The 227,046-nt window shown below is 72.9% G+C and carries 206 protein-coding genes and 3 tRNA genes (1 of these 209 only partly in view); 110 read left to right on the top strand and 99 right to left on the bottom strand.

What is annotated here, in order from left to right:
- Together ACI3EY_RS01260 and ACI3EY_RS01255 are read left to right on the top strand one after the other, a co-directional pair.
- Window positions 1–227: the 3' portion of a metal-dependent hydrolase family protein gene (locus ACI3EY_RS01260; RefSeq protein WP_405039141.1), read on the top strand. 940 nt of this gene lie to the left of the window's left edge; 227 of the gene's 1,167 nt are visible here — the last part of the coding sequence; its start codon lies off the left edge, out of view; it ends in the stop codon at window positions 225–227.
- A 68-nt stretch (window positions 228–295) separates the two neighbouring features.
- Window positions 296–769 carry a GyrI-like domain-containing protein gene (locus tag ACI3EY_RS01255; protein WP_405039140.1) on the top strand — a complete coding sequence of 158 codons (474 nt, stop codon included), beginning with the start codon at window positions 296–298 and terminating at the stop codon, window positions 767–769.
- Window positions 770–784: 15 nt separating this feature from the next.
- Here ACI3EY_RS01255 and ACI3EY_RS01250 read toward each other — a convergent pair whose 3' ends face one another.
- Window positions 785–1,342 carry a hypothetical protein gene (locus ACI3EY_RS01250; protein ID WP_405038469.1) on the bottom strand — a complete coding sequence of 186 codons (558 nt, stop codon included), beginning with the start codon at window positions 1,340–1,342 and terminating at the stop codon, window positions 785–787.
- Between the two features lie 138 nt (window positions 1,343–1,480).
- Window positions 1,481–1,563 (bottom strand) — tRNA-Leu (locus ACI3EY_RS01245).
- An 83-nt stretch (window positions 1,564–1,646) separates the two neighbouring features.
- Here ACI3EY_RS01245 and ACI3EY_RS01240 point away from each other — a divergent pair.
- The 7 genes from ACI3EY_RS01240 (at window position 1,647) to pknB (ending at window position 10,561) form a co-directional block, all read left to right on the top strand.
- Window positions 1,647–2,702: a hypothetical protein gene (locus ACI3EY_RS01240; protein ID WP_405039139.1), complete on the top strand. Its 1,056-nt coding sequence runs from the start codon at window positions 1,647–1,649 to the stop codon at window positions 2,700–2,702.
- A 105-nt stretch (window positions 2,703–2,807) separates the two neighbouring features.
- Window positions 2,808–3,635: an FhaA domain-containing protein gene (locus ACI3EY_RS01235; RefSeq protein WP_405039138.1), complete on the top strand. Its 828-nt coding sequence runs from the start codon at window positions 2,808–2,810 to the stop codon at window positions 3,633–3,635.
- Window positions 3,635–4,102 carry an FHA domain-containing protein FhaB/FipA gene (locus tag ACI3EY_RS01230; RefSeq protein ID WP_405038466.1) on the top strand — a complete coding sequence of 156 codons (468 nt, stop codon included), beginning with the start codon at window positions 3,635–3,637 and terminating at the stop codon, window positions 4,100–4,102. Before ACI3EY_RS01235 ends, ACI3EY_RS01230 begins: the two co-directional genes overlap by 1 nt.
- 3 nt (window positions 4,103–4,105) lie before the next feature.
- Window positions 4,106–5,548, top strand: a complete 1,443-nt coding sequence (locus ACI3EY_RS01225; protein WP_405039137.1) for a PP2C family protein-serine/threonine phosphatase — start codon at window positions 4,106–4,108, stop codon at window positions 5,546–5,548.
- Complete coding sequence (locus ACI3EY_RS01220) at window positions 5,539–6,942, top strand: FtsW/RodA/SpoVE family cell cycle protein (protein ID WP_405039136.1); 1,404 nt, start codon at window positions 5,539–5,541, stop codon at window positions 6,940–6,942. The genes ACI3EY_RS01225 and ACI3EY_RS01220 overlap by 10 nt, the downstream gene beginning before the upstream one ends.
- The gene (locus ACI3EY_RS01215) at window positions 6,939–8,396 is read left to right on the top strand and encodes a peptidoglycan D,D-transpeptidase FtsI family protein (protein WP_405039135.1); all 1,458 of its coding nucleotides are present in this window, start codon (window positions 6,939–6,941) and stop codon (window positions 8,394–8,396) included. Before ACI3EY_RS01220 ends, ACI3EY_RS01215 begins: the two co-directional genes overlap by 4 nt.
- On the top strand, window positions 8,393–10,561 hold the full coding sequence (gene pknB, locus ACI3EY_RS01210) for a Stk1 family PASTA domain-containing Ser/Thr kinase (RefSeq protein ID WP_405039134.1): 2,169 nt from the start codon (window positions 8,393–8,395) through the stop codon (window positions 10,559–10,561). The genes ACI3EY_RS01215 and pknB overlap by 4 nt, the downstream gene beginning before the upstream one ends.
- Before the next feature lie 19 nt (window positions 10,562–10,580).
- On the opposite strand, the gene ACI3EY_RS01205 is transcribed toward pknB, so the two are convergent.
- A complete protein-coding gene (locus ACI3EY_RS01205; protein ID WP_405038461.1) occupies window positions 10,581–11,330 on the bottom strand; it encodes a DUF881 domain-containing protein in 750 nt (249 codons plus the stop codon).
- Window positions 11,331–11,384: 54 nt separating this feature from the next.
- Here ACI3EY_RS01205 and ACI3EY_RS01200 point away from each other — a divergent pair, with 54 nt between their 5' ends.
- Complete coding sequence (locus ACI3EY_RS01200; protein WP_405039133.1) at window positions 11,385–11,648, top strand: cell division protein CrgA; 264 nt, start codon at window positions 11,385–11,387, stop codon at window positions 11,646–11,648.
- A 67-nt stretch (window positions 11,649–11,715) separates the two neighbouring features.
- Here ACI3EY_RS01200 and ACI3EY_RS01195 read toward each other — a convergent pair whose 3' ends face one another.
- Both ACI3EY_RS01195 and ACI3EY_RS01190 read right to left on the bottom strand, forming a co-directional pair.
- A complete protein-coding gene (locus ACI3EY_RS01195; RefSeq protein WP_405039132.1) occupies window positions 11,716–12,456 on the bottom strand; it encodes a rhomboid family intramembrane serine protease in 741 nt (246 codons plus the stop codon).
- Between the two features lie 176 nt (window positions 12,457–12,632).
- The gene (locus ACI3EY_RS01190; protein WP_405038458.1) at window positions 12,633–13,151 is read right to left on the bottom strand and encodes a peptidylprolyl isomerase; all 519 of its coding nucleotides are present in this window, start codon (window positions 13,149–13,151) and stop codon (window positions 12,633–12,635) included.
- Between the two features lie 133 nt (window positions 13,152–13,284).
- Here ACI3EY_RS01190 and ACI3EY_RS01185 point away from each other — a divergent pair, with 133 nt between their 5' ends.
- From ACI3EY_RS01185 to ACI3EY_RS01155, 7 genes are all read left to right on the top strand, one after another.
- The gene (locus ACI3EY_RS01185) at window positions 13,285–14,652 is read left to right on the top strand and encodes a hypothetical protein (protein WP_405038457.1); all 1,368 of its coding nucleotides are present in this window, start codon (window positions 13,285–13,287) and stop codon (window positions 14,650–14,652) included.
- A 178-nt stretch (window positions 14,653–14,830) separates the two neighbouring features.
- A complete protein-coding gene (locus ACI3EY_RS01180; protein WP_405039131.1) occupies window positions 14,831–17,041 on the top strand; it encodes an acyltransferase family protein in 2,211 nt (736 codons plus the stop codon).
- Window positions 17,042–17,110: 69 nt separating this feature from the next.
- A complete protein-coding gene (locus tag ACI3EY_RS01175; protein ID WP_405038455.1) occupies window positions 17,111–18,328 on the top strand; it encodes an ATP-grasp domain-containing protein in 1,218 nt (405 codons plus the stop codon).
- On the top strand, window positions 18,318–19,367 hold the full coding sequence (locus ACI3EY_RS01170; RefSeq protein WP_405039130.1) for a type 1 glutamine amidotransferase family protein: 1,050 nt from the start codon (window positions 18,318–18,320) through the stop codon (window positions 19,365–19,367). The genes ACI3EY_RS01175 and ACI3EY_RS01170 overlap by 11 nt, the downstream gene beginning before the upstream one ends.
- Complete coding sequence (locus ACI3EY_RS01165) at window positions 19,364–20,554, top strand: alpha/beta hydrolase-fold protein (RefSeq protein WP_405039129.1); 1,191 nt, start codon at window positions 19,364–19,366, stop codon at window positions 20,552–20,554. Before ACI3EY_RS01170 ends, ACI3EY_RS01165 begins: the two co-directional genes overlap by 4 nt.
- A 33-nt stretch (window positions 20,555–20,587) precedes the next feature.
- Entirely contained in the window at window positions 20,588–21,142 is a 555-nt protein-coding gene (locus ACI3EY_RS01160; protein WP_405038451.1) for an NYN domain-containing protein, read from the top strand.
- 131 nt (window positions 21,143–21,273) lie between these two features.
- Complete coding sequence (locus tag ACI3EY_RS01155; RefSeq protein WP_405039128.1) at window positions 21,274–23,355, top strand: cell wall-binding repeat-containing protein; 2,082 nt, start codon at window positions 21,274–21,276, stop codon at window positions 23,353–23,355.
- A 3-nt stretch (window positions 23,356–23,358) separates the two neighbouring features.
- On the opposite strand, the gene ACI3EY_RS01150 is transcribed toward ACI3EY_RS01155, so the two are convergent.
- Window positions 23,359–25,404, bottom strand: a complete 2,046-nt coding sequence (locus ACI3EY_RS01150) for an ElyC/SanA/YdcF family protein (RefSeq protein ID WP_405039127.1) — start codon at window positions 25,402–25,404, stop codon at window positions 23,359–23,361.
- 91 nt (window positions 25,405–25,495) lie between these two features.
- Between ACI3EY_RS01150 and ACI3EY_RS01145 the strand changes: the two genes are divergently transcribed.
- Complete coding sequence (locus ACI3EY_RS01145; protein ID WP_405039126.1) at window positions 25,496–25,975, top strand: hypothetical protein; 480 nt, start codon at window positions 25,496–25,498, stop codon at window positions 25,973–25,975.
- Between the two features lie 2 nt (window positions 25,976–25,977).
- Window positions 25,978–26,280, top strand: coding sequence for a transcriptional regulator (locus ACI3EY_RS01140; RefSeq protein ID WP_405039125.1), 303 nt, complete (start codon window positions 25,978–25,980; stop codon window positions 26,278–26,280).
- Between the two features lie 42 nt (window positions 26,281–26,322).
- Here the strand turns inward: ACI3EY_RS01140 and ACI3EY_RS01135 are convergent, their stop codons facing one another.
- The 4 genes from ACI3EY_RS01135 to ACI3EY_RS01120 form a co-directional block, all read right to left on the bottom strand.
- Window positions 26,323–26,772, bottom strand: a complete 450-nt coding sequence (locus ACI3EY_RS01135) for a hypothetical protein (protein ID WP_405039124.1) — start codon at window positions 26,770–26,772, stop codon at window positions 26,323–26,325.
- A gap of 57 nt (window positions 26,773–26,829) precedes the next feature.
- Window positions 26,830–29,112, bottom strand: a complete 2,283-nt coding sequence (locus ACI3EY_RS01130) for a cell wall-binding repeat-containing protein (protein WP_405039123.1) — start codon at window positions 29,110–29,112, stop codon at window positions 26,830–26,832.
- Window positions 29,113–29,224: 112 nt separating this feature from the next.
- Window positions 29,225–29,452: a helix-turn-helix domain-containing protein gene (locus tag ACI3EY_RS01125; RefSeq protein WP_405038444.1), complete on the bottom strand. Its 228-nt coding sequence runs from the start codon at window positions 29,450–29,452 to the stop codon at window positions 29,225–29,227.
- The gene (locus ACI3EY_RS01120; protein ID WP_405039122.1) at window positions 29,452–30,048 is read right to left on the bottom strand and encodes a DUF2975 domain-containing protein; all 597 of its coding nucleotides are present in this window, start codon (window positions 30,046–30,048) and stop codon (window positions 29,452–29,454) included. Before ACI3EY_RS01120 ends, ACI3EY_RS01125 begins: the two co-directional genes overlap by 1 nt.
- A gap of 101 nt (window positions 30,049–30,149) precedes the next feature.
- Between ACI3EY_RS01120 and ACI3EY_RS01115 the strand changes: the two genes are divergently transcribed.
- The 4 genes from ACI3EY_RS01115 to ACI3EY_RS01100 all read left to right on the top strand — a co-directional run bounded on the left by ACI3EY_RS01115 (window position 30,150) and on the right by ACI3EY_RS01100 (window position 33,896).
- The gene (locus ACI3EY_RS01115; RefSeq protein ID WP_405039121.1) at window positions 30,150–31,319 is read left to right on the top strand and encodes an SGNH/GDSL hydrolase family protein; all 1,170 of its coding nucleotides are present in this window, start codon (window positions 30,150–30,152) and stop codon (window positions 31,317–31,319) included.
- Between the two features lie 179 nt (window positions 31,320–31,498).
- Complete coding sequence (locus ACI3EY_RS01110) at window positions 31,499–31,780, top strand: BatC protein (protein WP_405039120.1); 282 nt, start codon at window positions 31,499–31,501, stop codon at window positions 31,778–31,780.
- On the top strand, window positions 31,781–32,986 hold the full coding sequence (locus tag ACI3EY_RS01105) for a cupin domain-containing protein (protein WP_405039119.1): 1,206 nt from the start codon (window positions 31,781–31,783) through the stop codon (window positions 32,984–32,986). It begins immediately after the preceding gene.
- Window positions 32,987–32,996: 10 nt separating this feature from the next.
- A complete protein-coding gene (locus tag ACI3EY_RS01100; RefSeq protein WP_405039118.1) occupies window positions 32,997–33,896 on the top strand; it encodes a sucrase ferredoxin in 900 nt (299 codons plus the stop codon).
- A 77-nt stretch (window positions 33,897–33,973) separates the two neighbouring features.
- Here ACI3EY_RS01100 and ACI3EY_RS01095 read toward each other — a convergent pair whose 3' ends face one another.
- From ACI3EY_RS01095 to ACI3EY_RS01075, 5 genes are all read right to left on the bottom strand, one after another.
- Complete coding sequence (locus tag ACI3EY_RS01095; RefSeq protein WP_405039117.1) at window positions 33,974–34,597, bottom strand: hypothetical protein; 624 nt, start codon at window positions 34,595–34,597, stop codon at window positions 33,974–33,976.
- 438 nt (window positions 34,598–35,035) lie between these two features.
- Window positions 35,036–35,842 (bottom strand): SDR family NAD(P)-dependent oxidoreductase, encoded by an 807-nt coding sequence (locus tag ACI3EY_RS01090; RefSeq protein ID WP_405039116.1) that lies wholly within the window; start codon window positions 35,840–35,842, stop codon window positions 35,036–35,038.
- A 106-nt stretch (window positions 35,843–35,948) separates the two neighbouring features.
- Window positions 35,949–36,021, bottom strand: a tRNA-Ala gene (locus tag ACI3EY_RS01085).
- 35 nt (window positions 36,022–36,056) lie between these two features.
- Window positions 36,057–36,188, bottom strand: a complete 132-nt coding sequence (locus tag ACI3EY_RS01080; protein WP_405037023.1) for a DLW-39 family protein — start codon at window positions 36,186–36,188, stop codon at window positions 36,057–36,059.
- A gap of 44 nt (window positions 36,189–36,232) precedes the next feature.
- Window positions 36,233–36,306, bottom strand: a tRNA-Ile gene (locus ACI3EY_RS01075).
- 130 nt (window positions 36,307–36,436) lie between these two features.
- On the opposite strand from ACI3EY_RS01075, the gene ACI3EY_RS01070 reads away from it, so the two are divergent.
- From ACI3EY_RS01070 to ACI3EY_RS01060, 3 genes are read left to right on the top strand one after another with little or no spacing between them, the layout of a single operon-like run.
- Window positions 36,437–37,387: an ABC transporter ATP-binding protein gene (locus ACI3EY_RS01070; RefSeq protein WP_405039115.1), complete on the top strand. Its 951-nt coding sequence runs from the start codon at window positions 36,437–36,439 to the stop codon at window positions 37,385–37,387.
- The gene (locus tag ACI3EY_RS01065) at window positions 37,384–38,241 is read left to right on the top strand and encodes an ABC transporter permease (protein ID WP_405039114.1); all 858 of its coding nucleotides are present in this window, start codon (window positions 37,384–37,386) and stop codon (window positions 38,239–38,241) included. Before ACI3EY_RS01070 ends, ACI3EY_RS01065 begins: the two co-directional genes overlap by 4 nt.
- Window positions 38,242–38,243: 2 nt before the next feature.
- Window positions 38,244–38,480, top strand: coding sequence for a helix-turn-helix transcriptional regulator (locus tag ACI3EY_RS01060; protein ID WP_405039113.1), 237 nt, complete (start codon window positions 38,244–38,246; stop codon window positions 38,478–38,480).
- A gap of 77 nt (window positions 38,481–38,557) precedes the next feature.
- Here the strand turns inward: ACI3EY_RS01060 and ACI3EY_RS01055 are convergent, their stop codons facing one another.
- The 8 genes from ACI3EY_RS01055 to dnaA all read right to left on the bottom strand — a co-directional run bounded on the left by ACI3EY_RS01055 (window position 38,558) and on the right by dnaA (window position 50,366).
- The gene (locus tag ACI3EY_RS01055; protein WP_405039112.1) at window positions 38,558–39,277 is read right to left on the bottom strand and encodes a DUF3566 domain-containing protein; all 720 of its coding nucleotides are present in this window, start codon (window positions 39,275–39,277) and stop codon (window positions 38,558–38,560) included.
- The gene (gene gyrA / locus ACI3EY_RS01050) at window positions 39,274–41,955 is read right to left on the bottom strand and encodes a DNA gyrase subunit A (RefSeq protein WP_405039111.1); all 2,682 of its coding nucleotides are present in this window, start codon (window positions 41,953–41,955) and stop codon (window positions 39,274–39,276) included. Before gyrA ends, ACI3EY_RS01055 begins: the two co-directional genes overlap by 4 nt.
- Window positions 41,956–41,984: 29 nt before the next feature.
- The gene (gene gyrB, locus ACI3EY_RS01045; RefSeq protein ID WP_405039540.1) at window positions 41,985–44,102 is read right to left on the bottom strand and encodes a DNA topoisomerase (ATP-hydrolyzing) subunit B; all 2,118 of its coding nucleotides are present in this window, start codon (window positions 44,100–44,102) and stop codon (window positions 41,985–41,987) included.
- Between the two features lie 269 nt (window positions 44,103–44,371).
- Window positions 44,372–44,932 carry a DciA family protein gene (locus ACI3EY_RS01040; RefSeq protein ID WP_405039110.1) on the bottom strand — a complete coding sequence of 187 codons (561 nt, stop codon included), beginning with the start codon at window positions 44,930–44,932 and terminating at the stop codon, window positions 44,372–44,374.
- A complete protein-coding gene (locus ACI3EY_RS01035; RefSeq protein ID WP_405039109.1) occupies window positions 44,925–46,166 on the bottom strand; it encodes a DNA replication/repair protein RecF in 1,242 nt (413 codons plus the stop codon). The genes ACI3EY_RS01040 and ACI3EY_RS01035 overlap by 8 nt, the downstream gene beginning before the upstream one ends.
- A 24-nt stretch (window positions 46,167–46,190) precedes the next feature.
- On the bottom strand, window positions 46,191–47,171 hold the full coding sequence (gene gnd / locus ACI3EY_RS01030; RefSeq protein WP_405039108.1) for a phosphogluconate dehydrogenase (NAD(+)-dependent, decarboxylating): 981 nt from the start codon (window positions 47,169–47,171) through the stop codon (window positions 46,191–46,193).
- Between the two features lie 48 nt (window positions 47,172–47,219).
- Complete coding sequence (gene dnaN / locus ACI3EY_RS01025) at window positions 47,220–48,353, bottom strand: DNA polymerase III subunit beta (RefSeq protein ID WP_405039107.1); 1,134 nt, start codon at window positions 48,351–48,353, stop codon at window positions 47,220–47,222.
- A gap of 501 nt (window positions 48,354–48,854) precedes the next feature.
- On the bottom strand, window positions 48,855–50,366 hold the full coding sequence (gene dnaA, locus ACI3EY_RS01020; protein WP_405039106.1) for a chromosomal replication initiator protein DnaA: 1,512 nt from the start codon (window positions 50,364–50,366) through the stop codon (window positions 48,855–48,857).
- 387 nt (window positions 50,367–50,753) lie between these two features.
- On the opposite strand from dnaA, the gene rpmH reads away from it, so the two are divergent.
- From rpmH to rsmG, 6 genes are all read left to right on the top strand, one after another.
- Window positions 50,754–50,891, top strand: coding sequence for a 50S ribosomal protein L34 (rpmH, locus tag ACI3EY_RS01015; RefSeq protein WP_405037012.1), 138 nt, complete (start codon window positions 50,754–50,756; stop codon window positions 50,889–50,891).
- A 30-nt stretch (window positions 50,892–50,921) separates the two neighbouring features.
- Complete coding sequence (locus ACI3EY_RS01010; protein WP_405039105.1) at window positions 50,922–51,320, top strand: ribonuclease P protein component; 399 nt, start codon at window positions 50,922–50,924, stop codon at window positions 51,318–51,320.
- A complete protein-coding gene (gene yidD, locus ACI3EY_RS01005) occupies window positions 51,317–51,697 on the top strand; it encodes a membrane protein insertion efficiency factor YidD (RefSeq protein ID WP_405037010.1) in 381 nt (126 codons plus the stop codon). Before ACI3EY_RS01010 ends, yidD begins: the two co-directional genes overlap by 4 nt.
- A gap of 7 nt (window positions 51,698–51,704) precedes the next feature.
- A complete protein-coding gene (gene yidC / locus ACI3EY_RS01000; protein ID WP_405037009.1) occupies window positions 51,705–52,685 on the top strand; it encodes a membrane protein insertase YidC in 981 nt (326 codons plus the stop codon).
- A gap of 81 nt (window positions 52,686–52,766) precedes the next feature.
- Window positions 52,767–53,429, top strand: coding sequence for a Jag family protein (locus tag ACI3EY_RS00995; protein WP_405039104.1), 663 nt, complete (start codon window positions 52,767–52,769; stop codon window positions 53,427–53,429).
- A 5-nt stretch (window positions 53,430–53,434) separates the two neighbouring features.
- Window positions 53,435–54,136, top strand: a complete 702-nt coding sequence (gene rsmG / locus ACI3EY_RS00990; protein ID WP_405039103.1) for a 16S rRNA (guanine(527)-N(7))-methyltransferase RsmG — start codon at window positions 53,435–53,437, stop codon at window positions 54,134–54,136.
- Here rsmG and ACI3EY_RS00985 read toward each other — a convergent pair.
- From ACI3EY_RS00985 to ACI3EY_RS00945, 9 genes are all read right to left on the bottom strand, one after another.
- Complete coding sequence (locus ACI3EY_RS00985) at window positions 54,075–55,208, bottom strand: ParB/RepB/Spo0J family partition protein (protein WP_405039102.1); 1,134 nt, start codon at window positions 55,206–55,208, stop codon at window positions 54,075–54,077. The genes rsmG and ACI3EY_RS00985 overlap by 62 nt on opposite strands.
- Window positions 55,205–56,026 carry a ParA family protein gene (locus ACI3EY_RS00980; RefSeq protein WP_405039101.1) on the bottom strand — a complete coding sequence of 274 codons (822 nt, stop codon included), beginning with the start codon at window positions 56,024–56,026 and terminating at the stop codon, window positions 55,205–55,207. The genes ACI3EY_RS00985 and ACI3EY_RS00980 overlap by 4 nt, the downstream gene beginning before the upstream one ends.
- A gap of 341 nt (window positions 56,027–56,367) precedes the next feature.
- On the bottom strand, window positions 56,368–56,691 hold the full coding sequence (trxA, locus tag ACI3EY_RS00975; RefSeq protein WP_405037004.1) for a thioredoxin: 324 nt from the start codon (window positions 56,689–56,691) through the stop codon (window positions 56,368–56,370).
- 45 nt (window positions 56,692–56,736) lie between these two features.
- Window positions 56,737–57,720 (bottom strand): thioredoxin-disulfide reductase, encoded by a 984-nt coding sequence (gene trxB / locus ACI3EY_RS00970; protein ID WP_405037003.1) that lies wholly within the window; start codon window positions 57,718–57,720, stop codon window positions 56,737–56,739.
- A 108-nt stretch (window positions 57,721–57,828) separates the two neighbouring features.
- On the bottom strand, window positions 57,829–58,737 hold the full coding sequence (locus ACI3EY_RS00965; protein ID WP_405039100.1) for a hypothetical protein: 909 nt from the start codon (window positions 58,735–58,737) through the stop codon (window positions 57,829–57,831).
- Window positions 58,738–58,905: 168 nt separating this feature from the next.
- Window positions 58,906–59,472: an RNA polymerase sigma factor SigM gene (gene sigM, locus ACI3EY_RS00960; RefSeq protein WP_405039099.1), complete on the bottom strand. Its 567-nt coding sequence runs from the start codon at window positions 59,470–59,472 to the stop codon at window positions 58,906–58,908.
- A gap of 14 nt (window positions 59,473–59,486) precedes the next feature.
- On the bottom strand, window positions 59,487–63,245 hold the full coding sequence (murJ, locus tag ACI3EY_RS00955) for a murein biosynthesis integral membrane protein MurJ (RefSeq protein WP_405039098.1): 3,759 nt from the start codon (window positions 63,243–63,245) through the stop codon (window positions 59,487–59,489).
- The gene (locus ACI3EY_RS00950; protein ID WP_405039097.1) at window positions 63,242–65,725 is read right to left on the bottom strand and encodes a DUF6049 family protein; all 2,484 of its coding nucleotides are present in this window, start codon (window positions 65,723–65,725) and stop codon (window positions 63,242–63,244) included. Before ACI3EY_RS00950 ends, murJ begins: the two co-directional genes overlap by 4 nt.
- A gap of 73 nt (window positions 65,726–65,798) precedes the next feature.
- Window positions 65,799–66,284, bottom strand: a complete 486-nt coding sequence (locus ACI3EY_RS00945) for an NUDIX hydrolase (RefSeq protein WP_405039096.1) — start codon at window positions 66,282–66,284, stop codon at window positions 65,799–65,801.
- A gap of 82 nt (window positions 66,285–66,366) precedes the next feature.
- Between ACI3EY_RS00945 and ACI3EY_RS00940 the strand changes: the two genes are divergently transcribed.
- Genes ACI3EY_RS00940 through ACI3EY_RS00930 form a run of 3 tightly spaced genes read left to right on the top strand, consistent with a single transcriptional unit; the run spans window position 66,367 to window position 70,752 of the window.
- Window positions 66,367–67,839 (top strand): CCA tRNA nucleotidyltransferase, encoded by a 1,473-nt coding sequence (locus ACI3EY_RS00940; protein ID WP_405039095.1) that lies wholly within the window; start codon window positions 66,367–66,369, stop codon window positions 67,837–67,839.
- Window positions 67,832–68,416 carry a hypothetical protein gene (locus ACI3EY_RS00935; protein ID WP_405036997.1) on the top strand — a complete coding sequence of 195 codons (585 nt, stop codon included), beginning with the start codon at window positions 67,832–67,834 and terminating at the stop codon, window positions 68,414–68,416. Before ACI3EY_RS00940 ends, ACI3EY_RS00935 begins: the two co-directional genes overlap by 8 nt.
- Entirely contained in the window at window positions 68,416–70,752 is a 2,337-nt protein-coding gene (locus ACI3EY_RS00930) for an acyltransferase family protein (RefSeq protein WP_405039094.1), read from the top strand. The genes ACI3EY_RS00935 and ACI3EY_RS00930 overlap by 1 nt, the downstream gene beginning before the upstream one ends.
- Here the strand turns inward: ACI3EY_RS00930 and ACI3EY_RS00925 are convergent.
- A complete protein-coding gene (locus ACI3EY_RS00925) occupies window positions 70,701–72,089 on the bottom strand; it encodes a hypothetical protein (protein ID WP_405039093.1) in 1,389 nt (462 codons plus the stop codon). The genes ACI3EY_RS00930 and ACI3EY_RS00925 overlap by 52 nt on opposite strands.
- Window positions 72,086–74,326: a transglycosylase domain-containing protein gene (locus tag ACI3EY_RS00920; protein ID WP_405039092.1), complete on the bottom strand. Its 2,241-nt coding sequence runs from the start codon at window positions 74,324–74,326 to the stop codon at window positions 72,086–72,088. Before ACI3EY_RS00920 ends, ACI3EY_RS00925 begins: the two co-directional genes overlap by 4 nt.
- Before the next feature lie 121 nt (window positions 74,327–74,447).
- On the opposite strand from ACI3EY_RS00920, the gene ACI3EY_RS00915 reads away from it, so the two are divergent.
- A complete protein-coding gene (locus tag ACI3EY_RS00915; protein ID WP_405036993.1) occupies window positions 74,448–75,515 on the top strand; it encodes an inositol-3-phosphate synthase in 1,068 nt (355 codons plus the stop codon).
- A 21-nt stretch (window positions 75,516–75,536) separates the two neighbouring features.
- Window positions 75,537–77,687: a glycosyltransferase family 4 protein gene (locus ACI3EY_RS00910; protein WP_405039091.1), complete on the top strand. Its 2,151-nt coding sequence runs from the start codon at window positions 75,537–75,539 to the stop codon at window positions 77,685–77,687.
- Here ACI3EY_RS00910 and ACI3EY_RS00905 read toward each other — a convergent pair.
- From ACI3EY_RS00905 to ACI3EY_RS00885, 5 genes are read right to left on the bottom strand one after another with little or no spacing between them, the layout of a single operon-like run.
- Window positions 77,656–78,879: a glycosyltransferase family protein gene (locus ACI3EY_RS00905; RefSeq protein ID WP_405039090.1), complete on the bottom strand. Its 1,224-nt coding sequence runs from the start codon at window positions 78,877–78,879 to the stop codon at window positions 77,656–77,658. The two genes, ACI3EY_RS00910 and ACI3EY_RS00905, sit on opposite strands and share 32 nt — an antisense overlap.
- A 10-nt stretch (window positions 78,880–78,889) precedes the next feature.
- Window positions 78,890–81,649 carry a hypothetical protein gene (locus tag ACI3EY_RS00900; RefSeq protein WP_405039089.1) on the bottom strand — a complete coding sequence of 920 codons (2,760 nt, stop codon included), beginning with the start codon at window positions 81,647–81,649 and terminating at the stop codon, window positions 78,890–78,892.
- A 41-nt stretch (window positions 81,650–81,690) separates the two neighbouring features.
- Window positions 81,691–82,809 carry a non-hydrolyzing UDP-N-acetylglucosamine 2-epimerase gene (gene wecB / locus ACI3EY_RS00895; protein ID WP_405039088.1) on the bottom strand — a complete coding sequence of 373 codons (1,119 nt, stop codon included), beginning with the start codon at window positions 82,807–82,809 and terminating at the stop codon, window positions 81,691–81,693.
- The gene (locus tag ACI3EY_RS00890) at window positions 82,806–83,501 is read right to left on the bottom strand and encodes a hypothetical protein (protein WP_405039087.1); all 696 of its coding nucleotides are present in this window, start codon (window positions 83,499–83,501) and stop codon (window positions 82,806–82,808) included. The genes wecB and ACI3EY_RS00890 overlap by 4 nt, the downstream gene beginning before the upstream one ends.
- Window positions 83,498–84,565, bottom strand: a complete 1,068-nt coding sequence (locus tag ACI3EY_RS00885) for a UDP-N-acetylglucosamine--LPS N-acetylglucosamine transferase (protein WP_405039086.1) — start codon at window positions 84,563–84,565, stop codon at window positions 83,498–83,500. Before ACI3EY_RS00885 ends, ACI3EY_RS00890 begins: the two co-directional genes overlap by 4 nt.
- A gap of 91 nt (window positions 84,566–84,656) precedes the next feature.
- Between ACI3EY_RS00885 and ACI3EY_RS00880 the strand changes: the two genes are divergently transcribed.
- From ACI3EY_RS00880 to ACI3EY_RS00865, 4 genes are read left to right on the top strand one after another with little or no spacing between them, the layout of a single operon-like run.
- Entirely contained in the window at window positions 84,657–85,916 is a 1,260-nt protein-coding gene (locus ACI3EY_RS00880; protein WP_405039085.1) for a nucleotide sugar dehydrogenase, read from the top strand.
- A complete protein-coding gene (locus ACI3EY_RS00875) occupies window positions 85,913–86,824 on the top strand; it encodes an ABC transporter permease (RefSeq protein ID WP_405039084.1) in 912 nt (303 codons plus the stop codon). The genes ACI3EY_RS00880 and ACI3EY_RS00875 overlap by 4 nt, the downstream gene beginning before the upstream one ends.
- Complete coding sequence (locus ACI3EY_RS00870; protein WP_405036984.1) at window positions 86,811–87,725, top strand: ABC transporter ATP-binding protein; 915 nt, start codon at window positions 86,811–86,813, stop codon at window positions 87,723–87,725. The genes ACI3EY_RS00875 and ACI3EY_RS00870 overlap by 14 nt, the downstream gene beginning before the upstream one ends.
- Complete coding sequence (locus ACI3EY_RS00865; RefSeq protein WP_405039083.1) at window positions 87,701–88,852, top strand: glycosyltransferase; 1,152 nt, start codon at window positions 87,701–87,703, stop codon at window positions 88,850–88,852. The genes ACI3EY_RS00870 and ACI3EY_RS00865 overlap by 25 nt, the downstream gene beginning before the upstream one ends.
- Here ACI3EY_RS00865 and ACI3EY_RS00860 read toward each other — a convergent pair whose 3' ends face one another.
- A complete protein-coding gene (locus tag ACI3EY_RS00860; protein WP_405039082.1) occupies window positions 88,853–91,876 on the bottom strand; it encodes a glycosyltransferase family 4 protein in 3,024 nt (1,007 codons plus the stop codon).
- Window positions 91,873–93,894: a glycosyltransferase family 2 protein gene (locus ACI3EY_RS00855; protein ID WP_405039081.1), complete on the bottom strand. Its 2,022-nt coding sequence runs from the start codon at window positions 93,892–93,894 to the stop codon at window positions 91,873–91,875. Before ACI3EY_RS00855 ends, ACI3EY_RS00860 begins: the two co-directional genes overlap by 4 nt.
- A 74-nt stretch (window positions 93,895–93,968) precedes the next feature.
- Here ACI3EY_RS00855 and ACI3EY_RS00850 point away from each other — a divergent pair, with 74 nt between their 5' ends.
- From ACI3EY_RS00850 to ACI3EY_RS00840, 3 genes are read left to right on the top strand one after another with little or no spacing between them, the layout of a single operon-like run.
- The gene (locus tag ACI3EY_RS00850) at window positions 93,969–94,391 is read left to right on the top strand and encodes a hypothetical protein (RefSeq protein ID WP_405036980.1); all 423 of its coding nucleotides are present in this window, start codon (window positions 93,969–93,971) and stop codon (window positions 94,389–94,391) included.
- Window positions 94,388–97,228 carry a glycosyltransferase gene (locus ACI3EY_RS00845; RefSeq protein ID WP_405039080.1) on the top strand — a complete coding sequence of 947 codons (2,841 nt, stop codon included), beginning with the start codon at window positions 94,388–94,390 and terminating at the stop codon, window positions 97,226–97,228. Before ACI3EY_RS00850 ends, ACI3EY_RS00845 begins: the two co-directional genes overlap by 4 nt.
- A 10-nt stretch (window positions 97,229–97,238) precedes the next feature.
- A complete protein-coding gene (locus ACI3EY_RS00840) occupies window positions 97,239–99,320 on the top strand; it encodes a glycosyltransferase family 4 protein (RefSeq protein WP_405039079.1) in 2,082 nt (693 codons plus the stop codon).
- A 1-nt stretch (window position 99,321) separates the two neighbouring features.
- Here the strand turns inward: ACI3EY_RS00840 and ACI3EY_RS00835 are convergent, their stop codons facing one another.
- From ACI3EY_RS00835 to ACI3EY_RS00815, 5 genes are all read right to left on the bottom strand, one after another.
- Entirely contained in the window at window positions 99,322–100,509 is a 1,188-nt protein-coding gene (locus tag ACI3EY_RS00835) for a glycosyltransferase family protein (protein WP_405039078.1), read from the bottom strand.
- Window positions 100,506–102,743 carry a glycosyltransferase gene (locus tag ACI3EY_RS00830; RefSeq protein WP_405039077.1) on the bottom strand — a complete coding sequence of 746 codons (2,238 nt, stop codon included), beginning with the start codon at window positions 102,741–102,743 and terminating at the stop codon, window positions 100,506–100,508. The genes ACI3EY_RS00835 and ACI3EY_RS00830 overlap by 4 nt, the downstream gene beginning before the upstream one ends.
- Window positions 102,740–104,449: a glycosyltransferase gene (locus ACI3EY_RS00825; protein WP_405036975.1), complete on the bottom strand. Its 1,710-nt coding sequence runs from the start codon at window positions 104,447–104,449 to the stop codon at window positions 102,740–102,742. Before ACI3EY_RS00825 ends, ACI3EY_RS00830 begins: the two co-directional genes overlap by 4 nt.
- A gap of 182 nt (window positions 104,450–104,631) precedes the next feature.
- Window positions 104,632–106,755, bottom strand: coding sequence for an acyltransferase family protein (locus ACI3EY_RS00820; protein WP_405039076.1), 2,124 nt, complete (start codon window positions 106,753–106,755; stop codon window positions 104,632–104,634).
- A complete protein-coding gene (locus ACI3EY_RS00815) occupies window positions 106,748–107,914 on the bottom strand; it encodes a nucleotide sugar dehydrogenase (protein WP_405036973.1) in 1,167 nt (388 codons plus the stop codon). Before ACI3EY_RS00815 ends, ACI3EY_RS00820 begins: the two co-directional genes overlap by 8 nt.
- Before the next feature lie 288 nt (window positions 107,915–108,202).
- Between ACI3EY_RS00815 and rpsF the strand changes: the two genes are divergently transcribed.
- The 10 genes from rpsF (at window position 108,203) to mnhG (ending at window position 116,516) form a co-directional block, all read left to right on the top strand.
- Window positions 108,203–108,490: a 30S ribosomal protein S6 gene (gene rpsF / locus ACI3EY_RS00810; RefSeq protein WP_405036972.1), complete on the top strand. Its 288-nt coding sequence runs from the start codon at window positions 108,203–108,205 to the stop codon at window positions 108,488–108,490.
- A 62-nt stretch (window positions 108,491–108,552) separates the two neighbouring features.
- Window positions 108,553–109,173 carry a single-stranded DNA-binding protein gene (locus tag ACI3EY_RS00805; RefSeq protein ID WP_405039075.1) on the top strand — a complete coding sequence of 207 codons (621 nt, stop codon included), beginning with the start codon at window positions 108,553–108,555 and terminating at the stop codon, window positions 109,171–109,173.
- Window positions 109,174–109,260: 87 nt separating this feature from the next.
- Window positions 109,261–109,500: a 30S ribosomal protein S18 gene (rpsR, locus tag ACI3EY_RS00800; protein ID WP_405036970.1), complete on the top strand. Its 240-nt coding sequence runs from the start codon at window positions 109,261–109,263 to the stop codon at window positions 109,498–109,500.
- Between the two features lie 25 nt (window positions 109,501–109,525).
- Window positions 109,526–109,972, top strand: a complete 447-nt coding sequence (rplI, locus tag ACI3EY_RS00795) for a 50S ribosomal protein L9 (RefSeq protein ID WP_405036969.1) — start codon at window positions 109,526–109,528, stop codon at window positions 109,970–109,972.
- 165 nt (window positions 109,973–110,137) lie between these two features.
- On the top strand, window positions 110,138–113,098 hold the full coding sequence (locus ACI3EY_RS00790) for a Na+/H+ antiporter subunit A (RefSeq protein ID WP_405039074.1): 2,961 nt from the start codon (window positions 110,138–110,140) through the stop codon (window positions 113,096–113,098).
- Window positions 113,095–113,586, top strand: coding sequence for a Na(+)/H(+) antiporter subunit C (locus ACI3EY_RS00785; protein WP_405039073.1), 492 nt, complete (start codon window positions 113,095–113,097; stop codon window positions 113,584–113,586). Before ACI3EY_RS00790 ends, ACI3EY_RS00785 begins: the two co-directional genes overlap by 4 nt.
- The gene (locus tag ACI3EY_RS00780; RefSeq protein WP_405039072.1) at window positions 113,583–115,142 is read left to right on the top strand and encodes a Na+/H+ antiporter subunit D; all 1,560 of its coding nucleotides are present in this window, start codon (window positions 113,583–113,585) and stop codon (window positions 115,140–115,142) included. Before ACI3EY_RS00785 ends, ACI3EY_RS00780 begins: the two co-directional genes overlap by 4 nt.
- Window positions 115,139–115,762, top strand: a complete 624-nt coding sequence (locus tag ACI3EY_RS00775; protein ID WP_405039071.1) for a Na+/H+ antiporter subunit E — start codon at window positions 115,139–115,141, stop codon at window positions 115,760–115,762. Before ACI3EY_RS00780 ends, ACI3EY_RS00775 begins: the two co-directional genes overlap by 4 nt.
- Window positions 115,759–116,157, top strand: coding sequence for an MrpF/PhaF family protein (locus ACI3EY_RS00770; RefSeq protein WP_405039070.1), 399 nt, complete (start codon window positions 115,759–115,761; stop codon window positions 116,155–116,157). The genes ACI3EY_RS00775 and ACI3EY_RS00770 overlap by 4 nt, the downstream gene beginning before the upstream one ends.
- Window positions 116,154–116,516 (top strand): monovalent cation/H(+) antiporter subunit G, encoded by a 363-nt coding sequence (gene mnhG / locus ACI3EY_RS00765; RefSeq protein WP_405036963.1) that lies wholly within the window; start codon window positions 116,154–116,156, stop codon window positions 116,514–116,516. The genes ACI3EY_RS00770 and mnhG overlap by 4 nt, the downstream gene beginning before the upstream one ends.
- A 64-nt stretch (window positions 116,517–116,580) precedes the next feature.
- On the opposite strand, the gene ACI3EY_RS00760 is transcribed toward mnhG, so the two are convergent.
- The gene (locus ACI3EY_RS00760; protein WP_405039069.1) at window positions 116,581–117,915 is read right to left on the bottom strand and encodes an MATE family efflux transporter; all 1,335 of its coding nucleotides are present in this window, start codon (window positions 117,913–117,915) and stop codon (window positions 116,581–116,583) included.
- A gap of 122 nt (window positions 117,916–118,037) precedes the next feature.
- On the bottom strand, window positions 118,038–118,481 hold the full coding sequence (locus tag ACI3EY_RS00755) for an Hsp20/alpha crystallin family protein (protein WP_405036961.1): 444 nt from the start codon (window positions 118,479–118,481) through the stop codon (window positions 118,038–118,040).
- 396 nt (window positions 118,482–118,877) lie between these two features.
- Here ACI3EY_RS00755 and dnaB point away from each other — a divergent pair, with 396 nt between their 5' ends.
- Window positions 118,878–120,239, top strand: coding sequence for a replicative DNA helicase (gene dnaB / locus ACI3EY_RS00750; protein WP_405037029.1), 1,362 nt, complete (start codon window positions 118,878–118,880; stop codon window positions 120,237–120,239).
- A 20-nt stretch (window positions 120,240–120,259) separates the two neighbouring features.
- Here the strand turns inward: dnaB and ACI3EY_RS00745 are convergent, their stop codons facing one another.
- Entirely contained in the window at window positions 120,260–120,817 is a 558-nt protein-coding gene (locus ACI3EY_RS00745; RefSeq protein WP_405039068.1) for a helix-turn-helix domain-containing protein, read from the bottom strand.
- 75 nt (window positions 120,818–120,892) lie between these two features.
- On the opposite strand from ACI3EY_RS00745, the gene ACI3EY_RS00740 reads away from it, so the two are divergent.
- Both ACI3EY_RS00740 and ACI3EY_RS00735 read left to right on the top strand, forming a co-directional pair.
- A complete protein-coding gene (locus ACI3EY_RS00740) occupies window positions 120,893–122,512 on the top strand; it encodes an FAD-dependent oxidoreductase (RefSeq protein ID WP_405039067.1) in 1,620 nt (539 codons plus the stop codon).
- Window positions 122,513–122,676: 164 nt separating this feature from the next.
- Window positions 122,677–123,864 carry an MFS transporter gene (locus tag ACI3EY_RS00735; protein ID WP_405039066.1) on the top strand — a complete coding sequence of 396 codons (1,188 nt, stop codon included), beginning with the start codon at window positions 122,677–122,679 and terminating at the stop codon, window positions 123,862–123,864.
- Window positions 123,865–123,869: 5 nt separating this feature from the next.
- Here ACI3EY_RS00735 and ACI3EY_RS00730 read toward each other — a convergent pair whose 3' ends face one another.
- Window positions 123,870–124,451, bottom strand: coding sequence for a GNAT family N-acetyltransferase (locus tag ACI3EY_RS00730; protein ID WP_405039065.1), 582 nt, complete (start codon window positions 124,449–124,451; stop codon window positions 123,870–123,872).
- Window positions 124,452–124,626: 175 nt separating this feature from the next.
- Between ACI3EY_RS00730 and ACI3EY_RS00725 the strand changes: the two genes are divergently transcribed.
- The gene (locus tag ACI3EY_RS00725; RefSeq protein ID WP_405039064.1) at window positions 124,627–124,794 is read left to right on the top strand and encodes a hypothetical protein; all 168 of its coding nucleotides are present in this window, start codon (window positions 124,627–124,629) and stop codon (window positions 124,792–124,794) included.
- 33 nt (window positions 124,795–124,827) lie between these two features.
- On the opposite strand, the gene ACI3EY_RS00720 is transcribed toward ACI3EY_RS00725, so the two are convergent.
- Window positions 124,828–125,049 (bottom strand): hypothetical protein, encoded by a 222-nt coding sequence (locus ACI3EY_RS00720; protein ID WP_405036955.1) that lies wholly within the window; start codon window positions 125,047–125,049, stop codon window positions 124,828–124,830.
- A 40-nt stretch (window positions 125,050–125,089) separates the two neighbouring features.
- On the opposite strand from ACI3EY_RS00720, the gene ACI3EY_RS00715 reads away from it, so the two are divergent.
- A complete protein-coding gene (locus tag ACI3EY_RS00715) occupies window positions 125,090–126,085 on the top strand; it encodes a GTP pyrophosphokinase (RefSeq protein WP_405039063.1) in 996 nt (331 codons plus the stop codon).
- Window positions 126,086–126,246: 161 nt separating this feature from the next.
- A complete protein-coding gene (locus tag ACI3EY_RS00710) occupies window positions 126,247–130,488 on the top strand; it encodes a PQQ-dependent sugar dehydrogenase (RefSeq protein WP_405039062.1) in 4,242 nt (1,413 codons plus the stop codon).
- 86 nt (window positions 130,489–130,574) lie between these two features.
- On the opposite strand, the gene ACI3EY_RS00705 is transcribed toward ACI3EY_RS00710, so the two are convergent.
- Window positions 130,575–131,489: an SDR family oxidoreductase gene (locus ACI3EY_RS00705; protein WP_405039061.1), complete on the bottom strand. Its 915-nt coding sequence runs from the start codon at window positions 131,487–131,489 to the stop codon at window positions 130,575–130,577.
- A 129-nt stretch (window positions 131,490–131,618) separates the two neighbouring features.
- Here ACI3EY_RS00705 and ACI3EY_RS00700 point away from each other — a divergent pair, with 129 nt between their 5' ends.
- Complete coding sequence (locus ACI3EY_RS00700) at window positions 131,619–132,503, top strand: formate/nitrite transporter family protein (RefSeq protein WP_405039060.1); 885 nt, start codon at window positions 131,619–131,621, stop codon at window positions 132,501–132,503.
- 157 nt (window positions 132,504–132,660) lie between these two features.
- On the opposite strand, the gene ACI3EY_RS00695 is transcribed toward ACI3EY_RS00700, so the two are convergent.
- From ACI3EY_RS00695 to ACI3EY_RS00685, 3 genes are all read right to left on the bottom strand, one after another.
- Window positions 132,661–133,419 (bottom strand): GNAT family N-acetyltransferase, encoded by a 759-nt coding sequence (locus ACI3EY_RS00695; RefSeq protein WP_405039059.1) that lies wholly within the window; start codon window positions 133,417–133,419, stop codon window positions 132,661–132,663.
- 71 nt (window positions 133,420–133,490) lie between these two features.
- Entirely contained in the window at window positions 133,491–133,724 is a 234-nt protein-coding gene (locus ACI3EY_RS00690) for an antitoxin (protein ID WP_405039058.1), read from the bottom strand.
- Between the two features lie 211 nt (window positions 133,725–133,935).
- The gene (locus ACI3EY_RS00685; RefSeq protein WP_405039057.1) at window positions 133,936–134,823 is read right to left on the bottom strand and encodes a LysR family transcriptional regulator; all 888 of its coding nucleotides are present in this window, start codon (window positions 134,821–134,823) and stop codon (window positions 133,936–133,938) included.
- Between the two features lie 128 nt (window positions 134,824–134,951).
- On the opposite strand from ACI3EY_RS00685, the gene ACI3EY_RS00680 reads away from it, so the two are divergent.
- A complete protein-coding gene (locus ACI3EY_RS00680; protein ID WP_405039056.1) occupies window positions 134,952–135,878 on the top strand; it encodes an EamA family transporter in 927 nt (308 codons plus the stop codon).
- On the opposite strand, the gene ACI3EY_RS00675 is transcribed toward ACI3EY_RS00680, so the two are convergent.
- The 3 genes from ACI3EY_RS00675 to ACI3EY_RS00665 are packed head-to-tail and all read right to left on the bottom strand — an operon-like array spanning window position 135,826 to window position 139,568.
- Window positions 135,826–136,242, bottom strand: coding sequence for a MerR family transcriptional regulator (locus tag ACI3EY_RS00675; protein ID WP_405036946.1), 417 nt, complete (start codon window positions 136,240–136,242; stop codon window positions 135,826–135,828). The genes ACI3EY_RS00680 and ACI3EY_RS00675 overlap by 53 nt on opposite strands.
- On the bottom strand, window positions 136,239–137,837 hold the full coding sequence (locus ACI3EY_RS00670; RefSeq protein ID WP_405039055.1) for a peptide chain release factor 3: 1,599 nt from the start codon (window positions 137,835–137,837) through the stop codon (window positions 136,239–136,241). The genes ACI3EY_RS00675 and ACI3EY_RS00670 overlap by 4 nt, the downstream gene beginning before the upstream one ends.
- Before the next feature lie 45 nt (window positions 137,838–137,882).
- The gene (locus ACI3EY_RS00665) at window positions 137,883–139,568 is read right to left on the bottom strand and encodes a ribonuclease J (protein WP_405039054.1); all 1,686 of its coding nucleotides are present in this window, start codon (window positions 139,566–139,568) and stop codon (window positions 137,883–137,885) included.
- 261 nt (window positions 139,569–139,829) lie between these two features.
- Here ACI3EY_RS00665 and ACI3EY_RS00660 point away from each other — a divergent pair, with 261 nt between their 5' ends.
- Window positions 139,830–141,419 (top strand): SulP family inorganic anion transporter, encoded by a 1,590-nt coding sequence (locus ACI3EY_RS00660; RefSeq protein ID WP_405039053.1) that lies wholly within the window; start codon window positions 139,830–139,832, stop codon window positions 141,417–141,419.
- A gap of 21 nt (window positions 141,420–141,440) precedes the next feature.
- Here ACI3EY_RS00660 and ACI3EY_RS00655 read toward each other — a convergent pair whose 3' ends face one another.
- A complete protein-coding gene (locus ACI3EY_RS00655; protein ID WP_405036942.1) occupies window positions 141,441–142,043 on the bottom strand; it encodes a response regulator transcription factor in 603 nt (200 codons plus the stop codon).
- On the bottom strand, window positions 142,040–143,272 hold the full coding sequence (locus ACI3EY_RS00650; RefSeq protein WP_405039052.1) for a sensor histidine kinase: 1,233 nt from the start codon (window positions 143,270–143,272) through the stop codon (window positions 142,040–142,042). Before ACI3EY_RS00650 ends, ACI3EY_RS00655 begins: the two co-directional genes overlap by 4 nt.
- A gap of 134 nt (window positions 143,273–143,406) precedes the next feature.
- On the opposite strand from ACI3EY_RS00650, the gene ACI3EY_RS00645 reads away from it, so the two are divergent.
- Together ACI3EY_RS00645 and ACI3EY_RS00640 are read left to right on the top strand one after the other, a co-directional pair.
- Window positions 143,407–144,303 (top strand): ABC transporter ATP-binding protein, encoded by an 897-nt coding sequence (locus tag ACI3EY_RS00645; RefSeq protein WP_405039051.1) that lies wholly within the window; start codon window positions 143,407–143,409, stop codon window positions 144,301–144,303.
- 46 nt (window positions 144,304–144,349) lie between these two features.
- Entirely contained in the window at window positions 144,350–145,075 is a 726-nt protein-coding gene (locus ACI3EY_RS00640) for an ABC transporter permease (protein WP_405039050.1), read from the top strand.
- Between the two features lie 118 nt (window positions 145,076–145,193).
- Here ACI3EY_RS00640 and ACI3EY_RS00635 read toward each other — a convergent pair whose 3' ends face one another.
- The 6 genes from ACI3EY_RS00635 to ACI3EY_RS00610 all read right to left on the bottom strand — a co-directional run bounded on the left by ACI3EY_RS00635 (window position 145,194) and on the right by ACI3EY_RS00610 (window position 151,988).
- A complete protein-coding gene (locus tag ACI3EY_RS00635) occupies window positions 145,194–146,060 on the bottom strand; it encodes a transglycosylase family protein (protein WP_405039049.1) in 867 nt (288 codons plus the stop codon).
- Between the two features lie 224 nt (window positions 146,061–146,284).
- Window positions 146,285–147,148, bottom strand: a complete 864-nt coding sequence (locus ACI3EY_RS00630; protein ID WP_405039048.1) for a hypothetical protein — start codon at window positions 147,146–147,148, stop codon at window positions 146,285–146,287.
- Window positions 147,149–147,178: 30 nt separating this feature from the next.
- The gene (locus tag ACI3EY_RS00625; protein ID WP_405036936.1) at window positions 147,179–148,264 is read right to left on the bottom strand and encodes a glycosyltransferase; all 1,086 of its coding nucleotides are present in this window, start codon (window positions 148,262–148,264) and stop codon (window positions 147,179–147,181) included.
- Window positions 148,261–148,932: a TVP38/TMEM64 family protein gene (locus ACI3EY_RS00620; protein ID WP_405039047.1), complete on the bottom strand. Its 672-nt coding sequence runs from the start codon at window positions 148,930–148,932 to the stop codon at window positions 148,261–148,263. The genes ACI3EY_RS00625 and ACI3EY_RS00620 overlap by 4 nt, the downstream gene beginning before the upstream one ends.
- Window positions 148,929–150,140 carry a glycosyltransferase gene (locus ACI3EY_RS00615; RefSeq protein WP_405039046.1) on the bottom strand — a complete coding sequence of 404 codons (1,212 nt, stop codon included), beginning with the start codon at window positions 150,138–150,140 and terminating at the stop codon, window positions 148,929–148,931. Before ACI3EY_RS00615 ends, ACI3EY_RS00620 begins: the two co-directional genes overlap by 4 nt.
- Window positions 150,141–150,470: 330 nt before the next feature.
- A complete protein-coding gene (locus tag ACI3EY_RS00610; RefSeq protein WP_405036933.1) occupies window positions 150,471–151,988 on the bottom strand; it encodes a flotillin family protein in 1,518 nt (505 codons plus the stop codon).
- 168 nt (window positions 151,989–152,156) lie between these two features.
- On the opposite strand from ACI3EY_RS00610, the gene ACI3EY_RS00605 reads away from it, so the two are divergent.
- A complete protein-coding gene (locus ACI3EY_RS00605) occupies window positions 152,157–153,638 on the top strand; it encodes a DUF5129 domain-containing protein (RefSeq protein ID WP_405039045.1) in 1,482 nt (493 codons plus the stop codon).
- An 18-nt stretch (window positions 153,639–153,656) separates the two neighbouring features.
- Complete coding sequence (gene glsA / locus ACI3EY_RS00600) at window positions 153,657–155,459, top strand: glutaminase A (protein ID WP_405039044.1); 1,803 nt, start codon at window positions 153,657–153,659, stop codon at window positions 155,457–155,459.
- A gap of 15 nt (window positions 155,460–155,474) precedes the next feature.
- On the opposite strand, the gene ACI3EY_RS00595 is transcribed toward glsA, so the two are convergent.
- Window positions 155,475–155,801 (bottom strand): hypothetical protein, encoded by a 327-nt coding sequence (locus ACI3EY_RS00595; protein WP_405036930.1) that lies wholly within the window; start codon window positions 155,799–155,801, stop codon window positions 155,475–155,477.
- A complete protein-coding gene (locus tag ACI3EY_RS00590) occupies window positions 155,794–156,249 on the bottom strand; it encodes an SRPBCC family protein (protein ID WP_405039043.1) in 456 nt (151 codons plus the stop codon). Before ACI3EY_RS00590 ends, ACI3EY_RS00595 begins: the two co-directional genes overlap by 8 nt.
- Before the next feature lie 52 nt (window positions 156,250–156,301).
- Here ACI3EY_RS00590 and ACI3EY_RS00585 point away from each other — a divergent pair, with 52 nt between their 5' ends.
- Window positions 156,302–157,429, top strand: a complete 1,128-nt coding sequence (locus tag ACI3EY_RS00585) for a serine hydrolase domain-containing protein (protein WP_405039042.1) — start codon at window positions 156,302–156,304, stop codon at window positions 157,427–157,429.
- Window positions 157,430–157,451: 22 nt separating this feature from the next.
- On the opposite strand, the gene ACI3EY_RS00580 is transcribed toward ACI3EY_RS00585, so the two are convergent.
- Window positions 157,452–158,141: a DUF899 family protein gene (locus ACI3EY_RS00580; RefSeq protein WP_405039041.1), complete on the bottom strand. Its 690-nt coding sequence runs from the start codon at window positions 158,139–158,141 to the stop codon at window positions 157,452–157,454.
- Window positions 158,142–158,231: 90 nt separating this feature from the next.
- Here ACI3EY_RS00580 and ACI3EY_RS00575 point away from each other — a divergent pair, with 90 nt between their 5' ends.
- From ACI3EY_RS00575 to ACI3EY_RS00500, 16 genes are all read left to right on the top strand, one after another.
- Window positions 158,232–158,942, top strand: coding sequence for a hypothetical protein (locus ACI3EY_RS00575; RefSeq protein WP_405039040.1), 711 nt, complete (start codon window positions 158,232–158,234; stop codon window positions 158,940–158,942).
- Window positions 158,943–158,957: 15 nt separating this feature from the next.
- The gene (gene trhA / locus ACI3EY_RS00570) at window positions 158,958–159,629 is read left to right on the top strand and encodes a PAQR family membrane homeostasis protein TrhA (protein WP_405036925.1); all 672 of its coding nucleotides are present in this window, start codon (window positions 158,958–158,960) and stop codon (window positions 159,627–159,629) included.
- Window positions 159,626–160,282, top strand: coding sequence for a dienelactone hydrolase family protein (locus ACI3EY_RS00565; RefSeq protein WP_405039039.1), 657 nt, complete (start codon window positions 159,626–159,628; stop codon window positions 160,280–160,282). The genes trhA and ACI3EY_RS00565 overlap by 4 nt, the downstream gene beginning before the upstream one ends.
- A gap of 67 nt (window positions 160,283–160,349) precedes the next feature.
- A complete protein-coding gene (locus ACI3EY_RS00560) occupies window positions 160,350–160,904 on the top strand; it encodes a 2Fe-2S iron-sulfur cluster-binding protein (protein WP_405039038.1) in 555 nt (184 codons plus the stop codon).
- On the top strand, window positions 160,904–161,908 hold the full coding sequence (locus ACI3EY_RS00555; protein WP_405039037.1) for an FAD binding domain-containing protein: 1,005 nt from the start codon (window positions 160,904–160,906) through the stop codon (window positions 161,906–161,908). The genes ACI3EY_RS00560 and ACI3EY_RS00555 overlap by 1 nt, the downstream gene beginning before the upstream one ends.
- Window positions 161,905–163,989 (top strand): xanthine dehydrogenase family protein molybdopterin-binding subunit, encoded by a 2,085-nt coding sequence (locus tag ACI3EY_RS00550; protein WP_405039036.1) that lies wholly within the window; start codon window positions 161,905–161,907, stop codon window positions 163,987–163,989. Before ACI3EY_RS00555 ends, ACI3EY_RS00550 begins: the two co-directional genes overlap by 4 nt.
- On the top strand, window positions 163,986–164,369 hold the full coding sequence (locus ACI3EY_RS00545) for an SRPBCC family protein (RefSeq protein WP_405039035.1): 384 nt from the start codon (window positions 163,986–163,988) through the stop codon (window positions 164,367–164,369). Before ACI3EY_RS00550 ends, ACI3EY_RS00545 begins: the two co-directional genes overlap by 4 nt.
- A 62-nt stretch (window positions 164,370–164,431) precedes the next feature.
- A complete protein-coding gene (locus ACI3EY_RS00540; RefSeq protein ID WP_405036919.1) occupies window positions 164,432–166,327 on the top strand; it encodes a penicillin-binding transpeptidase domain-containing protein in 1,896 nt (631 codons plus the stop codon).
- A 159-nt stretch (window positions 166,328–166,486) separates the two neighbouring features.
- On the top strand, window positions 166,487–166,876 hold the full coding sequence (locus tag ACI3EY_RS00535; RefSeq protein WP_405036918.1) for a hypothetical protein: 390 nt from the start codon (window positions 166,487–166,489) through the stop codon (window positions 166,874–166,876).
- Window positions 166,873–167,985 carry an acyl-CoA dehydrogenase family protein gene (locus ACI3EY_RS00530; RefSeq protein WP_405039034.1) on the top strand — a complete coding sequence of 371 codons (1,113 nt, stop codon included), beginning with the start codon at window positions 166,873–166,875 and terminating at the stop codon, window positions 167,983–167,985. The genes ACI3EY_RS00535 and ACI3EY_RS00530 overlap by 4 nt, the downstream gene beginning before the upstream one ends.
- A gap of 89 nt (window positions 167,986–168,074) precedes the next feature.
- Window positions 168,075–169,124 carry a class I SAM-dependent DNA methyltransferase gene (locus tag ACI3EY_RS00525; protein ID WP_405039033.1) on the top strand — a complete coding sequence of 350 codons (1,050 nt, stop codon included), beginning with the start codon at window positions 168,075–168,077 and terminating at the stop codon, window positions 169,122–169,124.
- A complete protein-coding gene (locus ACI3EY_RS00520; RefSeq protein WP_405039032.1) occupies window positions 169,121–169,831 on the top strand; it encodes a glycosyltransferase family 2 protein in 711 nt (236 codons plus the stop codon). Before ACI3EY_RS00525 ends, ACI3EY_RS00520 begins: the two co-directional genes overlap by 4 nt.
- A gap of 1 nt (window position 169,832) precedes the next feature.
- On the top strand, window positions 169,833–170,951 hold the full coding sequence (locus ACI3EY_RS00515; RefSeq protein WP_405039031.1) for a glycosyltransferase: 1,119 nt from the start codon (window positions 169,833–169,835) through the stop codon (window positions 170,949–170,951).
- Complete coding sequence (locus ACI3EY_RS00510; RefSeq protein WP_405039030.1) at window positions 170,948–171,979, top strand: glycosyltransferase; 1,032 nt, start codon at window positions 170,948–170,950, stop codon at window positions 171,977–171,979. The genes ACI3EY_RS00515 and ACI3EY_RS00510 overlap by 4 nt, the downstream gene beginning before the upstream one ends.
- A complete protein-coding gene (locus ACI3EY_RS00505) occupies window positions 171,972–172,799 on the top strand; it encodes a glycosyltransferase family 2 protein (RefSeq protein WP_405039029.1) in 828 nt (275 codons plus the stop codon). The genes ACI3EY_RS00510 and ACI3EY_RS00505 overlap by 8 nt, the downstream gene beginning before the upstream one ends.
- 19 nt (window positions 172,800–172,818) lie before the next feature.
- Window positions 172,819–173,553 carry a class I SAM-dependent DNA methyltransferase gene (locus ACI3EY_RS00500; protein WP_405039028.1) on the top strand — a complete coding sequence of 245 codons (735 nt, stop codon included), beginning with the start codon at window positions 172,819–172,821 and terminating at the stop codon, window positions 173,551–173,553.
- A 10-nt stretch (window positions 173,554–173,563) separates the two neighbouring features.
- Here the strand turns inward: ACI3EY_RS00500 and ACI3EY_RS00495 are convergent, their stop codons facing one another.
- Both ACI3EY_RS00495 and pdxR read right to left on the bottom strand, forming a co-directional pair.
- Window positions 173,564–173,833, bottom strand: coding sequence for a DUF7218 family protein (locus ACI3EY_RS00495; RefSeq protein ID WP_405036910.1), 270 nt, complete (start codon window positions 173,831–173,833; stop codon window positions 173,564–173,566).
- Between the two features lie 47 nt (window positions 173,834–173,880).
- The gene (gene pdxR / locus ACI3EY_RS00490) at window positions 173,881–175,374 is read right to left on the bottom strand and encodes a MocR-like pyridoxine biosynthesis transcription factor PdxR (protein ID WP_405039027.1); all 1,494 of its coding nucleotides are present in this window, start codon (window positions 175,372–175,374) and stop codon (window positions 173,881–173,883) included.
- Window positions 175,375–175,454: 80 nt separating this feature from the next.
- Between pdxR and ACI3EY_RS00485 the strand changes: the two genes are divergently transcribed.
- From ACI3EY_RS00485 to ACI3EY_RS00470, 4 genes are all read left to right on the top strand, one after another.
- The gene (locus tag ACI3EY_RS00485) at window positions 175,455–176,108 is read left to right on the top strand and encodes a pyridoxamine 5'-phosphate oxidase family protein (RefSeq protein WP_405039026.1); all 654 of its coding nucleotides are present in this window, start codon (window positions 175,455–175,457) and stop codon (window positions 176,106–176,108) included.
- Window positions 176,109–176,195: 87 nt separating this feature from the next.
- Window positions 176,196–176,759, top strand: a complete 564-nt coding sequence (locus tag ACI3EY_RS00480) for an AMIN-like domain-containing (lipo)protein (RefSeq protein WP_405036907.1) — start codon at window positions 176,196–176,198, stop codon at window positions 176,757–176,759.
- A gap of 50 nt (window positions 176,760–176,809) precedes the next feature.
- Complete coding sequence (locus tag ACI3EY_RS00475; RefSeq protein WP_405039025.1) at window positions 176,810–178,084, top strand: alpha-amylase family protein; 1,275 nt, start codon at window positions 176,810–176,812, stop codon at window positions 178,082–178,084.
- Between the two features lie 19 nt (window positions 178,085–178,103).
- Window positions 178,104–179,156, top strand: coding sequence for a lactonase family protein (locus ACI3EY_RS00470; protein ID WP_405039024.1), 1,053 nt, complete (start codon window positions 178,104–178,106; stop codon window positions 179,154–179,156).
- Window positions 179,157–179,228: 72 nt separating this feature from the next.
- Here the strand turns inward: ACI3EY_RS00470 and ACI3EY_RS00465 are convergent, their stop codons facing one another.
- Both ACI3EY_RS00465 and ACI3EY_RS00460 read right to left on the bottom strand, forming a co-directional pair.
- Complete coding sequence (locus tag ACI3EY_RS00465) at window positions 179,229–180,212, bottom strand: NAD-dependent epimerase/dehydratase family protein (RefSeq protein WP_405039023.1); 984 nt, start codon at window positions 180,210–180,212, stop codon at window positions 179,229–179,231.
- Window positions 180,213–180,241: 29 nt separating this feature from the next.
- A complete protein-coding gene (locus ACI3EY_RS00460; protein ID WP_405039022.1) occupies window positions 180,242–181,321 on the bottom strand; it encodes an alcohol dehydrogenase catalytic domain-containing protein in 1,080 nt (359 codons plus the stop codon).
- Window positions 181,322–181,377: 56 nt separating this feature from the next.
- Here ACI3EY_RS00460 and ACI3EY_RS00455 point away from each other — a divergent pair, with 56 nt between their 5' ends.
- Both ACI3EY_RS00455 and ACI3EY_RS00450 read left to right on the top strand, forming a co-directional pair.
- Window positions 181,378–181,866, top strand: coding sequence for a MarR family winged helix-turn-helix transcriptional regulator (locus ACI3EY_RS00455; RefSeq protein ID WP_405039021.1), 489 nt, complete (start codon window positions 181,378–181,380; stop codon window positions 181,864–181,866).
- Window positions 181,867–181,870: 4 nt separating this feature from the next.
- Window positions 181,871–183,163 (top strand): MFS transporter, encoded by a 1,293-nt coding sequence (locus tag ACI3EY_RS00450; RefSeq protein ID WP_405039020.1) that lies wholly within the window; start codon window positions 181,871–181,873, stop codon window positions 183,161–183,163.
- Here ACI3EY_RS00450 and ACI3EY_RS00445 read toward each other — a convergent pair.
- From ACI3EY_RS00445 to ACI3EY_RS00430, 4 genes are all read right to left on the bottom strand, one after another.
- On the bottom strand, window positions 183,160–184,176 hold the full coding sequence (locus ACI3EY_RS00445) for an LLM class flavin-dependent oxidoreductase (RefSeq protein ID WP_405039019.1): 1,017 nt from the start codon (window positions 184,174–184,176) through the stop codon (window positions 183,160–183,162). The genes ACI3EY_RS00450 and ACI3EY_RS00445 overlap by 4 nt on opposite strands.
- Window positions 184,173–184,787: a rhomboid family intramembrane serine protease gene (locus tag ACI3EY_RS00440; protein WP_405039018.1), complete on the bottom strand. Its 615-nt coding sequence runs from the start codon at window positions 184,785–184,787 to the stop codon at window positions 184,173–184,175. Before ACI3EY_RS00440 ends, ACI3EY_RS00445 begins: the two co-directional genes overlap by 4 nt.
- Before the next feature lie 104 nt (window positions 184,788–184,891).
- Entirely contained in the window at window positions 184,892–185,929 is a 1,038-nt protein-coding gene (locus ACI3EY_RS00435; RefSeq protein WP_405039017.1) for an aldose epimerase family protein, read from the bottom strand.
- Between the two features lie 14 nt (window positions 185,930–185,943).
- Window positions 185,944–187,080, bottom strand: a complete 1,137-nt coding sequence (locus tag ACI3EY_RS00430; protein ID WP_405039015.1) for a citrate/2-methylcitrate synthase — start codon at window positions 187,078–187,080, stop codon at window positions 185,944–185,946.
- 64 nt (window positions 187,081–187,144) lie between these two features.
- On the opposite strand from ACI3EY_RS00430, the gene ACI3EY_RS00425 reads away from it, so the two are divergent.
- Window positions 187,145–188,314 (top strand): citrate synthase, encoded by a 1,170-nt coding sequence (locus ACI3EY_RS00425; protein WP_405039014.1) that lies wholly within the window; start codon window positions 187,145–187,147, stop codon window positions 188,312–188,314.
- Window positions 188,315–188,348: 34 nt separating this feature from the next.
- A complete protein-coding gene (locus ACI3EY_RS00420; protein WP_405039013.1) occupies window positions 188,349–188,756 on the top strand; it encodes a VOC family protein in 408 nt (135 codons plus the stop codon).
- On the opposite strand, the gene ACI3EY_RS00415 is transcribed toward ACI3EY_RS00420, so the two are convergent.
- From ACI3EY_RS00415 to ACI3EY_RS00405, 3 genes are all read right to left on the bottom strand, one after another.
- Complete coding sequence (locus ACI3EY_RS00415; RefSeq protein ID WP_405039012.1) at window positions 188,737–190,374, bottom strand: hypothetical protein; 1,638 nt, start codon at window positions 190,372–190,374, stop codon at window positions 188,737–188,739. The genes ACI3EY_RS00420 and ACI3EY_RS00415 overlap by 20 nt on opposite strands.
- Window positions 190,371–190,712: a hypothetical protein gene (locus ACI3EY_RS00410; protein WP_405036893.1), complete on the bottom strand. Its 342-nt coding sequence runs from the start codon at window positions 190,710–190,712 to the stop codon at window positions 190,371–190,373. The genes ACI3EY_RS00415 and ACI3EY_RS00410 overlap by 4 nt, the downstream gene beginning before the upstream one ends.
- Before the next feature lie 89 nt (window positions 190,713–190,801).
- A complete protein-coding gene (locus ACI3EY_RS00405) occupies window positions 190,802–191,506 on the bottom strand; it encodes a M50 family metallopeptidase (RefSeq protein ID WP_405039011.1) in 705 nt (234 codons plus the stop codon).
- Between the two features lie 142 nt (window positions 191,507–191,648).
- On the opposite strand from ACI3EY_RS00405, the gene ACI3EY_RS00400 reads away from it, so the two are divergent.
- Window positions 191,649–193,235: an MFS transporter gene (locus tag ACI3EY_RS00400; RefSeq protein ID WP_405039010.1), complete on the top strand. Its 1,587-nt coding sequence runs from the start codon at window positions 191,649–191,651 to the stop codon at window positions 193,233–193,235.
- Window positions 193,232–193,846, top strand: a complete 615-nt coding sequence (locus tag ACI3EY_RS00395) for a TetR/AcrR family transcriptional regulator (protein WP_405036890.1) — start codon at window positions 193,232–193,234, stop codon at window positions 193,844–193,846. Before ACI3EY_RS00400 ends, ACI3EY_RS00395 begins: the two co-directional genes overlap by 4 nt.
- Here ACI3EY_RS00395 and ACI3EY_RS00390 read toward each other — a convergent pair.
- Window positions 193,818–194,606 (bottom strand): cation diffusion facilitator family transporter, encoded by a 789-nt coding sequence (locus ACI3EY_RS00390; protein WP_405039009.1) that lies wholly within the window; start codon window positions 194,604–194,606, stop codon window positions 193,818–193,820. The two genes, ACI3EY_RS00395 and ACI3EY_RS00390, sit on opposite strands and share 29 nt — an antisense overlap.
- A 116-nt stretch (window positions 194,607–194,722) precedes the next feature.
- On the opposite strand from ACI3EY_RS00390, the gene ACI3EY_RS00385 reads away from it, so the two are divergent.
- Window positions 194,723–195,316, top strand: a complete 594-nt coding sequence (locus tag ACI3EY_RS00385; protein ID WP_405039008.1) for a mycothiol transferase — start codon at window positions 194,723–194,725, stop codon at window positions 195,314–195,316.
- A gap of 857 nt (window positions 195,317–196,173) precedes the next feature.
- A complete protein-coding gene (locus ACI3EY_RS00380) occupies window positions 196,174–196,452 on the top strand; it encodes a DNA glycosylase AlkZ-like family protein (protein WP_405039007.1) in 279 nt (92 codons plus the stop codon).
- Between the two features lie 24 nt (window positions 196,453–196,476).
- Here the strand turns inward: ACI3EY_RS00380 and ACI3EY_RS00375 are convergent, their stop codons facing one another.
- From ACI3EY_RS00375 to ACI3EY_RS00340, 8 genes are all read right to left on the bottom strand, one after another.
- A complete protein-coding gene (locus ACI3EY_RS00375) occupies window positions 196,477–197,031 on the bottom strand; it encodes an LURP-one-related/scramblase family protein (protein ID WP_405039006.1) in 555 nt (184 codons plus the stop codon).
- A gap of 73 nt (window positions 197,032–197,104) precedes the next feature.
- Window positions 197,105–197,869, bottom strand: a complete 765-nt coding sequence (locus tag ACI3EY_RS00370) for an SDR family NAD(P)-dependent oxidoreductase (RefSeq protein WP_405039005.1) — start codon at window positions 197,867–197,869, stop codon at window positions 197,105–197,107.
- A gap of 104 nt (window positions 197,870–197,973) precedes the next feature.
- A complete protein-coding gene (locus ACI3EY_RS00365; RefSeq protein WP_405036885.1) occupies window positions 197,974–198,966 on the bottom strand; it encodes a sugar ABC transporter substrate-binding protein in 993 nt (330 codons plus the stop codon).
- 88 nt (window positions 198,967–199,054) lie between these two features.
- A complete protein-coding gene (locus ACI3EY_RS00360; protein WP_405039004.1) occupies window positions 199,055–200,110 on the bottom strand; it encodes an ABC transporter permease in 1,056 nt (351 codons plus the stop codon).
- Between the two features lie 2 nt (window positions 200,111–200,112).
- Window positions 200,113–201,642 (bottom strand): sugar ABC transporter ATP-binding protein, encoded by a 1,530-nt coding sequence (locus ACI3EY_RS00355; RefSeq protein ID WP_405039003.1) that lies wholly within the window; start codon window positions 201,640–201,642, stop codon window positions 200,113–200,115.
- Window positions 201,639–202,706, bottom strand: coding sequence for an NAD(P)-dependent alcohol dehydrogenase (locus ACI3EY_RS00350; protein ID WP_405039002.1), 1,068 nt, complete (start codon window positions 202,704–202,706; stop codon window positions 201,639–201,641). The genes ACI3EY_RS00355 and ACI3EY_RS00350 overlap by 4 nt, the downstream gene beginning before the upstream one ends.
- A 38-nt stretch (window positions 202,707–202,744) precedes the next feature.
- Complete coding sequence (locus ACI3EY_RS00345) at window positions 202,745–204,211, bottom strand: xylulokinase (protein ID WP_405039001.1); 1,467 nt, start codon at window positions 204,209–204,211, stop codon at window positions 202,745–202,747.
- Window positions 204,208–204,861: an SIS domain-containing protein gene (locus tag ACI3EY_RS00340; RefSeq protein WP_405036880.1), complete on the bottom strand. Its 654-nt coding sequence runs from the start codon at window positions 204,859–204,861 to the stop codon at window positions 204,208–204,210. The genes ACI3EY_RS00345 and ACI3EY_RS00340 overlap by 4 nt, the downstream gene beginning before the upstream one ends.
- Window positions 204,862–205,003: 142 nt before the next feature.
- Between ACI3EY_RS00340 and ACI3EY_RS00335 the strand changes: the two genes are divergently transcribed.
- Both ACI3EY_RS00335 and ACI3EY_RS00330 read left to right on the top strand, forming a co-directional pair.
- A complete protein-coding gene (locus ACI3EY_RS00335; RefSeq protein ID WP_405036879.1) occupies window positions 205,004–205,960 on the top strand; it encodes a sugar-binding transcriptional regulator in 957 nt (318 codons plus the stop codon).
- Window positions 205,953–206,591 carry a hypothetical protein gene (locus tag ACI3EY_RS00330; RefSeq protein ID WP_405039000.1) on the top strand — a complete coding sequence of 213 codons (639 nt, stop codon included), beginning with the start codon at window positions 205,953–205,955 and terminating at the stop codon, window positions 206,589–206,591. Before ACI3EY_RS00335 ends, ACI3EY_RS00330 begins: the two co-directional genes overlap by 8 nt.
- 174 nt (window positions 206,592–206,765) lie before the next feature.
- Here the strand turns inward: ACI3EY_RS00330 and ACI3EY_RS00325 are convergent, their stop codons facing one another.
- Both ACI3EY_RS00325 and ACI3EY_RS00320 read right to left on the bottom strand, forming a co-directional pair.
- On the bottom strand, window positions 206,766–207,644 hold the full coding sequence (locus ACI3EY_RS00325; RefSeq protein WP_405038999.1) for an aldo/keto reductase: 879 nt from the start codon (window positions 207,642–207,644) through the stop codon (window positions 206,766–206,768).
- A gap of 33 nt (window positions 207,645–207,677) precedes the next feature.
- Complete coding sequence (locus ACI3EY_RS00320; RefSeq protein ID WP_405036876.1) at window positions 207,678–208,601, bottom strand: NADP-dependent oxidoreductase; 924 nt, start codon at window positions 208,599–208,601, stop codon at window positions 207,678–207,680.
- A 101-nt stretch (window positions 208,602–208,702) separates the two neighbouring features.
- Between ACI3EY_RS00320 and ACI3EY_RS00315 the strand changes: the two genes are divergently transcribed.
- The 5 genes from ACI3EY_RS00315 (at window position 208,703) to ACI3EY_RS00295 (ending at window position 212,830) form a co-directional block, all read left to right on the top strand.
- Window positions 208,703–209,107, top strand: a complete 405-nt coding sequence (locus tag ACI3EY_RS00315; RefSeq protein WP_405038998.1) for an ArsR/SmtB family transcription factor — start codon at window positions 208,703–208,705, stop codon at window positions 209,105–209,107.
- A complete protein-coding gene (locus tag ACI3EY_RS00310) occupies window positions 209,104–209,640 on the top strand; it encodes an SRPBCC domain-containing protein (protein WP_405038997.1) in 537 nt (178 codons plus the stop codon). The genes ACI3EY_RS00315 and ACI3EY_RS00310 overlap by 4 nt, the downstream gene beginning before the upstream one ends.
- A gap of 411 nt (window positions 209,641–210,051) precedes the next feature.
- Window positions 210,052–210,795, top strand: a complete 744-nt coding sequence (locus ACI3EY_RS00305; RefSeq protein WP_405036873.1) for a phosphoadenylyl-sulfate reductase — start codon at window positions 210,052–210,054, stop codon at window positions 210,793–210,795.
- Window positions 210,792–212,054 (top strand): uroporphyrinogen-III C-methyltransferase, encoded by a 1,263-nt coding sequence (gene cobA / locus ACI3EY_RS00300; protein WP_405038996.1) that lies wholly within the window; start codon window positions 210,792–210,794, stop codon window positions 212,052–212,054. The genes ACI3EY_RS00305 and cobA overlap by 4 nt, the downstream gene beginning before the upstream one ends.
- Entirely contained in the window at window positions 212,051–212,830 is a 780-nt protein-coding gene (locus ACI3EY_RS00295) for a sirohydrochlorin chelatase (protein ID WP_405038995.1), read from the top strand. Before cobA ends, ACI3EY_RS00295 begins: the two co-directional genes overlap by 4 nt.
- 83 nt (window positions 212,831–212,913) lie before the next feature.
- Here the strand turns inward: ACI3EY_RS00295 and ACI3EY_RS00290 are convergent, their stop codons facing one another.
- From ACI3EY_RS00290 to ACI3EY_RS00275, 4 genes are all read right to left on the bottom strand, one after another.
- Complete coding sequence (locus ACI3EY_RS00290; protein ID WP_405038994.1) at window positions 212,914–213,327, bottom strand: DUF202 domain-containing protein; 414 nt, start codon at window positions 213,325–213,327, stop codon at window positions 212,914–212,916.
- A complete protein-coding gene (locus ACI3EY_RS00285; RefSeq protein WP_405037028.1) occupies window positions 213,324–213,659 on the bottom strand; it encodes a YidH family protein in 336 nt (111 codons plus the stop codon). Before ACI3EY_RS00285 ends, ACI3EY_RS00290 begins: the two co-directional genes overlap by 4 nt.
- A 216-nt stretch (window positions 213,660–213,875) precedes the next feature.
- On the bottom strand, window positions 213,876–214,406 hold the full coding sequence (locus tag ACI3EY_RS00280; protein ID WP_405038993.1) for a hypothetical protein: 531 nt from the start codon (window positions 214,404–214,406) through the stop codon (window positions 213,876–213,878).
- A gap of 110 nt (window positions 214,407–214,516) precedes the next feature.
- The gene (locus ACI3EY_RS00275; RefSeq protein ID WP_405038992.1) at window positions 214,517–215,710 is read right to left on the bottom strand and encodes an ATP-grasp fold amidoligase family protein; all 1,194 of its coding nucleotides are present in this window, start codon (window positions 215,708–215,710) and stop codon (window positions 214,517–214,519) included.
- Window positions 215,711–216,157: 447 nt separating this feature from the next.
- Here ACI3EY_RS00275 and ACI3EY_RS00270 point away from each other — a divergent pair, with 447 nt between their 5' ends.
- From ACI3EY_RS00270 to ACI3EY_RS00260, 3 genes are read left to right on the top strand one after another with little or no spacing between them, the layout of a single operon-like run.
- Window positions 216,158–216,883 carry a TetR/AcrR family transcriptional regulator C-terminal domain-containing protein gene (locus ACI3EY_RS00270; RefSeq protein WP_405038991.1) on the top strand — a complete coding sequence of 242 codons (726 nt, stop codon included), beginning with the start codon at window positions 216,158–216,160 and terminating at the stop codon, window positions 216,881–216,883.
- A 20-nt stretch (window positions 216,884–216,903) separates the two neighbouring features.
- On the top strand, window positions 216,904–217,377 hold the full coding sequence (locus tag ACI3EY_RS00265) for an SRPBCC family protein (RefSeq protein ID WP_405038990.1): 474 nt from the start codon (window positions 216,904–216,906) through the stop codon (window positions 217,375–217,377).
- 36 nt (window positions 217,378–217,413) lie between these two features.
- Entirely contained in the window at window positions 217,414–218,088 is a 675-nt protein-coding gene (locus tag ACI3EY_RS00260; protein WP_405038989.1) for an NAD(P)H-binding protein, read from the top strand.
- Here ACI3EY_RS00260 and rimK read toward each other — a convergent pair.
- Window positions 218,085–219,287 carry a 30S ribosomal protein S6--L-glutamate ligase gene (rimK, locus tag ACI3EY_RS00255; protein ID WP_405036864.1) on the bottom strand — a complete coding sequence of 401 codons (1,203 nt, stop codon included), beginning with the start codon at window positions 219,285–219,287 and terminating at the stop codon, window positions 218,085–218,087. The two genes, ACI3EY_RS00260 and rimK, sit on opposite strands and share 4 nt — an antisense overlap.
- Window positions 219,288–219,312: 25 nt before the next feature.
- Here rimK and ACI3EY_RS00250 point away from each other — a divergent pair, with 25 nt between their 5' ends.
- From ACI3EY_RS00250 to ACI3EY_RS00240, 3 genes are read left to right on the top strand one after another with little or no spacing between them, the layout of a single operon-like run.
- Window positions 219,313–219,801 carry an ATP-dependent zinc protease family protein gene (locus ACI3EY_RS00250; protein ID WP_405036863.1) on the top strand — a complete coding sequence of 163 codons (489 nt, stop codon included), beginning with the start codon at window positions 219,313–219,315 and terminating at the stop codon, window positions 219,799–219,801.
- Entirely contained in the window at window positions 219,798–220,817 is a 1,020-nt protein-coding gene (locus tag ACI3EY_RS00245) for a succinylglutamate desuccinylase/aspartoacylase family protein (RefSeq protein WP_405038988.1), read from the top strand. The genes ACI3EY_RS00250 and ACI3EY_RS00245 overlap by 4 nt, the downstream gene beginning before the upstream one ends.
- A 50-nt stretch (window positions 220,818–220,867) precedes the next feature.
- Window positions 220,868–221,281 (top strand): VOC family protein, encoded by a 414-nt coding sequence (locus ACI3EY_RS00240; RefSeq protein WP_405036861.1) that lies wholly within the window; start codon window positions 220,868–220,870, stop codon window positions 221,279–221,281.
- Window positions 221,282–221,291: 10 nt separating this feature from the next.
- On the opposite strand, the gene ald is transcribed toward ACI3EY_RS00240, so the two are convergent.
- Window positions 221,292–222,407 (bottom strand): alanine dehydrogenase, encoded by a 1,116-nt coding sequence (gene ald / locus ACI3EY_RS00235; protein ID WP_405038987.1) that lies wholly within the window; start codon window positions 222,405–222,407, stop codon window positions 221,292–221,294.
- A gap of 82 nt (window positions 222,408–222,489) precedes the next feature.
- Between ald and ACI3EY_RS00230 the strand changes: the two genes are divergently transcribed.
- Window positions 222,490–223,857 carry a cryptochrome/photolyase family protein gene (locus tag ACI3EY_RS00230; RefSeq protein WP_405038986.1) on the top strand — a complete coding sequence of 456 codons (1,368 nt, stop codon included), beginning with the start codon at window positions 222,490–222,492 and terminating at the stop codon, window positions 223,855–223,857.
- Window positions 223,858–224,007: 150 nt separating this feature from the next.
- Here the strand turns inward: ACI3EY_RS00230 and ACI3EY_RS00225 are convergent, their stop codons facing one another.
- Together ACI3EY_RS00225 and ACI3EY_RS00220 are read right to left on the bottom strand one after the other, a co-directional pair.
- The gene (locus ACI3EY_RS00225; RefSeq protein WP_405038985.1) at window positions 224,008–224,661 is read right to left on the bottom strand and encodes a GNAT family N-acetyltransferase; all 654 of its coding nucleotides are present in this window, start codon (window positions 224,659–224,661) and stop codon (window positions 224,008–224,010) included.
- Entirely contained in the window at window positions 224,654–226,933 is a 2,280-nt protein-coding gene (locus ACI3EY_RS00220; protein ID WP_405036857.1) for a hypothetical protein, read from the bottom strand. The genes ACI3EY_RS00225 and ACI3EY_RS00220 overlap by 8 nt, the downstream gene beginning before the upstream one ends.
- Window positions 226,934–227,046 lie beyond the last annotated feature (113 nt).

Here is a 227,046-nt window from a genome sequence, read left to right as displayed (position 1 = left end):
TGGCCGCCGAGCTCGCCTGCCTGCAGGACGTGGGCCTGGGCCCGGTCGACGTCCTGCGGGCGGCGACCTCCGCGTCCGGGGACGCGCTGTCCAGGCCGGTGGGCAGGATCGTGCCCGGCACGGTCGCGGACCTGCTGGTGGTGGCCGGCGACCCGCTGGCCGACCCGGTCGCCGCAGCGTCGCCGACCGCCGTGGTGAGCCGGCAGCGGGTGCTGACCCCGGGGTGAGCGATGAGTCCGGCCGCCGGCCAGGGTCATACCCGCAGCACGTCGACACCCGACCCGGAGGACAGACCATGACCACGCCCGAGCCCACCATCGTCACCCTCGCACCGGTGCGCGCCGCCGTCGTCGAGGGGACGGGGGTGCCGATGACCGCGATCCGCGACTTCTTCGACTCGAGCTTCCAGCTGCTGGGGGCCGCCGTGGCGCAGCAGGGCGTCGCCCCCGGCACGGCCGCTTTCGCACGGTATGTCGGTCAGCCCACCGACACCGTCGACCTGGCCGTCGGCTTCGGGGTGGGCCCGGAGTTCGTGGCCACCGAGGAGGTCTCGGTGATGGAGATCCCGGGTGTCCGCGCCGGCCAGCTGGTGCACGTCGGCGGCTACGACACGCTCGGCACCTCCTGGGACCGGCTGGTCGGCTGGCTGCAGGGACAGGGCGAGCCGTTGGCCGACTGGTTCCTGGAGGAGTACCTCACCGAACCGGTCCCGGGCGCCGACCCGGCCGACATGCGGACCCGGCTCAGCTACCCGCTCGCGACCGGCTGAGCGGACGGCGTCCGGTTACAGCACCCCGAAGAGGGCGAGGGCGGCCAGCACCGCGCCCGCGACCAGCAAGCCGACCACGGTCACGAGCGCCACCAGCAGCCCCAGCCTGGCGGTACCGTTCATCCTCTTCCGCAGGCCCGTCGGTATCAGGACGTCGTCGATGAGCCGGTTCCCCTCGCGGGAGTCGAAGGTGTAGTCCACCACGGCGCCGGGCTCACCCTGGTCGTCGACGGCATGCTCCCGCTGGAACGAGAACTCGCGGAGGTTCCCCCGGGTGACGCTCGCGGAGGCCCGCAGCACGGGGCGGGGCACGCCCCCGCCGAGATCAGCACCGGCCTGCCACTCGACCCGGACCGACTGGTCCGTGACGGTGTAGGTGCCGGCCTCGGGGTCGACGCGGACGATGTGCGTGAACGCCTTCGACAGCGAACGTCGGTGCAGCAGCGTCCGCCACTGCGCGTCCACCACATCGATGTGCACGGTGAAGCCGTCTTCGGTCTCGTCGGTGACCGTGTAGGGCGTTCCTTCGAGGGCTGCGCGCATCCGGTCGGTGAGCTCTGCGACGGCGACCATGGTCATCAGGCTACCGAGTCACCTGGCCCCGCCGCGCCTGCTCGGACGCGTCCTGGCACCACGGCAGCAGCCCTGACGCACGAAGAACCCCGAGCCCTGGGGCTCGGGGTTCTTCGTCGTCCTGCGTCAGGACCTGGGTGCGCGAGGGGGGATTTGAACCCCCACGCCCTTTCGGACACTGGCACCTGAAGCCAGCGCGTCTGCCGTTCCGCCACTCGCGCGAGTGCCGAGCAAGATTAGCACGCAGCCGCGGGGATCCCCACATCGTCGGCGTCCCTCCCTGCCTGCGGTCGGGCACTCTGGCATGCTCGTCAGCACCCTGACCTGCACCAGGAGGGGACGCCACCTGCGGAAGGCCCAGAAGATGCGCTCCAGTCACCTCACCGTCGCCCTCGTCGTCGCGCTGACGCTCGCCGGGTGCGGAGGCGCCGAGCCCGACGAGGACCCGAGCACCGCAGCCGCTCCGGAGACGGCGACCAGCACCCCTGAGGACGAGGCGGCCACCAGCTCACCCGTCGATGACGCGGCGACCAGCGAGCCCGCCGACGCCGACGCCACCACCGAGGCGACCGAACCGGCGCCCACCGGGCCGGAGGACGAGGACGGGGACGACGCGAGCGCCACCACCGACGCCGACGCCACCAGCGAGGAGGCGGCGCAGTTCCCGGCTGGCCCGCAGGAGTACGTCTCCGCCTGGGTGGATGCCTGGTCCGCCGGTGACGGCGGACGCGCCGACGAGCTGGCCGCCTCGGCGCCGTCCACCCTGGTCACCTGCCTAGGGACGACGGAGGGCGAGTGGGCGGTCGAGGAGGGGATGGGGGACATGTCGGGCTTCGCCGGGGGTGAGGGCCTGTGGTGGACCACGGCGCGTCACGAACCGACCGGTGCCGAGCTGTTCGTCTACACCGACCAGGGGCTCTACGGGGCCGAGGACGCGATCGTCGGGGCCGACCTGCACCCCGACCAGCGCGCTGATGCCCAGTCGGACGAGCTGCCTCCGGTCGAGGACTGCTACGCCACCGAGGTCCTGCCCGCGGTGGAGGCCTGGGGGGAGGGTGACCCCGGTCCCATCACGGCGTGGGTGGCCGAGGACAGCCAGGCGGACATCGAGGAATGGGGACCGAACTTCGCGGGCACCCAGGCCCGGATCACCGGGCTCGGCTCGATGGAGCGCTACGGCACCGACAGCGAGGACGAGGACTACTCACCGACCGTGGGCGTCACCCTCACCTACGACGACGGCGACGACGCGCGGTACAGCGACAGGGTTCTCGTGGAGTTCTCCCCGGAGGTGCTCGCCGAGACCACCGACGGCTCCGTCTCCCGGGTGACGTACATCTTCGACCGCCGGTTCGTCTGACCAGCAGGTCCACCGGCCACCGGGAGGTCAGCCTCCAGGCTCTACCCATCCCCGGCGGATACCATCGAGACGCCAGTTCTGTCTGCCGGAGAAGAAGGAGAGGCCGTGGGAGTCTTCGACAAGCTCGAGCGTGGGCTCGAGCGTGCCGTGAAGCAGCCTTTCGCCCGGGTCTTCAAGGCAGAGGTGCAGCCGGTCGAGATCGCCTCGGCGATGCGCGGCGCGATGGACGACCGCGCCGCGGTCCTCGGCCCGGGCCGCACCATGGTCCCCAACGTCTTCACCATCGAGCTCGCCGAGACGGACTACGAGCGCCTCGCGTCCTACGAGCACGCGCTGACCGACGAGCTGGTCGCCGCGGCTGAGGACCACGCCGACGCCCAGCGCTACGTCGCGCCCGGCCCGTTCGAGGTCCGCCTGGTCAACGGCTCCGAGCTGGAGACCGGCATCTTCCGGGTCCGCCCGGCCGCCAAGGACGGACGCCGGGCCGGCGAGCGCGGGGAAGGACGTGGAGGTGCCCGCGAGTTCGCCGAGGCACAGCGCGCGGAGCCCGTCCGGCGCGAGCCGGCGCGGGAGGAGCCGCCCCGCCGCGACCCGGAGGAGGCATACCGGCGACCCGCCGAGGAGCGCCCCCGCCCACGGCGCACCGGCCCCACCCTGGAGATCGACGGACGCCGGGTGCAGCTCACCGCTGCCGTCACCACCCTGGGCCGGGACGAGGAGTGCACGGTCGTCGTCGACGACCCGGGCGTCTCCCGCCGGCACGCGGAGATCCGGATCACCCACGACGGGCCGCACCAGCAGCTGATCCTGCGCGACCTTGGCTCCACCAACGGCACCTACCTCAACGGCGAGCAGGTCGGCACCGAGGAGCTGCGCCACCGCGACCGCATCACCCTCGGTCGTACGCACATCACCGTCGCCCTGGAGGGTTGATGGGAGAGCTGACCCTCAACCTGCTGCGTCTCGGGGTCATCGTGCTGCTCTGGGCGTTTGTCTTCTCCGTCGTCGGTGCGCTGCGCGGTGACCTCTACGGCACCCGCGTGCTGAACCGCAACGCCGGGCCTCCCCGGCGCCGCGAGTCCCGCAACGAGCGCTCGCAGCGACGCAGCACCCCCACCCACCTGGTGGTCACCGAGGGTCGGCTGCGCGGCACCTCCGTCCCGCTGCACGAGGCGGGGGTCCTCATCGGCCGCAACCCCGAGTGCTCGCTGGTGCTCACCGACGACTACGCCTCCGGACGCCACCTGCGCATCTACCCCGGCGCCGACGCCTGGTACGCCGACGACCTGGAGTCCACGAACGGCACCGAGGTGGACGGGCAGAAGATCGGCACCGGCGCCCGGCTCGACCACGGCGCGCAGATCCGCATCGGCCAGACCGTCCTCGAGCTGCGCCGCTGACCCATGGCCCTCGCCCTCCGCTACGCCGCCCGCAGCAACGTCGGGCTCGGCAGCAAGTCCCGCAACGAGGACTCCGCCTACGCGGGTCCGGAGCTGCTGGTGCTCTGCGACGGGATGGGCGGGCACGCGGCCGGGGACGTGGCCTCCTCGCTGGTCGTCGGCGAGCTGGTGCACCTGGACGGCGAGTCGCACGGCGCCGACGACGCCCTCGACATCCTCGAGCAGGCGATGGAGGAGGCCAACACCCGGCTCGCCGACGTGATGGAGGTCTACCCCGACTCCGACGGGATGGGCACCACCTGCATCGCGATGCTCCGGGTCGACAACAAGCTGGCCGTCGCCAACATCGGCGACTCCCGGGCATACCTGCTGCGGGGCGGTCGGCTGACCCAGATCACCACCGACCACTCGTTCGTGCAGAAGCTGCTGGACGAGGGCCGGATCAGCGCCGAGGAGGCACAGCACCACCCGCAGCGCTCCCTCGTCACCCGGGTCTTCACCGGCCGCCCGGAGGACCAGCCGGACCTGTCGCTGCGCGAGCTCCAGCACGGCGACCGGATCCTGATCTGCAGCGACGGGCTAAGCGACTACGTCTCACGGGACACCATCGTCGAGCTGCTCAGCGCCGGCGACCGGACCGCGGGGCAGGTGGCCGACGCGCTCGTGCACACCGCGCTGCGCGCCTCCACCCGGGACAACGTCACGGTCATCGTCGCCGACGCCGTCACCCCCGGCGACGGCACCAGCAAGCCCCAGGTGGTGGGTGCCGCCAGCGAGCGCCGAGGCACCCAGCAGTTCACCCAGATGAGCCCGGCCGAGAAGGCCGCCGCCCTCTCCCGGGAGGCGGCCGGCACCCAGGCCACGCCCGAGGCGCCGACGTTGGCCGAGGAGCAGTCGCGCCCCTGGGTCCGCGCCCTGCGCAGCACCGGGATCGGGCTGGCCGTGGTGGCCGTGCTGGCCGCCGCCTGCTGGGTCGGCTGGAGCTGGAGCCAGGACCAGTACTTCGTGGGCGAGCAGGACGGCGTGGTCACCATCTACCGCGGCATATCCCAGGACCTGGGGCCGATCAGCCTGTCCACCGCCGAGGAGGAGACCGACGTGGTCGTCGAGGAGCTGCCCGCCTACTACCGCGACCAGGTCCGTCGGACGTTGACCGCGGACGGGCGCCCCGGTGCCGAGCGCCTGGTTGAGGACCTGCGCGCCCTGGCCGGTCCGGTCTGCGTCCCCACCGTGGTGCTCCCGGACGGCTCGCTGGCCACCGAGGTCCCCGAGGACGCCGCCGCCGTCACCGCCGACAGCCTGGACGAGGCCCGCTCCACCGACGCGCCCGCCGACGACCCGGTCCGGACGCTGGTCGAGAGCAGTCTCGACCTCGGCACCGGGACCCTCGGCGATGCGGGGACGCAGGAGCGGGTCACCGTGGTCTGGCCGGAGGGATGCCCGTGAGCAACCCCACCTCGCCTGCCCCCTCCACGATCCTCAGCCTGACCGTGCGCAGCGGCCGGACGATCGAGATGCTGCTGCTGGTGCTGGCCGTCGGGATCGTCGCCGTCGCTTACGTCAACGTCAACCTGGCCGCCGTCGGCGAGCTCCCGCCCGCCGTGTGGGGGCACGTCGGCACCTTCGCGGCCTTCGCCTTCGGGCTGCACGCGGTGCTGCGCTGGCGGGCGCGGTATGCGGACCCGCTGCTGCTCCCGCTGGCGACCGTCCTCAACGGGCTGGGCCTGGTGATGCTGCACCGGATCGACCTGGTCGAGGTCGCCGGGGGCACCTCCGGGGTCGCCGTCCGGCAGCTGGTCTGGACCGGGCTGGCCATGGTCATCGCGGCCGTCGTGCTCATCCTGCTCAAGGACCACCGGGTGCTGCGCCGCTACACCTACATCGCGATGGCCGTCGGCTTCCTGCTGCTGCTGATGCCGATGCTCCCGGTGATCGGTCACGAGGAGAACGGCTCCCGGCTGTGGATCCGGGTCGGCCCGTTCAGCTTCCAGCCGGGCGAGCTCGCCAAGATCGCGGTCGCCGTCTTCTTCGCCGGCTACCTGATCAGCACCCGGGACGCGCTGTCCCTGGTGGGCCGCAAGGTGCTGGGCCTGCAGCTGCCGCGGGCCCGCGACATGGGGCCGCTCCTGGTCGCCTGGATGCTCTCGGTGCTCATCCTGGTGATGCAGCGCGACCTGGGCTCCTCGCTGCTGTTCTTCGGCCTCTTCGTGGCCATGCTCTACGTCGCCACCGAGCGGACCAGCTGGATCGCGATCGGGATGACCCTGTTCCTCGGCGGCTGCCTGCTGGCCTGGCGGCTCTTCGACCACGTCCAGCGGCGGGTCACCCTGTGGCTCGACCCGTTCGCAGCGGACCAGTCCGACCAGGTCGCCCGGGGGTTGATGGGGCTCGCCCACGGCGGCATCTTCGGGGCCGGGCTCGGTCAGGGGTTCCCCTACCTGACCTACTTCTCGAACAGCGACTACATCGTGGCCAGCTTCGGCGAGGAGCTGGGCCTGGTCGGCCTGTTCGCGCTGCTGCTGCTCTACGCGCTGCTCGTCGAGCGCGGCCTGCGCACCGCGATCGGCTCCCGCGAGGGCTTCGGCAAACTGCTGGCGGTGGGCCTGTCGTTCACCGTCGCCCTGCAGGTCTTCGTCATCGTCGGCGGCATCACCCGGGTCATCCCGCTCACCGGCCTGACCACCCCGTTCATGTCCGCGGGCGGCTCCTCGCTGCTCGCCAACTGGATCATCGTGGCGCTGCTCCTGCGGATCAGCGACCACGCCCGGCGTCCGGTCTCCGAGCGCCGCCAGGACCCGACCAAGGACCTGGCCCACCCCCGTGAGGAGGCCACCACGTGAACACCCCGATCCGCCGTCTCGCGCTCGTCGTCTTCGCCATGTTCACCGCCCTGCTGCTGGCCACCACCTGGATCCAGTTCGTCCAGGCAGACGACCTGCGCGAACGCCCGGACAACCGCCGCACCCTGATCGACTCGTACTCCCGCGACCGCGGGGCGATCCTGGTGGACGGCACCCCCATCGCCGCCTCGGAACGCACCGACGACGAGCTGGAGTGGCTGCGCCGCTACGACCAGGCCACCCGGTACGCGCACGTCACCGGCTACTACTCCTTCACCTACGGCGCCGGGCTCGGGCTGGAGCGGGCCTACGACTCGCTCCTGGCCGGCACCGACGACAGCCTGTTCTACAACCGCCTCGCGGACGTCGTCACCGGCACCCCGACGACCGGGGCCAGCCTCGAGCTCACCATCGACCCGCAGGTGCAGGCCGCCGCGATCGAGGCACTCGGCGACCGGCAGGGGGCCGCGGTGGCGCTGGACCCGAGCACCGGGGAGATCCTGGCCATGGTCAGCCGCCCCAGCTTCGACCCCAACGCCCTGTCCAGCCACCAGCTGAACGCGGTCGACGAGGCCTACGCCGAGCTCATCGACGACCCTGCCCGTCCGCTGGTCAACAGGGCGATCGGGGGTGACCTCTACCCGCCCGGCTCCACCTTCAAGCTGGTGGTCGCGGCGGCCGCGCTGGAGTCAGGGGAGTACTCCCCGGACAGCGAGCTGGAGGGCCCGCGGACGTACACCCTGCCCGGCACCGAGACCAGCCTGCCCAACTTCGGCGGCGCCGCCTGCGACCCGGAGGACATGCCCACGCTGGCCGAGTCCGTCCAGGCCTCCTGCAACACCTCCTTCGCCTGGCTCGCCGGCGAGCTGGGCGCGGACGCGGTCCGCGAGCAGGCGGAGGCCTTCGGCTTCGGCCAGCCGCTGGACGTCCCGATGAGCGTCACCCCCTCGACCTACCCGGACGAGCTGGACGACGCCCAGCTGGCGCTCACCGGGATCGGCCAGTTCGAGGTGCGGGAGACCCCGATGCAGGTGGCGATGATCTCCGCGGCCATCGCCAACGGCGGCGTCTCGATGACGCCCTACCTGGTCGAGGAGGTGCGCGGCTCCGACCTGGACGTGATCGAGAGCACCGAGCCCCGCACCCGCGCCCGCGCGGTGTCCGAGGAGACCGCCGCCGAGCTCACCGAGATGATGGGGCTGGTGGTCGAGCAGGGCTCCGGCCAGGCCGCCGGCGTCCCGGGTATGCAGGTGGCCGGCAAGACGGGGACCGCCGAGTTCGGCGACACCGGCGCGGCGCACGCCTGGTTCACCGGGTTCGCGCCCGCCGACGACCCGCAGATCGCCGTCGCGGTGATCGTGGAGTCCGCGACCGACAACTGGACCGGGGAGACCGGCGGCCTGGTGGCCGCCCCGATCGCCCGGGCCATGTTCGAAGCAGGAGTGCAGCAGTGACCGACGACCCCACCCGCCCCAGCGGCCCTCCCGGCGACGGCCCCGGTGCCGAGCCCCGTGTCCTCGGCGGCCGGTACGAGATCGGTGACCTCGTCGGCCGCGGCGGCATGGCCGACGTCCACGTCGGGCACGACCTGCGCCTGGGCAGGACCGTGGCGATCAAGATCCTGCGCACCGACCTGGCTCGCGACTCCTCCTTCCTGGCCCGCTTCCGCCGGGAGGCGCAGTCCGCGGCCGGGCTGTCCCACCCCGCCATCGTCGGGGTCTTCGACTCCGGCGAGGAGCCGCTCCGCGAGTCCGGGGGCGCCCCGCTGCAGGTGCCCTACATCGTGATGGAGTTCGTCGAGGGCAAGACGCTGCGCGAGCTGCTCAACGAGCGGCGCAGGTTCGAGCCGGACGAGGCGGCCCGGGTCACCGCGGCGGTCCTCGCCGCGCTGGAGTATGCCCACGACCGCGGCCTGGTGCACCGCGACATCAAGCCCGCCAACGTGATGGTCACCCCGGCCGGTGCGGTGAAGGTGATGGACTTCGGCATCGCCCGGGCCCTGGCCGACACCGCCGCCACGATGACCCAGACGCAGGCGGTGATGGGCACCGCGCGGTACCTGTCCCCGGAGCAGGCCCAGGGTCTGGACGTCGACGGGCGCTCCGACCTCTACTCCGCGGGCTGCCTGCTCTACGAGCTGCTGGCCGGTCGGACCCCGTTCCAGGGGGACCCGGTCGCCCTCGTCTACCAGCACCTGGGCGAGGCCCCCAAGGCCCCCTCCTCGCACACCCCGTCACTGCCGGAGGCGTTGGACGCGATCACCCTGCACTCCCTGGAGAAGAAGCCCGAGGAGCGCTACCAGAGCGCCGGCGACTTCCGGGCCGACCTCAACGCCGCCCGGGCCCAGGAGCCGATCTCCGACGACGCCCGGCAGACCTACCGTCGGGTGATCGGTCCGGCGGCGGTCGCCGGGGCCGGAGCGGGTGCGGCCGCAGCTGCCGCGGCGGCGCGGGCCGGCCGCCGCGACGACGACCCGGACTCGACAGAGGCGGTCGCAGCAGGTGCGGCCGGGGGGGCCGCCGGGGCTGCAGCCGGGGGGTACGAGCGTGAGCCGCGCCCGCAGCCCGACGACGACATCGGCCTCTTCGCGGGGGATCCCGGCGACGACGACCGCTTCGAGCGCACCGACGAGCTGCCGGTCCGGGAACGGCGCCACCCCGGCGCCGCCATGCTGCTGGGCGCCCTGGCCGTGGTGGCGCTGGCCGGGCTGGCCTGGGTGCTCTTCCAGGTGATGGGCCCCAACGGTGACGACAACCCCGAGCTGGTGGTGGTCCCCAGCACGGTGGGCAGCACCGAGGCGCAGGCCCGCACCGAGCTGACCTCCGCCGGGTTCGTCGTGGTGGACCCTGCCGAGCAGCGCAGCAGCGACGAGGAGGTCGGCACGGTCCTGGAGCAGACGCCACCGGGCGGTGAGCGCGCGGCCGGGTCGGAGGTGCGGCTCGTGGTGTCCTCGGGCCCGGACGCGGTCGCGGTGCCCCGGATCCAGGGGATGGAGGAGCAGTCCGCCCGGGACGCGCTGGAGCGCGCCGGGTTCACCAACGTCCGCGAGGACGCCGAGGACTCCGACGACCCCGACTGGAACGAGGGGCAGGTGATCTCCAGCAACCCCTCCGAGGGCGAGGAGGTCGAGCCGGACACCGAGATCGTGCTCACCGTCGCGACCGGTGACGTGGAGGTGCCCGACGTGGTGGGCCTGGACCAGAACCAGGCCGTCGTGGAGCTGGACCGACGGTCGCTGGAGGCGTCCATCTCCGTCGAGCTGAGCGCCGAGGCGGCCCCCGGGGTCGTGCTGTCCCAGTCGGTCGAGGGCGAGGAGGTGGTGGAGCAGGGCTCCACCATCGAGCTCGTGGTCGCCGGCGAGCCGGTGCAGACCCAGACCGCCACCACGACGGCGACCGCGACGGTCACCGTCACCCCGGAGCCCACCGAACCGGAGCCCACGGAGCCCGAGCCCACCGAACCGGAGCCCACCGAGCCGGAGCCCACCGAACCGGAGCCCACCGAACCGGAGCCCACCGAGCCGGAGCCCACCAACCCGGAACCCTCCGAGCCGGGTGAGGGTCCCGGGGGCCCGGGGAACGGTCCGCCCCCCGGTATCGACCCGCCGGGTCAGGACTGAGGGCTGTGGACGAGCGGGGTCAGGGGTCGGTGAGGACCGTCGCGTACTGCGGCCGCACCGCTCCGGTGAAGGCCGGCATCTCGGCGTCCTCCACGTCCGCGACGGCATACCCCAAGCCGATGGTGTCGGCCCACTGGCGGTAGGTGGAGACCACCGGGTCCGCCTCCAGGGCGGCGTGCAGCGACTCGGGGTCGCCCACCGCGGTCACCGTGTAGGGCGGTGAGTAGACGCGCCCCTGCAGGTAGAGCGTGTTGCCGACGCACTGCACGGAGCTGGTGGAGACGATGCGCTGGTCCTGCACCATGACCGCCTCGGCGCCACCGGCCCACAGGGCGTTCACCACCCCCTGCAGGTCCTGCTGGTGGACGACCACGTCGTCCACCGAGTATCCGTCCGGGAGGGTGTCGCTGCTGTAGCCCGCATCGTCGAGCGTGACCTGGACGGCCGGACCGGTGACCGCAGCGGTCCCCACCCCTGGCGCGAGCAGCTCCGCGTCCCGCGCCGTCCGGGCGGTGCCGCTGCCGGACCGGTCCTCGCGCAGCTGCTCCACGTCGTCCCGCAGCTGGTCGGCCAGGTCGCCCAGCTCGCGCACGTCGCCGTCACGCTGGGTGATGAGACCGGCGAGGTCCTGCGGGTCGCTGGCGCCCCCGGTCTCACGGGCCAACGACGCGCTGGTGCCGAAGAGCAGACCGGCCACCAGGCAGACCAACGTCACACCGATCGTGCGCACACGCGGTCCGCCGCTGCCGGGACTCGGGTCGGGGGTCATCGACACCAGCGTAGCCGCGTATATCCTTGCCGGACCCACGACGAAGGAGTAGACGTGCCAGAGTCTCGCGGCCGGGACGGTGCTCGCCAGCGCGCGCAGCGCACCAGCCAGACCACGCCCCAGACCCAGACACTGCCGAGCAACCCCTCGTGGTTCGTGCCGGTGATGTGCGCCCTGATGATCATCGGGGTGCTGTGGGTCGCCATCTTCTACATCACCGCCGGAGCCTGGCCGATCGAGTCGATCCGCTACTGGAACCTCGGCATCGGGATGGGGCTGATCATGATCGGCTTCGGGATGGCCACCCGCTGGCGCTGAGTTATCCACAGGTTGTCCCCACGTTGGGGATAATCACACCCGTGTAACTCGATTCCTGTGGACAACCTCAGGTGAGTCCGAAGGCCGCTGGGCCCAGCACCGACCACAGGCGCCCCAGCCCCAGGGCCAGCAGCAGCAGCGCCAGGACGGCCAGCGACGGCCAGAACAGCCGTCGCCGCCGGACGGCCTCGCGCGTGCGACCGGGGGCGGCGGTCAGCATCAGCAGACCACCGACCGCGGCGCCGGTGAGAGCACCGCCCACGTGCGCCTGCCAGGCGATCTGGGGGACCACCAGCGGCAACGCGAAGTTCAGCGCCAGGATGACGAGCAGCTGACGCGGCACCTGCCCCTGGCGCAGCGCGAGCACCACGTAGAGCAGGACCAGCCCGAAGATCGCGCCGGAGGCTCCCACCACCGGGACCAGCCAGCCGGGGTTGGGGGCGCTCAGCAGCAGGATCCCGACGGAGCCGCCGAGCGCGCAGAGCAGGTACACGAGGGCGAACTTCACCCGGCCCAGCAGCTGCTCCAGCACCGGGCCAAAGACGTAGAGCACGTACAGGTTGAACAGGATGTGCAGCGGCGACGTGGGGGAGTGCACGAAGGCCGTGGTCAGCAGCCGCCAGGGCTCCACCCCGGCGAGCACGCCCCGGAAGGCCAGCAGCCCGGTCACCCCCGGCAGCAGCAGCTGCGCCACGAAGACGGCGCCGCACAGGCCGATCAGGGTGTAGCTCACCACCGGTCGCCCGTCCCCGACCGGCGCACCGAACGGGGTCCGCGCCACCGGTGCGGTGCGCGCTGAGGTCTTCACGCAGTCGACGCACTGGATGCCGACGGCGGCCGGACGCTGGCAGTCCGGGCAGGTGGGCCGTTCGCACCGCTGGCACCGGATGTAGCTGGTCCGGTCCGGGTGCCGTGGACAGACGGGCACGCCGCCCGGCTGGTCACCGGGCGGCGTGTCAGAAGTGGGGCTGGTCACCGGCGTGGTCAGCCGGCGACGGAGACCCGCTCGATGACGACCGGCTCGACCGGCTTGTCACCGGAGCCGGTCTTGACCGCCGCGATCGCGTCGACGACGTCGCGCGAGGGCTGGTCGGCCACCTCGCCGAAGATGGTGTGCTTGCCCTGCAGCCAGGTGGTCGGGTCCACCGTGATGAAGAACTGCGAGCCGTTCGTGCCCTTGCCCATCCGCTTGCCGGCGTTGGCCATGGCGAGCATGTAGGGCTGGGTGAAGTTGTGGTCGGGGCTGATCTCGTCGTCGAAGGTGAAGCCGGGGCCTCCGGTGCCCTCGCCGAGCGGGCAGCCGGCCTGGATCATGAAGCCCGGGATGATCCGGTGGAAGGTGAGCCCGTCGTAGAACGGCTGGGGGCTGGTCCGCCCCGCGTCGTCCCGGTACTCCTTCTCGCCGGTCGCAAGACCGGTGAAGTTCGCGACCGTCTTGGGAGCGGCGTTCTCGAAGAGCTCCACGTTGATGTCGCCGTGGTTGGTGTGCAGCGTGACGTTCATGTCGTCAGTTTCTCACGGGTATGCCGCGCCGCGACGACCCGACCGCCTCGCCCGGGGTACGCCGCGTGAGGTGGAGTTCGCCCCCGCGACAGGGCAGGATGGGGGTCAGACCCACAAACAGGAGGGACCAGACGTGTTCTTCAAGACCGATGCCGAGCGCGCGGCCGCCAAGGCCGACCGTGCACGGCAGGACGCCACCGAAGCCGGCGCCAGCGCCGCGTCCGGCGCGCGCAACATGAGCGCCGCGATGCTGGCCAGCCTGGCCGAGGTGACCGCCCCGCACGACGACAAGAAGGGTCGGCGGCACGCCCGCAAGGCCCGCGCCAAGGCGCTCAAGGCCGCCGGCAAGGACCGTGAGGCCGCCGCCAAGGCGATGGGCAAGGCCCGCACCTCCGCCGGGAAGGCCTCGAAGCACGGCCGCTCGGCCTTCGAGAAGCAGAGCGAGAAGGCCGGCGGGACCGTCGCGGCGGTGGCCGGCATGGCCGGGGACCGGGTCGGCAAGGCCACCGAGGAGGCCCGCAAGCGCAGCGAGCAGGCCGCCAAGGACGCCCGCAAGCGCGGCGGCAAGGCAGCCAAGCAGGCCCGGAAGAAGGGTGGCAAGGCGGCCAAGCAGGCGCGCAAGCAGGGCGGGCAGACCGCGGACCTGCTGCGCGAGCAGGGTCACCACGCGGGGGACGTGCTCCGTGAGCAGGGCCACCACGCCGCCGATGTGCTGCGCGACCGGTCCGCTGCCGTGGCGAGCCGCGCCAAGGACTCGCACCTGGGTGACGCCGCCGCGCAGAAGGCGGGCGCCGGGGCTGCGCTCATCGCGGCGCTGGCCGCGGCCGCCCGGGAGAAGGCCGGTGAGACGCGCGACCGTGCCGTCGCCGGTGTCGACCGTGGCATCGACGCGGGGGTCCCGCGGGCCCAGGACGGCGTCGCCGGGATGGCCCCGATGATCGACCACATGCGTGACCTCATCAACGACGAGATGCTGCCGAAGATCCAGTCGATGCTGGGTGACGTGCAGACCGGCAAGGACCGTCTGCTGGCCCAGCAGGAGGGTGTGCTCGCTGCCATGACCGGGGCTCCCGCCCCCAAGCGGCGCAAGAAGGGTGGCGTCCTGATCACCCTCGGGATCCTCGCTGCCGCCGGTGCGGGTGCCGCCTGGTGGCTCTCCCAGCAGCAGCGTCAGCCCGCCGCCGACCCGTGGGCCGGCCGGGACAGCACGACGGACCCGTGGGCCGGGAACGCCGCGGACACGGTGGTCCCCCCCGCACCCGCCGTCGCCACCGGTGCCACCCCGGTCGCCGAGACCGCCCCCGTCACCGAGACCACCACCCCGGTCGCGGTCGACGTGCCGGCCACCGAGACCGCGCCGGTCGCGGGGTCCACGGACACCGCCGACATGCCCCGGATGCTGGACAGCGAGGAGGTCGAGGAGATCACCGAGCGCAACACCGAGCACAGCGTCGACCACTCCTCGGACGACAAGAACGACGGATCCGGCTCGCGCAGCTGACACCGGACCCTTTGCGCACCAGCCGGGCGGCCCTCCCACGCGGGAGGGGCGCCCGGCTTCGTCATGATCCCGCCCGACACACCGTGCACGTCCCCGGACCTGCGCCGATACCGCTTTACCCTCTGCGTAGCGGTGTTCCTCGTGCCAGGCGAGGTCGACGAAGGAGGTGGCGCGACGTATGTCCCTGCCCGCTTCCCGTCGCGGCCCCGAGCCGGAGGTCGGGCACCCCGGCGGTGAGCGCGCCCTCGTCGACCCGGGCCGGCTGCCCGGTCGCCGCACCCTCACCCACGGGGACCCTCCGCCCCCGGACGGCACCACCACCCTCGAGCAGGGGCCGGCCCGTCCGCCCCGCCGCCGTGGGGGTCGTGGGCCCACCGACGTCGACCCCCGGCCCGGGCACATCCCCGGTCTGGACGGGCTCCGCGCCCTCGCGGTCATCGGCGTGCTGCTCTTCCACTTCCTCCCGGCCACCCTGCCCGGTGGGTTCCTCGGGGTGGACGTCTTCTTCGTGGTCAGCGGCTTCCTCATCACCACCCTCCTGCTGCGAGAGATCGACCGCAGCGGCCGGATCGACCTGCCCACCTTCTGGCGGCGCCGTGCCCGACGGCTGCTGCCACCACTGCTGCTGGTCGTCGTGGTCAGCGTCTCGGTGGCCCGCCTGGTCGGCGGCGACCTGCTGGTCGGGATCGGCCGGCAGACCCTCGGGGCCCTGACCTTCACCAGCAACTGGCTGGAGATCGCGGCCGGCGCCAGCTACTTCCAGAGCACCAGCCCGATCCTCTTCGTGAACTTCTGGAGCCTGGCCGTGGAGGAGCAGTTCTACCTGCTCTGGCCGCTCACCCTGGTGCTGGTCCTCGCCTGCACCCGCAGCACCCGGCAGCGGCTGCTCGCGGTCGGCGCGGTCGGACTGCTGTCCGCGGTCCTGATGGCCGGACTGTTCACCGCCGGTGAGGACGCCACCCGGGTCTACTACGGCACCGACACCCACCTGGTGGGCCTGATGGCGGGCGCCGTGCTGGCCCTGGCCTGGGCCGACCCGGCGCACCGGGCGGGGCTGCGCACCCCCCGGTGGCGGCGCGCCCGCGGCTGGGCGGTGCTCGGTGCCCTGCTGACCCTGGCCGCGCTCATGCGGTGGAGCAGCGACGACTCGGCACTCACCTTCCGGGGCGGGATCGCGCTGGCCTCGCTGGCGACCGTGGTGCTGATCGCGGGACTGCTCGAGTCACCGTCCCCCTGGCGCCGGGTCATGTCGCTCCCGCCGCTGACCTGGATCGGGGAGCGGTCCTACGCCATCTACCTGTGGCACTGGCCGGTGCTGGTGATCGCCGGGACGCTGGTCCCCTATGCCGTGGGCACCACCCGCGCCACCTGGGTGCTGCTCGGGGCGCTGGCGGTGACCCTGGTCCTGTCGGAGCTGTCCCTGCGCCTCCTGGAGCGGCCCGTGCGCCGGCTCGGGATCCGCGCCAGCGTCCGCGCCCTCGGCGCCTGGCTGACGACCCCGTGGGAGCGCAGCCGCACCCCGAGGATCGTGGCCGGAGGGCTCGCGCTGCTGCTGGTGGGCACCATCGTGGCGCTGGCCACGGCACCCGAGAAGTCGGCTACCCAGCGGCAGATCGAGGAGTCCCAGGCCCGGATCGGCGGCTCGGTGGACGGGGGCGCCGCCGGCGACGGCGACGGCACCGAGGAGGAGCTCCCGGCGGACCTGGTGCGCGACTCCGCCGGGGCCGGCGCCGCGGTGGGCCTGGTCGAGGAGGAGGCGGCCGAGCAGGACGCCGCCGAGGACGGCGGCGACGAGGCCGAGGGGTCCACTGAGGACGGGGCCGACGGTGAGGAGCAGGCGGACACCGACGGCACCGAGGTGCGCGGATCCACCTTCGCCCCGGACGAGGACGGGCTGCTGGTGCCCTCCGGTGAGGACCTGACCGCGATCGGGGACTCGCTGGTGGTGACCAGCTCGGACGGCCTCACCTTCCGCTTCCCGGGCATCTCCTTCCTGGCCCAGTCCAACCGGCAGTGGGGCGACGCAGAGCCCGTCCTGGTGGAGGCGCTGGACTCCGGCTCGGTCCGGGACAACGTCGTGCTGCACCTGGGCACCAACGCCGGCGTCGACGAGGACGGCCTGCGGGCCGCGCTGGAGGCCCTCGGGCCGGACCGCAACGTGGTGGTGATGGACCTGTACGTCCAGTCCTCGTTCACCGCCCCCTCCAACGAGACCATCCGCGAGGTCGTCGCCGAGTACCCGAACGCCGTCGTCGGCGAGTGGAACGCGGCGATCAGCGAGCGTCCCGAGGTGCTGCAGACCGACCAGGTGCACCCCGACATCGACGGTATGCACGTCTACGCCGAGGTCGTCGCCCGCGCCTTCGACGAGCTCGCCACCTCGGGCTGACCGGGTGCCCGCCGATCCCGGTCCGCGACGTCTCCCCGGCGGGCCCGCGGATGTGGCAGGCTCGGTGTCGTGAACATCGTCCTGGTCGAGCCGCACTTCCCGAAGAACCAGCGTGAGTTCGCGCGGGCCCTGGCCGGCGCCGGGGCCAACGTCATCGGGATCGGCGAGACCCCGCTGGACTACCTGGACGACCAGCTCAAGGGCTGGATGGTCCACTACGAGCAGGTGGGCTCGGTCACCGACCTGGCCCAGATGACGGAGGCCGTCCGGCGGGTGCAGGGCATGGTCTGGGTCGACCGCCTGGAGTCCACCATCGAGTCGCACCAGATGGTGGCCGCCCAGGTCCGGGAGGCGCTGGGCATACCGGGCACCTCGGTGCGCACCACCTGGCTGTGCCGCGACAAGCCGTCCATGAAGGAGGCGCTGCGGGCCGCCGGGGTGCGGACCGCCGCCTCGACCGGGGCCGAGCACCCGGACCAGGTGTGGGACTTCGCCGCCCGGGTCGGCTACCCGCTGATCATCAAGCCGCGCGACGCGGCCGGTGCGGCCGACACGGTCCGCGTCGACGACGACACCCAGCTGCGCGCGGCCCTGGGGGTGATGGACCGCTACCCCTCGATCGCGGTGGAGGAGTTCGTCGAGGGGCACGAGGGCTTCTACGACACCATCTCGGTCGAGGGCCGGATCGCGGTCGACTTCGCCTCGCACTACTACCCCGGGGTGCTGGAGGCGATGCGCACCCGGTGGATCTCCCCGCAGTTCGTGGCGACCAACCGGGTCGACGACGGCGGACTCTACGACGAGATCCGGGAGATGGGGCACCGGGTCAACGCGGCCCTGGGGATCGGCACCTCGGCCACCCACATGGAGTGGTTCCACGGACCCAAGGGCCTGATCTTCTCCGAGATCGGCTGCCGGCCGCCCGGCGTCGGATGCTGGGACCTGTACTGCGCGGCGAACGACATGGACGTCTACGCCGCCTGGGCGCAGGCGGTCGTGCACGGGGACGTGCAGGAACGGCCCAGCCGCAGCCACAGCGCTGGGATCGTGGCGCTGCGCCCCGACCAGGACGGGGTCATCCACTCCTACAGCGGGCTCGAGGACGTCGAGAACCGCTACGGCCGGTGGATCATCGACGCGCACGTCCCGGTGACCGGCACCGGCACCCAGCCGGTCGGGGCGGGCTTCATGGCCAACGCCTGGATCCGGATGCGGCACCCTGACTTCGACGCCCTGCGAGAGATGCTCGACGACGTCGGACGCACGGTGCACGTCCATGCCGGCTGAGGACCGCGACCGCGACGCTCGCGCCGACGACCCTCGCATCACCCTGCTGGGCCCGCAGCGCCACCCCCGGCTGGACGCGGTCAGCACCTCCCTGGGCCTGCACGGCGCCCGGACCGCCACCATCACCGCGGGCTGGCGGGACCGCGAGGGCGAGGACGACGTGCTCACCCACCAGCTGGGTGGCCGGTGCGTCAACCTGCGGCTCTGGGAGCGCATGCAGCTGATGTGGGAGGCCGACCCCGAGCTGGAGCGCGCCGACCGGGAGCGCCGCCGGGTGCTCACCGAGCTGCAGCACCTCTACGTGATCGGCCTGGAGCACGCGGTCGAGGCGCTGATCCGGATCCGCGCCCACCAGCCCCGGGACCAGGCCGTGCACCGGATGGCCGTGGAGGACATCCTGGGCATCCTGCGCGACCTCGACGACCGGCACCTGAGCCGGGTCGCCGAGCTGCACGAGGAGTTCTACGCCACCCACCAGCCGCACCACCGGGACGCCGTGCTGCACGGCCGCGCGGAGGTGGGCCGGCTCGTCGCCGACTGCGACGCGGTAGCCATCGCCGGCGGGCACGTCGGGGTGCTGCTGGGGGCGCTGCACATCTTCAACCTGGCCCCGGTGCTGGCCTACCCGGTCCCGGACGAGAGCGCGCCCCGCGGGGTGCACGCCCGGGTCCACCGGCCGGTGATCGCCTGGGGCGCGGGGGCGATGGCCCTCACCGAGCGGGTGATGCTCTTCTACGACGACTCGGTGGTGGCTCCCGGCATCGCCGAGGTGCTGATGGAGGGGCTCGGGCTGACCCGGGGGCTGGTCGCCCTGCCCTCGGCCCGCGAGCGCCTCGACCTGCGGCACGCGGAGCGGATGCAGACGCTGGCCAGCCGGTGCCGCCCGCTGCTGCCGCTGCTGCTGGACACCGACGACCAGGTGACCCTGACCGTGGACGGGCGGCTGCCCGCCGGCCCCCGGGTGGTCGGGCCCGAGGGCATACCCGTGCGCCACGACGGGGTGGACCCGGGCGCCACGACACCGGAGGAGGGCGCATGAGCCTGGCCACGCCCTACCCGATGCCGCCCCGGCACAAGGGCAAGCTCGCCATCAACGCGCTGCGCGCGACCCGGCTGGACGAGCAGCAGATCGCCGATTTCCTGGCCACCCACGAGGTGCCGATCGTGGAGGGCGCCACCTGCACCTTCCTCTACCGGGGGTATGCCGACGGCGTCGCGCTGCGGCACCGGATCGTCAACCAGCCGCAGCACGTCCCGATGAAACGCCTGGACGTGCCGGAGGGGACCACGCCGCTCTGGTACGTGACGATCGAGCTGCCGGCGGCGTCCCGGGTGGAGTACCAGATCGAGGTCCGCACCGACGGCGGGGTGGAGACCTTCAACGACCCGCTGAACCCGCACGTGGCGCACAGCCCGGTCGGCTCCTCCAGCGTCTGCCACGCCGCCGGCTACCAGGTGCCGACCTGGGTGCACCCGCAGGGCGACGCCCGCCCCGGGGAGATCGTCGACCTGCCGTTCCAGAGCAAGGCGCTGCGCCGGATGACCCACAACCGGGTCTACCTGCCGGCCCGGTTCCGGCGCAGCAGCCACTACCCGCTGCTGGTCGTCCACGACGGCGACGACTACCTGAACTACGCCGCGATGGGCACCGTGCTGGACAACCTCATCCACGACCTGGACATGGCGGAGACCATCGTGGTCTTCTCCAACCCGGCCGACCGGCTGCGCGAGTACCCGAACTACGCGCCGCACGCCCGGCACCTCACCCACGAGCTGCTGCCGCTGGTCGAGGACCAGCTGCCGGTGATCTCCCGCGCCGACGCCCGCTGCCTGATGGGTGCCAGCTTCGGCGGGGTGGCCGCGCTGTCGACGGCCTACCGGAACCCCGGCGTGTGGGACAACCTGCTGCTGCAGTCGGGTTCGTTCGTCTTCACCGACATCGGCTCCGACCACGGCGGCGGCCCGGCCTTCGACCCGGTGGTGACGTTCATGAACCGGTACCGGGCCAGGCCCCGGCGGTTGGCGGCACGGATGTTCCTCACCTGCGGCGTCTACGAGCCCTTGATCGTGCCGAACCGCTCCATGGTCCCGGTCTTCGAGTCCACCGGGTCCCAGGTCAGGTATGTGGAGTCCCGGGACGGACATTCCTGGGAGAACTGGCGCGACCGGCTCCGGGACGGATTGTCCTGGACGTTCCCGGGGCCGCAGAAGCTTGTCTATGAATAATGAGATAGAACGACAGAAAGTATGAGGTCAGCCATGGGACGTCAGTCCTACCTGCTCGTCGACGGCGAGAACATCGACGCCACCCTGGGCAACTCGATCCTGGGGCGTCGACCGCACCCGGAGGAGCGGCCCCGCTGGGACCGGTTGCTCAGCTTCACCCAGGACACCTGGCAGCAGCCGGCCAAAGGCCTGTTCTTCCTGAACGCCAGCAGCGGTCTGCCGATGGCCTTCGTGCAGGCCCTGCGGGCGCTCGGCTACACCCCGGTGCCGCTGTCCGGGACGGCGGAGGAGAAGGTCGTCGACATCGCGATCCAGCGCACCCTGGAGGCGCTGGGGCAGCGCGAGGACGACGTCATGCTGGTCAGCCACGACGGCGACTTCCTGGAGGCGGTGACCCCGCTGATGGACGGGTCGCGCCGGGTCGGGCTGATCGCCTTCGAGGAGTTCCGCAACTCCGGCTTCCATTCGTTGGTGGCCCAGGGGATGGAGTTCTTCGACCTCGAGCACGACACCAAGGCGTTCAACACGCCGTTGCCCCGGCTGCGCATCATCGCGATCGAGGACTTCGACCCGGAGCAGTTCCTCTGAACCGACCCTTCGTCAAGGTTTGCCCAATTTTGCCGTCAGCGCAGTGACACCTGTGACGGATGAGATTACCGTCGCAGGGACCACTGTCGTTGACCGCAGGCTGACGCACGCCTGCACAAGGTTGGGGAATCATGCGCACTGTCCGGACCACCATGCTCTCCGCCGCCCTCGCCCTCGGGATGGCGACCACCGGCACGGCGCTGCCCTCGCTGGCGGTCGGCAGCGACCTCCCCGGGAGCGCCACCGACACCGCCGGCACCGAGCAGGACGCGACCGGCGACACCGGCGGCGGTGAGCACCGGTCGCTGTCGCTGGAGCCGAGCGCGCCGGCCCCGGAGTCGGTGACCGGAACGCTGGCGGACCAGACGGTGCAGGGGACGCTGGACGTCAGTTCCGGGGTCACCATGGTGGGCGTGCGCTGGGACGGCGAGCGACAGGCCAGCGCCAGCATGCGCGTGCACGACGGCACCGGCTGGGGCGAGTGGGCCAGCCTCGGCGACCCGGTGCACGAGCAGATGGCTGTGGAGGCCGGCCTGGAGCAGGGCGTCCAGAGCCTGGACCGGGGCCGTGAGTGGGCGACCGAGGGCACCATCGTGATGGACGCGGACCGGGTCGAGGTGCGCCTGGAGGGCGCCGCCGAGGGGGCGACCGTGGACACCTGGACGACGCAGGTCACCGCCGCCGACCGCGCGGAGGTGGCCTCCGTGCCGACCGCGGGCGGCGGGTCCGAGGGTCTGGTCGTGGCCAACCGCAAGCAGTGGGCCGCCGACATGGACCTCGTCCCCGGGACCGCCCCGATCTGGGACAGCCCCAAGCTCGGCGTCACCGTGCACCACACCGCGACCGCGCCCTACTACACCCCCGAGCAGGTCCCGGCCATGCTCCGCTCGATCTACCAGTACCACGCGCACACCCTCGGCTGGGGGGACATGGGCTACAACATGGTGGTCGACCGGCACGGCCGGATCTGGGAGGGCCGCTCCGGCGGCATCGAGCGCAACGTCCAGGGAGCGCACGCCTTCGGCATGAACGGCAGCTGGTTCGGGCTCAGCGTGCTCGGCGACCACACCATCAGCCCCGTCCCCCAGGTCGAGTTCGACGCGTTGAACAGCGCCACCGCGTGGGTCCTCAACCGGTACGACGTGGACGCCACCAGCGAGGTGCGCTACACCAACGCCACCCTGGGCTGGACCCGCTGGCTGCCGGCCATCCACGGGCACGGCGACGTGGACGCCACCGCCTGCCCGGGCTACCACCTGAACGGCCTGCTGGACATCGCGCGCGAACTGGTCGCCGAGGAGCAGCAGCTCGAGCGCACCGCTGTGCAGCGGTTCAGCGGGGAGAACCGCTATGCCAGTGCCGCCGCCCTTGCCCGCGAGGGGTCGCTGTGGGGGGTGGACCGGGCATACCTGACGCAGGGCACGGAGGTCGCCGACGCCCTCGGCGTCGGCCCGGTCGCCAGCCGGGGTGACGCCTCGGTGCTGCTCACCCGGGACGGCTCGGTGCCGCCCGCGACCTGGGAGGCCCTGGAGAAGATGGGCACCGAGGAGGTCGTCGTGGTCGGCGGCGAGATCGCCGTCCCCAAGAGCGTCGTCGACGCCCTCGAGGAGGAGGGCTACCCGGTGCGCCGGGTGTCCGGCGAGAACCGCTACAGCACCGCGGTGGCGCTGAGCCACGAGCAGGAGTGGGAGTCCGGCACCGTCTACCTGGCCAGCGGCACCGGCCTGGCCGACGCCCTCGGCGGGGCGGCCGCAGCGGCCCACGTCGGGGCACCGATGCTGCTCACCCGGCCCGGGGCGATGCCCGACGTCACCATCGAGCGGCTGGCCGAGCTGGACCCGGAGCGGGTCGTCGTGCTCGGTGGCAGCCAGGTCGTCGACGACAGAGTCCTCGCGCAGCTGGCGCTGCTGCTGCCCGAGGCGACCGTCGACCGGATCGGTGGCACCAACCGCTACAGCACCAGCGCCCTGGTCGCCCAGGACGCCTTCCCCGACGGGGCCGCCTCGGCGGTGCTCGCCAACGGCTTCTCGCCGGTGGACGCGATGGCCGGCACCCAGCTCGCCGCCGGTCGCGGCGCGCCGGTCCTGCTGGTCCGCAAGAACTGCATGCCGGGCCCGGTGAGCACGGCCTACGACGCGATGGGCATCTCCGCCTCCCGGCTCGCCGGTGGCACGGTGGCGCTCGACTGGGACGCCGGCTCGCAGGTCTGCTGACCCTCAGAAGCGGGTGAGCAGCAGGGCCAGCCCGCCGCTGAGCAGCGCCACCGTCAGCGCCGCGAGCGCGTTGCGCACCGGGGACCGGGCGAGCACCCCGACGAACTCGCGGAGCACGGCGCTCGGGAAGAAGTAGCGCGCCGTCGGGGCACCGACCACGTGCGCACGCACCCCGAGCTCGCGGGCGATGATCGCGGCCCGGAAGGCGTGGAAGTCGTTGGTCGCGACCACCAGGTCGGACCCGTGCCCCTCGCGCTCGACCAGCTCGGCGCTGAAGGTGAGGTTCTCCTCGGTGGTGGTGGACCGGTCCTCGGCGCGGACCAGGTCGGGGTCGGCACCGTGCGCGAGGGCATACCGGGCCATCACCTCGCCCTCCGGGGCGGGCTCGTCAGGGCCCTGCCCGCCGGAGAGGACCAGCAGGGGTCGACCGCCGCGGCCGACCTCGGCGGCGTGCACCTGCATACCCCTGTCGATGCGGGCGGCCAGCAACGGCGGGACGGTGTCGCCGAAGACGTGGGAGCCGAGCACGACGACCGCGTCGATGCCGGGGTCGGGGGTGGTGCGGCCGTAGACCTGGCCGTAGATCAGGAACGCGACGAAGAGGAACCCCAGGTAGCCGGAGACGCCGAGCCCGGTGAGCGAGAGCACCACCAGCCAACGCCACTGGGTGAGGGCGGCGGCGGCCAGGGTCGCGACCAGCAGCACCATCGCGGCCACGCTGAGCAGGGCCAGCAGGTTGCCCGCGGAGCGTCCCTCGCGGCGGATGACGGTGACCCCGGCGTAGGTGACGTAGCCGACGAGCGCCAGGCTGGACGCGACCAGGGCCGCCATCCCGACGACCAGGACCAGGCCCACCGCCACCTGCGGCAGCACCGTGCCGAGGGCGGTCAGGGCGGCGGCCAGCAGGGCGACGGCGACGTAGAGCGCACCCCCGAGGGCGAGGACGGCCGAGCTCATCCGACGGGGGTCCACCCCCCGGCTGCGGACCCGGGAGCGCGGGTCCGGCTCGCGGGCGTCGACGACGACCAGGCCGGAGGCGTAGCCGCTGACCCCGCGCGTGTGCACGAGGGCGATGACCAGCAGCGCGACCACCACCCAGGCGTCGGCCAGCGCGCCACCTCCGGGCAGGCCGAGGTCGGCGGCCGCCCGGAGCAGCGCGTAGCCACCGACGCCGCCGACCGCCCGGCGCAGCCACTGCTGGGGGCTCGGCGCAGTGAGGTCGGTGCGGACCGGGCGCAGGAAGACGAGCCGCTGACCCAGCGTGGCGCCCCAGCGCATCGGCACCAGCAGCAGCAGGACCAGCACCGCGAGGATGCTGGCGACCGGGTCGGCGAGCTCGAGCAGCTCGTCGCCGGGGCGGTCGACGACGACGTAGCCGAGCGCGACGGCCAGGGAGGCGGCGAGCCCGACCAGCGCGACGCTCAGCAGGTCGACGGCGGCACCGGTCAGACGACGCAGCGGTCGCACCGGGGTCGGCTCGTCGGCGGGTCGGCTGTGCTGCCCGGGCACGCGGCGGGCCAGCGGTGCCAGCAGCACCCCGAGCGCGGCACCGGCCGTGTTGGCCAGCAGGTCGTCGGTGTCGAAGAGGCGGTAGGCGCAGGCGTACAGACCCCAGATGCCGGTCAGCTGGGTGAGCTCGACCAGCAGCGAGACGGCAGCGCCGAAACCGATGCTCCACCGTGGGGACAGGCCGAAGAGGTGGCGTGCGACGACGCCCAGCGGCACGAACAGGGCGATGTTGAGCAGCACCTGGTGCAGGGCCGGGTCGCCGAGCAGGCCGGGTCCCCAGGTGATGTCGCCGAGGAACGCGAGGGGGACCAGCTGGGGGGACGGTGCGTCCGTGCAGACCAGGTCCTGCCGCGGCAGCGGCAGGATGGTGTAGGTCCACAGCGCCATCCCGTAGACGACGGCCGCGGCGCTGAGCAGCGCGTGCCCGGGCCCGACCGTCCCGCGCCGGAAGCTCCAGGCGACGTACGGGATGAAGACGAGCGGGAGCAGGAGGATCCCCAGGGCCACCGCGAGCGCCGTGGACGTGTCGAAGCTGCTCACCGCAACGATCTTGCCATGCCGGGCCGCTGACCAGGCACGTCGTGACCGGACCACACTTGCCAACATGGAAACTAGAGGGTAAGTTGCCACCATGGAAAGTGAGAGGACCACGGACGCCGACGACGCCCGACGCGCCTTGGAGGACGTCGCGGACAGTCGCCGATCGATCGCCCGCCGCGTGGTCGCCCCGTGGTGGTACCGGCTGGGGACGGCGCTGTGCACGGCGGGGCTCTTCGTGGGGGCCGGCCTCACCATCTCGGCCGGGGACGAGCCCAGCATGCTCGGCTTCCTGGTGACGGTGTCGCTCGCGATCCTGGCGCCGCTGGCCCTGCTCGTCGCTCTCCAGCGCGCCACCGGAGTCTCCGTCGACCGGTATGCCTCCGGCTGGGGGGCCTGGTATGCCGTCGTCCTCAGCCTCTTCGGCGTCGCCGTCGCCGTCCAGGTGGTGACCGACGTGTCCTCCGTCCTGCCCGTGGCCGGGGTGGTGGCCTTCGCGATGACCCTTCTCACCGAGCAGCGCACGGACACCCAGTTGCGGGAGCGGGTCGAGACCGGCGCGACGGTCGCCTGACCATGGTGACGCCGCCCGCCTTCGACGACCTGATCCACGCGCCCAACCGGCTCCAGATCACCGCCATGCTGGCGCCGGTCGAGGCGCTCGACTTCGCCACCGTGCGCGAGACGTTGCAGATCAGCGACTCGGTGCTGAGCAAGCACGTGCGGGTGCTGGTGGAGGCCGGGTACGTGCGCGCCACGAAGACACCGCACGGCTCCCGCACCCGGACCTGGCTGACCCTGACGCCAGAGGGACGCTCGGCCCTGGACGGGCACCTGACCGAGCTGCGCCGGATCGCGGCCATGGCCTCCACCCGCTGAGACCAGTCGACGGCCACCGCGATCGGTCAGCAGGAACCGGTCTCAGGAGAGCTGGTCGACATACCTCTTGGCGTCCACCAGGCCCCAGCCGGTGCGCTCCCGCACGTGCTTGACGGCGGAGACCTCGCCGGAGGTGTGCCGCACCTCCCGGGTCTGGGTGGCCAGCGCCTGGAGGTCGGCAGGGGCGGGACCCTGCGCACCGGAACCCTGGGGCGACGGGACCGGGTCGGGCCCGGAGGCGTGCGGGTCCCAGGCGTCGATGCGCTCTTTGGCCTCGCGCAGGCCCAGACCGGTGGAGCTGCGCAGGGCCTTGATGGCCTCGATCTTCCGCCCGCGACCGACCAGCTCACTCACCGTCTGCCGCGTCTCGGCGTCCACGGTGGGCTCCGGGACCGGCCAGGCCTCGCCCCTCGAGCGGGAGGCTCGGGCGACCACGACGGCGGCGACCGCGCAGACGGCGGCGAGGACGAGCAGGAGATCCATCAGGTCCATGTCCCCAGGGTAGACACGGCCCAGCGGTGGCGACGATGGCCACCAGGGGGACCAGGCTCACTCCAGGGCCAGGCCCAGCTCGGCGAGCACCCGGTCGCTGACCACCGCGGAGCCGCCCACCACGTAGATGTTCGCGAGGGTGAGCCGGTCCAGCGCGACGGCCGTGGGTCCGGGCACGTTGGTGGCCCGGGTCAGCAGCAGGGGTGCCCCCTGCCGTCCGGCGCGGGCCGCGGCGACCAGGGCGTCGGGGTAGGCCGAGCCCGAGGTCACGTAGGCGCGGGTGGTGCCGGCGGGGTAGGACCGGGACACCGCCTGGGCCGTCTCGTAGCGGTCGCTGCCGTACACCCGGGTGAAGCCGCCGGTGTCGCTGTAGCTGCCGGCGGCCCGGGCGGTGGCGCTGGAGACCGCCGAGCCGCCCCCGAGCACGATCACCTGACCGGGGGACAGGCGCTCCAGCTGCTCCGCGATGACCGAAGGGAGAGAGGTCGGCCGGGTGAGCAGCAGGGGGGCTCCCTGGTGGGCGGCCAACGCGGCGCCGGCGAGGGCGTCGGGATAGTCCAGCCCGCTGGCCAGGTAGACCCGGGGGACGTCCGCCGGGTAGTGCGCGGCGATGGTGGCCGCGACGTGGTAGCGGTCGGCGCCGCCCAGCCGCTGGACCTCTCCGCTCGTCGCATAGGCCACCAGCTGGGAGCGCACCGCTTCGGAGACGGCCGCCGTTCCCCCGACCACGACGATGCGGCCGGGTCGGAGCCGCGTCAGCGCCTGCGCGGTCGCCGGCGACAGCGACGTGGGGTCGGTGATCAGCAGGGGGGCGTCGCGGACGCCGGTGCGGGCTGCCGCGGTGAGGGCGTCCGGGAAGTCGAGCCCCGAGGCGACGTAGGCCGTGGAGACGCCGGCCGGCCAGGCCTGCGAGACGGCGGCGCTGGTGGCGTAGCGGTTGGCGCCGGCGATGCGGGTGGCCGGTCGCACGGTGGGCTCGGCGACGACGGTGAACAGGTGCGACGACAGGCCGTTGCTGTAGGTGGGGTAGGGCCGGGCGAAGCGTAGGTCCGGTCCGGTGACGTCGCGGTAGGTGTAGCGGCCTGCCGTGTCGTAGCCCTCGACGCGCGCGCTCACGATGCGTCCGCCGAACGCGCCGAAACCGTCACGTCGCAGCACCTGCACCCGCTCCACCCACGCGATACCGAAGGTCGACTCCAGGGTCGTCACCGGCAGCTGGGCCGTCCAGGTGTACCTCCCGTTGGCGGCGACCCCGTCGTAGGCGTCCGGGTGGGCGGCGAGGTAGGGGTGTGCGGACGAGCCGGGTGCCGTGTGCCCGCCCGAGGAGGAGGAGAACATCGTCGTCGCCAGGGCTCGCCCGCTGCCGAACAGGTAGGTGAGGACCTGGCCCGACGTCGCCGTCACCGCTGCGTCGGTGCTGGCGTACTCGTACGAGGTGATCCCGCCGCCACTGGTCCGCACCCCTCGGCCGCGGTAGACCTGGCAGGCCACGGTGTCGCAGGTGTCGTAGACCGCGGTGCCGCCGACGCCGCGGGCGGCATACGTGCGCGCAGCCACGCTCTGGGCGCGCAGGGCCGCGGAATGGAAGGCGATCGGCATCTCGGAGGGGACGACCGAGCGCAGGTAGGACTGCATCGGCACCCGGTTGACCGTCTGCAGGGTGGAGGTGCCGGTATGCACCGCGGTGAGCACGCCGCGGTAGATCCGCCGCGAGCCGTCGGGCAGGAAGAGGTCCACGGTGCCCTCGCTCGGGGAGCTGAAGGTCAGCGGGCAGGAGCGGGTCAACCCCGAGGGCCAGGTCGTCGACCAGGTGCCGTCGACCCGGCCCTGCAGCGTGCAGCTGCTCGGCGAGGTGCCGGTCGCCGTCACGCGCCACTGGTCGCGCCCGGCCGGCAGGGCATACGTCGTGGAGCTGGTCGCGGCGTTGCCGATCCGCAGGCCGGTGCGGTGCGAGACGCGGGTGACGCCGTCGTCGTCGACGGTGATCCCGACCCGGAGGGGACCGAAGGTGAGGGTGTCCAGGCGGGTTCCGGGGTAGTAGTAGCCGAGGATCTGGTCGTGGCCGAGCCCGGCCAGGCCGGCGCCGTGCGCGCCGTACTGGGACATCCCGATGCCGTGGCCGAACCCGCGACCGCTGATCGTGTATGCGCCGTCCATCGGTCGGCGGTACACCTCGGCTCCCGGCTGCGGGGGCGGGAGCTGTGCGGGGACGGCCACCTCCGCCGCTGCCGCCGCCTTCGGGGGGCCGGGCGCCGGGCTCTGCGCGAGGGACTGGCCCCCGGCGAGCGCCAGCAGGCACACGACCACCATCGCGCTGATCCAGAACCGTCGAAGGAGCATCACGGACCCCTCGTCCTCACGGTGACCTCGGTGTCGCCGATCTCTCAGTGTGGCACCGCGCGGCGTCGCCGCGCAGGTTTCTGTTCGCCGGATCTCACGGTGCGACGCGACCTCACGGGTCGGCGGTCACCGACAGCAGGTCACCGACCTGGCACCCGAGCACATCGCAGATCGCGGTGAGGGTGGAGAAGCGGATCGCCCTGGCCCGGTCGTTCTTGAGCACCGAGATGTTGACCGGGGTGACGCCGACGGCCTCGGCCAGCGCGGCGACCGTCATCCCGCGGGCGGCGAGCAGCTCGTCGAGGTGGCAGACGACGCGGTGCGCGTCCTCCGCCGGCATCAGACGAGCCCGTCCACATCGGCTGTGAGGCGGGTGCCGGTGGCGAAGGCCTGGGCCAGCGCCGCGACGAGCAGTCCGGCGACGACCCACGCGGGGGTGAAGGTGAACATGAACTGCGGCGCATCCCGTGCAGCCAGGATCTCGGCGCGAGCGATGCCCTCCAGCAGCGAGACGACCAGGGGCACCACGATGAGCAGCACCGCCACGATCCGCAGGCGCGCGGTGTTCGACCGGCCGAACGGCTCGCCCCGTCCCAGGTCGCCGAGCAGGCGCGCGAGCAGTACCGCCCCCCACACGATCGCTGCCAGCATGAGCAGCGTCGGCAGGAGCAGGAGCGCGAAGTGTGCTGCCGAGACGTCCTGCACGAGCAGATGGACCTCCGGGGTGGAGACGACGCGCCCGGTGCCGGCGGCGTCGTCCGGCACGTCGACGAGCACCCCGGTGAGGGTGACCTGGCGGCGCAGCGCCCAGTCGACGCTGATGAAGAGGGCGTAGGCCGAGGACACCCCGACCAGAGCCCAGAGAAGGACGGAGGTGACGATGCGGTCGGACCGGCCGAACGTCATACCGATGCGGGGGCGTGATGCTGAGGACATGGTCTGCTCCTAGGTCGGTGCGTGCCTGTGCGGATGCATCGTTTCTCGATAGTATCGTAAAACGATGTGCGTTGCACCGACCGCCCGCCTACCCTGGGCAGATGACAGACCCGACCTGGATCACCACCCCGATCACCGAGGGCCTCGTGCGCGGTGCGGCCGAGCTGGAGCAGACCGAGCACGGGGTCCTCGTGCACCGGCTGCCGGCGTGGGCGCGGCAGCAGTGGGTGGACCCGCAGCTGACCATGGTCGAGTCGCAGCCGTCGGGGGTGCGCATCGCGTTCCGGTCGAGCGCGACCGTGATCGAGGTGGACGTGCTCCGCTCCCGGATGAGGTATGCCGGTCTGCCGCCGCGCCCGGACGGGGTGCTCGAGCTCGCCGTCGACGGACAGGTCGTGGACCACGCCGTCACGGCCGGAGGGGTCGAGACGACCGTCGACCTGGCGACCGGGGACATCAGCCGGCAGGTCGGCCAGCCCTCGACGGCGCGGTTCGCCGGGCTTGGGGAGGCGATGAAGGACGTCGAGGTGTGGCTGCCGCACAACGAGAGCGTCGAGGTCGGCGCGCTGCGCACCGACGCCCCCGTCGAGGAGCAGGGCCCGACCGTGCGCCGGGTATGGCTGCACCACGGCAGCTCGATCAGCCACGGGTCGAACGCCACCCGGCCGACCGGGATCTGGCCGGTCGCTGCCGCCCGTTCCAGCGATGTGGACCTGGTGAACCTGGGCCTGGGCGGCAGCGCCCTGCTCGACCCGTTCACCGCTCGGACGATGCGGGACACCGCCGCCGACGTCATCAGCGTGAAGATCGGCATCAACCTGGTGAACGCCGACCTGATGCGGATGCGCGGGTTCGGGCCCGCGGTGCACGGCTTCCTCGACACCGTGCGTGAGGGCCACCCGAACTCTCCGCTGCTCGTCGTCTCGCCGATCTACTGCGAGATCCACGAGTACACCCCGGGGCCGGGGGCGTTCGACCCCGAGGCCGCGGGGCGCGGGGAGATCCGGTTCATCGCGACCGGGGACCCCGCCGAGGGCGTGGCCGGGCGGTTGACCCTGAGGACGATCCGGGAGGCGCTGGCCGAGATCGTGAAACAACGACAAGCGGCGGACCCGCACCTGTTCTACCTGGACGGGCGCGAGCTCTACTCCGAGAGCGACGCCGCCGAGCACCCACTGCCGGACGCCCTGCATCCGGACGCGGAGACGCACCGGCTGATCGGGGAGCGCTTCGCGCGGCTCGCCTTCGGGGCGGGTGGGTCGTTGGCGTGAGGCCGGGGACGGCCGGGCATACCCGAGTCGCGGTGGGCTGGTGCGGGTCGCTAGCACCTGCGGCACCGCCCCGACCTGGCTAGGGTGAAAAGCGGTATCGATACGTATCGTCGCCGCAGTCGGTGATCGGGTGCCGAGGCTGGTGCCTGATCCCGGTCATTCAATTCTGAGGAGGAAGCATGGCGGATCCACAGGAAGAGCAGAGTCAGCAGGAGGGCCCCGCGGACGGTGGTGCGACCGGCACCCCGGGCGTCAGCGACGGCGGAGCGGACGGCGGCGCCGACTCGGGCGCTGAAGGCCCCGCGGACGGCGGCGCAGCCGGCACCCCCGGCGTCAGCGACGGCGGAGCCGACGGTGGAGCTGAAGGCCCCGCGGACGGCGGCGCAGCCGGCACCCCCGGCGTCAGCGACGGCGGAGCCGATGGTGGCGCCGACTCCGGAGCCGAGGAGCAGGGCGCCTGAGTGAGCGCCACCTCCACCCCCTCTCAGGACCCCGGCGAGCAGGACCGCGCCGGGGTCCTGGACGGGCGCCTCATCGGCATCGGACGTGAGGAGTTCGCTCGCGACGTCTGGGGTCGCACCGCGCTGCTGACGCAGGGCGCCAGCGACTTCTCCGACCTGTTCTCCGCCGATGCCGTCGACGAGCTGATCTCGCGCCGCGGACTGCGCACGCCGTTCCTGCGCGTCGCCAAAGACGGCGCCACGGCTGCCGACTCGACCTTCACCTCGCCCGCCGGCGTGGGCGCCACCATCTCGGACCAGCTCGACGACACCGCCCTGTGGCGCGCGTTCGCCGACGGCGCCACCCTGGTCCTGCAGGCTCTGCACCGCACCTGGGAGCCGGTCGCGGAGTTCAGCAGCCGGTTGAGCGGCGAGCTCGGCCATCCGGTGCAGGCCAACGCCTACATCACCCCGCCCCAGAACCGTGGGTTCGACGACCACTACGACGTCCATGACGTCTTCGTCCTGCAGATCGCGGGGACCAAACGCTGGATCATCCACGAGCCCGTCCATCCGGACCCCCTGCGTGACCAGCCGTGGACCGACCGCAGGTCCGCCGTCTCCGAGGCCGCGGCGGGGGACGCCTACCTCGATGTCGTGCTGGAACCCGGTGATGCCCTCTACCTGCCACGAGGCTGGCTGCACGCCGCCCAGGCGCAGGGGGCGGTCTCCATCCACCTCACGCTCGGCGTCCACACCTGGACCCGCCACGGCCTGGCTGAGCAGCTCGCCGAGGCCGCGCTGCGGCTGTTGCGGGACGACCCGAGCATGCGCTCGACGCTGCCTTTGGGCGTCGACGGCCCGAGCAGCGAGATGGACCTCATCCGTGGACGTCTCACCGCCGCCATCACCGAGGCCGATCCCACCCCCCTGTTCCACCGCACCCGGCGAGGGCAGGGACGTCCGTCGCCGCTCGGGCCGCTGGCCCAGCTCGCGGCCGTCGACGCACTTGGCCCGGAGACCGCGGTGCGCCTTCGCGGCGCGCTCGAGGCACGGCTGGAGGGCTCTCGCCTCTTCACGCGCGTGGGCTGGCTCGACCTCGCGCCGGCCGACCTGCCCGCCGTCAGCCGTCTGCTCGACGGGACGGTGCATACCGCGGACGACCTCGGGGTCGAGCTGGCGGAACGACTGCTGCGCGCCGGGGTCATCCTGCCCGCCGAGCAGTGACGCGGTGGCGATGAGCGGCCCGGACCGCTTCTTCTGCGCCGACAGCGCCCGGGTGCGCGGCGATCCCATGGCCGGGACGGCGCCGCGCGGCTTCGTGTGGGTCCTCATCGAGTACCACGGCGGGTGGCCGATCAACGGATTCGAGGGTCTGGACCTCGACCCGACGACCAAGGCACTGGTCTTCTCCGCGGCACAGGCAGCACGGGCGCGCATCCTCCTGGTGAGGCGCCACGGCCGCCGGAACCACGACGCCCCTACGCGGTGGGCAGTCTTACGTCACGGTGACGCCGGCGCCGGTCGGCAGTCCTGGGGAACGTGGACCCGTGACGAGGATCTGGCGGAGATCGCCGCGGCCCTCGACGTCCCCGGAGAGCTCGGCCATCCACCGGTCATCCTGGTCTGCGCGCACGGGCAGCACGACACCTGCTGCGCCGTGCGTGGACGACCGGTGGCCAGCGCGCTCAGCCAGCGGTGGCCCGAGCTGGTCTGGGAGTGCACGCACGTCGGCGGTGACCGGTTCGCCGCCAACGTCTTCGTCGCCCCCGACGGGGTCTACTACGGAGGGCTCGACGCCGAGTCCTCCGTGAGCACACTGGAGGCGCACCTGGCCGACCGGGTTGAGTCCGAGCATCTGCGTGGGTACACGGACCTCTTCCCGCCACAGCAGGCCGCCCTCGCGGCCGTGCTCCACCGCTTCGGCCCGGCCGGCCGCGACGACTACACGGTCGCTGAGACCGTCCGCGACGGGGACCGCTGGCGCATCGTCTTCACCGGCAGCCCACCTCACCCGGACCGTGTCCAGGTCGAGCTTCAGGCCCACCGTGCTCCTCCGTGCCAGCTCACGTGCCGCGGGCCGGCGACGAACTCGGCCGTCGTCTACGAGCCCACGTCGGTCAGGGCCGTCTCCTGACGGTGGGAAGAGCCTCTGACCTTCGGGGCGGAGGGAACGTCCCCGGACGACGCACGTGTGAGCCCTGAGTGTGGACCTCAGGTCCGGGTCGCCATCCGTGCCGACAACCGAGTCGTGCCCAGGAAGCCCCATACCAGCACCACGAGGACGACCGCCCCGATCTGCCACCACGCCGACAGCACGTCGGCGCCCGCGTCCGGCTGGAGGTCCGCCCCGGCCGCGATCAGGGCGACGACCAGGGCCAGCGGCGCACCGGCCACCAGGACCGCTGCTCGCAGCACGCCCAGACCGACCGCCGGCATACGGCTCCCTCCGGCCAGCCACGACCGCACAGCGGTACGTCGGAGCACCGACAGCCAGACGGCCACGGCCAGAACGGACGCCGCGGTCACCGAGCCGACCAGGTACGGGGATCCGGGGCCGTCCGCCGTGCGCGCCACCACGCTGCTAGGCAGCAGCTCGAGCAGGCTTCGAAGGGGGCCGGCGATGACGGTCCACCACGAGGTGACCGTCACCAACGACACGACCGGTGCCGCCAGCACGGCCAGGACCAGCAGGGACGACAGCACGCACCCGAAGGTGGAGACGTCCTCCCTGCCTGAGCTCGAGCTCAACATGTCCTTGGCGCACTGCACGCAGGTGGTGGCACCGGGGTACGGATCCGGGTTGGGCGTCTTGCAGTGGGGGCAGAAGTACGTCATGGCTGGGCTCCCGAGAACATGGTCCAACCGGGATCAAGGCCGGTGGCCGCCCGCGGAGGAGCAGCGCCGGTCCGCCTCAGCATGCCGACCATCTCGCAGAGAGTCAATGGCTTCGCGCAGCTGAAGGACATCCCCCCGTGCTCGAGCCAAGTGGGCCGGTGACAGCTCAGGCCGCACTGCCCGTAGTTCCTCGACGAGGACGACGTGCGTCAACAGCCGACTGCATCGGGTGTCACCTGTTGGCGCTGCCGTCCTGCTCGTCTCGCTCGACGTTCACTCGCGCGTGGCAATGGCGGTGCGTCGCAGCAAGATCGCGATGACCCTGGAGCTCTACTCCCGGGTCTCGTCTCACGCCACGCGCTAGGCACTGCGCCGGCTCGGCGGATGGCTGGGTGATGAGACGTCCCCGTCGGCACACGGCGGCCGGTCCGTCGAGTGTCAGCGCAGGTGGCTGGCCCCGTTGAGGTCGAGGACCGCGCCCGAGGCCCACTCCGCCCGCGGGTCGGCCAGGGCGAGCACGGCATCGGCGACCTCGTGGGGCTGGGCGACCCTGCCGAACGGGCTCTGCTCCCGGGTGGCCGCTGCCTGGTCTCCTGTCAGTGCGTACCCGGCCATCTCGGTCTCGATGAAACCCGGTGCTACCGAGGTCACCGCGATCCCGTGCCGACCCAGACGCAGCGCCATCGACTGGCCGAAAGAGTGCAGGCCGGCCTTGCTCGCGCCGTAGGCCGGGATGTCCGGTTCACCCCGGTAGGCGCCGCGGCTGCCGACGTTGACGATCCGCCCGACGGGGACGCCGTCCGCGGGCGGCACGTCGATCATGTGACGGGCCACCTGCCACGTCAGATGGGCCGGGCCGAGCAGGTTGGTCTCCAGGGTGCGCCGCCAGATCTGCACCCACTCGGGGTAGGAGGTCTCCTCCAGCGGGTGGTCGCCGCGCCGGCCCCTGCCCTCCCACGGGGCGGTGAGCATCGCCGCGTTGTTGACCAGGACGTCGACCCGGCCCAGTGCCCCGATCGCGTCGGTCGCCAGCCGCTCGACGGCGTCCGGGTCGGCCAGGTCTGCCTGGACGACGGCATGCCCGTGGCCCGGGAGGGAGCGGCATACCTCATGCGCCGCTACCTCGCTGCCCAGGTAGTGGACGACGACCCGGTCGCCTCGCGCCGCGAAGGCGCGGGCCACCGCGGCCCCCACACCCCGGGAGGAGCCGGTGACCAGGACGCCGCGGGAGGGATGGGAGCTCATGCGTCCATCCTGTCATCCCTCCTGGGGGCGACTGCAGTACTTTCCTGAGGTACCGGACATGAAAGAAGGCCCCTCCCGCATACCGGGAAGGGCCTCTGACCTGCGGTGGAGCCAAGGGGACTCGAACCCCTAACCCCCTGCTTGCAAAGCAGGTGCGCTACCAATTGCGCCATGGCCCCTGGAGGTATGCACCACCCGGGTCAGACCCGGAGGGTCACCGCCCGGGCTGGTTCGGGACGTCGTCCGTGGCCTCGGCCCAGAGCTCGCGCTCGGCCTGCTGGTCCTGGGCCCGCTTGTAGGCGACCAGCCCTGCCGCCGCGGCGGCGAGGAAGAGAAGGCGCTTCATCGTCGGGCACTCCCTAGATCGAGGACGAACACGAACCGTGCGGGTGGGCCTAACTGGACTTGAACCAGTGACCTCTGTCTTATCAGGACAGCGCTCTAACCGACTGAGCTATAGGCCCGCTCCGCGTGCGACGCACGCGACGACCGAGAATACCCCACCCTCGCGGGAGCCGCCAAAATGCCCAGGGCACCCCTCGCTTGCCGTAGTACCCCTTGCACGCTCTGTAGCACTCCTACTACATTGCCTCCATGACCTCGGGACTGCCTCCCCACCTCGGCGACGACACCGTCATCCGCTGCCGCGACCTCACCATGAGCTACGGCACCCACCTGGTCCTGGACGGCATCGACCTGGACATCGCCCGCGGCGAGGTCGTGGCCCTGCTCGGCCCCAACGGCGCCGGCAAGACCACCACCGTGGAGATCCTCGAAGGCTTCCGGCGGCCCTCCGGGGGACAGGTCCGCGTGCTGGACCAGGACCCCGCCACCGCCCCCGAGAGCTGGCGGGCCCGGGTCGGGGTGGTGCTGCAGAGCTGGCGCGACCACGGCACCTGGCGGGTGCGCGAGCTGCTGGAGGTCATCAGCGGCTACTACCTGCCCTACAGCGATGACCAGGTCACCCGCCCGTGGCCGATCGATGAGCTGCTGGAGCGGGTGGGTCTGGGTCAACACGCCGGGCAACGCATCGACAAGCTCTCCGGTGGTCAGCGCCGGCGGCTCGACGTCGCGGTGGGCCTCGTCGGCCGACCCGAGGTGCTCTTCCTCGACGAGCCCTCCACCGGTCTCGACCCGGCCGGGCGGCGAGACGTGCACGAGCTGGTCTCCGACCTGGCCGACCTGGACACCACCATCCTGATCACCACTCACGACCTCGCCGAGGCGGAGAAGGTCGCCGACCGGCTGCTGATCCTCGCCGACGGCTCCCTGGTCGCCAACGGCACCCCCGACGCGCTGCGCCACCAGCTGTCCCGCTCCACCGAGGTGCGGCTGCGCGACCGGCGCACCGGAGAGGTGAGCGTGCACGCGGCCCCGGACCCCACGGCATACCTGACCGAGATGCTCACCCGCCGCCCCGGCGAGGTGGAGGTGCTCGAGGTGCGCGCCGCCTCGCTCGAGGACGCCTACATCGAGATCGTCCGCCGGGCCGAGTCCGGCGAGCCCACCCGCGACCCCGTCACCAGCCTGCAGGAGCAGCCATGAGTCGATCCGGAGTTCCGCTGGCCGTGGTGACAGCGGCCCGACGGCAGGCGCGCACCACGCTGATCCGCAAGTACACCTCCGTCGGGGGGATCGGGACGGTCGGCTTCGCGCTCTTCATGCTGGGCGTCATCTGGCTGCTCCGCGACGTGGAGTTCCAGCAGGGGCAGGTCGCCGCCAGCGTCTACCTGATGGGCGGCTTCCTCGCCTTCGGTGTCGTCGCGGCGGCAGTCATCGGCGTCGCGAGCGAGCTCCAGTACGAGCGTGACGACGGCACCCTGCTGCGCGCCAAGGCGGTCCCGCACGGCATGACCGGTCACCTGGTCGCCAAGCTGATGGCCGCTCCGCTGGACGCCATGGTGCCGTTGCTGCCCGCGGTGCTCGGTGTCTCGCTGCTGCTCCCCGGGGTGATGCCGGACTCCCTCGGCGGCTGGCTGCTGCTGGTCCTGGTGTTCCTGCTCTCGGTCGCCGCGATGCTGCCGTGGGGCGCCGTGCTCGGCTCGGTGTTCCGGACCATGCTCGGTCTGGGCTTCGCGATGATGGGCGTGTATGCCCTCGCCGCCCTGTCCGGCGTCTTCTACCCGATCGCGAGCTGGCCGGCCCCGATCCAGGCGATCGCGCAGGCGACCCCGCTCTACTGGATCGGGCACGCCGTGCGCTCGGTGCTGCTGCCGGCCGAGGCCGCAGCCGGGGAGATCGGCGGCGAGTTCCGGCTCGTGCTGGCGCTGATGGTACTGCTCGGGTGGGCGGTCGTCGGCCTGCTCCTGGCACCGGTCCTGCTGCGCCGGATGGCGCGTCGGCAGTCCGGCAGCGCCGTCGCCGCCGCCCGCGACCGGGTGCTGAGCAAGGGCTACTGAGGGTGGGGGACGAGGCGGCAGGGGTCTACAACCGGATCGCCGTGCTGCGGGTGGAGCGCGGGATCAGCCGACGGCAGCTGGCGAGCGCCCTGGGCGTGCACTACCAAACAGTGGGCTACCTGGAGCGCGGCGAGTACAGCCCGTCTCTGCAGGTGGCCCTGCAGATCGCCGAGTTCTTCGAGGTCCCGGTTGAGACCGTGTTCTCCCGGTCACCGTTCCCCCGGATCGGGGCCGACTGAGGAGAGCACAACGCTCGCCCGGTCAGAACAGAACGCTCGCCCAGTCAGAACACAACGCTCGCCCGGTCGGGAACGGGTCACTCGTCGGAGAGGGTCACCTGGGCGCCGCCCACCAGGGCGGCGCAGATGTTGTAGAGGAACGCCGACAGGGTCGCCAGCGCCGTCAGCAGGAAGACGTTGAGGACGCCCAGCACCGCGGTCAGCGCGACCACCCGGCCGAAGCCCAGGTAGTCGGACAGGTCGAACGACGGACCGCCGGTCTCACCGCTGGTGACCTGGCCGAGGAAGTCGTTGAGGGTCGAGAAGACGTTCATCCCGGACAGCACGGTCCACAGCACGGCGATCATCACCACGCCGGAGATCCCCAGCGCCACCGACACCAGGAAGCTGATCTTCAGCACCGACCAGGGGTCGATCCGCTGGGCGGTGAGCCGCACCCGGCGGGGGCCCCCACGCCGCGGCGCCGGACGGGAGGGTGAGCGGTTGCCGGAGGTCCGGGCCTGGCTGCCCGCCGGTGCCTCCCGCGACCCGCGGGGCGGCTGCTGACCGCGGCCCGCGGTCGCGCCGGCCGCGGAGCCGGAGGCCAGCCCTGCGGTCGCGCCACGCAACGCCCGCGCCTTGCGCGCGGCCAGGTCACGACCCTGCGCGGTGCGGGCCATCGCGCTGTCCTTCATCGACGGCCGTGAGCTCGACGACTCCTCGGGCGCGGACGCACCGGACGACGACGCGGTCGTCCCGGACTCCTCCGTGGAGGTGGACGGCGACGAGGACCCCGAGTTCTCGGGCGTGGTGCTCATGCGTCGTCTCCCTCGGTGGTCTGCACCTCATCCACCGGCGGGTCGCCGGCCGACTCCGCCGACGGTACGTCATCGCTCTGGTCCTCGGCTGGACGCTCGCCGTCGACGGCCTCGACCAGCTCCTCCTCGGCCGCCGACTCGGCGTTGCGGGCCACCGCCACGATCGCGTCGTTCTTGGCCGGGCGGGCGAAGATCACGCCCTGGGTGTCACGCCCGGTCACCCGGACCCCGTTCTCGCCGCCGACCGCGGAGCGGACCACGTTGCCCCGCTCGGTGAGCACCAGCACCTCGTCGGTCTCGTCCACGGTGAGGGCCCCGACCACGCAGCCCGCCTTGTCGGTGGCCTTGGCGACCTTGATGCCCAGTCCGCCACGTCCCTGCAGCCGGTACTGCGAGACCGGGGTGCGCTTGGCCATCCCCGTCTCGAAGACGACGAAGACGAAGGGGTCGGTGCCCTCGGCGACGACCTGCATCGCCAGCAGGTGGTCGTCTCCGCGGAACTTCATCCCGGTGACACCGGATGTCGCCCGCCCCATCGGGCGCAGCGTGTCGTCGGCCGCCGGGAAGCGCACCGACTGACCCTGGCTGGAGACCAGCAGCACGTCGTCCGCGCCGAAGGCGAGTGCCGCCCCCACCAGCTCGTCGCCGTCGCGCAGGTTGACCGCGATCAGGCCGCCGGAGCGGGGGGAGTCGTAGTCGGTGAGCCGCGACTTCTTGACCAGCCCGTTGCGGGTGGCCAGGAGCAGGTACGGCGCCTGCTCGTAGTCGCGCAGCGGCAGCACCGAGCGGATCTTCTCGTCCGGCTGGAAGGCCATCAGGTTGGCCACGTGCTGACCCTTGCCGGTCGGGCCGGACTCGGGGAACTCGTAGGCCTTGGCCCGGTACACCCGACCCTGGTCGGTGAAGAACAGCATCCAGTGGTGGGTGCTGGTGACGAAGAAGTGCTGCACCACGTCGTCCGCACGCAGCGACGTGCCACGGCGGCCCTTGCCGCCCCGGTTCTGCGCGCGGTACTCGCGCACCGGGGTCCGCTTGACGTACCCGCCGCGGCTGATGGTGACGACCACCGACTCCTCGGTGATCAGGTCCTCCATCGACATGTCCCCGTCGAAGGGCACGATCGTGGTGCGCCGGTCGTCGCCGAACTTGTCGACGATCTCGGACAGCTCGCTGGAGATGATCGAGCGCTGCCGCTCGGGCCTCGCGAGGATGTCCTCGTAGTCCTTGATCATCGTCTCGAGCTCGTCGTGCTCGTCGACGATCTTCTGCCGCTCGAGCGCGGCGAGGCGCCGCAGCTGCATCTCCAGGATCGCCCGCGCCTGCAGGTCGTCGATCCCGAGCAGCTCCATCAGGCCACCCCGGGCCTCCTCCGCCGACGGGCTGCGCCGGATCAGCGCGATGACCTCGTCCAGCTGGTCGAGCGCCTTGAGCAGGCCCCGGAAGACGTGGATCTTGTCCTCCGCCTCCCGCAGCCGGTGCTGGGTGCGTCGGACGATGACCTCGACCTGGTGGTCCACCCAGTGCCGGATGAACGCCGAGATGGGCAGGGTGCGCGGCACCCCGTCCACCAGCGCCAGCATGTTGGCGCCGAAGGAGGTCTGCAGCTGGGTGTGCTTGTAGAGGTTGTTCAGGACCACCTTGGCGACCGCGTCGCGCTTGAGCACGACCACCAGCCGCTGGCCGGTCCGCCCCGAGGTCTCGTCCCGCAGGTCGGCGATGCCGCCGATCTTGCCGTCCTTGACCAGGTCGGCGATCTTCTTGGCCAGGCTGTCCGGGTTCACCTGGTAGGGCAGCTGGCTGGCGACCAGGCAGGTGCGGCCCTGGATCTCCTCCACCTCGACCACGGCCCGCATGATGATCGAGCCACGGCCGGTGCGGTAGGCGTCCTCGATGCCCTTCTTGCCCATGATCAGCGCACCGGTCGGGAAGTCCGGGCCGGGGATGATCTCGAGCAGCTTGGCGAGGAGTTCCTCGCGGCTGGCCTCCGGGTGCTCCAGCAGCCACTGGGCCCCGCTGGCGACCTCCCGCAGGTTGTGCGGCGGGATCTGGGTCGCCATCCCGACCGCGATCCCGGCTGAGCCGTTGACCAGCAGGTTCGGGAAGCGGGAGGGCAGGACAGCAGGCTCCAACGTCTTGCCGTCGTAGTTGTCGACCATGTCGACGGTGCCCTCGCGGATGTCCCGGACCATCTCCATGGCCAGCGGGTGCATCCGGCACTCGGTGTACCGCGGTGCCGCGGCCGGGTCGTCACCCGGGGTGCCGAAGTTGCCCTGGCCCTGGATGAGCGGGTGCCGCATCGACCAGTCCTGCACCAGGCGGACCAGGGCGTCGTAGATCGCGCCGTCACCGTGCGGGTGGTAGTTGCCCATCACGTCGCCGACGACGCGCGCGCACTTGTTGAAGCCCCGGTCGGGACGGTACCCACCGTCATACATCGCGTAGAGCACGCGGCGGTGCACCGGCTTGAGGCCGTCGCGCACGTCCGGCAGGGCCCGCGCCACGATCACGCTCATCGCGTACTCGATGTAGCTGCGCTGCATCTCGGCGTTGATGTCGATCGGCTCGATCCGGTCACCGCCGGAGTTCACCGCCGCCTCGAGCGCCTCGTCGGCCGCCGCGACCGCGTGGCTCGCGTCCGGGATCTCGGGCAGGTCGGGGGTCATGTTGTCGTCAGCCATGGTTCCCTTTGCTCAGTTCAGGTATGCCGTCAGATGTCCAGGAAACGCACGTCGCGTGCGTTGCGCTGGATGAAGGCGCGCCGGCTCTCGACGTCCTCGCCCATGAGCACCGCGAAGATCTCGTCCGCCTTGGCGGCGTCGTCCACAGAGACCTGGAGCAGGATGCGGGAGTCCGGGTTCATCGTGGTCTCCCAGAGCTCGTTGTAGTCCATCTCGCCCAGACCCTTGTAGCGCTGCATACCGGTGTCCTTGGGCAGCCGCCAGCCCTTGCTCAGCCCCTCGTTGACCAGGACGTCGCGCTCCCGGTCGGTGAAGGCGAACTGGTGCTCGGCGTTGGTCCACTTCACCCGGTACAGCGGCGGCTGGGCCAGGTAGACGTAGCCGGCCTCGATCAACGGCTTCATGAACCGGAAGAGCAGCGTCAGCAGCAGGGTCCGGATGTGCAGCCCGTCCACGTCGGCATCGGCCATCAGCACGATCTTGTGGTACCGCGCCTTGGCGATGTCGAACTCCTCGCCGATGCCGGTGCCGAAGCCGCTGATCAGGGCCTGTACCTCCTGGTTGCCCAGGATGCGGTCGATCCGCGCCTTCTCGACGTTGAGGATCTTGCCGCGGATCGGCAGGATCGCCTGGTTGTGCGGGTTGCGGCCCCGCACCGCCGAGCCGCCGGCCGAGTCACCCTCGACGATGAACACCTCGGAGATGGTCGGGTCGTTGGACTGGCAGTCGCGCAGCTTGCCGGGCAGCCCGCCGGACTCCAGCAGACCCTTGCGCCGGGTGGCGTCACGCGCCTTGCGGGCCGCGATCCGGGCGGTGGCCGCCTGGAGGGCCTTGCCGACGATCTCCTTGCCCTCGCGGGGGTGGGCCCGCAGCCAGTGCCCGAACTCCTCGTACATGGCGGTCTGCACGAAGCCCCGCACCTCGGAGTTGCCCAGCTTGGTCTTCGTCTGGCCCTCGAACTGCGGCTCCCCGAGCTTGACCGAGATGACCGCGGTCAACCCCTCGCGGATGTCGTCACCGGTGAGGTTGACGTCCTTCTCGCGGAGCAGCTTCTGCTCGCGGGCGAAGTCGTTGACCAGCCGGGTCAGCGCGGAGCGGAAGCCCTCCTCGTGGGTGCCCCCCTCGTGCGTGTTGATCGCGTTGGCGTAGGTGTGGACGGCCTCGGTGTAGGCGGTGGTCCACTGCATGGCGACCTCGAGCGAGAGCATCCGCTCGGTGTCGTGGTTCTCGAAGGCCACCACCTCGTCGTGCACCGGCTCGCTGCGCTTGGACCGGTTCAGGTAGGTCACGTAGTCGAGCAGGCCGTTGTCGTAGCGGTAGCTGATGGTCCGCGGCTTCTGCTCGCGGGTGCCCCCCTCGGCGCCCGACCCGGCGTCCTCGGTGGCCACGTTGTCACCGTCGTCGCCGTCGAGCTCCTCGTCCAGGGCGTCGACGTCGACCGGCTCGCTCTCCCGCGGGCGCTCGTCGGTCAGCGTGATGGTCAGGCCCTTGTTCAGGAAGGCCATCTGCTGGAACCGGGCCCGGATGGTCTCGAAGTCGAAGACGATCGCGTCGAAGATGTCGGCGCTGGGCCAGAAGGTGATCATGGTCCCGGTCGGTCGTGGGTCCTCCGCCCCGATCTCCTCGTCCTTCGACAGCGGGGCCTGCGGCACCCCCAGGTGGTAGGTCTGCCGGAAGACGTGCCCCAGCTGACGGACCTCGACGTCCAGCACGCTGGAGAGTGCGTTGACGACCGACGAGCCGACCCCGTGCAGCCCACCGGAGACCTTGTAACCGCCGCCGCCGAACTTGCCCCCCGCGTGCAGCTGGGTCATCACCAGCTCGATCGCCGGCTTCTTCTCCACCGGGTGGATGCCGGTCGGGATCCCCCGGCCGTTGTCCACGACCCGGCAGCCGCCGTCGGCCAGCAGGGTGACGTCGATGTGGTCCGCATGACCGGCGAGCGCCTCGTCGACGGAGTTGTCCACGATCTCCCACACGAGGTGGTGCAGCCCCCGCTCACCGGTGGAGCCGATGTACATCCCGGGGCGCTTGCGCACCGCCTCCAGGCCCTCCAGCACGGTGATCGCGGAGGCGTCGTAGGCCGGCGCCGTGGCCAGCGACTCCGGTGCCCCCTCTTCGGCGGGGACCTCCGGCAGCTCAGGCATCGCTGCCTGGGCGTCCGCGGTGCCGTGGTGCGGGGCGGTCGATCCGTCGTCTGCTCCCACAGTGCTCAAGGGGGCTCCTCACAAGGATGGTCAAAGACGACTCAGTCTACCCCGGTGACCGCCGGAATCCGACTTTTTCCACACCCGATCTGCTCATCCGAGGCCCGCTAGGGCCACTGAGAGCGACGCGACCCCGGATCAGGACTCCCCCCTCATGCGCGGCGGTGCCTCCTGCCGAAGCCGCTCTGCGTCGTCCCCGCCCTCTCGGCTCAGCCGTAGGTGTCCCGCGGCCCCCGGCCCCCGGAGGAGAGCGGACCCTTGCGCCAGTGCGGCCCGGCCGGTCCCTGCACCACGATCTCGGTCACCACGCCCTCGCCGACCTGCTCCTCGATCCGGCTCAGCACGGTCGAGGCCAGCAGCCGCATCTGGGTCGCCCAGGCGCTGGAGCGCCCCCGGACAGTGAGCACGGTGCCCTCGAAGGCGACCACCTCCACGTTGGCGGCCACCTGCTCACCGACGATCCCCGGCCACCGGCCGACCACCTGGCCGACCTGGACGTCCGCCGCCCAGCCCCGGTTGGTGACCAGCCGGTCCATCTCCTGCCCGAGCGGCTGCGGGTCCCGGCGGCTCTTCGGGTCCACCACCCCGGGGTGGGCGTCGCGCCGCTTCCGGGCGGCGGGGGACCCCGGTCGCAGGCCCTTGCCCCGGGCGATGCTGCGGGCCCGGTCCAGCGCTTCGTGCGCCGCGTCCAGCGGGTCGACCTCGGGCTGCTCCGGCGGGGTCGACCCCTCCGGCTGCCCCGGCTGCCCCGGCTGCTCCGGGTCAGGCACGGCGGACCACCTCGCCGAGCGTGACGTCCAGCACCTGCCCCTGCGCCCCCAGCAACCGGTCCGGGACGTCCTCGTGCACGGCGGCGGTGACCAGCACCTGCTCGCAGTCGGCGACCAGCTCGGCCAGCCGTTCGCGGCGCCCGGAGTCCAGCTCGGCGAAGACGTCGTCCAGCACCAGCACCGGGTCGGTGCCCAGGTCGTGCCGGAGCAGGTGGAAGCCGGCCAGCCGCAGCCCCAGGGCCAGGCTCCAGGACTCGCCGTGGCTGGCATACCCCTTGGCCGGCAGGTCCCCGAGGGTGACCAGCAGGTCGTCCCGGTGCGGGCCGACCAGGCATACCCCCCGCTCCTGCTCCTGGGTCCGCACCGCCTCGATCGAGGACAGGATCGCCGTCCGCAGCTGCTCCTGCTCAGGTACCTCGCCGGCCTCGACGGCGGTCGCCTCCGCCGACCCCGGGGCCAGGCTGCTGCGGTAGGTGACCTGCGCCGGGGTCTCGCTGTCGCTGATGGTCCGGTACGCCTCCTGCAGGTAGGGACGCAGATCACGCAGCAGCCGGAGCCGGGCGTAGAGCAGGGCCGCACCGATCTGGGCCAGCTGCTCGTCGAAGACCTCCAGCGTCGCCAGGGCCCCGGCGCGGGCCTCCTCCAACGTCTGCCCGGCGGTCAGCTGCGGCCCGGACCGTCCTGATCCGCCCGAGCGTCCCGCCCGGGAGGGTGCGCGCCACAGGTGGGACGCCTGCTTGAGCAGCGCCCCCCGCTGCCGCAGCGCCTTGTCGTAGTCGGCCCGGACCGCGGACCACCGCGGCTGACGGGCGACCAGCAGGTCGTCCAGGAACCGGCGCCGCTCCGAGGGGTCCCCCTTGACCAGGGCCAGGTCCTCAGGTGCGAAGAGCACGCTGCGCAACGTCCCCAGCACGTCCCGCTGGCGGGTCATGGGGGAACGGTTGAGCCGGGCCTTGTTGGCTCTGCCCGGCACGATCTCGAGCTCCACCAGCGACTCGTGGCCCTGGTGCACCACGGTGGCCCGGACGATCGCCGAGTCCGCACCGGCCCGCACCAGCGGCCCGTCCTGGGCGACCCGGTGGCTGCCCAGGGTCGCCACGTAGCCCGCCGCCTCCACCAGGTTCGTCTTGCCCTGCCCGTTGCGGCCGAGCAGCACGGTGACCCCAGGGGCCAGGTCGACCTCGGCGTGCGGGTAGCTGCGGAAGTCGGTCAGGCTCAGGTGCCGGAGGTGCACGGGCTCACTACGGGTACCTCCGGCTCAGGAGCCGTCGCCGGGGCGGGTCTCGCCCTGCTCGTCGTCCTTGGGCTCGGCGCCCTGGTGGACCTCGACCTGGTCGGCGTCGCGGGTGTCCTCGTCGTCGAGCATCTTGACCGCGTGCCCACCGAACTGGCCGCGCAGCGCCGCCACCGCCTGCATGGCGGGGGAGTTCTCCTGCCGGGAGGCGAAGCGGGCGAACAACGCGGCGCTGATGACCGGCATCGGCACCGCCAGGTCCAGCGCCTCCTCGACGGTCCAGCGGCCTTCACCGGAGTCGGTCGTGTACTGGCTGATGCCGTCCAGACCGGGGGTCTCGTCCAGCGCGTCCACCAGCAGGTCCAGCAGCCACGACCGAACGACGGTGCCCCGGCTCCACGCCTGGAAGCATCCCCGGACGTCCTTGACGATGTCCTTGGCGGTCAGCAGCTCGAAGCCCTCGGCGTAGGCGTGCATCAGGCCGTACTCGATGCCGTTGTGCACCATCTTGGCGTAGTGCCCGGCGCCCACGTCGCCGGCGTGCACGAAACCCTCCTCGCGGGGACCGTCGGGGCGCAGCGCGTCGAAGATCGGCATCGCGATCTCCACGTGCTCGGGACGCCCGCCACACATCAGGCCGTAGCCGTTCTCCCGCCCCCAGATCCCGCCGGAGACGCCGCAGTCGACGTAGCCGATGCCGAGCGGCTCCAGGATCGCGTCGAGCTCCCGGTCCTCGGTGTACTTGCTGTTCCCGCCCTCGATGAGCAGGTCGCCCTCGGAGAGCAGCTCGCCCAGCGCCTCGACGGTGCTGCGGGTCGGGGCCCCGTGCGGGACCATCACCCACACCACCCGCGGGCTCTCCAGCTGGCCGACCATCTCCTCGAGGCTGTCGACGTCGCGTACGGACTTGTCGAGGTCGAATCCCACGACCTCGTGACCCGCGCTGCGCAGCCGCTCGCGCATGTTGCCGCCCATCTTGCCCAGGCCAATCATGCCGATCTTCATCGCTGCTCCTTGTGCTGTCGAGGTTCGGGACGGTCGTGCTGGTCTCGCTCAGCCGGCGAAGCGCACCGGCATCAGGACGTAGCGGTAGGAATCGTCGGGGTCGCCGTCGAGCTCGGCCTGCCCGGAGACGACGGCCGGCCGAGAGGGCTGGGTGAACGACAACCGGGTGTAGGGATGGCCCAGCACCCCGAGCCCGTCCAGCAGGAACTGCGGGTTGAAGGCGATCTCCACCTCCGGGCCCTCCAGCGTGGACTCCACAGCCTCGCTGCCCTGGGCGTCGTCGCCGGTACCGGCCTCGATGGCCAGCTGGCCGTCGGTGAAGCGCAGGCGCACCGGGGTGTTGCGCTCGGCGACCAGGGCGACCCGGCGCACCGCCTCGATGAGGGACTGGGTCTCGACCACCGCGACGGTGTCCACCGAGCTCGGGAAGATCGAGGTGACCTTGGGGTACTCGCCGTCCAGCAGGCGGGTGGTGGTGCGGCGCCGGCCGGCCTCGAAACCGACCAACCCGTCGCCGTGGCCGGCGTCCCCGAAGGCCAGATCGACGGCCGCGCTGGCCCCCAGCGACTTGGCCGTCTCGGAGAGGGTGCGGGCGGGGATCAGGCAGACGTGGCTGGCGTCCGAGGTGCTCGGGTTCCAGGTGAGCTCACGCATCGCGAGCCGGTAGCGGTCGGTGGCCAGCAGGGTCACCTTCTCGCCCTCGATCTCGACCCGGACCCCGGTGAGGATCGGGAGGGTGTCGCCGCGGTCGGCGGCGATGGAGACCTGGCTGACGGCCTGGGTGAAGGCATCCCCGGGGATGGATCCGCTGGCCGAGGCCTGCGCGGGGAGCTGGGGGTAGTCGCCGACCGGCATCTGGATCAGGGTGAACCGGCTCGAGCCACAGGTCAGCGAGACCTTGGTCCCCTCGGCGCTCAGCTCGACCGGCTTTGCCGGCAGGTTGCGCGCGATGTCCGCGAGCAGGCGGCCCAGGACCAGGACCTGACCGCCCTCCTCGACGTCGGCCTCCACCGTGACGGTGGCGGACACCTCGTAGTCGTAGGCGGAGAAGGTGAGCGTTCCCTCCGGGTCGGCGGTCAGCAGGACGCCGGCCAGGACAGGGACGGGCGGACGGTTCGACAGGCCACGGACGACCCATGCCACCGCCTCGGAGAGGACATCTCGCTCGACACGAAACTTCACGACACCTCGGCCTTCCGGCTCACGCGGACAATATGTGTGGGCAACTCTGCCACGTCCGGTCCGAAAAGGTGCAGGCCCGCCCCCAGGGACGCAGGAGCAGCGATCCAGGGATAAGGGACTAGTCGTCGTCATCGGGCCTGTGGACACTGTGGATAACTCTTGTATCGGAGGTCGTCCGTGCTGGTCGGCATGCGTGGCGAGCCCGTCGACACCCTGTGTATGCCGGGTGGACACCTCGGTGGACGCGTCGACCGCGCCTGTGGGGCGGCACCGCCCGTCCCCATGCCGGTCGGGTCGCTGCACCGTCCGTCCCCAGCCTGGCCTGCAGAGATGCGCAGGTTGTCCACAGGTCGTGCACACCCGTGCAGCGCTGGTCAAGGGTCGTCCGGACCGGGTGACGACGCGACGGATGTGACGGTGGTGAACGATGAGCAACAACACACAGGGTTATCCACAGGTGTGGACAACCCTGGTGTGCCTGGAGGCGGCGCGAGGGGGTGCTCAGCGCTGCGAGGCGCGGCGGATGATGCCGGTGAGCTCGGCGATCTGGTCGTACAGCGCACGACGTTCGCCGATCTGCGCACGGATCTTGCGTTCGGCATGCATGACCGTGGTGTGGTCGCGTCCGCCGAACTCCTGCCCGATCTTGGGCAGCGAGAGGTCGGTGAGCTCACGGCACAGGTACATCGCGACCTGGCGGGCGTTCACCAGCGTGCGCGAACGGGAGGCGCCGCACAGCTCGTCCATGCTGATGTTGAAGTACTCGGAGACCTCGCGAGTGATCGTCGACACGGTGATCTGCGCGGTGTCGCTGCCCGGGACGATGTCCTTGAGCACGTGTGCGGCCAGGTCGGCGTCGGCGTTCTGGGAGGAGAGCGAGGCGAAGGCGGTCACCCGGATCAGGGCGCCCTCCAGCTCGCGGATGTTCGTGCTGATCCGGCTGGCGATGTGCTCGAGCACCTCGTCCGGCAGCTGCATACCCTCCTGGGCGGCCTTCTTCCGCAGGATCGCGATCCGTGTCTCCAGGTCCGGCGGCTGGACGTCGGTGAGCAGTCCCCACTCGAACCGGCTGCGCATCCGCTCGGCGAAGCCGGAGAGCCGCTTGGGCGGCTGGTCGGAGGTGATCACGACCTGCTTCTCGCTGTTGTGCAGCGTGTTGAAGGTGTGGAAGAACTCCTCGACCGTCTGCTCCTTGCCCTGCAGGAACTGGATGTCGTCGACCAGCAGGAAGTCCACGTTGCGGTAGCGGCGCTGGAAGGCGCCGGCCTTGTCGTCGCGGATGGAGTTGATGAAGTCGTTGGTGAACTCCTCGGAGTTCACGTAGCGCACCCGGACGCCCGGGTACAGCTTGCGCGCGTAGTGCCCGATGGCGTGCAGCAGGTGGGTCTTTCCCAGACCGGACTCGCCGTAGATGAAGAGCGGGTTGTAGGCCCGGGCGGGCGACTCGGCCACCGCCAGCGAGGCGGCGTGGGCGAACCGGTTGGAGGCGCCGGAGACGAACGTGTCGAAGGTGTACTTCGGGTTCAGCCGCGCCTCGTCGGCGGCCCCGGTCACCGCAGGCCCGGCCGGCGTCGCCGGTCGAGGTATGCCGTTGCCCCCCGCCGTCGGCACCCCGCCGCCGGCTCCGCGCCCGGTATCGCCCGACGAGCGGTCGGAGTAGCTGGGCTCGGAGGCCGGCCTGGTCAGCGATTCGCGGGTGAGCGCGTCGTCACCCGGGGGCTCGTCGGCCTCGTCCTCGACCTCGCGTCGCAGGTCGTCGTCGACGGTGATCGCCAGGCGGACCTCGGTGCCGAGCTCGCGTGAGAGGGCCTCGACGATCGGCTGCCGCAGCGTCGTCTCCAGCATGTCCTTGGTGTGCGGGTACGGGACCGCCAGCAGGGCGGTCGAGTCGAGCAGGCCGACCAGCTGGGTCAGCCTCAGGAATGCCCGCTCCCGCGCGGCGAGGCCACCCTCCTCCAGCTCGGACACCACGCGGTGCCACACCTCGGCCGAGGTGCCGGGGGGCTGGGACATGGGTGGGTCGGCCCCTCTCGAGGTGGTACGGGGATCGAGTTGTCCACAGACTTGTCCACAAGGTGTGGACAGAAGGGTGGATGTCTCGTCGGAAGCGCTGACGCTAACAAGCGGGACCGTCCCCCGCAAGTGACCGGCGGCAGGATCAGGTCGGGCGCGGCGTGTCGTGCCGCCGACGCGCGGAGGACGGGGCCATGATGTCCTGTTCGGTGCGATCCTGTGCGTCCCGGTCCGCGGGTTTGACCGGCCGGGGGTGCTCCCGTACCGTTGAGGAGGCCGATTTCCGGCCGCTTTCGCCTGCCCAGGCGTTCCCGACACGCCTGGGCCTCCGTTGGCGGCCGACACGGCGCCGACCACCGACCGTCACCTCTCGACCGGAGCACCACGATGAGCAAGCGCACCTTCCAGCCCAACAACCGTCGTCGCGCCAAGAAGCACGGCTTCCGGCTGCGTATGCGGACCCGTGCCGGCCGCGCCATCATGGCGGCCCGTCGCCGCAAGGGCCGCTCCAGCCTGTCTGCCTGAGAGCTCACGGCGCCGACCACGGCTGCCGCGATGCTCCCTCGCCGCCACCGCCTCACCGCACCGGAGGACTACCGGGCCGTGATGCGTGGGCGCGCCTCCACCGACGGGCGTCGTCGTAGCCGGGCCGGGACCGACCTCCTCGTGGTGCACGTCGCTCTGCCCGATCCTGCCGCCGACAATCTTCCGTCGATGGCCGAAGGGCGTTGTCCCCGAGTAGGTTTCGCCGTGTCCAAGGGTGTCGGGAACTCCGTCGTCCGGCACCGGGTGCTACGTCGGCTACGGGTCCAGATGGGGGTGCGTCTGTCTCGACTGCCCGAGGGTGGGGACACCGTGGTGCGGGCCCTCGCGCCGGCGGCCGGGGCCACCTCGGCCCAGCTGGGCGAGGCCCTGGACGCCGCCCTGGCGAAGGTGCTGCGGGTGCGGACGTGAGCCTGGGCCAGATGCGGGACGTGCACCGCGGCGGGGTGCCTGACGGGGAGCGTCGCAGCGTGCTGACGCTGCCCCTGGTATGGCTCGTCCGGCTGTACCAGGTGACCGTCTCGCCACTCCTCGGCCCGGTCTGTCGCTACTACCCCTCCTGCTCGGCGTACGGTGTGACAGCCCTGGAGCGGCACGGGTTGCTGCGCGGCACGTGGCTGACCGTCCGTCGGGTGCTGCGTTGCCATCCCTGGGCGCGTGGTGGTGTGGACCACGTCCCGCTGCGCACGTCGGGCACGGCGTCGCGGCAGCACCCTGACATCCCTGCGGCCGGGGACGACCCCGGGCCGACGACCACCCCGGTGAGCACGTCTCACCGACGAGACTGAGGAACCAATGGGCTTCTTAGACACGATCCTCTTCCCCTTCATCTGGTTCGACTCCGCCATCCTGGTCGGCTTCGAGTGGCTGCTCACCCAGCTGGGGATGGAGGACACCAGCGGGTGGACCTGGGTGCTGGCGATCATCGGCCTGGTGGTCACGCTGCGCGCGCTGCTGACCCCGCTGATGATTCGGCAGATCAAGAGCCAGCGCCGCCTGCAGATCGTGCAGCCGGAGCTCATGAAGATCCAGAAGAAGTACAAGGGGAAGAAGGACCAGGCCTCCCAGAAGGCGTTCCAGGAGGAGACCTTCGGCCTCTACCGGGACGCCGGGGCGAACCCCTTCGGCGCCTGCCTGCCGCTGCTCATCCAGATGCCCTTCTTCTTCGCGCTCTTCCGGCTGCTCAACACCGCCGAGGGTGTCTCGCGGGGGGAGTCGGACCCGCTGGGCCTCTTCACCCGGGAGCTGGCCACCAAGATGGCCGAGTCGGAGGTCTTCAACGCTGGCCTGACCTCGACGTTCCTGCACGACCAGGACTTCTCGGCCAAGGTTCTGGCACTCATCCTGATCGCCATCATGTCGGTGACGCAGTTCATCACGAGCCACCAGCTGATGCGGCAGAACATGTCGCCCGAGGCGCTGAACAGCCCGATGGCACGGCAGCAGCAGATCCTGATCTACATCCTGCCGATCGTCTTCGCGGTCACCGGCGTGAACTTCCCGATCGCCCTGCTCATCTACTGGACGGTCAGCAACTTCTGGACGATGGGCCAGCAGTTCCTCATCATCCGGAACATGCCGGCGCCCAACACCCCGGCCGAGGAGAAGTACAAGGCACGGATGGCCAAGAAGGGACGCACGGCCACCGGGGTGCAGCTGAAGAACCCGAACTTCATGGCGGAGCGCCAGGCGGCCGCCGCCGAGGCCGAGGCGCAGGCACGTTCCGGTGGCCAGCGCGTCCAGCCCAAGAGCAAGAAGCGGAGCAAGAAGCGCTGACCGCGCCACCCCCAGGCAGCTGACCCACCCGGAGCCGGTCGCGCCGCACGCGCGGCCGGTGGCCCAGAGCAAGGAGACGACATGAGCAGCACCCCAGGTCCCGAGGCACCGACCGAGACCCCTGACGATGTGACTCAGGTCATACAAGAGGATGCGGTTCCGGACGAGCACGGCGGTGCCGCCACCGCCGGTACGGAGACCCCTGCGGGCACAGACAGCGAGACCGACACCGACACCGGCACGCTCTCCGGCAGCAGCGCGTCGACGTCCTCGCGGGACGACCTGGTGCGTGAGGGTGAGGTCGCGGCAGACTTCCTGGAGACCCTCCTGGACATCGCCGACCTGGACGGTGACCTCGAGGTCGACGTGGAGGGTGACCGTGCCGCGGTGGCGATCGTGGACTCCGAGGACGGTGCGGCCCCGCGCACCCTGGTCGGTCCCAGCGGCTCCGTGCTGGAGGCGTTGCAGGAGCTCACCCGGCTCGCCGTGCAGGCGGACACCGGTGAGCGGAGCCGCCTGATGCTGGACGTCGCAGGCCACCGTGCCGGGCGACGCAGCGCCCTGGTGGAGCAGGCCCGGTCGGCCATCGCCGAGGTGCAGTCCTCGGGTGAGCGTCGTGAGCTCGATCCGATGACCGCGTTCGAGCGCAAGGTGGTGCACGACGAGGTGCTGGCCGCCGGCCTCAGCTCGAGCTCCGAGGGTGCGGAGCCGTCCCGTTACGTCGTGATCCAGCCGGCCGACTGAGACCGATGGACGCACCGGAGCAGCGGGCTCCGGAGCCGACCGAGCTGGCGCGTCGGCTCTTCGGCCCGCGACTGCCGCTCACCCAGCGGTATGCCGATCTGCTCGCCACCACCGGGATCAGCCACGGGCTGGTGGGGCCGCGGGAGGCCGCGCGCCTGTGGGAGCGCCACCTCGTCAACTGCGCGCTGATGGAGTCCCTGCTGCCCGAGGGCAGCGAGGTCATCGACATCGGGTCCGGGGCGGGCCTACCAGGGATCGTGCTGGCCCTGGCCCGGCCGGACCTGCGGGTGCATCTGGTGGAGCCGCTGCTGCGGCGGACCACCTGGCTGGAGGAGACGGTCCGTCAGTTGGGTCTGGAGCAGGTCAGCGTCCACCGCGGACGGGCCGACGAGATGGAGCTTCAGGCTCCCGTCGTGACGGCCCGTGCCGTGGCCTCGCTGGACAAGCTGGTGGCGTGGTCCTTCCCGCTGCTTCCCGTCGGTGGCCGGCTGCTGGCGCTGAAGGGCGAGGCCGCCCAGGACGAGCTGGAGCAGGCCGGGGACCTGCTCCGTCGTCGTGGGGTCACCGACAGCAGGCTGCACGTGCTCGGGGAGGGCGAGGAGGGTGGCCCGGTGCGGGTCGTCGAGATCGTCCGCCCCGCGGACGTCAGTCGCGCTGGAGCAGGTCGAGGATCCGCTGGAGGTCGTCGGTCCCGGCGAACTCGATGACCATCTTGCCCTTGCGCCGACCCATGGAGACCTGGACGCGGGTGTCCAGCTGTCCGGCCAGCCGCTCCGCCAGCGACTGAAGCTCGGGCGCCGGGGTCGGCCGGGTGGACCGGTTCCGGGTGGCGGGGGCGTCGTCCGCACCCAGCGTCACGATCTCCTCCACCGAACGCACGGACAACCCCTCAGCCACGATGCGCTGGGCCAGGCGCTCCATCGCGGCACCGTCCTCAAGACCCAGGAGCGCCCGGGCATGGCCCGCCGAGAGCACCCCGGAGGCGACCCTGCGCTGGACCATGGGCGGCAGCCGGAGCAGCCGGATGGTGTTGCTGATCTGCGGCCGGGAGCGACCGATCCGAGACGCCAGTTCGTCGTGCGTGCAGCCGAAGTCCTCGAGCAGCTGCTGGTATGCCGCAGCCTCCTCGAGCGGGTTGAGCTGGGCCCGGTGGAGGTTCTCCAGCAGGGCGTCCCGCAGCATGTGCTCGTCGTCGGTGACTCTGACGATGGCGGGGATGGTCGCGTGCCCCGCCTGACGGGAGGCCCGCAGCCGACGCTCGCCCATGACCAGCTCGAAGGGGGGCTGACCTGCGGCGATGTCCGCCTCCGAGACCATCCGCACGACGACCGGCTGAAGGACGCCGATCTCCGAGATGCTCGCCACCAGCTCAGCGAGGTCGTCCTCGTCGAAGACGGCCCGGGGCTGGCGCGGGTTGGCGCGGATGTCCTCGACCGGGATCTCCGCGAAGGTCGCGCCCGGGACGGGCGCCAGGGACTGCTCGCCGTTCTGGGCATGTGCGCCGTCCCCGTGCCCGGGGCGGTCCTGACCGCTGGCGGACGGTGCATCTGAATGTGCATCCGCGCCTGCATCTGCGTCCGTGCCGGCGTCCGCGTCGATGTTTCCCGTGAAACCCTCCGCGGACGTCATCCCTTCAAGGTCGCCGGTGACCCGTGGGTCGCTCGCCCTCTCGCTCCGGGGAAAGAACACGTCGCGGGGGCGGTCCGCTCCGGTGCGGTCATCGCTCTGCGGGATGAGGGCACCCAGACCCTTGCCCAGTCCTCGTCGCCGTTCGGTCATGCTGACTCCTTCTGGCGCCGCATCTCCGCGGCTGCCTCTGCGTAGGACAGGGCCCCGGTGCTACCCGGGTCGTAGGTCATCACGGTCTCACCGTGGCTGGGTGCCTCACTGATCCGCACCGATCTCGGGATCGCGCTCTGCAGCACCTGGTCCCCGAAGTAGTCACGCACCTGGGCGGCGACATCTGCGGACAGCCGCGTGCGGGCGTCGAACATGGTGAGCAGGATCGTCGACACCCGCAGCTCGGCGTTGAGGTGCGCCTGCACGAGCTCCACGTTCTTGAGCAGCTGACTGAGCCCCTCGAGTGCGTAGTACTCGCACTGGATCGGGATGAGGAGTTCGCGCGCGGCGACGAGAGCGTTCACCGTGAGCAGACCCAGGCTGGGGGGACAGTCGATGATGACGAGGTCCACCGGGTGGTCCTTCAGGTAGACGGCAAGCGCACGCCGGAGACGGTTCTCCCGGGCCACCAGCGGCACCAGCTCGATCTCCGCCCCCGCGAGGTCGATGGTGGCAGGTGCGCAGACCAGGTTCGGCACCTGGGGGCAGCTCTGGATCACCTCGGCCATCGGAAGACCGTCGATGAGCACGTCGTAGATGCCGGCAGTGCCGCTGGTGTGCGGGATCGACAGCGCTGTGCTGGCGTTTCCCTGGGGGTCCATGTCGATGACCAGCACCTGCAGGCCCGACAACGCCATGGCTGCCGCGAGGTTCACGGTGGTGGTGGTCTTCCCCACGCCACCCTTCTGGTTGGACACCGTCACGATCCTGGTCCCGTTCCATCCGTCGTCGCTGGTGACCTCTGGTGTCGGCTGCATGGTTTCCCGTGAAACGGCGACCTCCTCGTCGGGTGCGGACTCAGGTGTTTCACGTGGATCGTGGCGTGTTGGCGATGCCTCCGTTCCACGTGGAACGGGCGTGCTCACCGCGGGCCATCCCAGAGTGTGAGTGCTGCTGAAGCCGTGCGGGAGACCTGTGCTGGAGTGCCGGCGAGGCCAGCCCAAGCTCTGTGCGTCAGTCATGAGGGGTCCATCATCGCTGATCAGCCGCCGCGGACCAAGTGCGCACGGAGACGGGAACAGCCGCCCACAGGGTGTGGATAACCCATGTGGACGGCTGTGGACAACCGTCGGGACGCCGAGCCCCGAAGAGAGTGACGTCAGGCGGTGAAGGGCTCCAGCTCGGAGGCCAGCTTCTTCTTCGGGAGGGCGCCCACCACGGTCTTGACGACTTCGCCGCCGGAGTAGACGTGCATCGTCGGGATGCCCGTGATGCCCGCCTGCTGCGTGGTCTGCGGGTTCTCGTCGGTGTTGAGCTTGACGACCTTGAGCGAGTCGCCCCACTCGGCGGAGAGCTCCTCCAGGATGGGTGCGATCATCTTGCACGGGCCGCACCAGGGCGCCCAGAAGTCGACGAGAACGGGGCCGTCGTGCTGCAGCACGTCCTCGGTGAACGTCGCATCGGTGGTGGTGGTGATAGCCATGGGTTTCCTTCTCTCGCAGGCGGTGTCGGACAGGGTGGGAGTGGGTCAGGCCACCGGGAGGGCGGCCAGGTAGCGCTCGGCGTCGAGGGCGGCGGCGCATCCGCTGCCGGCAGCGGTGATGGCCTGGCGGTAGGTGTGGTCGACCAGGTCACCACAGGCGAAGACGCCGGGGACGCTGGTCGCGCTGCCGCGACCCTGGGCGACGACATACCCCTCGTCGTCCAGCTCGACCTTGCCGCGCACCAGCTCGTTGCGGGGGTCGTGACCGATGGCGATGAACAGTCCGGTCGCCGGCACCTCGCGCAGCTCACCGGTCACGGTGTCCTGCAGGGTGACGGCGCTGAGCTTGGGATCGCCGTGCAGCTCGGTGACGCCCGAGTTCCAGGCGAACGTGATCTTCGGGTCCTCCTGGGCGCGGTCTGCCATGATCTTGCTGGCGCGCAGCTCGTCACGGCGGTGGACCACGGTGACCTGGCGGGCGAAGCGGGTGAGGAAGGTGGCCTCCTCCATCGCGGAGTCGCCGCCACCGACCACCAGGATGTCCTGGTCCCGGAAGAACGCGCCGTCGCAGGTGGCGCACCAGGAGACACCGTGCCCGGAGAGCTGCTGCTCACGCGGCAGCCCGAGCTCCCGGTAGGCCGACCCCATGGCCAGGATGACCGAGCGGGCGCGGTGGACGTCCCCGGCGGCGTCGGTGACGGTCTTCACCGGCCCGTCCAGGTCGACCTCGACGACGTCCTCGCGCAGCATGACGGCACCGAAGCGTTCGGCCTGCTCACGCATGTCCATCATCAGCTGCGGGCCCATGATCCCCTCGGGGAAGCCGGGGTAGTTCTCCACCTCGGTCGTGTTCATCAGCGCGCCGCCCGCAGTGACCGACCCCTCGAACACCAGGGGGGTCAGGTTGGCGCGTGCGGTGTACACCGCAGCCGTGTAGCCGGCAGGGCCGGAACCGATGATGATGACCTCGCGCACCTCGTCGCCGGAGCTCCCGACGGTCGAGGGTCGAGGAGTCAGATCGATGGACATGGGAGCCTTCCTGACGGGGGCGCGCGGATCACGCGGTCGAGACGTTGTGGTCAACCGATCCTAGGACGAACTTGTTCCGCTTCGCCGGGCCCTGCGCTCGAAGGCCGGTCAGGGGGCCGGGAGCGCCGTGCCGGCGGGATCCAGGGGGGCGACGTCGGTGGAGGTGACACACCCTTCCGGCAGCACCCAGGCGTGCCCGGCACCGGCCTCGTCCAGACCCAGGAGGACCACGACGTCCTCAGTGCCGGAGGCGTCCGGGACGTAGGTGGCGGGCGCTGCGTAACGGTCGGTCCACCCGCTGTCATCGATGCCCTCCCAGCAGGTCCGGGCCTGGGTGGCGGTGAGGGACGCCCGGGAGCTCGTCCCGCGGGCCCCCTCCATGCTCTCGCGCAGGATGAGGTCGCCGTAGTCGGCGTCCTGCACGCGGCCCAGAGCCGGCAGCACGATCACCTCGACCGAGGGTGCCAGCAACTCGGCACCGCTCTCCCCGTCGAACCCGGCCATGCCGTCCTGCGTCGCCGAGGAGCCGTCCTCTCCCATACCGCCCTGGTCCTGCATGTCGTCCGTCCCGGCCACGCTCTCCGGACCGGCGCCGCCCGCGCTGTCGTCGCTCCCCGCACTGTCGCTCCCGCCGGCGTCCCGGGAGGGGTACTGCGCCGCGGTGCCGATGCCGACGTCGTCCGTGCCGCCCAGGACCTGGGTGAGGGCGACGGTGGTCACCGCGAGTCCGGCGGCCGCCGCCCCGAGCAGGGCCAGCGTGCGCCCGGGTCGCCGCCGGCTGCGCTGGTCGCCGAGGTCGATGACGCGGTCCCCGTGCTGGTCCAGAAGGGTGTCCGGTCGACCCCCGGCGAGGTATGCCCGCTCCACCTCCAGGCGGGCCCCGATCCGCCGGACGAGGTCCTCCGGCATGGGTCCGGGGTCGGCGAGTCCGGCGAGGAGCGCGCGGACGCCGGTGGGGTCGTCCTCCTCCGGCCGCGGGCCGGTGCTGTCCTGGTCGGGGGGTTCAGGCGTGGTCACGACGGGTGGACCTCCTCTCGCTGCCGGTGGCTGTGGTGGGTGCGGGCGCTCCGGTGCCCGGCACCGGGACCTGCCCACGGGGGTACGACGAGTGGCCCCGGGCATCGGTTCCCCCGGTCCGGGCGGAACCCCCTGTGGTGGGCGTCATGGCGACCGCGCCCGGGGCACTCACCGGGTCGCCTTGCCATCACGGCGCAGACCGAGCAGCTCGGCCATCGCCTCCCTGCCCCGGGAGCAGCGGGACTTCACGGTGCCCTCGGCCACCTCGAGCACGGCGGCGGCCTCGGCGACGCTCAGACCGTGCATGTCGACGAGGACCAGCGCCAGCCGCTGGCCCTCGGGCAGGTGGGCCAGGGCCTCCTGGACGTCGAGGCGCACCTCCACCGAGTGGTGGGCGTCGCGGGGCTCGACCGGGTCGTGGTCGGCGAGGTCCGCCGTGGGCCGCTGACGCCGGATCCGGTCCAGGCACGCGTTCACGGTGATCCGGTGCAGCCAGGTGGTCACCTGGGAGTCGCCGCGGAAGGAACCGGCCCGGCGGAAGGCGTTGAGGAAGGCGTCCTGGACGGCGTCGGCGGCGACCTCGGGGTCCCGGGTGGTCCGCAGGGCGACGGCCCACATCCGGTCCCGGTGGCGACGGAAGATCTCGCCGAAGGCGTCGGCGTCTCCGCCCTGGTGGCGGCGCAGCAGCTCGTGGTCGTCCAGCTCCGCGAGCTCCGCCGGCCCGGCCACGGGCATACCTGTCACCGCCGTCAGCTGACGGAGATCTCGCGCACGCTGACGATCTCCCCCTCGGGGGAGGTCCAGGCCGTCGTGAACCAGAGGATCAGGTAGCGACCCGAGGCGGCCTCCTCCGGGCTGACCGTCCAGGTCCCCGAGGCCGCGTCCTCGCTGCCCAGCTCGGTGGCGCCGTCCAGCGACGGGCTGTCGGACAGGTAGAGGGTGGCACCCATCTCGCCTTCGCCGAGCAGGACCTCCACCTCGCCCACCTCGGCACCCTCGCCGAGGTCCAGGACCAGGCCGGTGCCGTCCTTGAGGGAGCCCCAACCGGGGGAGAGGTAGGTGTGCGAGGTCCACTCGGTCTCGGTGTCGCCGTCGACCGCCAGCGGGGTGAGGTCGTTGCGCTCGTCACCGTCACCCTGCGGGTCGAAGGAGGTGATCCCCTGGATGCTCACCGGCCCGGAGGCCGAGCCGTCGTCCTCCTCCTCGGGGGCGGGCTCCTCCTCCTCGTCCTCTGCAGGGGCCGGCTCCTCGGAAGCGGTGGAGGCGTCGTCGGCGGGTGCCTCGGCGGTCGGTTGCGCACTCTGGCCCTCGTCGTCGCCCAGACCGCGGATCACGCCCCAGCCGAGGAAGACGGCCACGCCGAGCAGCGCCAGCGTGATGAGCATGACCAGGACGGTCTGCGCGCCCGTGCCGCGGGCCTCTGGCAGGCCCTCGTCATCGCCGTCGTCGGGGCCGCGGCCTTCACCGCGGGCCGGTGCCGGCCGGCGGGACGCGGCTGCGGCCCCTGCCGCGGCGGCGCGCTGGGGCGCATGGCCCGATCCGGACTCCCGGCGTTCGCGCACGGCACCGGCGGCCAGCAGGCCACCCATGGTGTCGTCGTCGCGCCCCGCGGTGACCGGCTGGTGGACCTCGGTGCTGTCGGCGCCACGGTCGGTCCGGAAGTACGGGCGGGGGACCTCGGTGGTCGCGTCACCCCGACCCTGCGCCGATCCCCCTGTGCCGGAGCCGGTCTCGGTGTCCGAGCGGGCGGCAGCGGCCGCCCCGGCCGCTCCCGTGGCCCCGGCTGCGGCACCCCCGGGGCGTCCGTCCGGACGCTCGGACCCACCGGTCCCGCCCTGCACCTCGTCGGGGCGCGGCCGGCGGACCATCTCCGAGGACCAGGGCGCCAGCTGGCGGGTCAGCTCCCCCGGGGTGTGCGGGACGCTCTGCAGGTCGGCGTCCGAGCCGTGCGCCAGGCGGCACAGGGCGTCCAGGTCGCCGGGAACCCCGGCCACCAGCTCGGAGGGGGCGGGCAGCGTGCCGTCCGCCAGGCGACGGGCCGCCCGGACACCGGCGAGGTCCTCACCCGGCCAGCGTCCGGTGAGCCCGGTGTACAGCAGCGAGATCAGGTCGGCGCTGTCGATCATCGACGCCTCGTCGGCGGTCACGTCGTCCGTGCCCTCCAACGCCGAGGCGACCCCGACCCCGGAGACCTTCACCGCGCCGTCCCGGGTGCGCAGCACCGCGTGCGGGTTCAGGTACAGGTGGTGCAGGCCACGTCGGCGGGCGGACTCCAGCGCCGCGGCGCTCTCGCCGACCAGACGTCGCACCTCCTCGGCGGGCAGAGGGTGCTCCTCGACCAGCGAGGCGACCGACTCGGCGTCGGAGAGCCCCTCCTCGATGATCCAGCAGAGGCCGTCCTCCTGGCCCACGTCCAGCACCCGGACCAGCCGGGGGTCGTCGACGGAGGCGACCCGCCGGGCGCCGTCCAGGACCGCCTCGGCGATCGCCGCGTCCTCCCCGTCGGCAGGCAGCACGGTGACCGCGACCAGGCGTCCCAGGGTCACGTCCCGCGCGGACCAGTACTGCAGGCTACCGCCCTCACGCTCGGCCAGCAGCTCGTCGAGGGCATAGCGGTCCCCCAGCAGGGTTCCCACCTCGAGCCGATCCATGCTGCTGTCCTCTCCCGTCGCAGACGCGCCCACGGCGTCCCACCCTAGTGTGCCGTCGGGCCCGCCCCTGTCGTACTCCGCCGCGCCGTGCCCGGACGCCGGACCTTGCACCTCGGCGGGCACCAGGGAAGGCACCACGCCCTGGCCGGTGCCCGGGTCGCCGTCCGGGGCGAGACGCCGCAGCCCCGGGACCCGGCGCAGCACCGGGGACGCGACCTCGGAGACCTCCCGGACCCCCAGGCGGTGCGCCAGCACGGCATACACCACCAGGTAGACGGGGCCGGCGACGGCGAGCGCCGCCAAGGCGCTGACCAGGGACTCTGGGCTCTGCGGCTGGGTGAGGGCACCCGTGGTCGGCTCCGGGGACCGGTCCAGCACGTGCACCAGCAGGGCGGCCGGGAGCAGCGCCAGCACGGCGGCCGTGAGGGAACGCAGGTAGCTGCCACCGACCTGCCGCAGCCCGATGCCCGGGAGCCGGCGGCGCACCGCCCGCAGGCCCAGCACCGCCGCGGTGCCCTGACCCAGCGCCTGGCCCAGACCGAGCATGATGGCGACCCGGGTCGGCGGCTGGAAGAACGCGATCACGCTCGCCGTGAGCAGCACCGAGGTGATCGAGACCTGGAAGAGGAAGGGCGTGCGGGCATCCTCGAAGGAGTAGAAGACCCGGGTGCACAGCAGGTAGACGCCGTAGGGGACCAGGCCGACCGTCATCGCGATCACGATCGCCGCGATCGAGCTGTGCGCCGAGGGCGTGCTGGCCGGGTAGATCACCCGCACCAGCAACGGTGCCAGCAGCATCACGCCCACCGCGATCGGCACCATCGCCGCCCCCAGCAGCCGCAGCCCGCGACCGGTGTTCTCGGCCATCACGTCGAGCCGGTCGGCGGCCGCGTCCTTGGAGAGCACCGGGTAGATCGCGGTGAGCAAGGAGAGCGCGATCAGCGAGTGCGGGAGCACGAAGACCGCGAAGGCGTAGGTGTACGCGTTCTTGCCGGCGACCCCCGGGGCCGAGTCGACCGCGTCGTTGAGCAGGTTGGTGACCACCAGCATCCCGCCCTGGGACAGGGCGACGTCCGCGAGCGCCCAGCCGGCCATCACCGAGGCGGTGCCCAGACCCACCCCACGGAAGCCCCACCGCCAGCGCCAGGTGAACCCGGTGGCCCGCACGGCCGGGATCAGGACCAGGGCCTGGACCACGATGCCGAGCGTCGCGGACCCGGCGAGCAGCCCGATCATGTCGGGGGTCCACTCCGCGAGCGGTAGCGGCGGGGCCTCGGTGCGGGGGGACGTCTCGGGGTAGAGACGCAGGAAGAGCAGGATCCCGCCGATGGCGATGATGTTGGCCAGTGCCGGGCTCCACATGAAGGCCGCGAACCGGTGGTGCGCGGCCAGGATCTGCCCGAGCAGGGTGTGCACGCCGTAGAAGAGCATCTGCGGGATGCACAGGTAGGCGAACAGGATCGCCAGCTGCAGCTTCGGGTCGTCCCAGGCCCAGGCTACGGCGTTGAGCTTGGTGACCAGCGGGGCGGCCAGCACGAAGAGCACCGTCCCGGCCCCCAGGACCACCAGGGACAGGGTGATCAGCCGGTCGCTGAACTCCTGGCCCTCCCGGCCCCGGGTCATCGCCCGGGTCAGCTGCGGGAGCAGCAGCACGTTGAGGACACCTGCCGCGAGCAGCAGGTAGATCGTGTTCGGGATGGTGTTGGCGGTCTCCCAGACGTTGCCGGCCGGGGTGTTGTTGCCGATCGCGTAGGCCAGCAGCGCCATCCTGCCGAGTCCCAGGACCCGTGAGACGAGCGTCCCGGCTGCCATCACGGCGCTGGATCGGGCCAGCGACGAGCTGGAGGAGGTGCTCACGAAGGGTTCTCCTGGTCACGGGTGTCGGTGGTCGGGGCCTGGGTCGGCGGCGTCGGCGTCGGCGTCGGTGGCCCCGAGGACGACGTCGCTGTCGCCGACGTCTTCGCCGACCTGGAGCGGGGGCCGGAGCGCAGGGCGCGGGCCAGGCCGAGAACCAGCACCAGGCCGGCCAGCCCGCCCAGCACCCAGTAGATCCACAGCCCGGCCGGCTGCATCCGCACGTCGATCGCGGCCTCCGATCCCAGGACGGTGCCGTCCGGGGTCAGGATCCTGGCCGTCAGCGTGGTCTCCCCCCGGGTGATGGCGCGGGCGTCGAAGGAGACCGAGGCACGGCTGCCGGGACCGATGCTGACCGGGTCCGGCTGCCGGGTCACCTGCAGCCGCCCGTTGCTGGCCTCCAGCTCGAGGGTCACGTCGTCCACCGCCACCCCCAGGTCGTTGACGACGGTGACGTTGATCGCGCCCTGGTCGGTCAGGAAGTTCACCGTGCTGGCGGTGACGTGGACGCCGGCGTTGGCGGCGGCCACGTCCTCCCGCAGATCGCGGTATGCCTGCTCCCAGGCGACCTCGTCACCGCGCCAGCGGGTGGACCACAGCCCCTCCAGGACGGGCTCCCAGGACTGCAGGGGGTCCGTGTCACGGAGGACCTGGCGCAGGCCCGCCAGGTCCTCGTCGATCCGCACCAGCGCGGCCGCACGGGAGGACGTCACCGGGCTGTCCGCAGGCTCCAGCAGCGCGGCCAGCGGCCCGAGCACACTCTCCTGGGGTGGCGTGGGGGTCGGCACCAGTGGCTCGGTGCCCTCCGCGCGCTCGAGGAGGTCCTGGGCGCTCACCGGGGTCAGCCAGGACGCCAGCCGCCACCCCTCGCTGACCTGCTGCAGCACCTCGGCCGGGGCCGTCGTCCCGCGCGGTGGGGCGATCACCAGCTCACGCTGCACCCCGGGATCCTCCTGGTAGGTCCCGAGCGTGTGGGCGAGCAGGTGCTGCGCGGCGGCACCCGCGCCGTGCTCCTCGGCGGACCGCTGACCGTCGGCCACCAGGGCGCTGGTCCAGGAGTCGACGCCGAGCGCGGTCACGCCCTCCGGCTCCTGCAGCGGGATCGCGCCACGGTGAGGCCCCGCGGCGCTGTCGGCGGTGAAGGCCTCCCGGGGCAGCAGCGTCACGCCCAACGGACCGCCGTCCGGACGGTCGGCGTAGAGGCCGGCCAGCACGCCCAGCTGCTCGGTGGTGGTCCCGGTGGTGGCCGGCCAGGCGAGGTCGCCACGGCCCCTGCCGAGCAGTCGGTCCACCTCCTCCGGTGGGTCCGTCGGGGAGGCGGCCAGCAGCTCGGCCGTGTCCGTGCCGGACGGGCGACCGAGCAGCACCTCGAGGTCGGGGTCGTCGGCGGGCAACCACCACAGGCGGTCCTGCCCGAGGGCGGTCAGCTCGGAGCGCAGCTCCGCCTGGCGGGCGGCCACGTCCACGTCGGTGGGCGCGTCCTGCTCCTCGGCGGGCTCGTTGGGCTCCAGCGTCTGGGCGGGGTCGTCGGTGGCGGTCGCGCCGGCTTCGTCCGAGGGCGTCGGTCCGGTGGTGGTCGCCGCGTCGTCGCCGGCGTCCCCGGTGCCTTCAGGCTCGTCGCTCCCTTCGTTGTCCCCGGGCTCGTCGCTCCCCTCGCCGTCGCCCCCGGGGTCCGCGCTGCCCAACGGGGTGGCGACCCCCGGCGTGGGGCGGCGCGGGACCAGCGCGGCCGGGTCCACCACGTAGGTGACCTCCGGGATCTCGAGCTGCTCCAACCAGCCGGCGATGACGGAGTCGGACCCGGTGGCCGCCATCCACGCCCGCGCGTTGACCTCCGCGTCCGGGCTGCTCAGCCCGGCGTCGGCGGGCAGGGTCAACGGGACCAGCCAGGCCACGTCCAGCGGCTCACCCACCTCGAGGGTGCCGGCGCTGGTGAGCAGCGTGCGCAGCACCACCGTCCCGCTGCTCTGCGCCCGGTCGTCACCCTGCGCCCCGGCCGTGAGCTCGAGGGCCAGCGCCCCCGGTCCGGCCGGGAAGCTCTCGGTCACCGACGCCGGGACGGTGATGTCGAAGGGCACCGCCCCACCGGCCGGCACCAGCGGGCCCACGGTGTCGTCCCCGACCACCGTGGTGGCCTCCCGCACCGGGTCCCCGTCGACCCAGGCGCCGATCTCGGCCCGGGAGGCCAGCGGGACCGGGGAGACGGCGGCGGTGAGCGAGGAGGAGCGCCGGGCCGTCGACCCGGAGTTCAGGATGCGCCCGGTGAGGCGCACCTCCTCCCCGGGCTCGGCCACCGCGGGGTCGACGTCGTCCAGCAGCAGGGACAGCGGCTCCTGCTCCTCCTCCTGCTCTCCGGCCTGGTCGGCGGCGTCCCCCTGGGCCGGGACGGACGACGGCGGGACCGCCGCCGCGACGTCCGGCACCCCTACCCCCACGCCCAGCACCGCCAGTGCGGTCAGCACCGCCGGGAAACGGGCCGTCATCCTGGCCGGTCGCGCCCGACCGCTCGGTCGACGGGCCGCCCGCGCGGGGCGAGAGGGTGCAGGCACGGCAGGCTCAGGCGCTCCGCGTGAGCCGCTGCCAGGCCTCGCGGGCGATCCGCCGCTCGTTGGGGAAGGTCAGCTTGAGGTGCACCTCGTCGAGCGGGACCCAGATGGCGTCGATGGCCTCGTGGTCGGGGTCGTTCTCCACGGTCAGCCGGCCGCCGGTGGCCTCCAGCAGGTAGTGGTGGACCATCTTGTGGATCCGGTGCGAGGAGGTGGTGAACCAGTACTCGATGGTGCCCAGGGTGATCAGCACCCGCCCCTCGATCCCGGTCTCCTCGGCGACCTCCCGCTCGGCCGTCTGGACCAGCGTCTCGCCGGCTTCCACGTGCCCCTTGGGCAGGCACCACTCCACCCGGCCGGACCGGTTGCGCCGGGCGATGATGGCGATCCGTGCGCGCCCCTCGTGCACGTCGATCACCACCCCGCCGGCAGAGGTCTCGTTGACCGACGGCAGCCGGCGCGCGCCACAGTGCTGGCGCGGGGGCGTAGTGGTCATCACCCCACTGTAACGAGTCACCCCGAGAGCCAGCCGGGAACGAGGACCGGCCGGTCGGCGCCGCCCGACTACCCTGGTGCCGATGCCCTCCACCGACCCCACCGACGGCGCGCTGCTGCTGCGCGCCCTGCGCCACCTGACCCCCACCGCGGGCCTGCTCACCGAGATCGGCGAACGCTTCGTCGGGTCCGGGCATACCGTCGCGCTGGTCGGCGGACCGGTGCGGGACGCCTTCCTCGGGCGGACCTCCCCCGACCTGGACTTCACCACCTCCGCGTCGCCGGACGAGATCGAGCAGGTGCTCACCGGGTGGGCCGACACCACCTGGGACGTGGGGCGCGCGTTCGGGACCATCGGCGCCCGCAAGGGCGAGCACCAGCTGGAGTTCACCACCTACCGCGCCGACGCCTACCAGGCCGGTTCCCGCAAGCCGGCCGTCGCTTTCGGTGAGTCGCTGGAGGAGGACCTGGTCCGCCGCGACTTCACCGTCAACGCGATGGCCCTGCGGCTGCCCGAGCTGACCTTCGTCGACCCGCACGACGGGCTGGCGGACCTGGCGGCGCAGGTGCTGCGCACCCCGCAGAGCCCCGAGGTGTCCTTCAGCGACGACCCGTTGCGGATGATGCGGGCGGCACGGTTCACCGGACAGCTGGGGCTGCGCCCCGCACCGGAGGTGCTGACCTCCATGCAGGAGATGGCCGCGCGGCTCGAGATCGTCTCCGCCGAACGGGTCCGGGACGAGCTGGTGAAGCTGATGCTCTCGGTGGACCCGCGGGCCGGGCTGGAGGTGCTGGTCGCCACCGGGCTCGCCGAGCAGGTGCTGCCCGAGCTGCCGGCGCTGCAGCTGGAGGTGGACGAGCACCACCGGCACAAGGATGTCTTCGAGCACAGCCTCACCGTGCTGCAGCAGGCGATCGACCTGGAGGACGTGCCGTGCGCCGAGGGCGAGGACGTGGTGCCCGGGCCGGACCTGGTGCTCCGCCTGGCGGCGCTGCTGCACGACATCGGCAAGCCGCCGACCCGACGCTTCGAGCCGGGGGGAGGTGTCAGCTTCCATCACCATGAGGTGGTCGGCGCGAAGATGACCCGCACCCGGCTGCGCGCGCTCCGCTTCGACAAGGAGACGATCCGGTCGGTGACCCGGCTGGTCGAGCTGCACCTGCGCTTCCACGGCTACGGCTCGGGCGAGTGGACCGATTCCGCCGTCCGGCGCTACATCACCGACGCCGGCCCCCTGCTGGGGCGCCTGCACAAGCTCACCCGGTCCGACTGCACCACCCGCAACCGGCGCAAGGCGGCTCGGCTGGCGGCCAGCTACGACCACCTGGAGCAGCGGATCGACCGGTTGCGCTCCGAGGAGGAGCTCAACGCGGTGCGCCCGGACCTGGACGGCCACCAGATCGGCCAGGTGCTGGGGATCGAGCCCGGGCCCGCCCTGGGCCGTGCCTACAAGCACCTGCTGGCCGTGCGCCTGGACCAGGGACCGCTGGGCGAGGAGGCGGCGCGGGCCGAGCTCCTGAGGTGGTGGACCCAGGAGGGCTCGACGGGTGGCTAGGCGACGGTCCCGGGCCCGGCACGGCGAGGCACCCCCCGAGCACTGGACGCACGCGCTGGCCGGGCTGCCCTGGATCACCGTCGTGCTGGTCGTCACCCTGGCCGTCGGCGGGATCGAGCTGCTGCGCCCGCACAGCTACGCCGCGAGCGCCACCGTCGCGGCACCCGACGCCCGCTCCGCCGACGACGCCTCGATGCTGATGGCCGACCCGGCGCTGGTCGACCGGGTCGAGGACGAGGTCGAGCTGGGGCAGGCATACCGGGGCAGCCTCGACCTGCGGGTCGAGCACGCCAGGGACGACCTGTCGGTGCACGTCCAGGCCACCGCCCCCGACCCGCGGCTCGCGGCGCTCGCGGCGGACACGGCCGCCGTGCTCCTCGTCCAGGACCGGAGCGGCACCACCGGCGAGCTCACCTTCGCCGGGGCCGCCCAGGTCCCCGCCGACCCCGTGCGGCAGCGCAGCCTGCTCTGGGTCTGGGTCGCCCTGGTGGCGCTGGCCGGGGCCGTCTGGATGGAGGGAGCCCACCGGATCTGGGTGCGTGACCACCCCGCCCCGCCACCCGCGCCGGAGCCGTGATGGACCAGACCACCGAGGCCCCCCTCACCCGGGCCCGGGCCCGGGCGATGCACGCCGCACGGCACGCCCTGCGCGTGCCGCCGGTGCCGCGCGACTTCCGCAAGGACATCGAGGGGATGCGTGCGCTGGCCGTGCTGGGGGTCATGCTCTGGCACGCCGGGGTCCCGCTGCTCCCCGGCGGCTTCATCGGGGTCGACGTCTTCTTCGTGGTCAGCGGTTTCCTGATGACCTCGTTGCTGCTGGAGGAGGCGCGCAGCCGGGGCCGGATCGACCTCGCCCGCTTCTACGCCCGTCGCGCCCGCCGGCTGCTGCCGGCCGCCCTCACCGCGCTGGCCGGCACGACCGTGCTGGTGCTGGCGTTCCTGCCCCGGGCCCGGTGGAGCGAGGTGGGTGGCGACCTGACCGCCTCGGCGCTCTACGTCGTCAACTGGCGGATGGCCTGGCGCTCGGTGGACTACCTCGACCTCGAACGCGCTCCCAGCCCGCTGCAGCACTACTGGTCGCTGGCGGTGGAGGAGCAGTTCTACGTGCTCTGGCCGGTGCTGCTGCTGCTGATCCTGCTGTATGCCGCCGGCCGGGCCCGGGTCTTCACCGTCCTCGCGTGGACGCTCACCCTCGGTCTGCTCCTGGGTTCGTTGGCGGTCTCCTGGTGGTGGACCCAGCAGGAGCCCTCGGCCTACTTCGTCACCCCGACGCGGGTGCACGAGCTGATGCTCGGCGGTCTGGTCGCGCTCGCGGCCCCCGCCTGGCCGCGGTTGCCCCGCCTCCTCGCCGCCCTCGCCGGCTGGGTCGGGCTGGCGATGGTGCTGGCATCCCTGGTCGTCATCACCCAGGACACGGCCTTCCCCGGGCTCTGGGCCCTGCTGCCCACGGTCGGCACCGCGCTGGTGCTGGTCGCCGGCCCTGCGGCGGGACCGTGGGGTCCGGTCGCGGTGCTGCGCGCGGCGGTGCTGCAGTGGGTGGGGCGGCTGTCCTACAGCCTCTACCTGTGGCACTGGCCGTTCATCGCGGTCGCGGCCGAGCTGGCGCAGGTGGGCCGCGGCGGTCCGAGCACCCTGCCGGTCGGCTGGGGGCTGCTCGCGGTCGCGGTCTCGGTGGTGCCGGCCTGGCTGTCGTTCCGCTACGTGGAGGACCCGGTGCGCCGGCACGCCCGGGTGCTCGCCGATCGGATGTCGCCCGCCGCGGTGACCTGGCGCACCCTGCGCCTCGGCCTCAACTGCACCCTGGCCGGAGCCCTGCTGGGGGTCGTGGTGATGGCGGCGGCGCCTCCCTCGGACACCGAGCAGACGGCACGGTGGCGCACCCCGGCCGCGGTCGACGAGCAGCGCGGCCCGGTCGGCGCGGACACCCTGGTGCCCGGGACCACCGACCCGGACACCGCCTCGCCGACTGCCTCCCCCCCACCGACCGGCGAGGGGGACCCGCAGGAGATGGGCACGGCCGCCGGGGAGGGGGTCGATGCCGCGGTGCAGCTCGGCGAGCCGCTGCCCGCCGTGCAGATCCCGGAGCAGGTCGGCACCCTCGCGGTGCCGCTCGGCCAGGTCCCGGACGACACCCCGGTGATGGAGCCCGAGGGGTGCTTCGTCGCGCTGACCGGCACCGAGGTCGGCGTCTGCGAGGGCGGCGACCCCGAGGGCGGGCTGACCGTGGCGCTGGTCGGGGACAGCCACGCCGGGATGTGGATGACCGCGCTCGACGCGATCGGCCGGGAGCGCGGCTGGCGGGTGGTGGCGATGACGAAGTCGTCCTGCCCGCCGGGACGCGACCTGGTGGTCGAACGGTCCGGGCAGGCCGGGGAGTACCAGCAGTGCAGCGAGTGGCAGGAGGGCCTGGACGAGGCGCTCGACGAGGAGCAGCCGGACGTGGTGCTGCTCTCCAGCGCCTCGTACGGCACCACCGGCGCCCAGGCCATGGCCCGTGGTCTGGGCAACCGGATCGACCGGATCGAGGCCGACGGGGCGGTGGCCGCCCTCATCCGGGACGTGCCGCGGGCCCCCTTCGACGTGCCCGCCTGCCTGGTCGAGAACGAGGACGAGGTCCGCAGCTGTGCCTTCGGGCGGACCGCCGCGCTGGGCCGCTCCGGGACCGGCCACGAGCTGCTCCGCAGCCAGCGTCCCGGGCTGGCCGTCCTCGACCTCACCGACGCCGTCTGCCCCGGCCGGTTGTGCAGCCCGGTGGTGGGCGAGGTGGTGGTCTGGCGGGACAGCAACCACCTGACCGCGACCTACGTCCGCTCGCTGCGGGACCGGTTCGAGGAACAGCTGCTCGCGGTGATGCTCGAGGCTCAGCTGCGGGAGGCGGCGGCGGGCTCCGCCGCGCTGGGCACCGGTCGCTGAGCGGGACCAGCACCCTCCTCACCCGGGTCGGCGGCGGCATACACCCGCCACAGGATCCAGGCCCAGGTAGCGGCACGGAGCACCACCACCAGCGCGTAGGCGTCGCCGGGCAGCCCCCGGCCGGGGTCGCTGGCGAAGGCGATGTGCAGCCAGGTGGTGAGGAAGTGCAGCGCCTCGGCCAGCGCCCAGACCAGGTGCTCCCACCAGGGCCGCGCCGACAGCGCCAGGAACGGCAGCACCCACAGCCCCGACTGCACCGACAGCGACGCGGCGGTCAGCGCGACGACCAGCAGCATCAGCGCACTCAACGGCACCACCCCCACCCGGCGGGCACGGCGCGAGGCCCACACCCCCAGACCCAGCGCCAGCACCCAGCCGAGGACGGCGACCGTCGAGGTCACCGCTGCCGGGACGCCGGTCCCCACCAGCCGCGGCACCATCTGCAGCGCCCCGTAGCCGGCCGGCTGACCCCACCACTGCTCGAGGCCGGTCAGGGCGCGTGGCTCCACCGTCACCAGCGGGGCCAGCACGGCGAGCGCGCCGAGGGCGGCGCCGACGCACACCTGCAGGGCCGGCAGCCGACGTCCGCCCCGCAGGGACACCAGGACCACGGCGGCCAGCACCAGCAGCGGGAAGGGTCGCACCAGCAGGGCCAGCCCCAGCAGCACCCCGGCCACCCAGGGCCGCTCCCGGTGCCAGGCCCACAGGGCCAGCAGGGTCAGCGCGACCCCCAGCAGGTCGGTGGAGACCAGGGCCAGCAGCGCCAGCGCCGGGCTCACCGCCAGGTGCGCTGCCTGCCAGGGGCGGCCCGGGGCGAGGGCGACCAGCGCCAGCACCGCGAGCGCCGTCAACGCCACGCAGACCAGGATCCAGAGCACCATCACCCACTGCTGGGCGGCGAGGCCCTGTCCCTCGACGGGTGAGACCAGCGAGATCAGCCACATCACCACGCCGGGCAGCGGGGCGGTGCTCGAGGCGGCGGCACCGGACCAGGGCAGGGAGCCGTCCGCCAGCGGCGAGCTCACGGTGACCACCGGCAGGTCGGAGTAGCAGGCCCGCCAGAACTGGTCCGGCGTGCTCCACCCCTTCATCAGGCAGTGGCCCTTCTGCCAGACCCCCAGCCCCAGCGCCAGGCTGCCGAGCAGGGTGAGCACCGCCGCGACCCCCGGCAGCCCCCGGGCGCCGACGACGGCATACCGACCGAGCGGGCCGCCGATCACCCCGGTGGCGCGCGCCACCACCGGGTCCGCCCAGGACGGCACCACCCACGGGACGTCGGAGCGGGACCCGGCCCCGCCGCCCCCGGTCCGCACCGGCCCCTCCCCGGCGCCGGTCACCCGGTCGGCTCGGGGGCGGTCCCGTCACCCGGCGGGTCGGTGGGTGCGGGCTGGGTGGGCTCGGGCTGGGTCGGTTCCGGTTGCGTGGGCTCGGGTTCCGTGGGCTCGGGCTCGGTGGGTTCCGGCTCCGTCGGCTCCGGCTCCGTGGGCTCGGGCTCCGTCGGCTCCTCCGTGGTCGGTTCCTCGGTGGTCGGCTCCTCGGTGGTGGGGTCCTCCGTGGTCGGTTCGGGAGCGGGTTCCGGCTCCGTCGGCTGCGGCGCCGGCTCCAGCGTCTCCTGCGGCTGGGTGGGCTCGGGTGCGGTGGGCCCGCTGGTGCCGACCCGCTCGGGGAACTCGAGCACCTCCTCACCGTCCAGGGCCAGGCGCATGAACTCGCCCCACACCTGCGCCGGGAAGCTGCCTCCAGTGATCTGGTCCAGGCCGCCCACGTCCTGCATCGGCACCGTGCCGTCACCCTTGTACATCACCACGCCCGTCGCCAGCTGCGGCACGAAACCGTCGAACCAGGCCGACACGTTGCGCTCGCTGGTCCCCGACTTGCCGGCCGTCGGTCGGCCCAGCTCGCCGGCGGTCATCCCGGAGCCCTGCGACATGACGTAGGTCATCGCGTCGGTCACGTCCACGGCCGCGTCCCGGTCGACCGTCTCCTCGGTCTGCGGGTCCGCCTCGTGGGTGACGTCACCGCCGGCGGTCTCCACCCTGCTCACCAGGTACGGGGTCGCCCGCTCGCCCTCGGCCGCCAGCGTGGCGTAGGCGTTGGTCATCTCCAGCAGGGTGGGCGAGGCGGTGCCCAGGACGTTGGTGAGGTCGGTGTCCAGACCCGGGGTGCCCTCCGGCAGGCCCAGCTCGACCGCGGCGTCCCGGGTCAGCGCCGGGCCGACCTGCTCGTTGAGCTGCACGTAGATGGTGTTCACCGACTCCGCCAGCGCGCTGCGCAGGTCGAGCTCGCCGAAGGAGACGTCACGGAAGTTGTTGACCTCGAGCTCGTCCTCACCGAAGGTCATCGGGGTGGGGCCGGGGTAGGTCTGCAGCGTGTCGACCCCGTCCTGGACGGCGGCCAGCAGGCTGATCGGCTTGAACAGGGAGCCGGCCTGCACCCGCGCGTCCGTCGCCGAGTTCAGCTGCGTCTCCTGGTAGTCGTCACCGCCGTACATCGCGGTGATCGCGCCGTCGCCCGGCCGCACCGCGGTGAGGGCGACGGTGATGTCGTCGGTGCCCTCACCGGTGGGCCGGTAGCTCTCCACCGCGGTCTCGGCCGCCTGCTGGTGCTGCTGCTCGATGGTGGTCGTCACCCGCAGCCCCCCGCCGTCGATCTCGGCGTCCCCGACCCCGAGCAGCTCGACCAGCTCCTCGCGGGCGGCCTGCGCGATGTAACCCTCCACGCCCTGCATGGCGGTGGACGCGGACGGCTCCTGGACCTCCGGCATACCCAGCCCGGAGCGGTCCGCCGCGGACAGCGACCCCACGTCGACCATGCCGTCCAGGACGTAGCCCACCCGCTCGGTGGCGCGCTCGGCGTTGCCCTCGGCGAAGTCCGGGTCGAAGAGCGACGGGGCGTTGGTGACCCCGGCCAGGAAGGCGCCCTCCTCGACGGTGATCTCGGAGACGTCCTTGCCGAAGTAGGCCTGGCTCGCCGTCTGGATGCCGTAGGCGCCGCGCCCGAAGTAGATGGTGTTGAGGTAGTTCTCCAGGATCTGGTCCTTGGCGAGCTCGTTGTCGATCTTGATCGAGATGATGAGCTCGGTGAACTTGCGCTGCAGCGTCTGGTCGGCGGTGAGGTAGTAGTTCTTCACGTACTGCTGGGTGATCGTCGACCCGCCCTGCACCCCGTCACCGCGCAGCGTCCGGTATGCCGCCCGCGCCGTCCCGGTGATCGAGACCCCCTCGTTCTCGTAGAAGGAGCGGTCCTCGGCGGCCACCATCGCGTCCCGTGCGTGCTCGGGCACCTCGGACAGCGGCACCGACTCGCGGTCGTAGCCCCCCGTGAACCGGGCCAGCTCGGTCTCCCCGTCGGCGTAGTACAGGATCGAGCTCTGGGTCTCGGCGAAGTCGTTGGGCTCCGGGATGTCGGTGGTGGAGTAGGCCCACGCGAAGGCACCGATCCCGAGCACCAGGGCCAGCAGGCCCAGGCCGGTCAGCCACAGCAGGGTGCGGCGCAGCCAGCCGCCGCGCCGGGCCCGTCGTCGGGCGGGTCGCGTGCGGCGACGGTTCTGGGGGGTGCTGCCGGAGGGACTCACCCCCCCATTGTGCCCACGTGAGGTGTGAGCTCCTGGAATCATCCCGGTGCCCGCGGCGTTGGTGGCTCGTGGAGGGGCGGCCTGAGGGCCGCCCGTGGCATGTCGTGACAGGAGTGTGTGTATGGGTTCGGTCAAGGTGGCGATCGTGGGCGTGGGCAACTGCGCCAGCGCGTTGGTGCAGGGAGTCGAGTACTACCGGGACGCGGACCCGGAGGCCACGGTCCCCGGCCTGATGCACGTCCGCTTCGGGGAGTACCACGTCGGTGACGTGGAGTTCGTCGCGGCCTTCGACGTGGACGCCGCCAAGGTCGGACAGGACCTGTCCAAGGCCCTGCTGACCAGCGAGAACAATACGATCCAGTTCGCCGAGGTCCCGGACACCGGGATCACCGTGCAGCGCGGCCCGACCCTGGACGGCATCGGCAAGTACTACGCCGAGATGATCGAGGAGTCGCCGGTGGAGCCGGTCGACGTCGTGCAGGCGCTCAAGGACTCCGGCGCCGACGTGCTGGTCTCCTACCTGCCGGTCGGCAGCGAGGAGGCGGACAAGTTCTACGCCCAGTGCGCCATCGACGCCGGGGTGGCCTTCGTGAACGCGCTGCCGGTCTTCATCGCCAGCGACCCCGAGTGGGCCGCGAAGTTCGAGGCGGCCGGGGTGCCCATCGTCGGTGACGACATCAAGAGCCAGGTCGGCGCCACCATCACCCACCGGGTGATGGCGCGGCTGTTCGAGGAGCGCGGGGTCGCCCTGGACCGGACCTACCAGCTCAACGTCGGCGGCAACATGGACTTCAAGAACATGCTGGAACGGGAGCGGCTGGAGAGCAAGAAGGTCTCCAAGACCCAGGCCGTCACCTCCAACATGTCGCGCCCGATGGCCGAGCGGGACGTGCACATCGGCCCGTCCGACTACGTGCAGTGGCTGGACGACCGCAAGTGGGCCTACGTGCGGCTCGAGGGCCGGGCGTTCGGCGACGTGCCGCTCAACCTGGAGTACAAGCTCGAGGTCTGGGACAGCCCGAACTCCGCCGGGATCATCATCGACGCCATCCGCGCGGCCAAGATCGCCAAGGACCGCGGCCAGGGCGGACCCGTGCTCGGCGCCTCGGCATACCTGATGAAGAGCCCGCCGGTGCAGGTGAACGACGACGAGGGGCGCGCCCAGGTGGAGGCCTTCATCCGCGGCTGAGGACTCACGTAGGGTCGGCGCGTGGCGCACTCTCGCACCGGGTCGGGTGACCGGACCCCGCTCTCGCTCACCGAGCCGGGTCAGGTCGTCGCCCTCGCCCGGCATGCGACCGACCTGGACGCCGTGGCCCAGCAGCTGCGGGGGATGTCCTCGGTCGGGCACCGGGTGGTGCTCCTCTGGTGGCAGGGCGAACCGGGACCTGCGTTGCGTGCGTTCACCTCACGGGTGCAGCTCGGCGAGCCACCCGCGAACGGTCGACGGGCGCGGGTGCTGCGGCTGGGCAGGTCCGCGCGCACCGCCGTCCTGCACCGGGGCGAGGACCCCTTCGGCCGGTTGCTGCGGGCGGACCCGCGGGCCCGCCGCGCCCTGCAGCGGGCGGACGCCGTGGTGCCCGTCGGGCCGGACACCTGGGGGTTGGGCGACCGGCTCGACACCGGGGGGCGGCCGTTGGTCGGCCCCGAGGAGCTGGACCGGTGGGGCCGGCTGCCCGAGCTGTGGCGCACCGTGCAGCGCCGGGGCGAGAAGAACTTCCTGCCGCACGACATCCGGGACGCGGGACCGCTGCTCGCGGAGCTGGACGAGCTGGGGGTGGGGGTCCCGCCGCGGCACCAGCCCTCACTGGTCCGCTGGGTGGACTCCCTGCACGGGGTAGGGGAGTACGACCTGGCCCTGGGCCTGGTCACCCACCTGGACGAGGACGCCCCCACTGACCACCCCGCCGACCCCGCCCTGCGCGGCGGGCTGCGGCTGCTGGCCCGGATGTCCGCGGAGGGCAGCGAGCAGCCCGGCCTGCACGACACCGTGCGTGCGCTGCTGGAGGCCGCGGACGGGGTGCTCGCGCAGGAGGGCACGCGCCAGGCCGAGGACACCCGGCGGGCGGTGTCCGCGACGACCCTGGCCCTGCAGCTGCTCTTCCACCGCGAGCTGCACGCGGACACCCTCACCTCACCCCTGGTCGAGGACCCCGACGGCTTCCTCGAGGACTGGCGTGCCTCGCGCGTCGGCCGGCTGCTGGCCGCGCCGGTGCCGCAGCACCCGGTGCTGCGCCGGGAGGGTATGCCGACGGCTGCCGCGCAGGGGGCGGGGACACCTCGGGACGGGGGGCGACCGCGTGTGGTCGTCGTCCCCGGCTCCTACCCGCAGTTCGCCACCCCGGTCATCGAGGCCCTGCGGGAGCGGGCCGACGTGCACGTCGCGGACCTGCGCGCCCGCGCCGACCTGCGCGGGCTGGGCACCCAGGCGGGTCTGGTCGGGGCCCGCCTGCGGCTGGGCCTCGGCCAGGTCTGGCAGCCCGACCTGGAGCTGGTGGAGGAGATGGAGGCCGCGGACGTGGTCCTCGTCGACTGGGCCGACCGGGGCGCGCTGGCCGCGGTGATGAGCGCCCCCGCCGGGGTGCCGCTGGTGCTCCGGATGCACAGCATGGACGCGCTCTCCCCCTGGATCCACCTGCTGGACTGGACCCGGGTGCACGACCTGGTCCTGGTCAGCGACCACCTGCGCGACCTGGTCGTGCGGCTGCTGGGCGACCGGCTCTCCGGCACCCGGGTGCACGTGGTCCCGAACGTCCTGGACCCGCGCCGGCTGCCGACGCACAAGACCGAGGGCCACCGCCGCCGGTTGCTCATGGTCGGCTGGGCCCAGCGGGTCAAGGACCCGCTGTGGGCGTTGGAGGTGCTGGCCGAGCTGCGGGCCGAGGACCCCACCTGGCGGCTCAGCCTCGTGGGCACCGACTTCGTGCCCGGGTCGGTCCGCTCCCAGCTCGCCTACGCGCGGGAGTTCTGGGAGCGGGTGGCGAGGGAGGACGTGCGCGACGGGGTCGACTTCGTGGCCTACACCCGGGACCTGGCGCCGCACCTGGCCGCCGCCGGGTTCGTGCTGTCCGCCAGCCGGCGTGAGTCCTTCGGGCTGGGTCTGGTCGAGGGGGCGTCGACAGGGGCGGTGCCGGTGGTCCGGGACTGGCCGATGTTCGCGTCCCTGGGCGGTGCCCGCGGGCTCTTCCCCGACGACTGGGTGGTCGGGACCCCCGCTCAGGCGGCGGCCCGGATCCGCTCGCTGGCCGGTGAGCAGGAGTGGTCGGCGGCCTCCGCGCAGGCGCGGGCCACCGTGGACGCCCGCTTCGCGGGTGACGTGAGCAGGTCGCTCATGCAGGAGCTGGTGCTGGGCCGGGTCTGAGCACCGGGCTGTCGGCGAGGTCGGCGAGCACCTGCACCGCCGAGGTGGTGTGCCCCGCCAGCGAGCGGTAGGCCAGGTCCTGGTCGGCGAGCACCGAGCCGGGCTCCACCATCCCCCAGACCGCCACCCCGCTGCCTCGGTAGTCGCTCCACTTGCTGGGCAGGAACGGGTTCGTGGACAGCAGCCCCGTGGTGACCGCGTCGCTGACCAGCAGCACGTCCATCCGGCGGCACATCGCCAGGAACTGCAGGAAGCCGAGGAAGGGCCCGGTGCGTACGCAGTCCCGCAGGCCGCGCTCGCGTACCTCCCGCTCCAGCTCCTCGCGCTGCCCGGCGAAGACGTGCAGGCACAACCGGTCCCGCTGCTGCTGCGGCAGCGCCTGCAGGGCCTCCAGGACCGAGCCCATCCCCCGGGTGGCGTAGAAGTTGCCGAAGTAGCCCACGTGCCGCCGGGCCGGGTCCAGCGGACGGTCGACCTCGGCCATCTCGTAGAACTCCGGCGGCAGCGTCGGGTGCGGGGTCACCACGGACCGCTCGCGGGCCCGGGCCGCCAGCTCCGGGTCCTGCACCGTCTCGATCATCAGGTCGCGCTGGTGCTCGTTGGTGAAGAGCACCGAGTCGGCCAGGGCGAACACCAGGTGCTCGGCCCACTCGTAGGCGTTGCCGCTGGTGGGGGGCGCGAACCCGGCCCGGCGCATACCCTCCCCGAGCCGCTCCAGCAGCGCGTCCTGCTGGACCGGCGACCGGCGGACGGCGCCGGTGACGTCCCGGGACAGCGGGTCGGAGAACTCGGCCGTCCAGTGCAGGCCCGGCCGCAGCAGGGCGAAACGGGCCGCCAGGAAATGGCTGGCCGTGAACTGTGCCCTGCTGTACATGCGCTCGTAGCCGGGGCCGTCCCGGTCCCAGGCCAGGGCGCGCTGCACGCCCTTCTCGGTGAACGAGGAGATCCCCCGCCAGGCGGAGAACAGCGTCGGGGAGGGGATCGGGTGGCGACGCTGCACCAGGTCGCCCGCGATCTGGGCGAGGTCGGGGTCGGTCCGCCGCTCCGACCCCATCCTGTTCTGCAGCACGTCCACCGGACGGCCGGCCTCGCGCACCCGCTTGGCGGCGACGATCGCGGCGGTGTCGACGTAGGGCGGGAAGCAGAAGGACACGACCAGGTCCCGCGCCGGGGTGGGGGGTGGCTCCGACATCGCCGTCACTCTAGTCCAGCAGGTCCAGCACCCGGTCGCTGAAGGGCAGCGCGGTATGCCGGACGCCCTGCACCAGGTCGAGCGTGCGCGGCAGCGGCGCCGGACCCGGTGTCGGGACCGTCCCCAGCCAGAGCACGGCCCGTGCCGGCAGCGCGTCGTCCAGGGTGTCCCCCAGCGGTGGCGGCAGCTCCGGGGTGCTCCGGTCCTGCTCCCACGTGCGCATCAGGGCCTGCAGCCCGTGGCCGGGGGCGCTCGGACCGCGGTGCTCGGTGGTGGTGCCCTCCCGCAGCGGCACCACCCGGTGGTCGAGGCCGGCCGCGGCGGCCTCGGTGGAGGCCGCGACCATCCGCCCGGTGGCCTCGACGTCGGTGCGGTCCCACCAGGTGATGGCCCGTGCCCCGGGCAGGTCGCCGGCCAGCTCGACCAGCCCGTCGCCACCCGCCAGGGCCAGGGTCGCCGGTCCCCGGGAGGACAGCAGCTCGACGTGCCGGGCGAGCCGCTGCGCCCGGGTGGTCCCCAGCCCGGCGGCATACCGGGCCAGGCCGGCGAGCGCGGCGGTGGCGTCCTCGCCCTGCCAGGAGACCTGACCGGACGCGTCGGGCCGTCCCCGCAGCAGCTGCGCGGGCCCGAGCTGCACCGTGCCCGAGCGCCCCCAGCGGCGGGCCAGGCTCTCGTGCGAGAGCACCCCCCGGCCGTCCGCGCTGCGCCGGGCCCCCAGGCTGACGAGCGGGTCGCTGAGCAGCACCGTGCCCGCTGCCGTGCCGAGCACCACGACCCAGCTGCCGGCCAGGGCGCAGGCGCGGGCGGCCGCTGCGTCGACGCCGTCCTCGCGCAGCAGGTCCAGCAGCGGCCCGGCCACCGCCGATGCCCCGTCCGTCCCGTCGTCGACGTCGACCGGCTCGCCCAGCACCAGCACCCAGTCGCCGCCGTCACGGTCACCGTCACCGACGAGGGCGTGCGGCAGCGCCGGGTGGCGCAGCAGCGTGGTCCTCGCGGTGGCGTCGCCGGTGCCGGGCAGGGTCTGCCGGGGCCAGCCGGCCGGCCCCGCCTGGCGACGGACGTCCGTGCCGAGCAGCAGGGCATACCCACCGGGCCAGGTGAGCCGTTGCAGCGCCGCCTGCCGGTGCCGCTCGGACAGCGACCTGTCGACCTTGCCGCGGACCGTCCCGGGCAGCCGGCGCAGCACCGCGCGCTGCACCCGGGGTCGGAGGGGCTCGGTGCGGGCGCCGAGCCGCACCTGCGGGACGTCCTCGAAGAGGCGGGTGAAGAGCACCCGGTCCCGGCGCGAGGGGTAGGGCAGCGACAGCATGGTCTCCAGCAGCACCCGGTCGTTGAAGGGCAGCAGGATCCGGTGACCGAAGTCGCCGTCGACGAACTTCTGCCACCCCCAGCGGCCCATCCGCTGCTCCCAGTAGAAGACGTCGTGATGGTCGTAGCCGTGCAGCCGCTCCGGGGTGAAGGAGGCGCTCTCCAGGTAGTCCCCGTAGGCGGCCCCGGCCAGGTCGTCGTGGGCGCCCCGGGGGCCGCCCATCATCATCTCGGTCAGCCGTCGCGGGCTGAGCGGCTCGTCCCGGCGGGCACGCGCGAAGGTGGTCCCGGACTCGGCGCCGTTCGACTGCAGCTGCACCAGGTCCCGCGGCAGGTCCGCCCACATCGCGTGCGCGGCCCCCCGGGAGGGCACCAGGGGGGCGTAGGTGCGGCGGTGCAGCACGTCGAAGGTGCCCCCCTCGGGCGGCTGGCGCCAGCGCAGCACCCGGTGCGGCACCCCGAGCGCCGACGCGACGGCGCTGGCACCGATGACGTCCTCGGCCGCCCCGGCACCCCGGGCGGCGTCCCGGGGGTTGAGGTAGGTGAAGGTCAGCCCGTCGCGTTCCCGCAGCAGGTCACCGGCGACCGCGGCGGTGACCCGGCTGTCCATCCCGGCGGTGAGGCTCACGGCGGGGCGTCCCAGCCGGGACAGCAGCTCCACGTGCGCGGTGATCCGCTCCCGGAAGGCCGCGTACACGGCGTCCACGTCCTCGGTCCCGACCCGTGGTTCGCGCGGCCAGAACCGTTCCTGCTCGATCGTGGCGGTCGCCCGCCCGTGGTCCAGGGAGAGCCGGGCGAGCAGGTTCGGCAGCAGCGCCCGGACCCCCCGGTATGCCGTCCGGTGACCGGGCATGAAGGCCGTCCGACCGGCCAGCCGGGTCCGCATGGTCTCCAGCAGCGCGACCGACTCCTCGTCCGGGCCGGCGCCGAGCGCGTCGGCCACCAGCGACGCCGAGCTGGCCAGCGCGACACGGCCCCCGTCCTCACCGAGGAACACCGGCTGGGAGGCGTGCGTGTCCGGGACCACGAGCAGCTGGCTGCCGGTGTCGCCCCCGCCCCCGGTCCCGCTGCTGGATGCGGTGCCGGCGACCAGGGTCCAGCGGCCGCCCAGCGCCGCGGCCTCGTCCACCAGCGCGCTCTCGCCGGCGTGGTCCCAGGTGGTGCACAGCCGGCCCGCGATCACCTGCGGGTCGACCAGGCCCGCGGCCACGTCCACCGGGTGCCCGAGCAGGACCAGGACGCCGGCCCGGCCGGTGGCGGAGGCGAGCACGGTGCGCGGCTGCAGGTGCAGCGTGGCCCCGGGCAGCAGACGCTCCTCGACCCGCCAGCCGTCCGTGTCGGCGGGTGCCCGGAGAGGAGGCGGGGACCCCGGGGCCGTGGCGGGCCCGGCGAGCAGCAGGTAGCCGTGCGGGTGCGCACCCAGCAGCACCTGCTCCGGGTCGGGCGTGGTCTCAGGGTTCACGGCAGGTCCTCACGGGGTCGGCGGTCGGGTCCGGCACGGGGTCAGCCCACTCCCAGCGCGCGCGCCAGCACCTCGGCGATGCGTGGTCCGGCGTGACCGTCCCACAGCGGCGGCACCGGGGTCGACCCGGGGGCGGGCCGACCGTCGGCCAGCACCCTGCTCACCTCGTCGGCCAGGCGCTCGCGGGTGACCAGACGGTTGGTGCCCTCGGTGATGGTGACCGGACGCTCGGTGCTGGGGCGCAGGGTCAGGCACGGCACCCCCAGCGCGGTGGTCTCCTCCTGGACCCCGCCGGAGTCGGTGACCACCGCGGCGGCCCCCTGCACCAGGGAGAGGAAGTCCAGGTAGCCCAGCGGTTCCAGGACGGTGATCCCGCCGTGCTCGAGCAGCCCGGCGCGGGTCAGGCCCGCCCGGCCGCGGGGGTGCAGCGGCAGCACCACCGGGACCTGGTCGGCGACCGCGTGCAGGGCCGCCACCAGGGGACGGGTGTCGTCGGGGTCGTCGACGTTGCCGGGGCGGTGCACGGTGGCGGCGACGTAGCGGGGGTCGGTCTGCTCCAGCACCCCGCGCAGGGTCGCGATCCGGGCCGGGTCCAGCTGGTGCACGTGCCGCAGCACGGTGTCGATCATCGGGTTGCCGACCAGGTGCACGGTCGCGGGGTCGACCCCCTCCCGGTGCAGGTGCGCGACCGCGTCGGCGCTGGTCGCCAGCAGCAGGTCGCTGATCCGGTCGGTGACCAGCCGGTTGACCTCCTCGGGCATGGTCCGGTCGCCGGAGCGCAGCCCGGCCTCCACGTGCGCCACCGGGATGTGCAGCTTGGCGGCGACCAGGGCCGCCGCCACCGTCGAGTTCACGTCCCCGTAGACGACCACCATGCTCGGCCGGTGCTCGGCGAAGACCTGCTCCAGGGCGACCATCACGGCGGCCGTCTGGGTGGCGTGCGAGCCGGAGCCGACCCCCAGGTCGACGTCCGGGCGGGGCAGTCCCAGCTCGTCGAAGAAGACCTCGCTGAGCTGCGCGTCGTAGTGCTGACCGGTGTGCACCAGCAGCTGGCGCACCGGGTGCTCGCGCAGGGCGGCGAGGACCGGGGCCGCCTTGGGGAAGTTCGGCCGGGCGCCGACGACGTGCAGCAGCAGCGGCGCGACGGCGGGGGTGCTCACCGGTCGCCCTGCTGGTCGGTGCCGGTGCCGGTGCCGGTGTCTGTGCGGTCGGGAGCGTCGTCATCGTCGTCGAGGACGGAGACCTCGAGGTCCTCCGGCAGCCGGGCGGCGAGCGCGCGGACGACCTGCTCGTCCACCGGGTCCAGGCCGTGCGGCCCGCCCCGGGCCAGGTGCCAGAGCTGGTAGTGGTGGCGCAGCTGCGCCAGCCGGGTGCCGAGGTATGCCCCCCAACCAGCACCATCACCGCCGTCGCCGGTGCCACCGTGGTCACCGGCGGCGAAGACCTCCTCCGGCACCAGGTGCTCCAGCACGTAGCCGTGTGCCCGGGCCGCCGCGAAGACGGGCTGGTCGAGGATCAGCAACGGTCGGAAGCTGGCCTGCTCGCGCTGCAGCGCGGCGACCTGCTCGACCAGCGCCTCCGCCTCGGGCCCGCTGAGCCCGGTGGCCAGCACCCCGACGACCGGCAGCCGGTCCACGCCGGGTCCGGTCAGGTACCTGCCCCCGTGCAGCGGCATCAGCACCTCGCCGGCGCCGTGCCGGGGCGAGAGCACCCGCCAGACCAGGTCGGTGAGGACCACGCTGCCGCGCACCCGGGGCAGCACGGTGCTGGTCACCGCCCGGTAGCCGGGGGTGCGGCGGACCCAGTGCGCCAGCTGCTGCTGCCGGCGTCGGGTGCCCGGGGGCAGACTCATGGGGCACCTCCGGCGACATCCAGGATGTGTGCGGCGGCGGCGGCGGCGCCGTTGCCGGGGTCGGCGTCCCGGGCCCGTGCCGCCAGCTCGGGGCCGCGCCGCACCAGCTCGTCGACCAGTGGCCCGGCCCGGCCGCCGGTGAGGGTCGGTGCGCTCAGCGCCCAGCCGGCGTGGGCGGCGTGCTCGGCGCGCGCGCCCTGGTCGTCCAGCGAGGTCCGGGTGTTCGGCACGAAGAGGGTGGGCAGGCCCAGCCGGAGGGACTCGTGGAAGGAGTTGTAGCCGGCCGCGGCGACCGCGTAGTCGAAGGCGGCGAAGTGCTCCGAGAGCGGGAAGTGGCGGACCAGGTGCACGTCCCCGGTATACGCCCGGTCGGCGATGTCCGGAGCGGTGACGCAGACCCCGATCCCGCGCTCCCGCAGGGCCACGGCGGCGGCCCCCACCTCGTCGTCGGTGCTGTTGATGTTCCCCGCGCCCAGCGACACCAGCGCCAGCGGCCCGTCGCCCGGCAGGCCCAGCGCCTGCCGGGCGGCGGCCCGGTCCTGCAGGTCGCCGGGGTCCACCAGGGTGACCGGTGCGACCCGGGCCACCTCACCGTCGGCGACGGCGGCGGTGGCGCCCCGGTCGGCTGCCGCGGACAGGTCGCCGGGTTCCAGCACCGCGTCGAACCAGGCCGCCTTCTCCAGCTGCGGCTCGTTGCGGTCCTGCTTCCACATCCCCCTCCGTGACCACACGGCCCGGGTCCGCGGGTGCGCGGCCAGGGCCACGTCCAGGCCGGAGTAGGGGTGGGTGCCGTCGAAGACGAGGACGTCCGGGTCGAGGCGGTCGAGCACCTCTCCGACCCGTTCGGCGAAGAGCTGGCGCCAGCTCGCGGCCCGCAACCCGGAGGCGCCCTGCGAGGGCAGGTACTCCCAGGAGATGCCCTCCTGTCCCACCACCGGGACCGCCTGGGACAGGGACAGCACGTGTCGACGGGTCCCCTCCGGCATCCGCCGCGCGTAGGCCAGCAGCCGGGTCAGGTGCCCCATCCCCGCGCCGTTGCTGGAGACGAGGAGGACGGACGGCATACCGGCGATCATGGCACAGGGCGTTATGCTCGGCCTCGCGCCCGTGCGCGTCTGGATCGTCGAACCAAGCTCTCGAAGGAGTCTGCCCATCGTGGCTGTGGACGCTGTCATCATCGGACTGGGATACGTCGGTCTGCCGCTCGCGCAGGAGGCCATCCGGGCCGGCCAGAAGGTGCTCGGGCTGGACATCCACCCCGGCGTGGTGCAGGCCCTGAACGAGGGTCGCTCGCACGTGGACGACCTGGACGACGCGGCCATCGCGCAGATGCGTGAGGGCGGTTTCGAGGCGACGACCGACGAGACCCGGATCGCCGAGGCCAGCACCGTGGTGATCTGCGTGCCGACCCCGCTGTCGAGCGAGGGCGGACCGGACCTGCGGGCGGTGGAGTCGGCGGTCGACGCGGTCGCGCGGAACCTGCGGCCCGGGATGCTGGTGGTGCTGGAGTCGACGACCTACCCGGGGACCACGGACGAGGTGGTCCGTCCGAAGCTGGAGGCCGGTGGCCTGGTCGCGGGCCAGGACTTCCACCTGGCGTTCTCCCCGGAGCGGATCGACCCGGGCAACAAGGACTTCGGCGCCAAGAACACGCCCAAGGTGGTGGGTGGGCACACCCCCGCCTGCAGCGACGCGGCGGCCGCGTTCTACGGCGCCTTCGTGGACACCGTGGTGCGGACGAAGGGGACCCGGGAGGCGGAGACGGCGAAGCTGCTGGAGAACACCTACCGGCACATCAACATCGCGCTGGTCAACGAGATGAGCAGGTTCTGCCACGAGCTGGGCATCGACCTGTGGGACGTCATCACCGCGGCCAGCTCCAAGCCGTTCGGCTTCCAGGCCTTCTACCCGGGCCCGGGCGTGGGTGGGCACTGCATCCCGATCGACCCGAACTACCTGTCGCACAACGTGCGGGCACGGCTGGGCTACCCGTTCCGCTTCGTCGAGCTGGCGCAGGAGATCAACGCCGGGATGCCGGCCTACGTCGTCTCCCGTGCCCAGGACATCCTGAACACCGCCGGCAAGGCGCTCAACGGCTCGAACGTGCTGCTGCTCGGGGTGACCTACAAGCCGAACATCGCCGACCAGCGCGAGAGCCCGGCGGTGCCGCTGGCGCGGCTGCTGGCCGCCAAGGGCGCCGTGGTCTCCTTCCACGACCCGCACGTGCAGGACTGGCATGCGGTGCCGGAGGCCACCAAGGCCACCGACGCCGCGCAGGCCGCCGGTGAGGCCGACCTGACGATCCTGGTGCAGAACCACCGGGACTACGACGTCGAGGAGCTCGTCGCCGCGTCCCGTTCCTTCTTCGACACCCGCGGCGCGGCTGCCGGAGGGGAGAAGGTCGTCCGGCTGTGAGCGACCTCGGCCCCGAGCCCCGGAGCCAACCGGTCGCCCTGAGCGCCGAGGACGCGGAGGCGCTGGCGTCCCGGCACGGGATGCAGCGGGTCGCGACCCGTCCCACGCTGCGCGCCTACCTCGCCGACATCTGGCGCTACCGGCACCTGATGTGGTCGTTGGCCAAGGGCGAGGTCGTCAGCCAGCACCAGGACAACTACCTGGGCCTGCTCTGGTCGGTCATCAACCCGATCCTGCTCGGCGTCGCCTACTACCTGATCTTCGGGGTGCTGCTCGGGCTGGACCGGGACGTGGAGAACTTCGTCGCCTTCCTCACCATCGGGCTGTTCACCTTCACCTTCATCTCCGCCACGCTCACCTCCGGCGCCCGCGCGCTGCTGGGCAAGGTGGGGATGATGCGCTCGCTGGCCTTCCCCCGGATCCTGCTGCCGATCGTGGTCGTCGTGTCCTCCTTCGTCAACGCGGTCCCGGCCTTCCTGGTGCTGCTCGTCATCGCGCTGGTCAGTGGTGAACCCGTCACCTGGGAGTGGTTGCTCTACCCGATCGCCCTGCTGATCGTGGCCGCGATGGGGCTGGGGCTGGCGCTGATCATCTCCCGCGTGGTGCACGCGGTCCGGGACCTGGCCAACATCGTGCCGCTGGTGGTCCGCCTCCTGCGCTACGTCTCCGGGGTCTTCTTCTCGATGGAGGCCCGGCTCGCCACCATCGACAACGTGCCGGCCTGGCTGTCGTCGGCGCTGCAGTACCAGCCGGTCGGGGTGGCGCTGACCCTGGTCCGGGAGACCCTGATGCAGGGTATGCCGCTGCGCTGGGAGACCTGGGCCATCGCCGGCGGCTGGGCGCTCGTCCTGATGGTCGTAGGGTTCTTCGTCTTCTGGCGCGGGGAGGGAAGCTATGGCCGCGCCTGACCGGACTGCGCCGCCCGTCGTGGACGACGACGGGCGGGTTCCCTCGGTCGTCGTCTCGCACGTCGACATCACCTACCGGGTCTACGGCAGCTCCCGGCGCGCCGAGGACAACGACGAGGCCGGCGCGGTGAAGCGGCTGCTGAGCCGCAGCACCCAGGGCCTGGGGATGCAGGAGGTGCACGCCGTGCGCGACGTCTCCTTCGTGGCCTACCCGGGGGAGTCGATCGGCATCATCGGGCGCAACGGGTCGGGCAAGTCGACGCTGCTGCGCTCGGTCGCCGGCCTGGTTCCGCCGACCAAGGGCGACATCTGGCTGGGCGGCAAGGCCGCTCTGCTGGGGGTGAACGCGGTCCTGCTGCCCAAGCTGAGCGGGCGGGACAACATCTGGATCGGCACACAGGCCCTCGGCCTCACCCCGGCCCAGGTCCGCGCGACGATGGACGACATCATCGACTTCGCCGACATCGGCTCGTTCATCGACCTGCCGATGAGCAGCTACTCCAGCGGGATGGCGGCCCGGCTCCGGTTCGCGATCTCCACCGCCATGGTGCCCGAGATCCTCATCGTCGACGAGGCGCTGGCCACCGGGGACGAGCACTTCCGGGCCCGGGCCACCGCGCGCATCGAGGAGATCCGCGAGCAGGCGGGGACGGTCTTCCTGGTGGCCCACAGCCGGCGCCGCATCGAGCAGATGTGCACCCGGGTGATGTGGATGGACGACGGTCGGCTGCTGGCCGACGGCGCGCCCAAGGCGGTGAACGGCCTCTACAGCCGCAAGTACGGCAAGCACCGGCACATCTGGCGCCAGCGCTACGACGAGGTGCACCGGGTGATGGAGGAAGAAGGCGTGGAGGCGGCGCACGAGCTGCTCCGTCGGTGGGAGCCGGGGGCCGGCTGGTGAGACCTGGCCGGATCCTCGTGGCGACCGTCGTGCACCATCCCGACGACGCCCGCATCCGGCATCGCCAGATCGCCGCGCTGCTCTCGGCCGGCTGGCAGGTGACCTACGTCGCCCCCTGGGACGGCTACGGCCTGGAGCCGCCGCTGGACGTGCCCGGCCTGACCCCGGTGGACGTGTCCCGGGCGAGGGGCCGACGCCGGGTCGCGGCCCAGCGGGACGCCCGCCGGGTGCTGCGCGAGCTCGGCCCCCGGCACGACCTGGTCCTGCTGCACGACCCCGAGCTGGTCCCGGTGACCCTCGGGCTGCGGCTGCCGCCGGTGGTCTGGGACGTGCACGAGGACACTCGGGCAGTGGTGGCCCTGCGCTCCTGGGTCCCGGACGCGCTGCGGGGACCGCTGGCGTCGGTCGCCTCCTCGGTGGAGCGGCTCGCCGAACGGCGGATGGGCCTGCTGCTGGCCGACCACGACTACGCCGACCGCTTCGCGCGGGAGCACCTGGTCGTGCCGAACACCACCCCGGTACCCGCAGACCCGCCGGCCGCCGGCCAGGTGGACGAGCAGGGACGGCTACGGGTCGTCTACCTGGGCAGTCTCACCCACGAGCGCGGCGTCCAGGAGCTGGTCGCGGTCGGGGAGCAGCTGCGGCGGCGCACCGAGGACAGGGTCCGGCTGGAGATCATCGGCCCCGGGCACGGGACCGCCGGGGACGTGCTGGCCACGGCCCGGGAGGCGGGGCACCTGACCTGGACGGGGTTCCTGCCGGCGGGCGAGGCGCTGGCCCGGCTGGACGGTGCCCTGGCCGGCCTGTCCCTGCTGCACGACGTCGCCAACTTCCGCCCGAGCATGCCGACCAAGGTGGTGGAGTACCTGGCCCACGCGGTGCCCGTCATCACCACCCCCCTGCCGCGGGCCGTGGACCTGGTGCAGCGCAGCGGGGCCGGGGTGGTCGTCCCCTTCCGGGACGTCGAGGCCACGGTGGATCAGCTGCTCGCCTGGGCGGACGACCCGGCCGCCGCCGCGGCTCTGGGACGCCGCGGGCACGAGCTGGCGCTGCTCGAGCTGGACTGGGCCCAGCACGCCTCGGCCTTCGTGGCCGAGGTGGCACGGCTCGCCGGTCGCCCCGCCTGATCAGCCGTCGGCGTCGACAGGCCTGTCGCCGTCGCTGTCGGCGGGCGTGCTGCCGCGAGGGGTGAGGGCGCGGGCATACACCTCGTCGTAGCGGGCGGCGAGGGCCTGCCAGGTGCGCCGCGTTCGCACCCACTCCCTGCCGGCGTCCGCCAGCTGCCGCCGGCGACCCGGGTCCTGTCGCAGCGCGTCCAGCACGTCGGCCAGGGCGTGCGCGTCGCCGGGCGGGAAGGCCAGCCCGCGTTCGTCGTCCCCGATGATCTCGCGCAGCGCGGGCAGGTCGGACACCACCACCGGCAGGCCCGTCGCCATCGCCTCGTAGGGCTTGAGCGGCGTCACCAGCCGGGCCGCCCGCTCGTCGGTGCGGGGGACGACGAACACGTCCAGCAGGGCGTAGTGGTCACCCACCTCCTCGTGCGGGACCGCCCCGGTGAAGACCACCTGCCCGGCCACCCCCCGCTGCTGGGCGAGCTCCTCCAGCTCCTCGCGGCGGTCCCCCCCGCCGACGACCACCGCGGTGGCGGCGACCCCGCGGTCGCGCAGCAGGCGGACCGCCTCGACGAGCAGCTCCTGTCCCTCGCGGGGGTGGTCCAGGTTGCTCACGTAGCCGAAGGTGAAAGTGCCGGCCAGCCCGTGCCGCTCGACCAGGTCGGCGCGGCGCGGGCGGGGCCTGATCGCCTCGGTGTCGACCCCGTTGGGGACGACGAGCACCCGGTCCGGGTCCACCGGCGGGCCGTCCTCGGGCGCCGGACGGGCGAGCAGGTCCGCGCGCATGGACTCGCTGAGGGTGACCACGGCGTCGGCCTCCGCCAGGCAGGAGGTCTCCACCGCGCGGCGCAGCCGGTAGAGCTCGGACCGGCTCGCGAGCTCGGCGTCGTAGGTCCACACCGCCTCGAAGAACCCGCGCACCTCGTAGACCACCGGGATCCCAGTGGCCCGCCCCACGGCCAGCGCCGCCAGGGCCAGGTCGTACCCCCGGTGGCCGGAGTGCGCGTGCAGCACCGCGGGCCGGTGCTCGCGCACCACCTCGAGCAGGGCCCGGGCCAGGGCGTCCTGGTGCTCGTCCAGGTGCTCGCCCTCGGGCACCTGCTCCCGCAGCAGCCGCAGGTGGGTGACCTCGCCGACCACCTCCCGGTCGGGGGCCCCGGGCTCCGGGAAGTCCAGGGTGGTGACGGCCAGCACGTCGGTCCCCGCCCGGGCCCGCTCACGCAGCAAATAGAAGGAGCGCACGGCATACCCGCTGGTGCGGTGCGGCAGCGAAGTCTTCAGCAGGTGCAGCACCCGGCCCGGGACGCTCTGCACCGCGGTGGCCGGCAGGTCACCGGGCCGCCACCCGGGGGTGAGCTCGCGCAGTCGACCCTCCTGCTGGCGCACCAGGTGGTCGCGGCGGGGGTACGGCCCGCCGGGGACCTGCGCCCACCGACGCAGCAGGGCCAGCCGCAGGCTGGGTTCGCCGGCCCGGGTCGCCGCCTGGGCCGCCTGCTGGAGCAGGGCGGAGGACGCGTCCGGGTCGGTGAGCACGGCCCGGGCCAGGTCGAGGGCCTCCTGGTGCCGGCCGTCGGCCGAGAGGTCGACGAGCTCACCGAGCTGCCCCAGCACTACCGCGGGAAGCCTCCCGCGGTCCGGGTCGGACCCGAGCACGTGCCCGGGCACCGGGCGCACCGGGTCGCCGACCACCCGCCTCAGCCGTTCGAGCAGGTCGCCGTCGTCGACCGTCACCGCCGTGACCCGGTCCCAGTCGAGCAGGTGGACCCAGGGCAGCACCAGGTCACCCTCCTCCAGGTGCACCACCAGCCGGCTGGTGCCGGTGAGCAGCAGACCGACGCCGAGGGCGGCCCGGGCGGCGCGCGGCACGAGCACCACGTCCGGCGGGGAGTCCCCGCGCAGGGCGTCCGCCAGCGGGCCCTCCTGGCCCCCGGTGTGCCCCCGGCCGGCCGCCAGCCGGCGCCCCACCAGGTATGCCGTCGGCTCCGTCCCCCGCAGCCTGCCCGGCAGGTCGGGCCGGGGCAGCGCGGCGACCCGGACCGTCGGCGCCACCTGCAGGCGGTGCCGCAGCTCCGTGTCGTGGGCCGGGTCGGCACCGGGTATCACCAGCACCTGCAGACGCTCGTGGTCCCAGCGCCGTGGCGCGCCTGCCGGCACCGGGGAGGTGAGCTCCCGCCACAGGGCGGTAGCGCGCACCGGGGCCAGGAACGCGTCCGGGTCGGTGACCAGCGGCGAAGGGCGCGTCGTACGGTCGTGCAGCGCGGGGTGGAAGAGCACCTGCAGGGCGAGGGTCGCGCTGCGGACCACCTCCTCGTGGTGGGCGTCGTCCTCGCGGTGAGCACCGTCGGGCCCCGTGCCCAGGCGCTCGAGCAGCCGCCCGCACAGCAGCGCGACCTCCTCGTCGGTGCGCCCGGCGTCACCGTCCTCCTCCAGGGCGTGCCAGGTCGCCCAGGTGGCGAGGAGCGGGTCGTCCGCGCCGAGCGCGACGGTCAGCGCCGGCAACAGGTCGGCCGCCCGGCCTGTCCGTCGCGAGCCGTCCGGTCCGGCGGCGCTCGCCAGCGGGGCGGCGAGCACGGCCCGTGCCTGCTCCCGGGCGATCTCGCGCAGCGCCTCCGTGCCGGTGCGGACGGAGGGGTCCGGGGCGAAGCGGTGGGCGAGGGCGGCGGCGATGTCCCCGCCGTCACCGAGCACCACCACCACGGTGGCCCTGCGCACCGCGGAGCGGAACCAGGGGTCGAAGGCGAGGGCATACCGGGTGCGGGCGGCCGCCGGGGCGACCCGGTCCGCGACCCGCAGCAGGGGTCGTCGCCAGCGGGAGGAGGTGTTGCCGGCCCGCAGCACCCGGGGCGCCGGCCCGGACCCGCCGACGGGGCGCTGCCGGGCCGCGCCGGAGACCGCGTCGCCGGAGGCCGCCGCCCCGACGACGGCGTGCCGGACGGTGACCCCGAGCGTGCCCAGCGCGACGACCAGGTCCTCCTCGGGCACCGGCTCGAGGTCGGTGCGCAGCAGCAGCAGGGTGGGGGAGGGGACGGTGCCGCTCACGGCGCCTCGTCCACACGCAGGCCGGGTAGGGCCTCCCGGACGGCGGCACCCTGCTCGGGGGTCAGCCAGGGGGCCATCACCCAGCGGGGTCGGGCGCCCCAGCGCTCCCGGAGCGTGTCGGAGATGCCGAGCAGGTCCTCCGGCAGGCCGCTCGGACCGAGGGTGAGCAGCTCGGGCGTCAGCCACACCTCGGTCCGCTCGGCGCTCACCCGGACGGCCTGGTCCCGGTGCAGGGTGACCACGGCCGGGTCCAGGACGACCAGGCGGTGCACGGTGGAGGGGTCGACCCGGGAAATGGGGTGCACCACCCGGTCCAGCAGCAGGTCGTCCCACTCGTGGGCCAGGTGCGGGCGGGTGGTGCTGTCCGTCTCGCGTCCCTCCTGGTGCCACAGGCCGACCGGGGTGTCCTCCGGGGATACCGTCAACCGGTCCAGCAGCCAGCGGGTGCCCGGGGTGGGCCGGTCCTGCGAGAAGGCGCCGAGGTATGCCGTCGCGAAGGTGGTCGGCACCCGGCGAGCCGCGTCCAGGTCCCGCACCCAGGCCGGGGGGACGGGGAAGGGGAGGGTGGCCAGCTGCTCGTCGGTGACGTGCACGTCGGCGCCCTCCTCGACCTGGCGACGCAGCCGCCGGTGCCAGGCCGTGAAGGAGGCCCGGAACCGGAACCGGTCGGGCGCCATCCAGGAGAAGGTGAAGTCCCCGCGGGACAGCGAGCCGGAGCGCAGCCGGGTGATCGCCAGCGGTGCGGGTACGTCCACGATCGGGCCCGCCAGCAGCGCCACCCGCTCGGCGAACTCGGAGTCGGCACCCTTGCGCACCGGCAGGAAACCCCCGGTCCGTCCCAGCACGGAGCGGCGCAGCAGCAACGAGGAGGCGTTCTCACGGATCGCCCGGTAGCCCAGCCACTGGTGGGTGAGGTCGTCCTTGGCGCGCACCGCCCGGCTGCGGCTCATCGGCGCGGCGGGCTCGGCCTCGAGCGCACGGACCTGCAGCTCGACCCGGCTCGGGTGGGACCAGTCGTCGGCGTCCTGGAAGGTGATGTAGGTGCCGTGGGAGTCCGCGACGGCCGCGGCCCGCCCCAGGTAGGAGCCGCCGTTGCGGGGCATCCGCAGCACCCGGACCCGTGGGTCCATGGCCTCCGCCTCGGCGAAGACGTCGGCATACCCCGGCCCGGAGCAGTCGTCGACCAGGATGATGTCCAGGTCGCCGTAGGTCTGGCCGACCATGGACCGCACCGCGGTGACCAGGCCCTGGTCCGGCTGCCAGCACGGCATGATCACTGTCACCGGCTCGCCCCCGGTGGAGCCGGCCGGGGCCGACGGGGCGTCCAGCCGGTCGAACGGGGACAGTGCCGGGGCCGCCAGCAGCTCCACCGGTGCCAGGCCCTGCTCGTCGAAGCGGGCGCTGAGCAGGCTGGGCCACCCGGCCCCGTCCGCCCCGGGCACCGCGTACGGGTTGGCCAGGTCGGTCCGCAGGTAGTGCTCGGCGTCGGGGTGCAGGCCCTCCACCCCGGGCAGCAGCGCCGCCAGCTCCCGGTGCCGTCCGGCCAGGTAGAGCGTCTGCAGGCTGGTGAGCTTCAGCGGGTGCCCGAGGGAGGCCATCACCCCGGCCTGCCAGAGGCGCTCGAAGAGCAGCGCGGAGCCGAGCAGCTCCTCGGTGTCCCGCTGCAGACCCGCCCAGGTGAAGGCCACCCCGACCAGCGCGGTGCGCGCCACCCGGTCGGTCGGCGGGTCGCCCGGCCTGCCGTCGAGCACCCGGGTCAGCAGGTCCCGCGGCGAGAGGGTGTCCCCGGTCGCCAGCCCCACCAGGGTGTCCAGCGCTGCCGGGGACCGGGTCCGCAGCGCCTGGTGGAAGAGGCGGACCGGGTCGGGTGGCCGTCCCGTGAGGCGCAGCTGCCGCCCGAGCCACGGGTCGGCACGGTCGGTGGCGTCGGTGCGGGTGGGGCCGGTGCGGGTGCTGATCGCGACTCCCCTCGCGGGTCCGTGGACGGGTCCGGGCCGAGCCTGCTGGGTCCCGGCCACGGGGTAAAGTGAACACCGTTTGGCCCGTCGCCGGAGCATCGACACCCCCGGACAGTCGGAGGAAGGACTACCCCGTGTCCACTCGCCTCGCCCCCCTCGCCGGAGCCGCCGTCGGCCTGCTCCTCGCCTTCTTCGTGGTGCTCGGGGTGGCCCTGGACCTGCCGCTGCTCACCGCTGCCGCCGCCGCCCTTCTGGGGGCCGCCATCCTGGCCGTCCAGGTCGACTCGTGGCGGCGGGTCCGGGAGCAGCGCACCTTCCTGCGGGACGAGATCCGCCGGGCCGCGGAGCAGGGTCCGGCCCCGGCCGCGACGCCGACGTTCCCCGTCGCGCAGCCGGAGGACGTGCTGGGGGCGGTCCGGCTGCTGCAGGCGCAGTACACCGGCCGGCTGGACCGGATGCAGCGGACGCTGGAGGACGCGCTGGACGGCGTCGCCGGCGACCGTGCCCCGCGCTCCGGCGCCGGCCACGCCGCCGACGGCGACCCCGCCGGGCGGTGAGCGACGTCGCGGCGTCGACCTCGGCGCAGGTCGCTGCTGACCACGCCCGGATCGCCGCGCAGCGCTCGCGGGCGCTGGTCGCCACCACCTTGCGGACCCGGTCGGTGCACGCCCGGGAGGTGCTGGCGCAGGTGGCCTGGCCCGGGCATACCCCGGCCGACCTGGAGGCGTGGGCGGCTCGGGGGCCTGGAGCAGGGATCCCGGAGAACGCCGACCCGGTCGGCGTCGCCGACCACGCGCGGGTGCTGGCCGTGCAGCTGGGCCTGCCGGAGGAGCAGCAGAGCGCCCGTGCGCTGCTGGAGCAGCTGGCCTCCACCGAGCACTGGGCTGCGGTGCGCCGGGAGCACCGGGAGCTGCTCGCCCAGCTGCGGGTGCTCGGGGGCGACCCGGACGGCGCGCTCTCCCTGGTCGAGGGTGAGGGCATCCGCCCCGGGGTGGCCTCCTCGGTGCGCGCGGACGCCCTGAACCCGCACCTGGTGCCCGGAGCGGACCCGCACGCCTGGGCCACCGCCTTCTCCGCCGCGCTGGGCGGCGGCCGGCTGGCCCCCGTTGCCGCTCCCGTTCCGGGAGCCCTGCCCTCGCTGGACGACCTGCGGGTCAGCGGGCCGCCCGAGCCGGTGGCCGACGGGACCGGCGGCGGGCGGGTCAGCGTGATGATGAGCTGCTACCGACCGGGGCCGGCGCTGCTGACCGCGGTGCGTTCGGTGCTGGCACAGACCTGGGCGGACCTGGAGCTGTTCGTCGTCGACGACGCCTCTGGGCCCGGCGAGGACCACCGCTGGGACGCGCTGCTGGAGCAGGTCGCGGACGCGGACCCCCGGGTCCGGGTGGTGCGTAAGGCCGTGAACGGCGGCACCTACCGGGCGCGCAACACCGCCCTGCGGCTGGCCTCCGGCGACTTCGGGATCGTCCTCGACTCCGACGACTGGTGGCACCCGCAGACCCTGGAGGCCTGCCTGCGGCCGTTCCGGAGGCGACCGGGGCTGCTGGCGACCCGGGCCGAGGGGGTCAGGGTCACCCCGGACCTGGTCCTCACCCGGCCCGGCTACCAGCCGCGCTTCCCCTCGGCCGCCACCGTCCTCTTCCGGCTGGGCCCGGTGCTGACCCGGATCGGGTTCTACGACCCCACCCGCAAGGGCGCCGACACCGAGTTCACCCGACGCCTGGAGGCGGCCTTCGGCCCCGTCGTCCAGGACGTCCCGGAGACGACGACGATCCTGCGCGGCGGCGGGGTGACGCTGTCCTCCGAGGAGTTCGCCAACGGCTACCGGCACCCGGCGCGGCACCAGTACAAGTCGCTCTACACCGCCTGGCACGAAGAGATCTCGGCCGGGCGCAGCGCGCCCTTCCTGGACCCGGACGAGCCCCGGCGGGTGCCCGAGCCGGCGCGCTGGGCCCGGGCCACCCACCCGCTGCGGGAACCGGTCCGGCACCTGGACCTGGTGCTCGCCGGGGACTGGCGCCGGCACGGTGGACCACAGGCCTCGATGGTCGAGGAGATCCTGGCCGCGCGCGCGGCCGGGCTGCGCGTGGGGGTGATGCACCTGGAGGCGCTGCGCTTCATGACCACCCGCGACCTGCCGGTCTCCGCCCAGCTGGTGGAGCTGGTCAGGTCCGGGACGGTCTCCTGGGTCGCCCCCGACGACGACGCCGACATCGACGTGCTCATGGTCCGGTACCCGCCGATCCTGCAGTACCCGCCCCGGCTGCCCCGGACGGTCCGGGCCGGGCACGTGCTGGTGATGGCCAACCAGGGCCCCCTGGAACCGGACGGCACCGACCAGCGGTACGTGGTCGCGGACGTCACCGCGCGCACCCGCGAGCTCTTCGGGGCCCCGGTCACCTGGGTGCCGCAGAGCCCCACCATCCGGCGGCTGCTGCGGGAGCAGGACCCGGACGTGGCGCTGACCACCTGGGACAACCCCGGGCGGATCGACGCCGACGCCTGGGCCGTCCGCAGCGCGGAGCCGCCGGAGGCCGACCGGACGGTGGTGGTCGGCCGGCACTCGCGCGACGACCGGATCAAGTTCCCGACCAGCTACGCCGAGCTGCACCAGGGGTATGCCTTCCCCGACGGGTACCAGGTGCGGATGCTGGGCGGCCAGCTGACGGTGGCCGGGCTGGCCGCCGCCGCCGGGGCCGAGGTGCCCCCCGGCTGGCAGGTGCTGCCGACGACCCACGGCGACGTGCGGCCCTTCCTGGCCGGTCTCGACTTCTTCCTCTACCTGGACAACCCGGACGCGCACGAGGCGTTCGGCCGGACGCTGCTCGAGGCGGCCGCCAGCGGGGTGCTCACCATCGCCCACCCCAAGCACCGGGAGACCTTCGGCGACGTGCTGGAGTACGCGGCGCCCGGGGAGGCGCAGGCGGTCGTGGCCGGCTACCTCGCCGACCCGGAGGCATACCGGGAGCGGGTGGCCCGCACGACCGCCCTGGTGCGCGAGCGCTACGGCCACCAGGGGTTCGTGGAGCACCTGCGCCCGCTGCTCACCCGCTGGTCCGCCGAGCAGGAGGGCGCACGTGCCGCCGCCGCCGAGGCCGACGTCGAGCCGGGGGCCGACGACGCCGCGGGCGTGCGCGTCGAGCGGCTGCCGCTGCGCAGCGCGGCCGACGCGGAGCGCGCCGACGAGCTCTCCGTCGTGCACGACGCCGTGCCGCCGGAGGCGCTGCGGGCGTGGCTCACGGCATACCTGCCGGACCCGCTCGGCCCCGCCTGGGAGCCCGGAGCGCTGCTCGCGGCCGCCCCGACCGGGGTGCGCGAGGTGGTGCTGCGCCGGGACGGGGTGGTGGAGCACCTGCAGCCGGACCGGGGCCACCGGCCGGGGCCGGACGCGTAGGGTGCGTGCCGTGGCAGTGAGCTGGGACCCCGCCGTCCTCGACGGCGTCGTGTCCGCGACCCGTCGCCAGCGGGTCGTGGTGCTGGCCGAGACGGCCGACGAGCTCGACCCCCTCGCCGAACCGCTGCGGGGACTGGCCGCGTTCGGCCACCAGGTGGTGCTCGTCTGGCTGCGCGGGACCCCCGGCGCGGCCCTGTCCCCGCTCACCACCCGTCGACCGGTCGCGCCCGGTCCCATCCGGCGACCGGCCGGTCTGGTGCGGCAGCTGGCGACGACCCCTCCCGCGCACTGGTGGGGGGACCGCACGGGCCTGGTGGGGGCGGTCCGGCTGGACCCGCGGACCCGTCGGGTGCTGGGCCGGGCGGAGGTCGTCGTCCCGGTCGGGGAGGCCGCCCGGCGCGTCGCCGTCGCGCTGCTGCCCGCCGGTGCCCGGGTGGCGGACCCCGGCACGCTGCACGGGTGGTCGCTCCTGGACACCGTCACCGCCCTCGGGACGCTGGAGCAGGAGATCGCCGACGATCCCGGTGAGCTCGAGACGGACCGGGTGGCCACCCTGGTGGACCAGCTCGGGCTGCTGGCGGGCGGGGTGCCGCCGGAGCGGCAGGGCCTGCTGCTCACGGTGGCCGGGGTCCTGCACGACCGGGGCGAGTTCGAGCTGGCCGCGACCGTCCTCACGTTCGTCGACGAGCACACCGGCGACCCGGTGGAGCAGGCCCTGCGCCGCGGCTGGAAGGTCCTGGTCGCCACCTCCGCCGCCGGCGCGCGACAGCCCGGGGACGCGGCCGCGGTCACCGCCCTGGTGCGGGCCGCGGACCGTGCGCTGGAGGACGACGACGAGCCGCGGGCGGTGGACGCCGCCCACCTCGCGCTCAGCCTGCTCTTCCACCGTGAGCTGCACGCGGACGGGACCAGCTCACCCCTGGTGGAGGACCCGGACACCTTCCTCGCGTCCTGGCGCGGCTCGCGGGTCGGCCGGCTGCTCGCCGCCTCCACCCCGCAGGAGGGGACCGGCCGCCGCGCCGCCCGGCAGGCCGGGGTGCTCGTCGAACCCGGCGCCTGGCCGCGGTTCGCGGCACCGGTGCTGGAGGCGCTGGCCCGACGCACCGAGGTGGTCGAGAGCGACCTGGCCCGGCGCTCCGGCTACGGCGGAGGACTGTCGGTGCGTCGGCACCTGGTCGAGCAGCGGCTGGCGCAGGCGCTGGGCCGGCTGCCGGTGCCCCGCTACGACCTGCTGGAGCAGACCGAGCAGGTCGAGGCGGTCTTCGTGGACTGGGCCGACCCGGCCGCGCTCGCCACCGTGATGAACGCGGCGGCCGGTGTGCCGCTGACCCTGCGGATCCACAGCATGGACGCCCTCTCCTGCTGGATCCACCTCATCGACTGGAGCCGGGTCACCCACCTCGTCCTGGTCAGCGAGCCGCTGCGGCTGCTCGTCACCCGGCTCCTCGGGGCGGCGCTGGAGCACACCCAGGTGCACGTGGTGCCCAACGTGGTCGACCTCGCCCGGGTGGTCACCGAGAAGGACGAGGGTCACCGACGACGCCTGCTCATGGTCGGCTGGGCCCAGCAGGTGAAGGACCCGCTCTTCGCGCTGGACGTGCTCGCCGCCCTCCTCGCCGAGGACCCCTCCTGGCGGTTGCGGCTGGTGGGCGCCGACTTCCTGCCCGGGTCGGTCCGATCACAGCAGGGCTACGCCCATGCCTTCCGCCGGAGGATGGCCGAGCCGGACGTCCGGCACGCCGTGGAGCTGGTCGGCTACACCGACACCGTGGCGCCGCACCTGGCGGCCTCGGGCTTCGTGCTCAGCACGAGCCGCCGGGAGAGCTTCGGGGTGGGCCTGGTCGAGGCCGCGGCGGCGGGGACGGTGCCGGTGGTCCGCGACTGGCCGATCTTCGCCCCGCTCGGCGGCGCCCGCAGCCTCTTCCCCGAGGACTGGGTCGTCGACACCGTCGACGAGGCGGTCGCCCGGATCCGGGAACTGGCCGAGGACCCGGCCTGGTCGCAGGCCTCCCGGGACGCCCGGCAGGTGGTGGCGCGACGCTTCGACGGCGAGCAGGCCGCCGATGCCCTGGTGGCCCTGGTCCTGCCCTGACTCAGCCCTGCAGAGCTGAGAGCCGGGAGAGCAGCTGCACGGCCGCGCTCACGTGACCCACCGGGGTGCGGTGGTCCAACGGCTCGGCGTCCAGGGCGGACCCGGCCTCGACGAGACCCCAGACGGGCCTGCCGCTGCCCCGGTGGTCGCCCCACGCGGAGGGCAGCGCGGGGCCGGCCCCCGTCCGGTCCCCGGTCCCCGGGTCGCTCAGCAGCAGCACGTCCATCCGCCGGTAGAGCGCCAGCAGGTCGAGGTGGCGCGGGAGGTCGACCACCCGGACCACGTCGGCGAGGCCACGTCGGGCGACCTCCTCCCGCAGGTCCTCGTGCGCGGGGGTCACGACGTGCAGGCACAGGCCCTGCCGGGCCGGGGGCGGGAGGGCACCCAGCGCGTCCAGCACGACGTCCATCGCCCGGGGGGAGCGGGCGTCGCCGAGGTGACCCAGGTGGGTGCGCCCCGGGTCGAGGTCGTGACCAGGGTCGCCCAGCTCGTAGAACGCGGGCGGCAGGACGGGCTGCTCGGCGATGACGACCCGCTCGCGGACGCGGGCGGCGAGCGCCTCGTCGGTGACCGCCGCCACCATCCGGTCGCGCTGACGGGCGTCGGAGACGACGATCCGGTCGGCGAGGGCATGGGCCAGGGTCTCGGCCCACTCGAAGACGTTGACCGACTCCGGCGGGTGGAAGCCGGCCCGCCGCACCCCCTCGGCCAGGGCGTCCGGCAGGGCGCCGGGGTGCACCGGGGAGCGGCGCGACTTCCCCCGCGCGTCGTGCGTGAGCGGACCGGAGAACTCCGCGGTCCACTCCAGGTCGGGACGGAGCAACCTCAGCCGGGCCGCCAGCACGTGGTTGGCGACGTGGTCGGCCCGGCTGTGCAGCTGCTGGTAGCCGGGACCGTGCCGGTCCCAGTCGAGCGCCTGCTGCAGCCCCCGCTCGGTGAAGCGCGCGATCCCCGGCCACTCCTCGACGAGGGTCGGGGAGTCCACCTCGTGCCGACGACGCACCAGGTCACCGGCGATCCGCTCGAGGTCGTGGTCGAGGGTGAGGTCGAGGTGCTCCGGGCCCCTGGCGTTCTGGATCACGTCGACGGGTCGCCCCCGCTCGCGGACCCGTTGCGCCGCGACCACCGCACCGGGGTCGCTGTGCGGGGGGAAGGCGTGCGCGATCACCAGGTCCTGCGCGGCTGTCACGTCCCGCCCCCGGCGCGGTCCAGGACCTCGGTGTAGACGTCGTCGACGATCGCGGTGATGCCGCTCCAGTCGCGCTCGCGGACCACCCAGGAGCGGGCGGCCTCGCCGAGGGTATGCCGTTGCGCCGGGTCGTCCAGCAGCTCGCCGAGCACGGCGGCGAGGTGGTCGACGTCGCCCTTGCGGAAGAGGCGGCCGGTGACGCCGTCCTGGACCATCTCGGCCAGGGCGGCGACGTCGGAGGCCAGGACCGCCTTGCCCATGGCCATCGACTCCAGCGGCTTGATCGGCGAGATCATCTCGCAGACCGGCAGCGGCTTGCGCGGGAAGGGCGCGACGTCGACCAGCGACAGGTAGCGGCTCACCTCGGCGTGCGGGACCCGTCCGGTGAGGATGACCACGTCCTGCAGCCCGGCCTCGACGCAGACCTCGCGGACCCGCTGCTCGTACGGGCCGTCTCCGACGACGAGGACCCGGAAGTCGTCCGCTCGCCGGGTGCGCAGCCGTGCGACCGCCTCCAGCAGCAGGTCCACCCCCTCGTAGTCGACGAGACCGCCGACGTAGCCGATGACCGTCCGATCCCGCAGCCCCAGCTCCGCCTCCAGCTCCCGGTCCCGCTCGACCGGCCGGAAGAGGTGGCTGTGCACCCCGTTCGGGACCACGACCGCCCGGTCCTCGGGCACCCCTCGGTCCACCATCTCGTCGCGCAGCGCCCGGGTGATGAGCAGCGCCGCGTCGGCCCGGGTGGCCAGCCCGGTCTCCAGCTCGCGCAGGAAGGCCTCGCGCCCGGACCCGGCGAAGGCCGGGTCGCGGGACACCTTCATCAGCTCCTCCAGCCCCCGCATCTCGTAGAGGAAGGGCACTCCGAGCCGCCGGGCGGCGGTGATCCCGGCCAGGCCGGCGACGTAGAAGCTGGACGCGTGGACGAGGGCCGCCCGCCGGCTGCGGGCGATCCGCTCCACCCCGGCTGCGGTCGCCTCGACGTACTCCGCGAGGGGGTACTGGGGGTACCGCCGGGCGTCGGTGAGGATCCGGTGGTAGACGATCCCGTCCACGGTGTCCGACGCCGGCACGGTCTGCGTGCCGGAGGCGGGCCAGCGGTCGTAGGGGAAGCCGAGCCGGGTGACCGCCTCGATCCGGCGGCCCTGGGCGGCGAGCCCGGTGAGGATGCCGTGGGTCCGGGTGGCGTACCCGCCGGAGGTGTGCGGCATCGACTGGGAGAGGACGGCCAGGGCGGCGGAGGGGTCCGGCGGGTAGGCCGGGGTGGGGCGCATCGGCGGCGGCGACCATCCCCGACGGACCACCCGGAGCTGGTCCTGGGCGGAGGTGAAGGTCTCCTGCGCCCTGGACACCCCCGGGTCGGCGGCCAGCGCCCGGGCGGCCAGCATCGCGGCAGGGGTCGGGTGTCCGGCGGCCAGCGCCCGTACGGCGGCCGTGGCGATGTCGCGGGCGGGGATCTCGGTGCTGGCCTGCGGACCGACCTGCTGCCCGCCGGGGACGGTGGCCACCACGTCGGCGGCCTGCTGCCAGGCCCGGACCCGGACGAGGGCGCGGGTGAGCACGGCGACCGGGCGGACCCGGGTCTGCAGGACCCGCGTCGAGACCGCGGAGAACTCCTGCTGCCCCTGACCGTGGGCGGTGACCAGGTCGTCCTCGTCGAGGAGCTCCCGGGCCTCCTCGAGTCCGGGGGCGCCCGCCTCGGCGACGGTGGCGGCGAACCGGTCCAGCACCTCCCGGGGGGCGCCGCGGAGCAGGGCGACCAGGGCGTCGGCCTGCCGGGGGGTGCGCGGCACGGTGGAGGCGACCAGGTCGAGGACCTCCCGGGCCCGGGCCGTGTGCCCGGTGCGCCGGGCGAGGCGCAGGTATGCCTCCAGGGTGGCGGGCGTGCGGCGCCCCTGCTCGTTGGCCCGCTCGGCGGCGGCGAGCGCACCGTCGACGTCGCCGAGCCGTTCCAGCGCGCGGCTGGAGAGTAGCAGCGTGCGCGGTCCGGGGTCGAAGGCGAGCACCGGCTCCAGCAGGGTGAGCGTCTCCTGCGGGTCGCTGGCCAGGACGTGCTCGGCCCGGCGCAGGCGGGTGCCGAGGACGAACTCGCCCCACCCGGCCGGTCCGACGTGTGCCGGGAGACGCGAGGCGGCCCCTGCCGCGAGGCGGCGGCCGAGCCGGCGGGCGGTGCGGGTCAGCTGCATACCTGGTCCTCTCCTGCGGGCGGCCGTCCGTGCCGGGCGCGGCGTGCTCATACCGACACCAGCTCGCGCGGGTCCCCGTAGGTGACCACCCGGCCGGAGCCGGACATGAAGATGGCGTCGTCGACCTGCCAGGTGTGGCCGGTGCGGTCGTGGCTGCGGATGCTGACGAAGTTATAGCGATCCCCGGAGTAGGTCGACACCCCGGCCGCCATCGCCCGGTTGAGGAAGTCGGAGTCCACGGCCCGGGGGATGTCGCTGAACCGCAGGTCCTCGGCGACGTCCCGGTGGGTGACGATGGACCCGCCCTGGACCAGCCGGTGGTAGGTGTTCTCGAAGCCGCCGAAGCGGAGCACCACCGCCCCGTTGGACCGGAGCCAGACGTAGTGCGCCCACTTGCCGGTGATGCCCGCGCTGGTGTGGCCGAAGGCGTCGACCAGATCGCCCAGGAAGTGCGCCCCGTAGAAGTTGTCGTCGTCCATCTTGGCGACGTAGGCACCGTCCGAGGCGTCGATCCCGAGGTTGAGCGCGGCACCCAGGGTGAGCTCCGGGGCGGCGCTGAGCACCTGCAGCTCGGCGATGCCCAGGTCGGCGGCGCGCGCCGCCAGGTCGGCCCGGTCCACCTCGATCCCGTGGGCCACCAGCACCAGCTGGGCGTCCACCCGCTGCTGGCGGGCGACGTTGTCCAGGACGTTGGCGAGCTGGTGCGGGCGGTTGGTCGGGACCACCACCGACACGGTGCGGGACGGTGCGGGAGCCTCCAGCCCGCCGGCCCGGAGCAGGTCGCGGGCGCGGTCCGCGAGGCTGTGACCGGACAGCACGGTCCGATGGGCCAGGTGGGTGACCCGGTCCCGGAGCTCCGGCTGGCGCAGCAGCACGGTGAGGTGGCGGTTCAGCGCCTCCGGTGGCGGGGCCGACACGACCGGCTGGAGGTCGGCGGGCAGCTGCGCCCGACGCTCGGGGGTGGTGACCACCGCGGTGCGCGAGGCCAGCGCGTCCAGCACCGGCCAGCTGTCGTCCGGCTGCCGGAGGCCGACGTCGGCGAGCACCCGGTACTGCGCCAGCAGCGGCTGCTCGGGGGAGGGCGCCGCGGTGCCGCCGGTGCCGGTGCGCCGCCAGTCGTGCAGCACCTCCGTGCGGGTGCGGGCCAGGACGGGCGCGGCCTCGGGTGACCCCCGACCGTCGAGCAGGACGATGTCGCCGGGGCGGCGCGTCTCCGGCGGGTGCGCGGCGCTCTGCTGGCGCGGCTGCGTCGCCGGGGGGAGGAAGCGCACCTCCACCCCGGCGGCGGCGAGCCGCTCCACGGTGGTGCGCGCCGCGCCGTCGGGGTCAGGGCCGGTCAGCCAGGCCACCACGGGAACCGTGTGCTCGGCGGCGACCGCCGCCACCTCGAGCGGGGACGGGCCGTCGGTCCACCCGCTGATGGTCGAGCCGTCGAGCTCGAGGACGCACAGGTCGAGGTCGTCCCGGGCCAGGGTCTCCCGCCAGGTGTCCGGCTCGAGGTCGACCTGGCTCCACTCCCACGCCAGCCCGGCCCGCAGCCGGGGCCCGGCGGCGAGGGCGACGGTGGCGGTGCTGGTGGGACGACCGGGGGTCTCCGCATGGCTGCGCAGACTGCGTCGGATCAGGGTGCGGGTGTCGGCCGTGGAGGTCTTGGCAGCCTTCGCCGTCTTCGCTGCCGCGGTGGGTGGTCCGGCGGTGGTGTCCGGGGTCGACCCCGGCCGGCGTCGGCCGGTGAGCCTGCGCAGGGGTGAGGTCATCGGGGGACGCCGGGGAGGTCGCTGCTGCGGCCGCTGGCCGCGCTGGGCACCGGGTAGTCCATAACCACGCTCTCTCGTCTGCTGCCGCTGGGCGGGGGCCGTCCGGAGGCACGAGTCGAGTTCCGCCCGGGCGAGTATATCCGGGCCGGTGCGCGGGGACGGTGCGCCTCACCGGCCCCGCCTCAGCGTCCCCGGCTCGCCGTCTGCGAGTCCACCGGAGGGATCTCCCAGGGCACCTCGTCCGGGTCGCTGGTGGCGAGCCCGGTCCCGATGAGGGCCTCGTGCAGCAACGGGGTGAGCGTGCGCACATAGGTCGCGGTGAGGTGCGACCCCTGCCGGAAGATGAGCACCTCGTCGATCACCGACGGGCACCGGGGCTCGCTGTCCTCGGCGCCGGGGACGGGGGTCCCGGGCGGGCAGATCCAGCGGCTCAGGTCGACCAGGTGCGAGCCGGGGAGCTCCTCGTGGGCCCGCTCGAGGAGGGGGGTGCCGTAGCCCGGCGCCTCGGGGAAGGAGCAGACGGCGTAGTCCTGCGGGTTGTCCTCGACGCACTCGTACCAGGAGGGGTCACCGGTCTCGTCCTCCGAGTCGCGGTAGGGGTTGTCGGCGACCAGGACGACCTCGGCGCCGGAGGCCACGGCCGGGTCCAGGTTGTCGGCCAGCTCGACCCCGGCGCCCTCACCACGCTTCCCCAGCGAGGTGAGGATGATCTCCGGGGTGTGCTCCGGGTCGGCCAGGTGCTCGCGCAGGGCGTCGTTGTACTCCACGCACTCGGGGGACTGGCCGGTGGACGTGAACCCGCACGAGGACTTGGTCCACACCGTGAGTCGCCAGCCCTCCTGCTCGGCGATCGGCAGCAGGGCGGGCAGCCACTGCAGCATCTTGGAGTCCCCGAGCAGGGCGACGTCGGTCCCGTCGGCAGGCCCGTACTCGCAGGGCTCGTCCGGCAGGTCGGTCTGCTCCTGGACCACCTGGCAGCCGTCGTCATAGGCCCCGGGGACGTCCAGGACGGCGGCACCCGGGGTCGGGTACACGGTGCCGGTGCGGGTGAACGTCTGCGCCGGGTCCTCGATCATCGCGGGGTCGGGCGTCGAGCTCCCGTCGGTGAGGGCCAGCGCGCCGCGGACCTCGTCCGGGAGCTCTCCGACCCGCGGGGCGGAGGCCCAGAGGGCCCCGCCGGCGGCCACCGTCACCGCCATCGCGCCGGCACCGGCGGCGAGGGCACGGCGCGAGGACCGGGCCAGCCCGGGGTGGAACCGGATCGGGTTCTCCACCAGGCGCAGGGTCAGCCAGGCGAGCAGCACGCCCAGGCCCGCGACGGCGAGCCTGGCCCGCAGGCCTGACCCGGGGCGGACCTCCTGGAGCAGCTGCAGCAGCGGCCAGTGCCACAGGTAGAGACCGTAGGAGAGGGCACCGACGAAGCGCATGGGCCGGACCCCCAGGCCGCGGGCCACCATCGTCAGCCGGTCCGTCGACCCGGCGGCGATGACGAGGGCCGTCCCGACCGTGGGGACGAGGGCGGCGGACCCCGGCCAGGGGGTCGCCGTGGACAGCGCGAACGCGCTCCAGACGATGGCGAGCAGACCCACCAGGGCGAGCGCCTCGGAGGCGGTCCCCGGCAGCCGCCGCAGGCGCGGGAGCAGGAAGACCAGCCCGGCGCCGATCCCCAGCTCCCAGATGCGAGTGGTGGTGACGAAGTAGGCGGTCTCCGGCGAGCTCTCGGTCCGGAGCACGGACCAGACGAAGGACGCGACGACCACGACGGCCAGCAGGGCCGCCAGCACCCGGGTCGGGCGCAGGCCGACGCGGCGGGCCAACCAGAGCCCGAGCAGGATGAGCAGCGGCCAGAGGACGTAGAACTGCTCCTCCACCGACAGCGACCAGTAGTGCTGCACCCAGGACGCCGTGCTGTCCTCGGCCAGGTAGTCCACCGACCGCTCCGCCAGCGCCCAGTTCACCACGTAGAGGGCCGCCGCGAGGACGTCGCTGCCCAGCTCGGCCAGCCGCGCGGAGCCGAGGACGACATACCCGGCGACGGTGGTGAAGAGCAGCACGACCGTCGCCGCGGGCAGCAGCCGGCGGGCGCGGCGCGCGTAGAACGACCCGATCGAGACGGTGCCGGTGGCCAGCGCCTCCTTGACCAGGAGCCGGGTGATGAGGAAGCCGGAGATGACGAAGAAGACGTCGACGCCGGCGAAACCGCCGTCCAGCCCGGGCACCTGCGCGTGGTAGAGCAGGACCATCAGCACGGCGATGGCGCGCAGACCCTCGATGTCCCCGCGGAGGGTCGTCCCCCGGTCAGTCACGCTGGTAGAGGTCCCGGGTGTAGAGCTTGTCGCCGAAGGTCCGGGCGTGCTCGTCCAGCCGGTTGGCGATGATGATGTCGGCCTCCGCCACGAAGGGGCCCAGGTCGCGCAGCACCCGGCAGCCCTGGAAGGTGTCGTCCTCGAAGCTGGGCTCGTAGATGACGACCTCCACCCCACGCGCCTGCAGCCGGGACATCACGCCCTGGATGCTGGAGGCGCGGAAGTTGTCGGAGCCGGCCTTCATGATGAGCCGGTAGATGCCCACCCGGCGCGGCTGGCGCTCGAGGATGTCCGAGGCGATGAAGTCCATCCGGGTGGTGTTGGCGTCCACGATCGCGGTGATCAGGGTCTGCGGCACGGTGCCGTAGTTGGCCAGCAGCTGGCGGGTGTCCTTGGGCAGGCAGTAGCCGCCGTAGCCGAAGCTCGGGTTGTTGTAGTGCGAGCCGATCCGGGGGTCCAGCCCGACGCCCTCGATGATCTGCCGCGTGTCCAGGCCCCGGGTCGCGGCATAGGTGTCCAGCTCGTTGAAGTAGGCGACCCGCATCGCCAGGTAGGTGTTGGCGAAGAGCTTGATCGCCTCCGCCTCGGTGACCCCGGTGAGCAGCACCGGGACGTCCTGGTCCACGGCGCCCTCGAGCAGCAGGTCGGCGAACTCGCGTCCGCGCTCGCCCTCGTCGCCGACGATCACCCGGGAGGGGTGCAGGTTGTCGTGCAGCGCCCGGCCCTCGCGCAGGAACTCGGGGCTGAAGATGATGGTCGCGCCGGGGTGCTGGTCGCGCAGCTGCTCGGTGTAGCCGACCGGGATCGTCGATTTGATGACGACCGCCGCGGACGGGTTGATCCGCAGCACGTCGGCCAGCACCGTCTCGACGCTGCGGGTGTCGAAGAAGTTGGTCTCCGTGTCGTAGTCGGTGGGGGTGGCGATGACCACCCAGTCGGCGCCGGTGTAGGCGTCCTCCGGGTCCGTGGTGGCCCGCAGGTCCAGCTCGCGGGTGGCCAGGTAGTCCGAGATCTCCGGGTCGTGGATGGGGCTGAGCCGCTGCCCGAGGAGGGCCACCTTGGCCGGGTCGATGTCGAGCGCCACGACCTCGTGGTGCTGGGACAGGACGACGGCCAGGGACAGGCCGACGTAGCCGGTGCCGGCGATGGCGATCTTCATGCGTGCTCCTCGGGGTGGGCTGGACGGCCTGCCAAGTATGTCCCCGGCCGGGTGAGAGATCCATGAGGCAGCGGGCGCCGGGGTGGCGGCGGGATTAGGCGCGGTACCGTCCGCGCCGGTACCGTGGAGGCTCACTGCTGTCCCCCTGCCCGGTCCGCCGGGTCTGTGGACATCTCCTGCGGGAGGCACCGGTCCGGTGCCATGCTCGCAGGAAGCGGTGGTGACGTATGAAGCCCTCCTGTCACGGAGAGACCGTGACCGCACAGACCGAAGGAGGTGGGTTCACGCATGCGCCAGTACGAATTGATGATCATTCTCGACCCCGAGACCGACGAGCGCACCCTCCAGCCCACGCTGGAGAAGATGCTCGCCGTCGTGGGCAAGGACGGTGGCACCGTCGACAACCTCGACCTGGTCGGCCGGCGTCGCCTGGCCTACGAGATCAAGAAGCAGGCCGAGGGGATCTATGCCGTCGTGCAGATGACCGTCGAGCCCGCGACCGCCCAGGAGCTGGACCGCCAGCTCGGGCTCAACGAGTCCGTCCTGCGGACCAAGCTGCTGCGCCGCGACGTCTGAGACGTTCGCGACCGCACATCCCAGCATGACCAAGGACCCGAACGGATCAAGGACGACCTGACATGGCCGGAGAGACCCCCATCACCGTCGTCGGCAACCTGACCGCCGACCCCGAGCTGCGCTTCACCCCCAGCGGTGCGGCCGTGGCCAACTTCACCGTGGCCTCGACCCCCCGCCAGTTCGACCGTCAGTCCAACGACTGGAAGGACGGCGAGACGCTGTTCATGCGCTGCTCGGTGTGGCGCGAGGCTGCCGAGCACGTCTCGGAGTCGCTGCACCGCGGCGACCGGGTCATCGCCAGCGGCCGGCTGGTCTCACGCTCCTGGCAGACGCCGGAGGGTGAGAACCGGACGGTCATGGAGATGCAGGTCGACGAGGTCGGCCCGTCCATGCGGTATGCCACCGCAACCGTGACCAAGGCCCAGCGTGGCTCAGGTTCCGGTGGCGGCGGCTGGCAGGGCGGCGGCGGCCAGGGCGGACAGTCCGGCCAGGCGGCTCCCGCCCAGGGCGGCTGGGGAGGCAACCAGGGTGGCCAGTCCGGCCAGCCGGCGGCCCCCTCCGGCGGCCAGCAGGCAGCAGGGGACAACGACCCCTGGGCCACCGGCGGTGCCTCCAACGGCTCCGGCGGCAAGCAGGGCTCCGGATGGGGCGGCGCGCCGTCCTACGACGAGCCCCCGTTCTGACCCACCGGTCCTGCACGCACCACCTCCACGCACCATCTACCATCCCGAGCCCCGGCTCGGGCTCTCACGAAAGGGGAGAGCACCACGATGGCCAACAAGCCCGTCATTCGTAAGCCCAAGAAGAAGGCGAACCCGCTCAAGACCGCCAAGATCGAGGCGATCGACTACAAGGACACCGCGCTGCTGCGCAAGTTCATCTCCGACCGCGGCAAGATCCGCGCTCGTCGGGTGACCGGTGTGTCCGTGCAGGAGCAGCGTCGTATCGCCAACGCCGTCAAGAACGCCCGCGAGATGGCGCTGCTGCCCTACAGCAGCTCGTCCCGCTGAGCCGGCCGAGAGTCAGGAGAAGATCATGAAGATCATTTTGACCCAGCCCGTCACGGGTCTCGGCGACGCCGGCGACATCGTCGACGTCAAGGACGGCTACGCGCGCAACTTCCTGCTGCCCCGCAAGGTGGCGACCGCCTGGACCAAGGGCGGCCAGAAGCAGGTCGACTCGATCCGCGCCGCCCGCGACAAGCGAGCGATGAAGACCGCGGAGGAGGCCACCACGGCGAAGAGCCGGCTGGAGGGCTCCTCGGTCACCGTCGCCGCCCGCGCCGGTCAGGGTGGGCGCCTCTTCGGTGCCGTCACCCCCTCGGAGATCGCCGAGGCGATCGCCGCCTCCGGCGGTCCGTCGGTCGACAAGCGTCGTATCGAGGTCCGGACGCCGATCCGGTCCGTCGGTGACCACGCCGTGCACGTGCGTCTGCACGACGACGTCGCGGCCGACGTCACCGTCAGCGTCGTTCCTGCCTGACCGCACCACCTGAGCGCCGACCCCGGTCGGTGCCCGTGCCCGGCCTCGCACCGTTTCGCGGTGCGGGGCCGTCGCGCATCCTGGCCCCTGGAGCCGTCAGGTTTGGGGTGGGGGTCGAACGCCGATAATCTTGCGGGACGTGTCAAGTACTGAGGGGAGGCCAGCGTGATCCTGGCTCTCCTCGGAGCGCACCTGGCCGCGGCGCTGCTCGCGCCCTCGCTGGTGCGCGCCCTCGGGGCCCGGGCGTTCGCGCTGCTGGCCCTGGTGCCCGCGGTGGCCGCGGGCTGGATCGCGACCCGGGCGACCGGCGACGTCCACGAGGAGCGCCTGGCCTGGGTGTCCGACCTGGACATGGACCTGGTCTTCCGGCTGGACACCCTCTCGGTGGTGCTGGCCCTGGTGGTCTCCGGGGTGGGCGCGCTGGTCCTGCTCTACTGCTCGCGCTACGTCGACGTCCAGACCACCGGGGGCAACCCCGGTCTGCTGGCCGGGGCCCTGGTGGCTTTCGCAGGGGCCATGCTCGGTCTGGTCACCACCGACGACCTGCTCCTGCTCTACGTCTTCTGGGAGATCACCACCGTCCTGTCCTACCTGCTGGTGGGCTACCTGACGACCAGTGCGGCCAGCACCCGGGCCGCTCGGCAGGCCCTGATCGTCACCGCGGCGGGCGGGCTGACGATGCTGGTCGGCATCGTCATCATCGGCGAGGCCGGGGGGACCTACCGGATCAGCGAGCTGCTGGCCGACCCGCCGACCTCGTCCGACGCGATGATCTCCTGGGGGGTCGGCCTGCTGCTGATGGGGGCGGTGACCAAGTCCGCCCTGGTGCCCTTCCACTTCTGGCTCCCGGGGGCGATGGCGGCGCCCACCCCGGTCAGTGCCTACCTGCACGCCGCGGCGATGGTGAAGGCCGGTGTCTACCTGGTCGCCCGCTTCGCCCCCGGCTTCGCGGACCTGCCCGTCTGGCAGGTCATCGTGCTCGGGCTGGGCGCGGGCACCATGCTGCTGGGGGGGTTGCGGGCCACCCGCCAGCTCGACCTCAAGACGCTGCTGGCCTACGGCACGGTCAGCCAGCTGGGGATGCTGGTGCTGCTGCTCGGCTACGGCACCGAGGGGGCCGCGCTGGCCGGTCTCACCCTGCTGGTGGCGCACGCCCTCTTCAAGTCCTCGCTCTTCCTGACCGCGGGCGCGATCGACCACGCCGCCGGGACCCGGGACATCCGGTACCTGCGCGGTGTCGGGCGCCGCGCACCCTGGCTCGCGCTGGCGGGGGTGCTCTCTGCGGCGTCGATGGCCGGCCTGCCCGTCCTGCTCGGCTTCGTCGGCAAGGAGGCGGCGCTCACCGCGCTGCTGGAGCCGTCCGACGGCTGGGCCTCGTTGCAGGGGATGGCCGCGCTCGCCTTCGTGCTCGGTGCGGTGCTGACCATGGCTTACTCGTTGCGCTTCGTGTGGGGGGCCTTCACCGACGGGCTGCAACCGCCGGCCGGGCGGGTGGGCGCGGTGGTGCCCAAGCCGCACGAGTGGCACTCGCCGGGTCCGGTGCTGGTCGGCATACCGCTCGCGCTGGCACTGGGTGGTCTGCTGCTCGGGCTGACCTCGCTGCGGCTGGAAGGGGTGCTCGAGGGGTACACCGCCACCGTCCAGCAGGTGCCCGGCGACCACCCCGAGGTGCACCTGGGGCTGTGGCACGGGTTCAGCCTGCCGCTGTTCGTCTCGGCCGGGGTCTGGGTCCTGGGCGGCCTCTGGTTCTGGGTGCAGGCGCGCCGCCCGGCGGAGGTCCCGATCCCGCTGTCGCCCTTCGACGCCGCCCGGACCTACCAGGTCGTGATGCGGGGTCTGGACCGGGTCGCGCTGGAGACGACCGGCTTCATCCAGCGGGGTTCGCTGCCGATGCTGCTGGGCACCATCTTCACCGTGCTGGTGGTGCTGCCCGGGAGCCAGCTGCTGTTCGGCGGCATCCGGTGGCCGGGCACCGACGACGTGCGGATCGCGGACAGCGCGGCCCAGGTCGCGGTGGCGGCGCTGGTCATCGCCTCGGCGGTGCTGGCCGCCCGCGCCCGCCGCCGGCTGCGCGCCGCCTTCCTGGTGGCGGTCACCGGCTACGGGGTGGCCATGCTCTTCCTGCTGCACGGCGCACCGGACCTGGCGCTGACCCAGATCCTGGTCGAGACGGTCTCCCTGGTGGTGCTGGTGCTGGTGCTGCGGCGGCTGTCCGGCCGGTTCCCGGACGACCCGAGCATCCTCACCCGCCGGATGCGGGCCCTGCTCGGCACCCTGGTCGGGGTCGTCGTCGGGGCCACCGCCCTGGTGGTCTCCGCCTCGCGGATCCACCCGCCGGCTGCGGTCGACCTGGCCGACCGTGCCGTCGACTACGGCGCCGGGCGCAACATCGTCAACGTCATCCTGGTGGACGTCCGGGCCTGGGACACCATGGGCGAGCTGTCCGTGGTGCTCGCCTGCGCCACCGGGGTCGCCAGCCTGGTCTTCCTGCGGGACGAGGCGATGGACCGGGTCCGCGCCGGGCTGCGCAGCGCCCGTGGGGACCGGGCCGGTATGCGCTCCGGGACCTCCGAGACCACGGGCGCGATCCTGCCCAGCCGGTGGATCTCCGGCATCCACCGCCTCGACCCGGAACGCCGGTCGGTGATCCTGGAGGTGGTGACCCGGCTGGTCTTCCACACCATCCTGCTGTGGTCGGTCTACCTGCTGCTCTCGGGACACAACCAGCCCGGCGGTGGGTTCGCCGCGGGCATCGTGGCGGGGCTTGCCCTCTGCCTGCGCTACCTGGCCGGTCGGGGCTACGAGCTGCGCGCGGCGCTGCCGGTGATGCCGGCGGTGCTGCTGGGCAGCGGGCTGTTCATCGCCGCAGGTTCGGCCGTGCTGCCGATGCTGGTGGGCTCGCCCGCCCTGCGGACCTGGGACGCCTACCTGACGATCCCGCTGGTGGGCGAGGTGCACCTGGTGACCTCCCTGCTCTTCGACGTGGGTGTCTACCTGGTCGTCATCGGCCTGATGCTGGACGTGCTGCGCAGCCTGGGCTCGGGCATCGACGCGCAGATCGCCCGCGAGCAGGACCGCGACGTCACCGACACCGAGGCCGACGCAGAGGCGGAGGCCCGCCGATGACCGCCAACCTGACCCTGATCCTGGTGGCGAGCGTGCTCGTCGGCACCGGGGCATACCTCTTCCTCTCCCGGTCCCTGGTGCGTGCCCTGATGGGCTTCCTGCTGATGGGCAACGGGGTCAACCTGCTCTTCATCATCGGCTCCGGCCCTGCCGGCGCACCCCCGATCGTGGGCACCCGCGGTGGCCAACCGATGGCCGACCCGGTCCCGCAGGCGCTGGTGCTCACCGCCATCGTCATCACCCTGGCGATGACCGCGTTCGTGCTGGCGCTGGCGCACCGGGGCTGGCAGGTGGGCCGGGACGACCTGGTGGCCGACGACACCGAGTCGGCGAGGATCCACGCCCGCGCCGAGGCCGACGACCTGGGCTCCGAGCCGGGCGCCCGTGAGCAGGCGGAGGAGATCGTCGCCGAGACCGAACGGGCCGAGAGGTCGCACCACGACAGGCACCGGCATACCGGCGAGCACGAGGAAGGGGGATCCCGATGAGCAACGAGTACGCCTGGATGGTGCCCCTGCTGGTGCTGCTGCCCCTGATCGGTGCCGGGCTGACCTTGGCCGCGGCCGGCCGCACCGCCGTGCAGCGGGTGGTGAGCGTCACTGCGCTGTCCGGGATGACGGTGCTGGCCGGGGTGCTGCTCTGGGCGAGCGACACCCAGGGCCCGCAGGTGATGTTCGTCGGGGGCTGGGCCGCGCACGAGGGCATCGTGCTGATCGTGGACCGGCTGGCGGCGCTGATGGTGATCGTCTCGACGGTCGTCACCCTGGCGGTGCTCGCGTACTCGATCGGGCAGGGCGCCAGCAGCTTCGACGAGGAGAGCGACGGGCACTCGCCGCTGCCGGTCTTCCACCCGACGCTGCTGGTGCTGGCGGCCGGTGTGACCACCACCTTCATCTCCGGCGACCTGTTCCACCTGTACGTCGGCTTCGAGATGCTGCTGGCGGCGAGCTTCGTGCTGCTGACCCTGGGCGGCACCGCCGAACGGGTCCGCGCCGGGACCACCTACGTGCTGGTGTCCCTGCTGTCGTCACTGATCTTCCTGGCTGCGATCGGGCTGACCTACGGCGCGACCGGGACGATCAACCTGGCGCTGCTGAGCGAGCGGCTGGGCGAGATCTCACCGGGGACCGCGGCGCTGCTGCAGCTGATGCTGCTGGTCGCCTTCGCGGTGAAGGCGGCGATCTTCCCGATGTCCGGGTGGCTGCCGGACTCCTACCCCACCGCGCCCGCGCCGGTCACCGCGGTCTTCGCCGGCCTGCTGACCAAGGTCGGCATCTACGCGATGATCCGGACCCAGACGCTGCTCTTCCCCGACTCCCCGTTCACCGACCTGCTGCTGGTCGCTGCGCTGCTGACGATGATCGTCGGGATCCTCGGTGCGCTCGCCCAGGACGACATCAAACGGATGCTCAGCTTCACCCTGGTCAGCCACATCGGGTTCCTGCTCTTCGGGATCGCGCTGGGCAGCACCCACGGGCTCGCGGCGGCGATCTTCTACGTCGTCCACCACATCACCGTGCAGACGACCCTCTTCCTGGTCCTCGGGCTGGTGGAGCGGGTGGGCGGCTCCGCCGACAGCACCCGGCTGGGCGACCTGGCCCGGATCTCGCCGGTGGTGGGCATCCTCTTCTTCATCCCGGCGATGAACCTGGCGGGCATCCCACCGTTCAGCGGGTTCCTGGGCAAGGTCGGCCTGGTGCAGGCAGGCGTGGCCGAGGAGACCTGGCTGGCGATGCTGCTGGTGGTCGGCTCGGTGCTCACCTCGCTGCTCACCCTGTATGCCGTCGCCAAGGTGTGGGGGCGCGCGTTCTGGTCTGAGAACGCCAAGGGCATCACCGGTCAGGGGCCCATGCGCGGGGGGCACCACGAGGCGCTCGGTCTCGGCGTGCTGGCCCCGACCATGGGGCTGGTCATCGTCGGGCTGGCCCTGACCGTGGTGGCCGGACCGCTCTTCGACATCACCACCCGGGCGGCGGTCGACCTGGTGCTGCGTGAGCCCTACCTGAACGCGGTGCTCGGGGTCAGGACGGGGGCAGGGCTGTGACGGGCGGCGGGAGGCAGGCACGGGGCAGCGGGGTGAGCTCCCGGATCCCGCGTGTCTCACCGTGGGGCGTGCTCTGGCTGACGGTGGTCTGGGTGCTGCTGTGGGGGACGCTCGACCTGCTCAACCTGCTGGGCGGCGTGCTGATCGCCCTGCTGGTGCTGGTGCTCTTCCCGTTGCCCCGGGTGGAGCTGCGCCTGCGGGTACGCCCGTTGGGGCTGCTGGTGCTGCTCGGGCGCTTCCTCCTCGACCTGGTGCGTGCCTCGGTGGAGGTCGCCTGGCTCTCGGTGCGGCCGGGGCCGGTCGCCAGCGGTGTGGTGATGGACCTGGAGCTGGCCGGGGACGATCCGCTGCTGCAGACGCTGACCGCGGAGATGGTGTCGCTGGTACCGGGCTCGGTGGTCATCGACCTGGACTCGGGCAGCCGGGTGCTGACCCTGCACGCGCTGAACGTGAGCACCCGCCACCAGGCGGAGAAGGTGCGGCACAAGGTGCGCGCGCAGGAGGCGAGGGTGCTCCGGGCGTTGCACCCGGACCCGACGTCGCTGCTGGACCCGCGGCGGCGCCGGGGCGAGGCGGCTGCTGACGCGGCCGCCGCCACGACAACGGAGGAGAGCTCATGAGCATCGACCTCGTGGAGGCCGTCCTCACCTGGATCGTCGGCGGGCTGCTGGCCGTCTCCGCGACCCTGACGCTGGTCCGCATCACGATCGGCCCCAGCGTCCTGGACCGGGTGGTGGCCACCGACGTCCTGGTCTCGATCGTGATCTGTGCGCTCGGTGCCTACGCCGCGCTGAGCGACGCCTGGACCACCCTGCCGCTGCTCATCTCGCTCTCCCTGGTGGGGTTCCTGGGCTCGGTCGCGGTGGCCCGCTTCGTGGCCCGGGACCGGGACACCCCGGTGCCCGACCCGATGCCGGACAGGCTCGCTGAGGAGGACCTGTCCGCCCGGCCGCTGCCGGCGGACCCCGGGCCCCACACCCGGCCGTCCCGCAGCGAGGGGGAGGGGTCGCGATGACGCTGCTCGATGTGCTCGACGTCCTCGGGCTGGTCTGTCTGCTGCTCGGCGCGCTGTTGTGCCTCGCCGCGGCCGTCGGCCTGCTGCGCTTCCCCGACCTGCTGACCCGGATGCACGCCGGGACCAAGCCGCAGGTGCTCGGGGTGCTGCTGGTGATCCTGGGCGTGGGCCTGCGCTCGCGCTCCGGGCTGGACATCGGGATGCTGGGGCTGATCGGGCTCTTCCAGCTGCTGACCATCCCGGCCGGATCGCACATGGTCGGCCGGGCCGGCTTCCGCACCGGGCAGATCGCCCCCGCCCACATCCACCTGGGGCGGCGGGGCGAGGAGGCCGACGAGGGCGACGAGGTTCCCCGCTGACCTCTCGCTGCCGGCAGCTCGTTCTCGGGCCACGGCACGCATGTCAGCGGCCGAGCTCCCGTGGTCACCGCACGGCGCCGACCACCATCCACCGCTCGCCCTGGGCTCGACGCCACATCAGGGCCGCCCGCACGGCCATGAAGCCGGTGAAGGCGACCCACAGCCAGACGAGACCGGCGGTGCCGACGACGCCACTGGCATACACCGCGAGCACCATCGGCAGGTAGGCCAGTGTGGCGGCGATCTGCGCCCAGGCCAGCCACCGGGTGTCGCCGGCGCCGATCAGCACCCCGTCGAGGATGAACGCGATGCCGGCGATCGGCTGGCCCACGGCGACCACCAGCAGCGCGGCGGCCAGCGCGGCCCGCACCTCGGGGTCCTGGCTGAAGCCGAGGGGGACGACCTGGTGCAGGGCGACGATGAGCAGCGTGAGCCCGCCGCCGAACCAGATCGACCAGCGCACCATCAGCGTCGTGGTCTCCCGGGTGCCGACCACGTCGCCGGCGCCCAGGGTCCGGCCGGTCAGCGCCTGGGCGGCGATCGCCAGGGCGTCCAGCGCGAACGCCAGGGTCGACCAGACGGTCATCGCGACCTGGTGCGCCGCCAGCTGCTCGTCACCGAGGCCGGCGGCGGTCCAGGTGGTGATCAGCAGGGCGGTGCGCAGGGCGACGGTCCGCACCAGCAGCGGTATGCCGCCGCGCGCCGCCCGGAGCACCCCGGCGCCGTGGAAGGTCAGCGACGACCCCAGCCGACGCGCTCCCCGGACGACGACGATCACCAGCGCCAGCGCCATACCGGTCTGCGCGATGACGGTGCCGATGGCGGCGCCCGCGATTCCCCAGCCGACCCCGTGGACCAGGAACAGCGAGAGCACGGCGTTGGCGGAGAAGCCGGCGACCGAGGCGATGAGCGGGGTACGGGTGTCCTGCAGCCCGCGCAGCACCCCGGTGGTGGCGAGCACCACCAGCATCGGAGGTATGCCCAGGGCCGACCAGCGCAGGTAGGTCACCGCCTCGGTGACCACCTCGGGCCCGGCCCCGAAGAGCTCCACCAGGGGGCGGGCCAGCAGCGCGGTGACGAGCGCGCCGGCCGTGCCGAGGAGCAGAGCCAGCCAGATCCCGTCGACGCCGGCGCTGATCGCCCCCCGTTGGTCACCCGCACCGAGCCGGCGGGCGACGACCGCGGTGGTGCCGTAGGCGAGGAAGATGAAGATGTTGACGGCGGTGAGCAGGACCGCGCTGGCCACGCCGAGGCCGGCGAGGGCCGAGGTGCCGAGGTGCCCGACGATCGCGGAGTCGGCGAGCAGGAAGAGCGGCTCGGCGACGAGCGCAAGGAAGGCCGGGACGGCCAGGCGCAGGACCTCGCGGCCCCGTCCCGAGGCGGGTGGCTGCTGGCTCACCGGGACACTCTCTCACCAGGCTCCGACGTCCCTGCCGGGTGCGGGGCGGCGCCGCCGGTCACATACACGCACGGGGTGGGCCCGTCGGGTGACGGGCCCACCCCGCGGGCGGTGGACCGGGCTCAGGCGGTGGCGTGCTCGCTCTCGACGGTCTGCCCGTCGAGGCTGTGCTGGCCACCGTGCGAGACAGAGATCTTGCGCGGCCTGGCCTCCTCGGCGACCGGGAAGGTGAGGGTCAGCACCCCGTCGCTGTAGTCGGCCTCGATCCGGTCGAGGGCGACGCCGTAGCCGAGGGTGAGCTGGCGGGCGAAGGTGCCGGCCGGGCGCTCGTGCGAGAGCCACTGCTCGACGTCGGTCTGCTCCCGACGCTCGGCGCGCAGGGTCAGCGTCCGGTCCTCGACGTCGATGTCGATGGAGGCCGGGTCGACACCGGGCAGGTCCACCTGGGCGACGAAGCGGTCACCGGCACGGTAGAGGTCCATCGGCATCGCCGTGGCGCCGGTGGGGGCGCTGCGCAGCTCGGTCATGATCCGGTCCATCTCACGGAGCGGGTCGAAGCGGTTCATCGTGGGTTCCTCCTTGTCGTGGGTGGGTGGGAGTGTTAGCACTCTCGCCCCTAGAGTGCTAAACCTCGGCGCGTCTGTCAATCTTCCCGGGCGTGTTCGTACGAGTTCTCGTCCACAGGCTGTGGGAAGCGTCATCGCAGGTCACAAGGGGTGTGTGACGCAAGTTCCTCGTCTGTCCACAGGACTGTGCACAGGTGGCGCCGTGCTCGTGGCGCGTCGTCCCCACCACGTCCACAGGTGATCCCCATGTCGTCCACAGGGGGATGCTGCGCCGGGACCGGGTCGGGCCTACGGTGGGCTGTCGGCGGGTGCGCGGGCAGGTGTGTGGGCGGTCGGTGCTGGACTGTGCACGCGTAGAGGTCGAGTCGTCGAGGAGGCGGTATGGCGCTGAGCGAGATGGAGGTCTACGGACCGCCGGACCAGGGTCACGGGGGTGGTCCCGAGGACCGTCTGCCCCCGCAGGACGTCGCTGCCGAGCGCAGCGCCCTCGGGTCGATGATGCTGTCCAAGGACGCCATCGCCGAGTGCTCCGAGATGGTCAAGGCCCCGGACTTCTACCGCCCGGCGCACGAGACGATCTTCGAGGCCTGCGTCGACCTGTACTCCCGGGGGGAGCCGGTCGATGCGATCACCGTCGGTGACGAGCTCACGAAGCGGGGTGACCTGCAGCGCATCGGGGGGACGGCATACCTGCACCAGCTGATCGCGGAGGTGCCGACGGCCGCCAACGCGGCCTACTACGCCGAGATCGTGGCCGAGCGCGCCGTGCTGCGCCGGCTGGTGGACGCCGGCACCCGCATCGTGCAGATCGGGTATGCCGGGGGCGACGTCGAGGACATCGTCAACGCCGCCCAGGCCGAGGTGTACGCCGTCGCCGACAAGCGGGGCGGTGAGGACTACCACGCGCTGGGTCAGCTCATCGAGCCGACGATGGACGAGATCGAGCACGCCGCCGGGTCCTCGGGGGAGATGACCGGGGTGCCCACCGGCTTCACCGAGCTGGACGAGCTGACGAACGGCCTGCACCCCGGACAGATGATCATCATCGCCGCGAGGCCGGCTGTCGGGAAGTCGACGATCGCCCTCGACATGGCCCGCGCGGCGGCGATCAAGCACGCGATGCCCACCGTCGTCTTCTCCTTGGAGATGAGCCGCACGGAGATCACCATGCGTCTGCTGTCGGCGGAGTCGGAGATTCCCCTCCAGAACATGCGCAAGGGCAACATGCGCGACCGCGACTGGACCCGGTTGGCGGAGACCCAGGGTCGGATCACCGATGCCCCGCTCTTCATCGACGACAGCCCCAACATGTCGCTGATGGAGATCCGGGCCAAGTGCCGTCGGCTCAAGCAGCGCAACAACCTCAAGATGGTCATCGTCGACTACCTGCAGCTGATGAGCTCGGGCAAGCGGGTCGAGTCCCGTCAGCAGGAGGTCGCCGAGTTCTCCCGGGCGCTCAAGCTGCTGGCCAAGGAGATCGAGGTGCCGGTCATCGCGCTCTCTCAGCTGAACCGTGGGCCCGAGCAGCGGACGGACAAGAAGCCGCAGATGAGCGACCTTCGCGAGAGTGGGTCGATCGAGCAGGATGCGGACGTCGTGATCCTGCTGCACCGTGAGTCGATGTACGAGCGCGAGTCACCTCGCGAGGGTGAGGCCGACGTCATCGTGGCCAAGCACAGGAACGGACCGACCGACACCGTGGTCGTGGCGTTCCAGGGTCACTACAGCCGGTTCACCAACATGGCGAGCAACTTCTAGGAGTCCGTCGCGAGCGGGTCTCACTGGTGCACGTGCGCCCGCTGCCCTTCGCGGTCGAAGATCATGACGACCTCGGCTGGCCCGCCGATCGCACTGATCGCGTGCGGTGTCATCGTGGAGAACTCGGCCGCCTCGCCGGTGCCCACCTCGACCTGCCGCTCCCCGAGGTGCAGGTGGACCCGTCCCTCGATGACCACGAACCAGTCGTGCCCGGGGTGCACCCGCTGGGTCGGCGCAGCCGCTGTCGGCTCAAGGCGCATCTTGATGGCCACCGTGCGTCCGTCGGGCCGGCTGAGGGGCCACGTCGTGTGCCCGCCGGAGCTGTGCGGGGACGGGCGGATGACGACGTCCTCGTCGCCCGGGGTCTCGAAGAGCGCGTCCAGGCTGACGCCGAGCGCCTGAGCCAACGGCACGAGCACGTCCAGCCCCAGCGTGCGTTTGCCGGTCTCGATCCGGCTGATGGTCGAGGGGCTGAGGTGGGTGCGCTCGGCCAGCTCCTCCAGCGAGTACCCCAGGGTGCTGCGCAGGCTGCGTAGCCGGGTGCGAGCCAGCGTCTCGACGTCGATGGTGGAAGACATAGGACCATGGTGGCAGGTATTGCGAATAGTGCAAAACGGTTCCCGCATACAGCATGATGCGTCTACCGTGGAGTCATGATGACGCACGCACACCCCCAGCAGCACGACCACGCCGACCGCCCTCCCGTCGAGCGTCACTGCGACGTCGCGGTCATCGGTGGATCGGCCGCCGGCCTGACCGCCGCCCTGCAGCTCGCGCGGCAGCGGCGCACCGTGGTCGTGGTCGACGACGGCACCCCGCGCAACGCGCCGGCGGAGCACATGCACGGCTACCTCGGGCGCGAGGCGGTCCCGCCGTCCGAGCTGCTCACCATCGGCCGCGAGGAGGTTCGCGGCTACGGCGGCGAGGTGCTCACCGGCCGGGTGCTGGCGGTCCGGCCCGCCGAGGACGGACGCTTCCGCGTCGAGCTCAGCGGAGGGCATACCCTCCTCGCCCGGCGCGTGCTCGCGGCCACCGGCATCCGCGACGAGCTGCCCGACATCGAGGGCCTGGCGCAGCGCTGGGGTCGGGACGTCATCCACTGCCCCTTCTGCCACGGCTACGAGGTGCGTGACCAGCGGCTCGTGCAGATCATCACCCACCCGATGGGGCTGCACCCCACCGCCCTCCTGCGCCACCTCACCGACGGCCTGACGGTCGTGCTCCACGACGTGGCGGGTGTCGACGATGTGACCCTCGGCGTCTTCGAGGACGCGGGCGTGCCGGTCGTGCGCACCGACGTGCGCCGGGTGGTCACCGGTCGGGACGGTGCGGTCACCGGGGTCGAGCTCGTGGACGGGCGGGTCCTGGAGGCCGACGCCGTGCTGGTCGGCACCCGCTTCCACGCCCGGATCGAGGTGCTGGCCCCGCTCGGCGTCGTCGGCAGCGCGCACCCCACCGGGATGGGAGAGGTGCTGGAGGTCGACCCGATGACCGGGCAGACCGCGGTCCCCGGCGTGTATGCCGCGGGCAACGTCACCGACCCCTCGCTCCAGGTCCTGCCGTCGGCCGCTCACGGAGGTCGCGTCGGCGCGATGATCGCCTTCAGTCTCGCCGAGGAGGACCTGCGCTCGCGGGCTCGGCCCTCGGGCGAGGAGGCGGACTGGGACGCCCGGTACGGCGCGGGCGAGCGGATGTGGAGCGGCAACCCGAACGGCACCCTGGTGGCCGAGGTGGAGGGTATGCCGCCGGGCCGGGTGCTCGACATCGGTGCCGGGGAGGGCGGAGACGCGCTCTGGCTGGCCGGGCGGGGCTGGGAGGTCACGGCTTCCGACATCTCCGGGACCGCGCTGCAGCACGTCGGAGAGGCGGCGAAGAGCCGTGGCGTGCCGGTCACCCGGCTGCACGGCGATGCCAACGCGCCAGGGGTGTTCGAGCCGGGCGCCTACGACCTCGTCTCGTTGCAGTACGGCTCCTTCCTGCGCACCCCGGAGCAGCGTGGCCTGCGCAACCTGCTGGACGCCGTCGCCCCCGGCGGCACGCTGCTCGTCGTCAGCCACGACCTGGCCCCGATGCGGGAGGCGGTCGACCCGGCCGAGCACACCTGGATGTTCGATCCCGGCGCCTACGTCGGCGTCGAGGAGATCGCCGCCGCCCTCGCCGAGCAGGAGGGGTGGACGGTGCTCACCCACGAGACCCGCCCCCGGCCGGCAGGTGCCGCGTCGAGCCACCACGTCGACGACATCGTGCTCCGGGCGGTCCGCCGGGACGTCTAGGAACGACTCTCGTCCGGAAGGTCATCTCTCGGCCTGCACGACGAGGACGAGATATGACATGACGGACGAGGGATGACGAAGCGGCTGAGAGACCGGTCGGGGACTCCCCGGTGTCGCCATGGTCGTCGGTGTGGGTGCCGGACCACCCCCGTAGCGTGGGAACCGTGACCCGCGACCACAAGAACCCGCGCGTGGCCGTGGCGCTGGTCGTGCTGGCGCAGCTGCTCGGGACCTCGGTGTGGTTCAGCGCCAACAGCGCCGCTGACGGGCTGCGTGGGAAGTGGGGCCTGGATGCGGTCGGCGTGGGCCAGCTGACCCTGGCGGTGACGCTGGGTTTCGCGCTCGGCACCATCCTGATGGCGGTCTCCGGACTGCCCGACCGCTTCCGGGCGAGTCGGGTCTTCGCGGTCTCCGCGGTGGCGGCCGGGCTGACGAACGCGGGTTTCGCGGTACTCGCCACGGGCCAGGTCGAGGGGATGGTGTGGCGGTTCGTCACCGGGATGACCCTGGCCGGGGTCTATCCCCTCGGCATGAAGATGGTCGTCTCCTGGGACCCCGGCCGCGCCGGCGCGAGCCTCGGCTGGCTGGTCGGCATGCTGACGCTCGGCACGGCGCTGCCGCACGGGATCCGCGCCGTCGGCGTCGGCCTGGAGTGGACGCAGGTCATGCTCACCTCGTCGGTCCTGGCCCTGGGGGCGGCCGCGATCGTCCTCGTCCTCGGTGACGGTCCGCACCTTCCTCGCACCGACCCCGGTGGGCTGCGGTGGGGGGCGGCGCTGCGCGCGTTCACCCTCCCGGACTACCGCTTCGCGGTGCTCGGCTACGTCGGCCACATGTGGGAGCTGTATGCGTTCTGGACCCTCGTCCCGCTCCTCGTCGCCGATGTCCTCTCACCGGCCGGCGCCGTCCCCGCGTGGTCGTTCGCCGTCATCGCGGTCGGGGCGGTCGGGTGCGTCGTGGGTGGGCGGTTGTCGGCCACCTGGGGCAGCGCGCGCGTCGCCGCGGTGGCACTCGGCACCTCGGGCCTGGTCTGCGCGCTCTACCCGCTGCTCGCCAATGGGCCCACCTGGTTCGTGCTGATCGCCCTGCTCCTGTGGGGCGTCGCGGTGATCACCGACTCGCCCCAGTTCTCCGCCCTCAGCGCCCGCGCCTGCCCGCAGGACCTGGTGGGCAGCGCCCTCGCCGTCCAGAACAGCGTCGGCTTCGCGATCAGCGCCGTGTCGATCCTGCTCGTCTCCGCCGCGTACGCGGGGCTCGGCGCCGGTGTCGCGTGGCTCCTGCTCCCCGGGCCGCTGCTGGGCCTGCTGGGGATGATGCGCGAGCACCGCCGCGCCCGCGCGCCACAGCCCTGATCTCGTCAGGCCGGGTCGACGACGCGCCGCATCACCGTGTTGCGCAGTCCCTTCGGGCGGACGAACTCGAAGCCGGCCTCCTCGTACATCGTGCGGGTGCCGTTGTAGACGAAGGAGTTGCTCATCCGCTTCTCCCCGATCTCGTACGGATATCCCTCGACGATGCCACCACCCTGCGAGGCGATGAGGTCCAGCGCTCCCGCCAGGGCGAGCTTCGCACAGCCGTTCCTGCGGTGCCGCTTGTCCACGAAGATGCAGGTGATCCGGTAGTCCGGGACGAGGTCGGCCTCGGCGTCGTACTGCTTGCGGTGGTGGATGTTGGGCAGCTCCTCCGGCGGGCCGAACTCCGCCCAGGCGACCGCCTGCTCCCCGTCCATGACCAGCGCAGCGTGTGCTGAGCCCTGCTCGACGTACGCCTTCTTCATCGCCTTGCTCCCCTCGTACCCCGGTGCCCGATCGGCGCACGAGGGATGGAAGTAGGTGCACCAGCACCCGCCGAAGATGCCGTTGTGCCGTTCCACCAGCCCCGCGAACGCCCCCCACGTGTCGACGCCCAGCGGCGCCACGACATACCCGTCCGTCTCCATGGCGAGAGCGTAGGGGCTTCTGCGGACGCATGGTGTCCGCGGACCAGATGACGTGGGCCACCCCGGCAGCGGTACCCCGGCAGCACCGGACCGGGGACCGGGGCCGTCATCGGGGTCCTACGAGGCAGAGGCACGTCACCGGGCGGAAGGCCGCATCCGGTGGCACGGTGAGCCCATGAGCGAGAACGCCACGGGCAGCAACACTGCCGGCACGGGGTACGACCCTGCACAGGACCCGGACTCCGATCCCGAGATGACGCACTCCCAGCATCCCGACGAGGACGAGGAGATGGAGCGCGACCCGGCCGAAGGGCCCGACGACGCCGAGGAGGCGCAGACCTGAGGGCACGCCCCTCCGTGGACGGAGGCTGGTCTGTCAAAGTCGTTCGAGCTTGTGGAACGGGCTGACCACGCGCATCCGACGGTTGCCGAAGTCGACGGTCACGGCCGCGGCCTCCTTGCCGACGACGCGACCGAGACCGTAGGTCTGGTGCGAGACCCGGTCGTCGATCTCGAAGCACTCCACCTCCGCTTCGATCTTGGGGGCGAAGGGACTGCTGGCGAGGCGGCGGGCCTGGGCTCCGGATCGAGGTGTCATCATCCCCCAGTATGCGCCCTCGCTGGGGCAGTCTGTGTCCATGGCTAGTTCGCAGTCGGTCCGTGTCCGCAAGGCGATCAGTCGGTATGCCGCCGGCCACGAGCAGCTGCGCGCCGCCACCGACTCCTATGTCGCCCTCGTCACCCAGCTGCTGGACGACGCCGGCATCAACTACCTGGCGGTGACAGGCCGGACCAAGTCGGTGGAGTCCTTCGCCGGCAAGGCGGCCCGCCGCACCACGGGTGGCCGGCTCGCGTTCCCGACCCCGCTCACCGACATCACCGACCAGATCGGCGTCCGGGTGGTCACCTACGTGCTGGCCGACGTCGACGCCGTCGCACAGCTGCTGGCCTCCCAGCTGGAGGTGCGCGACGACCGGGACATGGGCCAGGAGACCGCCGCCGAGGGACGTTTCGGCTACTCCAGCCGCCACCTCCTGGTCGCCGTCGACGACGCCCGGGCCGAGCAGGCGGGCGTGCCGGTGGGGCGGCCGGCCTCGGTGCAGATCCGCACCGTGCTGCAGCACGCGTGGGCCGAGTTCGAGCACGACATCCGCTACAAGGGGTCGGTGCCGGCCGAGCACGCCTTCGACTTCGACCGCCGGTTCACCCTGGCGGCGGGCCTGCTCGAGCTGGCCGACCAGCAGTTCTCCGCGATCCGGGACCGGCACCGCAAAGAACTCAGCGCGCCTGCCGACGGGGCGGACGACGACCCGCGGATCAGCGCCACCGACCTCGCGGCCTTCCTCGCGGGCCAGTTCGCCGACGCCGGCTGGTCGCGCACCGACCACTACACCTGGATCAGCGGCCTGCTCCTCGAGCTCGGCATCTCCTCGCTCTCCGAGCTGCGGGACGTGCTGCGCACCGTGGACGTGCCGAGCATCGAGGCCCGGATGGGCTACCGCTACCCGCCCGGCGCGGTCCGCCGGTTGGACGACTCCCTGCTCTCGGTCCACGGGCAGCGCTACGTCGAGCTGCACGGCAACGCGCACCGTCGCGGGCTGCTGACCGCGAGGCTGGCGCGGCTCACCACCTGACCAGCGCAAACGCTTTCTTGACTCTTTTCCCAGGAACGTAAATCTACGTAAACCCTTGATCCTCATGGACAGGGTGTCCTATACCGGAGGGGCGAACGTAAGCGGTTACGTACTCTCAGGAGCAGACAACGATGTCTCGATCACGACCTGTATCACCCCGGGTGGGGACAGCCCTCGCCCTTGCCACGACGCTCGGCGTCACCTCCCTCGCGCCGGCCGCCGTCGCGAGACCGGAGGCGCCACCAGGAGGGGAGGACGGCGGCGCCGCGACGGTGGCGGCCGCCGCCGAGGACTTCACCGCCCTCCTCGACTTCGAGACCTACACCCCGGGCGCGCTGGACGGCCAGGATGGCTGGGTCGGCTCGGCCGCCGCCTCCGTGGTGCAGGACCCGCTCAACCAGAACAACTTCGTGGGCCAGCTCAACGGCGCCGGGGAGAAGGCATACCGCGAGATCCCGGCCATCGAGGACGGGGACACCGGGACGCTGTTCTTCCGGTTCCTGCGCACCGAGACCGTCGACACCTCCTTCGGGATCACCGACGTCGACGAGCCCGGCACCTACACCGACAGCCGTGCCTACGTGAACAACCAGAACGACGACATCCTGCGCGCTCGCGACGGCGGTGCCTTCGAGTCGGTCGGCACCTGGGGCAAGGACTCCTGGCAGTGCGTCTGGATCGTCGCCGACAACGACACCGACGAGGTCGCGGTCTACAGCCAGGGCGGCCCGTACGAGGAGCAGACGCGGCTGCCCGACGGCGCCGAGGAGCAGTTCGACTTCCGGGTGCCCGTCTCCGGCGCCCTGGACCGGTTCTTCTGGATCAACGGCTCCCGCAGCCCCGGTGACCTCTTCCTGGACGACGTGGGCATCGACGTCGCCGGCGAGAATCTCGCCATCCCCAGCGGCAACCCCGCCGACTGCGAGGCCGGGGAGGTGCCGGACCAGCCCCTGCTGAACCCGCTGCCCGACCCCGAGCCCTCCACCCTGGGCATCGAGGTGGAGGAGCTGGTCCAGCTCCCGGAGTCCTCGACGACCCCCGCCGCGAGCGACCAGCGGCTCATCCGGCACAACCGGATCACGCACCTCGACGAGGTCCCGGACGGCTCCGGCCGGCTGGCGATCCCGGACATGAACGAGATGCTGTACATGGTCGACAAGGAGACCGGGGACTACACCCCCTACCTCAACGTGCGTGACCAGTTCGTGGACAACTTCCACAACCACGCCGGGCTCGGCACCGGCTTCGGCTTCGTCGAGCACCACCCGGAGTATGCCGAGAACGGCATCTTCTACACCGTGCACACCGAGGCCGGCAGCGCGCTCACCGAGGACGAGCCGGACTTCCCCGCCTACGGGGGCACCGGCTATCACAGCGTCATCACCGAGTGGACCGCCGACGACCCCGCGGCGGAGGTCTTCTACGGCACCAGCCGCGAGCTGATGCGGGTCCCGTTCGCGGGCCGCGTGCACACTCTGCAGCAGATCGCGTTCAACCCGACCGTCTCCGAGGGCGACCCGGACTACGGCATGCTCTACATCCTCTCCGGTGACGGCGGCAACGGCGTCGGCAACGGCAACCCGCAGGACCTGGCGACGCCGCACGGCAAGATCTTCCGGATCGACCCGATGGGTGACGACAGCGGCAACGGCGAGTACGGCATCCCGGCCGACAACCCGTTCGTCGACACCGAGGGCGCGCTCGGCGAGATCTACGCCGTGGGTATGCGCGACCCGCACCGCATCAGCTGGGACCCCGAGGGCGAGAACACGATGTACCTCGGGCACATCGGTGAGTGGCAGGTCGAGTCCGTCTACGCGGTCGAGGCCGGCGACAACTTCGGCTGGTCCGACCGGGAGGGCTCCTTCCTGGCGCAGAACCGGCAGATCTTCCCGCTGCCGGAGAACGACGCCGAGGAGTTCGACTTCACCTACCCGGTGGCCGCCTACGACCACAACCGCGACCCCGGGCAGAGCGGCGACGCGGGCGTGGCGCTCAACGGTGGCTTCGTCTACCGCGGCGACATCGAGGAGCTGCAGGGCAAGTACCTCTTCACGGACCTGGTCCGCGGGTGGGTGCTGTCCACCGAGGAGGACGAGATGGTCCGCAACGAGGGTGACCCCGCGGACCTGGCCGACATCGAGCAGCTGAAGGTCTTCGTCGACGGCGAGGAGACGACCTTCGCCGACCTGGTCGGGGACAGCCGTGTCGACCTGCGCTTCGGTGCGGACGCCGACGGTGAGCTCTACCTGGTCTCCAAGGCCGACGGCAAGGTCTGGGAGGTGACCGGCGCCCGCGAGGACGTGCTGTCCTCACCCTTCGTCCTGGACGAGATCGCCGCCGACGTCGTGGCCCGCTACGACTTCGACCACCCGGTCGAGGGCGACGCCACGAAGGAGGCGGACCAGGGGCCGTCCGGCACCGCGATCGACCTCGTCAACGGCGGGGTGGAGATGCGGGTGGCCGACGCGGCATACCCCGGGGCGGACGAGGCGCTGCAGACGCAGCAGCTGAGCCCGGACCAGGCCTCCAACGACGACTGGAAGGCGGGCGTCTACGACGCCGACGGCGTGCAGAGCCTGTCCCGCTTCGCCGGCGCCGAGGAGACGACGGTGATGGGCTGGTTCAAGCCGACCGGCGAGCTGCCGGCACCGAACTCGAACACCACCAACCCCGACGACCGGTACAACGCGATCGGTCTGGCGGGCGTGCTCTCCGGTGACTCCGACGGGCACGGTGTGCGTGCCCTGCTGGAGGTCATCGACGTGGGCGGCGAGCAGAAGCTGGTCGCCCTGGGCCGACGGGTCGACGGGTCCTCCTCCTGGATCTACGCCGCCGACCTGCCCTGGGACCAGATCCTGGAGCAGGGGGAGTGGGTCCACCTCGCCGCGACCTTCGACTTCGCCGAGGGTGAGATGGCGCTCTACATGAACGGCGAGCCGCTCGAGGGCGACTACACGGCCGCCAACCCCTGGGGATCCGGCGCGACCTCCGACACGGACCCCGCGGGGATCAAGATCGGTGGCAGCTACCCGCAGGACACCCGGGAGCAGAACCCGTGCGACTGCCGGATGGACGACCTGATGTTCCTGGACGCGGTGCCGACCGCCGAGCAGATGGCGGCGCAGTACGCCCTGTTCCAGGTGCCCGAGGAGGAGCCGCCGCTGGACCCGGGCTGCACCCCCGGCGATACGGTCGTCACCGACGTCATGGACGCCTCGAGCTGGGCACCGCGGACCCCCGAGAAGTGGGAGTTCCCCGGTGACGCGGTGGTGCTGGCCGAGGCCGGCGACAACCCTGACGACGGCATCCGCCGCCCGTTCGAGTACGCCGTGCTCACCGAGGGACCCGAGCTGGGGTCGCTGGTGATGGAGTCGCAGGTGCGGCTGGATGAGCCGGTGTCGGTCAACAACAGGGACGTGATCCTCGTCTTCGGCTACCAGTCGGACACCGAGTACTACTACGCGCACCTGTCGCAGGACAACACCATCTACGCGCACAACGGCATCTTCAAGGTGGACAACGCCGACCGGGAGCGGATCGACGACCAGTGGGACGGCACCATCGGTGCGCCGCCCGCGGTCACCGACGACGCCTGGCACGACGTGAGGCTCGTGCACTGCGCGGACACCGGGGAGATGGCCGTCTACCTGGACGGTCTGGACACCCCGTTGCTCACCGCCACGGACGGCACCTTCGACTCCGGTCGGGTCGGCTTCGGCTCGTTCGACAACGTGGGCCGCGTGCGCGACGTCACCGTCACCGGTGACACCGCGGAGGTCCCCGTGGTGCAGCCGAGCGTGACCATCACCGGTGGTGGTGGCGAGGTCTCCACCGAGGAGACCGTCGACGTCACCGGTGAGGCCGACCCCGGCAGCACCGGCTGGCGCAAGGACGAGGAGTCGGTGTACGCCGAGCTCCTGAACTCGTCCAACCAGAAGGTGGTGGGACGCGAGGTCCCGGTCACCGACGGCGCCTTCGCCACCTCGTTCGACGTCTCGGGCTTCGCGCCCGGCGACTACACGATCAAGGTGTCGGTCCGGTCAAAGGGCCACGGCAACGCCTCCGACACCGAGCAGGTGACGGTGGTGGAGCCGGCCGCGCCCACCGACGAGGTGGACCTGCGGGTCTCGACCAGCGCCCAGTGCTCGAACAAGACCGCCGTGGTCGCCGTGCACGTCGTCAACGAGGACGGGAACCGGGTGGACATCCGGGCCACGACCGCCTTCGGCGACAAGAAGTGGACCAACGTGAAGGACGGCAAGGCCGTCTACCACGCGTTCCGGTCCGGTGAGGGCGACATCGACGCCGGCAGCGTGACCGTCGCGGGCTACGCCTTCTACGACGGGGTGGGCCACTACGAGGTCTACGAACTGGACCACGAGGCGGTGAGCTGCTCCTGACCTGGTCCTGACCTCTCACGCCGACGACCCCCGGCGGTGGTGCTGATGCACCGCCACCGGGGGTCGTCGCGTCGCCAGGACGCGGCTCAGAAGACCGGCTTGCCCCCGGTGACGCCGAGCACCGTGGCCGAGACGTAGCTGGCGTCCTGCGGGGAGGCCAGGAAGACGAACGCACCGGCGCACTCGGCCGGCTGACCGGCCCGGCCCAACGGGGTGTCCCCGCCGAAGGACTCCAGGCGCTCGCCGTCCTGGGTGGCCGGCTGCAACGGCGTCCAGATCGGGCCCGGGGCGACGGCGTTCACCCGGATGCCGCGCTCGCCGAGCTGGGCGGCGAGGTTGACGGTCACGTTGTTGATGGCCGCCTTGGTGGAGGCGTAGTCCAGCAGCGTCTGCGAGGGCTCGTAGGCCTGGATCGAGCTGACGTTGATGACGCTCGACCCCTTGCCCAGGTGCGGGACGACGGCCTGGGTCAGCCAGAAGAGGGCATACAGGTTGGTCTTGAAGACCCGGTCCATGTCCTCGGCCCGCAGGTCCTCCAGCTTCTCGGTACGGGCCATCTGGAAACCGGCGTTGTTGACGAGGATGTCCAGCCCGCCGAGGCCGGCGACGGCGTCCGCCGCCACCTGCTGGCAGGTGCTCTGCTCGCGCAGGTCACCCGGGAGCAGGACGACCTTGCGACCGGCCTTGCGGACCCACTCGGCGGTCTCTTCGGCGTCGTCGGCCTCCTCCGGCAGGAAGCTCAGGGCGACGTCGGCTCCCTCGCGGGCGTAAGCGATGGCGACGGCGCGACCGATGCCGGAGTCACCTCCGGTGATGAGGGCGCGCATACCCTCCAGGCGGCCGTGGCCGACGTAGCTCTCCTCGCCGTGGTCGGGCAGCGGGTCCATCTGCGAGGTCAGGCCAGGAGGCTGCTGCTCCTGGGACGGGAAGCCGCCCTGGTCGTTCACCAGGGACTCGGCGTTCTGCTGGACGGCAGGGCTGCGGGTGGTCTCATGCGTCATCTCTCCATGGAATCGCACCTGCCGAGCCCTGTCGCTCTGGTCTGCCGCGGCTGTCGGGGTGGGCCCGGGCCCGCTCTCGAACGGGGATGATGGAGAGATGACTGCTCTCCCTGCCCAGGCACCCACCCGATGAGCGCCCAGGACGGCGACCTCGACCAGAGCACCGAGCCGGAGGCGGGCGGCCAAGGTGACCAGCCCGAGACCGTCGAGGTGGACGGGGTCGAGCGACGCCTCGAGGAGGAGCTGCACGAGGAGTTCAACGCGACCGTCTCCGAGGGGGAGGAGCGGCTGAAGCGCACCCACCGGGGCCTGGTCGTCACCGGCCTCTTCGGTGGCATCGACGTCGGGCTGGGCATCATGGCGATGCTGGCGGTGATGCACGCGACCGGCAGCACGCTGCTGTCCGGTCTCGCCTTCGGCATCGGCCTGCTGGCCCTGCGGCTGGCGCACTCGGAGCTGTTCACCGAGGACTTCATGATCCCGGTGAACGCGGTCCTGGCCGGCCACGGGACGTTCGTCCAGCTGTTCCGGCTGTGGTCGGTCACCCTGGTGATGAACCTCGCCGGCGGCTGGTTGTTCATGTGGCTGGTCGTGTATGCCTTCCCGCAGTTCCACGACGACCTGATCAGCGCCGCCGTCGGCTACGTCAGCGCCGGCTTCACGATGGAGACGGTCGCGCTGGCGCTGCTGGCCGGCAGCACCATCACCCTGATGACCCGGATGAACCAGGGCACCAGCTCGGACGTGATGACGGCGATCATCTCCTTCATCGGCGGTCTGCTCGTGGTCGGGCTGCAGATGCACCACGGGGCGCTCTCATCGGTGCTGGTCTTCGGGGCCATGCAGGCCGGCGCCGAGATCTCGGTCGGTCAGTGGTTCGGGTGGTTCTGGTGGGTCACCCTGCTCAACATGGTCGGCGGGCTGGTCATCATGACCGCGCCCCGCATCGTGCGCACCTGGGAGCTGGTCCGCGAGGAGCGCAGCCGGCGGCTGCCCGGGCGCACGGGCGGCTGACGGAGCGCTGTCGGCCCCGCCGGGCGCTCAGCCCGCTCACCCCGCTCGGCGTCGGTCCCACCGGTCGGGCAGCCGCCGGAAGCCGGCCGCGGTGTACGTCGCGACGGCCCCGGTGCTGGCGGCCGGGGTGGCCACGATCGCCGAGGAGCAGCCCAGCTCACGCAGCGCGGTGGGCGGCGGCCCGGGTGATCGCCACCCCGTACCCCTGGCCCCGGTGCCCGGGGTGCACCCCCATCGGCTCGAGCACGCCGTACCGGCCGGGGCCGGCCGACCAGACGATCACCCCGGCCACGGGATCGCCCCGTCCGTCCCGGCCGAGCAGGCACCGCGCCTGAGCGAAGGGCATACCGGCCGTGGTCCGGTGCCAGCGCTGCAGGAGGTCGTCCTCGGAGACACCGGTCGCACCGAACGCCGCCCGGTGCACCCGGCACCACGCGCGCGCCTGTCCCGGACCGACCTCCTCAATCCGCAGCCCCGCCTCGTCGGCCTGGTCGCCGAGGTCGTGCCGCAGGACGGCCCACGCCTCATCGAGCTCCCAGCCGAGCTCGCCGAGCAGGTCGTGCACCACCGCACCCGTGGGTGTCTCGACGCAGACCTCCCCGGGCGGCAGCACACCACGGCCGGGGTCGACCAGGTCGCCGACCACCCCGCGGACCAGGTCCTCGTCCCCCTGCGCGTGCGGTGCCAGCGCCAGCCGGAGCAGGTCCGGACCGTCCAGCAGCCCGACCGCCGCCACCTCACCCTCCCGGCGCCAGACGCGGGTCGCCGCGGCCGTGGCCTCGGCACCGTGGCGCCAGTACCAGCCCAGGTCACCGGGGTGCAGCTGCACCGGCGTGCCCTCGGTCTGCCAGGCCGCCAGGGTGTCGAGCACGGGGCCCAGGTCGGCGACGTGCGGCACGCTCATCGTGGTGGACATCCCCCGATCACACACCACGGGACCGCCGGGGGCACCGGGTTTTCGACCCGGGCCCCCGGACGGTGTCGGACCTACGGCCGCTGCGGGTCGGCGGCGACGTTGCCCTGGCCACCCTCGGGGCGGCCGAGGGCGGCGTCGCTGGCCTTGTCCCGGGCCGAGGTGATCTGGCGGGAGTACTTGCCCTTGGTCCGGGAGTCCGCGAAGCCGGCCACCTTGTCCAGGTGGCCGCGCGTCTTCTCCGGGTTCTTGCGCGCATAGCGGCGGACCGCTCCGACAGCCGCGCTGATCATGGCGAACTTCCTCATCGACATGCTGGTCCTCTCATCAGGGATATGGTCCTCACCGGCAACGCACCGCGCGGCCAGAAGTTCCCGCCATGCCGCGGTCGGCTCGTGCGCGGATCTCGTCAGCCTGCCTGATCGAGCGGCCCCACGCCTGGTGGAGCACCCCGCCGCTGCAGCGGCGGGGTGGTCGGCCAAGCGTGGGGAGCGCGCCCACCGCGGGGCGGCGGACTGCTCACCCGGAGGCGGCATACTCCTCGCGGATCATGGCGCACAGCTCGTCGACGTACCAGGGCGGGTCGTCGCGCCACCAGATGAGGCGCACCGCCACCTGGGGGGCGTCGGTCACCGGCCGGAAGACGACGCCCCGGCGGGAGTACTGCACCGACGTGGCCCGCGAGGTCAGCCCGATCGCCTGGCCCGCCGCCACCACGGTCAGCCACTCGTCGGTCCCGCGCACGGTACGCAGGTCCCCGGGCGCGTGCTGCGGGGTCCACAGGTCGGTGCTGGTGGTCCCCGTGATGGTGTCGATCGCCACCGTACGGCCGGTGAAGTCGGCCATCCGCAGCCGTCGCCGACGCGCCAGCGGGTGACCGGTGGGCAGCGCCGCCATCCGCCGCTCGTGCCCCAGCAGCGCGCTGGCCAGCTGCGGCACGTCCGGGTCCCGGCGAACCACGGAGGCGTCGGCGAGCCCCTCGTTGAGACCGGCCAGACGGGTGGCGGAGTTGACGAAGGTCAGCTGCGATCCCGGGTGCCGCCGGCTCCACCGGCGCTGCACGACGGGGGTGTGCTCGCCCAGCGCCGCCCAGGCGTAGCCCACCCGCACCTCGGCGCCGTCCCCCCGCGCGGCCCTGTGCAGGGCGCGGACCTCCTCCTCCACGGTCCGTGCGTGCCGCAGCACCCGGCGCCCGGCACCGGTCAGGCGGACCACCCTGCCCCCGCGCAGCAGCAGCCGGACGCCCAGCTCACGCTCCAGGGAGCCCACGTGCCGGGACACGGAGGCCTGGGTCGTACCCAGCGCGATCGCCGCGTCGGTGAAGGTGCCCTCGTCGACGACCGCCAGGAACGAGCGCAGGTCCCTCAGCGACGGACCTGCTCCCGGCCCCACCTCAGCACTACTCATACGCTCAGTGTATGCAGGTGCACCGGTGTGCATTTCCCGTATGTGCGCTTCCCCGCGAGGGTAGAGGGATGTCGGTCAACCACCACTGCGGCGCACGCGCAGCGGCCGCCGCAGGCACCAGGGCCCCCGTGTCTGGGAGCTCCACCCGCCGCACCCCGGGCACCCGGACCAGCCCGCGCGACCTCGCCCTGCTGCTCACCGCCGCCACCAGCACCCAGACCGGGGCCGCCCTCGGCAGCCACGCCTTCTCGGCGATCGGCCCGGCCGGGGTGGTCGCTGTCCGCCAGCTCGTCGCCACCGTGATCCTGCTCCCGCTCACCCGCCCCCGGGTGCGCACCCTCACCCGCGGCCAGTGGTGGCGGGTGGTGCTGCTCGCGGCGATGTTCGCCGGGATGAACCTCTTCCTCTACTCCGCCGTCGAGCGGATCGGACTGGGCCTGGCGGTGACGCTGGAGTTCCTCGGCCCGCTGGCCGTGGCCCTGCTCGGCTCCCGCTCGGCACGGGACCTGCTCACCGCGCTGGCCGCGGCGGTCGGCGTCTACGTGCTGGTGCTGCCCGGGCCGAGCAGCGACTACGTCGGGCTCATCCTCGGGCTGCTGGCCGGTGCCTGCTGGGGCGGCTACATCCTCGCCAACCGTGCGGTCGGTGCCGCCCTGCCCGGGGTCCAGGGCACCGCGCTGGCGACCGCGGTGTCGGCGACGGCATACCTGCCGGTGCTGGTCTGGCTCATGGTGGAGGGCCGGTTCACCCCCGCCGCCTTCGGGCTGGCGGTGATTGCCGGGGTGCTCTCCACGGTGGTGCCCTACACCCTGGACCTGGTCGTGCTCCGCCGCGTGCCGGCCCGGGTCTTCGGGGTGGCGATGAGCTCGCACCCCGTGCTGGCCGCCGTGGTCGGGCTGGTGCTGCTGGGCCAGGTGCTCGCCCTGCACGAGTGGCTCGGCATCGGCGTCATCGTCGCCGCGAACGCGGCTGCGATGGCGTTCGGTCGCCCCGCAGCCGAGATCAGCGGGGTCGAGCCGGACCCGTCTCCATCTCGTAGGTCAACCGCTCGGTGAACGCCTCCGCGCGGGCGGTCGCCGCCTTCAGCTCCACCACGCGCTCCTGCGCCGAGGTATGCGTCCGCTCCACCACCGCGGCCGCCGTCGCCCGCCGTGCCTCATCGGCGTCCGGGTCGGCCACCGTGTCGAGCGCCCGCAGCAGCTCGCCGATCTGCTCGATCGTGAAGCCCAGCGGCTTCATCGGCTTGACCAGCAGCAGCCGCTCGATCCCGGCCTCGTCGTAGAGGCGGAATCCGCCCTCGGTGCGGCCCGCCGGCGTCAGCAGGCCCATCTCCTCGTAGTACCGGATCGTGCGGTGCGAGAGGCCGGTCCGGTCGACCACCTCACCGATGTGCACCAGCCGCGGGTCGGTACTGGTCACGTGCCCAGCACCTCCCCCGAGCCGAGCATCGGCATCAGGCTGCCCTCGGGCAGATCGGCGGCCACGCTGCCGAGGCGCCACCGGTTCACGAACAGCGCCACCAGCACGCCGTCGGTGCGCTCCAGCACCTCGGCGCCGTGCGTGCGGTCGACCGTCGGGGCGGCCTCGGCGCTGACCCGCTGCGCGAGCGCGTAGGACAGCGGCTCCAGCACGATCTCGGCGCCGAACTCGTGCTGCAGCCGGTGGCTGGCGACCTCGAACTGCATCGGTCCGACGGCCGCCAGCACCGGGGACTGGGCGCCGCGCCGGTCGGAGACCAGCACCTGGACGACGCCCTCCTGGTCGAGCATCTCGATCCCGCGGCGGAACTGCTTGGATCTGCCGGTGTCCCGGATCCGGGCGGTGGCGAAGTGCTCCGGGGTGAACCGGGGCAGCGGCGGGTAGGTCACCGCGGGTCCGGCGTGCAGGGTGTCACCGACGTTGAGGGCGTGCGCGTTGACCAGCCCGACCACGTCCCCGGGGAAGGCCTCGTCGATCGTCTCGCGCTCCCGACCGAAGACGGACTGGGCGTACTTCGTGGGGAACGGTCTGCCGGTCGCGGCGTGGGTGAGCACGGCGCCCCGCTCGAACTTCCCGGAGCAGACGCGCATGAAGGCCACCCGGTCGCGGTGCGAGCGGTCCATCCCCGTCTGCACCTTGAAGATGAACCCGGAGAAGTCCGCGTCCACCGGGCGGGCGGTGCCCTCCACGTCGACCCAGGCGCTGGGCGGGGGAGCGATCTGCGCCGCGGTGTCCAGCAGCTCGGCCACGCCGAAGTTGAGCACCGCCGCGGTGAAGAGCACCGGGGTGGTCATGGCCGCGAGGAAGGTCTCCTGGTCGTGCACCTGCCCGGAGGAGTGGAGCAGGTCCAGCTCCTCGGTGGCCGTCTCCCAGTCCACCCCGTGCCGTCTGGCCGCCTCGTCCGCGTCGAGCTCCTCCCGGCCGGCGAGGGTCGCCCCGCCGGGGGTCCGGGTGTACTGCGTCATCCCACCGGTCTGCGGGTTCACCACGCCGCGGAAGTCGCCGGCGATGCCGACCGGCCAGTTGAGCGGGGTCGGTGTGATCCCCAGCCGGTCCTGGATCTCGTCCAGCAGGGCCAGCGGCTCCTGCCCGGGGCGGTCCCACTTGTTGATGACCGTGATCACCGGGGTGCGCCGCGCCCGGCACGCCTCGAAGAGCTTGAGCGTCTGCGGCTCCAGGCCCTTCGAGGCGTCCAGCAGCATGACGGCGCAGTCGACCGCCGAGAGCACCCGGTAGGTGTCCTCGGAGAAGTCGGCGTGCCCGGGGGTGTCCAGCAGGTTGAGCACCACGTCGTCCACGGTGAACTGCAGCGCCGCCGAGGTGATCGAGATCCCTCGGGACTGCTCCATGTCCAGCCAGTCCGAGACGACACCCCGGCGTGAGCCCTTGCCGTGCACCGCACCGGCCTCGGCGATCGCGTGCGCGTGCAGCGCCAGCGCCTCGGTCAGCGTCGACTTGCCCGCGTCCGGGTGCGAGATCACCGCGAACGTGCGGCGTCGCGTGGCCTCCTGCGCCACGTCGGCGTCACTGCTCATCCGTCCTCCTGCGTGCTCGTCCTCCGGCGTGGGTAGGGCGGGCGCTCAGGCCTCGATGACCACCGGGATGACGAGCGGGTTACGGCGGTGCTTGCGCGCCGCCCACTGTGAGACGGCCTTGCCGATCCGCTGCTCGAGCTCGGCCGGGTCGCCGATCCCGTCCTTGGCGGCACCGGAGAGGACCTTCTCGATGGCCGGGATGGCCCCCTCGAACATCGCCTCGTCGGTGCCCAGCCCGCGGGCCACGAAGTCCGGCGGCTCGGCGAGCGAACCGGTCTGGGTGTCCACGATCGCCACCACGGTGACGGTGCCCTGCTGGCTCAGCGTGACGCGGTCGCGCAGCAGCTCCTCGGTCACGTCACCGACGGTGCCGCCGGAGACGTAGACGTAGCCCGCGCGGACCTTGCCGGTCACCGTGGCCTTGCCGTCGACGAGGTCGACCACCACGCCGTCGTCGACGACCGGGACCCGGGCCGGGTCCATACCGGTCGAGATCGCCAGGTCGGCGTTGGCCCGCAGGTGCCGCCACTCCCCGTGCACCGGCATGACGTTGCGCGGCTTGATGAGGTTGTAGCAGTAGACGAGCTCGCCGGCGCTGGCGTGCCCGGAGACGTGCACCTTGGCGTTGCCCTGGTGCACGACCTTGGCGCCCCACCGGGTCAGCCCGTTGATCACCCGGGACACGGCGTTCTCGTTGCCGGGGATGAGCGAGCTGGCCAGCAGCACGGTGTCACCCTCGCCGATGCGGATCTGGTGGTCACGGTTCGCCATCCGCGACAGCGCGGCCATCGGCTCGCCCTGGGAGCCGGTGCAGACCAGGGTGACCTTGTTCGACGGAAGGTTGTCGAGCTCCTTGGCGTCCACCACGAGCCCACGGGGCACCTTGAGGTAGCCCAGCTCGCTGGCGATGCCCATGTTGCGGACCATCGAGCGCCCGACGAAGGCGACCTTGCGCTTGTGCTCGTAGGCGGCGTCGATGACCTGCTGGATGCGGTGCACGTGGCTCGCGAAGCTGGAGACGACGACCCGGCCCGGAGCGGTCCGGAAGACGGTCTGGATGGCCGGGGTGAGGTCGCGCTCGGCGGTCGTGAACCCGGGCACCTCGGCGTTGGTCGAGTCGACCATGAAGAGGTCGACGCCCTCGTCGCCCAGACGGGCGAAGGCGCGCAGGTCGGTGAGCCGGTCGTCCAGCGGGAACTGGTCCATCTTGAAGTCGCCGGTGTGCAGCACCAGGCCGGCAGCGGTGCGGACCGCGACGGCGAGGCCGTCGGGGATGGAGTGGTTGACCGCGATGAACTCGCAGTCGAAGGGTCCGACCGACCGACGGTCGCCCTCCTTCACCTGGTTCGTCACCGGCTTGATCCGGTGCTCCTTGAGCTTCGCGGTGAGCAGGCCGAGGGTGAGGCGGGACCCGTAGACGGGGATGTCGCCACGCTCGCGCAGCAGGTAGGGCACCGCGCCGATGTGGTCCTCGTGACCGTGGGTCAGCACGATGCCGACGATGTCCTGCAGCCGGTCCCGGATGAAGGTGAAGTCGGGCAGGATGACGTCGACCCCGGGCTGGTGCTCCTCGGGGAAGAGCACCCCGCAGTCGATCACCAGGAGCTTGCCCCGGTGCTCCAGGACCGCCATGTTGCGGCCCACCTCGCCGAGGCCGCCGAGGGCCACCACCCGGAGGCCGTTGCGGGGAAGCTTGGGCGGTGCGCCCAGCTCGGGGTGCGGGTGACTCATGGAACTCCTGTCGACGGGGTGCGATCCGCAGGCGGACGCGGGATGGGGCAGACTTGCCGCCCACTCTACGCCGCTGCGGGGGTGGCCCTCTCCGGGCCGGGAGCCCGGACACTCTAACGTTGCGGTAGACTTCTCGGGTACAGCGACGGCGTCATGCCGTCGCTTCACGTGTGCCCACCTGTCCGCGCGGCGGCGCACCCCTCGACGTCGTCGTCGACCCCCTGCCCCGGCACTCCTGCCGCCCTGCCCACGAGGAGACGCATGTCCGACACCACCCCGACCCCCGCACCGGAGGACACGCGTCACGCGGTCGTCCCGGAGGCGGGCGAGCGCGAGACCTCCACCCGGGCGGCGCTGCGCGACCCTCGGCGGTTGAAGACCGAGGTCCTGGCCGGTCTGGTCGTCGCGCTGGCGCTGATCCCCGAGGCGATCTCGTTCTCGATCATCGCCGGGGTGGACCCGCGGGTGGGCCTCTTCTCCAGCTTCGTGATGGCCGTCACCATCGCCTTCGTCGGCGGTCGGCCGGCGATGATCAGCGCGGCGACCGGTGCCGTGGCGCTGGTCATCGCCCCGGTGGCCCGGGACTACGGGCTCGACTACTTCCTGGCCACCGTCATCCTGGCCGGGGTGCTGCAGATCGTGCTCTCCGTGCTCGGGGTCGCCAAGCTCATGCGGTTCATCCCGCGGATGGTCATGGTGGGCTTCGTCAACGCGCTGGCCATCCTCATCTTCACCGCCCAGATCCCGTACCTCATCGACGTCCCGTGGCTGGTCTACCCGATGGTGGCGCTCGCCCTGCTCATCATGGTCGGGCTGCCGCGGCTGACCACCGTGGTCCCGGCGCCCCTGGTGGCGATCGTGGCGATCACCGCGCTGATGTGGTTCGCCGGCTGGGAGCTGCCGGACGTGTCCGACCAGGGTGAGCTGCCCCGCTCCCTGCCGCAGCTGCTGCTGCCGGACGTGCCGCTCACCCTGGAGACCCTGCAGATCATCGCCCCGTACGCCCTCGCGATGGCGATGGTCGGTCTGCTGGAGTCCCTGATGACCGCCAAGCTGGTCGACGGGATCACCGACACCCACTCCGACAAGACGCGGGAGAGCTGGGGCCAGGGCGTGGCCAACATGGCCTCCGGGTTCTTCGGCGGGATGGGTGGCTGCGCGATGATCGGCCAGACGATGATCAACGTCAAGGTCTCCGGGGCGCGCACCCGGATCTCCACCTTCCTCGCCGGTGTCTTCCTGCTGGCCCTCGTGCTGGGTGCCGGCCCCGCGGTGGGGATGATCCCGATGGCCGCGCTGGTCGCGGTGATGGTCATGGTCTCGGTCGCCACCTTCGACTGGCACAGCATCCGGCCCTCCACCCTGCGCCGGATGCCGTACAGCGAGAACATCGTGATGCTGCTGACCGTGGTCGTCACCGTGGTGACCCACAACCTGGCCTACGGGGTCATCGTCGGCGTCAACGCGGCGATCATCGTCTTCGCGCGCCGGGTCGCCCACTTCGCCTCGGTGGAGAGGGTCGCGCCGTCAGACCCCGGGTCAGGGGCGGACGGCGACGGTGATCGTGACAATGACGGCGGCGACGACGTGCGCGTCTACCGCGTCACCGGCGAGCTCTTCTTCGCCACCAGCAACGACCTCGTCTATCAGTTCGACTACGCCGGGGACCCGCAGCGGGTCGTCATCGACCTGTCCTCCAGCCACATCTGGGACGCCTCCACGGTGGCGGCCCTGGACGCCGTGCAGACCAAGTACGAGCGGATGGGCAAGAGCGTGGAGATCGTCGGGCTCAACGCCTCCTCGGCGGCCCGGCACCAGCTGCTCAGCGGCCGGCTGGGCGACGGGCACTGAGGCGGCAGGGGCACCCCCCCGCTACAGCCAGTCGTGCTCCCGGGCATACCGGGCGGCGGCGTGGCGGGTCCCGGTCTGCGTCTTCTGCATGGCGCTGGACAGGTAGTTGCGCACGGTTCCCTGCGCCAGGTGCAGGCGGGCGGCGATCTCCACGACGGAGTAGCCGTCGCTGGCCACCCGGAGCACGTCGATCTCCCGGTCGGTGAGCGGGCAGTCGTCGATGATCGCCGCGGCCGACACGTCCTGGTCGATCCAGCGCCGTCCGGCGTGCAGCGCGGCGATCGCCTCCGCGATGTGGGTCGGCTCCGCGGACTTGCTGAGGAAGCCCTGCACCCCCAGCCGGAGGGCGCTGCGCAGGACCCCGGGCCGGGCGTGCCGGGTCAGCATCAGGATCCGCTGGTCCGGGATCTCACGGCGCAGGGTGGCGACCGCGGCCAGCCCGTCCACCCCGGGCATCTCCAGGTCGATGACCAGGACGTCGGGGCGGTGCTCCAGGGTCGCCCGCACCGCCTCCTCGCCGTCCGCGGCCTCGGCCAGGACCTGCACCTCGCCCTCCAGCGGCAGCAGCGACGCCAGCGCCCGCCGCAGCAGCACCTCGTCGTCGGCCAGCACCACGCTCGTCATCGGTCCTCCTGCCCAGCGGTCAGCGTCGCGGGTCCGGTGCCCGGCCCGGTGCCGGGTGCGGGGAACGCGGCGGCCGTCCGGAACCGGCCGTCGGCAAGCTCCACGTGCAGCTCGCCCCCGTCCTCGGCCACCCGCCGCCGCAGGGTGGCCAACCCACGCAGCGCGGGGAGCTCCTCCTCGGTGGCACCGTCGTTGACGACGGTGATGCTGCGCTCGTCGAGCTCGATCCTGACCAGGGCCGCCTGCGCGTGCCGCAGGATGTTGGTCGTGGTCTCCCGGAGCACCTGGCCCAGCAGCTCGACGTGCCGGGGGCCGACGTCGGACCGGCGCTCGACCCGCACCTGGATCCCGGCGGCCCGGAAGAGGTTGACCGCGTTCTCCAGCTCTGCGGCCAGGTTGAGCCGACGCTGCCCGTAGGCCACCTCCTTGGACTGGGCGATGGTGTCGCCCACCAGGGCATACATCTCGCGCAGCTCCTGCTCGACCCGGTCGAGGTCGGCGCCCGCGCCACCGTCCCTGTGCACCAGCTTCTGGGCAAGCGCGATCTTGAGCTTCACCACGTGCAAGGTGTGCCCCTGGATGTCGTGCAGGTCGCTCGCGAAGCGCATCCGCTCCCGGATCACGGCCAGCTCGGCCTCCCGCTCGCGGGCCTCCTCGAGCTCGGCCACCACGTCGTAGAAGCCCTTGTTCGGGAACATCAGCCCGGTGAGGACGACCGTCAGCCCGGTGGGGACGATGACGTGCGAGATGACCGCGCCCATGGTGACGGGGGGTGCGGCGAGCAGCCCCAGCGCACCGACCCCGGCCACGTAGGCGACCAGCGCCGCGAAGGCGAGGGGCCTGAGCCGGGGCAGCTGCGGCACCACCATCCCGCCGACGACGGCGATCCCGTAGTAGGCCGCGTTCACGTCGCCGTCCACCACGAGGACCCCGTAGGGCCAGACCGCCGCGGTGACGAGCAGGCAGGGCAGGGCGACCCGGGGCAGGTCGCCGGCCGCCCAACGCTCGAAGGCCACGAGGGCGGCGAGCAGGCCGAGCCCCAGGACGGCCCCCTGCACCCAGGTCCGGGCCTCCAGGGCGACCAGCAGGATGCCGACGACCGCCACCACCGGCAGCATCGTGGTCAGGTTGAGGGTCCGGAACCGCCGACGGGAGACCCGGACCGGGTCGCTCGCCCGGTCCCGTGGGGGGTCGGTCCGCAGGGCGGGGCGAGGGGATGGCGCGTCCATGGTGGTCCCAGTATCGGCGACCGGCGGGCCCGGCGACAGTGACGCCGTGTCACACCGGACGCCCCGTCACGTCATGGGCAGCTGGTGATGCGGTCGCACTGTGCTCGGCACCTCGCGGCCGGTGTGATGGAGGTATGCCTTCCAGCCCCGTCATCGACGTCGACTCCCTCAACCTCCACTACGGCGACTTCCACGCCGTCAAGGACCTCTCCTTCCAGGTCGAGCGCGGCGAGCTGTATGCCCTGCTCGGTACCAACGGTGCCGGCAAGACCTCCACGCTGGAGGTCGTCGAGGGCCACCGCCGGGCCGGGTCCGGAAGCGTGCGCGTCTTCGGCAAGGACCCGGGGCAGCGCCGCTCGGTCCGGCCCCGGACCGGCATCATGCTGCAGGAGAGCGGCTTCTCCGCCGACCTCACCGTCGAGGAGTCGGTCCGGCTCATCGGCAGGCTCTCCGGACGCGCCGACTCGGTGCGCCGGGTGGTGGACGTCGTCGACCTCGCGCACAAGGCCGGCACCCGGGTGTCCCAGCTCTCCGGAGGGGAGAAGCGTCGGCTCGACTTCGCCACCGCCGTCTACGGCCGGCCCGAGCTGATCTTCCTGGACGAGCCCACCACCGGGCTGGACATCCGGTCGCGGGACGCGCTCTGGCGGGCCGTCGAGCAGCTGCGTGAGGACGGGTCGACGATCGTGCTCACCACCCACTACCTGGAGGAGGCGCAGGAGCACGCCGACCGCATCGGCCTGATGCACCAGGGCAGCTTCCGGCACCAGGGGACGGTGGCCGAGCTGACCCGGACGCTGCCCGCCACCATCACGTTCTCGCTCCCCGCGGACGCCCCGGCGCCGCCGCTGCAGCCGGCCCACCGGGCCGACGGGACGCTGCTGGTGGAGACCTTCGACCTGCAACGGGACCTCAAGGGCCTGCTCGACTGGGCGGACGTGCACCGGGTCGAGCTGACGGGGCTCTCCGCCGGACCGACCCGCCTCGATGACGTCTTCCGCGCCATCGGCACCGAGCCGGCCCCCTCCTGACCCCGCCTCCCACCCGACCCCACGACGACACGAGCAAGGACACCTCATGCTGCACATCGCCCGGAGCGAGCTCCTCCAGATGGTCCGCAACCGCGCGGTCCTGATCACCAGCCTGATCATGCCGGTGGCCGCCTGCGCCTTCTTCATCTACTACCGGGACGTCTTCGCCGCCATCGGCAGCCTCGGCTACATCGGTGCCGTCATCGTCTTCACGATCGGTGCCTTCAGCCTCTACGCCACGACGGTGACCACGCTGGCCGCCCGGCGGCAGACACTCTTCCTGAAGCGGCTGCGCTCCACCGCAGCCGGGGACGCCTCCATCCTGACCGGCCTGGTCCTGCCCACCACCGCCATCGCGGTGGTCCAGGTGGCCGCGATCCTGTCCGTCTTCGCCCTCGTCGGCAGCCCCCCGGCGGCCCCGCTGCTGCTGGTCCCGGCGGTGCTGGCGACGCTGGTGATGATGCTCGCGCTCGCCCTGGCCACCGCTGGTGTGACCACCTCGCCGGAACACGCGCAGGTGACCACCCTGCCCGTCAGCCTGGGGGTGGTCGCGGTGGCCAGTTGGGTGGGGCTGACCGGCACCGAGAACCTCACCTGGCTGAAGCGGCTGCTCCCGGGTGGCTCGGCCACCGAGCTGGTCACCGGTGCGTGGGACGGCGCGCTGTCGCCTGCCTCGGGTGAGGCCATGCTCCTGCTCGGCCCGACGCTGGCCTGGGTGCTCGTCGCCGTCCTGCTGGCGTCCCGGCTGTTCCGCTGGGAGCCGCGACGCTGAGCCTGTCCTGTCCGACCACCCTGCACCACACCTCGGCGGCCGGGACAACGCAGGAGCCGGGGCCCCGAAGGGACCCCGGCTCCTGCTTCGCGCCACGTCGTGGCGCGGGGGAGGGTGCTCAGCCGAGCTGGAGCGTCTCGCCCTCGACGATGAGGTCCGGGTCGTCCAGACCGTTGACCGAGACCAGGGTGTCGATGCTGACGCCGTGCGCGTCGGCGATCTCCGCGAGGGTGTCGCCGCGCTGGATGGTGTAGTTCCCGGAACCGCCCTGGGCGTCCGCGGGCACCAGCATGACGTCGCCGGCGAAGATCAGTGCGCCACCGTGGGAGAGGTCGTTGAGACCCACCAGGTGGTCGACGGACACGTCGTAGGCGTGGGCGATGCCGGAGGTGGTCTCACCGTGCGCGATGACGTGCTCGCTGGTGGCGGTACCGGCAGCCTTCTCCTGGACGGGTGCGGCCTCCTGGACCGGGGCGGCCTGCTCCTGCACGGGCTCCTGGACCGGAGCGGCCTGCTGCTGCGGGGCGGGCTCCTGGACCGGGGCGGGCTCCTGCTCGACCGGGGCCGGGGCGGCCTCCTCGACGGGCTCGCTCGGCTCCTCGGGGGCGGGCTCGGCGGGCTGTCCGCCACCGGCGGTCAGGCCGGCCTCGACGGAGCACACCGGCCAGGCGCCGGGGCCCTGCACCGCGAGGACGTTCTCGGCGATGTCGATCTGCTGGGCGCGGGAGGCCAGGTCGGCGCGGGGGGCGTAGTCGGTACCGCCGAAGCCCTCCCAGGTGCTCTGCACGAACTGCAGGCCGCCGTAGTAGCCGTTGCCGGTGTTGATGTTCCAGTCACCGCCGGACTCGCACTGGGCGACGGCGTCCCAGGTGGCGTCCGAGGCTGCCTGGGCGGAGGTGGCGCTGGCGACGCCGGCGACGGCAGCGAGGCCGGTGGCTGCGGCGAAGGCGCCGAGACGGGTGGAGCGGGGGGCACGGTGCTTCATGGGGGGACTACCTCACGATGTCGGGGTGCAGGGAGCGGTCCACGGCAGGTCACGAACTGCCGGACCGCCATCCACCGTGGGGGACGATTCTGAGAAAGTCCAGGTGGCGTCGGCCTCAGTGCCTGATGTCCGCGGAATACCGCTCCGTGATAGTCCCGTGATCAGCAACGACGCCGTCCTGTCGTGACTATCCTCACATCTTCGGTCCGGGCCTGCCGAACCTCTCAGGCCGGCGCGAGGAGTTTGTAGTGCAGTCGCACCGCGGTGGCCGACCACAGGGCCAACCGGTGGTCGGTCCGCAGGGTCCCCTCCCCGTCCAGGTACACGTGGAACGTCTCCCGGATCGGCGCGCGGGCGGCGTACGTGCCCCCTTCGTGGACGAGGACGTAGGCACCGTCCTGCCCGAACGCCCCGCCAGGTGACTCGAGCAGCAGGCCACCGGCGGGGGTCACCCGCGGGCGCAGGAACACCTGCACGTTGCCCGACTCCAGCGGGAAGGCGACGTGCACGCTCGGGCGCTCGGCCCCGGGCAGGGTGCGGGCCGAGTAGCACCCGCTGTAGACGAACTCGCCGGTCGACCGGAGCCGGCGCACCCACGCCGCGGCCAGCTGCCGGTCGGCGGTGTCGGCGATCACCGTGATGGCACTGTCCATGCCGTGCGCCACGTCCAACGGGCGGGTCGGGATCGACAGCTGCTGCACGCGGCGGCCGAACAGCCGAGAGACCGCGGCGCCCGCCGGGGCGAAGGGTGCGCTCCACTGGGTCCAGACCTCCATCCGCCACGCGGCGGTGTGCTCGTAGAAGTCCCTGACCTGGGGGAGCAGGTCCGCGGCCCGGAAGCCCGGCCCGTCCAGCTCCGCCATGTCGGCCAGCAGGCCCGCTGCGGCGCGCTCGGCCCGGACCGTCCCGCCGTAGGCGGCGCCGGCCCCGGCCAGCCACCCGTCGGCCACCCGGCTGCCCTCGCTCGTCGGTGCCCGCAGCCACCGGTGCGCGCCGTCGACGTCCACGCGTCGACCGGTATGCCGCCAGAAGAGCCGGGTGCCCCGGTCCAGGCCGGCGGTGAGGGTGGTGGTCATGGGCAGGGCCATGGATCCCACGCTAGCCACTGGCGTGAGTGCTCACGCCCGCGCTCGGTCGTCACCCCGGGGACCGGGTGCCCCGGCCAGGTCCCGGTAGAGGCGGACCAGATGCTCCGCGGCCGCCGCGCTGTCGAAGCGGGCGGCGATGCGGGCGGAGGCCTGCTGCCAGCGCGCGCGCTCGCGGTCGTCCTCCCGCAGCAGGGCGATGGCTGCGGCGAACGTCCCGTCCTCGCAGCGCAGGACGTCGTCGCCGAAGGTGTCGTCGTACTCGGGGAGGTCGCGGGCCACCACCGGCAGCCCGACGCCCGCGGCCTCGAGGATGCACATCGGGTGGTTCTCCTGCTCGGCCGGCAGGCAGAACACGTCGGCCGCCTGCAGGTACCGCCGGACCTCCGGGTGCGGCACCACGCCGGGTAGCAGCAGGTTGTCCGGGGCCCGCTCCATCAGCCGACGCATCGCGCCGTGCTCCGCGGCCAGATGGGTGAACGGCATACCGCCCACCCAGACGAAGGTCGTCCCGGGGTGCTCCCGCGCGAGCCGGTCGAAGACGTCGATCCGCTTGCGTGGCTGCACCTGGCCGACCCCCACGACGACGAAGGCGTCCTCGGCCAGTCCCAGGTCCTGCCGGGCGCGGGTCCGTGCCTCCGCGGTCGTGGCGTAGGCCGCCATGTCGATGGTGTTGTGCAGGACCTCGATCCTCTCCGGCCGGACCGAGAGCTCCTCCTCCAGGACCCGCGCGACGGTGCCCGAGACCGCAAGCACCTTGTCGGCCCGACCGTAGAACCACCGCATGTAGCGCCGGGCGAGCGGCCGCCACAGCCTCGCCAGCCGGATGGACCCGACGAGCGAGTCGGGGATCACGTGGGCGGACACGACCGTCCTGGCCCGCGGATCGAGCAGCTTGCGCCACACCGCCACCCCGAGGGTATGCAGGTGGTAGACGTCGCAGTCCACCCTGCGGTGGTAGGCGCCCCGCACCAGGGTCACGTCGTCGCGGCGCTCCAGCGCGCCGGCCAGCTCGTCGTAGGCCGTGTGCACGCCGTGGCCCTGGACCGAGATGTCGCTCTCGCTGGCCATGTTGACGACGAGCCGGCCACTGGGGCCGGTGCCGGTGCCGCCGCTCATGACGCGAACCACGGGACGAGGTGCTGGAGCAGGGTGAGGACGCCGAAGCTGTAGATGATGAGCGCCCAGGGCTTGAGCAGCAGGATGACGAGGAGGAAGGTCCGCAGCCGCATCCTCGACATCCCGGCCAGGTAGCAGAGCAGGTCGTCGGGGGCGACCGGCAGTGCGATGGCGATCGCGAACCAGCGGGTGAAGTGCGGGTGGTCGAGCCAGCCGAGGTAGCGCTGGACCGTGGCCGGTCGGAACCGGGCGTGCAGCAGGTCGCTGCCCACGTGCCGGGACAGCAGGAAGACGGCGGTCGAGCCCAGACAGGTGGCGGCGTAGGCGGTGAGGGTGCCGAGCACCGGGCCGAAGAGCAGGGGTGCGGCCAGGATCGTGGCCGAGCCGGGGACGACCGGGACGATGGACTCCCCGGCACCGATCACGGCGTAGACCGCCGGTGCCGCGGGCCCGAGGCCCGCGAGGACCTCCTGGAGCCGGTCGACCGAGGTCAGCACCCCGGACCCGGCCCCCCACGCGACGAGCACGGCGACCAGCAGCCAGCCGGCCAGCGCGATCCGGCGCGACCAGCGGAGGAAGGCGGTCGCGGTCGCGGTGGGCTGCGGTGGTGGCGTGGCCGACACCTCCTGGGGGCTGACGGGTGCGGTCGCGGTCAGGACGCTGCTCATGCGGCCCACCGTGCGGTGGCGACGCAGCCGCGGGCCCGGTCGTAGGTCGCGCAGACGGCGTCCACGAAGGCGGCCCGCCCGAACCCGGAGGCCGTCCGGGTGGCGCCGTGCGACCAGCGACGTCGCAGGGCGGGGTCACGCAGCAGCCAGGTCAGCGCCCGGGCGAAGTCCTCGGGCTCGCGGTAGCGGCGGCCGTTGTGACCGTCCTGCACGATCCCGTCCACCGAGGCATCGTCGCGGCACAGCACCGGCACCCCGCTGGCCAGCGCCTCCAGGAAGGTCAGCCCCTGGGTCTCGCTGCGCGAGGCGGACACGAAGACGTCCGCCAGCCGGAAGTAGTCGGGCACCTGCGCCGGGTCGACGGCGCCGGCGAACCGGACCCGGTCACCCAGGCCCAGGCGCTCCACCTGGCGCCGCAGCGTCCCCGCCTCCGGTCCGTCGCCGGCGACGACCAGCTGCCACGGCTCGTCCCGGACCCGGGCCAGCAGCTCGATCGTCTCGGTGACGCTCTTCTCCGCGGCCAGCCGACCCAGGCTGAGGATGACGGGGACGCCCGGGGTCAGGCCCAGGGAGGCCCGCAGCGACTCCGAGGCCTCACCGGGGGTGAAACGGGCCAGGTCGACCCCGGTGGGCACGACCGCGATCGGGACGCGCACCCCGTACCCCCGGAGCAGGTGCTCGATCTTGGCGCTGGGCGCGATGACGGTCGTCGTGCGGTTGAGCGTCTGCCGCGCGAAACCGGCGCACAGCGAACGGCCGATGCCCTTGTGCGGGAAGAAGTAGTGGCTGTAGTCGGCATAGAGCGTGTGGTACGTGTGCACGTGCGGTGCCCGGAGCTGGTGGGCCAACCGGCGGGCCCACCAGAACGCCACGAACTCGGTGTGCGAGTGCAGCACGTCCGGGCGCCACGCGAGCAGGTCGGCGAACGTCTCGGCGTCGACCGGGCGCCCGAGCCGGGCGTGCGGGTAGATGTGGCTGGCGTCCAGCGAGGGGAGCCGGTAGACGCTGCCGTCGAAGGTGGTGCGCCGGACCGGGCCGACGGTGAGGACGCGGACGTCGTGGCCCGCCTCCAGCAGCCCCTGGCGCAGCTCGTCGATGGAGGTGACCACACCGTTGACGGTGGGCCGGTAGGAGTCGCTCAGCAGCAGCACCCGGCGTGGCCGGGCGGCGTGGCGACCCGGGGACGGGTGCCGGGGGAGGATCCTCATGCCTGCAGGGTGTCGGACCTGGGCCGGGCCCGTCATCATCCTGCGGTCTGCGACCCCTCCGTCCATGGTCGGAGATGCGTGGGCCTCGGGACGGGTGACCCTCAGGTCGGGGGCGGCGAGCGGCATACCTCCAGGTTCGCGGCCTGAGGGGTACGGCCGACAGGGTGGGAGCGGTCCGACCGGGAGGGGGTTAGCCCCCCGTGCCCGAGTGCGGTCGCGATAGCCGGACCTTCATCGCGCTACAGGGCGATGAAGGTCGTGCTACCCCGACCGCACTCCTGGGTGGGTGTGCCTGAGGCCCTGGGCGGGTATGCCTGGGGCCGGCGGCGCTCAGCCCTGCTCGGTGGGCGCCGGCTGGGCGGGCTTGTCGACCAGGTCGCCGCCGTCGGAGTGCAGCAGCGCCAGCACGTCCAGCCCGGTGGTGCGCTTGACCACCTCGAGCGTCTCGTGCAGGTTGCCGGCCACGCTGCGCGACAGCTGTCCGGCGCCGTCGTTGGAGATCACCGTCAGGTCGTCGATCGAGGCCAGCGGGGCGGCCAGCTCGCGGGCCAGCTGCGGGAGCATCTCGATGACCATCTGCGAGATGGCGGCCTGACCGTACTGCTCGAAGGCCTCGGCGCGGCGCTGCAGCGTCTCCGCCTCGGCCTCACCGCGGGCCCGGATGGCGGCCGCGTCGGACTCACCCTCGGAGCGCACCGCCTCGGCCAGCGCCTGCCGGCGGCCCCTCTCGGATTCACCCTCCAGGCGCACCCGCTCGGCGTCCGCCTGCGCGGCCAGCTTGGCTCGCTCGGCGTCGGCGGAGGCGGAGAGGCGGACCCGGTCGGCCTCCGCCTCTGCCTTGGCGATGGCGGTGGCCTTGCTCGCCTCGGCGGTGAAGATCTCGGAGTTGCGCTGTGCCTGCGCCTCCTGCTCCTTCTGGTACCGCGCGGCGTCGGCAGGCTTGCGGACCTGGGTGTCGAGCTGGCGCTCGGTCAGCGCGGCCTGCCGCTCGGCGACCCGCTCCTGGCTGGTGAGGACCTCCTGGTCGCGCTCCGCCTTGGCCAGGTCACCGGCGGCCGCGGCGTCGGCGGCGGCCCGGTCGGTGTCCGCCTTGAACGAGGAACGGCGCAGGTCCAGGTCGCGCTGGGCCTCGGAAATCTCCTCCTCGGCCTTCGCCTCGGCCTGGCTGGAGGCCTGCCGCGAGTTCGCCTCGGCGATGGCCGCGTTCTGGGCGGCCACCGCGGCCTCGGGCCGACCGAGGTCGGTGAGGTACTGGCTGTCGTCGCTGACGTCCTGGATCTGGAAGGTGTCCAGCACCAGACCCTGGTTGCTCAGCGAGCTGATCGACTCCTCGGCCACCTGGGCGGCGAAGGCGGCCCGGTCGCGGATGATCTCGTCGACCGTCAGGGTGCCGACGATGGAGCGCAGCGAACCGGCCAGCACCTCCTGGGTGAAGCCCTCGATCTCGTCCTGCTGGTGCAGGAACCGCTGAGCGGCCGCCCGCACGAAGTCCTCGGTGCCGCCGACCTTGACGATCGCCACCGCGTCCAGGTTCAGGCGGATGCCCTGCTTGGAGACGGCACCGGTGATCCGGACCGAGATGCGGCGGGAGGCGAGCGACAGCGAGTGCCGGCGCTGGGTGAGCGGGGTGACGAAGACGCCACCGCCCATGACCACCTTCTGCCCCGACAGGTCGGTGGTCACCTTCCCCGTCTCGGGGTTGGTGACAGCCTGGCCCTTGCGTCCGGTGATGATGAACGCCTCGGACGGACTGGCGATCTTGTAGCGCGTCGCCACGACGAGCACGGCGACCAGCGCCAGCACGACGAGGACCGGGATGATGATGAACAGACCGAGACCGAGATCCACTGTGACCCACTCCAGAACGAGATGAACGACGCCGCCCCTCCGGCAACGCACGTCGTCATCCTGTCAGACGCGCACAGGTGCGCGCCGGGCCCGGTCCGGCACGTGATCTGAGAGGATCGTCGGGCGCGGGCCGGAGGGGTGCCCGCCTACCGGAAGGAACGTGGTGCCATGTCGGTCCGTCAACGCCTCCTGGTCGGGGGGCTCGGCAGCCTGGCGGTCGTGGGGACCGCCGGCGGCCTCTTCCTGGCCCGGGCCCCCGAGCACGCCGCCACCGAGATCCAGGTGGAGGACACCGCAGGCATCCTCTACGAGCCCGACCTGCGCGCCGGGATCGAGCAGGTCCGCTTCTACGAGCCGACGACGGTGGCGGTGTTCACCCACGAGGGCGGAGCCGAGGCTCTCACCGATGACCTGGCGCTCAACGACGCCGTCCTCGACTACGCGCGTGAGACCCGCACCGACTGGCTCAGCGAAGACGAGCAGACCTGGGCGGACGACCTCTACATCTTCGCGGTCGACCCGGAGGGCCGCCTGGTCGGTACCTACTTCGGGGACAACCGCGCGATCCCGGAGCCGGCCCAGCTGGACATCCAGGACGAGACCAGGGACGACCTGGGGGCGGGGCAGTGGACCGACGGCTCGATCGTCGGTGTGCAGGAGGCCGCGGACCGGATGAACGCGCCCTTCATCCGCAGCACCGGCGGGATCATCGTCGGCCTGCTGGGGTCCGCGGCCGCCCTGGTCGGTGCCGGGACCTATGCCGGTGTCGGGATGACCCGGGCCCGCCGCAGCCGCGCCGCCCGGGAGGAGGGGGACCGGAGCATGGCCAACGTGGTCCGGGACCAGGAGGAGACCGAGCTGCACGCGCACCTCATCCCCGAGGACTCCCGCTACGGCGGTCTCATGCTGGGCCGCTACGACGAGTACACCCGGGGTGTGCGCGAGCTGACCGAGCTCGGCAACCAGGCCAAGGGCATACCGGAGCGCGACTACGACCGGGCCGCGACCGTGGCGACGCTGACGACATACCGGGACAAGGCGGTGGAGATGGACGGGCTGGACGACGTTATCGCCGACAGTGCCGCCTTCCTGAACCGGGACCGGGCCTGGGTCGAGGCGTGGGAACGTCAGGTGGCACCGTTGCGCGCCGACCTGGAGGGCACCGACGAGCTGATCACCGACACCCTGCCGGAGGGGGTCCGGGGGGAGCCGGAGACGCAGACGCTGCGCGAGTTCTCCACCGCCACCCTGGGTGAGCTGGACCGGATGCGCCAGCAGCTCGAGGACCGCGAGCTCACCCCGGACGACGCGCTGGACCGCCTGAAGGAGCGTCGGGACGAGCTCAGCGGACACCTGGACGCGCTCGCCGGCGCCACGGCCACCGCCTACAGCGACGACTCCGAAGAGCGCGAGACCATGAAGGACGCGCTGCGCAGCGGCCGCCGCTCCCGCACCCACGAGCCGACGATCCTGGCGACCACGAACCCGACCTGGACCTGGTTCGCGCTGTCGTCCTTCCACAGCGGCTACGCCCACGGGGAGTCCGAGGTCCAGCAGGCCCGCAGCCAGGCGTCCTCGGGGTCCTCCTCGGGGTACAGCAGCAGCAGCGGCGGCAGCTTCAGCGGCGCGGGGAGCTCGTCCCGCTTCTGAGCACGAAGGAGACAGCGCATGGAGAGCCCGGTCCAGCAGTACCTGCAGGCGATCGCCGATGCCTGTGCCAGCACCGACGGTGCGGTGGCCGGCTACATCCCCGAGCTGGCGGCGGCCGACCCGGACCGGTTCGCGATGTGCCTGGCCACCGTCGACGGTCAGGTCTACCGGGTCGGTGACGCCTCGCACCGCTACAGCATCCAGTCGATCTCCAAGCCGTTCACCTACGCGCTGGCGCTGCAGGACCTGGGGGTGGAGGCGGTGACCGCCAAGGTCGGGGTGGAGCCCTCCGGCGACGCCTTCAACGAGATCTCCCTGGCCCCGGGCACCGGCAGGCCGCGCAACCCGATGATCAACGCCGGTGCCATCACCGCCGCGTCCCTGGTCGACGGGACCGACGGCGCGGACCGCTTCGACCGGGTGCTGGCCTGGTACGGCCGGTTCGCGGGTCGTGAGCTGGCCGTGGACGAGGCGGTCTACACCTCCGAGCTGGCCACGGCCCACCGCAACCGGGGGCTGGCGCACCTGCTGCGCGAGTTCGACATCCTCACCGGTGACCCCGAGGAGGTGCTGGACCAGTACATCCGCCAGTGCGCCATCTCGGTGGACACCCGCGACCTGGCCCTGATGGCCGCCACCCTCGCCAACGGCGGGGTCCACCCGCGCGGCGGCGAGCCGGTCCTGGAGCCCGGGGTGGTGGAACGGGTGCTCTCGGTGATGACGACCTGCGGCATGTACGACGCGGCCGGGGACTGGGTGTCCTCTGTCGGTATGCCCGCCAAGAGCGGCGTGAGCGGCGCCATCATCGGGGTGCTGCCGGGCCAGGTCGGGGTCGCCGTCTTCTCGCCGCGGCTGGACGGGCACGGCAACAGCTCCCGTGGGGTCACCCTCTTCGAGCGGATGTCCACGGACATGGAGATGCACCTGATGCACGTCAGCCGGGGCTCACGCTCGGCGGTGCGCAACGCCTACTCCCTCGCCGAGGGGCTCTCCCGCAGCCGGCGACGCCCCGCGGAGCAGGACACCCTGGCGCGGGTGGCGGACCGAGCGATGGTCTACGAGCTGCACGGTGACCTGCTCTTCGCCGGAGCCGAGGCGATCGTCCGCACCGTCGTCGAGGACGACCCGGAGCTGGCCGTCTTCGACTTCTCCCACGTCAACGAGATCGCCATGGTGAGCCGGCGCACGCTGGTCGCGCTGCGGGACCGGATGCGCGAGCAGGACGCCCTCGCGGTGGTCGTCGACCCGGAGGGTGTGCTGCCCGACCCGGACGCCGGCACCGACCGCGCGACCCGTTACTTCCCGGACGTCCCGGCGGCGATCGCCTGGTGCGAGGACGAGCTGCTGTCCCGGTACGGCGGCGACGTGGCCGCCCACGACCCGGTTGCCGACCACCCCCTGCTGGCTCTGCTGGACGACGAGCAGTGCAGCGCGGTCCAGGCCGTGATGCACGAGAGCAGCTACCGGGCCGGTGAGGTGGTGCTGGCCGCCGGCGGGGCGTTCGCCGGGGTCCACCTCATCGTCGAGGGCAGTGCGTCGGCGCGCGCCACCGGGCGGGACGGCCGGTCGGTCACCCTGGTGGTGATGGGGGCCGGCACCTCGTTCGGCGAGCTGGCACTCGGGACCGGTGACGTGCAGGAGACCGAGATCGTCGCCGACAGCGACCTGCGCCTGCTGGTGCTGCCCGCGGACCGGCTGGAGCGTCTCACCCGGGAGCAACCGGCCCTCGCGCTCGCCGTCTGGCAGGCCATCGCCCGGGACGGCTACCGGGTGGCGGACCGGGCGCTGCGCCGGGGAGCGGTCCACCAGCACCAGGGCTGAGGGGGCTCCGACCGGTCAGCCGTCCGTGGCCCCGTCCTCCGGACCCCGCGCGAGGCGCAGGTGCCGTCCCAGCCGGGGCCGGGCCTCCTCGAGCACCGCGTCCAGGCCGCGCACGGTCGGGTCCGGGTAGAACCCTGAGGTCTCGCTGGCACGGTAGTACAGGCCGGCCGGGCGGTGGGCACCGTCGACCTCGTGCGGCCAGGGCAGGTAGATGACGGTGACCGGCTCGCCCTCCAGCTCGACCTCTGCGCTGCGCGGGGTCTCCTGCTCCGTCGGGAAGCTCAGGATGGTGGCACCCTCGCCGTCCCCGGACCCCGGGTGCTGCTCCGGCAGGTCAGCCACGGTCCTGCTCCGCCGCGTCCTTGAGCCGCACCAGGGTCTGCTCGATGCCGTCCCGGTTGCGCGTCGGGAACCGCAGCACCTCGACGAGGCGGCGGGACATCCCGGTGTACCGGGAGTAGTCGAACTGCTCGGTCACCCGGGTGCGCTCACCGGGGAGCGGCTCCAGCAGGTAGCGCCAGCGGTGGCCACCGAAGTGCCGCCAGGCGATCCGGCGGTCGGCCTCGAACTCCACGACGGTGTTGGTGATCCGGTAGGGGGCACCGAACATCCTCATCCGGGCCCCGAAGGTGGCGCCCTGGCTGAGCCGTTCCGGGCCCTCGACGCTGCGCACCGACCCGGAGCCGTCGATCCGGCTGTGCTGCCGCGGGTCGGCCAGGATGGCGAAGACCACCTCGGCAGGCGCGTCGACGTCGATGCTCGCGCTGACGATCTGCTGCTCGTTGCTCATGGGTCCATCATGGGGGCACGGCGCCGAGGGGGCGCACCGAGGAGGAGGGCCGATGAGCACGCTGACCGAGCTGCTGGGACGACACGTCGCCGAGGGCACCGCCCCCGGCATCCTGGCGGCCCTGGGATCCGCCGACGAGGCCCCGGAGGTCGCCGCCGCGGGAGACCTCGCACCGGACGCCGTGGTCCGGATCCAGTCGATGACCAAACCGGTGCTGGCGGTGGCCACCCTGCGCCTGGTGGCCGCGGGCCGCCTCGACCTGGACGAGCCGGTGGGGCGGTGGCTGCCCGAGCTCGCCGCGCCCCGGGTGCTGCGCACCCCCGAGGGTGAGCTGGACGACACCGTCCCGGCGCGGAGTCCGGTCACCGTCCGGCACCTGCTCACGAACACCTCCGGCTACGGGATGATCCTCACCCCCTCCCCGCTGCAGACGGCGATGGCCGAGCGCGGGATCGAGGCGGGACCGCAGCCGTGGGCGCTCCCCGCCGACGACTGGCTGTCGACCCTGGCGGGACTGCCCCTGGTGGGCCAGCCCGGGGAGGTATGGCGCTACCACCACTCCTTCGGGATGCTCGGCATCCTGCTGACCCGGGTGCTCGGCCGGCCGTTGGGCGAGCACCTCGCCGAGGACCTGCTGACGCCGCTGGGCATGGTGGACACGGCGTACCTGGTGCCGGCGGAGCAGGCGCACCGGTTGCCCGCCGCCCACCGGCGGGAGGAGGACGGCACCCTCGTCGAGGTCGACCCGGCCAGCAGCGGCCCCTTCGTGGCGGCGTCGGGGGGAGCGGACCGGGCGGACGGGGCGCCGGACCTCAGCCACGGCGAGCTGGTGTCGACGCTGCACGACTACGCGGCCTTCGCCCGGATGCTCGCCGCCGGCGGGGTGCACGACGGGCGACAGATGGTCGACCCCGGCCTGCTGCACCTGATGCGCACCGACCAGGTGCCGGCCGTCGCGAAGACACCGGACAGCTTCTTCCCCGGCTTCTGGGACACCAGCGGCTGGGGGTTCGGGGTCGCGGTCGAGACGACCGGCCCGCACGCCGGACGCTACGGCTGGTCCGGTGGGCTGGGCACCGACGTCTTCGTCGACCCCGACGGCCGGTACGGCGTGCTTCTCAGCCAGGTCGAGATGGGCCCACCCACCTTCCGGCTCATCGCCGACCTGCAGCAGCTGTGAGGCGGCGTCCTCCCCTTCCTGCTCAGCCGTAGGTCGGGTACTGCGGCCAGCCCTGCGGGCTGTCCTCCCAGTCCTGCTGCCGGCCGTAGCAGGTGCGGTCCATGATGTGCGCCACCGGCAGGATGGCCTCGGTGCCGCGGGCCCGGGTCATGTAGGTCAGGTAGGGGACGCCGTCTCTGAGCAGGTAGTAGGAGTAGCCGGGCAGCGGGAACGGGGAGCCGTCCTCCCCGGGCACCGTCCACCCCCAGTCGTCGTGGTAGGTCGTCGGACCGGAGGAGACCCACGTGTGGTCCCATCCGTGACCCTTGCGCCACCGCTCCAGCTTCTCCACCGGCCCGTGCGAGACCAGCGCGAAGGCGATCCCCTCGTCGTCCAGGCGGGCCATGTCAGCCGGCAGGTTGTCCACCGCCCAGGTGCAGCTGGGGCACCCCTCCTCCCAGTCCGGGCCGAACATCACGTTCTGGACCAGCAGCAGGTAGTGGGCGCCGAAGAGCTCGACCAGGCTCACCGGCCCCTCCGGTCCGGCGAAGGCGTAGTTCTCCACCCGGACCATCGGGAGCCGGCGCCGCGCAGCTGCCGCCCGGTCGCCCATGCGGGTCACCTCCTTGTCGCGGGCCACCTGCTCGGCCAGGGCCGCCTCGAAGGCGTCACGGTCGACGACGGGGGGCGCGGCCTCGGGCCGCCGGGTCTTGTCATGGGTCTCGGTGCTCATGGGTGGTCGGACCACGTCCGCGGGCGGATGTCATCGGTCCGGCGCGTCGCGGCAGGCGCGCTCCGGGACCGACTGGCATAGGTTCGGGACGTGCATACCTTCCACCTGGCGACGGTGCCCGCGCACGTCACCGCCGCGGCGCTGCGCCGGGGACCGGCCCCCGACCGGGTGCCCGGGCTGCGGCATGCCGAGGCGATGTGGACGATGCGGCTGGGCGCCCCGGTCGTCTCCCCGCACCGGGTGCAGCTGCGACGGCTGGCCCTCTTCGCCGCCTGGGAGGACGAGGCGGCGCTGGAGTCCTTCCTGGCCAGCGACCCGCTGGGCCACCGGCTGTCCACCGGGTGGCACGTCCGGCTGCAGTTCCTGCGGCGCTGGGGCCGGGTGCGCGGGCTCGACGACCTGCCCGAGATCGCCGGCCGCTCCGACCCGGCCGAGCCGGTGGTAGCGGTGACGCTGGCCCGGATGCGGCTGCCAGAGGTGCCCCGCTTCATCCACTGGGGCCGGCCGGTGGAGCGTCTGGTCCGCGACCACCCGGCCACCACGCTGGCGCTCGCCGCGGCACGTCCACCACGCACCGTGTCCACCTTCTCGATCTGGGACTCGACCCGGGAGATGACCGGCATGGTGCACGGGCGCAGCGACGTCGAGGCGCCCCGACGGCACGCCGACGCGATGCTGGAACGGGATCGGCGCGACTTCCACCACGAGTTCACGACGCTGCGCTTCCGCCCCCTCTCCGAGCACGGGTCCTGGGAGGGTCGCAGCGGTCTCGTCCGACGTTACGATGGCGACGCACCCTAGCGCCGAGAGCGAGCGATGGAACACCGAGCACGCAGCCGGGACGGCAGCATCCACGTCACCGACGAGCGGATCAACACGATCTCGCACCTCATCGGGTCGTGCTTCGCCGTGCTCAGCGCGGCCGTGCTGCTGTCCGAGGCCGGGGCGGCCGGTGACCCGTGGACCATCGTCGGGCTGAGCATCTACTGCGCCTCGCTGGTCACCCTGTTCGTCTGCAGCACGCTGCACCACGGGCTGGACCGCAGCCCCCGGACCAACGACATCCTGCGCACCTTGGACTACACCTCGGTGTTCTTCCTGATCGCGGGCACCGTCACCCCGATCGTGCTGGTGCTGGCCCGGAACACCTTCGGGTGGGCGGTGCTGGGCACCGTCTGGGGCGTCGCCGTGCTGGGGATCGCGGCCCGCTCGGTCTGGATGGACCTGCCCAAGTGGGTCACCAACACCCTCTACATCGTGCTCGGCTGGATGCCGGTGGTGCTCGTCTTCGGGGGGCTCACCCTGCCGCTGGGGGCGCTGCTGCTGATGGGCGCCGGCGGCATCCTCTACAGCGTGGGCTTCGTCGTCTTCATCGTGGAGCGCCCCAACCCGGTGCCCGGTGTCTTCGGCTTCCACGAGATCTGGCACCTCATGGTGATGGCCGCCGCGGCCCTGCACGTGGTCCTGATGTACGGCTACATCCTGTGAGCCGCAGCCTGCGCATCGTGCGGCGCTCGCCGCGGACCCGGGCGGTGGTGCTGGTGCTGCACGGTGGGCAGGCCCGCAGCGACGAGCCGACCACCTGGCGCCAGCTCTCGGTGTGGCGCAGCCGGTGGCTCGCCGGCTCGCTGGCCCGGGCCGGTCGCCGGGACGGGGTCAGCGTGGCGTTCCTGCGGTATGCCGTCCGCGGCTGGAACGACGGGGCGCCGGTGGCGGACGCCCGGTGGGCGTTGGACGAGCTGCGGCAGACCTGGCCCGGGGTGCCGATCGGCGTGGTCGGCTACTCGATGGGCGGCCGGGTGGCCCTGCGCCTGGTGGGCGAGCCGGACGTCGCGGCGATGGCGACCGTCTCCGCCTGGGTGGAGGCCGCGGACCTGCCGCTGATGGAGCCCACCGCAGATCTGCCGGTGCTGCTTCTGCACGGCGCGGACGACCAGGTCACCACCCCGTGCGGGTCGCTGCTGACCGCCACCCGGCTGCGCGAGGCGGGGGCGCTGGCCCGGGCCGACGTGGAGCAGCCGGACACGCACGCCATGGTGCGGCGCGCCCGGACCTGGCACCGGCTGGTGGCCGAGCACCTGCTGGCCCACCTGCTGCCGGACGAGGTCACGGTCTCGCGTCCGCCCTCGGCCCCGCGGTAGGCATACCTCAGCCGGTCACGAGGGCCGCCGACCTGCGACGTGTCGACCCCCGGGGCAGACTGGGGGGATGGAGCAGCAGAGGGCCGACACGTCCGTGCGCACCGCGCTCAGGGTGAACGAGCACAGCGTGGAGGTCGAGCACGACGCCCGCGTCACGCTGCTGGACGCCTTGCGCGACCACCTGGGCGTCACCTCGGTGAAGAAGGGGTGCGACCACGGCCAGTGCGGGGCCTGCACGGTCCTGCTCGACGGGCGGCGCGTCCTCTCCTGCCTGACGCTGACCGCCTCGCTGCAGGACGCACAGGTCACCACCGCCGAGGGGTTGGGCACCCCGGACGACCTCGGCGACCTGCAGCAGGCCTTCGTCGACCGGGACGCGCTGCAGTGCGGCTACTGCACCCCCGGGCAGGTGTGCTCGGCGCAGGCGATGCTGACCGAGGCCGCGGAGGGTATGCCCTCCCACGTCACCACCGCGCAGGCGCTGGCCGACCCCGAGGCGGCGGTCGAGCTGAGCGACGAGGAGATCCGGGAACGGATGAGCGGCAACCTGTGCCGGTGCGGTGCCTACGTCAACATCCTCGCCGCGATCCGCGACACCGCGACCGGGCGGGCGCGCGGCTGATGCACCCCTTCACCTACGAGCGGGCCACCGGCGTCAGCGACGCCGTCCGGCGTGCTTCCGCCGGGGCCGGCGACGTCGCCTACCTCGCCGGCGGCACCAACCTGCTGGACCACCTGCGCCTCGGGGTGCGGGCCGTGGACCGGGTGGTGGACGTCAGCCACCTGGACCTCGCCGCGGTGACCGAGCTGCCCGACGGCGGGATCTCGCTGGGGGCGATGGCCCGCAACAGCGACGTCGCCGCGCACCCGCTGGTGCGCGAGCGCTTCCCGCTGGTGAGCGCGGCCATGCTCGCCGGGGCGTCCGGCCAGCTGCGCAACATGGCCACCATCGGCGGCAATTTGCTGCAACGCACCCGCTGCGTCTACTTCCAGGACACCACCACGCCCTGCAACAAGCGCGAGCCGGGCACCGGCTGCTCGGCGGTCGAGGGCTACGGCACCTACAACGCGCTGCTCGGTGCGTCCGAGCGGTGCGTCGCCGTGCACCCCTCGGACCTGTGCGTGGCCCTGGCCGCGCTGGACACCACCGTCGTGGTCGAGGGCGCCGACGGGCCACGGCGCCTCGACTTCGCCGACCTGCACCGGCTGCCCGGGGAGCACCCGGAGCGCGACACCACCCTCGACCCCGGGGATCTGATCACCGCGGTGGAGCTTCACGGGCCGGCCTTCGCCCGTCACGCCCGCTACCGCAAGCTGCGGGAACGGGCGTCCTACGCCTTCGCGACCGTCTCCGTCGCCGCCGCGCTCGAGGTGACCGACGGCCTGGTCTCCGGCGTCCGTCTCGGGCTCGGCGGGGTGGCGCACGCCCCGCACCGGGCCCACCGCGCCGAGCAGCTGCTGCTCGGCGGGCCGGCCACCCACGAGGCGTTCACGGCGGCCGTCGACGCGGAGCTGGAACCCGCGAGGACCGGGCCCGGCAACGCCTACAAGGTCACCCAGCTGCGCCGGGTGGTGCCGGCGGTGCTCGCCGAGCTGGCCGGCGCGGGCGCGGCAGGTGCGCGATGAGCACGTCGGGTGACCGGGCCAGGGTCGACGGCCCGGCCAAGGTCGCCGGGCTGGCGCCCTACGCCTACGAGCACCCGGTGCCGGACCCGCTGTACCTGTTCCCGGTGCTGGCGGGCATCGCCCGCGGCGAGATCACCGACCTGGACACCACCGCCGCGGAGGCGGTGGACGGGGTCGAGCTGGTGCTCACCCACCGCACCGCACCCCGGCTCCGGGTCCGGCTGGTGCCGACCCTGTCGATCCTGCAGAGCACCACCGTGCGCTACCGCGGTGAGATCGTCGGCGCGGTCGTGGCCCGCACCCCGGAGGCGGCCCGGCACGCAGCGTCCCTGGTCCGGGTGGAGTATGCCGAGCACCCGCACCTGGCCGGGCTCGACGAGGACCACCCGTCGATCCGCACCCCGCTGCAGGTGATGGGCGCCCGCGGACGGCAGAGCCACGGCGACGTGGACGCCGCGCTGCGGGAGGCGGCATACCGGGTGCAGGAGAGCTACCGCACCCCGCAGAACGTGCACAACCCGATCGAGCCGCACGCGGTGACCGCCCGGTGGGAGGGCCGCGGCCGCGGGAGTGCCGGCGGCACCCGGGTCACGCTCTGGGAGAGCAACCAGGGCCCGCTGCCCTCCCAGTCGCTGGTCGCGGGGGCGTTCGGGCTGCTGCCCGGGCAGGTCCAGGTCGTCGCCCCCTACGTCGGCGGCTCGTTCGGCACCAAGGGGATGCCGCACCCGCACGTGATCCTCACCGTGATGGCGGCCCGGGCGCTGCCCGGCCGGTCGGTGAAGACCACCCTCACCCGCCCGCAGATGTTCGCCGGTACCGGGTACCGGCCCGCCAGCACGCAACGGGTGGCGCTCGCCGCCGACGGGCAGGGGCGGCTGACCGGCATCGAGCACGACACGCTGGCGCCGGTCTCCCGGGTGCTGGCCTGGGCCGACCCGACCCTGAACGTGACCAGGATGATGTATGCCGCGCCCGCCCGGCGCACGGCATACCGCCAGCTGCAGCTCGACGTCGCGCCCGGCAGCTTCATGCGCGCCCCGGGCGAGTACACCGGGATGTTCGCGCTGGAGACGGCGATGGACGAGCTCGCGCACACGGCCGGGATCGACCCGATCGAGCTGCGCCGGCGCAACGAGCCGGGGACCGACCCCGAGTCGGGCAAGGAGTGGAGCAGCCGGCACCTGATGACCTGCCTGGACGAGGGGCGTCGCGTCTTCGGCTTCACCCCCTCCGTCGGCACCCGCACCGAGGGGGCGTGGCGCCTCGGGATGGGGGTGGCCGCGGCCACCTTCCCGATGCAGTACTTCGCCCCCAGCCTCGCCCGGATCACTTTCACCGGCGGCGGCTACGTGGTGTCCCTGCAGGCCAGTGACATCGGCACCGGCGCCTGGACCGTGCTCCCGCAGATCGCCGCCCAGGCGCTCGGGGTCCCGGTCGAGCAGGTGCGCGCCGACATCGGTGCCAGCGCCCGTCCGGCGGCGATGATCGCCGGGGGCAGCAGCGGCACCTACACCTGGGGCGGCGCGATCATCGAGGCGGCCAGGGCGTTCCGCGCCCGGCACGGCGCCCGTCCCGACGAGGGAGCCACGGTCCGGGCGCGGGGACGGATGCCCGCGGGGATGCGCAAGCGGTCCCGGCACGCCTTCGGTGCGCACTTCGCCGAGGTGGCGGTCGACGACCTCTCCGGGGAGGTGCGGGTGCGCCGGCTCTACGGCCACTACGACGCCGGGCGCATCATCAACCCGCGCACGGCCCGCAGCCAGTTCGTCGGCGGGATGACGATGGGACTGTCCGGGGCGCTGCACGAGGAGGCGTACCGCGACCCCCGGTTCGGGCACGTCGTCACCCAGGACCTGGCCAGCTACCACATCGCCGCGCACGCGGACGTGCTCGAGGTCGAGGCCGGGTGGGTGGACGAGCCCGATCCCTGGTTCGGCCCGACCGGCGCCAAGGGCATCGGGGAGATCGGCATCGTCGGGGTGGCGGCCGCCATCGGCAACGCCATCTTCGACGCCACCGGGACCCGGTTGCGCGAGCTGCCCTTCACCCCGGTGCGGGTGCTGGAGGCCCTGGACCGGTGAGCGCCGTGCGGGTGGGCGTGACCGGGAGCGCGGACCCTGCGGACGCCTGGCGGCGGTACGTGACCCGCGGCGAGTGGGCGGGATGGGCCCCGCACATCCGCGGCGTGCGGCCGGACGGCTCACCCGTGCGGCCGGGGCAGCGAGGGGTGGTGCTGGGACCGCTCGGGCTGCGCCTGGGCTACCAGGTGCTCGCCCGTGACGACCGGCTCCGGCGCTGGTCCTGGCGGGTCGGACCGGGGCCGTTCGGGGTGCGGATGGAGCACGGCGTGGACGCGCACCCGCACGGGTGCCGGGTGTGGGTCGACCTGCACCTGCCCCGTCCGGTGGCCGCCAGCTACGCGCCGCTGGCGCGGGCCGCGCTGCGAGGGCTGGCCGGCTGAGGCATACCGGGTGCCGGTGTGTCCCCGTTTGGGGAACGGGGACGACTTTGGTTCGCTGAGGTATGCGCACCCGTCGCCGGTCGGTCGTACCGGCACTCGCCCTGGCCCTGGTCGTCCCGCTCGCCGCCTGCGAGCCGGGCATCGGCGGCAGCCCGCAGGAGGTCGCCGATCAGGTGGCGGCGGGTCTGGAGTCCGGTGAGCTCTCCGGCGTCCCGCTGGTCGACGGCACCGCCGAGGCCGCGCAGGAACGTCGGGAGCAGGTCTACGCCGGCCTGGGCGAGGTGCCCCTGCAGGTCGACGTGCTCGAGGTCACCGAGGCCGGCGAGGACAACCGCGCCGAGGCGACGCTGCGGCTCACCTGGGACCTGCCCGGCGAGGGGGAGGACCTGAGCCAGGAGGTCCCGTTGCGGATGCGCGTCTCGGAAGGGGACTGGGCGGCATCCTGGCAGCACGCGCTGCTGGGCGTGCCATCCGGTCAGGTGCTGCAGCTGCAGCAGGTGCCGGCGACACGCGCCGACGTGCTGGACGCCGAGGGTGACCCGCTGGCCACCTCGCGACCCGTGTGGCGGTTCGGGATCGACAAGACGCGCGTGCCGGCCGCCGAGGCGGAGGACGCCGCCCGGGCGCTCGCCGAGGCCGCCGACCTGGACCCGGAGGACTACGCGGCGGCCGTGTCCGCGGCGGGGGCAGAGGCCTTCGTCGAGCTCATCACCTACCGGCAGAGCGACGACGAGGGGCGCGCGCTGGCCGGGGACGTGGAGGGCATCGAGGGGGCGGCCGCGGTCGAGGACGAGCAGGTGCTGGGCCCCACCCGCACCTTCGCCCAGCCACTGCTGGGAACCGTGGGACAGGCCACCCAGGAGATGATCGAGGGACGGCCCGAGGAGCTGGAGCCCGGTGACGTCGTCGGGCTCACCGGGGTGCAGGCCGCCCTGGACGAGGAGCTGCGGGGGGAGCCCGGGCTGGCCGTGCTGGCGGTCGACGAGGACAGCTCGGCCTCCGAGACCCTGCTGGAGCGTGACCCGGTCACCCCCGACCCGGTCCGCCTCACCCTGCGCACGGACCTGCAGCGGGCCGCCGAGGAGGCGCTCGCCGACCTCGAGCCACCGAGCTCGCTGGTGGCGATCGACCACACCACCGGGGACGTGGTCGCGATGGCCAACGGCCCCGGCTCGGCCGGTGCCTCCACCGCCCTCAGCGGCCAGTACCCACCCGGCTCCACCTTCAAGCTGGCCTCCGCGCTGGTGCTGCTGCGCGGCGGGCTCACCCCGTCCAGCACCGTGCGCTGCGAGCCGTCGCTGACGGTGGACGGGTACAGCTTCGGCAACGTCACCGGCTACCCCGAGTCGGCGCTGGGCGACATCACCCTGGAGACGGCGATGGCGAACTCGTGCAACACCGCCCTGATCGGTGAGCTGGACGAGATCCCGATGGACGAGCTCGCGGAGGCGGGCGCCGACCTGGGGCTGGGCGGGGTGTGGGACATGCCGGTCACCGCCTTCAGCGGGGCGGTGCCGGAGGCGGCCGAGAGTGACACCGAGCACGCCGCCAGCCTCATCGGTCAGGGTCAGGTGCTGGCCTCGCCGACCGCGATGGCGGTGGTCGCGGCGAGCATCGCGCACGGCGGCACGGTGGTGCCCCGGGTGGTCGCGGACCAGGAGGTGCCGGAGCCGGAGGGCTCGCTGGAGCCGGAGGAGGCGGCGGACCTGCGCACGATGATGCGCGCCGTCGTCACCGACGGGGGCGCCCAGCTGCTCGCGGACAACCCCGGACCCGAGGTCCTGGCCAAGACCGGCACCGCCGAGTTCGGGTCCGAGGACCCGCCGCTGACGCACGTCTGGATCGTCGGGATCCAGGGGGACCTGGCCGTGGCCGTCTTCGTCGAGGAGGGCGAGTTCGGGTCCACCACCGCCGGCCCGGTGCTGGACGAGTTCCTCACCGAGGTGGCCGGCGGCTGAGCCCGTCACCGCCCCCGCGGCCCCGCTAACCCCCAGGGGTGGTGTGGGATCGCGGAAACGCGCCTACAGTGAGGCTCATGACGGTATACGGCACGAGAATTATCGGGTGAACGGCTCCACGCACCACAGGTCGGAGCCCCTGCCCGCACCGGAACGCCCGTGAGCGAGACGTTCCCCTTCGCCTTCGCCCCCTCGTACCGTCTCCCCGCCGCCGCCCTCGGCATCCGCCCCGGCACCGCCGAGGTGGTCGTGGACGGGCACGAGCTGGTGGTCCGCTTCGGGCCCTGGCGGCTGCGCACGCCGTTGACGAACGTCGTGGACACCCAGGTGACCGGAGGGTTCGCCTGGCTGAAGACGGCCGGCCCGCCGCACCTGTCGTTCAGCGACCGAGGGGTCACCTTCGCGACCAACGGCGACCGGGCGCTGTGCCTCACCTTCGCCACGCCGGTCCCGGCCATCGAGCCGACCGGCCGTCTCCGGCACCCGGGCGCGACGGTCACCGTCGCCGACCCGCTGGCACTGCAGTCGACCCTGGCCGGGAGCACGTGAGCGGGCAGCCCCGGGCGGGCTTCGTCGACTGGACCGACCCCGAGCTGCGCGCCGCAGCCGCCGAGACCGGTCCCGACGTGGACGCCGCGCTCGCCCTGGCCCGCCGGCTCTCCCCGACGGCGGCGGAGCCCGGGCACCGTTCCTGGAACTACCTGCGCACGCTCGGCTCGGTGGGCGCCGGCGACCTCACCGTCGCCCGGGTGGTCGAGCCGCACCTGGACGCCCTGGCGATCCTGGGGCAGGCGAGCGGGACGGGGCAGGCATACCTGCCGCCGGAGGGGAGCACCTGGGGCGTGTATGCCGCGCACGCCCCGGGCAGCCACCTGCGGGCCGTACGCGCCGGGACGGGGTGGCGTCTGCACGGCACCAAGCCCTGGTGCTCGCTGGCCGACCAGCTCAGCCACGCGGTCGTCACCGCGCACGACGAGACGGTGGATGACGGCGGGGACGGCGGCGCGGGTGGCGACGACGCAGGTGACGGCATCGAGCGGCGCCGGGCCTTCGTGGTGGAGCTCGCCGCGGCCGGCGTCCAGCACCCCGAGGCGCCCTGGGCAGCCCGGGGACTGCCGCACGTGCGCAGCACCGCCGTGGACTTCGACGACGTCCCGGCGACCCCGGTCGGGCCCCCCGGCTGGTACCTGGAGCGGCCCGGCTTCGCCTGGGGCGGCATCGGGGTGGCGGCCGTCTGGCTCGGGGCGGCCTGCGCGCTCGCCGAGGCGGTGCTGGTCCGGGCCCGGTCCCGGACCCCCGACCAGATCGCCCACCTGCACCTCGGTCGGCTGGACGCCGCGCTGCGCGCCGCGGAGCTGGCCCTGCGGGACGCCGCCGACCGGATGGACCGGGTCGGTGGGGACGCGGCGCACGCGGGCACCGCTGCGCCGGCCGGGGCCCAGGCCCAGGCACTGCTGGCCGCCCGGTGCCGGGACGCGGCTGCGCTCGCCGCCGAGACCGCCCTGACCGAGGTCGCCCGCGCCCTCGGGCCGGCGCCGCTGGCCACCGACGAGGCGCACGCCGCCCGGGTCGCCGACCTCACCCTCTACGTGCGCCAGCACCACGGCGAACGCGACCTCGCCCGCACCGGCGCCCTCCTGGTCGGCGGGCCGGGATGAGCCGCGGGCGGTCGTCGTGGGGCCGCCCGGATCCTGCGGCGGGAGAGCTCCGTCGGGTCCTGGACGAGCGGTGGGCCTCGGTGCCGGCGGTGCCGGCGTCCACGTTCCTCGGGCGGTGGACCCGACTCCTGGTCGTCTCCCCGCACCGGGACCGGGTGCCGACCGGGCTGGAGGCGCTGTGCGCCGACGCGTCGCGGGCCGGTGTCGAGGTGGTCGTCTCCGACGACCGGCCCGGGCACGCTTCCTCGGGGAGCCCGTCGGGGCGGACCCTCGTGATCGCACCGTGGACGAGTGAGGAGCCCTTCGAGCAGCACGGTGCGGACGTCGAGGTCGCCCACCACCTGTCCCGTGACGGGGCGGCCGAGCACGCCGAGCTGCCCTGGTCCCGGCTGCTGGTCCTCGAGGCCTCCCCGGAGGTGGCCTGCGCCCCGCACCCGGACGGGTCCGCACCGCCCCCGCTCATCCCCGGCTGCACGGTGCTCGTCACGCGCCGCGACGCGAGCGGGGAGTCGCTCGACCGACCCCACCTCGAACCGCGACCCCAGCCCCGGGGCGCCACCTTCGACGCGATGTTCGACGACGGTGAGGACCCCTGGGACAGCGGCAGCTGGTACGAGCGACGCAAGCGCGCGCTCACCCTGGCGATGCTCCAGCGCCCGCGGTATGCCCGGGTGCTGGACCTCGGCTGCTCCACCGGGGTGCTCACCCGCGAGCTCGCCGGCCGGGCGGACGTGGTCACGGGGGTCGACGCCAGCGCGCGGGCGCTGGCCGTGGCCGGGCGGGACACCCCGCCCGGTGTCGTGTGGGTCCACGGGGAGGCCCCTGCGGTCCTCGAAGGCCTCGACCACCTCGATGACGTCGCCCTTCTCGACCACCCCGACCTGCTCGACCTCGCCGTCGTGTCCGAGGTGGGCTACTTCCTCACGCCCTTCGAGTGGTGGCTCACCCTGGGCGCCCTGGTGCGCCGGTTGGCGCCCGGCGGGGAGCTCGTGCTGGTGCACTGGCGGCACGCCACCGCGGACATCCCTCTCGACGGTCCCTCCGTGCACGCCGCCGCCCGGACGGTGCTGGCGCCGCTGGTGCGCAGCCGGCACGAGGACCCGGACTTCCTGGTCGACACCTTCGGGGTGGCACCGTGATCCTCTCGGTGCACGTCGTCATCCCGGCCCGGGACGAGCAGGAGCTGCTCTCCCGCTGCCTGCTCGCGGTGAGGCAGGCCATCGCGCACGCCACCGCGGTCCGCCCCGGGCTGATCTGCCGGGCCACGGTCGTCCTGGACAGCTGCCTGGACGACTCGGCCCTGGTCGTCGCCCAGGGCGGTGCCCGCGCGCTGGTGGTGCAGCACGGCCTGGTCGGTGCGGCCAGGGACAGCGGTGCCCGGGTTGCCCTGGCGGAGGACGCCGCGGCGGGGGTGCCCGCCTCCCGGACCTGGCTGGCCAGCACCGACGCCGACACGGTCGTTCCCCCGCACTGGATCTCCGGACAGCTCGCGCTGGCCGAGAACTACGACGCCGTCATCGGGACCGTGCAGCCGCTGGGGCTGACCGACCCGCAGCTGCTGGCCCAGTGGCACCTGCGGCATCAGCTGCGGGAGGGCCACCCGCACGTGCACGGGGCCAACCTGGGGGTGCGCGGCTCCACCTACCTGCAGATCGGCGGGTTCCGACCGATCAGCAGCGACGAGGACGTCGACCTGGTGCGCCGGATCCGGGCCCGCACCGACCGGTGGGTCGCCACCGACACCGTGCGCGCGGACACCTCGGCCCGGATGCAGGGCCGTCTGCGTGGTGGCTTCTCGGACTACCTGACGACGCTGCGCGGCACGGTCACCGAGGAGGCGGGCTGAGATGAGGATCGCGATGCTCGCCACCTCCCGGCACCCCGTCCGGGAGCCGTACGCGGGCGGTCAGGAGTCGCATACCGCGGTGCTGGCCCGCGGGCTGCGCGAGCTGGGTCACCACGTGCGGCTGTACGCCCGCGCCGGCACCGACCCCGGGCTCGCCGACGAGATCGTCCCCTACCCCGACCTGCCGCCGCTGAGCGCGGTGGCCGCGGTCGACCCGGCGCTGCCGGAACCGGAGTTCCTGCGTGACCACGCGGCCTTCCTCGCCGCCGTCCGCGACCTGCTGGCCCGCCCGGACGTCGACGTGGTCCACAACCAGAGCCTGCACTTCCTGCCGCTCGCCCTGAGCGAGGTGCTGCCGGCCCCGCTGGTGACGACGCTGCACACCCCGCCCTTCCCGTGGATGGAGCTGGGCATCGCGCTGGCCGGCCCGCGGGCGGCCTACGTCTGCGTGTCGGCCGCCAGCGCCGCGGACTGGACCACCCTGCCGCGCCCGCCGCAGGTCGTCCCGAACGGGGTGAGCGACGACGACGGCGGCCCCGGGCCCGGCGGTGAGGACCTGGTGTGGGTCGGGCGGCTGACCGCGGTGAAGGGAGCGGACCTCGCCATCCGCGCGGCCCGCGCGGCCGGACGTCGGCTCGCGCTGGTGGGCCCGGTCAGCGACCCGGAGTGGTATGCCCACGCCGTCGCCCCCGAGCTCGGTCGGGACGTGGAGCACCACGGCCACCTGGCGCACGCGGACATCGCCCGGCTGGTGCGTGCCAGTGCCGCGACCCTGGTGACCCCGCGCTGGGACGAGCCGTTCGGTCTGGTCGCGGCCGAGTCCACCGTGTGGGGGACGCCGGTGGTGGCCATCGACCGGGGCGGCCTCCGCGAGGTGGTGCGGGAGGGTACCGGGGTGCTGGTCGACGACCGTGGCGCGAGCGAGGCCGCGGTGGTGACCCGCCTGCGGGACGGGGTGCAGCAGGCGGTCTCGCTGCCCCGCCCGGAGGTGCGCCGGCGGGCGCTGGCCCACCTGGGCGCCGACGTCATGGTCGAGCGGTACCTGCAGGTCTACCGCGACCTGCAGGCCCGCCCTGAGGTGAAGGCCCACCCCGTCGCCCTGTCCGGGGTGCTCTCGTGACGACCATCGGCTGGTATGCCCACCACCACGGCGCGGGGCACCGGACGCGGGCCCGGGTGGTGGGCGCCGAGCTGCTCGCCCGGGGGGCGGAGGTCACCGTGCTCGGGTCGGGGCTGGACGAGCCGACGCTGCGGACGGCGGGGCTGGGGTGCGTCGAGCTGCCGCTGGACCACCCGTTGGCTCCCGGCGTGGCGCTCGAGGACGTGGACGCCGAGGTGGGTGGCCTGCTGCACTGGGCCCCTCGTGGCCACCCCGGCCTGCGGGCCCGGATGGCACGGATCGCGGCCTGGCTGGAGGCCGAGCGTCCTGCCGTGCTCGTCGTCGACGTGTCCACCGAGGTCGCCCTGCTCGCGCGGCTGCTCGGCATCCCCGTCGTGCTGGTGGCCCAGCCCGGGGACCGCCGGGACGAGGCGCACACCACCGCGCTGCGCTGCGCCACCGCGGTGCTGGCCCCCTGGCCGGCGTGGGCCACCCCGGCGATCTGGCGCACGGCGATCGCGGTGCCGCAGCCGGACCTGGTGGCGGTCGGTGGGGTGGCCCAGGAGGCGGTCGGAGCGAGCGACGCGCCCCGGGCCGGCGCGGGACGTCGCACCGGCCTGGTCCTGGCCGGCGGAGAGGGCTTCGACGACCCCGGCGTGCCCGAGCAGGTCCGGGCCGCGGTCCCCGATCTCGACTGGGTCGTCCTGGACGGCCGCACCTGGGTCCCGGACGTCCGGGCGCTGATCGCGGACAGTGCGGTGGTGGTCGCGCACGCCGGTCAGAACGCTGTGGCCGACATCGCCCGGCACGCCCGCCCGGCCGTGCTCACCCCGCAGCAGCGGCCCTTCGCGGAGCAGCAGCACCTGGCCGCTGCCCTGGGCCGGCAGGGGCTGGCCGTGCTCGCCGGACCGACGCAGGTGCGCGAGCACGGGTGGGCCGCCCTGGTGGCCCGCGCCCGCGCCGAAGGGGGCAGGGGCTGGGGCCGCTGGGAGTGCGCCGGTGCCGCGGGTCGGGCCGGCGACCTGATCGAGAGGGTGGCGCATGGCTGACCGGGTCGGTGTCGTCACCGTCGCCCACGGACGGCACGCCCACTTGCGGGAGCAGCGCCGGGTCCTCACCCGGGTCGCGCCAGGGGTGCGCCACCTCGTGGTCGCGATCGACGACGAGGAGATCAGCGCGGTGGCGGGTCCCGGCGCCGACGTGCTGCACCTGCCCACCGACCCGCGGGGGCTCCCGCTGGCCCGTGCCCGCAACCTCGGCGTCTCGACCGCGATCGAGGCGGGGTGCGCCCTGGTGGTGCTGCTGGACGTCGACTGCGTGCCCGCCCCCGGGGCGGTCGAGGCCTACGTCGCGGCGGCCGCCCGAGCGCCTGGGAGCCTGCTGGCCGGCCCGGTGACCTACCTGCCCGAGGGTCGGGACGTGCCCCAGGACCCCCAGGACCTGCTCGCGCTCAGCGACCCGCACCCGTCCCGGCCCGCGCCCCCGGCGGGGGAGGTGGTCACCGGCGGCGACCACCGTCTGTTCTGGTCGCTGAGCGCCGCGCTGGACGTCGCGACCTGGACCCGGATCGGGGGCTTCGACGAGGATTACGTCGGCTACGGCGCGGAGGACACCGACTTCGGGTCGCGGGCCCGGGCCCGCGGCGTCGACCTGGTCTGGGTCGGGGGAGCGGAGGCCTTTCACCAGCACCACCCGGTGTCGCGGCCCCCGGTCGAGCACCTCGAGGACATCGTGCGGAACGCCACGCTCTTCCACCGACGGTGGGGTCACTGGCCGATGTCCGGGTGGCTGGAGGAGTTCGCCCGTCGTGGCCTGGTCGACTGGTCCGAGGCGGAGCTGACGCTGAAAACCACTGGAGGACCCGGCTAGCGCTTGCCAGACTGCCCGGATGACCTCCAGCGACGTGTGGGGGCCCGACGCGGCCGCCCGGTACGACGAGTCCTCCGCCTCCATGTTCACGCCGGAGGTGCTCGACCCCACGGTGGACCTGCTGGCCGGGCTGGCCGGTGACGGGAGGGCGCTGGAGCTGGCGATCGGGACGGGGAGGGTCGGCATACCCCTGGCCGAGCGTGGGGTGCCGGTGTACGGCATCGAGCTGTCCGAGCCGATGGTCGCCCAGCTGCACCGGCGGCGCCCGGAGCTGCCGGTGGTCGTCGGCGACATGGCGCAGGCGCGGGTGGAGGGGACCTTCTCGCTGGTCTACCTCGTGTACAACACCATCGGCAACCTGCGCACCCAGGAGAAGCAGGTCGCCTGTTTCGCCAACGCCGCCCAGCACCTGGAGCCGGGCGGGCGCTTCGTCGTCGAGGTCGGTATGCCGGCCCTGCGCCGGTTCCCGCCGGGCCAGCGGGCGGTGCCCTTCCACGTCGGGGAGCAGCACGTCGGCCTCGACCTCTACGACACGGCGACCCAGCAGGCGGAGTCGCACCACTACAGCCGGCAGCCGGACGGCACCTACCGGCACGAGGTGCTGCACTACCGCTACGTGTGGCCCGCCGAGCTCGACCTGATGGCCAGGCTGGCAGGGATGACGTTGGAACGGCGCACCGCGGACTGGCAGGGCACGCCCTTCACCGGTGACTCCGAGAGCCACGTGTCCATCTGGCGGACCCCGCCGGGCTGACCCCCCTGCGTCAGTGGTGGCGCAGCAGCTTGATCAGCTCGTCCTTGGTCTTGTCCGAGTAGCCGCTCAGGCCGAGCTCCCGGGCACGGTCCTTGAGCTGCTCGACGGTGCGGTCCTCGTAGTCGGAGGCCTCCCCGCCCCGCTCACCGACCGTGTCACGACCCTCGTTGGCCGCGGCGTTGGAGATCCGCGCGGCCTTCCCCTTGGACGCGCCCTCCTCACGTAGCTCCTCGTACAGCTCCGGGTCCTTCAGCGACGGGTTGTCGTTCTCCTTGGGCATGCGCCCGGCTCCTCTCGTGACGTCCCCTGCGGTGGTCGTGGTCGACGCTACTCGCGACGACCGGCACTGTCAGCGCGGTCCGCCAGGGCCTCGGCCGGCCGCAGCACGGCCTGCGCCAGGGCCTCGGCGACCAGCGGTGCCCGGGACTCCGGGAGCCGGGAGTAGCCGATCACCAGCCCGGGGCGCGACCGACCCAGGAAGTAGCCGCTGAGCGCCTCCACCCAGATGCCTGCCGACCGGAGCCGGTCCACGACGGCGGTGTCGGTGCCGCCGTCGGTGTTGCCGTCGCCGTCGTCCAGCAGCACCACCAGGTGCAGCCCGGCCTCGACCCCGGCCACCCGCAGGTCCGGGCACCGCCGCCGCAGCGCGGCCACCAGGGCGTCCCGGCGGGCCCGGTAGAGACGCGCGGCCCTGCCCAGCTGCCGACCCAGGGCCCCGCTGCCCACCAGGTGCGCCAGGGCACGTGCGGCCACCGGTGAGGCACCCAGGGAGAGCTGGTCCTGCGCGCGCCGCACCGCGGCCAGCAGGTGCGGGGGCGGCACCACCCAGGCCAGCCCCAGGTCGGGGGTCAGCACCTTGGATGCGGTGCCGACGTAGGCGACGCACCCGGCGCCGCCCGGCACCGAGCGCAGCGCCGGCATCGGGGCGACGCCGTAGCGGAACTCGCCGTCGTAGTCGTCCTCCACCACCAGCGTCCCCTGCCGGTGCGCGAGGTCGACGAGCTCCCCGCGGCGGGCGACCGGCATCCGGGCCCCCAGCGGGTACTGGTGCGCCGGGGTGAGGTAGACCGCCGCGTCGGTGGGCCGCAGCAGCCCCGGATCCAGGCCGTCCTCGTCGACCGGCACCGGCCGCACCCCTGCCCCGGCACCGACGAACGCCGCCCGCGCCCGCCGGTAGCCGGGGTCCTCGACCGCGACGTCGGCCCCGGCGAGCCCGGCGGCCACGGCGAGCAGGGTGAACGCGGCGCTCGCACCGGGCACCACGACCACCTCGTCCGGGGTCGCGGTCACCCCGCGCATCCGACGCAGGTGTCCGGCCAGGGCCTCCTGCAGCTCCGGGTGCTGAACCCGGCTCAGCGCCTCGGCCCCCGGGGGGTCGGGTATGCCGTGTCGCCAGGCCGCGCGCCAGTCCCGCGTGGAGATGAGGGCGGGCTCGGCGTGCCCGGGCCGCAGGTCCAGCGCATCAGGCGGCGGGGTGGGTGCCCCGAGACCGGTGTCCTCCACCGGCCCCGCGAGGCTGCGCCCCACCGGCGGCGGGGGACCGGCGCTGCGGCGGGCGGCCTCCGCCGCGCCCTCGACCACGAACGTGCCGCTGCCCGGACGTGCCTCGAGGTAGCCCGCCGCGGTCAGCTCGTCGTAGGCCGCGACCACCGCTCCGCGGCCGATGCCCAGCTGTCCGGCCAGCCGGCGGCTCGGCAGCAGCGCGTCCCCCGGGTGCAGGGCGCCGGAGGCCAGGGCGTCGACCACCGCGGTGGCCAGCCGTCGGGGCAGCGGACCGGTGCCGGGGAGACGGGTCGGACCTTGCCAGGTGGGGTGCGGCATACCGAAGAGCCTAAGTGGTCCTATCGATGATGCGGTAAGTGGACCTGGAGATCGGACCACTTGCCGGTCAGGATCGATCCATGAGTGATCTCACGACCCTGACCCGCAAGCCCGACCGCGGCACGGACGAGCGCGCCGCCCTCGACGAGCTCCTGGACAGCGTCCCGGTCGGGGTGCTCTGCACCGTGCTGGACGGTATGCCCTGGTCGGTCCCGCTGCTGCTGGCCCGGGACGGGGACAGGGTGCTGCTGCACGGCTCCACCGGCGCGGGGGCGCTGCGCCACCTGGCCGACGGGGCACCGCTGACGATGACCGTCTTCGCGCTGGACGGGTTGGTGGTCGCGCACACCGCCTTCGACTCCTCCGCCAACTACCGCAGCGCGGTGCTGCGCGGCAGTGCGGAGGTGCTGCGGGGGGAGGTCGCGGAACGGGCCCTGGAGGCCCTGACGGACAGGCTGCTGCCGGGACGGACCGAGGAGGTCCGGGCCAGCACCGGACGCGAGGTGGCGGCCACCGTGGTGCTGGCGCTGCCGATCACCGAGGGCGCCTGGCTGTTCAAGGGCCGGGCCGGAGGGTCGGGCGAGCCCGAGGAGGGGAGTGCGGACGTCTGGACCGGGGTCGTCCCGCTGCGGACGGTGGCCGGCCCGCTCGAACCCGACCCGTGGAACGGCTCCGGGGCACCGGTGCCGCCCTCGGTGCGACGGGTGCAGCAGGCATACCCCGGGCTCGGCTGAGCCCGCCCTCCGGGGGACGTATCTGGGCGGTCCCCCGACGACTCCCGGCAGTGTGCAGGAACCCCTGCGCCCGACGAGGAGGTCACCATGAAGGCACGACGACGGGCCGGTCTCGCCGGCCTCCTGCTGGCGGCGGTGGCGCTCGCCCCCGCCGCCGTCTCCGCCCCGAGCGCCACGGCGGCGCCCAGCTGCGGGATCACCTGGGGCTCGCTGCCCAAGGACACCGGTGTCGACCTGGGCTCCGGGCCGATCACCGACGTCCGGTCCGGGCGGCACGGCTGCTTCGACCGTGTCGTCATCGACATCTCCGGGGACGCCGGCGACCACCGGGTCCGCTACGTCAGCACCTACCGGGCACCGGGCAGCGGCGCCGCCCTGTCGCTGCGCGGCGGGGCCAGGCTGGAGGTGCTGGTGGGCAACCCGACCTACGACCCGGACACCGGGGAGGCCGTCTACGACCCGGCCGACCGGGCGAACCTGGTCGACGTCACCGGCTACGACACGCTGCGCCAGGTCCGGCTGGGCGGCAGCTTCGAGGGCCAGACCTCCCTCGGCCTCGGTGTCCGGGCACGGCTGCCGATGCGGGCCTTCGTGCTGGACGGCCCCGGCGCGGGGCAGCGGCTGGTGGTGGACGTCGCCCACCGGTGGTGAGAGGTCCGCCCGTCGCGCTGTGCCACCCACTGACAGTGCACGATGGGGGGATGGAGAACGCCGGAGTCGCCCGACTGCTCGACCACGCCATCTGGTGGCACGTCTACCCGCTGGGTGCCCTCGGCGCCCCGGCCGTGCTGGAGGGCGCCGACGCCGTCGAGCACCGGCTGCCACGGCTGGAGGCCTGGCTCGAGCACGTCGTCGGCACCGGCTGCTCCGGACTGCTGCTGGGCCCGGTGTTCGCCTCCTCCAGCCACGGCTACGACACCCTCGACCACCACCGGATCGACCCCCGGCTGGGTGACGAGGCCGACCTGGACCACCTGCTCGAGAAGTGCCGGGAGCGTGGCCTCGCGGTGCTGCTGGACGGTGTCTTCAACCACGTCGGGGTCGACCACCCGCTGGCCCGCGCCGCGCGCGACGGCTCGGACGGCTCGGACGGCTCGGGTGGGGCGGCCGCCGAGGACCCGACCGCGGGCATGCTCAAGCGTGGCCCCGACGGCGCCCCGGCCACCTGGGAGGGCCACGGCGGTCTGGTCGAGCTGGACCACACCGACCCGCGGGTGGAGGAGCTGGTGGTCGAGGTGATGCTGCACTGGCTGCGGCGCGGGATCGCCGGCTGGCGTCTCGACGTCGCCTACGCGGTGCCCGCCGGTTTCTGGGCCCGGGTGGTCGCCCGGGTCCGCCAGGAGTTCCCCGACGCGCTCTTCGTCGGCGAGGTCATCCACGGCGACTACCCGGCGTTCGTCGAGGCCAGCGGCCTGGACACGCTCACCCAGTACGAGCTGTGGAAGGCCGTCTGGAGCGCGGTCCTGGACACCAACTGCTGGGAGCTGGCGCACGCCCTCGAACGGCACGACGCGCTGCTGGAGACCTTCGTGCCGCAGACCTTCGTCGGAAACCACGACGTCACGAGGATCGCCACCCGGGTCGGGGACGAGGGCGCTGTGCTCGCGCTCGCGGTGCTGATGACCGTCGGCGGGATGCCCTCGATCTACTACGGCGACGAGTACGCCTTCCACGGGACCAAGGAGGAGCGGCTCGGCGGCGACGACGCCATCCGTCCCGCGCTGCCCGCCGGCCCGACCGACCTGCCCACGGACGGGCACTGGATGCTGACCCTGCACCGTGAGCTCATCGGCCTGCGCCGACGGCATCCGTGGCTGGCCCGGGCCCGCACGGTGGTGGAGGACCGCACCAACGAGACCCTCACCTACACCAGCTCCTCCGGTGACGACTGGCTGCGCGTCCACGTGGCGCTCACCCCCGAGCGCTGCGTCACCGTGACCGGTCCCGAGGGCACCCTGTTCGGATGGGCGGCCTGAACGCGCATACCGTGGGGGGATGAGCGAACTCGTCCTCGTGGCCAATGCCGCCGACAGCACCGTCAGCACCTTCCGCGTCGAGACCTCCGGCACCCCGGAGGCGGCGCCGTCGCTGACGAGGATCGCGGTGACCGAGGTGGGCGAGGGTTGTGGCACCTTCGTCGTCGACCCCGACCGCGACCTGGTGTATGCCGCCGCGAAGGGTGACCCGCCCGGGATCGACGTCTTCTCGCTGGAGCGGGAGAGTGGGGCCCTGGTGCACCTGTCCCGGACCGACGTCGCCTCCTCGATGAGCTACCTCTCGCTCGCCCAGGGCGGGACGCTGCTGGTGGCGGCGTCCTACGGCGGCGGCACCGCCCAGGTCTTCCCGGTGGACGGCGACGGCAACGTCGAGGAGCCCACCGCCGAGGTCTCCTGGCCGAACGCGCACTGCGCCGCGGTGGCCGCCGACGGGCGCGGGCTGTACGTGGTGTCCCTGGGCGCCGACGTGGTCGCCCAGTACTCGCTGTCGCCCGCGGGGCAGCTGAGCCCGCTGGCGCCGCCGACCGCCGAGGCCCCCGCCGGGTCCGGCCCGCGACACCTGGTGCTCTCCGCGGACGAGCGGGTGGCGTACGTGATGACCGAGTTCTCCGGGGAGGCGCTGACCCTGGCCCGGGACACCGCGACCGGTGTGCTGACGCCGGTCGGTGCCGTGCCCGCGTACGCCCGGGACCGTGGACTCTCGCACAGCGAGCTGGGCGCCGACCCGGTCGCTGGGCAGCTGGTGTGGGGCGCCGACCTGCACCTGGCCCGCGGCGGCCGCTTCCTGCTCTGCAGCGAGCGCACCGCGTCGACGCTGGTGAGCCTGCCGGTGGGCGAGGACGGGACCCTGGGCGAGGCCGTGTCGCTGGTGGACACGGTGCGCCAGCCCCGCGGCTTCGCCGTGCTGGCCGACGGCGAGCACGCCGTGGTCGCCGGTGAGCAGGACACCGACGTCGCGCTGGTGGCGGTGGCCGAGGACGGCACCCTCACCGAGCTGGCCCGCGTGGAGACCGGAGCCGGCGCCAACTGGGTCCGCAGCGTCGTCCTCTGAGCCTCCCCTCACCCCGACCGGGCGTCGCCCGTGGTTGCCCTCACCCCGACCGGGCGTCGCCCGTGGTTGCCCTCAGCCCAGTGCGGCGCGGATCTCCTGCTCCTCGGCATCCGTGAGGCCCACCGGGCGGGGTGACTCGCGGGCCTCCTCGTAGGCGAGGGTGTCGGCCAACGTCTCGGCCAAGGGACGGGTATGCAGTCCGGCTGCCCGGGCGCGCCCGGTCCCCATCACGGCGAAGTGCCGCAGCGCGGGGTCGTCGATCCACAGCGGCAGTGACCGCGGCCCCATCCACGGCCGCACCCCGAGCCTGGTCAGCTCTGCGACCGGGACCGGCCGCAGGGGCACCGTCGCCCCGGCGACCCGGGCGGACTCCTCCAGCACCGTCCCCAGCGTGGTCGGCGGGCCGGTGACGTTGAACGCCCCGTCCAGCCGCTGCTCGGCGGCGTGCACCACCCAGGCCGCGATGTCCCGGACGTCGATGAAGGCCACCGGGAAGTCGAGGTCGTCCGGCACGACGACGTCCGGACCGCTGGGATGGGCGAGGCGCCACGGCCAGTAGCCGACCCGGGCAGAGTCGTCGCCAGGCCCACCGATCAGCCCGGCCCGCACCAATGTCGCGGTGCCACCACCGGCACGCGCCCCCTCGGTCACCGCGCGCTCGCAGGCGACCTTGGCCGGCCCGTACTCCTCCACCGAGGTCATCGCCTCACCCTCGAGCGGCTCCAGCAGCGGGGTGTCCTCGTCGTACCCGGGAGCGGAGGCGGCGGCATACACGTTGGCGGTGGAGACGAAGACCCAGTGACGCGTGCGGAGCTCGGAGACGGCCCGCCGGACCTGCCCCGGCTGCCGCGTGACGTCGACGACGACGTCCCACTCCTCGTCGCGCACCGCCGACAGCCCGTCCGGGTCGTCCCGGTCGCCGCGCACGAAGGTCACGCCCTCGGGCGGGTCCGCCGACCCGCGCGCGAGGCAGGTCACCTGGTGGCCGCGGGCCAGCGCCCGGGTGGCGACGGTGGAGCCGAGGTGGGCGGTGCCGCCCAGCAGGAGCAGTCTCATGGCACAGGTCTAGCAGGGGTCGGCGTGCGCTAGCGGGTGGGGTCGATCACGGTGATGCCGGCGACCGGGGCCCGGTCGAAGCCGGGAAGGAGCTCGGCGGCCTCCGCCAGCCCGATGGTGCGCTCGATCAGACGCTGCGGCTGCAGCGACCCCTGCTCGATGAGGGCCAGCATCCCGGGGTAGTCGACCGCAGCCATCCCGTGGCTGCCGAGCAGGTCGAGCTCCCAGCCGATCACCCGGTCCATCGGCACCCGCGGGTGACCGTCCATGGCGGGGAGCAGCCCGATCTGCACGTGCCGGCCGCGCCGGCGCAGGCTGCGGATCGCGTCGGCGCAGGTTCCGGCGCTCCCCACGGCGTCCACCGAGACGTGCGCGCCACCTCCGGTGAGCTCGGCGACCGTGTCCGGGACGGCGCCGGCACCATCGGCGCCGTCGCCGCCCACTGCCCCGCCCTCGTCGCCGACCAGGACCGTGTGCTCGGCCCCCAGCCCGGCAGCGACCCGGAGCGCCTCCGCGTTCCGGTCGACGGCGACCACCCTCGCCCCGAGCGCCCGGGCGATCATCACCGCGCTCAGCCCGACCCCGCCGGCGCCGACCACGCAGACCCACTCCCCGGCGGTGACACGTGCGCGCGCGACCAGGGCCCGGTATGCCGTCGCGAAGCGGCAGCCGAGGGCGGCAGCGGTCGCGAGGTCGACGTCGTCGGGGACGGCCACCAGGTTCACGTCGGCGGCATGGACGGCCACCAGCTCGGCGAACGAACCGTCGTGCGTGAAACCGGGCTGCTGCTGGTCGGGGCAGACCTGCGCGTCACCGGCCAGGCACCAGGTGCACCGACCGCACCCGCAGACGAAGGGCACCGTGACGCGCTCCCCGCCGTGCCACTGCCGCACCGACGCGCCGACCGCGGCGACGTGCCCGGCGAGCTCGTGCCCCGGCACATGGGGGAAGGTGATGCCGTCGTCGTGCCCGGCCCACGCGTGCCAGTCGCTGCGGCACAGCCCCGTCGCGGTGACCCGGACGAGCACCCCGTCCTCGGGCAGGGCAGGGTCGGGGACGGCGTCCACCCGGGGCAGTGCGCGGGCGGCATCCAGGACGAGGGCTCGCATGCGGCCATCCTCCCAGGCGAGGGCAGCATACCTGACAGCGCTGTTATATTAGCGCTGTGACATCCGACGACCCGACCCGCGAGAGCCGCCTCCGGCAGCTCTTCGAGGTCCTCGCCGAGATAGACACGGCCATCACCGAGGCCTACCGGGCGCGCGGTCAGGGCCAGGTCCGCAGCCGCTATGTGCTGCCGTTGGTGCGCCTGGCCCACCTCGGTCCGATGACGATCACCGAGCTGGCCCGCGAGCTGGACCGGACCCACTCGGCGCTCAGCCAGACCATCAGTCAGATGCGGCAGGCCGAGCTCGTGAGCAGCGAGGTCGGTGAGGACGGGCGTACCCGCGTCATCACCCTCACCGGCCGAGGGCGCGCCCTGGTGCCCCTCGCCGAGGACGAGTGGCGGGCCACCGAGGCCGCGATCGCCGAGCTCGAGGCCGAGCTGCCGTATGCCGCCAGCCAGGTCGCCGCGGACATGGCCGCCGCGCTGGCGCGGCGCTCGTTCGCCGAACGGCTGGACGACCACCTGCCGCCCGGACCCCTCGAGTGAGCCGGTGAGCCCGCGGGGGGCGTTGATCGACCTGACCCCGCTGCACCGCAGCGCGCCGTTCCGGCGGCTGTGGCTGGGCGGGATGCTGGCCGGTCTGGGGGCGCAGATCGCCGTGGTCGGCGTGCTCTTCCAGGTGTGGGAGCTGACCCGCAACCCCTTCTGGGTCGCGGCGCTCGGGCTGGCGCAGGCCGGTCCGATGATCGTCATGGGCCTGGTCGGCGGGCCGGTGGCCGACGTGCTGGACCGTCGGAAGGTCGGCCTCTGGGCGACCGCAGGCCAGTCGCTGGCGGCGTTGGCGCTGGCCACCCAGATCCTGCTCGGGGCCTACCCGTTGCCGCTGCTCCTCGTGCTGATCAGCGTGCAGACGGCCTTCGGTGCGCTGGGTGCCCCGGCCCGCCGCACGTTCACCGTGCGGCTGCTGGACCGGTCGCTGGTGCCCGCCGGGATCGCCCTGCAGATGGTGAGCTTCCAGGCGGCCATGCTGGTCGGTCCGGCGCTGGGAGGGGTGCTGATCGGCGCCACGTCGGTGGCGGTCTGCTACCTGGTGAATGCGGTGGCCCTGCTGATCAGCTGGTGGTCGGTGTGGTCACTACCGGCGATGCCGCCGCGGCGGGGGGTGCCCTCCGCACGGTCCGCGGACCCGGCGCGGGCGACCGCCCGGCTGCGTCGCCGTCTGCGGCGGGCGCTGGTGATGATCGGCGAGGGCGTGCAGCAGGTGCGCCGCAACCCGGTGCTGCGCGGGTCCTTCCTGCTCGACCTGGCAGCCACCCTGCTGGCCTTTCCGGTGGCGCTCTTCCCGATGGTCAACACCGAGCTCTTCGACAGCGACCCGCGCACCCTGGGCCTCTTCCTCAGCAGCATCGCCGTCGGCGGGGTGAGCGCGGGCCTGGCGTCGGGGCTGGTCACCCGGACCGCCCATCTGGGGCGGGTGCAGCTGCTCGCGGTCGGGGTGTGGGGCGTCGCGCTGGTCGGCTTCGGTGCCGCCGCCCTGGCCGGGACGGCGTGGCTGTGCCTGGCGTTCCTGGTGGTCGCCGGGGCGGCCGACACCGTCTCGGTGACCTCCCGTGCGGCCATGGTCCAGCTCGCCACCGCCGACAGCCACCTCGGCCGCGTCTCCGCGGTGGAGCACGTCATCGGGGTCGCGGGACCGGACATCGGCAACGCCCGCGCCGGGGCGGTGGCCGGGCTGACGACGCCCGCCTGGTCGGCGTTGCTGGGTGCCCTCGCCTGCCTCGGTGCGTCCGCCTGGGTGGCGCTGCGGCACCGCGAGGTGGCGGACTTCGTCGTCGAGGACTAACGCCAGCCGAGCTCGCCGGCGACCTCCAGGACCCCCTCGATGACGTGCGCGCAGTAGTCGACGCCGAGCTGGTTCGGCACCGTCAGCAGCAGGGTGTCCGCGGCGGCGATCGCCTCGTCCTGCGCCAGCTGACGCGCCAGCTCCTCCGGCTCGGCGGCATACGTCTTGCCGAAGGTCGCGCGTCCGCCGTCGATGATGCCGACCTGGTCCGCGCTGCGCCGCTCCAGCCCGAAGTAGGCGTGGTCCTGGGCGGTGCGCAGCGGGAAGATGCTGCGGCTGACCGAGGTGCGTGGCTCGCGGGTGTGGCCGGCGGCGGCCCAGGCGTCGTGGAAGAGCTGGATCTGCTGGGCCTGGAGCTGGTGGAAGGGCAGACCGGCGTCCTCGGTGAGCAGCGTCGAGCTCATCAGGTTCATCCCCTGCGTGCCGGCCCACTCGGCCGTCGCCCGGCTGCCGGCGCCCCACCAGATGCGGTCCCGTAGCCCCTCGGAGTGCGGCTCGAGCCGGAGGAGCCCGGGCGGGTTGGGGAACATCGGCCGGGGGCTGGGCTGGGCGAAGCCCTCGCCCTCCAGCGCGGTCAGGAAGCGGTCGGTATGCCGGCGCGCCATGTCCGCGTCGCTCTCCTCGTCGCGGGGGTCGTGACCGAAGTGGCGGTAGCCCTCGACGACCTGCTCGGGCGAACCCCGGCTGATGCCGAGCTGCAGCCGGCCACCCGAGATCAGGTCGGCCGCACCCGCGTCCTCCACCATGTAGAGCGGGTTCTCGTAGCGCATGTCGATCACGCCGGTACCGATCTCGATCCGGCTGGTGCGTGCCCCCACGGCCGCGAGCAGCGGGAACGGGGACGCGAGCTGCCGGGCGAAGTGGTGGATGCGGTAGTAGGCGCCGTCCGCGCCGAGCTCCTCGGCCGCGACGGCCAGGTCGATCGACTGCAGCAGCACGTCCGAGGCCGACTGCGTGGCCGACTGGGGGTGCGGGGTCCAGTGCCCGAAGGAGAGAAAGCCGATGCGCTTCATGACAGGGTCAACGCCCCGTGCCGCCGGGCATTCCGCGGCCGGTCACGACGGCCGAGCCAGACCGCCAGCCCGATGCCCGCAGCGGCGCCGAAGAGGTGCGCCTGCCAGGAGACGCCGGTCTGCAGGGGCAGCACGCCCCAGACCATCGAGCCGTAGACCAGGATCACCAGCACGCCGAGCAGTGCCTGCCCCAGGCGTCGGGCGACGAAGCCGTAGACGGCCAGGAAGGCGGCATACCCGTAGACGACACCGCTGGCCCCGATGTGCACGGTGCTCGGGCCTCCGAGGAGCCACACGCCGAGCCCGCCCAGCACCACGACCCCGGTCGTGACCAGCCACAGGTGACGGGTCGAGAGCGCCAGCAACGAGCCCAGCACGAGTAGGGCCAGGGTGTTGGCGACGAGATGGCCGAAGCCGAGGTGCAGGAACGGGCTGAGCACGATCCCGGCCAGGTGGCCCGGATCGCGCGGGCGGATGCCGAACTGGTCCAACGAGAGCGGCAGCAGCAGGTCGACGACCTCGACCACCCACATCAGCGCGACGAGCAGCAGCACGGGCAGCACCCGGCGCCCCCAGGTGGAGAGGTCGCTGCGCTGGGCCGGGCTGCTCATGGGACCAGTGTGCCCTGGTCCGCTGACAGTAGTGGTCCGGGCGATGCTCGGTGGGGCTGAGGGCAACCACGGGCGACGCTCGGTCGGAGGAAAGAAGGGGAGGGTCAGGTGAGGTGCCACTCGGTGCGGGAGCGGTACGTCTGCCCCGGACGGAGCAGGACGCTCGGGAAGCTCTCGTGGTTGACGGCGTCCGGGAACCCCTGGGTCTCCAGGGCGATGCCGGCCCCCCGTTGGTAGACGGACCCCGACGTCCCCCGCAGGGTCCCGTCGAAGTGCGCGCCGGTGTAGACCTGGATCCCCCGCTGGTCGCTCCACACCTCGAGCCGGCGACCGGAGCGGCCGACCAGGGTCGCGTGCCGGCGCAGGCCCTCGCCCGGCACCACGTAGTGGTGGTCGATGCCGCCGGCGATCCGGACCTGCTCGTCGTCCTCCTCCGCCAGCACCGTGGACACCTCCGCCGCCTCCCGCAGGTCGAAGGGGGTGCCCTCGACGTCGCGCACCTCCCCGGTCGGGATCTGGTCCTCCCGCGTCGGCAGGTAGGCGTCGGCATCCACCCCGAGCAGGTGGCCACCGGTGTCACCCGCCCCCTCCCCGTCGAGGGCGAAGAAGGCGTGGTTGGTCAGGTTCACCGGCGTCGGCGCATCGGTGGTGGCGGTGTACTCGATGCTCACCACCCCGGGCGCCACGGCATACCTGACGCGCACCTGCAGCGTCCCCGGGAAGCCCTGGTCGCCGTCCGGCGAGGTCAGCGACCAGGTCGCCTCGGTCCCGGTCGCACCCTCCAGCCGCCACTCGCGACGGTCGAGCCCGTCGGACCCGCCGTGCAGGGTGTTGCCGCGGTCGTTGCGGACCAGCTGGTGGGTGGTGCCCCCCAGCGGCAACCGCCCGCCGTCGATCCGGTTGGCGCACCGACCGACGACCGTCCCCAGGTAGCCGCCCACCTCCCGGTAGGAGGACAGGTGCTGGTGCCCGAGCACCACGTTCACGCCCTCCTCGGGCCCGTCGCCGGACCCGCCACCGACCAGCAGCCGGGTCACCGCGGCGCCGGTGCTGACCAGGGCCACCTGCAGGTCTCCCGCGGTCAGGGTGACGGTGGTCGGGTCGCCGGGTACGGAGGGCTCGGTGCCAGTGCCAGTGCTCATGCGCACATCCTGACTCAGGGCAGCGGCTGCGGCGCCTCCGGGCCCACGTACTGCGCGGCCGGGCGGATGATCCGCGGGTCCTGCGTCTGCTCCAGCACGTGCGCACCCCAGCCGACCACCCTGGCCACCGCGAAGGTGGGGGTGAACATCTCCCGCGGGATGCCGCACTGCTCCATCACGACCCCGGCGTAGTACTCGACGTTGGTGTGCAGCTCCCGCCCCGGCTTGAGCTCGGCGAGGGCCTGGGTCACCTCCCGCTCCACCTGCACCGCCAGCTCGGCCAGCGGTCCGCCCAGCCGCTCGGCCCACTCTCGCAGCAGCACCGCCCGCGGGTCGGTGGTGCGGTAGACGGCGTGCCCGAAGCCCATGATCCGTTCGCCGGCCCCGACCCGCTCCCGCACCCATCCGCGGGCACGGTCCGGGCTGCCGATCTCGTCCAGCGCGTCCAGCGCCCGGTCCGGGGCTCCCCCGTGCAGCGGTCCGGAGAACGTCCCGATCGCGGCGCACACCGCGGAGGCGACGTCGGCACCGGAGGAGGTGGTGACCCGCACCGAGAAGGTGGAGGCACTGAAGCCATGGTCGATGGTGCTGACCAGGTATGCCCCGACGGCGGCGGCGTGCTCGGGCGCCGGTTCCTGCCCGGAGAGCATCCACAGCCAGCTCCCGGCTGCGCCCAGCTCGGGACGCGGCGGCAGCGGCGCCTCCCCGCGACGCAGCCGGTGCAGCGCCGCCTGCAGGACGGGCACGGTGGCCACCAGCCGCAGCACCTCGGCCCGGACCGCGGCCCGGTCCGCGCCGTAGGTGGGACCGAAGCCCTCGATCGAGCCGAGCAGCGAGACCGCGGTCCGTAGCCGGGCCAGGGCGTCCCGGTCGCGCCCGGAGCGGGCGACCGCGAGCAGCACCTCCAGCAGCTCGTGCGGCAGGGTCGCGGCGGCGGCGAGCTCGGCGGCGAAGGCGGCGGACTCCGCCGGGTCCGGCAGGTGCCCCTCGATCATCAGGTGGGCGACGTCCTCGAAGGAGCGGTGCCGGGCCAGGTCCAGCGCCGAGTACTCCCGGAAGTGGTAGAAGCCCTCGGTGCCGCGCACGTCCCCGGTGCTGGTGCGGGCGACGACGAGACCCTTGAGGCCGGGCGGTGCGGTATGCGTGGTCATGGCCCGAGCCTGCGGGTAGTGTTGATGTGGTGTCAACGTTGATCAAGTCAATGTACGGGTGCCGGTGAGCGACGGCCCGGCCGGCGAGCTGACCACCGCCCAGGTCGCCGAGCACCTCGGGGTGAAGGTGCAGACGGTCTACGCCTACGTCAGCCGCGGCGTGCTCGCCCCGGTGCGCCGGGACCCGCGGATCGGCAGTCTCTTCGACGTGCGCGAGGTGCAGTCCGTGGCGGGGGGACCGGGGCGCTCCGGTCGACGTCGCACGGGCGTCGCCGAGGACGTGCGGACGGCGATCACCGAGATCGGGCCCGGGTCGCTGGCCTACCGCGGCTCCGACGTCCGGCGGCTGGCCGGAGCGGCCACCTTCGAGCAGGTCCGTGACCTGCTGGTGGGCCTGCCCGCACCGGCGTCGGACGGGGGAGGGGAGCAGCTGGACCGGGTGATGTCCGCGCTGCCGCCCGTGACCCCCGTGCTGGACCGGTTCAAGCACGCCGTCCTGGTGGCGGCCGGCACCGACCCCGGTCGCCACGACCGGAGCCCTGCCGCCTTCGCGTCTGCCGGTGCCCGCTGCGCGGGCGTGATGGCCGCCTCGGTGTCCGGTATGCCGTCCCGCCCGGCCGGTGACGCCGGGCTCGCGGCCTCGCTGTCGGCATACCTGCCCGGGGTGCCGCTCGACCTGCTGGACATGGTCCTGGTGCTGCTGGCCGACCACGACCTGGCGACCTCGACGACGGCGGTCCGGGTGGCGGTCTCGGCGGGCAGCGACGCCTACTCGTGCCTGCTCGCCGGGCTGGCGGCGGCGGACAGCCCTGTGCACGTAGCGGCCTCGCTGGCCGTGGTCGACTGGCTGCGGGCGGCCCTGCGCGACCCCCAGCAGGCACTCGACACGGCACTGGTCCGGGGACGACCACCCGGCTTCGGGCACCTCGTGTACACCGAGCAGGACCCGCGCGCCCAGCTGCTGCTGGACCGGTTCGAGCACGGCACCGGCGACCCCGCTCCCTGGGCGGCGGTGCGCCACCTCGAGGCGGAGCTTCTCGAGCGTCGCGACTGGGTGCTGACCGTGGACGTCGCCCTCGCCTTGTTGGTGCTCACCCACGACCTGCCCCGGGACGCGGGGGTGGCCCTCTTCGCCTGCGCCCGGACCGCGGGGTGGACCGCGCACGCGGTCGAGGAGCTGGCGGCGCCGGCCATGCGGTTCCGGCTGCGCGGCGTCTACACCGGCACCCGGTGACGGCAGGGTGGGGGCCGCTGCTAGCGTGCCGCCGATGACCCACCCGGTGCACCACATCGAGCTGTGGACCGAGGACCTGCTCGGCAGCGAGGACGCCTTCGGGTGGTTGCTGCCCAGGCTGGGGTGGTCGGCCGACCACGACCCGGCCTGGCCGCAGGGCCGGGTGTGGCGGCACCCCTCAGGCCCCTACCTCGTGCTGGAGCAGTCGCCGGCCGTCACCGGCCCGCACGACCGGATGCGGGCCGGGCTGAACCACCTGGCGCTGACCGTCGCGGACCGCGCCGAGCTGGACACGATCCGCGCCGGTGCCGGGTCGCACGGGTGGAGCGAGCTGTTCGCGGACGGCTACCCGCACGCCGGCGGCCCGGAGCACACCGCCCTGTTCCTGGAGAACGTCCAGGGGTTCGAGGTCGAGTTCGTCGTCAGCCGCCCAGCGACCTGATCGTCGCCTGCTGGTCGGGGTTGAGCGCGTCGATGTCACCGAAGACCTCGAGGACCTCACCGTCGGGACCGGTGGTGACCATCACGGACCCGCCGAACAGGTAGGTCTGGTCGGGGTCGAGCTCGACCTCGCCGTCGGTCCAGGCCTGGTCCGGGACGAAGACGGCGTCCTCGGAGACCTCCTGCCCCTGGAACAGCACCCGCTCCTGAGGCGTGCCGGGGTTGCGCACCTCGAAGTTCGCCGGGTCGAGCAGGGCCATCAGGTCCTTGACGGTGAGCACCGCGGAGCCGCCCTGCGCCCCGGCCTGCCCGGTCCGGGTGATCCGGTTGACCCACTTCGACAGGGTGGTGCCCTGCCCGAGCAGCGGCACCAGGGCCGCCGCCGACAGGCTCGCCGACAGGTAGTTGCCCTCGGCCACGTACCAGGAGGCGTTGAGGCCGTCCGCCCAGTTGCCGACCACCGGGATGAGGCCGAGGATGTCGAGGCCCACGTGGCCGGCCCAGGAGTACCAGCTGACCTCCTTGGGCGGGTCCATCTGGACGACGTTCTCCAGCGACTCCTGCAGGTCGGTGACCCAGGGCTCATCGGAGCGCATCGCCTCGCGCAGCGCCAGCTGCAGCGAGATGCCGCCGTCCTCGGGCCAGGCCCGCTCCAGCATCAGGAAGCGCAGCCGCTCGGGGATCTGCACGCGCTCGCCGTCGACCATGATGTCGGCGCCCTCGCCGGCCTCCATCACCACCCGCTCGAAGGCGGCGGGGTTGTTCGACAGGGCTGCCATCAGGCCGACGAAGGGGTCCTTGTACTCCTCGCCGCCGGGCAGGATCGGGCTGTAGACCGAGTCGTAGTGCCCGGAGTGACCGAACATGGTCTTGGTCCAGATCTCCGGGTCCTCGCGCTGCCGCTCGATGAGGTTCTCCGCGAACGCGTCCAGGTAGCCCTCGTCCCAGGTGCCGTAGGACATCAGCATGGCCTCGAGCTTCAGATCCCGGGTGCCGTGCCGGGAGAAGTCCGGCAGGCCCCCCAGCCAGCCCTGGGCGATCTCGGGATCGTAACGACCGGACTCCAGGCTGGCGATGAGCCCCAGGGACTCCAGCACCACCGCGTAGTCCTCGTCGAAGGCCTCCAGGTCCTCGGGCTCGACCTCCCCGCGAGCCACCTGGATCATCTCGAGGGCCTCGATCGGCGGATCCAGTACGCCGGCGAAGCGCTCGTCGAAGCCGTAGGTCTGGAGCAGCAGCACGAGCCTGTCAGAGATCGGCGGCATGGTGCTCAGCAGGTTGTTGGCCTCGCGTGCCCGGTCCTGGATCTCCTCGTCGTCCAGGTGCGGCACGTCATCGGCGTCGAAACTGACCTCACCCTGCATCCCTGGTGTGGAGCTCTGGAGCCACCGGGCGTAGTCCAGCTGGCGGCTCAGTGTCGGCACCTGGTCATCGGCCCAGGCGCCCACCTCGGAGAGGTTGTCGAAGCGCGTCGAGGTGAAGGACTCGCCACCGATCCGTTTGGCCCCACCGTTCCACCTGACAGCGGAGTCGATCGTCTCGACATCCCCGGCGAGCGACGCCGCGACCTTGCGGAGCTCGCGGACCAGTGACGCCATCTCTTCCAGGTGAACGCTCACCCGGGCCATGGGGGATCTCCCAGCGGGTAGGTCGGGAACGGGCTGTTGCGCACCTCGCACTGCGGAACCCGAGCAGGCAATCGCGCCACGTGGTCGAAGAAGTCCTGCTCGAAGCCGTCGGTCGCGCGACGAACCCGCTGCACGCGACCGCTCAGCTCCTCCTCCCAGCTGCGCGCCGGCCCCCCGGTCCAGGCGCCGGCCGCCATCGCCCGCTCGACCCCGTCGAAGACGTCCCGGATCCCACGCACCGGGTCGGCCGCCTGACTTCTCAGGGTGGCGCGCGCGGCGATCTCGGGGTTGTCGACATACGTGTGCTCGGTCTCGGACCCGTCGCACATGGTTCGTCCCTCCTCCGTTCCCCGCCAGAAGACCGCACCCCCGGCACGGTCTCGGTCAGCATACCCCCACGGGGAAGGGGTGCCCAGGGTCAGGCGAGGGGCAGCAGCTCCCGCGCGCCGAGCGCCAGGCAGAGCACGCAGAGGACCCAGAAGAGCGCGATCCACACCCCGGCCGGGATTCCGGTGAGGCGGGCCAGCTGGTCGACGTCGCTGCCGGACCCGCCCCGTCGGCCCCGCTGCCGCTGCAGCTCCACCACCGAGCGGGGTGCCGCCAGCAGCAACGCCCAGACCACCAGGTATGCCGTCCCGGCGACCACCGGCGGCGAGCCCGTCCAGGAGAGCGCCGCCACCGCGGAGCCGGTCGCCAGCACCACCCAAAGGCCGTAGAGGTTGCGGATCAGCAGCAGCATCAGCGTGCAGGTGAGGACCAGTGCCCAGAGCAGGCCGGCGGCATACCCGGCGCCGAGCACGACGGCACCCGCCAGGCCCACCACCGCGGGTGCCGGGTAGCCGGCCAGCACGGTGGCGACCATCCCCGGGCCGCCCGGGCGGCCGCGGGACAGGGTGACCCCGGAGGTGTCCGAGTGCAACCGGATGCCGGTCAGCCGCCGACCCACCAGGGCGGCGACGAGGGCGTGCCCGGCCTCGTGGATGAGGGTGACCAGGTGCCGGACCAGTCGGTACCCGAGCGGGCTCCAGGTGACCAGCAGGGCGAGGCCGCCGAGCGCGAGACCGACCTGCCACGGCAGCGGAGGCTGCGTGGTGGTCGCCCGGTCCCACAGGTCGAGGAGCACGTGCCGAGGGTGCCAGGTCCACCTGTGGACGGGCTGTCTCGCACAAGTTTGGCCGTATGGCCAAACTTGTGCGACGATGGAGCCGTCACCATCCCTCTGAGCCGACGCCGTGCCGTCGGCCCCGATCGAAACGAAGGTCGTCGTGTCCGTCCTGCGCCGTTGGTCCGCCCTGGCCGTCCTCGTGCTCCCGGTGCTGCTCATCAGCATCGACATGAGCGTCCTCGGGGTCGCCGTCCCTGCCCTGAGCGCCGACCTGGAACCGAGCTCGAGCCAGCTGCTCTGGATCATCGACCTGTACTCGTTCCTGCTGGCCGGGATGCTCGTGCTGATGGGTAGCCTCGGTGACCGCTTCGGGCGCCGCCGGCTGCTCCTGATCGGAGCGCCGGCCTTCGGGCTGGCCTCGGCGCTGGCCGCCTTCTCGACCTCGCCGGAGATGCTCATCGCGTCGCGGGCCCTGCTGGGTCTGGGCGGCGCCACCCTGATGCCCTCCACCCTGGGGCTGCTGCGCACGATCTTCCCGGAGCGCCGGGAGCGGCAGGCCGCGATCGCGGTCTGGGCGGCCGCCTTCTCCGGCGGCGCCGCGCTGGGGCCGGTGCTGGGCGGTCTGCTCCTGGAGCACTTCTGGTGGGGCTCGGTCTTCTTGATCAACGTGCCCGTCATGGTCGTCTTCATGGTCGCGGCCCTGGTCCTGCTGCCGGAGTCCAAGGACCCGCACCCGGGCCCCTTCGACGTCCCGTCGGCGCTGCTGTCCATCGCCGGGCTGCTGCTGGTCGTCTACTCGCTGAAGTCCGCGGTCAAGGACGCGGGCTGGGTCGACCTGGCCACCCTGGTCGCCGGGGCCGCCCTGCTGACCGTCTTCGTCCGTCGCCAGCGGCGGCTGGAGCACCCGATGATCGACACCCGGCTCTTCGCCCGGCCCGGCTTCTCGGCCGCCGTGCTGGTCAACGTCATCGCGGTCTTCACCCTGCTCGGGGTGATGTTCTTCTTCCCGCAGTACCTGATGCTGGTGCTCGGGATGGGCTCGGCCCAGGCGGGGCTGTGGCTGCTACCGCTCGCGCTGGCCACCATCGCCGGCGCCCTCACCTCCCCGGCGCTGGCCCGGGTGGTGCCGGTGCGGGTCGTGATCGTCACCGGTCTCGCCCTGCTCACGACAGGCATGCTGCTGGCCAGCAGGCTCGAGGCCGCGGGCCCGCTGTCGACCTTCGTGGCCAGCTCGCTGCTGATCGGGCTGGGGATCGGCTTGGCCGAGACGCTGACCAACGACGTCATCCTCACCACCGCGCCGCCCTCGCGGGCGGGCGCCGCGTCGGCGATCTCCGAGACGGGCTACGAGTTCGGCGGCGCCATGGGTACCGCGGTGCTGGGCACCCTCGGGATGGCGGTGTATGCCCGTGGTCTCGGCGCCGGTGCCCCGGCCGGGCTGGACCCGGCGCAGGTGGCGGGCGCGAGCCAGACCCTGGGTGCGGCCCATGAGATCGCCGGGTCGCTGCCGGGCGAGGTCGGGCTGGCGCTGACGCAGCAGGCGTCCCAGGCGTTCGTCGCCGGGATGGACGTGGTGGCTGCGACCAGCGCCGTGGTCCTGCTCGCCGCGGTGGTCATCGCGTTCCGGGGGCTCGCCGGTCCGGTCACCGACGGCGCAGACCCCGAACCGGCGGACACCGCTGGCCCGGAGGCGGACCCGGCACCGGCGGACACCCCGGCAACCGGGTCTGCGAGGGTCGGGGCGTGACCCCCGCCCGCGCACGCCGCCCCCAGGTGCCGATGGCCCGACGCCGGATCGAACTGGTGGAGGCCGCGGTGCAGGTGATGCGCCGCGAGGGGGCGTGGACCGTGACCACCCGGGCGGTGGCCGCCGAGGCCGGGGTGCCGCACGGGTCCGTGCACTACGCCTTCTCCTCCAAGCACGAGCTGCTCAAGGCGGTGTTCGCCGCCGACGTCGAGGGGGCCACCCGGGTCTTCTCGACCGTCGACCTCGAGGGTGGTGCGACCCAGGTCCTGGCCCGCGCCTGCCGGGCCTACGCCGACCGGCTGACCGCCGACCCGGAGACCGAGCTGGTGCTGCAGGAGCTCAGCCTGATGGGGGCCCGGGACCCCGAGCTGCGCGCCATCGTGCAGGAGAGCACCGCCACCTACCGCAGGCTGGTGACCGACCTGCTGACCGGTGTCACGGACCGCGCGGGGGGCCGGTGGGACGCGCCGGTGGAGCTGGTCGCCGAGCAGGTGCTCGGGGTGCTCTTCGGCAGCGCGGCGTCCTGGCTGGTCGGCCGGGACGACGACCTGCTGCGGGCCACGCTGTCCGACCTGGCCTCGCTCACGGCGTCCCGGTGGAGCCCAGGCTAAGGGTCTCCTCGCCCGGCGCCGAGAGCGAGAGCACCGCCCGCTCGATGGCCGGGTGCGCGCCCAGCCGGTCCTCGATCGCCTGCAGCCGTCCCTGCAGCACCGACTCGCGGTCGTCCAGGGTCAGGTCCACCGACGCGACGAGGAAGATGCGTGCGGGACCGACGTACTCCATGTGCAGGAAGGTCACCCGGTCCACCTCGGGGGATTCGAGCAGCGCCCGCACCGCCATCTCCCGGGTGCGTGGGCTGACGCTCTGACCGACCAGGAACTGGCCGTTGCGCACGATCAGCAGCAGCGCCACCACGCCCAGCAGCACGCCGACCAGGATCGACCCGAGCGCGTCGTAGACCGCGTCCCCGGTGACCTGGTGCAGCACCAGGCCACCCGCGGCGAGGAGGATGCCGAGCAGCGCCGCCGCGTCCTCGAAGAAGACGGCGCGCAGCGTCGTCTGCGAGGTGTCCAGGATGTAGCGCATCGGGCGCAGTTGCAGTGCTCTGGCCGAGGACCGGGTCTGCCGCACCGCCTGGGTGAAGGAGATGCCCTCGAGCACGAAGGCGATGCCCAGCACCAGGTAGCTGAGCGTGTAGTCGCCCGCCTCCTCCTGGGCACCGAGCTGGGAGATCCCGTGCGTGATCGACAGGATCGAGCCGGCGGTGAACAGGCCGAAGGCGGCGATCATCGCCCAGACGAAGGCCTCCCGGCCGTAGCCCAGCGGTCGCCGGGCGTCCGCCGGGCGGCCGCTGCGGCGCTCGGCCACCACCGGCGGAAGTCGGTTCCTCGGGTCGGTCCACGGCCTCACGCTAGGCCCGGCGCCGGTCGCCGCGTCCCGGCGGCTCGCGGACACCATCTGTCCGCACCCGGTCCTATGGTGGCGCCATGACGCCGACGACGACCACCCCCGCCTGGGAGCCCCCGACGGCCGGAGACGAGCTCGGCCACCTGCTCGGCGGTCTGGACCGGCAGCGGATGACCTTCCGCTACAAGGCCGAGGGCCTGGACGCCGCGGCGCTGTCGGCCACCGTGGGCGCCTCCACCCTCACCCTCGGCGGCCTGCTCAAGCACCTGACCTGGGTGGAGGTGAGCTCTGCCACGACGAAGCTGGACGGCAGCTCACCGGGGAGCCCGTGGACCGAGGTGGAGTGGGACCACGACCAGACGACCTGGGACTTCACCTCCGCCGCCGAGGACAGCCCTGAAGAGCTCTACGCCCGCTACGACGCAGCGGTGCTGGCCACCAGGGGCCGTATCCGGGAGGTGCTGGAGGCCGGCGGTCTCGACCAGGGCGTCGAGTGGTTCCGCCCGTTCGGGGTGGAGGCGAGCCTGCGCCGGCTGCTCTTCGACCTGCTGGAGGAGTATGCCCGGCACACCGGGCACGCCGACCTGCTCCGGGAGAGCATCGACGGGCGGGTCGGGGAGGACCCGCCGGAGGGCTGGACGCCCCCGGCGGCCTGGGTGGCGCATGACCGGTGACGGTGAGGGCCCACCGCTGGTGCTGTCCCGCCGGGACGCGCGACGGGTCGCCGTCCGGGCTCAGCTGCTCAGCAGGCCGCGCCCCGGCGACGTCGTCGAGACCGTCACCGAGCTGACGCTGCTGCAGATCGACCCGGTCTCGGCCCTCGCCCCGGCGCAGCACCTGGTGCTGTGGAGCCGGCTGGGCAGCAGCTACGACCCCGGGGACCTGGACCGGCTGCTCGCCGACCGCACCCTGGTGGAGATCCTGGGACACATCCGCCCCGGGCCGGACATCGCCCTGCACCGCGCGCAGATGGAGGCCTGGCCGGGAGCGGAGGATCCCAGCCCGCCACGGCCGTGGCAGCTCGCCAGCGCCCGGTGGGTGCAGGCCAACGACCGGGCCCGCCGCGACATCCTGGCCCTGCTCGAGCAGGAGGGCCCCACGCCCACCGCGGCCCTGCCGGACAGCACCGAGGTCCCGTGGCGTTCCACCGGGTGGACGAACGACAAGAACGTGCAACGGCTGCTGGACTTCATGGTCGCCCGGGGTGAGGTGGCCGTCGCCGGTCGTGAGGGTGGGCAACGGCTGTGGGACCTCGCGGGACGGGTCTACCCCGACGTGCCCACGCTGCCGCTGCCGCAGGCCCTGGCGGAGCAGGACGCCCGCCGGCTGGCCGCGCTCGGTCTGCTGCGCGCCCGGGGCCGTGAGCGGCCGGTCGAGCCCGGGCACACGGGCCGGGCCGGGGTCCCCGCGGTGGTCGAGGGGGTGAAGGGCACCTGGCGTGTGCACCCGGCCTACCTGGACGGCGACCGGTTCCAGGGACGCTCGGCCCTGCTCTGCCCGATCGACCGACTGATCTTCGACCGGGAACCGGATGGCGGAGATCTTCGGGTTCGACTACGTGCTGGAGATGTACAAGCCCAAGGCGAAGCGCCGGTGGGGCTACTACGCGCTGCCCGTGCTGGACGGGGACGAGCTGGTCGGCAAGCTCGACGCGACCGTCGACCGCAGGCACGGCGTGCTGCGCGTGGACGCGCTGCACGAGGACGGGGTATGGGGTGACGCCCGTCGGGCGCGGGTGCTCGAGCAGGTGCAGGACCTGGCGCTCTGGCTCGGGGTCGACCCCGAGCTGCCGGCGCACCTGGGCGGCTAGGCCCGAGGCGCCCTGGGCCGGGGCTCAGCCGTTGCTGCGGCTCTCCTTCTCCCGGATCAGGTCCAGGGCGATCACTGATCCCAGCACTGCCTGCCGCTCCCGGGCGGGCACGCCCGGGGTGAGCTGCACGACATACCTGCTGTGCCCGAGCAGCGCCTTGCCCAGCCCGGACCAGCTGCGGGCGACGGTGGCGAGGTCACCCCGCGGGCCGCTCATGGTGAAGTCGAAGCCCCACATGTTGCCGGTCAGGTCCAGCTCCGTGTCGTCCACCACGACCGTGATGCGGCTCTTCAGGAAGGACATCCGCTTGACCAGGCTTGCCAGCGGCCGGCCGTCGCCGTCGGTGATCTCCATCCGGTCCCGGCCCAGGGTCATCGTGTCCTCCAGGCGCAGCAGCGCGGTGCCGTCGGCGTCGAGGACCAGCAGCCGGCGGCTGCCCAGGAACATCCGCTTCAACGCGTTGCCCTCGGTGCGGATGCTGCCGACCTGCTGCCCGTCGGCGTCGGAGATCGCGAAGTCGTTGCTCACGACGTTGGTGACCTGGTCGATGACCAGGGTGTCGTGCTGCAGGAGTCCCATGGGCCAGCATGCTGGCAGACCGGGCGCGCCGGGCCAAGCCCGCGCGCCCGGCCGCAGCACCGGGCCGGTGGGCTCAGTAGAGGGTGTAGCCGCCGTCGATGACCAGGACCGAGCCGGTGACGAAGCTGGACGCGTCGGAGGCCAGGAAGACCATGGCCCCGCCGAGCTCGTCGGGGGTGGCGTAGCGCCGCATCGCGGAGTCCTCGATCCACATCCGGCGGTACTGCGGCTCGTCGACCGGTGACATGTCGGTCTTGATGTAGCCGGGGGCCAGCGCGTTCACCCGGACGCCGCTGGGGGCCCACTCGGCCGCCAGCGACCGGGTCAGCTGGTGCACGGCGGCCTTGGAGGCGTTGTACGCGGGCTGGAACTGGGGACGGTTGACGATCATCGCCGAGATCGACCCGACGTTGACGATGGTGCCGGAGCCCCGCTCGACCATCTGCGCGCCGACGGCCTGGGACATCCTCCAGAGCGCGGTCACGTTGGTGTCCAGCACGTGCGCCCACTCCTCGTCGGTGACCTCGAGGGCGGGTCGGTGGATGCAGGCGCCCGCGTTGTTGACGAGCACGTCGACGGGTCCGGCGGCGGTGGCCTCGGCGACGACGTCCCGGACGCCGGCGCTGTCGGTGAGGTCGCCGAGGACCACGGTGGCGGTGCGTCCGAGGCCGCGGATCTCCTCGGCGACCTCGGCGGCCAGGTCGGCGTCGCGACCGTGCACGACGATGTCGGCGCCGGCCTCGGCGAGGGCGGTCGCGAAGGCGCGACCCAGGCCGCGGGTGGCGCCGGTGACGAGGGCGGTGCGGCCGGTGAGGGAGAACTGGTCGAGGACGGGCACGGTGGGGACCTTTCGGGTGGGGGGTGCGGGGGCGGTGCGGCGTGCGGTGGGACAGCGCGACGGGGGCGGGGCGAGAGCGCCCCGCCCCCGTCGCCGGTGGTCGGTCAGTCGATCAGGCCGGCCTCGGTGTAGAGGTCGATGTACTCCTGGACGTTGTCGCTGGTGATCACCGGGTTGCCGATGTCGACGTTCACGGTCTCCTCGGCGCCGGTCAGCAGGTCGTGCACGGTGCTCATGTTCAGCTCGGCGAGCTCCTGGGCGTTCTGCAGCGTGGTCGCCGTCATCAGCCCGTCGTCGATGAGCAGGGTCGCCTCCGGGGTGCCGTCCACGCCGTAGGCGAGCATGTCCTCGTAGGCGGCGTCCCCGCGCACGGCCTCCAGCGCACCGGCGGCCATGTTGTCGTTCATCGAGATGATCGCGTCGATCTCGTCGTTGGCGAGTGCCCAGTCCTCCATCAGGGTGAGTGCCTCGTCCTTGTTCCAGTTCGCGATGTCCTCGGCCACGATCTCCACGTCCGGGCGCTCGGCGAAGAACTCCTGCTCCCAGGCGTTGCGCCGCTCCGTGCTGTGGAAGTTGCCGCCGGGCCCGTTGAGGACCACGACCCGTGCGTTCTCCGGGATCTCCTCCACGGCCAGCTCCGCCACACCGGCGCCCTGGTCGTAGGGGTTCGCGTCGACCGAGCTGGAGCCCTCGATGTCCTCGACCCGGGGGTTGGTGGTGACGGTGACGATGCCGGCGGCCACCGACTGCTCGATGTAGGGCCGCTGCGCCTCGCCGTTGTTGGCCTGCACGATGATCGCGTCGTAGCCGTTGGCGATGGCGTTCTCGATCTGGGTGTTCTCGATCTCGTCGTTGGCCTGGCCGTCGAAGACGTCGAGGGTGATGTCGTCGTAGTTCTCCGCCTCGGCCTGCATCTCGTTGGCGAGCCAGGCGGCGAAGGAGTCGACCTGGGCGCGGGCGATGTAGGCGACGCGGTAGCCGTCGTCGCCGCCCTCGCCGCCGCTGTCACCGCCGCCGCCGTCGGAGCATGCGGCGAGCGCGGTGACGGTGGCCGTGGCCACCCCGAGGGTCATGAGCTTGCGGGTGAGGTTCCTCACGTTCTTCTCCTTTGATGAAGGTGTGGACTGCGGTGGGTGGGGTGGGACAGGGGAGGGTGCGGCCGGGAGGGTCGGCCGCGGGCGGGAGCTACGTCGACACCTCCTTGCCCTGGGAGGGTGGAGGCCCTGACGAGGTGCCGGGGGCCTCCCCGGATGCGGTGGCCCCGCCCGATCTGTCGGGACGGGACTTGAGGATCACGGTGCCGCGCTTGCCGCGCTTGGAGAACACGTCGTAGGCGACCGCGACCGCGATGATGACGCCCATCACGATCTGCTGGATGTAGGAGCCGACGCCGGTCAGGTTCATGATGTTGCCGAGCACGCCGACGATGAGCGCACCGGCCAGGGTGCCGGCGGTGGTGCCGATCCCGCCGGAGAAGCTGGTGCCGCCGATGATCGGCGCGGTGATCGCCTGCAGCTCGTAGCCGACACCGGCGTTGGGCAGCCCGGCGTTGACGCGGGCCATGAAGATCACGCCGGCGAAGCCGACCAGCACGCCGTTGACGATGAAGGCCTGGTACTTCACACGCTCGACCGCGATGCCGGCCGCCCGGGCCGCCTCCTCGTTGCCGCCGACGGCATACAGCGAGCGGCCGTAGCGGGTCTGGGTCATCAGGTACCAGACGATCACCGTGATGATGATGAGGAAGAGCGTCGGCAGCGGCAGGGGGCCCACCGAGCCCTGCCCGAGGACCACGAAGTCCCCGAGCTGCAGGACGTTCTGGCCCTGGGTGAGCTCGAGCACCGCGCCACGGGCGATCATCATCATGCCGAGCGTGACGATGAAGGCGGGTGTCCGCAGGGTGGCGACCAGGAAGGCGTTGACGAGGTTGCAGGCGACGCCGACCAGGATGCCGGCGAGGATCGCCATCGCCATGCTGCCGGTGTCCTTGTAGACGATCACCGAGACGACCCCGGCGAACGCCATGACGGCACCAGCGGACAGGTCGATCATGCCGCCGATGATGAGCGTCATCGCCCCGTAGGCCAGGATCGTGATCACGGCGACCTGGCGCAGCACGTTCGTGACGTTGTTGGTCGTCATGAAGTTCTCGCTGAGGAAGCTCGCGACGATGACGACGGCGGCGAGGATCAGGAAGATCGAGTAGCGCCCGGTGTCCAGGGCCTTGAGTCGTGCCAGCATGGTCAAACCACCTCGGAGTCGTTCATGGCGTGGGTGAGGATCGCTTCCTGCGAGTACTGATCGGGGGTGAGCTCGGCGGTCACCCGGCCGGCCGACATCACGTAGATGCGGTCGCACATGCCGATCAGCTCGGGCAGCTCGGAGGAGATCATCAGGATGCCGCGGCCCTGACGGGCCAGCTGCGTCATGATCTTGTAGATCTCGAACTTGGCGCCGACGTCGATGCCGCGGGTGGGCTCGTCGAGCATCAGCACCTTGGGCTCGGCGATGAGCCACCGCGCCAGCAGCACCTTCTGCTGGTTGCCGCCGCTGAGCGAGGAGATCCGCGTCTCGGAGCTGGGGGCCTTGACCGAGAGACGGTCGAAGTACTCCCGGGTGAGGGACTGCTCCTCGCGGCGGCGGGTGAAGCCGCCGCGGATGACCTTGCGCAGGCTCGCCAGGGTGGCGTTCTGCTTGATGCTCATCTGCGGGATGATCCCGACCAGGCGCCGGTCCTCGGAGAGCATCACCACGCCCTTGTCGATGGCCGCCTTCGGGGTGCGCAGCCGCACCGTCTCCCCGTCGACCTCGATCTCCCCGGCGTCCAGCCGTTCCAGGCCGAAGATGCCGCGGACGACCTCGCTGCGGCCGGCGCCGATCAGGCCGGCCAGACCGACGATCTCGCCCTTGCGGACCGAGAGGGTCACGTCCTCGAAGAGGGTCGCGTTGGACAGGCCACGGGCCTCGAGGACCGTCTCGCCGATCTCGACGCGCTCCTTGGGGTATGCCTGGTGGTCCAGGTCACGGCCGACCATCTGGGCGATGACCTGCTCGGGGCTGATGTCGGCGGCCCGCTGGCTGCTGACCACGGCGCCGTCGCGCAGCACGGTCACGTCGTCGGCGAGCTCGAAGACCTCGTCCATCTTGTGCGAGATGTAGATGATGGAGTTGCCCTCGGCCCGCAGCCGGCGGATCTTGGCGAACAGCGAGGCGACCTCGCGGTGCGCGATGGCGGAGGTCGGTTCGTCCATGATCAGGACGTCCGCCTCGTGGTAGATCGCGCGGAGGATCTCCAGCATCTGCACCTCGGAGACCGTCAGGCTGCCGAGCTTGCGGTTCACCGGGTAGTCCAGGCCCTCCTCGGCGAGCAGGCGCCGGGCCTCCCGGCGGATGAGGCCCCAGTCGACCCGGCCGAGCCTCATCGGCAGCCGGCCCATCGAGAAGCTCTCGGCGATGGTCATGTCCGGGACGTAGTTCAGCTCCTGGGAGATCATCGCGATGCCCTGGTCCCGGGCCTCGATCGGCGTGCGCACCCGCACCGGCGAGCCGTTGACCCGCATCTCCCCGGCGTCCGGCTGGTAGATCCCGTTGATGATCTTCATCAGGGTCGACTTGCCCGCGCCGTTCTCGCCGCAGAGGGCGTGCACGGTGCCGGGGCGCACCTCGAAGGAGACGTCCTGCAGCGCCATCACGCCCGGGAAGGACTTGGTCACGCCGCTGACGGACAACCGGGGCGGTGCCGCCGTCTGCGTGCCGGCCGTCGGCTGCGTCATGACCGCGCACCCCCGGCGGCGGCCACCGGGTCCTCGACCCGGCGGACCCCCGGCAGCACGATGCGCTTGAGGCTGTCGTCCGCGCCGTCCCCGGTGAGCGCCTCCTCGACCTGCTCGAGGCCGAAGACGTGGGTCACCAACGAGTCGAGCTCGACCTGTCCGTCGGCCACCAGCTGCCGTGCGATCGGCCAGGTGCCGGTGTAGCGGAAGATGCCGGTGACGTTGAGCTCGCGCATCGCGACGTCGGGCACGGACAGCGGGATCTCGTCGGCGCTGCCGACCAGCACCACGGTGCCGCCGGGGCGGGTCGCCCGGATCCCGGCCTGGATCGCCGGGATGGCGCCGGAGGCGTCGATGAAGACGTGCGCGTCCAGGCCGTCGGTGGACTCCTGCGCCGGGTCCACGGTGCGGGTCACGCCATACCGGAGAGCGAGCTCGCGGCGGGCCGGGTTGATGTCGGTGAGGATCACCTCGGCCGCACCGAAGGCCTTCGCGACCTGGGCGGTGATGATGCCGATCGGGCCACCACCGGCGATGAGCACCCGGTCGCCGACCTTGATGCCGCCCTTCTGGGCGCCGGCGATCCCGACCGACAGCGGCTCCAGCAGGGCACCGGAGTGGTCGCTGATCGAGTCGGGGATCGCGAAGGCGAAGTCGGACTGGATGACGACGTACTCGCAGAAGGCACCGTCGACCGGCGGGGTCGCGTAGAACTCCATGGCGGGGCAGAGGTTGTAGTCGCCGGCCTTGCAGAAGTCGCACACCCGGCAGGGACGCTGGGGCTCCACGGCCACCCGCTCGCCGACCCGGGCCGGGTCCACGTCGGCCCCGACCGCGGCGACGACACCGCTGAGCTCGTGGCCCAGGATGAGCGGCTGGTCGACGACGTACTCGCCGATCCGGCCGTGCGCGTAGTAGTGCACGTCGGAGCCGCACACCCCGACGCTGAGGACCCGGACGAGCACCTCGTCGGCGGCGGGCACCGGGACGGGGCGCTCCTCCAGCACGATCGAGCCGATGCCGGTGAGGACGCTGGCGGTCATCGTGGTGGGGATCTCGCTCATGTCGTGTCTCCTCTTTCTGCTGGTCAGTGGGTGGTCGTCTAGAAGGTGGTGCCGTCGGCCTGCACGGCGGCCAGGCGCTGGTAGCGGTCCACGAGCCCGGTGGCCCGGTCGTCGCGGGGCGTGGTGACGCTGACGGTCTCGGGTGCCCAGTGCCGGGTCATCGCGGCGACGCTCTCCCCGTGCACGAGGGCCGCCGCCTGGACGGCGGCGCCGCGCGCCGTGGCCTCGGGGGCGTCGACGGTGATGGTGTCCCGGCCCGAGAGGTCCGCCACCACCTGCCGGTAGGCGGCGGAGCGGGCGCCGCCGCCGAGGACGATCGCCCGGCCGTGGTCGGGCACCCCGAAGTCGACCATCCGGCGGGCGCCGCGCCACAGCCCCAGCACCACGCCCTCGAAGGCGGCCAGGGCCAGCTGCTCGCGGGAGAGGTCGCCCGCCAGCCCGGACAGCATGCCGCGGGCCTCCGGCAGCCGCGGGGAGCGTTCGCCGTCCAGGTATGCCGCCAGGACCGGCCGGTCGGGGGTCACCGGCGCGGCCAGCGCCAGGTCGCCGAGCGTCGCGTGGTCGACATCGAGCAGCCGCGCGACGGTGTCCGTGACCTTGGTGGCGTTGAGGGTGCAGACCAGGGGCAGCCACCGGCCGGTGACGTCGGCGACGCCGTCGATCTCCCCGGTGGTGTCGTGCACGGGGGTGTCCGAGGAGGCGAGCACGACCCCGGAGGTGCCCAGGCTGTAGGCGCAGTCACCCGGCTGGAGCCCGATGCCCTGGGCCGCCAGGTGCTGGTCTCCGCCCCCCGGGCCGACGACGGCCCCGGCGGTGATGCCCAGCGCGGCGGCGGCCTCGTCGGTGACGCGTCCCGCGCTCTCCTCCGGCCCCAGCACCTGGGGCAGGGCGCCGGACCAGTCGCGCTCCCCGACGAACTCCTGCAGCAGGTCGGGGCGCCAGCGGCCGGTGTGGGAGGAGTAGTAGCCGGTGCCGGAGGCGTCGGAGCGGTCGGTCACATGCCGGCCGGTCAGACGGAAGGTCAGCCAGTCGTGCGGCACGTGCAGCCGGTCGATGCGCGGGATCGCGTCCGGCTCGTGCTCGGCGAGCCAGGCGAGCTTGCTGATGGTGATGGCCGCCGACGGCAGCAGGCCGACCTGCTCCGCCCACCAGGGGGCGCCCCGGTCCGCCAGCATGGCGCGTGCCTGCGGCCCGGAGGTGGTGTCGTTCCACAGCTTGGCGGGCCGGATCAGCCGGCCGTCCCGGTCGGTGGCGACCAGTCCGTGGCACTGGGCGCCGACGCTGACCCCGACGACCTCGACCGGCTCCTCGAGGGCCGCGATGGCCGCGCGGGAGGCCAGGACCAGGGCGTCCCACCAGTCCTGCGGGTGCTGCTCGCTGACCGGCGGTCGGGTGGTCGGGTGAGGTGCCCGCCCGGAGGAGAGCAGGTGGCCCGTCCCGGCGTGCCGCAGCTCCACGGTGCAGGACTGGGTGGAGCTGTCGATGCCCATCACGGCGGCAGTCATGCCGGGTCACCGCCCGACGTCGGGGACAGGCTCAGCGGCGGCAGGTCGGCGGGCATCCGGTCGCGCATACCGACGGCGCCGGCCGGGTGGGTGGCCATGAACTGAGCCCAGGTGTAGCCACGGGCGCGCATCAGCACCTCGGCGAGCGCGTCGCCGTAGGCGGACTGGGCCAGCGTGATGCCGGTGGCGATGACGCCCCCGATGTCGGCGGTCCCGTCGACGGTGACCACCAGGCTGAGCTCGGCGACGGATCCCAGCGGGCTCTCGGGGCGGCCCGTCATGGCGAGCACCCGGGCGCCGTGCGAGACCGCGATCCGGGCCGACTCGACGACCTCGTGCGAGGAGCCCCCGTGCGAGATGAGCAGCACGACGTCGTCCGCGGCGATCGCCCCGGAGGCGCCGTGCAGGCTGTCCATCGGCGACAGGAAGAGGGCGGGGGTGCCGGCGACGGACAGCACGTGGGCCATCCGGCGGGCGACGGCCCCGGAGGTGCCGGACCCGCCGACGAAGACCTTGCCCCGGCAGCCCAGCAGGATCGACGCGGCCCGGACGAAACTGTCGTCGAGTCGATCGGCGAGGGCCCTGATCCCGTCGGCCTGCGCCAGCAGCCGGGCGCGCGCGACGTCCAGCACGTCATCCTCGACAGTCACGGGCCAAGCACTCCTTTGTCCGGGCTAGGGCCGGTCACCGCTCACCTGAGCATCTGACCAACGCACATGAGCGTATGACGCTCAGCGCTCATCATAGACACGAAATTCACATCTGTGACCAAAACGTGACTACGATGCTCAGGTGAGCAAAGACGTCGAGGGGGCCGTCCCGAGCGACCGTGCCCTGATGGCCCAGGTGGCCCGGTTGCACTACGTCGAGGAGCTGCCGCATACCGAGATCGGGGCCAGCCTCGGGATCTCCCGGTTCAAGGTGGCGCGCTACCTGGCGCGGGCCCGGGACGAGGGGGTGGTGACGATCACCATCCACGACGTGGGGCTGCCCGACCCGGCGCTGTCGGCCCGCCTGGCGCAGGCGCTGGGGCTGCAGTCCTGCCTGGTCATCCGCTCGCACGGGGACCAGGACAACGTGCGCCAGCAGATCGGTGCCGCCGCCGCCGACCTGCTCGCGAGCACGGTGCGCCCCGGCGAGGTGCTCGGGGTCACCTGGGGTCGGACGCTGACCTCGACCACCAGCCAGCTCACCACGCTGCCCCGGGTCACCGTGGTGCAGCTGACCGGCTTCGTCAGCGGCGAGCTGGGGGCCTCCCCGATCGAGATCATCCGGCACACCACCCAGCGTGCAGGTGGCAGCGTCTACCCGATCTTCTCCCCGCTCTTCGTCCAGGACGCCGACACCGCGGAGAACCTCAAGCAGCACCCGGACATCGCCCAGGCGATGAGCCTCTTCCCGTCGGTGACCACCGCGGTGCTCTCGGTCGGCAGCTGGGACCCCCCGATCACCCAGGTGCGGGAGGTGCTGCCACCCGAGGACGTGGAGCACGCGACCCGGATGGGGTGCGTCGCCGACATCGCCGGCATCCTGGTGCGCGCCGACGGACAGCTGGTCGACCCGGAGTTCCAGCGTCGTTGCGTGTCGATCTCCTACGACGAGCTCACCGCCGTGCCCCGGGTGATCGGTGTGGCCGGTGGGGCGGAGAAGGCCGACGCCGTCCGCGCGGTGGTCAAGGCGGGTCTGATCACCAGTGCGGTCGTCGACCACGAGCTGGCCGAGGCGGCGCTGGCAGCACTCGATGGGTGAGGGGGCGCCGTCCGTGACGGTGGCCGGTTCGCTCTGGTCGGTGCCGCCCGCGCAGCAGCTGGACGTGGTGGCCGAGCTCCGTGCGGTGGGCCTGCGGCGGCTGCACTGGGACAGCACGGACGGACGTTTCGCGGCGGAGGGCGGTTTCGGACCCGAGGAGGCGGGCCGGATCTCCCGGGCCACCGGCACCAGCGCGGAGGCGCACCTGATGGCGGAGCACCCGACGCGGGTGGTCGACGCCTGGGCCGAGGTCTGCGACACCGTGGTGGTGCACGCCGAGTCCGAGGACTGGCGGGGCGCCGTGCGACGGTTGGAGCGGCGGGGCTGCCGCCCCGGTCTGGCGATCTCGCCCGGCACGTCGGTCGAGGTCGTCCCCGACGGGCTCGCGGTGCTGGTGATGTCCGTGGTCCCGGGACGGGCCGGGTCCACCTTCGACCCCGGCGCGCTGGCGAAGGTGGAGCAGCTGCATGCCCGCGACCCGCACCGGCCGGTCGGGCTGGACGGCGGGGTGCGGCGCGAGCACGCCGAGGCAGCTCTGGCGGCGGGAGCCACCTGGCTGGTGGTGGGCACCGACCTGTTCTCCGCCGGTGGCGCGGCCCGGTGGGGCGACCTGCTGGCCGACCCCACCTGACCTCACCCTCTCCCGACCGGGCGGGCGTCGTGCTCCGACCGGGCGAGCGTTGTGCTCCGACCGGGCGGGCGTCGTGCTCCGACCGGGCGAGCGTCGTGCTCCGACCGGGCGAGCGTTGTGCTCTGACCGGGCGAGCGTTGTGCTCTGACCGGGCGAGCGTTGTGCTCTGACCGGTCAGCCGTCCAGGCGGGCCAGCTCCTCGGCGCTGAGCTCCAGCTCAGCGGCGGCGGCCGAGTCGGTGACCGACGCGGGCCGCTTGGCCCCCGGGATCGGGATCACGACCGGTGACTGTGCGAGCTCCCAGGCCAGGGCCACCTGCTGCGGGCTGACGCCACGCTCCCGGGCGACCTCGGCGAAGGCCGGGTGCTGCTCGGCGAGCTGCTTGGCGTCGTTCAACCCACCCAGCGGGGACCAGGGCAGGAACGCCAGACCCAGCTCCGTGCATACCTCGATCTCGGGCAGGCTGCTGCGGAACTTCGGGCTGAACTGGTTCTGCACGCTCACCAGCGCGTCACCGAGGACGGCGTGCGCCGCCCGGATCTGGGCAGGGTCGGCGTTGGACAGGCCCACCATCGCCACCTTGCCGGAGTCGGCGATCTCCTTGAGGGTGGCGAACACCTCCTCGTCCGCGGTGTCCGGGTCGGGGCGGTGGTGCTGCCAGAGCGCGAGCTGCTCGACGCCCAGGCGGCCCAGGCTCGCGTCCACCGCGGAGAGCAGGTGCTCGCGGCTGCTGTCGGTGGCCCAGTCCCCACCGTCGGTGCGCACGTGGCCACCCTTGGTCGCCAGCAGGACCTGGTCACGGACGCCGAGCTCGTCGAGCAGCGAGGCGATGAGCCGTTCGTTCTCGCCCTGGGCGGCGGCGCCCTGCTCGCCGGGACCGTAGGCGTCCGCGGTGTCGAACAGGGTCACCCCCGCATCCAGTGCCGCGCGCACCGTGTCACGGAGCTGCTCGCGCGGCTGGGGCCCGCTCTGGTCGAAGGTCATCAGGCCGAGGCCGATGGCGCCGACCTGGTGCTGGCCGACGGTGGGGTTGCCGATGGTGCGTGTCTGCATCACCCGAGCGTATGTCGGTGGCGGCGGTGACGCTCAGTCAGCGACCGTGATGACCAGCTTGCCGCTGACGTGCCCCTCCTGGCTCACCCGGAAGGCCTCGGCGACCTCGTCCAGGCCGTAGCGGCCCGCGATCTCGACCCGCAGGCGACCGTCGGCGGCGAGGTCGGCCAGCCACTGCAGCTCCTCGGCGTCCGGGCGCACCCAGATCCAGGAGCCGCCCTCCTCCTCGACGGTCGGGTCGGCGATCGAGGCGTGGCGACCACCGGCCGCGAGCACCGCCAGGGTGTCGGGCAGGACGCCCCCGACGAAGTCGGCGACCGCGTCCACCCCGTCGGGCGCGACCGCGCGCACCCGCTCGGCGAGGCCGTCGCCGTACTCGACCGGGGTGACGCCGAGGTCGCGCAGCCGGGCGTGGTTGCCGGCCGAGGCGGTCCCGATGACGGTCGCGCCGAGCTCGCGGGCGATCTGCACGCCGAGCAGGCCCACGCCGCCGGCGGCCGCGTGCACCAGCACGGTGTCGCCCTCGCCGACCTCGAGCCGCTGCAGGGTCCGGTATGCCGTCAGCCCGGCGAGCGGCAGCGCCGCCGCCTCGTCCCAGCCCAGCCCGGCAGGCTTGCGCGCCACGGCGCGGACCGGGACGGTGACCAGCTCGGCGAACGTGCCGGCCTGCACCCAGTCCTTGCGGGCGTAGGCGAGCACCTCGTCGCCGGGGCTGAACTCGGGGGTGTCCGGACCGACGGAGCGCACCACGCCGGCGACGTCCCAGCCGGGCACGACGGGGAAGACGGTGTTCATCATGGGGTCCAGGCCGCCGCCAACGATCTTCCAGTCCACCGGGTTGACCGAGGCGCGGCGCACCTCGACCAGCACCTCACCGGGGCCGACCTTGGGGTCGGGCAGGTCGTTGACGGACAGGGTGTCGACATCGCCGAAGCGGTCATAGGTCACAGCTCGCATGGTCGGTCAACGGTGGCGGAGCGTGTCGGATTCCACCCCCGGTGGCGGTCCGACGTGACGGGCCCCTGGACAGAATGGTAACGATGTGGTTACCTATCGGCATGGATGTCTTCGTGGCCCTGGCCGACCCGGTCCGGCGCTCGCTCCTGGAGCAGCTGGCCGACGACGGGCCGGCCCGGGTGGTGGACCTGACCGACGGGCGCGGCATCTCCCGACCGGCCGTCAGCCGACACCTGCGGGTGCTCCGCGAGGCCGGGCTGGTGTCGGTCCACGAGGCGGGCCGGGAACGGCACTACGCCCTCGACGCCGCACCGCTCGCCGCGGTCGGTGCGCTCGTCGACGTGCTGCGCGTACCCGGCCGACGGCATACCCCACCGGTCGCGGCGAGCGCCCTGGACGCGCTCGGGCTGGAAGTCCGCCGCACCGGGCGCGACCGGCGCGCCGCCACCGGCACGAGCTCACGCACCACCGACACCGGACACCACGACACCGAGGAGAGCGCATGAGGATCACCGGAGCACCCGAGACCGTCCACGGGCAGGACCACCTGGTCCTCACCCGCACCTTCACCGCGCCGATCGGGGACGTCTGGGCGGCGCTGACCAGCAGCGAACGGCTAGCGCGCTGGTTCGGCACCTGGACCGGCGACCCGAGCACGGGCCGGGTCGACGTCACGATGACCTTCGAGGACGACCCGCCCGTGGAGCCCTACGTCATCGAGGTCTGCGAGGAGCCCACCCGGCTCCGGGTGCGCACCGAGGGCGACGACCCCGAGCAGGACTGGGTGCTGGACGCCCGGCTCAGCGAGGACGCCGGGGTGACCACCCTGCGGTTCGCCCAGGTGCTGACCGACCCCGCGATCGTGACCGACGTAGGCCCCGGGTGGGAGTACTACCTGGACCGGCTCGCGGACTCCGTGCGGTCCGGGGACGTCGCGACGACGACCTGGGAGGGCTACCTGGAGCTGGGACCGGGGTATGCCGCCGCCTTCGGCGTCCCGGACGCGCGGGGTGGCGGCGCCACCGCGCGCTCGGACTGACAACTCGGGACGCCCGGACTGACAACTCGGGACGCCCGGTCGGGCAATCCGGGACGTCCGGTCGGGAGACCCAATGATTTGTGACCGAACCGATAACGGTGCATGATGCCCGTATGTGTTCTCGGGGTTGGCACCTCACCACGTGCCACGAAGTCGACCTCCTGCGCGTCAGCAGCATGCTGATGTGCACCTGCCGCTGACCCCCCTTGCCGGGTCGCGTCACGCACGACCGGCCCGCACGGGGTCCGGAGCCGTCGTGACCGCGACCACCCGACCAGCGAGCACCCCGAGGTGACCATGACCACGCATACCTCTGCTCCCGCGCGAGTCCGCCCACGCCGCTCGGGCGGTCCGGCGGGCCGATGGGCTGTCGACGTCCGCCACGAGACGCCGGGTGAGCGTGCCGACCGCTTGCGCACGCTGGCGGACGCGGCCGCCGAGCGGTTCGCCGCCGCCGAGCACGACCTCAGCCCGCAGGGGCTCGCCGATGCGGTCGTCGGCTGGGCCGCCGAGCAGTTCGGCAGCGGACTGGGCGTCGCGTGCAGCATGGCCGACACGGTGCTCCCGCACCTGGTCTCCGAGCACCGTCCCGGGGTGGACGTGCTCTTCCTGGACACCGGCTACCACTTCCCGGAGACCCTGCAGACCCGCGACCGCGCCGCCGACCTGCTCGACATCACCGTCGTCGACGTGCGCCCCGAGCTGTCCGTCGCCGAGCAGGACGCCGAGGTCGGCGCCCGGCTGCACGACCGCGACCCCGGCGCCTGCTGCGAGAGGCGCAAGGTGGCGCCGCTGCGAGCCGCGCTGGCCGGCTACGACGTGTGGGCCACCGGGGTGCGCCGCGAGGAGGGCCCCACCCGGGCCGACACCCCGCTGGTCACCTACGACGAGTCCTTCGCCCTGGTGAAGATCAACCCGCTGGCGACCTGGGGCGCGGACGAGGTCCGTGCCTACGCCGAGCGGGAGCTGCTGCCGACCAACCCGCTGCTGTCCCAGGGCTACCCCTCGATCGGCTGCGCCCCGTGCACCCGGGCGGTCACCGCCGGCGAGGACCCGCGGGCGGGGCGCTGGGCCGGCTCGACGAAGACCGAGTGCGGTCTGCACGCCGGCGGCCCCACCCGGATGCCCACCCCCGGCGTCCGGGGCACCCGATGACCGCCGAGGCCTGGTCGCCGGTGCTGCTCGGGCTGCGGCTGCGCGGTCGGCGCGTGGTCGCGGTCGGCGGGGGCGCGGTCACCGCCCGCCGGGTCACCGACCTGCTGGCCGAGGGCGCACTCGTCGAGGTCGTCGCCCCCGAGCTCTGCCCGGGGCTCGCCGCGCTGGCGGAGGCCGGGCAGATCCGGTGGACGGCCCGTCGGTATGCCGGGTCCGCCGACCTGGAGGGCGCCTGGCTGGTGCATACCGCGACCGGGCACCCGACCACCGACGACCTGGTCGCCGCGGACGCCGAGCGGACCCGCACGTTCTGCGTGACCGCCGGTGACGGCTCCCGGGGGAGCGCCCAGGTGCCCGCCCGCGGCGAGGTGCCGACCCCGACGGGGACGGTCAGGGTCGCGGTGCACGCCGGCGGGGACCCACGTCGGGCCGCAGCGGTGCGCAACGGGCTGGTCGACCAGCTGACCTCCGGGGTCGTCGACCTGCGAGACCACCGCCCCCGCGGCGGCTGGGTGGCGCTGGTCGGGGCCGGCCCGGGAGCCGAGCAGCTGCTCACCCGGCGCGCGAGCACCCTGCTCGCCGCGGCCGACGTGGTCGTCACCGACCGGCTGGTGCCGCAGGCGATGCTCGCCCGGCTGCCCGGGAGCACCCGGGTCATCGACGTCGGCAAGCGCCCGCAGCACCACCCGGTGCCGCAGGAGGAGATCAACCAGATCATCGTCGAGGAGGCGTTGCGCGGGCACGGGGTGGTCCGGCTCAAGGGCGGCGACCCCTACGTGCTCGGACGCGGCGGGGAGGAGCGCGCGGCCTGCGAGGCCGCCGACGTCCCGGTCGAGGTGGTGCCCGGGATCACCAGTGCCGTCTCCGTGCCGGCGGCGGCCGGGATCCCGGTGACCCACCGGGGCCTGGCCCGCGGCTTCACCGTCGTCACCGGGCACGAGGAGCTGCCCGGCCTGCCGACCGGCACCGACCACACGCTGGTCGTGCTGATGGGCGTCGCGGGGCTGCGGGAGACTGCCGCCCGCCTGGTCGCGGCCGGCCGGCCCGCGGACTGCCCGGTCGGGATCGTGGAGAACGGGTGGACCCCCCAGCAGCGCACCACCCTGGGCACGCTGGCGGACATCGCCGACCGGGCCGAGCGGGTCGGGGTCGCCTCGCCCGCCGTCGTGGTCGTCGGGGACGTGGTCACCCTCGCCCACGGGTGGGGTGCCGAGGTGTCGGTCGTGGCCCCTGCCGCCCCGTCGGTGGCCGTCGCGTGACGACGCGGGCGCTGCCCGGTGGCACCGACGCCGCGGTGACGAGCACGACGCGGGACCGGCCGTTGGTGGTCGCCGCGCACGGGACGGCCAGCGAGGAGGGGCAGGCCGTCGTCGAGCAGTGCGCGGCGCGGGCCGGCCGGCTGCTGGGGCTGGGGACGCCACCGGTCGTCGGGTACGTGGACGTCTGCGGCCCGACCCTGGAGGAGGTGCTCGCCGACCTCGAGAACCCGGTGGTGGTGCCCTTCTTCCTCGCCTCCGGCTACCACGTGCGGCACGACGTCCCTTCGGCGCTCGCCCCTGTCCGAGGGTCCACCCTCACCCCGGCGCTCGGGGCCGCGGACGAGGTCGTCGACGCCCTCGTGGACCGGGTCCGCGAGGTCGACACCGACGAGAGTCCCCGCACCGGCACGGCCGCCGACACCGTCACGGACGCTGTGCTGGTGGTTGGTGCCGGCTCCAGCGTCGAGGCTGCCCGCGCCGAGGTGGCCCTGGTCGCCGACCGGGTCGGTACCCGCCTCGGGGTGGTCACCGCCACCGCCTTCCTGAGCGGGCCGGGCCCCCGCGCCGCCTGCGAGCTGACCCGGCTCCGGCTGGCGGGGCATACCCGCATCGTGCTGGCCACCCACCTGCTCTCCCCCGGGTACTTCGCGACCAAGGCGCACCGGGTCGCCGCAGCCGCGGGCGCGCTCGCCACCGGACCCTTGGGCACCCACGACCTGCTCCGCGACCTGGTGGCCCGCCGCTACCGCGAGGCCCTGGCCACCGACCAGCCCTGACAGCCCACCCCTGACCGACCGGGCGAGCGCTGTGTCCCGACCGGGCGAGCGCTCTGCCCCGACCGGGCGAGCGCTGTGCCGGCTCAGGACCCCGGCACGGGCTGCTCCGCCCCCAGCAGGACCAGGGCGAGGCAGATCCCGGCCAGCGCGAGCATGAGGAGGACGAGCGCGGCCTTGGGCGCCCAGTCGACGACCGACTGCTCGTCCTGGATCCCCCGGACGCTGCGGACCGTCCGTCCGCGTTGCGTCGCCCCGATCGAGAGCGCCGCCACCAGCGCCAGGGCCGGGACCCACAGCGTCACCAGCCCGAACTGCGGGGTCCACCGCAGGCACAGCGCACTCACCGTGATGAACGCCAGCAGGGTCCGGCTCCAGCTCAGCGTGGTCCGTTCCGGCTGCAACCCCGGGTCGAAGCCAGAAGCGGTCGACGCGACCGGTCGGGTCAGCCGCGGTCGTCGTTCCGGGCCGCTGAAGGGTCCGCGCCAGGGGCTGGTCATGGCCCCCGGGTGAGGATCACCGCGGCGACGACCGCGGCGGCCACGGCGCCACCCATCCCGAGCAGTGGTGCGATCAGCGGCAGCGGGAGGGGCGCCTGACGACGCATGGCCCGTTCCACCCCGACCCAGCGCACGAACGCCCCACCGCTGAGCAGCATCCCCAGCACGAGCAGCAGCACCGCGACCGACTGCCGGACCGCGGGCGCGAAGATGTCCGAGGTGAACGCCTCGACGGCGATGCCGCCGGCCATCAGGGCCAGGGCGGTGCGGATCCAGGCGAGGAACGTGCGCTCGTTGGCGAGGGTGAACCGCGGGTCCGGCTCGCTGCCCATCGGCAGCAGCCGCCGGGCGACCGCACTCCGGGTGTCGCGCGGCTCGACGTCGTCGGAACGAGGCACGACCACCCCACCTCTCTCTGGACGCACAACACGGTATGCCCCGCACCGGGACCGGTGAAGGCTCGTGCGCCATGATCGCCGACGCGGGTCGAGCAGTCCACCCGCACCCTCCACGATCGACGTCGATGGGCACCACGCTCTGCGATGCGGCTAGAGGAGAAGGACGAGCGTCATCACCCTGACTCCGGCGAACGTGGCGAGGGCGATGAGTGTTGCCGGTGCTGAGATGCGCCACATCGCACTGCCATCGCCGGCTGTGGCGCCGCTACGTACCGAGGCGACGGCATCGAGGAGCAGATAGAGAACGAAGATGACGGAGCTCGCGCCGAGCACCAGGAGAGCGACACCGCGGAGGTCCTGGACAGCGAGCACCAGCACCAGCAGCTGCACCACGCAGGTCTCGATCAGGAATCCACCCGTGACGAACGACCAGGCGGCGGGTCGCGAGGGGGCGTGCCGCACGAACGCCGGGATGTACCCCTCATCGTCGGGACAGACCCACCGCTGACCGTGGCGCAGGGCGACGTATGACGGTCGGCCGAGATGGATCTTCATGTCCGAGGCGGGGACGCCGACGCACCGGCCCAGCAGGTAGTGGCCGGCTTCGTGGACCACGACACTTGCCCACAAGAGGCCGAGGAGGGCTGGAACGACAGCAAGGTAGGGGAGCAGTTCGGCCACGCTGACCAGCCTAGGCAACGCGACCCGGCGCAGTGGCCCGCCACCATGCGACGACGGCCGAGGACGCCGTTCGGGTCGGGCCTAGCCCGATACGGACACCGAAGACGCACTCACATTTCGTCTCCGCCTGGTGCCCGGTCTGCGCCGCTGGTGGAGGTGTCGCACCAGCGCTCGCACGGCGCCTGGTGCACGGTCCAGTGCCCGGCGTCGGGCTTCCAAGAGGCGTGTCCGGCGGGGTAGGGGTTCGGCACGTCCAGGGACCCGTGCAGGGTGAACGGTGGCCGACCGGCCTGGATGTCGACGTCCAGCCGGAGCCTCGCCTCGTTCCACAGCTCGCCCAGCCACCGGTCGTGGTCGGCGCGGTAGAGCTGGGGTCCTCCGGGGGTGCGGGTCAGCTCGCCCAGCACCGGCCCGGCCGTGGTGTCGTAGAGGTCGACCCGGATGAAGGGGAGGGCGACGGCTCGGGACAGGTGCTCGGCCAGCTCGATGATCCGGGCGAAGTTCGCGGGCAGGGGTATGCCGGGATCGATCCGTTGGGCGGTGATGTCGTCGCCGAGGTCCGCGCCCCGGTCGTCGACGAACCGGTAGGCCATCGTCGCGAGGTTGCCGTGCTCGGTCGGCCGTCGGAGCAGGACATGTCCCACCCGTCCGTAGAAGGCGTAGACCTTCACGTCGTCGGGCAGCAGGTCGGGCCCGAGGTCCGGCTGCTCCAGCATCTCCTCGGCGAAGTACGGCCCGCGCGCGGTGGGCGTGGAGTCGAGGTGGGCGCGGATGCCGCCCGTCTCGAGCTCGCGTCCGTCCCCGACGAGGCGGTAGCGGTCGGGGCCGATGCGCTGCAGCGGCAGCACGCCGTGGCTGCCCGCACCGCGGTCGGACTTGAGCACGAACCGTTCCGGCAACCCGTCCAGGTCGATGGTGCCGGCTCGTTTCCACACGCCGAGGACCGAGGGCACCGGAACGCCGTGGCTGGCCGCAAGCCGGTAGTTGCGCAGTTTGTAGGGCACCTGGATGAAGGGGTGCTGCGCGGCCCCGTGCATACCCCAGATCGCGGGCGCCGTCCGTCGGGTCGCCATCAGGGTCCGCCGGAAGGACGGGGGCAGAAGGTCGCTCCTGAGGTCTCCGCGGTAGGTGGCGAGCTCGGCGCGGTGGCGGGCGATCTCCTCGCGATGGGTCTCGATCTGGCGGTCGCGGTCGGCGACCCTCCGGCGCAGCTCCCGCACCTGCTGCTCCCGCCCTGCCAGGAGCTCGTCACGCCAGGCCAGCGGGGGGATCGCGGCGACCAGTCGCCTTCTCAGTTCACCCATAGCCGCCTTCCGCGATCACGGTCACGTGGTGTGAGGAACCACGGATGGGACCCTCGATGCTAGTGCAGACGAGCCGCCGGGCTACGTCGCCGGGACGACACGGCGAGATAGTTTCACTTGTAAACAAGGTACGGCTAGTCTGCGGTTGCGGGGGTCCGACCAGGGACACGGACCTGTCGCAGCGCCCCCTGGGCGGGTGCCATGGGCTGGCTCCCCGCTCGGGGGGCGCACCACCATCAGGGATGAAGGAGGCGTTGGGGCACGTGATCATCTGGCACGACGAGCGCGACCGCGGCCATCGACAGCTGGGCAGCTCGCACTTCACCGCGTCGCTGCGGGCCCTGCGGTCGGCCTGGGGTCGCCGAGGACGCCGGGTCTGCCCTCCGGATCACTCCACACAGGAGACGAACGGTCGCGTGAGAGGCTGGAGTCCATGGAAGACACGGGATGAGCGCGGACCGGTCGGACAGGAGCGGCGGGCTGTCCCGTCGACGGCGACGGTTGGACCGCGACCGTATCGTGGAGGCTGCCTTGGCTAGCATCGAGGCCGACGGCGTCGAGCAGATGACCATGCGCAGCCTTGGGCGGGACCTCGGTGTGGAGGGGATGGCCCTCTACCGGTACGTGTCCGGTCGGGAGGATCTCCTGGAGGCCGCCGTGGCTAGCCTGCTGCACGGGCTCCTCGAACGCGTCGACGCAGCCGAGACGACGAGCTGGCAGCAGTACCTCCAGCACGTCGCGCACGAGGTCCGCCGGATCGCGATCACGAACCCCGTCGCCTTCCCGCTGGTGATCTCCCGCCACCCGGCCACCCCCTGGCTGCGCCCGCCGCTGCGGGACATCGACGTGGTCGAGCACCTCCTGGCCACGCTCACCGCACGCGGCTTCACGCAGGAGCAGGCGGTCGAGACCTACAAGGCCTTCACCAGCTTCCTCGTCGGCTCGCTCCTGCTCGAGGTCTCCACGCGGCGTGCCGAGCACATCGGCGCCGTCGAGCACCCGATCAACGAGGGTGGCGCGCAGGTGCCCGAGCAGGACTCCCCGCACGACCTCACCCATGCCCCGCACGTGGAGCGGATGCGGGAGCAGCTCAGCGAGGACCACAGCGCCAAGGAGTTCGAGATCGGGTTGGAGTCGCTGCTCAACCGGATCGAGAGCTCCGTCTCCCGCTGACCGTGCGCGAGGATGCCGGGATGGGCATGCCGCACCGGGAACCGGACGCGCGTCGGTGGTTCCACTTCCACGAGGACTGGACGCTGCCGGTCGACCCCGCCCGGGTGCTGGACCGGCTCGTCGACCTCGGGGCATACCCCACCTGGTGGCGGCAGCTCCGCACGGTCGAGCAGCTGACCACGGACCGGGCGCGCGTGCGGGCCCGCAGCCTGCTCCCGGTCCCGCTGGACCTGGTCCTCACCCGCGAGCTCGAGGACCGCGCCGCCGGACGGCTCCGGGTGGGCATCGAGGGCGACCTCCAGGGGTATGTCGAGGTGCAGGTCACACGCGCCCCCGACGGGTGCCGGGTGGTCTGGGAGCAGCGCGTGCTGCTGACCCGGCCGGGCCTGCGCCACCTCGCCACCCTCCCGCCGGCCCGCTGGGCGCTGCGCGCCAACCACGCCGCGATGATGCGCTCGGCCCGCACCGGCCTGGGCCGGCCGCCGACCCACTGACGGAACAGCAGCGGCAGCACCAGTGTTGGCCCCGGTATGCGTATAGCCATCATCGGAGGACACGGAAAGATCGCCATGCTGCTGCACCCCCTGCTGGGTGGGCACGAGGTCGGCGCGGTGATCCGCAACCCCGACCAGGCGCCGGACATCACCGCGGCGGGAGCGACCCCGGTGGTCGCGGACGTCGCGTCGATGGACACCGACGCACTGACCGACCTGCTGCAGGGCTACGACCTGGTCCTGTGGTCCGCGGGCGCCGGCGGCGGTGACCCGGAGCGCACCCTCGCGGTGGACCGGGACGCCGCGGTCCGGACGATGGACGCCGCCCAGCGCGCAGGCGTCGACCGCTACCTCATGGTCAGCTACCTCGGGGCCCGGGAGGACCATGGCGTGCCCGAGGACAACGCCTTCTTCACCTACGCCGAGGCCAAGGCCGCGGCGGACGCGCACCTGCGCGCCAGCGGGCTGGACTGGACGATCATCGCCCCCGGCGCGCTCAGCCTTGACGAGCCGACCGGCCGCATCGAGGTGCTGGGCGACGGCACCGGACAGGTGCAGGCCCCCGAGGGTCGCCAGGTCACCCGCGCCGACGTGGCGGCCGTGCTGGCCGCAGCCGTCGACCGCACCGACCTCAACGGTCGGATGATCGAGTTCCTCAACGGGGACGTCCCGGTCGACGAGGCGCTGGACGCGGTCGCCGCGCGCGACTAACCGGTCGAGGTCTCGTCGTGCAGCGGCTGCGGCGGGAGCTTGCGGACCCGCTTCGGGCGCCGTGAGCGGGCGGGGATCAGCGAGCGCATCGTCTCGTGCTTGCCGAAGCACAGCAGCCGGTCCCCGTCCTCCAGCACCTTGCCCGGCGGCGGGTTCGGGACCACCCGCGTGCCGCGGTGCAGGGTGAGCACCTGGATGTCGCGCTCGCGCAGCCCGGAGTCCTCGATCGTCTCGCCGACCATCCCCGAGCCGGAGAGCACCGCGATCTCCGCGACGCCGTAGCCGGTGGAGACCGCCAGCCGCTGCCGCACGTCGATGTCGGGGAAGCCCGCCTGGTCGGCGATGTAGTCGACGATCGCGCCGGCGACGTCCAGCTCGGTGGCGCGCTCGATGCCCTCCAGGCCGGGGGAGGAGTTGACCTCCATCACCAGCGGCCCGTCGTTGCCCTCGAGCATGTCCACCCCGGCCACCCGCAGGCCCATGATGTGCGCGGCCCGGACCGCGATCTCCTGGTACTCCGGGTCCAGGTCCACCCGCTCCACGGTGCCACCGCGGTGCACGTTGGACCGGAACTCGTCCCCCTGGGCCCGGCGCCGCATGGCCGCGACGACCCGGTCGCCGACGACCAGGGCCCGCACGTCCTTGCCCTTGCTCTCCTTGACGAAGCGTTGGATGAGGACCTGCTGGTTGGTGCCGTGCAGGGTCTCGATGATGGCCTCGGCCACCTTCATCGTCGGCGCCAGGATGACCCCGATCCCCTGGGTGCCCTCGAGCAGCTTCACCACCACCGGTGCCCCGCCGACCATCTCGATCGCGTGCGGGATCTCGGCGCGGTTGCGCACGAAGGCGGTGGCCGGCATACCGATCCCGTGCCGGGACAGGATCTGGGTCGCCCGCAGCTTGTCCCGGCTGTTCATGATGCCGTTCGAGGTGTTGGGCGTGTAGACGTCCATCTGCTCGAACTGGCGCACCACGGCGGTGCCGAAGTAGGTCACCGAGGCACCGACCCGCGGCAGCACCGCGTCGTAGGTGGACAGCGGCTTGCCGCGGAAGTGCAGGTCGGGCTCGTCACCGGACAGGTCGATCCCGAAGCGGAGCGTGTCGAGCGCCTTGACCTGGTGCCCCCGCTCCAGCGCCGCGGTCCGCAGCCGCTGGGTCGAGTAGGAGCGCAGGGCACGGGAGAGGATGGCGAACTTCATCGTGGCTTCCTGAGAGGATGAGCAGGTGACAGGGCAGAACCATCTCACCACAGAGCAGGTGGTGCTCGGCTGGCGCGAATGGGTGCGGGCGCCGGGGATCGGGGTGCCCTGGATCAAGGCCAAGATCGACACCGGGGCACGGACCTCGTCGCTGCACGCCTTCGACCTGCGCGCCTTCGACCGGGACGGTCGGGACTGGGTGCGTTTCGCGGTGCACCCGTGGCAGGCGAGCGCCGAGGACGAGGTCGTCGTCGAGCTCCCGGTGCACGACTCCCGGTCGGTGCGCTCCTCCTCCGGGCACGCCGAGGACCGCTATGTCGTCCTCCTCCCGCTGGTCCTCGGGGGCCGTGAGGTCGACGCCGAGGTCACCCTGGCCGACCGGGACGAGATGGGCTTCCGGATGCTCGTCGGCCGGGAGGCCCTGGTCCAGGGCTACCTGGTCGACCCGGCCCGGTCCTACGCGGGCGGCCGCCCGGAGCGGGCCGTCCGCCGCAGGAACTGGGGGCGCGGGTGAGCGGTGCCGCAGCCACCCCGGCACGGCGTCGGCGGCTGCGGCCCTCGTTCGCGATCGGCACCGTCAAGGTGCGGGCCGGGAGCCGGCGCGAGGTGTCGCTGCCGATCTCACGGCTGGTCACCGGGGCCGAGGTGAGCCTGCCGGTGCACGTGCTGCACGGCCGCGAGGAGGGGCCCACCCTCTGGCTGGACGCGGCGATCCACGGGGACGAGGTCGTCGGCATCGAGGTGATCCGCCGGGTGATGGCGGTGCTGGACGCCAGGTCGATCCGGGGCACCGTGCTGGCGGTGCCCATCGTCAACGTGCTCGGGGTGATGTCCGGGGACCGCTACCTGCCGGACCGTCGCGACCTCAACCGCAGTTTCCCCGGGTCGGCCCGCGGGTCGCTCGCGGGACGGATCGCGCACCTGATGATGCAGGAGGTCATCGGCCCCTCCGACGTCGGCATCGACCTGCACACCGGGGCCGACCGGCGCACCAACCTGCCGCAGATCCGCTGTGACCTGGAGGACCCGCGGACCCGGGAGCTGGCGGAGGCCTTCGGGGCGCCGGTGGCCTACCACGCCAAGCTCCGGGACGGCTCGCTGCGGCATGCCGCCCGCGAGCGCGGCGCACGGGTGCTGCTCTACGAGGGGGGCGAGGCCTGGCGTTTCGACGAGTGGGCGATCGTCGCCGCCGTCGAGGGGGTGCTGCGGGTGCTCGTGCACCTCGACATGGTGGACGCCGACCAGGTCGACGTCACCCCGCCGGAGCGGCCCAGCGAGCTCTGCTGGCGCAGCGGCTGGGTGCGCGCCCGACGGACCGGGATCGTGCACATGGACGTCGCGCTCGGGCAGGAGGTGACCGAGGGCCAGAAGCTCGGCGAGCTCTTCAACTCCTTCGGCAAGCGGCTGGCCATCGTCAAGGCCGACCGTCCCGGCCTGGTGATCGGTCGCGCCGAGGCGCCGCTGGTGAACCGGGGGGACGCGCTCGTGCATATCGGTGAGATCGAGCGGCCTGTCGGCACCCAGGAGTAGGTTTCCCTCACCCCGCAGGGACGGGCCCTCGGGCGAGAGGAGACACGGCCATGTCCACGCTCAACCCCTACCTCACCTTCGCGACCGGGACCCGGACCGCGATGGAGGCCTACCAGCGGATCTTCGGTGGCGATCTGACGATGAGCACCTTCGCCGAGTACGGCGAGGAGGGTGAGGGTGCCGACGGCATCATGCACGCCCAGCTCACGACCCCGGCCGGGTACGTCCTGATGGCCTCCGACACCCCGCCCGGTATGCCTTCGGCCGGCCACGACGGCAACGTCACCCTCAGCCTCAGCGGCGACGAGGAGGCGGAGCTGCGCAGCTACTGGGACGGGCTGGCCGAGGGCGGGCAGGTGACGATGCCGTTGGAGCCGCAGATGTGGGGCGACACCTTCGGCACCCTCACCGACCGGTTCGGCACCAGCTGGATGGTGAACATCGCGGGGGCGCCTCAGGGCTGAGAGCTGAGCGTCAGGCGAGCACGTCCTGGGTGTCCACCCAGTCCATCCCGAAGGCCTCCGCGACGGCGGCGTAGGTGAGCCGTCCCCCGTGCGAGTTCAGTCCCTTGGCCAGCGAGGCGTTGTCGCGCAGTGCCTGGGTCCAACCCTTGTCCGCGAGCTGGGCGGCGTAGGGGAGGGTGGCGTTGGTGAGCGCCCAGGTGGAGGTGGCCGGCACCGCACCGGGCATGTTCGCCACGCAGTAGTAGAGCGAGTTGTGCACCGGGAAGGTCGGGTCGGCGTGCGTCGTCGGGCGGGAGCCCTCGAAGCAGCCGCCCTGGTCGATCGCGACGTCGACCAGGACCGAGCCGGGCTTCATCCCGGCGACCATGTCGTCGGTGACCAGCTTGGGCGCCTTGGCCCCGGGGACCAGCACGGTGCCGATCACCATGTCGGCCTCGGCGACCTGCTCCTGCACGGCCAGCGCGCTGGAGGCGATCTGCTTGACGCGGTTGTCGAAGCGCCAGAAGAGGGTCCGCAGCTTCTCCAGGTCGGTGTCCAGGATGGTGACGTTGGCGCCCATCCCGAGCGCGATGTTGGCCGCGTTCTGGCCGGCCACGCCACCGCCGAGGACCAGCACCGAGGCGTTGGCCACGCCCCCGATGCCGCCGAGCAGCACCCCGCGGCCGCCCTGCGCCTTCATCATCGTGTAGGCGCCCACCTGCGGCGCCAGGCAGCCGGCGACCTCGGACATCGGGTAGAGCAGCGGCAGCATCCCGGTCGGCAGCTGCACCGTCTCGTAGGCGATCGCGGTGGTCCCGGACTCCACCAGGCGGCGGGTCAGCGGCTCGTCGGCGGCCAGGTGCAGGTAGGTGAAGAGCGTCAGGTCCTCACGCAGGTAGGCGTACTCCGACTCGACCGGCTCCTTGACCTTCAGCACCATCTCCCCGGCGGCCCACGTCTCGTCCGGGCCGGCGACGAGGGTGGCGCCCTGCGCGGCATACTCCTCGTCGGTGATGGCCGAGCCCAGGCCAGCGCCCTGCTGGACCACGACCTCGTGCCCCCGGCGCACCAGCTCGTGCACGCCGACCGGGGTGATGGCCACCCGGAACTCGTTGTTCTTGACCTCTGTGGGCACCGCGATCCTCATGCGCCAACTATGCCGTCCCTCGGGTCGCCGGTGGGGCAGGGGGACCCTAGTGTCGAGGAATGACCGACCTGGAGGTGCCCGAATGACGTCCGTGCTCTGGCTGCGCCGCGACCTGCGGCGCGGTGACCACCCCGCCCTGCTGGCTGCCCGGGAGGCCGCGGGCGACGACCGGGTCTGCGTGCTCTTCGTCGTCGACCCGGGCCTGTGGGAGCGGGGCGGGCCGGTGCGCCGGGCCTGGTTGGCGGCGAGCCTGAAGGCCGCGCAGGAGGACTTCGACGGGCGCCTGGTCATCCGGCACGGCGACCCTGCCACGGTCGTGCCCGCCGTCGCCGAGGAGGTCGGGGCCGGCTCGGTGCACGTCACCCGCGAGGTGACCCCCGCCGGTCGGCGGCGCGACCAGCGGGTGCAGGACGCGTTGGACGGCACGGACGTGGAGTGGGCCGAGACGGGCACCCCTTACGCCGTCGGGCCCGGCCTGGTGCGCAACGGCTCCGGCGACCCCTACAAGGTCTACACCCCCTTCTACCGCGCGTGGCACGAGCACGGGTGGCCGCAGCCCGCGGCATACCCACGCTCCCTCGACCTCGTCGACATCGACAGCCACCAGGAGGCGCTCGACCTCCTCGAGGAGGCGCTGCGGCAGGACGACCTGCCGGAGATGCCCGAGGCGGGGGAGAAGGCGGCGCTCGCGCGGTGGCGCGACTTCCGCGACGAGGCGCTCGACGACTACGACGGCGACCGCGACAAGCCGGCGACCGACGGCACGAGCCGGTTGTCGGCCTACCTCAAGATCGGTGCCATCCACCCGCGGACCATCCTCGCCGACCTGGCCTCCCGGCGCTCGCAGGGGGCGCAGACCTTCGAGCAGGAGATCGCCTGGCGCGAGTTCTACGCCGACGTCCTGCTGCAGAACCCGCGCAGCGCGTGGCACGACCTGCGCCAGGAGCTGTCCGGGATGCGCTACGACGAGCCGGCGGACGCGCTCGAGGCGTGGCAGCAGGGACGGACCGGCTACCCGGTGGTGGACGCGGGGATGCGCCAGCTGCTGGCGGTCGGCTGGATGCACAACCGGGTGCGGATGATCACCGCGAGCTTCCTCACCAAGGACCTGCACGTGTGGTGGCCGGCCGGGGCCCGGTGGTTCCTGGACCGGCTGGTGGACGGCGACATCGCCTCCAACAACCACGGCTGGCAGTGGGTGGCCGGCACCGGGACCGACGCCTCGCCCTACTTCCGGGTCTTCAACCCGGTGACCCAGGGGGAGCGCTTCGACCCCACCGGCGACTACGTGCGGCGCTGGGTGCCCGAGCTGCGGCACCTCTCCGGCAAGGCCGCGCACCAGCCGTGGAAGCACGACGACGGCTACGCCCACGACTACCCCGAACGGATCGTGGACCACGCCGAGGAGCGCAAGGAGGCCCTGGACCGGTACGGCGCCGCCCGCAGCTGACGGCACACCGGTCCGCCGCCCTTGCTCCGCCCACTCCAGCACTCCCACCCCGCGAATCCCGGAGTGCGGTCGCCCTAGGTGGACCTTCATCACGCTATAGGGCGATGAAGGTCCACCTAGGGTGACTACACCCGGGGTATGCCCGCAGGCTCACCCCGGGTGGGGGAGGTCCACCACCTGAACCCGCGGACCGGCGAGTGCCGCCAGCAGCTCCCGCGCCGGAGCGTCGTCGAGGTCCTCTCCGGAGCCGAGCAGATATCCGGTCAGGAAGTCGCGCACCGGCGCCGCGTCGACCGAGTCCGGCACCGGCCCGGGGGTCAGCACGCCCAGCAGCATGCCTTCGACCCGCGGTCGGCCAGCGGCCACCGGCGGCTGGAAGAAGGGCACGTCCAGGGCGCGCACCCCGTGCCGACGGTAGAAGGCGACCCGGCGCCACGGGTCCCCGAACCCCCGGTCGTCGTGGCGGTGGGGGTCCTCGATCTCGATCAGGAGCATCGGGCCGGTCGTCCGTGCCCTCTCCATCAGCATCGACCCGACACCCTGGGCGCGGCGCGAGGCCCGGCTGGCGAGGTAGGACAGCAGCGCCACGGGAGCGGCCCCTCCCGCGCCGTCGACCATGGACACCCCGACCGGCTCCCCCTCGTCGAGGGCCAGGACCACCCCGCTGGGCTGCCGATGCCGGGCCCCCAGGAAGGCCTCCTCGCTGACCAGCTCCTCGGCCGGGAACGCCGGGGCCAGCACCTCCCGGTAGCAGGTGCGCCAGACAGCCTCGGCGACCGCAGCACCCTCGACCAGCTCAACCACGCTTGCTCCTTCGGTAGCCCGCCATCCCCCACAGCGCCAGTCCGGCGACGGCCAGAGCATAGGTGACCAGCTCGACGGTCACCACGGTCTGCGGTGTCTCGAGGGGGAAGAGGGAGTCGTTGAGGAAGCCGAAGAGGTCCGCCAGCGAGAACAGCGCCAGCACGTAGAGGATCAGCCCGACCAGGTTCTGGTAGGACGCCGTGCGGGCCTCCTCCACCGCGGCCGCGTCGTCACCCAGCTGGGTGTAGAGGGCGTCGAGCTCGGCGATGCTGGTGTCCAGCTCCGCCTCGAGCCTGGCCGCTCCGCTGGTGAGCAGCAGCTGGTCCAGGATGTGGCGGTGCCCCGGGGACCGGGCCAGCTCCTCGGAGTGGAGCAGCGCGCGTTGCTGACGGATCAGGGCACCGTGGTCGGCCAGCCGCAGCCGGAGCAGCCGCACCTCGTCGGGCCTGAGGCTGGCCCCGGCCAGCCGTCTGCGCAGCATGTCCGTGGCGACGTCGACGGCCTCCTGCAGGTGACCGTTCCACTGCCGGATGAGGGCGCGGGCGGACACCACGAACTCGATCAGCTCCGCCGTCCCGAGCAGCGACCAGTCCGGCAGCCCGGGGGTGTAGAGGCAGGTGTTCCGCGCGGTCTGCACGGCGAGCGACCCGAGGGGGGCCAGCCGACCGAGGAAGTTCGGGATGGTGTCGTGGGCGCCGGGGTCGTCGTAGCGCAGCCACTCCTCGAGACCGGCGGCGGTGCGTTCGACCGGGATGAGCAGCAGCGGGCCGACCGCCTGCAGGATCTGCTCACCGGTGGCGTCCACGACGGCGGGTGCGTCCTCGGTGGCACCGGGCATCCGGAGGCAGGCCTCGGGCATGGTGATGACGGCGTGCGTGTCGACCGCCGGGTCCACGTGGCAGCGCAGCCGGTGGATCCGCAGGGCGGCATCCCAGTCCGAGACCATCTCCACCGCGGACGCGGCCAGCTGTCCGACCGAGTCGTAGACCTCGTCCGAGCCCTCGACGAGCACCTCCTCGGCACCCATGAACCCCGAGCCACGGCGCAGGGCCTGGTTGAGGTCGTGGTAGCCCGGCACCCGGTCGTCGTCCGGCGGCTGCACGGGCCCGCTGATGCGCACGTGGTGGTTGCCGAAGGAGGAGAAGCGGATCTCCACCCGGTAGGGCCCGAGGCGGGGGACGGCCGGGGACCGGGGCGCGATCCACAGGTCGGGCAGGACCGCCGCGACGATCCGGTATGCCGTGGGCTCCAGGGGAGTCTCGCTGAACACCTCGTCGCGTCCGTGGCTCCAGATGTCGCTGAGCTCGAGATCCCTCACCTGGACGGGCGCCAACGGGCCCGTGCCGATCAGGCGGCTGCCGTGCCGGCGCAGGGCCTCGACGAGCTCCTCACTGTCCTGGGCCAGGTTGTCCGTGGCGCCCCGCGCGGTGAACGGCACCACGTACGTCACCTTCAGCCCGGGGAAGCTGAGGCCGGGAAGAGGGGTGGACCTGAGCCGCCGCGCCAGGGCGAACAGTGCCATCACGTGGGCACGCAGCTCGCTCTGGTAGACGTCGACAGCGAGCCGGGGGTCGCTGAGCGAGCGTTGCAGCGCCACCGCACGCTCCTCGACCTCGCCGACGTCGACCTCCCCCAGCACGTGCTCCAGGATCGTCTGTGCGGACCGGCGGACGCCGTCGAAGTACAGCACGTGCGCCTCCAGCACCTGCCGGAGCAGGGCCGCCTCCTGCTCCCAGCCGGGTGACACGTCGGCCAACGCCCTCAGCACCGCGGCCGACCCGTCGGCCACCTGCGCCGCCGCGTCGATGGTCTCCATCGCGCACGAGCAGTTCAGCCCGTTCTCCATCTGGAAGGCCGCCTCCAGGTCCGCGCCGTGCCGGACCAGGAGGTCGACCAGCTCACGTTCCCCCGGATCCTGGACGTGCTCGCGTGCCGTCGGCCAGGTCCGCTGCATCGACCGGAGCAGCACCACCATGTTGTCGGTGTCGGCGCTGAGCTCCCAGCCGTGCTGGAGCTCGCTGTAGAGCGCGAAGGCCAGCAGGAAGGTGCAGCCGGGCTGGATGGCGGCCTGGCGCCACAGGGGACCGAGCATGCGGGAGATGGTCCGCTGGTCCCGGTCCGGACCGGAGACGAGGCCGGCGACGGCGCGGGTGAAGTCGCCCAGGTCGACGGCGGACGACTCGATCGCACGCCGCGTGGCATCGACGTCCCGGTCACGGTGGAACTCCGTCGTCACCCGGGACCAGTCAACGCTGACGCGCGCGCCGCTCACGGCGAGCAGCCTAGTGGCAGCGGGGATGGCGCGGTAGACCTCGGAGTGCGGTCACCCTAGGAGGACCTTCATCACGCTATAGGGCGATGAAGGTCCTCCTAGGGTGACTACAC

The sequence above is a fragment of the Serinicoccus shuyuelongi genome (assembly GCF_045032955.1).
GTDB lineage: Bacteria > Actinomycetota > Actinomycetes > Actinomycetales > Dermatophilaceae > Ornithinicoccus.
The sequence above is the reverse complement of the archived record's forward strand: the minus strand, read 5'-3'. Positions and strand labels throughout refer to the sequence as shown.

Bases quoted from the DNA above. Each gene is read 5' to 3' on its own strand.
- ACI3EY_RS01255 (WP_405039140.1), top strand. From the start codon at position 296: ATGACCACGCCCGAGCCCACCATCGTCACCCTCGCACCGGTGCGCGCC.
- ACI3EY_RS01250 (WP_405038469.1), bottom strand. From the start codon at position 1,342: ATGGTCGCCGTCGCAGAGCTCACCGACCGGATGCGCGCAGCCCTCGAA.
- ACI3EY_RS01240 (WP_405039139.1), top strand. From the start codon at position 1,647: ATGCTCGTCAGCACCCTGACCTGCACCAGGAGGGGACGCCACCTGCGG.
- ACI3EY_RS01230 (WP_405038466.1), top strand. From the start codon at position 3,635: ATGGGAGAGCTGACCCTCAACCTGCTGCGTCTCGGGGTCATCGTGCTG.
- ACI3EY_RS01225 (WP_405039137.1), top strand. From the start codon at position 4,106: ATGGCCCTCGCCCTCCGCTACGCCGCCCGCAGCAACGTCGGGCTCGGC.
- ACI3EY_RS01220 (WP_405039136.1), top strand. From the start codon at position 5,539: ATGCCCGTGAGCAACCCCACCTCGCCTGCCCCCTCCACGATCCTCAGC.
- ACI3EY_RS01205 (WP_405038461.1), bottom strand. From the start codon at position 11,330: ATGACCCCCGACCCGAGTCCCGGCAGCGGCGGACCGCGTGTGCGCACG.
- ACI3EY_RS01190 (WP_405038458.1), bottom strand. From the start codon at position 13,151: ATGAACGTCACGCTGCACACCAACCACGGCGACATCAACGTGGAGCTC.
- ACI3EY_RS01180 (WP_405039131.1), top strand. From the start codon at position 14,831: ATGTCCCTGCCCGCTTCCCGTCGCGGCCCCGAGCCGGAGGTCGGGCAC.
- ACI3EY_RS01170 (WP_405039130.1), top strand. From the start codon at position 18,318: ATGCCGGCTGAGGACCGCGACCGCGACGCTCGCGCCGACGACCCTCGC.
- ACI3EY_RS01165 (WP_405039129.1), top strand. From the start codon at position 19,364: ATGAGCCTGGCCACGCCCTACCCGATGCCGCCCCGGCACAAGGGCAAG.
- ACI3EY_RS01160 (WP_405038451.1), top strand. From the start codon at position 20,588: ATGGGACGTCAGTCCTACCTGCTCGTCGACGGCGAGAACATCGACGCC.
- ACI3EY_RS01155 (WP_405039128.1), top strand. From the start codon at position 21,274: ATGCGCACTGTCCGGACCACCATGCTCTCCGCCGCCCTCGCCCTCGGG.
- ACI3EY_RS01145 (WP_405039126.1), top strand. From the start codon at position 25,496: ATGGAAAGTGAGAGGACCACGGACGCCGACGACGCCCGACGCGCCTTG.
- ACI3EY_RS01140 (WP_405039125.1), top strand. From the start codon at position 25,978: ATGGTGACGCCGCCCGCCTTCGACGACCTGATCCACGCGCCCAACCGG.
- ACI3EY_RS01135 (WP_405039124.1), bottom strand. From the start codon at position 26,772: ATGGACCTGATGGATCTCCTGCTCGTCCTCGCCGCCGTCTGCGCGGTC.
- ACI3EY_RS01130 (WP_405039123.1), bottom strand. From the start codon at position 29,112: ATGCTCCTTCGACGGTTCTGGATCAGCGCGATGGTGGTCGTGTGCCTG.
- ACI3EY_RS01125 (WP_405038444.1), bottom strand. From the start codon at position 29,452: ATGCCGGCGGAGGACGCGCACCGCGTCGTCTGCCACCTCGACGAGCTG.
- ACI3EY_RS01120 (WP_405039122.1), bottom strand. From the start codon at position 30,048: ATGTCCTCAGCATCACGCCCCCGCATCGGTATGACGTTCGGCCGGTCC.
- ACI3EY_RS01115 (WP_405039121.1), top strand. From the start codon at position 30,150: ATGACAGACCCGACCTGGATCACCACCCCGATCACCGAGGGCCTCGTG.
- ACI3EY_RS01110 (WP_405039120.1), top strand. From the start codon at position 31,499: ATGGCGGATCCACAGGAAGAGCAGAGTCAGCAGGAGGGCCCCGCGGAC.
- ACI3EY_RS01100 (WP_405039118.1), top strand. From the start codon at position 32,997: ATGAGCGGCCCGGACCGCTTCTTCTGCGCCGACAGCGCCCGGGTGCGC.
- ACI3EY_RS01095 (WP_405039117.1), bottom strand. From the start codon at position 34,597: ATGACGTACTTCTGCCCCCACTGCAAGACGCCCAACCCGGATCCGTAC.
- ACI3EY_RS01090 (WP_405039116.1), bottom strand. From the start codon at position 35,842: ATGAGCTCCCATCCCTCCCGCGGCGTCCTGGTCACCGGCTCCTCCCGG.
- ACI3EY_RS01080 (WP_405037023.1), bottom strand. From the start codon at position 36,188: ATGAAGCGCCTTCTCTTCCTCGCCGCCGCGGCGGCAGGGCTGGTCGCC.
- ACI3EY_RS01070 (WP_405039115.1), top strand. From the start codon at position 36,437: ATGACCTCGGGACTGCCTCCCCACCTCGGCGACGACACCGTCATCCGC.
- ACI3EY_RS01065 (WP_405039114.1), top strand. From the start codon at position 37,384: ATGAGTCGATCCGGAGTTCCGCTGGCCGTGGTGACAGCGGCCCGACGG.
- ACI3EY_RS01055 (WP_405039112.1), bottom strand. From the start codon at position 39,277: ATGAGCACCACGCCCGAGAACTCGGGGTCCTCGTCGCCGTCCACCTCC.
- gyrA (WP_405039111.1), bottom strand. From the start codon at position 41,955: ATGGCTGACGACAACATGACCCCCGACCTGCCCGAGATCCCGGACGCG.
- gyrB (WP_405039540.1), bottom strand. From the start codon at position 44,102: ATGCCTGAGCTGCCGGAGGTCCCCGCCGAAGAGGGGGCACCGGAGTCG.
- gnd (WP_405039108.1), bottom strand. From the start codon at position 47,171: ATGAAGATCGGCATGATTGGCCTGGGCAAGATGGGCGGCAACATGCGC.
- dnaA (WP_405039106.1), bottom strand. From the start codon at position 50,366: ATGTCCCAGCCCCCCGGCACCTCGGCCGAGGTGTGGCACCGCGTGGTG.
- rpmH (WP_405037012.1), top strand. From the start codon at position 50,754: ATGAGCAAGCGCACCTTCCAGCCCAACAACCGTCGTCGCGCCAAGAAG.
- ACI3EY_RS01010 (WP_405039105.1), top strand. From the start codon at position 50,922: ATGCTCCCTCGCCGCCACCGCCTCACCGCACCGGAGGACTACCGGGCC.
- yidC (WP_405037009.1), top strand. From the start codon at position 51,705: ATGGGCTTCTTAGACACGATCCTCTTCCCCTTCATCTGGTTCGACTCC.
- ACI3EY_RS00995 (WP_405039104.1), top strand. From the start codon at position 52,767: ATGAGCAGCACCCCAGGTCCCGAGGCACCGACCGAGACCCCTGACGAT.
- rsmG (WP_405039103.1), top strand. From the start codon at position 53,435: ATGGACGCACCGGAGCAGCGGGCTCCGGAGCCGACCGAGCTGGCGCGT.
- ACI3EY_RS00985 (WP_405039102.1), bottom strand. From the start codon at position 55,208: ATGACCGAACGGCGACGAGGACTGGGCAAGGGTCTGGGTGCCCTCATC.
- ACI3EY_RS00980 (WP_405039101.1), bottom strand. From the start codon at position 56,026: ATGCAGCCGACACCAGAGGTCACCAGCGACGACGGATGGAACGGGACC.
- trxA (WP_405037004.1), bottom strand. From the start codon at position 56,691: ATGGCTATCACCACCACCACCGATGCGACGTTCACCGAGGACGTGCTG.
- trxB (WP_405037003.1), bottom strand. From the start codon at position 57,720: ATGTCCATCGATCTGACTCCTCGACCCTCGACCGTCGGGAGCTCCGGC.
- sigM (WP_405039099.1), bottom strand. From the start codon at position 59,472: ATGCCCGTGGCCGGGCCGGCGGAGCTCGCGGAGCTGGACGACCACGAG.
- ACI3EY_RS00950 (WP_405039097.1), bottom strand. From the start codon at position 65,725: ATGACGGCCCGTTTCCCGGCGGTGCTGACCGCACTGGCGGTGCTGGGC.
- ACI3EY_RS00945 (WP_405039096.1), bottom strand. From the start codon at position 66,284: ATGACCACTACGCCCCCGCGCCAGCACTGTGGCGCGCGCCGGCTGCCG.
- ACI3EY_RS00940 (WP_405039095.1), top strand. From the start codon at position 66,367: ATGCCCTCCACCGACCCCACCGACGGCGCGCTGCTGCTGCGCGCCCTG.
- ACI3EY_RS00930 (WP_405039094.1), top strand. From the start codon at position 68,416: ATGGACCAGACCACCGAGGCCCCCCTCACCCGGGCCCGGGCCCGGGCG.
- ACI3EY_RS00915 (WP_405036993.1), top strand. From the start codon at position 74,448: ATGGGTTCGGTCAAGGTGGCGATCGTGGGCGTGGGCAACTGCGCCAGC.
- ACI3EY_RS00905 (WP_405039090.1), bottom strand. From the start codon at position 78,879: ATGTCGGAGCCACCCCCCACCCCGGCGCGGGACCTGGTCGTGTCCTTC.
- ACI3EY_RS00890 (WP_405039087.1), bottom strand. From the start codon at position 83,501: ATGAGTCTGCCCCCGGGCACCCGACGCCGGCAGCAGCAGCTGGCGCAC.
- ACI3EY_RS00885 (WP_405039086.1), bottom strand. From the start codon at position 84,565: ATGCCGTCCGTCCTCCTCGTCTCCAGCAACGGCGCGGGGATGGGGCAC.
- ACI3EY_RS00870 (WP_405036984.1), top strand. From the start codon at position 86,811: ATGGCCGCGCCTGACCGGACTGCGCCGCCCGTCGTGGACGACGACGGG.
- ACI3EY_RS00830 (WP_405039077.1), bottom strand. From the start codon at position 102,743: ATGAGCACGCCGCGCCCGGCACGGACGGCCGCCCGCAGGAGAGGACCA.
- ACI3EY_RS00825 (WP_405036975.1), bottom strand. From the start codon at position 104,449: ATGACCTCACCCCTGCGCAGGCTCACCGGCCGACGCCGGCCGGGGTCG.
- ACI3EY_RS00815 (WP_405036973.1), bottom strand. From the start codon at position 107,914: ATGAAGATCGCCATCGCCGGCACCGGCTACGTCGGCCTGTCCCTGGCC.
- rpsF (WP_405036972.1), top strand. From the start codon at position 108,203: ATGCGCCAGTACGAATTGATGATCATTCTCGACCCCGAGACCGACGAG.
- ACI3EY_RS00805 (WP_405039075.1), top strand. From the start codon at position 108,553: ATGGCCGGAGAGACCCCCATCACCGTCGTCGGCAACCTGACCGCCGAC.
- rpsR (WP_405036970.1), top strand. From the start codon at position 109,261: ATGGCCAACAAGCCCGTCATTCGTAAGCCCAAGAAGAAGGCGAACCCG.
- rplI (WP_405036969.1), top strand. From the start codon at position 109,526: ATGAAGATCATTTTGACCCAGCCCGTCACGGGTCTCGGCGACGCCGGC.
- ACI3EY_RS00785 (WP_405039073.1), top strand. From the start codon at position 113,095: ATGACCGCCAACCTGACCCTGATCCTGGTGGCGAGCGTGCTCGTCGGC.
- ACI3EY_RS00780 (WP_405039072.1), top strand. From the start codon at position 113,583: ATGAGCAACGAGTACGCCTGGATGGTGCCCCTGCTGGTGCTGCTGCCC.
- ACI3EY_RS00770 (WP_405039070.1), top strand. From the start codon at position 115,759: ATGAGCATCGACCTCGTGGAGGCCGTCCTCACCTGGATCGTCGGCGGG.
- mnhG (WP_405036963.1), top strand. From the start codon at position 116,154: ATGACGCTGCTCGATGTGCTCGACGTCCTCGGGCTGGTCTGTCTGCTG.
- ACI3EY_RS00755 (WP_405036961.1), bottom strand. From the start codon at position 118,481: ATGAACCGCTTCGACCCGCTCCGTGAGATGGACCGGATCATGACCGAG.
- dnaB (WP_405037029.1), top strand. From the start codon at position 118,878: ATGGAGGTCTACGGACCGCCGGACCAGGGTCACGGGGGTGGTCCCGAG.
- ACI3EY_RS00745 (WP_405039068.1), bottom strand. From the start codon at position 120,817: ATGTCTTCCACCATCGACGTCGAGACGCTGGCTCGCACCCGGCTACGC.
- ACI3EY_RS00740 (WP_405039067.1), top strand. From the start codon at position 120,893: ATGATGACGCACGCACACCCCCAGCAGCACGACCACGCCGACCGCCCT.
- ACI3EY_RS00730 (WP_405039065.1), bottom strand. From the start codon at position 124,451: ATGGAGACGGACGGGTATGTCGTGGCGCCGCTGGGCGTCGACACGTGG.
- ACI3EY_RS00725 (WP_405039064.1), top strand. From the start codon at position 124,627: ATGAGCGAGAACGCCACGGGCAGCAACACTGCCGGCACGGGGTACGAC.
- ACI3EY_RS00720 (WP_405036955.1), bottom strand. From the start codon at position 125,049: ATGACACCTCGATCCGGAGCCCAGGCCCGCCGCCTCGCCAGCAGTCCC.
- ACI3EY_RS00715 (WP_405039063.1), top strand. From the start codon at position 125,090: ATGGCTAGTTCGCAGTCGGTCCGTGTCCGCAAGGCGATCAGTCGGTAT.
- ACI3EY_RS00705 (WP_405039061.1), bottom strand. From the start codon at position 131,489: ATGACGCATGAGACCACCCGCAGCCCTGCCGTCCAGCAGAACGCCGAG.
- ACI3EY_RS00700 (WP_405039060.1), top strand. From the start codon at position 131,619: ATGAGCGCCCAGGACGGCGACCTCGACCAGAGCACCGAGCCGGAGGCG.
- ACI3EY_RS00695 (WP_405039059.1), bottom strand. From the start codon at position 133,419: ATGTCCACCACGATGAGCGTGCCGCACGTCGCCGACCTGGGCCCCGTG.
- ACI3EY_RS00690 (WP_405039058.1), bottom strand. From the start codon at position 133,724: ATGAGGAAGTTCGCCATGATCAGCGCGGCTGTCGGAGCGGTCCGCCGC.
- ACI3EY_RS00685 (WP_405039057.1), bottom strand. From the start codon at position 134,823: ATGAGTAGTGCTGAGGTGGGGCCGGGAGCAGGTCCGTCGCTGAGGGAC.
- ACI3EY_RS00670 (WP_405039055.1), bottom strand. From the start codon at position 137,837: ATGAGCAGTGACGCCGACGTGGCGCAGGAGGCCACGCGACGCCGCACG.
- ACI3EY_RS00665 (WP_405039054.1), bottom strand. From the start codon at position 139,568: ATGAGTCACCCGCACCCCGAGCTGGGCGCACCGCCCAAGCTTCCCCGC.
- ACI3EY_RS00660 (WP_405039053.1), top strand. From the start codon at position 139,830: ATGTCCGACACCACCCCGACCCCCGCACCGGAGGACACGCGTCACGCG.
- ACI3EY_RS00655 (WP_405036942.1), bottom strand. From the start codon at position 142,043: ATGACGAGCGTGGTGCTGGCCGACGACGAGGTGCTGCTGCGGCGGGCG.
- ACI3EY_RS00650 (WP_405039052.1), bottom strand. From the start codon at position 143,272: ATGGACGCGCCATCCCCTCGCCCCGCCCTGCGGACCGACCCCCCACGG.
- ACI3EY_RS00645 (WP_405039051.1), top strand. From the start codon at position 143,407: ATGCCTTCCAGCCCCGTCATCGACGTCGACTCCCTCAACCTCCACTAC.
- ACI3EY_RS00640 (WP_405039050.1), top strand. From the start codon at position 144,350: ATGCTGCACATCGCCCGGAGCGAGCTCCTCCAGATGGTCCGCAACCGC.
- ACI3EY_RS00635 (WP_405039049.1), bottom strand. From the start codon at position 146,060: ATGAAGCACCGTGCCCCCCGCTCCACCCGTCTCGGCGCCTTCGCCGCA.
- ACI3EY_RS00630 (WP_405039048.1), bottom strand. From the start codon at position 147,148: ATGGCCCTGCCCATGACCACCACCCTCACCGCCGGCCTGGACCGGGGC.
- ACI3EY_RS00625 (WP_405036936.1), bottom strand. From the start codon at position 148,264: ATGAGCGGCGGCACCGGCACCGGCCCCAGTGGCCGGCTCGTCGTCAAC.
- ACI3EY_RS00620 (WP_405039047.1), bottom strand. From the start codon at position 148,932: ATGAGCAGCGTCCTGACCGCGACCGCACCCGTCAGCCCCCAGGAGGTG.
- ACI3EY_RS00615 (WP_405039046.1), bottom strand. From the start codon at position 150,140: ATGAGGATCCTCCCCCGGCACCCGTCCCCGGGTCGCCACGCCGCCCGG.
- ACI3EY_RS00605 (WP_405039045.1), top strand. From the start codon at position 152,157: ATGTCGGTCCGTCAACGCCTCCTGGTCGGGGGGCTCGGCAGCCTGGCG.
- glsA (WP_405039044.1), top strand. From the start codon at position 153,657: ATGGAGAGCCCGGTCCAGCAGTACCTGCAGGCGATCGCCGATGCCTGT.
- ACI3EY_RS00590 (WP_405039043.1), bottom strand. From the start codon at position 156,249: ATGAGCAACGAGCAGCAGATCGTCAGCGCGAGCATCGACGTCGACGCG.
- ACI3EY_RS00585 (WP_405039042.1), top strand. From the start codon at position 156,302: ATGAGCACGCTGACCGAGCTGCTGGGACGACACGTCGCCGAGGGCACC.
- ACI3EY_RS00580 (WP_405039041.1), bottom strand. From the start codon at position 158,141: ATGAGCACCGAGACCCATGACAAGACCCGGCGGCCCGAGGCCGCGCCC.
- trhA (WP_405036925.1), top strand. From the start codon at position 158,958: ATGGAACACCGAGCACGCAGCCGGGACGGCAGCATCCACGTCACCGAC.
- ACI3EY_RS00560 (WP_405039038.1), top strand. From the start codon at position 160,350: ATGGAGCAGCAGAGGGCCGACACGTCCGTGCGCACCGCGCTCAGGGTG.
- ACI3EY_RS00555 (WP_405039037.1), top strand. From the start codon at position 160,904: ATGCACCCCTTCACCTACGAGCGGGCCACCGGCGTCAGCGACGCCGTC.
- ACI3EY_RS00550 (WP_405039036.1), top strand. From the start codon at position 161,905: ATGAGCACGTCGGGTGACCGGGCCAGGGTCGACGGCCCGGCCAAGGTC.
- ACI3EY_RS00540 (WP_405036919.1), top strand. From the start codon at position 164,432: ATGCGCACCCGTCGCCGGTCGGTCGTACCGGCACTCGCCCTGGCCCTG.
- ACI3EY_RS00515 (WP_405039031.1), top strand. From the start codon at position 169,833: ATGAGGATCGCGATGCTCGCCACCTCCCGGCACCCCGTCCGGGAGCCG.
- ACI3EY_RS00505 (WP_405039029.1), top strand. From the start codon at position 171,972: ATGGCTGACCGGGTCGGTGTCGTCACCGTCGCCCACGGACGGCACGCC.
- ACI3EY_RS00500 (WP_405039028.1), top strand. From the start codon at position 172,819: ATGACCTCCAGCGACGTGTGGGGGCCCGACGCGGCCGCCCGGTACGAC.
- ACI3EY_RS00495 (WP_405036910.1), bottom strand. From the start codon at position 173,833: ATGCCCAAGGAGAACGACAACCCGTCGCTGAAGGACCCGGAGCTGTAC.
- pdxR (WP_405039027.1), bottom strand. From the start codon at position 175,374: ATGCCGCACCCCACCTGGCAAGGTCCGACCCGTCTCCCCGGCACCGGT.
- ACI3EY_RS00485 (WP_405039026.1), top strand. From the start codon at position 175,455: ATGAGTGATCTCACGACCCTGACCCGCAAGCCCGACCGCGGCACGGAC.
- ACI3EY_RS00480 (WP_405036907.1), top strand. From the start codon at position 176,196: ATGAAGGCACGACGACGGGCCGGTCTCGCCGGCCTCCTGCTGGCGGCG.
- ACI3EY_RS00475 (WP_405039025.1), top strand. From the start codon at position 176,810: ATGGAGAACGCCGGAGTCGCCCGACTGCTCGACCACGCCATCTGGTGG.
- ACI3EY_RS00470 (WP_405039024.1), top strand. From the start codon at position 178,104: ATGAGCGAACTCGTCCTCGTGGCCAATGCCGCCGACAGCACCGTCAGC.
- ACI3EY_RS00465 (WP_405039023.1), bottom strand. From the start codon at position 180,212: ATGAGACTGCTCCTGCTGGGCGGCACCGCCCACCTCGGCTCCACCGTC.
- ACI3EY_RS00460 (WP_405039022.1), bottom strand. From the start codon at position 181,321: ATGCGAGCCCTCGTCCTGGATGCCGCCCGCGCACTGCCCCGGGTGGAC.
- ACI3EY_RS00445 (WP_405039019.1), bottom strand. From the start codon at position 184,176: ATGAAGCGCATCGGCTTTCTCTCCTTCGGGCACTGGACCCCGCACCCC.
- ACI3EY_RS00440 (WP_405039018.1), bottom strand. From the start codon at position 184,787: ATGAGCAGCCCGGCCCAGCGCAGCGACCTCTCCACCTGGGGGCGCCGG.
- ACI3EY_RS00435 (WP_405039017.1), bottom strand. From the start codon at position 185,929: ATGAGCACTGGCACTGGCACCGAGCCCTCCGTACCCGGCGACCCGACC.
- ACI3EY_RS00430 (WP_405039015.1), bottom strand. From the start codon at position 187,080: ATGACCACGCATACCGCACCGCCCGGCCTCAAGGGTCTCGTCGTCGCC.
- ACI3EY_RS00420 (WP_405039013.1), top strand. From the start codon at position 188,349: ATGACCCACCCGGTGCACCACATCGAGCTGTGGACCGAGGACCTGCTC.
- ACI3EY_RS00410 (WP_405036893.1), bottom strand. From the start codon at position 190,712: ATGTGCGACGGGTCCGAGACCGAGCACACGTATGTCGACAACCCCGAG.
- ACI3EY_RS00385 (WP_405039008.1), top strand. From the start codon at position 194,723: ATGACGCCGACGACGACCACCCCCGCCTGGGAGCCCCCGACGGCCGGA.
- ACI3EY_RS00380 (WP_405039007.1), top strand. From the start codon at position 196,174: ATGGCGGAGATCTTCGGGTTCGACTACGTGCTGGAGATGTACAAGCCC.
- ACI3EY_RS00375 (WP_405039006.1), bottom strand. From the start codon at position 197,031: ATGGGACTCCTGCAGCACGACACCCTGGTCATCGACCAGGTCACCAAC.
- ACI3EY_RS00360 (WP_405039004.1), bottom strand. From the start codon at position 200,110: ATGCTGGCACGACTCAAGGCCCTGGACACCGGGCGCTACTCGATCTTC.
- ACI3EY_RS00355 (WP_405039003.1), bottom strand. From the start codon at position 201,642: ATGACGCAGCCGACGGCCGGCACGCAGACGGCGGCACCGCCCCGGTTG.
- ACI3EY_RS00350 (WP_405039002.1), bottom strand. From the start codon at position 202,706: ATGAGCGAGATCCCCACCACGATGACCGCCAGCGTCCTCACCGGCATC.
- ACI3EY_RS00345 (WP_405039001.1), bottom strand. From the start codon at position 204,211: ATGACTGCCGCCGTGATGGGCATCGACAGCTCCACCCAGTCCTGCACC.
- ACI3EY_RS00330 (WP_405039000.1), top strand. From the start codon at position 205,953: ATGGGTGAGGGGGCGCCGTCCGTGACGGTGGCCGGTTCGCTCTGGTCG.
- ACI3EY_RS00325 (WP_405038999.1), bottom strand. From the start codon at position 207,644: ATGCAGACACGCACCATCGGCAACCCCACCGTCGGCCAGCACCAGGTC.
- ACI3EY_RS00320 (WP_405036876.1), bottom strand. From the start codon at position 208,601: ATGCGAGCTGTGACCTATGACCGCTTCGGCGATGTCGACACCCTGTCC.
- ACI3EY_RS00315 (WP_405038998.1), top strand. From the start codon at position 208,703: ATGGATGTCTTCGTGGCCCTGGCCGACCCGGTCCGGCGCTCGCTCCTG.
- ACI3EY_RS00310 (WP_405038997.1), top strand. From the start codon at position 209,104: ATGAGGATCACCGGAGCACCCGAGACCGTCCACGGGCAGGACCACCTG.
- cobA (WP_405038996.1), top strand. From the start codon at position 210,792: ATGACCGCCGAGGCCTGGTCGCCGGTGCTGCTCGGGCTGCGGCTGCGC.
- ACI3EY_RS00290 (WP_405038994.1), bottom strand. From the start codon at position 213,327: ATGACCAGCCCCTGGCGCGGACCCTTCAGCGGCCCGGAACGACGACCG.
- ACI3EY_RS00285 (WP_405037028.1), bottom strand. From the start codon at position 213,659: ATGGGCAGCGAGCCGGACCCGCGGTTCACCCTCGCCAACGAGCGCACG.
- ACI3EY_RS00275 (WP_405038992.1), bottom strand. From the start codon at position 215,710: ATGGGTGAACTGAGAAGGCGACTGGTCGCCGCGATCCCCCCGCTGGCC.
- ACI3EY_RS00270 (WP_405038991.1), top strand. From the start codon at position 216,158: ATGAGCGCGGACCGGTCGGACAGGAGCGGCGGGCTGTCCCGTCGACGG.
- ACI3EY_RS00265 (WP_405038990.1), top strand. From the start codon at position 216,904: ATGGGCATGCCGCACCGGGAACCGGACGCGCGTCGGTGGTTCCACTTC.
- ACI3EY_RS00260 (WP_405038989.1), top strand. From the start codon at position 217,414: ATGCGTATAGCCATCATCGGAGGACACGGAAAGATCGCCATGCTGCTG.
- rimK (WP_405036864.1), bottom strand. From the start codon at position 219,287: ATGAAGTTCGCCATCCTCTCCCGTGCCCTGCGCTCCTACTCGACCCAG.
- ACI3EY_RS00240 (WP_405036861.1), top strand. From the start codon at position 220,868: ATGTCCACGCTCAACCCCTACCTCACCTTCGCGACCGGGACCCGGACC.
- ald (WP_405038987.1), bottom strand. From the start codon at position 222,407: ATGAGGATCGCGGTGCCCACAGAGGTCAAGAACAACGAGTTCCGGGTG.
- ACI3EY_RS00230 (WP_405038986.1), top strand. From the start codon at position 222,490: ATGACGTCCGTGCTCTGGCTGCGCCGCGACCTGCGGCGCGGTGACCAC.